The sequence below is a fragment of the Streptomyces sp. NRRL S-646 genome (genome assembly GCF_000720765.1).
Classification (GTDB): Bacteria; Actinomycetota; Actinomycetes; order Streptomycetales; family Streptomycetaceae; genus Streptomyces.
In genome coordinates this window covers 288,358-517,491 of sequence record NZ_JODC01000009.1, presented here as the reverse complement: position 1 = coordinate 517,491, position 229,134 = coordinate 288,358, and the positions used below count along the sequence as shown (strand labels likewise).

The window sequence follows — 229,134 nt, the reverse complement described above, 5'->3', positions numbered from 1 at the left end:
GTGGCGACGCCGATGTCGACGTTGTGGAAGGTGCCCTTCTTGGCCTGGAGGTCGGTCATGTCGATGTACAGGTTCTTGGCCTTGACCGGCGTACCCGATCCGCCGGCGTTGAGCGACATCGTGTAGGTCCCGAGCACGGGGATGTCCACCGGCACGGACTGGCACATGTCGACGATCGTCGCGTCCTTGATGGACGACACGGAGACGGGTACGTGCTTGCCGTTCTTGGCGACGTCCACCGTGGCGTAGTTGCCGAACCCGGAGCCGCTCAACTTCCCGGCCGAGACCTTGAAGGCGGAACCGGAGATGCTGAACGAAGCGGCCAGCGCGCCCTGGGCCATGGAGACGGCGACCGCCGCCGTGGCGACCACCGTCGGCACCGCACCGATGGCGAAGCGCTTCCAGTGGGTCCTGCCTATTCGCTGGGACATGGGTGGCCCTCCGTTGTCGAGGTGTACGAGGTGTACGAGTTGTACGAGGTGTACGAGGTGTACGAGATGGACGAGTTGCACGAGGTGGACGAGGTGAGTCGTGGCCGGGCGCGCAAAGAGGGCACACCGGAGAGGCACTCGGTAGCGCTGCTATCGAGTGCCTGATAGTGGCACTATCGAGCCCGAGGGGGCAACCCCCGGTAACGCGATACTGGAGGGACAGTTGAGCGTGAGGGAGCGCATGAGGATTTCAGAGCTCAGCCGACGGTCCGGGGTGCCGGTGGCGACCATCAAGTACTACCGACGGGAGGGACTGCTCCCCGAGGGGCGCGCGCTGAACCCGACCACGGTCGAGTACGACGAGGAGCACATCCAGCGGCTGCGTCTGATCCGTTCCCTCATCCAGCTCGGCGGGCTGTCCGTCGCCCGTACCCGGGAAGTGCTCGAAGCCGTCGAGCAGCCGCTGGACGCGTTCGAAACCCTGGCGGTCATCCACCACGCCCTGCCCGTCCCCTCCGCGGAGACGAGCGGGAAGAACGGCGAGGACCACGAGGGTGTCGCCGACGAGACGGCGTCCGGCGGAGCCGCCGCGCGGGTCGACGCTCTCATCGAGAACATGGGCTGGCGGATCTCCGACGCGTCACCGCACCGCCCGGCACTCGCCGAGAGCCTCGCGGCGCTCAGCCGCCTCGGCACCGACTACACGGCCGACGACCTCATCCCCTACGCACGGCTCGCCACCTCGACCGCGGACCTGGACTTCGCGCAGCTCGAAGGGATCGAGGACCAGATCACCCTCGCCGAGCGGGCGGTGGTCCTCAGCGTGCTGTTCGAGCCGGTGGTCAGACTGCTGCGCCGCCTGGCCCAGGAGGACGCGAACCATCGCCGCCATGATCGGCACACGTGTGGGCGGGGGGAGCAGCCGGCGGAGTGAGGCCGGGCGCGGTGCCGACGGGTCAGCGGCACCGCGCTCACAGGGTTCAGCTCACGGCGGCAGGCGCCGGCTCGTCCGCGGTGCCGTCGGCCGCCATGCCGGTCTCCTTGATGGCGAACCGGCCGTAGAAGCGGGCCGGCGGGTCCGGAGCTCACAAGGCCGCTGGTACCTGGAGTCCACGAATACCCATGCCGGCCCCGAAGAGCTTGATGGTCGGCATCGCTCATTCCGGTCGCCGCGAGCGGCACGCGCATCAATTACGCCGCGCTCACGACCGAGCGGCCGATGACCTGCAGCCCGGTCGCCACGGCCGCCGTGCTGTCGCCCTGCTTGGTTCATCGCGATGGCCCCCAACAGCAGCAGCACCGAGCCGAACGCGTCCAGGTGCCCGCCGTAGACCGCCGCCCCACCGGAACAGCCGTGCCGCGACGTCGGGCAACCAGTCGCGCGCCACCGGCCTGCGTGGGCTTCGACCTTGCCGGGGCGCTCCCGACCCACCCGGAAGCGACCCGCACTTGCACCACGGAAACCGATCTGTTTACCTAAGCGGAAACAGATCGGTTTCCGACCCGTGGTCGGCCGATGACCAGCAACCAAGGGGAACAGTGAGTACCACCTACGACCGCGGGGCACCCGCCTCCGGAAAAACAGACTCGGGCCGCCGCGGCTCACATGCCGTGCGCTGGTGGGTGCTTGTCGTGCTGGGCACGGCGCAACTCATGGTCACGCTCGATGCGACCGTCGTGAACATCGCGCTGCCCGCGGCGCAGCATGACCTCGGGTTCAGCGACGGCAGCCGGCAGTGGGTCATCACGGGGTACGCCCTGGCATTCGGCAGCCTGCTGCTGATCGGTGGCCGGCTCGGTGACCTGTTCGGTCGACGGACCACCTTCGTGACCGGACTGATCGGTTTCGCGGGCGCATCGGTCCTCGGCGGTGCGGCCAACAGCTTCGGCATCCTCGTCACGGCACGTGTGGCCCAAGGGCTCTTCGCCGCGCTGCTTGCGCCCGCGGCGCTCTCGCTGCTCAGCGTGACCTTCACCGACCCGACCGAGAGGCCGAAGGCCTTCGGCATCTTCAGTGCGTTGGCCGGTGCGGGCGGCGCGGTCGGGCTGCTGCTCGGCGGCATGCTCACCGAATGGGCGTCATGGCGCTGGGTGATGTACGTGAACGTCGTCTTCGCGGCCATCGCGCTGGTCGGTGCGGTGCTGCTGCTGGCCAAGCCCGCGGTCACCGAGCGACCCAAACTCGACATTCCCGGCACCGCCGTGGTGAGCGCGGCGCTGTTCGGCATCGTCTACGGGTTCGCGCACGTCGAATCGACCAGCTGGACCAACCCGGTCACCCTCGGCTCCATGATCGCCGGCGTGGTGCTGCTCGCGGTGTTCGTGTGGCTGGAGTCCAGGGTCGCGCATCCGCTGCTGCCGCTGCGACTCGTGCTGGACCGGACCCGCGGCGGTTCGTTCCTGGCGGTGTTCGTCATCGGCATGGGGATGTTCTCGATCTTCCTGTTCCTGACCTATTACCTGGAGGCCAGCATCGGTTACTCGCCGATCAAGACGGGCCTGGCGTTCCTGCCGATGGTCGGGGGAATCGTTGCCGCGTCGACCACGGCACCTTCGCTGCTGCTGCCCAGGGTCGGTCCGAAGATCGTGATCAGCTCCGGCTTCCTGGTCGCCGCATCCGGTATGGCCCTGCTGACCCGGCTCGAGCTCGACAGCACCTACGTCGCCCACATCATGCCCGGCATGATCCTGCTGGGTCTCGGCCTCGGCGGGGTGATGACCACCGCGTTCCAGGGTGCGACCGCAGGTGTGCACCACGAGGACACCGGCGTCGCCTCGGCACTGATCAACACCGGCCAGCAGGTGGGTGGTTCGATCAGCACGGCGCTGCTGACCACCGTTGCCTCATCGGCCGCGACCGACTACCTGTCCTCGCACAAGCCGGGCGCACTGACCGTGGCCCAGGCCGGGGTCGAGGGCTACACGGCCACCCTGGCGTGGGGCGCCGGGTTCTTCGTGGTCGGTGCGGTGCTCGCAGCGATCCTGGTACCCAATGCGCCTCTGGCGCCGTCGGAGGGCGAACCCGTGATCGCCCACTGAACCTGAGTCCACCGAGCCCGATCGCCTGCCGCCGCTGTGACAGCACTCGGTGTGCGCCACCGCGGTCTCCAGGCTCGGTACGCTCACCCTCCTTGTCGCGTACGGCACGCCCGGCACACTGGCGGCAACCATGCCCCCTGTCGCAATGGGGGTGCCGACGGACGACCGCAACCCCCATCAAGGCGCTCGATCCTCCACTACGGAGCCCAGGGCGACGCGGGCCTGACCCGGGGCCGGGAGATCATGGCTGTCGGCCCCGTCGCGGTCGCACTCTTCGGCCTCGGAATGACGGGCCGGTACGACCGCCAGAGGCTGCACCGCGTGCGCGGAGACGAAGCCCGAGGAGACCGCCACCCCGGCGCAGCGGGATCCGCACTCATATACCGGCTCGGCCGTGGGCGGCGTCGGAGAGCACCCCGGCACGCGCCGTAAACCGATCGGTTTTCAATTGGCCGGAATCGAGTTAACCTCGCAATATGACGACCGAGGCGAAGTCAAGTCCCCGAGAGCGGCTACTGGAGGCAGCGGCCACGCTCACCTACCGAGACGGTGTCAGCATCGGCGTCGACGCGCTGTGCAAGGCGGCGGGGGTTTCGAAGCGTTCCATGTACCAGCTGTTCGAGAGCAAAGGCGAACTGCTGGCGGCGAGCCTGGAAGAACGCGCCTCCGCCTACGTGGCGACACTCCTGCCCGCGGCGGACGACAACCGCTCACCCCGCGAGCGGATCCTGCACGTCTTCGACCAGCTGGCGTCGCAGGCGGGTGCGCCCGACTTCCAGGGCTGTCGATACCTGGCCGTGCAGATCGAGCTCAAGGATCAGAGCCACCCTGCAAGCCGGGTGGCCCACCGGGTCAAGGCGGACCTGGCAGCCTTCTTCCGCACCGAGGCCGAACAGGGCGGGGCGAGCGACCCGGACCTGCTGGCCCGGCAGCTGATCCTGGTCTTCGACGGCGCCAGTGCCCGCGCGGGAATCAAAGCCGACACACCGACGGGACTCATCGCCCCCACGGTGACCGTCCTGCTCGATGCGGCGGGCATGCGCTGAAGCACCGCGCCCACGAGCAGTCTCGGCGACGGATGCGCTCGGCAACTCGCTGCCGACCTCCGCTGACCGGCGCAACTCCCAAGGTCCGCGGCCTCGTTGACGTCAGCACCCAGCGGCAGGTGCACGGCCTCCCAGACATCCAGGCGACCGGACGGACTTGGTCGACATCCCGAAGGAGAGTCTCGCCACTCGGACTTGCACGCGAAAACCGATCGGTTTACGGTGATGAAACTGATCGGTTTCTCGCCGTGGAGGCGAGTCTCAAGAACGAGACCTACGAGGAGTGCCGGATGACGACCAGCGCGCGCGGCGTCGAGGGGCAGTCGGCGGAACCCAGGCTTCCGGCGAAGCTGGCCGCGCACCCGTCGGTGGAGGCCGTCCTCGCCCGCCGCCGAGCCGGCGAGTTCGCGAGCCCGGCGCCGGTGATCGACGCGGCCTGGCTGCGCGAGCTGTGCCTGGCGGCCGGCGCGGACGACGCGGCCGCGGTGAGCCTGGACCACCCCGACCTGGCCGGCGAGCGCGCGCATGCGCAGTCCGCGCTGCCGGGCACCCGCACCCTGATCGCCATGGCGGTCCGGATGAACCGCGACAACTGCCGCTCCCCCGCCCGCAGCGTGGCCAACCAGGAGTTCCACCAGACGGACGAGCAGGCCAACCACGCCGCCCGCACCGTCACCCGGGCACTGCAGGACGCCGGCTACCGCGCGCTCAATCCGTCGGTCGGCTTTCCCCAGGAGATGGACCGCTTCCCCAGGGAACGCATCTGGGTGGTGGCACACAAGACGGTCGCAGTGGCCGCCGGGCTCGGCGTGATGGGCCTGCACCGCAACGTCATCCACCCGAAGTTCGGCAGCTTCATCCTGCTGGCCACCGTCCTCGTGGACGCCGAGGTGAGCGAGTACGGACAGGCTCTGGACTACAACCCCTGCATCGACTGCAAGTTGTGCGTCGCCGCCTGCCCGGTCGGCGCCATCGCCAAGGACGGCGAGTTCGACGGGCTGGCCTGCACCACGCACAACTACCGTGAGTTCATGAGCGGGTTCACCGACTGGGCCCAGACCGTGGCCGACAGCCAGGACGCCGCCGACTACCGCTCCCGGGTCACCGATTCCGAGAGCGCCTCCATGTGGCAGAGCCTGAGCTCACCCCCCGGCTACAAGTCCGGCTACTGCGTGGCCGTCTGCCCCGCCGGCGAGGACGTCCTGGGACCGTACCTGGACGACCGAAAGACCTTCATGGACACCGTGCTGCGACCGCTCCAGGACAAGAAGGAAACCCTGTACGTCCTCCCTGGCTCCCCTGCGCAGGAATACGCCCGGCGCCGCTTCCCGCACAAACCGGTGAAGGAAGTCACCGGCGGCTGGCAGCCCCCGGCGAAGCGCGCCGCATCCTCCTGACCGGGCGCACTCCACCCGATCGCCCTGCGGAAGAGGCTGTCGCTCATGCCTGCCGTCGATCGCACACGCCCGTACCCCTTGGCGAACGCCCTCGCCGTCGTCGGCGACTACTGGAGCCTGCTCGTACTGCAGGAGGTGTCCTTCGGCGTACGACGCTTCAACCGGATCACGGCGAACACCGGCATCCGCCCCAACGTGCTGGCCGTCCGACTGAGGAAACTCGTCGAACACGGCGTCCTGTCGAAGGAGTTGTACGAGGCCCACCCGCCCCGCTACGAGTACACGCTGACGGAAGCCGGACGTGAACTGCAGCCGGTGCTGCTCGCCCTGACGGAATGGGGAGAGCGCCATGCACCCCGGTCGGAACTGCCGACCGAGCGCCACCACGACTGCAGCGCGACGCTTCGCCCACGGGCGACCCGCGACACCTGAAGCGGGCCGCCCGCACCCTGTCGGGCGTTTTGCGACTTGAAATCTTGAAACCGATCGGTTTACGGTGGCAGAAACCGATCGGTTTCCCGCGGGGAGACCGTCTGAGTGCGATCTGGGTGCCGTCACCTCGGCAGCCGGGGCCTCGATGGAGCCGTGAGCGCTCGCCAGACAGCGCCCGCCGAGTCAGGAGGCCCGCCGTTCTGTGTTGTCGAGACCGGAGTGAGTCATGAGCGGGCTTCATCCCTTCCGCATATTGCGCACCAAACCCCTGTGGATCGCCAACGGCATCATCACGGGCGTACTCGCGCTGCTGTTCACCGTGTTCTACGTCGGCGCCAACATCGACCCGGTCGGCCACATGAAGCACCTGCCCGTCGGTCTGGTCAACGCCGACAAGGGGGCCACCGTCGCCGGCAAGCAGATCAACCTGGGGGCGCAGATCACCGGGTCGATCAAGAAGTCCACCGCGGGCGGGGACAGGATCGACTGGAAGGTGATGGAGGCGGCGAAGGCGAAGGAGGAGCTCGGCAAGGGCGAGCTGTTCGGCGCGCTCGTGGTACCCGCCGGCTTCACCTCCTCCGTCACGGCACTGAGCGGCACCACGACCACCGGAACTCCGTCCCGCCCGACGCTGACGGTGCTGACCAACCAGTCCGCCGGCAGCATCGGCTCCAGCCTGGCCCGGACGGCGACGACGACAGCGGCCGAGAGCGCCTCGCTCCAGGTGGGCAAGGAGCTGACCGCACAGAGCAGTGCAGGGCAGGCGCAGCTGCCCGTCGCGGCGCGCGTCCTGCTGGCCGACCCGGCCGCCGTCACCGTCGAGGACGGCCACCCCCTCGACTCGCACAGCGGCCTGGGCCTGACAGCGTTCTACTACGCGCTCACCCTCGTGGTCGTCGGCATGCTCTCCGCCAACGTCCTCAGCGGCCAGGTCGACCACGCCCTCGGCTACACCCACAACGACATGGGCCCGCTGCGTCTGCACCGCCCGCTGATCCGGGCGACCCGGGTCCAGACCCTCGCCATCAGCACCACCCTCATGGCCGGACTGTCCCTGCTGTTGGGCACCCTGGTCATGGCCGGCGCGGTCGGCATCATGGGCATGGACGCCGCCCACCTGCCCCTGCTGTGGCTGTACTCGGTGTGCGCCATCGCGGTCTCCGGGATCGGCGCGCTCACCCTCCTCGCCGTGTTCGGCACACCCGGCATGCTGGTGGTCACGCTGGTCTTCATCGGGATGGCGGTGCCGACGGCCGGCGCCACCACCCCCATCGCGGCACTGCCCGCCTTCTACCGCTTCCTCGCCGAGTTCGAGCCGCTGCGGCAGATCACCGGCGGCATCCGCTCGATCGTCTACTACGACGCCCAGGGCGACGCGGGTCTGACGCGGGGCTGGGTCATGATGGCGGCCGGACTCGCGGCAGCCGCACTGTTCGGCTTCGGCGTACTGGGGTGGTACGACCGCAAGGGACTGCACCGCATCCCGGCGGAGACGACGCCCGACAAGACCGCCGTCCCGGCGTAGCGGAGGTCACCCAGGACGGGGCCATTACTCGGAGTGGCCCCCGGTGTGCGCCGCCGTGCCGGGGACGACAGGCGCGCACACCATCACGGCTCGGCGACGGTCCTTCCCCCAGGCCGTCGCCGAGCCTGTGCCCGGACCCACCTGAAAACCGATCGGTTTTCATTTCGTCCGCTTCGGGTTAACCTCGCGGTATGACCACCGAAGTGAAGCTGAGCCCCAGGCAACGGTTGCTGGAGGCGGCGGCCACCCTCACCTACCGGGACGGCGTCAACATCGGGGTCGAGGCCCTGTGCAGGGCGGCGGGGGTGTCGAAGCGCTCCATGTACCAGCTGTTCGAGAGCAAGGACGAACTCCTGGCAGCGAGCCTGAAGGAGCGCGCCTCCGCCTATGTGGCGACCCTCCTGCCCGCGGCGGACGACGGCCGGTCACCCCGTGAGCGGATCCTGCACGTCTTCGAGCAGGTGGAATCCCAGGCCGGCGCCCCCGAGTTCCGCGGCTGCCGGTACCTGGCCGTGCAGGTCGAACTCAAGGATCAGAGTCACCCCGCGAGCCGGGTCGCCCATCAGGTCAAGGCGAACCTGACCGCCTTCTTCCGCACCGAGGCCGAGCAGGGCGGGGCGGGCGATCCCGATCTGCTGGCCCGGCAGCTCAGCCTGGTCTTCGACGGCGCAAGCGCCCGCGCCGGAATTCAGGCCGACAACCTGACCGGGCTCATCGCGCCCACGGTGACCACCCTGCTCGACGCGGCAGGCGTGCGCTGACGCACCACCCGCCCAGAACACTCCCTCACCTCTCGGCACCCTGGGGAAGCCCGATGGCCGCAAGCGTGTTGCCGAGCATGCCGCACGCGAAGAAGCTCGCGGTCTCGTCGGCGTCGGCGCCCAGCGACAGGTGCACGGTCTCCCAGATCCTCATCCAGCCGGCCCGGACGACCTCGCCGATCAGGTCGTCACCCTGCGCCTCTGCGGCCGCCACCGCGACATATCCCTGCATCTGCATCAGGAGCGTTTCGGGGCGCGTCGAGATCAGCTGCACGTAAGCGTCCGTCATGGCCTGATGAGCCCGCTCGTCGCCCTCCATTCCGTCGGCCGCCCTCTCGAAAGCCAGCCGGGTGTCGTCCATGCTCCGCACCAGCGCCGCGACGAAGATCGCCCTCTTGTCCGGGAAGAGCCTGAAGAGATACGGCTGCGTGACTCCGACCCGCTGGGCGATCGCCGCCGTGGACGTGCCGTGGTAGCCCGTGCGCGCGAACTCGGCGACCGCCGCGCGGATGACACTCTCGCGCCTCTCCTGCGCGCCGATCCTGCCCATGTCGCCACTCCCCTGCTTGAACTTGCACCCGGAAACCGATCGGTTTACTGTAGCGGAAACCGATCGGTTTCGAGTGAGTGCGGGAGTCCATGATGACGACAGATCGGCCAGTGGCACTCGTGACGGGTGCGTCGTCCGGCATCGGCAAGGAAACCGCGCTCGCGCTGGTGGCGGCGGGTTTCGAGGTCGTCGGAACGGGCCGCGACACCTCGCACGTCGCCCCGCTCGGCGGTGTGGCGTTCCTCGACCTCGACGTGGTCAGCGACACCTCGGTCACCGCCGCGGTCCAGGAGGTGACCGAGCGGTTCGGGCGGATCGACGTCCTGGTCAACAACGCCGGCGTGGGCTCGATGGGTGCGGCGGAGGAGACCTCCGTCGAGCAGGCCCGGTCCGTCTTCGACATCAACGTCTTCGGGGTCATGCGCATGGTGAACGAGGTCCTGCCGCACATGCGCGCTCGGCGACGCGGGCGCATCATCAACATCTCGTCCGTGCTCGGGTTCCTGCCCCAGCCCTACATGGCCGCCTACGCCGCCTCCAAGCACGCGATCGAGGGGTACACCGAGTCCCTGGACCACGAGATCCGTGACCACGGCGTCCGGGCGCTCATCGTCGAACCCGCCTACACCAGGACCGGATTCGAGGCCAACAGCGCGAAGCCCGAAACGCCCCTGCACGTGTACGCGAAGCAGCGGCAGACCGTCGACCGCGTCATGGCGGAGGCCGTCCGGGGCGGCGACGCCCCCGCCGTCGTCGCCCGGGCGATCGTCACGGCGGCAACCGCCCCGAAGCCGAAGCCTCGCTACACCGCCGGCCCGCTGGCCGGACGCGCACGCATACTGCGCCGCCTCGCTCCCGCCGGGGTCTTCGACCAACAGATCCGCAAGATGAACCAGCTGACCGACTGACGCGCGGGCGCCGCCCGGGCTTTCCGAACAGCCGTCGACACGCTGCTTGAACAAAAGGGCCCACCGACTCCGTCGGCGGACCCTCACGAAAGGTCGAGGCTAAGGCTTGAGCACCGCCAGTACCTCGTCGAGCGAAACGTCTGCAGGGTCACTCATATCGGACCCGTCGAACGTCTGCCAGATATAGGACGCCGTCCCGCTCTCCCGCAGCGGATGCAAGTCGGCCAGGTCCGGATCGTCGCGGAAGCTGTTGAACGCCTCTTCGGACTCCCATTCAACGAGAAACAGAACCTGCCGTGGCGCGAGGTCACCGGCCACGTTGTCTCGGAAACGGCCAAACGCCACCATTCGACCACCATATTGCGGAGCCGCTTCGGGCAGACGGCTGAAATACGCGAGGTATTTCTCCAAGTCGACCACGTCAAACATATTCAGGGCGTAAAACTTCTTCTTCTGCGAATTCCCACTCATTGCCAATACCCTCTCCGGTGGCCGGCGGTTGCGTGCGCCCCCCAAGGCAGTCATGACTGCCCCCAGAATCGGAAACCGATCAGTTTCAAGAATAGTAAACCGATCAGTTTCCCAATGCAAGCTCAAACGTCAAGCCAATCCCCGCCGCTTCGGCAGGTGAGCTCGGGCCCGGGGGTGGCCACGGACAGGCTCTTCGCAGCCGTCCTGGCTGACACCGACGCGGAGACGTCAAAGCCTTCACCGTTCGATTCTCGTCGCCCGCTCCACGATCTCCGTGCTGCGCCTGCGAAGTCGCTTACACAAAGCAGCAGTTCACGATGGGCTGACGTACACGTAGCGACTGTCATGCACGGGGCTGCACGGCGAGGTCGGTGAGCAGGCCCCGTACTCGGCCCTCGATCTCGTCGCGGATGGGGCGTACGGCGTCGACGCCCTGCCCTGCCGGGTCGTCCAACTTCCAGTCCAGGTACGTCTTTCCGGGGAAGACGGGGCACGTGTCGCCGCACCCCATGGTGATCACGACGTCCGACGCCTGGACGGCCTCGACGGTCAGGATCTTCGGGGTCTCGGCCGAGATGTCGATGCCGGCCTCGTTCATCGCCTCGACGACAGCGGGGTTGACCGTGTCGGCAGGGGCCGAGCCGGCCGAGCGGACCTCCACCGCGTCGTCGGCGAGGTGGGTGAGGAAAGCGGCGGCCATCTGGGAGCGGCCGGCGTTGTGGACGCAGACGAAGAGGACGGAGGGCCGGTCGGCGGCGGGAGTGCTGCTCATGCTGGGGACTTCCTGGGCGGTTGGTCAGGGAAGGAGGGGGGCGGCGAGTCCGGGCTCGCTGTGGAGGGCGGAGGTATCGGCCCGTGCGGGAGCCGGACGCCCGAAGACCGCTGCCACGAGCGCCAGTCCGAGTACGGCACCGGCCACCTGGGCCGCTATGAACGGGGCGACCGAGCCGGGCGCGATGCCGGCGAACGTGTCCGTGAAGGCCCGGCCGATCGTCACGGCCGGGTTCGCGAACGACGTGGAGGACGTGAACCAGTACGCCGCCCCGATGTACGACGCAACCGCGACCGGAGCGAAGTGGGCACGGCCCACTCGGGCAAGGCCGAAGATCAGGAGTATCAGGCCGGCGGTGGCCACGATCTCGCCCAGCAGGAGGTGGCCGGCCGAGCGGTCGTGCGTCGACCACCTCACCAGCGGCTTGCCGAACATGGCGTCGGCCAGGACGGCACCCGCTGCCGCACCAGCGATCTGGGCGGGGACATACGCGGCCACGTCCCGCGCCGTGAGCCCGTCGTCTGCACGACGATCGGTCAGCCAGGCGGCGAGCGTGACGACGGGGTTGAAGTGGGCCCCGGAGACAGGCCCGAGCAGCACGATGAGCACGCCCAGGCCGAACACGGTGGCCAGCGAGTTGGCGAGCAACTGGACGCCGACGTCCCGGGACAGCCCGGTGGCCTGGATGCCGGATCCGACCACGACCGCCACCAGCGCCGCCGAACCGACGGCCTCGGCCAGGGCACGGCGTCCCAGCGAGGCGCTCACGCGAGCGCCTCGGCGGCGGTCGGGGCCTTCAGGAACACGGCGAGCCGGTCCAGGGTGCCGGGCAGCAACCAGTAGTACACCCATGTGCCGCGCCGCTCGCAGTCGATGAGACCGGCCTGGCGCAGAAGCTTGAGGTGGTGGGAGATCGTCGGCTGGGAGAGATCGAAGGCCGGGGTCAGCTCGCAGACGCAGGTCTCGCCGCCCTCCCCACGCGAGGCGATCATCGACAGCAGGCGCAGCCGGACCGGATCACCCAGGGCCTTGAACACCTTGGCCAGTTCGGCCGCCCGCTCGTCGTCGAGCGGTGCCGTGGACGCTCCGGTGCAGCAGTCGGCGTCCTGGCCGATCACCTCGAGCTCTTGTTTCGACATACCTCTATGTTGACGTTTTTCGATCCAAGGCGCAAGGTTGAATCAACGAACTTCAATACAGGCCGTTCCGGGCACCGCCGTGCCCGGTCACCCAGGAGTGAAGTGATGAACGAGCAGTCCACCGACCTGCGCGAAACCGTCCGCCGGCGCTACGCCGCCGCAGCCGTGAAGGTCGCCGAGGGCGGCACCGCCTGTTGCGGACCGCAGCCGGTCGAGGTCGACGAGAACTTCGGCTCCACGCTGTACGCCGCCGACGAGCGCAGCGTCCTGCCTGCCGAAGCGGTCGCCGCCTCCCTCGGCTGCGGCAACCCGACCGCCGTGGCGGAACTGCGCGAGGGCGAGTACGTCCTCGACCTCGGCTCCGGCGGCGGCATCGACGTCCTGCTCTCCGCCCGCCGCGTCGGTCCGACCGGCAAGGCGTACGGGCTCGACATGACCGACGAGATGCTCGCCCTGGCCCTGGCCAACGCCGAGAAGGCGGGTGCGACCAACGTGCAGTTCCTCAAGGGCAGCATCGAGGCGATCCCGCTCCCCGCGCACAGCATCGACGTCGTCATCTCCAACTGCGTGATCAACCTGTCCGTCGACAAGCCCGCCGTCTTCGCCGAGACCTACCGCGTCCTCAGGCCCGGCGGCCGTATCGGCGTCTCGGACGTCGTCGCCGATGACGAACTCACACCAGAAGCGCGTGCCGAGCGCGGCGACTACGTCGGCTGCATCGCCGGCGCGCTCTCCTTCACCGAATACAGGCAGGGACTGGAGGCCGCCGGCTTCATTGAGGTCGAGATCACCCCGACCCACCCAGTCGCCGACGGCATGCACTCCGCCATCGTGCGCGCGGTCAAGCCCGCCGACGCCGGCGAACCGGCCGACTCCTCCGCCGGAGCAGACGCATCGAATTGATCTGGGAGATCCTTGACGAGTGCCGCCCTCACCCGTCTTGCCGAGCAGCGCCGAGAGCAGGAACACGAAGATGCAGAATCCGTTCAGGGACGGCGGTCCGCTCGACATCGCCATGGGACTGCTCGGTCTACTCGTCTCGCTCGCTCTGTTGTGGATGGGCATACAGATGGCCCAGAACGGGCGCGCGTGGTGGTGGCCCCTGACGGCCGGCGTGTTGGTCGTCCTCAACCTGCATGGCCTGTACCGGCGCCGCCCGTCGAAACGCCAGAGCCGTCCGTAGACACGGCCCGCCGACCTGATGGGCACGGGTGACGGCCGGGCGGTCATCAAGAACACGGTCGGGGAGGTCTCCGTACTGGACCGGGGCCAGTCCCTTCCCGCCACCGTGCTGGCCTCCGGCCTCCAGGACTACAACGGGCTCGTGGGCGTCTCGGGCCGGTATGCGGCCTGGGGTGGGCCCACGCCCGCGGGTGAGGGCCTGTCGGTGGCGGACCTGGACACCCGGAAGGTCGTGCTCACCCGTACGGGCGCGGCCGGTGCGGTCCCCTCCGCCCTGTGGGGGGACACGCTGTGGGCGGCGGCGAGGGACGGCAGTGTCACGGCCACGGAGGTGAGTTCGGGCACCACGATCACGTCGTTCCGGGCGGTCTGCAGCGGCTGCGGGGTGGGCGGCTTCCAGGCGGTGGGACGCTGGGTGTACTGGTCCGAGTCCTGCAATTCCCCGCAGGGCAGCGTGGAGAAGGCCTTTGTGTACGACACGCGCAGGAAGACGCTCATCGCCGTGCCCACCGGCGGAGTGACACGCCTGGGCGACGGCTTCCTGGTCACGCGTGACTCCACGTCCGGAGCGCTGACCCTCACGGACGTCACGAGCGGCTCCGCGGTGAGCCGGACCGTGGCGGCCAAGGCCGGAAAGTGGGACGTCGATCCGTACACCGGCCTGGTCGGCTATGTGGACCCGACCTCACAGGACATCCACGTCCTGCGGAGTGGGGTCCACGCCACGGACATCGCGGTCCTGGGAGCGAGGACGGCACCTTCGGTCGGCCTGGTGGACCCGTTGTCCTCGTGGGAGGGCACGTGGTGGCTGTCGAAGCCGGCCGCGTCGTGGACGCTGGTGCTCAGGAACAAGGCGACCGGGGCCACCGTGCGCACACTGTCCGGTGGCGCCGCGCAGGACGCGGTCCGTACGTCGTGGAACGGCAGGACGTCGACGGGTGCGTATGTGCCGAACGGCACGTACAGCTGGACGCTGACCGTGGCCCCGGCCGACCGGCAGGGTGCGTCGGCGACGGTGTCCGGCTCGCTGAAGCTGACCGGTGGGGCCGCGGTGAGACGCGACCATGTCGGCTCCGACGGCATCGGTGACCTGCTCACGCTCACCTCCCAGGGTGCGCTCTCCTTCCAACGGGGCGACGGGGCCGGGAAGTTCTCGACGAAGACCTCGGCTTCGGGATGGCCGGCCTCGATCACGGCGGTGCCCTTCGGAGACCTGAACGGTGACCGGTGCAATGACGTGCTCGTGCGGTTCAGCAGCGGTGCGCTGCGCGCCTACCGCCCGGGCTGCGGCAAAGCACTGACGACCTCCACGCCGTACACCACGCTGTCAACCTCGGGCTGGAACCAGTACAACGTGCTGACCTCACCGGGCGACATCACCGGTGACGGCCGGGCGGACCTGATCGCCCGGCAGGCGTCCACCGGTGACATCTACCTGTACAAGGCCACGAGCAGTGGAAAGCTCTCTCCGCGAGTGAAGATCTTCTCCAAGTGGTCCGGTCACAAGAAGATCATCGGCGTCGGCGACCTCAACGGTGACGGGCACGGGGACCTGCTGGCGCAGGACACGTCGAACAGGCTGTGGCGGTACCCGGGCACGGCGGCCGGCGGCTTCGGGGCGCGGGTCGAGGTGGCCGAAAACTGGGGTGCCTCCTACAACGTCGTGGTGGGCGTCGGCGACATCACCGGCGACGGGAGGGCCGACATCGTCTCCCGCGACACCTCCGGCAAGTTGTGGCGCAACAACGGCGACGGCAGGGGCTCCTTCGGTCCTCGCACCGCAATCGCCGCTGGATGGCAGGCCTACAAGGCCCTGTACTGACCCACCCGTCACACCACCCCTTGGTAAGAGTCGGTTAAGATCCGGCCACTTGTGCGAGGGCGGGGGCCCTCGTAGGGGAGGGAACTCAACGTGGGCAGACACGCCCTGAGACGGGGCGGGCCTGCCGCCGTCGTCTCCTCGCTCGTGGTGGCCGTCGTGGCCGCGTCCGTCGTCGTCCTGCCGGAGGGGGGCGGCTCCGCGCAAGCGGCCGAGGCCGACACCACCGCGATCACGCTGGTCGGCCCCGGCTCCATCACGCCACGCACGGACCGCCCGTACGTCGCGGGCTCCACCGGCTTCCTGCACCGGCAGACCGGCAGGACCGGACTCCTGTGGACCGACTACACGACCGGCCGGACCGTCACCGTCAGGAACGCCGACGGCGTGTACACCCCTGGCACCGGCTGCACCTACCTCGGCTCCCAGTGTCGTGACGCCTGGTACGGCTCGGACAGCGACCTGGTCGCTCTGCCGACCACGGCCAACGACGCGTACGCCACCCTGTGGGATCCGGCGACGGCCACCTCCAGGAAGGTGAGCTGGAACGGGTCCGTCCAGTACGGCCAGGGGTACTACCGGGCCCTCGCGGGCGACACGATCGTCACCACCAACTCCCTGATCGACAAGGTCGACGGCGCGTGGCGCACCCGCAAGGTCACCGGTGACGCGACGAACGTGGGGAGCGAAGACGTCCTCGCTGCGGACTCCTCAGGCGTGCTCGTGGCGAACGGCACCTATGGCTCGCTCCACTACATCGACATCGAGTCGGCCGTGAGCACCAAGGCCTTCGCGGGCGCCACCACCAACTCGACATTCCTGATGAGCGCGGACCGCGTGGGCTGGTACTACAACGGCACCGCCGAGCTGCACCTGAAGTCCCGCACCGACCTCACCGCGGCCGAGCAGGTCGTCACGCTGCCCGCCAACCCGGGCGCGCTCGACGGCGCCCCGGTCCTGGTCGGCGACTGGCTGCTGCTGCCGCTGTCCTCCAGAGACCTCGGCTCGAAGCTCCTCGCGGTCAACGTCACCGACCCCTCGGTCCAGCAGACCCTGCTGGCGAGCGCCGGCGAGTACACATTGGCGGCCGGTGACGGAAGCGCGCTGGTCACGGGTGGCACCGACGCCACCGACTGGTGGGTGCGGCGGGTGAGCCAGGCCGAGGACGGCACGCTGAAGCTGGAGAAGGTCCAGCAGGCCCCGGCGGTGGAGAACGCCAAGACGGGCATCGCGCTCAGCCGCGGCAGCCTGCGCGTCGTCGAGGACGACCCGAACGCCACGGCGGACACCACGTCCGTGCGCACCCTCACCACCGACGGCTCCGCCACGCTCACGGCGTCCGAGGCCACGGCGAGCGACTCGATCTACGACGCCCTCTGCCCGTACGAGGGCACCACGTGCAAGGCGCTGTGGGGGAACCTCGACGCCCGGGACGTCTACCTCGACGCGAACGGCGGCACAGACGAGGGCGAGAGCGGCGGCGACGACCGGCTGAAGGAGATCGGCGGCCACTACCTGGACTTCGGCGGCCAGGGCGGCCACATCGTCGACGTCTCCGACGACTACGCCGTCTTCGACTCCGGTGGCACCACGCCGACGCAGTACGTGGGCGAGTTCGGCCAGGGCGAGAAGCTGAAGCGGTCCGTGCGCGCCGCCGCCCTGAACGGCTCCACCCTGTGGAGCGCCACCACCACCGTCGGCAAGCTCACCTCGTACGGCATCCCGCAGGAGAAGACGCTCTCCACGGTGACCGTCCCGGGCCTGGCCTGCGTGCCGAGCGAACTCCAGGCGGCGGGACGCTGGGTGTACTGGGCCTGCGGGACGGACTCTGCGGGCGTGTACGACACCCAGGCCGGTACGTCGACGGCGGTCACCCCCGGCGACGTGCTGCTCGGCGACGGCTTCACCGTCCGCCACGACCATGGCGCGGGCACGCTGGTCCTCACCGAGGCTGCCACGGGTACCACGCGCACGATCGCCTCCGACCTGGCCGACAAGGGCCTTGCCGTGGACCGCCGTTACCGTTGGACGGTCGACGAGTACACCGGCCTGGTCGCCTGGTTCGACGACTACGAGCGCACCCACGTCACCACCACGGGCATCACCCCGTCCGCCGTGACGGCCTTCGACACCTCGGTCGGCGACTTCGTGTCCACGGGGGTGTCCTTCGACGGCACCTGGGTGCTGTCCCGCCCGGTCACCTCCTGGTCGCTCACCTTCACCTCGGTCCAGAGCGGCGCGAACGGCAAGGTCACCCGCACCATCACCGGCGGCGCGACCCCGGCGCGAGTGAGCACGAGCTGGAACGGCAGGACGGCGAGCGGCAGTTACTTCCCCAACGGCCACTACACCTGGACGCTGAAGGCGACCGGCCTCGGCACCGCCACGGCGAACACGGTGACCGGCGGCGAGGGCTACCTCCAGCGCGGAGCCGCGGTGCGCCGCGACTTCGTCAGCCCGGAGGGCCCGGACGGCCGTGGTGACCTGCTCACCCTGAACTCCTCGGGCGGCCTGACCTTCCACAGCGGCACAGGGACGGGCAGGTTCGGCGACAAGTACACGGGCACCGGCTGGCCCACGACCGTCACGGCGGTCCCCTTCGGCGACCTCAGCGGCGACCGCTGCAACGACGTCCTCGTCCGCTACAGCAGCGGCGCGCTGCGGCTGTACAAGCCGGGCTGCGGGGCAGCGGTCAAGCCGTCGACGTCGTACACGACCCTCGGTACCAGCGGCTGGACGCAGTACAACGCGCTCACCTCGCCCGGCGACGTGAGCGGCGACGGGCGGCCGGACCTGATCGCGAGGAACTCGTCCACCGGAGCGGTCTACCTCTACAAGGGGACCAGCGACGGCAAGCTCGCCTCCCGCGTCAAGCTCTACGACAACTGGAAGGGCTACAAGAAGATCGTCGGCACCGGTGACATCACCGGCGACGGCAAGGCCGACCTCCTGGCCCAGGACACGTCCGACAACCTCTACCGCTACGACGGCAAGGGCGACGGCACGTTCGCGGCCCGCGTCAAGGTGTTCTCGAACTGGGGCGGCTCGTACAACGCGGTCGTCGGGGTCGGCGACATCACGGACGACGGCAGGCCGGATCTGGTCTCCCGCGACACCAGGGGCAACGTGTGGCGCAACAGCGGGGACGGAAAGGGCTCGTTCGGTCCGCGGGCGCAGATCGCGAGCGGCTGGAGCGGCTACAAGGCCCTTTCGTAGGCGGCGAGTCCCGCCCCTCAGGCGGGCCGGGTGGGGGCCCGTAGTTCGGTCTTGTATCCGCCCTGGGGGGTGGGTTCGGCGGTGAGGGTGCCGTCGAGCAGTTCGGCGCGTTCTCTCAGGCCGATCAGGCCGTGCCGGGCGCTGGGCAGGGCGACGGAGGCGCGGGTGGGGGCGGTGTTGGTGACGGTGACGCCGAAGTGCTGCGTGTCGTGCCACAGGCGCACCTCGGCGCGGGCGCCGGGGGCGTGCTTGCGTACGTTCGTGAGGGCTTCCTGGACCGTGCGGTAGACGGTGCGCTGGGCGGTGGTGCTGATGCCGGCCGGAAGCCCGCCGGACAGGGTGGTCTCGATGCCGCTGTTGGCGATCAGCTGCTGGAGGTCGGCGAGGGTGGGCTGGGGGGTGAGTTCGGTTTCCCTGCCGCCGGAGGCGCGCAGCAGGGTGACCATGTGGCGGAGTTCGTCGAGGGTGTTCACGCTCAGGGTGCGGATGGTGCGGGCGGCATCCCGGGCGGCGGTGTCCTTGGCGGCGACCTGCAGGGCTCCGGCCTGAACGGCGATGAGGCTGACCTGGTGGGAGACGACGTCGTGCATCTCGCGGGCCAGTTGGGCGCGTTCGCGGGCGAGGACGGTCTGGGCGTACAGGGCGCGTTCGTGTTCGCGGGCCACTTCGACCTCGACGAGCTGGCGGGCCACGTCGTGTCTGGCCTGCACGAGCTGGCCGCACAGGATCGGGGCGAAGGCCGTGGCCAGCGTGTAGACGAACTGGATGAGCGTCCAGGTCTGGTCGCCGGAGAACGTGTCGGACAGGGGCCAGGCGAGGGTGCTCGCCGCCGCGTTCAGCAGGGCGCAGCCGGCCAGCAGCGGGCGGTTGCGGGTGCTCGTGGCCAGTGTGTACAGGGCGGCGATCGGCGCGACTGCCACGTCCATGAACAGGGTCATGGGCAGTGTCAGCAGGAAGACGGCCAGTGGAAAGCGCCTGCGCAGGAACAGTCCCGCGCAGCCGAGGGCGGCGCAGGCCCACATGAACGGTGTCGCCTCGTCGTCGAGGTTGATCCAGGCGTCGAGCACGGCGAGCACGACGAGGCCCGCGTCGACGGCCCAGGGCGGCACCCGCCGCCACAGTGCCTGACCCGTGCTCATCGTCCGTTGCTCCGTGCCGGGTCGGCGCCGTCGTCGCTGAGCAGTCCGGCCCGCTCCGCGAGGAGCGCCGCCTGGACGCGGCTGGAGACCCGGAGCTTGGTCAGGATCGAGCTGACATGGTCCTTGACGGTGCCCGCGCTCAGATGGATGCGGGTGCCGATGTCGGCGTTGGACAGTCCTTCCGCGATCAGGACGAGGACGTCACGTTCGCGGTCGCTGAGCAGATTCACGCGCGCCACATCCGCGTCCTGGGGCGCGCCCGCCCCCGGATGGCTGCGCAGCAGAGCCCGCGAGGCTTTCGGGGAGAGCACCACCCCGCCCGCGGCCAGGGTGCGTACGAGGTGGGCGAGTTGTTCGGGCTCGGTGTCCTTGAGCAGGAAGCCCGCGGCTCCCGAGCGCAGCGCGGTCACGATGTACTCGTCGGTGTCGAAGGTGGTCAGCATGGCCACCGGCGGCGGCTCGGGCAGCGTCTGGATCTCCCTCAGGACGGTCAGGCCGTCCACGTCCGGCATGCGGATGTCGAGGAGCACGACGTCCGGCTGCTCACGCCGGATCACGTGGGCGGCCTGCGCTCCTTCCGCGGTCGCCACGACCTGGATGCCGTCGGAGGCGTTCAGGATCAGCTCGAACCCGGACCGCACCAGCGCCTCGTCGTCCACCACCACTACCCGGATCACCGGCGTTCCGCCTCACACTTGTCTGCTCTGTCCAGCTTCTCGGCGACCCGTGCACCCCGCCTCGGGGCGTCCACGTTCTCTTCGGTGATCGCCTGCTGACGACAGTACGTCCGGCAGGGCACGCGACGGTCGGGCCGCTGCGGACACCCGCCACCCGGCAGGCCGGTTCCAGCCGGTCGGGGGGAGCGCTCCGGCCCGTCGGCGGGCGGGTGGGCGAGGCTCGGCGGACGGTGGGGCTCCGCCTTGGAGATCGGAACGCCGGCTCGACGGCGAGGTTGTCCGCCGACCCCAGCACGGCTTCCCACTTGGCGCTGCGCACACCATGGCGATACGCCCTGCGCGCCGCCGCCTCGACGCGAGCGGTCTCCCGCTCCTCGGCGCCGGACGCCTTCACCGTACGGAACGCGCCGAAGACCCGCTCCAGGCAGGTGGACATCTCCCAGACAGCCGCCTGGGAACGCTCGGTGGCCTGCCCGATCTTCGGAATCACCAGCGCGGCACCCACACCGACGACCGCGACCACGCCAAGCGTGACGCCCAGCAGGACGGCATCGAGGAACGCCATCACCACGACCGCCGCGACCAGGGTCACCGCCCCCGTCGCCGCGGAGACCACCGCCTGGGTGCTGACCGCCCGCAGCAGCGTGGTGTCGGAGGTCACCCGGGACATCAGATCGCCCGGCTGCATCCGGTCCACCTCCGCAAGGCGCAGCCGCAGCAACCGTCCGATGAGGCTGCGGCGGGCGGCGAGCACCACCAACTCAGCCGTCCGTTCCAGCACATGGGCACCGAACGCCTCGGCCGCCGTGCTCAGCAGCACCAGCACGGTCGGTGCCGGCAGGACGTTTCCGATGGTGCCACCGGACGAGAGCCGGTCGACCAGTGCCTTCGTGGCCAGCGGCTGCAGCAGCCCGGTGATCACAGAATTCCTTTCCTACGGGGCCGGCCGCGCACCGCGTCGGCGGCTGCGACGGCCCTTCGTCGGGCGCCGGCTCAGTGGACCAGTGAGGCCGCTCGCGTGGCGAGGATGTGCACCCCGGCTTCGTAGAACTCAGGACGGACCACGAACAGGACACCGGCGCCCGCCACCAGCGTCAGGCCGAGAAGTTCCGACAACCCGCCTCTGCCACGTGTGATCTCACGGCCCGGCACGTCGATGCCGGCCGATGCCTCGAGCACGGTCTCGGGCTCCTTGGTGTGAACACGCTGTGTCATGCCTCCAGCCTGGGCGCCCGGCCGCTCTCCGCACATCCGACGACTGTCGGGTCCACCCCCGCCGAGTGGCTGGGGAAGAACATCAACTCCACCCGGCGACGACCTGTGAGTCCGGCTCGTCGGTCCCCGCGGAGCCAGGGCCGTCGGCAGCCGACGGGGGCGGGCCGGTCAGGGACCGGGCGATGGCCATCGAGCCGCCGCCGTGGAGCAGAACGCTGCCGAGCACCGTCAGGGTCATGGCGTACAGGGCGGTGTCGGCGTACCGCCCGTCCGGCAGGGCGTTGAACGCGAGCAGGCCGAACACGATGGAGGTGGTGCCGCGTGGTCCGAGCGCGCCGACCATGAGCCGTTCCCGCCAGGTGAACTTCGAGCCGAGGAAGGCAAGCATGATCGGAAGGATGCGCACGACGGTGAGCGCGGCGGCGCAGAGCACGACGGTGGGCCACTGGACGCCGTCACCCACGGCGAGCACCACGGCGTTGCCGAAGAAGAACCACATGCACATCGTCATCATCGAGTTGGTGTCCTCGATGAGCTGGAAGTCCGAGGCGTGGGGAGCCGAAGCGCCCCGTCGGCGGACCGGTGCCTGCCTGACGTAGCGGAAGGCGATCCCGCACACGAACGAGGCCACGAAGCCATTGCCGTCCATCGCCACGGTCACGGTGTAGGCGAGCAGTGGTGTGACCAGCACGACGACCCGTCGGGACTGCTCCGTCATCCACTCCGCACGGTCGGCCAGATTGATCAGCCACGCCACCAGCGCCCCCACCACGAAGCCGGCCACGAGTGCCTTCAGCGCGAACGGCACGGCCGTGCCGAGGGCCTGCACGGGTGTGCGGGTGACGGAGTTGGTGCCGACGAGGATCAGTGCGAACAGGAAGAGGGGCGACACGATGCCGTCGTTGTAGCCGCTCTCCACGTTGAGCACGCTGCGCACCCTCGCCGGGATACGCCGGTCGCGGACCAGCGTCTCGGCCGGGGCGAAGTCGGTCGGGACGACGATGCACGCGATGAGCAGCAGCAGCGCGACCGGCAGTCCGGGCAGCAGCAACGTCCCCAGCAGCACCATCGTGATCAGGCTCATCGGCAGGGCCACCAGCAGGGCCCGCGCCGCGGAGCCGGGGTCGTTGCCGAACAGTCGCCCGCCCGGCAGCTCGGTGGCGTCGACGAACAGCAGGACGGCCAGGATGACCTCGGCCACATGCTGAGCGACCTCGGAGTTCAACGTGGCGGCGATATGGCTGTGCGTGAACACCCCCGTGACGACGCCCGCGAGCACCAGCACCAGAGGAGCCCGCACATGCCGTTGTTCCAGCCGGCCGGCGACCAGCGACCAACCGGCCACCACCGTGGTGATCACAATCAGGACAGAGATCATTTGAATCCGCTTCAGAACTCGGAACAGACCAGCGGCCGCCCCCGGCCCCTGCTCCGACAGCTCAGCAGCTCCTCGCCATGCCCGCCCGGCGCCGAACCGGGCGCTGAGTGAATATCGGGGATCGAGTGGTGGTCAGGAAGCATCGTTGCGGGGCTCGGCCGATGTCGCGTGGAGCAACGAACAGGATCATTTTGCGTTTCCTCTGCCTTGCCCATCCCGCAGTCGGCTGCTCCACCCCCGCCGATCGGCGGGGCCGGACGGCCCGGCAACGGAGTCAGAGGCGGCGGGCCCCGCGCAGCCCTTGGGCGTAGTAGCCGTCACCGTCGAGCCGTGAGGTGCCGCCCTTGTCGCCCATGGTGGGGCCGCCCGCGTTCTTCCGGCTGGAGATGAAGCGCGGGTGGTCGTCGGTGTCCAGGCCGAGGTAGATGCCGACGTGGCCGATCCGTCCGCCGGGCAGCTCCCGTGTTCGGAAGAAGACCAGATCGCCCGGCTGGAGCTGCTGGATGACAGCGGGGCGGCGGCCCGCGAGGGGGATCACGGGTACGCCGAGCCGCGCGTGGGCGATCGCGTCGGCGGTCCGCTGCAGTCCGCTGCCCGCCGCGCTGTCCCGGCTGTTCAGCGGAAACCCCGAGCGGTATCCGTACACCAGCCGGACATAGCCGGAGCTGTCGACGGAGCGCGAGCGGTCCTTCTCGGGGCGGCGGGTGACCGCGTCCGGGAAGGTCCAGGGGATGCCCAGGTAGTCGTAGAAGTCCGAGCCCGTGCGCCGCTTGTCGCCGACGGCGCCCGGTGTGTAGCGGGCGGCACCGCGGTAGGGGACTCCCGCCGCCGTCTTCCGGGCCGGGGCGCCGGCGATGTAGTCGAAGGCCGTGGCGAGGAGGTCGGGATCGCGGCTGCCGAGCCGGGACCTGAGCCAGGTCCTGAACCAGTCGCTCTGCTCCGCGCCACGGGCCCATGCCTTGGGCAGCAGCCGCACCCAGCTCCTGGTGACGACCCGGGCAGCCGTCGTCCGCGGCTCCGCGAACGACCTGCTGGGCCCTGTCAGTACGGCCGTACGGGCGCCGTCGGTGAGCGTGGCGACGATGCTGCCGTGCCGGTCGCGGGCGACCGTGCGGGCGGGGTTGCCGATCCGCTCGAAGTGCAGCGGGCCGCTACCGGCCCGGATCACGGCACCCGGTGATGCCTGTGATGCCGGTACTGCCGGTGTTGCCGTCGGCTGATCGGTGCGGTGCCTGAGCTGCAGGGTCAGTAGGCAGCTCGCGGCGAGCAGGACGGCTGTCACCAGGGACAGGACCGCGTTCCTGGGCAGGGAGAGCTTCCGGATTCCGGGCAGGGGGCGTTTCACTGGGCAACTCCGATGGGCGGGAAGGAGAGAGGGCGCCGCATGTCGGGAAGGGGGCGGCTCATGTCGTGGGCAGGGCGCCCAGCAGCAGCCCGGACACCAGAATCACGTACGCGGCGAAAGTGACCGCGCAGGTGGAGAGCACCGTCGCTGCCTTGGGCTGCCTCTGCAGCTGGTAGGCGATGAGACCGGGCACGATGAACCCGAGGGCCTGATGGGCGAACAGCAGGGGGAACTGCTGCTGGAGCACCAGGGAGAGCCCGGCCTGGAGCAGGACACCGGTGAGCACGACGGCGGCGAAGAGCCGCTTGCCGTAGAGGATGACGAAGCGCTGCAGCAGCTTGGTCAGCAGGTAGGTCAGGGCTGCCACGGCCGCGACCATGGCGGCGCGCCGCAGATCGCCGACGAGGGTGAGGGCGAGCCAGCCGGGGGTGATCATGCCGCCCGGTGAGAGGTTCGTGGTCAGGTAGCACAGGAGGGAGAAGACCAGACCGAGTGCGATGCCGATGGCGGCGATCTGGGGTGTGACTACTGCGGGGATCAACGGGAAGCTCCCTGGGAGGAGTTGTGGTGGGCGCCGGGTGATGTGGTGGCGTCGGCGGGGTCGGCGTCGGGGTGTTCGGGCGCGAGTGCCGTGAGCCGCTCCAGGAAGAGTTCGCCCTGGCCGTGGATGTTGCCGATGGCGACGAGCGAGGAGTCCGGCCCCAGGTGAGCCAGCAGATCCGTGATGAGCCGGTCGGGGTCGCGGCGGTCGCCGCCGAGATCGACGACGTTCCCGGTCCAGTGGGCGGGTATGGCGTCGGCGGCCGACTTGGTGGGGTGGCCGATGAGGAAGACCGTCTCCGGGTCGAGCTGGGGGATGAGCGCGCCCATCTGCCCGTTGCGCTCCACACGGTCGGGACGGCAGTTGATGACGACGTGCAACGGACGGTGGATCGCGCCCAGTTCGAGCAGCTGCGTGATGTTCATCAGCGTCGACTCGGGATCGTTGGCGGCGAAGACGTTCGCGAAGCGCAGCCCCTTTCCGTCGGGGGTGCGGTACCGCTCGACGGACAGCACTCCCGGGTCCGGTGGCGCCTCGTACATGCCCTTCAGCGCGGTCGCGCGGTCGACGCCGAGCAGTTCGGCGACCGCGAGTGCGATGGCGACGTTCTCCTTGAAGGTGAACCAGCTGAAGCCGCGCAGTTCCTCGTCGGTGACGGTTTCCGGGTCGGCGTGGACCAGCTCGCAGTTCCGGGCGTCGGCCTCCTCCTGGAGGATGTGGAAGCGCTCCTTCTCCGCGGTGACGCAGACGCCGCCCTGAGGCATGGACCGGCACAGCGAGCGGGCCACGTCGTCCAAGGTCGGCCCCATCTCTTCGAGATGGTCCTCGCGGACGTTGCAGAGCACGCCGATGGTGGAGCGGATCAGCTTGGTCTGGTTGATCTCCTGGAGTGCGGGCATGACGGCCATGCACTCCATGACCAGGACATCGGGCCGGTAGCCGGCGGCCCGCCGGACGATGCCGATCTGCTCGACGACGTTGGCGATGCCGAACTTGCGGTAGACCGGCTCCTCGGTGGCGTCGGGGTGGATGAACCGGGCCGCGGTTCCCGTGGTCTTGGCGACGGTCACCAGGCCGCTGCCGCGCAGCGCGCCCGCGCACAGCCGGGTGATGGAGGACTTGCCGCGAATGCCGTTGACCAGCACGCGGGTGGGTATGGCGGCGAGTTTCGCGTCATGGCGGCGCTGTTCGACGACGCCTGCGACGAGCAGGCCGGCGCAGCACACCGCAAGGACGCAGTACAGGAAGAGCACGGCGGGTCAGCTCCTGGGACCGGGGCCGGACAGGGAAGGGGAGGCGGTGGGCGCCCCGTCCGGGGAACCGGACGCGGGCTGTGTGTTGGTGCGCGGGAGTCGCTGTCTGATCAGTTCGAGGCTGCGGGCGAGGGATCCCACCTCGTCGTGGTGGCGCGGGTAGAGCACCGTTCGGCGGTCCCCCGCCGCCAACGCCTCGGCGCCCCGGGCGACTTCACGCAGCGGACGTACGACGACGAGGTGCAGCCAGCCGAGGCAGAGGGCGCCCGTGGTCACCCCCAGCAGACCGACGAGCATGATCCGCCGCTGGGCCTCGTACTCGGGCAGGCCGATCCAGAACACCGGCCTGATGGAGGCGACGCTCCAGCGAAGTGCGCTCGCGACGCCCCGCTTGTCGTTGAACGGCGCCACAGCGGCGACCGCGGGATCCCTCCAGCCGAGCAGCAGCTCGGCGGAGCCCTTGGTGTTGCGGACGGCCTTCAGCTGGGCCCGCAGCCGGCCGTCGGAGACTCGCCCGAAGGCCACGAACCCCTTGTTGGAGGCGATGACCCGATGCGCGGAGTCCACCAGCCACACCGAGCCGAGACCGGGCCGGCTGAGGATGCCGGCCAGGTACTGGACCTTGAACTCGCCTACGACATAGCGGTGTTGGGACTTCGCCGACGCACCCTTGACCTGCTGGGCGGCCACGGCGGCGAGCACCGGTTCCGTGCCTGAGGTGTTCGTCTGCATGACCCCGGGCCTGATGCGGGCCTTCTTCGGGGTACGGGGTTCGTCGCCGGCGCGGGCGAGGATCCTGCCGGCGCCGTCGACGACGTACAGGGACCGGTATCGGCCGTGCTGCTCCAGGGATCTTTCGAGGGCCTTGCCCGCCTCCTCCGACCGGGAAGCGCCGACCACGGTGGCGAGATGGGCGAGATCCGCGTATCCGTCGTTGATCCCCCTGCGCACGCGATCGGCCGTCGTCTGGGTGCGTTGCCGCTGGTCGTCGGAGATGAGCCGCGGTACGACCGCGGCCGGGCGCGGCAGGGTACCTGCGAGCGTCAGCAGCATCGACGCGGGCCAGGCCAGCAGAGCGAACGCACACACCACCAGGACGGTGCGCAGTCCGAGCCGACGTCGGCCCTTGCCCGTCCCGAGCAGAACACGCCCCTTGGCCGGTGGCTGCGCGACCGTCTCCTGCGACGGCCCGCCCCTGCCGCGGAGTTGGAGGCGCAGTGCCTCCAGCGCGGTGCCGACCCGGGCGGGTTCCCCGAAGCGGGGCACGCGCACGGGAGTCGTGAGGTCGCCCGAACCGATCCTCTGCGCGTCGCGTCGCAACCGCAACACAGGCCGCTGCACCATCATGTGGAGGGCGACGGTGACCCCGGCCGCGAGGGTCAGCAGCACGGCCGCGGCAAGGAGGGCGAGACGAAGATCGCCGGTCCCGGCCCCATGACGCTCGGTCCGCACCGTCGTGACGACCGTCAGCCCGAGCGAGCTGCTCGGACTCTCCTTCGTGGCCGGCCCCCGGGCCACCGAGGCGTACCCGACGGCGGTACGGGCGTTGCCGTCCGCCGCCCCGACGAGACTGCCGCTCGGACCGTCGAAGCCGCCGGCGGCGGCGGTGTCCGACGGTGCCTTGCCCTGCGCCTCGCGGGCGGCGGTGCCGGCCAGTGCCTTGGCCCGGTCGGTGCCGGATCCCGGCCCGGCCGAGGCGAGAGTGGACCCGTCACGGTCCACGACATCCAGCGTGTGATTCCTGCCGACGGAGATTCCCGGCGGCTTCAGGCTCTGGGAGGCGACGAGCAACTCCTGCCTGCCGCCCTGCGACAGCGTCGCGAAGGCCAGCAGCCGGGTGACGCCCGAGTCGTCCCGCACCAGTCTCGGAGGCGGGTTCGCCGGCAGTCCACGAAGGTTCACCTTCCCGAGCGGCACGGCCTCGCCCTGCGAGGCGAGCAGCCGACCGGTGGCCAGGTCGACGACGGCGGTACCGCGCCATTTGCGGTAGGTGCGGTCGAGGCGGGTCAGCATTCCGTCCGCCGGTACGGACTTGGAGCCCGCGAAGTCCGCGGCCGCCGCCCGCAGATCGGTGACGCTCTGGTCGACGGAGCCCTGCAGCGCGACCGCCCCGTCCTCGGCGATGTGCTGCTGGGAGCTGAGGACGGCCTCGGGAACGCCCCGTTCGGCATCGCTCCCGACGGCGAACACCGTCAGACCCGCGACGAGCGCCAGCAGAACCGGCAGGGCCGCCAGTGGCGGCCGCACACCTCCCAACACAGCCATGTCCGCCCGACGCCGAGCCGGGCCCTGCGTGGATATCGGGGATCGAGTGGTGGTCAAGAAGCATCCTTTCCGAGCTCTGGCGATGTCGCGTGAAGCAACGAACAGAAGTTCTTGACCTGCCTGACGACGGGAATGCGTCGCCGGTTTATCGGGGAGGTGTGACGGTACTCACCCACTGGCGACAAAGCGCCGTTGCGCGCATTGCATAAAGAGCATCACCACTCCTCTGACCTGCTGGTTTGCAGGATTTTGGGAGTGGATTCGATGGCCGAAAAGTTCGGTTCGGGACACCCATGGGAATGGTGAATTTAGGCTTCACGGAATGCGAACGCATCGTGATGAGCCGCTTTCGAGCGAGATGACAATTGCCCGCAAGGATCATTTTGCATTTCTTCCGCCTTGCCCATCCCGCAGTCGGCTGCTCCCCCCCCGCCGATCGGCGGGGGTCTCGCCCGAAGGGCTGCGATGCATGACGGGGCGTCAGTCGGGGCTGCGGCAGGGAACGCCCACCGCACCACGAGGTGACCTGAAAAAAGTTTCCGGCTCAGGGCAACCCATTGCGGCGCCTGTGACCACAAGGAGTCGGATCCGGTCATCGCGGTGCCTGGATTCGCTCTTCCTCCGGTGAACGGTACGCAAGGAGAACACCACCCCCATGAACAACCCCACGAACGGCGGGCGCCGCGGGCGTCACCGCCGTCGCTGGACCGCCACTGGTCTGCTGCTCGGCGTGCCCGCCGTCGTCCTGCCGTATCTCGCGTTCGTGCAGGAGGACTCGCAGGCCGCGACGGTCGACGGCAACGCCTACTACCGGCTGGTCTCCGTGCGCAGCGGCAAGGTGATGGATGTCAACGGGTACTCCACCGCCGACGGCACCCGTATCCAGCAGTGGACCGACCAGAACACCGCCAACCAGCAGTGGAAGCTGAAGTCCACCGGGGACGGCTACTACGAGCTGGTGAACCGCAACAGCGGCAAGGTGCTGGGCATAGCAGGAAATTCCACCGCTCAGACGGCTGTTGCGGAACAGCAGACCGACACGTCCTCCACCTCACAGGAGTGGAAGATCAATGACGTGAGCGGTTCCGACGCCGTCACCTTCGTCTCCCGCAGGAGCGGCCAGGTCCTGGACGTCTCCGGAGGTTCCACGGCCCAGGGCGCGACCGTCATCCAGTATCCGGACCGGGGCAGCACCAACCAGCAGTGGAAGCTGGTGAAGGTGGCCGAGACCCAGGCGTCGGGGTCCGGCGCGGAGCAGACGACGGCCGCGACCGGGCCGTATGTGTGGAAGAACGCCCCGGTGGCGGGCGGCGGTTACGTCACGGGTCTGGTGTTCAACCAGAAGGAGAAGGGCCTGCTGTACGCGCGCACCGACATGGGCGGCGCCTACCGCTGGGACACCGGGGCCGAGCAGTGGATCCCGCTGACCGACTGGGTCGGCGAGAAGGACTGGAACCTGCTGGGCATCGAGTCGCTGGCCACCGACCCGGTCGACCCGAACCGGCTCTACCTCGCCGCCGGCACCTACACCAACGACTGGGCCGGCAACGGCGCGCTCCTGCGCTCCACCGACCGCGGCCGCACCTTCCAGCGCACCGAACTGCCGTTCAAGCTGGGCGGCAACGAGGACGCCCGCGGGGCGGGCGAGCGCCTGGTGATCGACCCCGCGAACCACGACAACCTGCTGCTGGGCACCCGCAAGAACGGCCTGTGGCGCAGCACCGACGCCGGTAAGACCTGGAACCAGGTCTCCTCGTTCCCGGTCAAGGACGGCGCGAGTTTCGGCACCGGCATCTCCTTCGTGACGTACGGCCCGGCCGGCAGCAACACGGTCTACGTCGGCGTCGCCGACAGGTCCACCAACCTGTACCGGTCCACCGACGGCGGCAACTCCTGGCAGGCGGTCTCCGGGCAGCCCACCGGCCAGGTGCCGCAGCACGGCGTGCTCTCCGGTGACGGCTCGCTGTACGTGTCGTACTCCAACAACACCGGCCCGAACAACGTGTCGGGCGGTTCGGTGTGGAAGTACGCCGGCGGGGCGTGGAAGAACATCTCGCCGTCGCAGGGCAACTACGGGTTCGCCGGTCTGGCCGTCGACCCGCAGAAGCCGTCCACGGTGATGGTCACCACGCTGGACCGCTGGTGGCCGCAGGACGAGGTCTACCGCAGCACCGACGGCGGTGCGACCTGGAAGACCCAGTCCGACAGGTCCGTGCGGAACGCCTCCCTCGCCCCGTACCTCGGCACCGGCATCGGGCACTGGATGACCGCGCTGAGCATCGACCCGTTCGACTCCGGGCACGTGATGTACGGCACCGGCAACGGCATCTGGGCCAGCAACGACGCCAACGCGACCGACAACGGCGGCACCAGCCACTGGTTCATCGGAGCCCGCGGGCTGGAGGAGACGGCGTACTACGACGCGGTCTCCCCGCCCGGCGCCGCCGCCCTCATCACCTCGCTGGGCGACCAGGGCGGCTTCGTGTACGACGACCTGACGAAGGAGCCCACCGGGCGGCTGACCAACCCGGAGATCTACAACAGCACCTCCGTCGACTTCGCCCAGTCCAACCCCTCGCTGGTGGTCCGGGTCGGCCGGGGCGGTGCGCAGGACGGCGCCCTCTCCACCGACGGCGGCCACACCTGGAACGGCTTCAAGGGCGAGCCGGTGCCCAGCGCGGACAGCGGCCACATCGCGATCGCGGCGGACGGCTCCAGCTTCGTCTGGGCCGAGGCCGGCCAGGCCCCGTACCGCTCCACCGACCGGGGCGCGAGCTGGTCGAGGGTCAACGGCCTCGGCAACGACGCCATGGTCGTCGCCGACCGGTCCTCGGCCAACACCTTCTACTCGCTGAGCAACGGCACGCTCTACGCCAGCACCGACGGCGGTGCGACCTTCGGTGCCCGCGCCTCCAACCTGCCGAGCGGGAAGCTCAGCGCCGTCCCCGGCGTCGCGGGTGACCTGTGGCTCTCCGGCAGCGGCAAGGGGCTGCTGCACTCCACCGACGGCGGCCGCACCTTCACCACCCTCAGCACGGTGAAGTCCGCCTCCGCCCTCGGCTTCGGCAAGGCCAAGCCGGGCACCAACTACCAGGCCCTCTACCTGCTCGGCACCGTCGACAACGTCACCGGCGTCTTCCGCTCCACCGACAAGGGCGCAAGCTGGCTTCGCATCAACGACGACGCCCACCAGTGGGGCGCCATCGGCAGCATCGGCATCATCACCGGCGACCCCGACACCTTCGGCCGTGTCTACATCGGCACCAACGGACGCGGCCTCCAGTACGGCGACCCGTCCTGACCCAATGCCGAAGCGGGGCCGCAGGCACGAGGCCTGCGGCCCCGCCACGGAGAAGGAGCCGCTCGGACGGGAGTGCTGCCGGCGTTGGAGTGCGGGTCCTTCTTCGTGCACGCCCAGGTCAGCGGACAGATCTTCGCCCCCGCACACGCGGCCGACAGCGGCGCGAGCGGCGCCGAGGGCGCATGTGACATCCATCGCCGTCGCGGGGTCTCGGGCGCGCTCCTCTTGTCTCATCCGCTGACGACGACGGCGGCGGGGACATGCCCATCGCAGGAGGTCATGGCGCTGTGGCTGGAGGCGGCCGGTCGGAACACCCCGTCCACGGGCAGCAATATCTGTTTCCGCGACATGAGAATTAGGTGCGGCGCACGGCGAGTATTCCTCAAAACGCAACCGGATTGAATTTACCAACCGCGCAGAGCCGATCGCACCGTGCTACTGTCGATACCAGTTGCAGGTGTGGTTGCCAGAAGGTTCATTTCCGACGGGTTAATCATCACGGCGACACGGAATCCGCACAGGGCGGATTCCCTGACTCCGCCTCCGAAGGAGAAATAAAATGGCTACTGGCACCGTGAAGTGGTTCAACGCGGAAAAGGGCTTCGGCTTCATCGAGCAGGACGGCGGCGGCCCCGACGTCTTCGCCCACTACTCGAACATCGCCGCACAGGGCTTCCGCGAGCTGCAGGAAGGCCAGAAGGTGTCGTTCGACATCGCGCAGGGCCAGAAGGGCCCGACGGCCGAGAACATCGTTCCCGCCTGACACCGGCACCAACGCGCATACTTCGCAGCTGGGGCCCGCACCTTGGGGTGCGGGCCCCAGCTCGCTGCATTTCGGGGCGCGGCTCACATCACTCTTGGCTCGTTCTCGAGATTCTCTGCGCCGCTCCTTTGCTGCGGGAATTCCTTGGCACGTGCCACATCAAGGAAGGTTCCCGCATGAATCGCACACACAAGACCCGCACATATGACCGATCCGGAGGGGGCGCCGTCCACCGCTCCGGTGCCCAGCACCGTTCCAAAGGTTACGGAAATCGACGGACCGTACCGAGCGATTTCGCGCCGCCGAAGACCATCACGCCCGCGCTGCCTGCCGTCGAGTCGTTCGCCGATCTCGCCATGCCGGCGCGGTTGCTCACCGCTCTCGGCCACGAAGGCGTGACCGTGCCGTTCCCGATCCAGGCGGCAACCCTGCCGAACTCCCTGGCCGGTCGTGACGTACTCGGCCGTGGCCGCACCGGTTCGGGCAAGACCCTCGCCTTCGGACTCGCCGTGCTCGCCCGTACCGCGGGGCGGCGCGCCGAGCCGCGGCAGCCGCTCGCCCTCGTGCTCGTCCCCACCCGGGAGCTGGCCCAGCAGGTCACCGACGCACTCACTCCGTACGCCCGCGCGGTGAGTCTGCGGCTGGCCACCGTGGTCGGCGGGATGTCCATCGGCAGGCAGGCGGGTGCGCTGCGCGCCGGGGCCGAGGTGGTCGTCGCGACGCCCGGACGGCTCAAGGACCTCATCGACCGGGGCGACTGCCGTCTCGGCGACGTCGCCGTCACGGTCCTCGACGAGGCCGACCAGATGACCGACATGGGCTTCATGCCCCAGGTCACCGCCCTGCTCGACCAGGTACGTCCCGGCGGGCAGCGGATGCTCTTCTCGGCCACCCTGGACCGCAACGTCGACCTGCTGGTCCGCCGCTACCTGACCGACCCGGTGGTCCACTCCGTCGACCCCTCGGCGGGCGCGGTCAGCACGATGGAGCACCACGTACTCCATGTCCACGACGCCGACAAGCACCGGACGATCACCGAGATCGCGGCGCGCGACGGCCGAGTGATCATGTTCCTGGACACCAAGCACGCGGTGGACCGGCTGACCAGCCACCTGCTGAGCAGCGGTGTCCGCGCCGCGGCCCTGCACGGGGGCAAGTCCCAGCCGCAGCGCACACGGACGCTCACCCAGTTCAAGAGCGGCCACGTGACGGTACTCGTGGCGACCAACGTCGCGGCGCGCGGGATCCACGTCGACAACCTCGACCTGGTCGTCAACGTGGATCCGCCCAGTGACCACAAGGACTATCTGCACCGCGGCGGTCGTACCGCCCGCGCCGGCGAGTCCGGCAGCGTCGTCACCCTCGTGACTCCCGATCAGCGTCGCGGTATGAACCGGCTGATGGCTTCCGCAGGCATCACTCCCCGGATCGCCCAGGTGCGTTCGGGCGAGGCGGAGCTCAGCCGCATCACGGGTGCCCAGGCTCCTTCCGGTGTCCCGGTCGTGGTCACAGCGCCGAGCGTGGAAGGCCCCCGCGGCGCCTCTTCTTCCTCCCGGGGACGTCGGGGTCGCCGGGGCCAGGCCGGCCAGGGCCGGCCCGTCGGTGAAGCGGCCCGCCGCAGCGCGAAGCGTCGCACCCGGTTCGCCCCGGCTGCCTAGAGCCGCTGTGATCACCAGCCCACCCCCTTACGGTAGGAGGCACCTATGACGCCTGCTCAGACCCAGCACCGTGCAGCGGATCGCTCCCCCAAGGCCCTGGTCGACGACAGGGACGCGTCCGGACCTCGGGTCCGTGACGACATGACGGTCGAGGTGGCTCTGTCGCTCATGGCAGGCGCCCGTGTCGATCACCTCGTGCTGTGCGACGGGGACGACCAGAGCACCGGCCTGATCACCCTGGCCGTGCTCGCCGTTCTCCGCGACAGCCCCACCTACACGGACCGGATCCGTCTGCGGGACGTGCTCGTCGGCCCGTTCACCTCGGCCGGCGCTCGGCCCAAGGCCGTCGGTGGGCGCGACCGGACCCCGGGTGCCCTCGCCCTGGCCCACTGACCTGCCCCGCCCGCCCGGCCCCTCCTACTTGTCTGCGAGCCGTCATGCGCTGTGTCATCGCCCGGTACCCGTTCGAGCTGACCAAGAGCGGGGTGCTGGCCTCGATGAAGGGCGTCACGCCCGAGCTCGTCACAGGTGAGTCCGTGACCATCGGCCGCCGCCGCTACCCGGTCGGACAGGTAGGCCAGGTCGTCACCCGGCAGGACGGCCGGGACTTCACCAGCGGCGAAGTCGTCCGGGCCATGACCCGCCTCGGCTTCACCTGCCACGACCGACCCGAGACCGCTCCGGTGAGTGTCCCCACTCCGCTCCGGACCGCGTCGGCGCTGCTCGGGGGTGCCGCCTCCCCGGAGGCGTGAGGACAGGCGGGCAACCGCCACCAGAGACCCGGTGAGGGCCCTGCCGACGCGCGTCGGCAGGGCCCTCACCGTCATGTCCGGGTCCACCGTTGTCGCGGCCAGCAGGATGCCTGTGGCCTGCGACTGCCAAAATCTACTCTTGCCAGAGTAGACATTGGATCCTGCCACGGTTACTCTTTTTCTCGTTGAGACGGTCAACGGAGACCTGGCAGACACGAACTGCCGGGTAGCAGTACCTGAAGTCCGCAGTACCGCGGTACCCGTTCACGCTCTCGGTCCGGGTACCGCAAGAACCCGGAAATGGAAGGTGGTCCCCGGTCACGCAGCTGCGATACCCGCACCCCTCCCCTTGCCGGGCCGGGTAGCGGAAACAGACGGTCGGCACAGCATGAGGGCCGACAGATGGTGTTCAATTCCCTTCGGGGCCCTGGTGCCGTACGGCACCAGGGCCCCTCGATGCGTTGCACAACGAGGTGACATGGCAGCAGATACCCCACTCAGCGATCGTCTTGATGACGACGACTACCCCGCGTACACCATGGGCCGGGCCGCCGAAATGCTCGGCACCACCCCTGGCTTCCTCCGAGCCATCGGTGAGGCCCGTCTGATCACTCCGCTGCGCTCGGAGGGCGGACATCGCCGGTACTCCCGCTACCAGCTGCGGATCGCCGCGCGCGCCCGCGAACTCGTGGACAGGGGCACCCCGATCGAGGCGGCTTGCCGCATCGTCATCCTCGAGGACCAGCTCGAGGAAGCTCAGCGCATCAATGCCGAGTACCGCCGTGCCGCAGCCAAGGCGTCCGACAGTTCCGGTGCCGGTTCGAGCTGATCACGCGGACGCGGGCGGTCGACGTACATCTTCCTGCGCCGTGCAGTCGGCGTGCCCGTAGAGGCGGAGAACCACGGTCCACGGCGGTGCGATCCGGCCGCCCCGCCCGTCGTGGTGTACGGCGCGAACTCCCTTCTCCGATGGACGTGTTGGACCCGGCCGCCGCCTGACGGCCGCGGCACAGCCCACCCATGGCCGGCACCACCGGGTTGCCGATCAGCCACCGCGGGCATCACCCCAATACGGGGCCGGGGGGCATCGGAAGTCCCAGGAGGGGAGTTGAGCACTCATGCGTGCCCAGAAGGGTGCCGCAGAACAAACCGCACGCGCCGAATACCTGCTGCCGTGCACCCTCGTCTCGGCCGCTCGGGCTCGCAGACTGACGTCCGCCTTTCTCACCCGTCCGCATTCCCGCATCGCCGCGGTCGGGGCCGAGCAGGTGGCCGACGCCACGCTCATAGCGTCCGAGCTGGTCGCCAACGCGGTGCGGCACGGGCACACCGGCTGCCGTCTGCGGCTGCAGGTGGGCGCGGGTCACGTGACCGTGGAGGTGCACGACGACGCGCCGGGACGACCCCGCACGCGTCCCGGGCATGCCGAGGACGAGAGCGGACGGGGGCTGGCCATCGTGCGGGCACTCACCGAGCGTTTCGACGTCGCGGTGCCAATGACCGGCGGAAAGACCGTCCGAGCGGTGCTGGCCATCTGAACCGGCACGCGGAGTACGGCTGAAGGGCGAGTCCTCGGATCCCGCCGACAGAGGCGGTGATCCGGAACCCTCTGTGGCGGCCCAGCGGGCGTAGGGCCCGCAAGTGTCGTCGGTCGAGGGGAAGCTTCTCATTCGACCCGTTATTGCACAGTTGTGACGGCGAACGCACAGCTCCGTCATGCGCCGTGGGAAGACTCCTTCTGATCGCGAAGGGCGGCAAGCCGAGCGGACCGGTTCGGGTCCCGGGGACGGCGGGCGGTTCCCGCGAGACTCTCGTCGCAGCGTCATTCACATCCCTGGGGGAACCTCGATGTCCGCTCGTAACCGTCGGAGCACCGCAGCCGTCATCACGGCAGGTGTCGCCGCACTGCTCGCCCTGAGCGGCGCTGCCGCCACCGCGATGGCCGCTCCGTCCTCCGGCCGCGACGCCAAGGGCAGCGCCGCGATGGTGGCCGCAGCCGCGTCCACCCACACGCTCACCGTGCCCAGGGGCCTCACCATCAGCGACGGCACCCGCCATGTCTGGGTCAACGGCAGGTCGATCGACTTCGGCACCGTCGTCCGTGACCTCGCCTGGAACCCCGGCGGCACCAAGGCCGCCTTCATCGACGGCCACGGGAACCTGGACGTCTCCGACCCCGACGGCAGCCACCGTGTGACCGTCGCCGCCAACCCGGGCAACCAGACCTGGTCCCACCCCACCTGGCAGGTCACCGCGGCCGACAGGACGAACGGCATCCCCGCGAAGAACGACATCATCTTCTCCGCCAAGATCCACGGCAGCACCGTCCTGGAGCGCGTCAAGGCCACCGGCAACCACGTCAAGCCCGCCAGGATCAGCCTGAACAGCGACGACCCGGAGGCAGGCGCGCTGCCGCAGAAGAACAACACCTGGCCGAACGTCGGCGGCCCCTACGGCACCTCCGTCTACGAGAACACCCACACCGGCGAGGTCTACATCCGGGACGACTACCTGCGTCAGCAGGGCGGTGCACTGGCCAAGGGTTCCGAGCCCGCGCTCTCCCCCGACGTGGAGGAGGTCGTCTTCGTGCGCTCCGTCGGCGGGCACGACCACCTCTTCGTCGACGACCTGAGCGCCGGCACCAACGCCGTCAAGGACATCACCCCGCACGCCACCACCGACTACACCGAGCCCACCTGGTCGCCGAACGGCAGGACCATCGCCTTCCGGAGCCCGAACGGCACGTACACCATCACCAGGACGGCCCACGGCTTCGGCAACCCCGTCAAGGTCACCCGGCACACCGGCCTGCCGGCCTACCGCGGCTGACCCCCGCCCAACCGGCCGCCGGAGCGGGCGAGTTCGGCCCGCAGCTCCTCCAGGTGCTGGTCGGCCGTGTCATGCGGCAGGTACTCGACCACATCGAGAAAGCGGAACAGGACCTGGGCCGAGGTGACGGCGAACTCGTAGTCGGCGAACCCCACCACGGCACCCAGCTCACCACGAACGGCACCCCGGACGACATGCGCGGTCATGTCGTCCGGGTTTTCCGCTGTCAGCCCCCGCCGCGCGTTCGGGCGCGCCAGGTACGGGCAGACCATCGAGGCGTAGAGCATGCACGCACGGTGCCCCGGAGCTTCCAGGGTCGCCGCCATGTTGCGGTACGGCCGCCCGGCAGCGAGCGCCTCGCGGATCGCCGAGCTCTCCGCGGCGCCGACCACCCGCCACACCGGCCCCTTGGGGATCAGGGTGTTGCACACGGAGCACAGACGCCGTCGCGCGCACTCGGCGCTGCGGCCGTAGTCGGTGAGCGCGAACTGGGGCTCGTCGCCCTCCCACGGGGTGATGGCGGGTACCGGATAGCCACGGCTGTCACGAGGTCTGGCCTCGACGCTCGCCGGCATGGGAACGGAATCGAATCGCACACCTCATGTTCAACCACATGACCGTCCCGGCGCGACGGTTGTCAGGCATGCCCCGGCCCGGTGTCCGCCGCGCCCGTTCGATTCTCGCCACCCGCTCCACGGAGAAGGGTCCGTCAGCGCAGAGCCGCCGCAACCCTGCCCAGCACCTGGGAAGTCTCGGGACCGCGTTGCCCAGGAGGGCTTCTCGGCGTTGCTGTGTCGTAGCGACCTCTATCCAAGGAAGTCCTGACATGCCCCGTTCTGCTCATATCGCCATGGTCGGCACGCCTCTGGCCGGGCATGTGCTGCCCAGCCTGGAGATCATCCGTGAGCTCGTGGCGCGCGGTCATCGCGTGACGTATGCCAACGCCGGCCCCCTCGCCGAACTGGTCGCCTCCACCGGCGCCGAGCTGATCAGCGTCACCTCCACTCTTCCGGTCGCCGGCCACGACTGGCCGCGGACTCCCATCGCATCCGCCTCCCGCTTCCTCGACGAGGCGATGGCCGTGCTGCCGCAGCTGCACGCCGTGTACGACGACGATCCCGCCGATCTCTACCTCTACGACGTCGGCGCGTACGCGGGCCGCGCGCTGGCCGAGGCGCAGGGCCGCGGCCTCGTCCAGCTGGCGGCGGCACATGTGGCCTGGGAGGGCGCCCAGGAGGAGATCAGCGCGGCATACGACCGGCTGCCCGGAGGCCCCGAATACCGGGCGCGGTTCGCTGCCTGGCTGACCCGGTGCGGTGCGGTGACCACGAACGTGGAGGAGTTCGCCGGCCACCCGAAGCGGGTGCTGGCCATGATCCCGCGCACGATGCAGCCGTATGCGGAACGGGTCGACTCCGAGGCGGCGACGTTCGTCGGCCCGTGCTTCGGCGCGGGCCGGGAGCAGGACGGCTGGACGCGGCCGGCCGGTGCGAAGAAGGTGCTGCTGGTGTCGCTGGCCGGGTCGGCGCACCACGGACCACAGGAGATCTACCACCAGTGTGTGGCCGCGTTCACGGATCTCCCGGGATGGCATGTGGTGCTGCAGACGGGCAGTGCCGGCGATCTGACCGAGCGGATTCCCCGTAACTTCGAAGTACGGCCGTGGGCTTCGCCGTTGGCCATTCTCGAGCAGGCCGACGTGTGGGTGACGCACACCGGGATGGACAGCAGCAGCCTGGGCCTGTACACCGGCGTGCCGATGATCGCGGTACCGAACGGCCCCGAGCAGTGCTTCCACGCCGACCGGCTCGTCGAACTGGGCGTCGCCCGCCGGATCGACACCGCGGACGTCACGGCGGCGACGCTGCGTACTGCCCTGATGGAACTCATCGGCGATCCACAGGTCGCCGCGCGCTCGGCATGGCTGTGGTCCGAGGTCCGCGCCGAGGGCGGCACCCGCCGGGCCGCAGATCTGATCGAGGAGCAGTTGGTCGGGGAGCAGTTGGCCGGGGACAGGGTGGGCTGTTGACGCGGAGCATGTGCATCAAGGGGGCAACTCCCCGCCCAGGCACACGAGTTCAAGCCCCACGAAGGCTCCACTCGGTCGCAGTCTCCACCGGCGTTGCCCGTTCGCGTTCCTGATGAGGGTGTGCGCGGTGTCACGCACATCCAGAACCATCCGAGTTGTTCAGATCACAGCGCAAATGCCCATTTGGCGTCCATCCTCGAAACGGCCACGGAAGCCCGAAGTAGAACGCACCGCCATTGACTTGGACAGACCGTGCCGAAGTGTCCTACGACACAGCGGTCGTGGCGTTCCGCCTCGTTCCACCCCCCGTCGAAAGGTGCCCATCATGGCCGCTTATCTCTGCCCGCCTGCCGTGATACACGGCGAGCACACCGTGCAGACCAGCCAGATCGTGGCGGAGGTGCGCGATCGCCACCCGGACGCGGCGTGGGCGCCGAGGATCGACGGCATCGCGGCCAGTACGGGCATCGAAAGCCGCGGCTGGATGCTGCCGTTGGAGGCCGCCGTCGCGCCCGGCAACGGGAGCGGCCTGCCTGCTGCCGGCGTCGGGCCGGCCCGAGAGGCGCTGGCCGGCGACGGGTTCACCGAACAGGACGTGGACCGCGTGATCGCCGCCCTCGAGTCGATACCCGCGCCGCAGACCGTCCAGGAGCGCACCGCGCCCGCCTGGGCGGCCGTGCAGTCCTGCGGGGAGCGTGCGGCGCGGGGGGCGCTGCAGATCGCCGGGCTGGACACCACGGACGTCGACTGCCTGATCACCAGTCACTCCACCACCCCTGCGCTGCCGGGCCTGGACGTCGCCCTGGCCAACAAGCTCCCGCTCCGGGACGACGTGCTGCTGCTGCCTGCCACGCAGTGGGCCTGCATAGCCGGAACCCGCTCCCTGGCACTGGCGGCGGATCTCGTGGCCGCGGACCCGGACCGGGTGGTCCTGGTCGTGATCGCGGAGGCACTGAGCACGACGTACCAGCCCGCGGACGACACCCTGGAGTCCCTGATCGTCCGGTTGCTGTTCGCCGACACCGCGGTCGCCGCGGTGGTCACGGGCCGCCCCAGGCCCGAGTCGGCGCTGCGGCTGGACGCCGCCTGGAACCACACCCTGCCCGGCACCCAGGACCTGCACCGCCTGGAGACACGGGAGGACGGCACCCACTTCGTGATGGACCGGCGCGGCCCGCGCGCCGTGCAGGAGACGGTCACCGCGATGTGGGAGTGGCTGCGCCTGCGCTACCAGGACGACCCCGACTCCTGGCACCCCGACGTGCTGCTCGCGCACCCCGGCGGGACGCGAGTGCTGGAGTACATGGAGCAGACGATGCCCGACGGGTGGCCGTCGGGGCTGCTCGACTACAGCCGGGACAGCTACACCAGCGGCAACCGCGGAGGCGCCGCCGTGTTCGACATCATGCGGAGGGCGTACGACGCCGGGCAGGAACCGGGCAGTCGTGCCGTCCTGTACGCGGCGGCCCCCGGCCTCACGGCCACCGCCCTGGAAGGCGAGTGGCTGTAACCCGCACCAGCGGCCGCCGGGCCCGCCCCCCAGGGCCTGCCGGGCGGCTCGGCGTCACAGGGTCCGGCACGCACTCCTCCACTCTCGGATTCGCTCCCCAGGCGGCCTGATCCGCCGGACAGGCCCTGGCCGCGTCACCTCGCGACCGACGCCCAGACCACCTTTCCGGTGTCCGTCCAGCGCACCCCCCACCGGGTGGTGAGTCCATGCACGACGTGCAGGCCACGGCCACCGTCGTCGAGGGGCCCGCCCCGGCCCAGCCGCGGCCTGCCGTTGCCGGTGTCGCCCACCTCGCACAGCAGCCCGTGACCGGTCCTGATCAGCCGTACGGTGAGGGGTCCTTCGGCGAAGCGGACCGCGTTGGCGACCAGTTCGTCGACCACCAGCAGCACGCTGTCCCGGGTGTCGTCCCTGATGCGCCACTGCTCCAGCAGCGCGGAGACCAGCGTGCGGGCCCGGGCTGCCGCGTCGCCGCGGGCGGGCAGCCGCCAGGTCGCGGTGTCCCCCTTGCGGTAGCCGATCATGCGCGCGAGCAGCAGGGTCACGTCGTCGCGCCGGTGCGCGGGCGCCAGCGCCGAGACCAGACGCCGCGCGGCCTGCTGCAGGGAATCCCACGGGTGCACCGTGGACACGGCGTCCGCCAGCCGGCCGATGCCCTCGTCGATCGACAGGGCGGGATCCTCCACCAGACCGTCGGTGTAGAGAGCGAGCAGCGAACCCGGAGGTGCGGCGAACGCGTACACGCCGTACGGCTCCCGCAGGGCGAACTCGGCGCCCAGCCCGGGGTGGGGGCGAACGGCGACCGGGCCGGCGGGCCCGCCCGGGGGCATCAGGACCGGGGGGAGGTGACCGGCGCTGGCCAGCGCCACACGGTGGCTGACCGGGTCGTAGACGGCGATGCAGCACGTCGACCCGAGGGCGCTGTAGCCGGCCGCCAGCCCGGACTCCGCGTCGTCCAGCAGCGACACGGTCTCGTCCAGGTGCTCCAGCACCTCGTCGGGTGCCAGCCCCGCGGACAGCAGGGCGCGGGCCTCCATGCTCAGCTGCCCCATGGTCGCCGCGGCTCCCAGGCCGTGCCCGACGACGTCACCCACCACCAGCGCGGTACGGCCGTCCGGCAGCGGAAAGCTGTTCACCCAGTCTCCGCCGACGCCCGCACTGTCGGGGGTGGCGGGCTGGTAGACGCTGGCCGTCTCGATGGTGTCGCCGCCGGACCTGGGCAGCAGTCGGCGCTGCAACGCCAGCACCTGCGTGTGCTCGCGCTGGTGCTGACGGGCCAGGTCGACGTGGTGAGAGGTCCTGGCCACCAGCTCCTGCAGGTCGAACAGCTCGCTGTCCTCGAAGGGGCGGTCCGCCCGCCTCCAGACCTCCGCCACCCCCAGAACGACGGGCGGTGCGCCGTCCAGGACGAGCGGTACGCACGCCACAGCCACCGCCTGGTCGCCGGGCACCAGGGCACGTACCAGCCGCGGACTGCCGAGTACCCGCTCGATCGCCTCACGGTCGGGTATGACGAGGGCCTGCGCGGCGTCGTCACGCCGTATCGCCTGGGACAGCAGGCGACTCGCATCGCCGGGAAGATCGTCGCCCGGAGTCACATAGCCGTCGGGCCACGCCCGGTCCGGCACCAGGGCCGCCCTCCGCAGCCGGATGCGCTCCTGCGGCTGCCCCGTGACCACCTCGCCCGTCCACACGGCGAAGTCGAGGTCGATGGCGGTCACGTCTCCCCAGGCCAGCAGGGACTCCGCCAGCGACTGCGCGGTCTCGCCGATGTCCAGCGAGGTGCCGATCGCGGTCTCCGCGGCGTACAGATGCAGCCTCCTGGCCATGGCGATCAGGGAGACGGTCAGGCCCTCCTGAGGCGCCGCGGCGGCCAGGATGCTCATCGAGACCACCAGCTCCGACCCGTCGCCGCGGCGCAGGCGCTGGACCCGGGCGACATGCGGCTCACCGGTCTCGAGGACCTGCCGCAACCGCCGGGTGACCGTCGGTACGTCCCAGGGAGGCAGAAGGTCGACGAAAGGTTTCCCGGTCACGGCCTCCACCCCCGCGAAGACGGGAGCGTCCAGATTGCAGCGGGTGATTCTCAGGTCCCGGTCCAGGCTGACCGCGCCGAGGATCTGCTCCGGACGGCCGAGGGCCGTATCGGCGTCCACGCGTTGCCGGGCGGCACTGTCGTCCTGCTGATCGGCGGAACCGGCGGCTGCCGCTCCCTCGCCCGGCATGTACCGCCCCAAAGCGCCGCTGACCATGTCGTACGGCGACGCAGACGAAGGGGAGGTGGAGTCCATGCGGCTCTCTCAGCTCGCTCGCCGGCCCCGGCACAGCGCCGGGGTCGTACCAGAACCCGGGCGACAGGGCCCCGAGATTCCTGACCGCACAGCTCATTCAATAACACCCGGGGCCGCTTCGCCCCCCATCGCTTCACGCGTTCCGGCGTCGCAGCCGGTCGCCGCAAGGCGGGGCGAGCGATCCCGGCCTGCTGGCCCGGCAGCTCAGCCTGGTCGTCGACGGCGCGAGCGCCCGCGCGGGAATCGGAGCGGACAGGCTGACGGGCCTCGTCGCGCCCACGGTGACCACCCTGCTCGACGCAGCAGGCATGCGCTGACGCACCACCTGTCCCAGAGCGAGGAAGCCTGAAGCAGGTCATGCACGGTGAACGGCGACCTCCGCGCCTGCCCGGAAAAAATCTCCCCGAATTGACGTAATCGCCCCCGCCCCGCCGGACTCTCCATGGACGAACCCCTGACCGGGCTCCGCACCCACAGAAGGCACACGTCCATGCACGTCACACACAGCACCGCCATCACCGAGCACACGGGCATCCAGGCAGGGAGGCGCACCGCGTGAGCACCCACCGCCTGGATGTCCCCGAGCTTCACCGCCGTCTCGACGCCCGGCGTCGGGAACTCGGTCTCACCTGGCGCGAAGTCGCCCGGCAGACGGGGCTCGCTCCGGCCACGTTCAGCCGGATCACCAACGGCCGTTCACTCGAGGCCGACGCGCTCCTCACCCTCCTCGTCTGGCTCGACCTCGGTACCGGCATCGCGGCCCTGATCGAACCCGGCGACAAACCGCTCCCCTGCCCGGACTGCGGGCGGGCCTTCCAGCCGAAGCGCGACGGCGGCATGCGCGCCCACCCCTGCCAGAAGGCCGCCGGGTGATCACTGCCCGGCGGCGGCGTCCTTCCACACGGTGTGGAAGGCCAGCCGCAGACAGGCCGCGAGGGCCGGGTGCTCGATGAAGAGGGTGGTGGTGGAGCCGGCGCCGGCCACCGGGTCGGGCATGTCGCACAGCACGAGGGAGGCGTCGGCCACGACGAGTTTCAGCGGCAGTTCCGGGGCGAACCGGGCCTGCTCCCCCGCGGCCGCGAAACGCCGTACGTGCTCCATCGTCTCGGGGTCGTCCAGGGCGTCGTCGAGGTAGATCGCCCGGACCGTGCCGCCGGAGCCGTGCAGTCGGCGGACCACCGCGATGCCCTCGGTGTTGTCCGCGGGGGCGACGAACGGCGGTTTGCAGAAGGTGAGAAGTTCGTGCTGTGCCTGCCGCTGGATGTCGGCGAAGCGCTCGGCGATCGCCTTCGGGTCGCGCAGGATCTCGATGTAGTCCAGCGGATCGGTGTGCTCCCGCCCCTGGGACCAGAGCGGGAGCAGTATCCCGGCCAGCCCCTGCGAGACCCGCTCCAGGCGGTCCACGGACTCGCGCTGCAGTGCCATCAGCCGGGCGAGGGCCAGCTCGGGTGTGACGGCGGAGTACGTGGCCACACGGCCGGGGTGAGAGGTGGCCAACTGCCGCCGTACCAGGGCGTCCAGCACGTCGTAGACGCGTTGGCGCGGCACGTCGGCCTCCCGGGCGACCTCGGCGGCCGTGTAGGAACCACGCCTGACGAGCGCCAGGTAGACCCGTGCCTCGTACCGGGCCAGGCCCAGTGACATCAGGTCGTTGATGGTTCCGTCTTCAAGCTCCATGGCTGCACAAGGTACCTGTCGAAGCGGGGGAGTTGGGGGCCAAGGTTTTACCAACTCGCGCTGTTCTCTTCGGCAAACTGTCAATAACCTCTTCAGCAGCCACCACTGACCGGGGTGGCAACCAACAGAATGCCCGGAACACGGCTCCACTCGGCCACCCCCAACGGAAACCGCTTGTCATGCACGTGACATCAGCCCTGACATCAGCGCTTCCGGCCGCCGACACGGAGCCACCCATCCCCCCACGGAGGGCAGTTCATTGAGTTCTCACCGCAGAAGGAACCTGATACGCCGCGGCGCGCCCGCACTGCTGTCGGCAGCGGCTCTGATCACCGGCGGCCTGGCCGTCGCCTCGCAGTCGTCGGCCTTCGCGAACACGACCACCGCGGAGCCCGCGGCCACCACGGTGCACACGCACCGGCTCTGTTCGCAGCCGAGCAAGCCCGGCTACATGGCGTGCCAGGCGGAGGTCCGCACCGACCTCAAGTCGCAGAAGTCCCTCGGCCGCCAGGACACCCCCAAGGGCTTCGGACCGGCCGACCTGCAGGCCGCCTACAACCTGCCCAAGGACGGCGGCAAGGACGCCACGGTCGCGATCGTCGACGCGAACGACGACCCGAACGCCGAGAAGGACCTGGCGGCCTACCGCTCCCAGTACGGCCTGCCGGAGTGCAGCACCGGCAACGGCTGCTTCAAGAAGATCGACCAGGACGGCGGCACGAACTACCCTGCTCCGGACGCCGGTTGGGCGGGTGAGATCTCTCTCGACGTCGACATGGTCAGCGCGGCCTGCCCGCAGTGCAAGATCCTGCTCGTCGAGGCCAAGTCCGCCAACATGGACGACCTCGGCGCGGCCGTGAACCAGGCCGTCAAGCAGGGCGCCAAGTACGTCTCCAACAGCTACGGCGGCAGCGAGGAGGCCGCGGACACCACCTCGGACGACCAGTACTTCAAGCACCCCGGCGTCGCCATCACCGTCAGCTCCGGTGACAGCGGCTACGGCACCGAGTACCCGGCCGCCTCGCAGTACGTCACCGCCGTCGGCGGCACCTCGCTCAAGAAGGACAGCAGCACCCGCGGCTGGTCCGAGTCCGTCTGGGGCAAGTCCGCCGGAGGCGACGGAGCGGGCTCGGGCTGCTCGCAGTTCGACGCCAAGCCGTCCTGGCAGAAGGACAGCGGCTGCGCCAAGCGCGCCGTCGCCGACGTCGCAGCCGTCGCCGACCCGGCCACCGGACTCGCCGTCTACGACACCTACCAGGCCAGCGGCTGGAACGTGTACGGCGGCACCAGCGCCTCCGCGCCGTTCATCGCAGGCGTGTACGCCCTCGCGGGCACTCCCGGCAACGACGTTCCGGCGGCGTACCCCTACGCCCACCCGGACAAGCTGAACGACGTCACCGACGGCGCCAACGGGTCCTGCAGCGACTACCTGTGCAAGGCGGGCAAGGGATACGACGGCCCGACGGGCCTCGGTACCCCGAACGGTGTGGCGGCCTTCACGCAGTAGGCCCCCGCACACACTGCTTCGCCCCGTCGGTGATCCGGCGGGGCGAAGTGTTGCCGGCGCGCTCGGGTGTCACCAGTTGACGGCGTCGTCCATCGACTGCTGCCAGTACGTGACCTTGAGCGAGTCGTCGATGTAGGCGCCCTTGGCGGGCAGGGACGGGTGAGCCGCCTTGCCGACGTTCCCCTTGAGGGAGCGGCCGTAGAAGTAGACCGTCAGATCCTTCGCGGTGTAGCCGTTGTGGCCGCTGCCGTCGGTGGCGGACAGGCTGATGGCCGCGTACCCGGACTGGCCCGGCTCCAGTGTGACGACCGCCTGCGGCTGCGACTCCTCGATGACCGGGGGCACGGACTGGGCGTCGGTGAACCGGACGGCCGGGTAGCCGTAGAGGAAGCAGGTCCTGCTGCCCGTGTTGGTCACGGTGAGCAGCATGTGGTTCACGGGGCGGTTCAGTGGCGCCGCGACCGTCCTGGTGTTGGAACCCTCACAGGTGACCGGCTTGTTGGAGGAGACGGGCGCCTTCGACGCGGCGGCCCCGGCGGTGGGCCTCTTGGAGCCCGCGGTGGGCGTGGCCTTGGTGGCCGAGGAGCCGACGGCGGAGGGCGAAGTGGTGGAGGAAGGCGCGGTGGAAGAAGAGGAGTGCGCGGTCGGCGTGGCGGCCGCGGAGGCGCCCTCGTCACGGGTGCCGGTTCCGTTGTTGCACGCGGTCAGGGAGAGCGCGCCGAGAACCACGGTCGCTGCGGCGCCGACGAAACGGGTGCGGGAGGTGCGGAAGTTGAACATGTGATTGTGCCCCTTCGGTGTTCGGTGGCGGTGGTGATTGGATGACCGAAGCTTGTGAGGCGATCCGTCCCAACCGCCACGCATGGCGGGCAGTTGGGGACGCCGGAACGCCGAAACGCGCTCTGACCAGGGAGAATGCAGGGCTCCTGGAACGCGTGACTGGAACACGGGGGAATACGGAGGGGTGGGGAAACGGGTGTCGGAGGCGAGCGAGGCCGCGGAGACCGAGGCGTTCGCGCGGCAGTTGCGCGAGCTCAAGGACCGCTCCGGGCTCAGCTACGGGGCGCTGGCCAAGCGGCTGCACATGAGTACGTCGACCCTGCACCGCTACTGCAACGGCACCGCGGTGCCCATCGATTACGCGCCGGTGGAGCGCCTCGCCAGGGTCTGCCGGGCGACGCCGCAGGAGCTGGTGGAGCTGCACCGGCGCTGGATCCTCGCGGACGCGACGCGAGGACGCAGGGCGGAGCAGACAGAAGCCGTCGAGACGGTGGATCCCGGCCCGGCGGCATCGCAGGGGCGCGAGGGGAACGAGAGCGAGCGCGGGGGCGAGCACGGGAGCGAGCGCGAGGGCAGGATCGACGACGGTGAGCCGGTGGTCGTCGACGCACCGCGCGAGCTCGCACCGCCCGGCCGTCCACGTCGTCGCCGTACCGTCCTGATCGCCTCCGTCGCCGTGGCCGCCGTACTGGGAGCCGTGGCGCTCACCGTCCATCCGGGCTTCGGCGGTGGGAACGACACAGCGGACCGGCAGGAGGTCGGTGCCGGTGCCGGCGTCACGACCAGCGGCGCTGCGGACACCGGGAAGCCTTCGGCCACCCCGTCCCCGAGCGCGAAGGAACACAAGCCGTCCGCGTCGGCCACCGAGTCCGGGGCGGCCGGGTCTGGCAAGGGCCCGGCCAGGTCCACCGGCAGCGGCGCCACCGGCGCCGTCCCGCTCACCGTCGGCACCCGTCCCTACGTCTACGACTCCCCGTGCAGCCAGCACTTCCTCGTCGACAGCGAACCCGCTCAGGTCGGCCCGCCGGCGAGCGAGGACACCGCCACCCGCTGGGCCGCCGCGTACGGGGCGGTCTCCTCGGACGAACAGGAGGTCGCCCTCACCGTGCAGGGCACCGGCGCGGAGACCGTCGTCCTGGAGGCGCTGCACGTACGCGTCCTCAGCAGGCACGAGCCGCTCGCCTGGAACGACTACTCGATGGGCGTCGGCTGCGGCGGTGGCGTCGAGACCAAGTCGTTCGACGTCGACCTCGACAACGGCAGCCCCACGGTCACCGTCAAGGGCGGTCAGCGCGACTTCCCGTACAAGGTCAGCGAGTCCGACCCGGAGGTCTTCTACGTCGTCGCCCACACCAAGGCCCATGACGTCCGCTGGGACCTCACCCTGGACTGGTCCAGCGGCAGCCGCCGCGGCACCGTCCACATCGACAACGCCGGCACCGCGTTCCGCACCAGCGCCGACGCGGGCCGCCCGGGTTACGACTACCCGCTGGGCGGCAGCGAGTGGATTAAACGGGACAACTGACCATCAAATCGAAGAAATAACCCGCAAACGGGAAAGCTGACGGTCAATCGGGAGAGTTGACGGTCAATCCGGAGGTAAAGGGTTCGGCATCGTCGATTCAACGGTCTTGAACAGTGCATGACTCGTTCGATGAGATGCGCGTAGACCACTTCGGGCTCACTCCGTGAGCCCGAGATCACCTCGCGAACCCATCGCGATCGCGAATCCACTTCGTGATACTCCGAATCCAGGGGGATTCATGCACATAGCCCGTATCGGGCTGGGCGTCGCGGCTGCCACGTCCGTCGCCGCCCTCGCGGTCACCGCTCTGGGGACCGCCGCACCCGCCGCCGTACCGCACACCCTGGCGGTACCGGCCGTCGCCGGGCACACCCTGGCTCACGACGTGAGCAGCCCGCTGACCAGCGAGCAGTGCCAGGCCAAGTGGCACATCAACTGCTACACCCCGCTCCAGTACCGCAAGGCGTACGACCTGAACGCCCTCTACCGCAAGGGCGTCACGGGCAAGGGCCGCACCATCGTCATCGTCGACTCGTACGGTTCCCCCACCGTCCAGCACGACCTCGACGTCTACAGCCACCAGTTCGGTCTGCCCAGCACCAAGGTGAAGGTGGTCAAGTGGGGTCACGTCCCCGCTTTCGACCCCAAGAACTCCGACATGACCGGCTGGGCCGGCGAGACCACCCTGGACGTCGAGCTGGCGCACGCGGTGGCACCCGCCGCCAAGATCGTCCTGGTGGAGACGGCGGTCTCCGAGACCGAGGGCACCACCGGTCTGCCGGAGATGATGGACGCCGAGAAGCACCTGATCGACCAGGGCGTCGGCGACGTCATCAGCCAGAGCTTCGGCGCCACGGAGAACACCTTCCCCGGCTTCGACCACGGCGACTTCTCCAGCATCAAGAAGCTGCGGTACGCCTTCCAGGACGCCAACCGCAAGCACGTCACCGTCCTCGCGGCCTCCGGTGACGGCGGCGCGACCGACCTCAAGCTGGACGGCAAGACGTACTACAAGAAGCGCGTCAACTCCTGGCCCTCCTCGGACCCGCTGGTCACCTCGATCGGCGGCACCGAGCTGCACCTGAACGACGCGGGCGACCGCGTCAAGCCGGACAGCGTCTACAACGCCTCCGAGCACGACTTCGGCGCCGGCGGTGGCGGCCAGTCCCACGTCTTCACCCGCCCGTCCTTCCAGGACGGCGTGAAGAGCAAGGTCGGCACCCGACGCGGCACCCCGGACATCTCGATGGCCGCCGCGGTCAACGGCGGCGCGTGGATCTACTCCAGCTACGACCCGACCGCCGTCGGCTGGGACGTCACCGGCGGCACCAGCGAGGCCACCCCGATCTTCTCGGGCATCGTCGCGCTCGCCGACCAGGCCGCCGGCCACCGGGTGGGCAACATCCAGAAGGCGCTGTACAGCCTCTACGCCCACAACGCCAAGGCCAACGGCATCGTCGACGTCAACGACGGCACGAACAACTCCTACCAGGGCGTGACCGGCTACAAGGCCGTCAACGGCTACGACATGGCCACCGGCGTCGGCACGGTGGACGCCCTCAAGTTCGTCCCGGCCCTCGCCAAGGCGAGCAGCCACAGCTGACACCTCCGCATCTCTGACACGCCACGGACGGCCCGGGTTCCGCACCCGGGCCGTTCGCGTTGCCGGTCTGCTCGGCGCTCACGCCACCCCGAGAAAGTGCAGCACCGCAAGGACCCGCCGGTGGTCCGCGTCCGCCTTCGGCAGGTCCAGCTTGGCGAAGATGCTGTTGATGTGCTTGGCCACCGCGCTCTCGCTGACGACGAGTTGTTCGGCGATCCCCGCGTTGGAGCGGCCGCCCGCCATCAGTTCCAGGACCTCGCGTTCTCGGGGGGTGAGCCGGTCCAGCGGGTCGCTGTGGCGACGTACCAGCAGCTGGGAGACCACCTGCGGGTCGAGCGCGGTGCCGCCCGCGGCCACCCGGCGCAGGGTGGCCGCGAACTCCTCGACATCCGCGACCCGTTGCTTGAGCAGGTAGCCGATGCCGGAGGTGTGGGCCGAGAGCAGATCGGTGGCGTACCGCTCCTCGACGTACTGGGAGAGGAGCAGTACGGCGGTCTTCGGCCACTGGCGTTTGACGACCAGCGCGGCCCGTACGCCTTCGTCCGTGAAGCCGGGGGGCATGCGGACGTCCACCACCACGATGTCCGGCCGGTGCTCCTCCACCGCCGCCAACAGCGCCTCCGCGTCGCCCACTTCGGCGGCCACCTCGAAGCCCGCCATCTCCAGGACCCTGACGACACCGATCCGGAGCAGTACGGAATCCTCGGCGATCACGGCACGCACGGCAGCTCCACGGTGATGACGGTCGGCCCCCCGGCGGGGCTGTCGACCGCCAGCGTCCCATCGACCGAGGCGACCCGCTTGGCCAGCCCCGACAGGCCGGTCCCGCCTCCGAGTCGGGCACCGCCCACACCGTCGTCACGGATGACGACCAGCAGGGTCGTCCCGGCCCGCTCCACCGTCACCTCGGCTTCGGACGCCTCGGCGTGCTTCACCACGTTCGTCAGCGCTTCGGAGACGACGAAGTAGGCGACGGACTCGATCGTCGGGGACAGTCGCGCCGTCAGGTCCACCGTCACTCGGACCGGGACGGGCACCCGGGCGGCGAGGCCGGAGAGCGCGGCGTCGAGGCCGCGGTCCTCCAGGACGGCGGGATGCAGCCCCCGTACCAGACTGCTCAGTTCCTCGATCGCCTCCTTCGCCTCGCGGTGCGCCTCGTCGATCACGCGGCGGGCGTCCTCGTGCAGGTCGCCCAGGGTGGCCTTGGCGATCCCCAGATTCACAGCCAGGGAGACCAGCCGCTGCTGGGCGCCGTCGTGCAGGTCCCGTTCGATGCGCCGCCGTTCGGCATCGACGACGTCCACGAGTCCGGCCCGGCTCTCGGTCAGCACCTCGACCCGGCGCTCCAGTTGCTCGGCGCGGCTGGGTCCGAGCAGGACGGTCGCGATGCGGGTGTCCAGCCGGGTGAGGGCAGCGGACAGCCAGGCCGCCAGGTAGAGCAGGGCGATTCCGGCAGCCGTGAGGTACGTCGCCCAGGTCGAGTACCCGGGGTGACCGACGCGCCAGTCCAGCGATACGAGCCAGATCCACACGTAGGTGGTTGCGGCGGCGGCCGCGGCGGCCCAGGTCAGCAGCACCAAGATCGCCGCAAGGGACACGAGCGGCCCGTCGAGCAGGTGGTACAGGAGCTGCCGCCTCCCGGCCGGGGACCGCAACCACGCGCGCAACCGGGGCGGCCGTCCCTCATGGGGCGACGGGATGTCCACGCCCAGCCGGGTGCGGAAGCGGGCGTGCTGCGCCCGGGTCAGCAGCGGCCCGGCGAGCACGACGGCGCCGAACCCCACGGCCACCTGGAGCAGGACCGCCCATGCCGACACCGGATTGAAGGCTGTCCACGGCAGGGCCATGACAGCCAGGGCGCCGAACTGGATGAGCAGGCCGGTGGCGAGGAAGGCGGTCTGGCGTCCGGTCCCTCGGAACGGTCGCAGGAGCAGCCTCTGCAGGAGGTTGACGGTGTGCATTGGGAAAACGCTACGTGCCAGGTCAGCGGCGGTCCATGGTGTGTGTGCCCGGCTGGGGGTGCAACTAGTGCCACCCCCGGAACGGACAGCTGGGTTACTGACTGTGATCGCCGTGTGGCGAAGGCTGGAGGCCGTGGAGGAGAGCCGGAAACGCGAGGAGTCGGATCCCATGAGCATGCTGATCGTCGGTCAGGAGCAGGTCGTCGCCGCCAGGCCGGTCGTCCCGAGGGGCCGCCGCCGGTACCTCCGGTACCGCCCGGAACACGTCCTCGTAGGCTGCGGCCTGGCCCTGCTGCCCTGGCTGGTCGTCCTGGCGAAGGGCCTGCCCGCTACGACCACCGCCGCGCACTGGAACACCGCCTGGGTGGGCCTGGACGCCCTGGAGGCGACGGGCCTGATCGCCACGGGACTGCTGACCGCCCGCGGCCACCATCTGCACCCGCTCACGGCCTCCGCCACCGCGGCCCTGCTGGTGGTCGACGCCTGGTTCGACACGATGACGGCGGCCCCGGGCGGGGACCAACTCTCGGCCCTGGCCATGGCGTTCGGCGCGGAACTGCCGCTGGCCGCGGTGTGCGCGGCACTGGCGGTGCGGGGGCTCCCCCGCCGCACCGCCTGACCGGTTCTACGGCCGTACCGACGCGCCGGCCGGACTCAGACCGTGGCCTCGCCGACGTCCGTACGCGAGACCGCGAGGTAGCCGACGAAGCCGAGGATGGCGACCGTCCAGGACAGGGTGACCGGGCCCAGCCCCAGGGCCAGCCCGCCCCGGTCGTGGCCCACGGCCATCCAGTCGGCGACGGAGGCCCCGAGCGGACGGGTGATGACGTACGCCGCCCAGAAGGCGGCCACCGCGTTCAGACCGCTCCAGCGGTGGGCGACGGCCGGTACGGCGATGGCGGCGGCGTAGACGACGGCCGAACCGAGGTAGCCGAGGCCGATCGTGGCGGTGAGGTCGCCCGCGGCCGTGCCGAGGGCGAAGGTGGCGAGGACCGCCGCCCAGTAGAAGGCCTCGCGGCGCCGGGTGTGGATGCTGTGGATGGAGAGGGTGCCCTCGCTGCGGTACCAGAGGGCGAAGACGGCGGCCAGCGCCACCATGAAGAACGGCGTCGAGACCAGGTACGGCACCCCGAGGCCGACGTGCAGCACATCGGCAGCCATCGTGCCGAACACGCTGACCACCACGATCGCCGTCCAGTAGATCCAGGCGACGTACCGGCGCACGGCGAACTGCACCACCAGGGCGGCCACGAACGCGAGGCCGCCGACGCCCACCGCGGGAATCGGGCCGAGCAGGTGCGCCAGCCAGTCGGAGGCCGTCTCGCCCATGCCGGTGGTCAGCACCTTGATGATCCAGAAGTAGACGGTCACCTCCGGCACCTTGCTCGCCGCGTGCCGTACGCGGCTCGCGTGCTGCGCGGGCGGCCGCGAGGGCTGCGCGGGCCGGTTGGGGGTGAGGTGATCTGTCGTCATGGCAGGCACGATGACATGGCGAACAGCCGTCGCCACAGGCCCCTTTGCCAGAGTTTTGGCGCTTGCAGTCCACGAGTTGCCCGAGGCTCGACCGAGCCTGAAAGCAACCTGAACGGGAGGACAGACATGCTGGTCAGAGGCGTACGGCGGGTGATAGAGGGACCGTGGGGCGGCCCGTCAGCCGTCAGCCGGTGTCTGCCCGCCCGGTGCGTCCTCCAGGCCCGTCGCCCGCCCCTCCTCGTTCCACCGGACCACCAGGACGCGCTCCACCGCCTCGCGGTCGAGGGGTCCGAACACGTGCGGGAACAGGGTGCCCTCGGCGACTCCCGGCGGCGGCGCGGGATCCGCCGCCTCCCATACGCACTTCGCGGTCAGCCGTGCCTCGTCGAGCAGCAGCACGAGCAGCGGGCGGGGAGCGCTGCCGTAGAACGCGTCGACGACTTTGAGCGTGCTCGCCTCGTCGGGGGAGCAGTGGACGAAACCGTCCTCGACCAGGGAGGACGGGGCGTAGGGCCGGTCGGGACTGGCGTTCCACTCGGCGCTCGACACGACGTGATAGATCATGGACCGGTTATACCCCAGCGTTGCGCCCCGACCTGTGCTACCGTGATAAAAGTGGCAGTTTTGGTTACCAGAGGCTTTTGAGTGCTCTTCGACCTTCCGTCGACGAGCGCTCTTTTTTGTTCCGAGGGTAAATCGTTGCTGCGACGCCGGGACCGCAAGGTGCGGACCCGGGCACTGCCCTCAAGGGAGATTCAATATGGCATCTGGCACCGTGAAGTGGTTCAACGCGGAAAAGGGCTTCGGCTTCATCGAGCAGGACGGTGGCGGCGCTGACGTGTTCGCCCACTACTCGAACATCGCCACCTCCGGCTTCCGCGAGCTTCAGGAGGGCCAGAAGGTGACCTTCGACGTGACGCAGGGCCAGAAGGGCCCGCAGGCCGAGAACATCGTTCCCGCCTGACGCTGACGCGTACGCACTACGTGGCTGGGGCCCGCACTCTTTGGGTGCGGGCCCCGGCTCGTTGCGTTTTTCCGCACGCCACCTGCTTCTCCGCCGCATCCTTCACTTCGAATTCTTCATCCGTTTCCTTCGGTTTCTTCGGCTCCTTCTTGCGAATCCTCATGCGGTCCGTCCGCCGGGAGGCATTCCTCGATACGTGCCGCATCGAGGAGGTTCCCGCATGAACCGCACAGCTCGCACGAACACCCGCACGAACACTCGCGCCAACACGAGACCCACCCGTTCCCGTACGGGTCGGGGTCGCCCCGCCGCGTCCGGCGGTGAGTTCGCACTGCCCGTCACCGTCACCCCGGCGCTGCCGCCCGTCGAGGACTTCTCCGAACTCGACATGCCGGAGCGTCTGTTGGCGACGCTTGGCGCCGAAGGCGTCACCGCACCGTTCCCGATCCAGGCCGCGACGCTGCCGAACTCCCTGGCCGGCCGCGACGTCCTGGGCCGCGGCCGCACCGGCTCCGGCAAGACGCTCGCCTTCGGCCTCGCCCTGCTGGCCCGTATGGAAGGGCAGCGGGCCGAGCCCCGTCAGCCGCTGGCCCTCGTCCTCGTACCCACCAGGGAACTGGCCCAGCAGGTCAACGACGCGCTCACGCCGTACGCCCGCGCGCTGCGGCTGCGGCTCGCCACCGTGGTCGGCGGGCTGTCGATCGGCCGCCAGGCGAGCGCGCTGCGCGCCGGGGCCGAGGTCGTCGTCGCGACGCCCGGCCGGCTCAAGGACCTCATAGACCGAGGCGACTGCCGTCTGGACCGCGTCACCATCACGGTGCTGGACGAGGCCGACCAGATGGCCGACATGGGCTTCATGCCGCAGGTGACCGCCCTGCTCGACCAGGTGCGCCCGGGCGGTCAGCGGCTGCTGTTCTCGGCGACGCTGGACCGCAACGTGGACCGTCTCGTCCGCACGTATCTCCACGACCCCGTCGTCCACTCCGTGGACCCGTCCGCGGGCGCCGTCACCACGATGGACCACCACGTGCTGCACGTGGAGGACGAGGACAAGCACGCCACCACGACCGAGATCGCCGCCCGCGACGGGCGGGTGATCATGTTCCTGGACACCAAGCACGCGGCGGACCGGCTCGCCAAGAAGCTGCTGGCCGTCGGCGTGCGCGCGGCGGCGCTGCACGGAGGCAAGTCGCAGAACCAGCGCACCCGGACCCTGGCCCAGTTCAAGGACGGCCAGGTCAGCGTGCTGGTGGCCACCAACGTGGCGGCGCGCGGCATCCACGTCGACAACCTCGACCTCGTCGTCAACGTCGACCCGCCCGGCGACCACAAGGACTATCTGCACCGTGGCGGCCGTACCGCACGCGCAGGCGAGTCCGGCACCGTCGTCACGCTGGTCCTGCCCCACCAGCGCCGCGAGGTCTCCCGTCTCATGGCCGACGCCGGGATCACCCCGCGGACCACCCGGGTCCGCTCGGGCGAGGCCGAACTGGGCCGTATCACCGGCGCCCAGGCCCCGTCGGGCGTGCCCGTCGTCCTCACCCCGCCGCCCGCGGAGAACCGCCCGGCGCGTACGGGGGGTCCCGCCCCGCGGGCACGGCGCGGCCGCCCCGCCCAGCAGGGCCGCCGCCGCTCCCCGGCCAAGGGCGCAGGCGGCGCCAAGGGGAACGCCCGCTGAGACCGGCGCCCGGGACGCTCCGGCGTCCCGGGCGGTGCGGAGGGCTGCTACTTCAGCCCGATGGCCGCACAGTCCGCCGCGTACTTCGCGGTGCAGATGTCCTTGACGGTGTAGACGCCGTCCTTGATCACCGTGGACTTGATGTTGTTCTTGGTGAGGGCGACCACGGGGACCAGCATCGCGGGTATCGCCTTCTGGGTCGGGCTGTCGACCGAGTCCTGGGTCAGCGCGTCGAACTCGAGGCTCTTGCCCTTCACCTTGTCCACCGCCATTTCCGCGGCGTTGGTCGCCTCCAGCAGGAACGACTTGTACACGGTCATCGTCTGCTCCCCCGCGACGATCCGCTGCACCGCGTCCAGGTTGGCGTCCTGCCCGGTGACCAGCGGCATCTTGGTGGCGCCCGCCGACTTCAGCGCGTCGATGACGGCGCCTGCCATGCCGTCGTTCGCCGAGTAGACCGCGGCTATGTTGCCGAGCCCGACGGACTGGATGGCCTTCGTCATGTTCGCCTTGGCGACCGAGGGCAGCCACTTGTCGGTGTCGTACGACTTGACGATGTTCACCCGGCCCTTCAGCTCGCTGAGCGCGCCCTCCTTGAAGCGGGCCGTGTTCGGGTCGCCGGGGTCGCCGTTCATCATGACGACCTTGCTGGAGGCGGCCTTCTCGCCGAGCGCGTCGGTGATGGCGCGGCCCTGCACCTCGCCGACGAGCTCGTTGTCGTGCGAGACATACGCGTCGATCGGCCCCTGGGCGAGCCGGTCGTACGCGATGACGGGTATCCCGGCGTCCTTGGCCTTCTGCACATCCGGCGCGATGGCCTTGGAGTCCACCGCATCCACCAGAATGACGTCGACCTTGGCGTCGATCATGTCCGCGAACTGCGAGCTCTGCTTGCCCACGCTCGCGCCGGCGTTGGCGTAACGGACCTTGCCCTTGCCGTGCGTAAGGGACGCGACGCGCTCCTTGATCAGGGGATAGTCGAACTTCTCGAACCGCGCAGTGTCCTTGTCGGGCAGCAACAGCCCCACCGTGATGTCGTCGCCCTTCTTCGGACTGGCGGAACTGCTGCTCCCGCTGACACTGTCGATGACACCGCACGAGGAGAGGAGGAGGGCCGAGGCGGAGGCGAGAACGGGGACGACGGCGAATCGACGCACGCCGGTTCTGCGGGGGGTGTGAAACATCACTTGCAGGGTGCCTTCCGGGCAGTGGAGGAGCGGACCACCGGGTGAAGCAGAAGCCAACGGGTCCGTGGAGACCACGTCAAGACATCCGGTTGTCATCCCTTCAACTTCATACGGAATCTCCTCATGAGGGTGAGGAATTCGGCCAGGCCTCGGACCTCGGCCCCACTGCCACGCGAGGCAAGTTGGTATCAACAGAGATACTATCTCTTTCGATACTATCCCTTCCGGGAGGGCTGTCCATGCGTCGTTTCATCGGGCGGGATCGCGAGCTGAAAGTGCTCGGCAACGCCTTGCAGGCTGTTCACGACGCCATCGGGTCGCCGAAACCGGGGCAGTGCATCCTCATGCGGGGAAGGCGGCGAGTCGGCAAGTCCAGCCTCGTAGAGGAGTTCCTCCGGCGCGCCGAGACGCCGTACGTCTTCTTCACCGCCGCGGGCGCCACGGCGGAGGACGAACTGTCGGAGCTGCTCGACGCCGTCGCCAGATCCACCCTGCCGGAGCGTGGACTGTTCTCGGAGGAGACGCCGGGGCAGTGGAACGCGGCCTTCAGGCTGCTCGCGGAGATCCTGCCCGACGACACCCCCAGCGTCGTCGTCATCGATGAGGTTCCGTATCTCATGGACCGTATCGACGCCTTCGAGGGCATGCTCCAGCGGGCATGGGACCGCCTGCTCAGCCGCAAGCCGGTACTCCTCCTCCTGGTCGGATCCGACCTGTCGATGATGGAAGCGCTGAACAGCTACGACCGCCCGTTCCATCAGCGGGGCCGGGAGATGGTCGTGGGACCGCTGAACCCGGCCGACATCGGCGAGATGCTCGACCTGTCGCCGGCGGCCGCCTTCGACGCCGCCCTGATCACGGGAGGTCTCCCGCTGATCTGCGCGGAATGGCGGGCCGGAGCGGACGTCTCGGAGTTCCTCCGCGACTCGCTGGACAACCCGATCTCGGCGCTCCTGGTGTCCGCCGAGCGCTCACTGGCCGCGGAGTTTCCACCGCAGGCGATGAGCAGGGAAGTACTGCGGGCCATCGGATCCGGGGAGCGCACCTTCACCAACATCGCGCGCGCCGCGGGCGGCATCGCCCACACCACGCTCACCCGGGCCACTGAAGTCCTGACCGAGAAACGAGTGGTGGCAGCCGAACTGCCCCTCTCTCCACGGCCGTCGAAGGAACGCCGCTACCGGGTGGCAGACCCCTACCTGCGATTCTGGCTCGCGTTTCTGGATCCGCACATGGCGGAGATCGAGCGTATGCGGGGAGATCTCACGCTGAGCCGGATCAAGGAGAGGTGGACGAGCTGGCGGGGCCGCGCGATCGAACCCCTGGTCCGGGAATCCCTCGCCCGCCTCCTCCCGGACGACTTCCTGCCCGCCACCCCTGCCATCGGCGGCTACTGGACCCGCAGCAACGACATCGAAATCGACCTGGTGGGCGCGGACCGGCAGCCCGTGGCCAAGCAGTTGCTCTTCCTCGGCTCGGTGAAGTGGCTGGAAAACCCGCCGTTCGACAGCCACGACCTGGCCGCACTGCAGAAGCACCGCGCCGCACTCACCGACGAGCCGGTACCGCTGGTGGCGGTGTCCCGGAACGGGGTCAACTGCTCCGGGCTTCATGCCGCGTACGGTCCTGAGGAGCTGCTCGGCGCCTGGCGCAGGGCCTGAAGTCGCGCGAAGTGCGACTGAGTACGTCAGCGGGTCGGAGCGGCGACTTCGAATGAAGTCAGGCCCGTGTCGATGAGCTTGGCTGCGCGGCGGACGTCGGCGGTCACTGCCTCGTGAATCTGTGTCGGCGATCATGGCGGCGGCCTGGTGGGGGTCGTCCTGCGCGGCGATCCAGGAGGTCATGGCTCGCAACTCGTCGGAGAGGATCCGCAGCGCCGCTTCGACCGCAGAGTGGTCCGTGTCGGCCAGGCCGGCGCGCAGGGCGGCCATCGTGGCCTCGCCCTGGTCCAGGATGAGCGATTCCTTGGTGGGGAAGTAGTTGAAGACCGTCTTCTCCGAGACTCCGCATGCCTGGGCGATCTCCGACACGCGGACGGCATCGAAGCCGCGCTCCAGGAACATCTCGGTCGCGGTATCGGACAGGCGTTGCCGCAACCGGCGCTTCTTCTGCTCCCGCAGCCCTTCGGCCTCGGGCTCCGCGGTCTGCGGGCGCCATGCCGTCCAGTCCACCGTGCTCATGACGACAGCGTAGTACAGCGGCAGAATATTTACTGCTACTATAAATTTTCAGTGACTGTAAGCTCTGTCCCTTGTTCGACCTCTCAGGGAGCCCCATGAGCGCCATCCACATCGTCCGCGATTACCCGCACTCCCCCACCAAGGTCTGGCACGCCGTCACCGACCCCCGGCTCATACCGTTGTGGACGGCCACCGGGGCTGGGGCACGCCCGGAAGGATTCACCACCACCGTCGACGCCCGGTTCCAGTTCATTGCCAAGCCGAAGCCCGGCTGGAGCGGCATCGTCGACTGCGTCGTACTGGAGGTGGACAAGCCCCGGCTGCTGCGCTACTCGTGGACCGACCACGGTGGCAGCGAGACCACCGAGGTCGCCTACCGCATCGAACCTCATGGCACAGGGACACGCTTCACCTACGACCACACGGGCTTCACGGGTGCGGGCGGGCTCCTGATGACCCAGCTACTGGGTCACGTCCGGCGGAAGATGCTGCGCGTCGGCCTGTCCGCCGTGCTGAACGATCTGGACGAGGACGGCAAACTCCGCCCCGGAAGCACCCTCAAGCCCAAGACATGACTCTCTCTCAGCAGTCGGCGGCCGTTCCCCTCGGACCCTCGCCCGGTGAGCCTGATCCTCAGGGCAGTTGGCCCGAGGTGTGAAGCACGTCGAACACCATCTGGTCCACTGCCGAGACCCGCTCACGATCGCCATAGCCGAACCAGGCCGACTCTGCGATCTCCCTTGAGGCAACCAGCGGACCGGTGTACTCGGCGGTGTAACAGATCATCCGGAACTCGGTGCATCCGTCGTGATCCCTCCACGTCTCGAAGGTGCCGACGTGCACCATCGTTGCCGTATCGACCCGGGACTGGAGTTCCTCGTCAATCTCGCGCGCCAAGGTCTCGGCATCGGACTCACCCGGCTCCCGCTTCCCGCCCGGGAAGTAGAAGACATCCACACCACGGTTGCGCGTCACCAACACCCGCCCGTCACGCACGAGAACCCAGGCCACCTTCTCCGGAACGACCTCGCTCTTCCCCATCCTCGGACCCTACCCACCCCCACCGACACAACATCAGGACCAAAGGTTCCAGCACCACCGCAACCACACGAACCGGTCACCACGCCAATGGATGGCCGGCCAGAAAGACCATGTAGGTGATCGAGCTGTTGCCGCCAGGAGGGACAACACGGCACCCACTACGGCTCGCGGCCTGCTCGCTCGCCCCGACTTCGATGCGCGGTACTCGACGCAGGCCCGCACGAGGCCCACGACGGCCAGGGGCGGCGCGAGGAAGCAGACCGGTATCCAGAGCGGGCCAAAGAACCAGAACGCCACGGACGCTCCGGTCGGGAGTCGGACGGGCTGCCGGGACAGAAGGTTCTAGGGCCCCAGAAGGGTCAGGTAACTGTAAAGAACCTTGACAGACAATTGGTCTAGTCCAACTATGGTCGTCTGTTCGCCCCCACCCCCCTTCCTCTCCGCCTCTCCGCCATCCCCCTGGGAGCGTCAATGAGACGACCGCGTCCTGCTCTTCGTGCGTTGCTGTCCTGCATCACCGTGACCGGCCTGTCGGCCGGTCTCGTCGCGCTCGGGGGAGGTGGGGCGTTCGGAGCGGATGCCGCGCCCTCGCGGCCCGCGGCGCCCATGCCCGCCCATGTCGCCGCGCCGTACTTCGAGACGTGGACCGGGGAGAGCCCGGCCACGCTCGCCGCCGAGTCGCGGAACAAGTACCTCACCATGGCCTTCCTGCAGACGGACGCGGCCGGTTCGTGCACCGCCTACTGGAACGGCGACACCGGCCGGCCCATCTCCAGGTCCGCCGCGTCTTCCTTCGGCGCCGACATCGCGGCCGTCCAGGCCCGCGGCGGCAACGTCATCCCGTCCTTCGGCGGCTACGGCGCCGACACCACCGGCACCGAACTCGCCGACAGCTGCACGAGCGTCGACGCCATCGCCAAGGTCTACGAGAGCCTGGTGACGACGTACGGGATCTCGCGGATCGATCTCGACGTCGAGGCCGACTCCATCAACAACACGGCGGGGATCGACCGCCGCAACAAGGCCATCGCCCAGGTGCAGCGGTGGGCCGAACGCACCGGGCGGCGCGTGCAGTTCTCGTACACCCTGCCCACGACCACCACCGGGCTCGCGCCGAACGGCGTGGCCCTCCTCAAGAACGCCGTCGACAACCACGCGCGCGTGGACGTCGTCAACATCATGACGTTCGACTACTGGGACGGCGCCACCCATGACATGGCCGCCGACACCGAGACCGCCGGCGACGGGCTCGTGGGTCAACTCGCCTCCCTGTATCCGAAGAAGAGCCGTGCGCAGCTCTGGCGCATGGTCGGTGTCACCGAGATGCCCGGCATCGACGACTTCGGTCCGCAGGAGACCTTCACCACCCAGGACGCGGTGAAGGTCGAGCAGTGGGCCGAGGCCAAGGGCATCAACACCCTTTCCTTCTGGGCTCTTCAGCGGGACAACGGCGGGTGTGTGGGCACCGCCGGCGCCAACTCCTGCTCCGGGATCGCCCAGGACACCTGGTACTTCAGCCACGCCTTCGAGCGGTTCACACGCTGGTAGGGCCTGTCGGCAGAGGGATCCGGCAGGAAAACCCGTCAGGGGAACTCAGCACGGGAAGCGTGCCCGTACCTCCCACCCGTGACCGGCTCCCGGCCCGGGCCCCGTGCGGAGTTCCCCACCCAATGCGGTGACGCGTTCGCGCAGGCCCACGAGGCCGAAGCCGCCGCCGTGGGCAGCGGCGGGGAGCCGGCTGCCGCCGCGGCCGTCGTCCGACACCGTCACCGAGAGCCCGGAGCCGTCGTGTTCCAGGACGACAGTGACTTCCGTGGCGTCGGCCGCGTGGCGCCGTACGTTCGTCAGGGCCTCCTGGACGACGCGGAAGGCCGCCGCCTGCACCTCGTGCGGGAGGTCGTCGGAGGCGGCGGGGTCGCGGTGCAGGGTGACCTTCTGGCCCGGGCTCGCGAAACCGGCCGTCAGTTCGGCGATGCGCCTCCGTGGCGGCACGCTCGATGCCGGCGAGGACGGGGTCCAGTTCCCGCGGCCGGGTGTCCGCCATCATGCGGGCCATCTGGGTCTGTACGAGGATGCCGGTGACGTGATGGGCGACGAAGTCGTGCAGGTCGGCGGCGATCGCCACCCGCTCCTCGCGGCGGGTGTCGGCGACGGCGACCGTACGGCGGTAGTCGAGCGCGCGCAGATACGCCGCGAGGCCGCCGACCAGGCCGATAAGGATCAGCCCGACCAGGACGTAGCCCTGTGCCTCGTCGGCCGACCACAGCGTCCGGAAGTACCTGAGCGGCGTCAGGAGCAGGGCGCCCGCGTCCAGCACCGCGCACGCGATGGCCCAGCGCGGCGGGCAGTGCCGTACGGCGACGAACAGCAGACACAGCAGTACGGCGACTTCGCCGGGGCCGAAGGGTGCGTCCCGGTGGCGTAGGAAAGAAGCCGCCGTATAGAGGAGGGAGACGAGCGCGGGTACTGCGGTGCGGAGCTGCGGGGTGAGGCGGGCGGGGCGGCGCGCGGCCGACCACAGTACGGCGGTCAGGCCGATCGCCAGGACGACGGCCGGACGCCACAAGGGGTAGCCCACGTCACCCGCGATCAGCAGATCGACGGCCGACAGCCGCGAGGCCAGGCCGCCCCGTCCGACAGCTGCACCATGCGGATCACGGTATGCGCCCGTGCGGCCGATTCGGGCTGTTGACGGCTGATACGTTCCGCTCATGCCGGACAGCAGGTTCCTCGTCGGCGTCGTGGGCGGCGCGGCCTTCGTGCTTCTCGTCGGCGGTCTCGGCACGCGGCTGATCGCCCGCACCGAGTCGACGACCGGGCTGGACCGGTACGACACGGTCGTGGTGGACGGCCACAAGGCGCTCGCGGCGAACATCGTCGCCGGGCGCACGCAGAGCCTGTACCACCCGCTCCCCTGGGTCGGCGTCAAGGTCGAGGTGTCCTGCCCGACCGGTCTGAAGGCGGTGGCCGACGCCACCATCACCTGCAGCGGCCGCAAGAACGACGGCAGCACCATCGACATCCCGGTGACTGTGATCAGCGCCACGGACTCGCACATCACCTGGAAGTTCCGGCGCTGACCTGCTCGTTCGACCGCCGAGTGCATGGTGTGCAGAGAATCCGCGCAGGAGAAGCACACAGACCTCACACAGTCTTTCGAAACCCTCGTTACCGTTGCAGCCCGTTCGAACTCCCATGCATCTCCGGTGCATCTCCCATGCGAAGGGTCAGGAAGACAGCGGATGGACTACTGCTCCTCATGCCGCCGGCACCTCAACGGCGCCCTGGTGTGCCCCGGTTGCGGTGCCTACGCCCCCGACATCGCACCGGTGACCTCCCACGGACGCACCACCCCGGCCCCCGCCGCGACGGCGATGTGGCCGGAGACGGAAGAGCCGCCCGGCTCCGAGGCATACGGTGAGGCCGAGGCCGCGATACCCCTGTCGGAGGGGCGGGCCGCCCGGCGCAGGCAGCGGGCCCGCTGGAAGAAGAACCAGCGCAAGGCCGTGGTCGCGACCGCTGTGGCACTCGTCGGCGGCGGCATGACCCTCGCCTCGATGGACCGCGGCTCCGGCCACCGCGCCGAGGCGTCGACGGCGACGGACCTGTCGAGCATGGGCGCCGAGGACGGGTCCGCGGACCAGAACGTCCAGCTCCCGCCGGCCGGCACGGGCAAGCACCGCAAGCCCGACGCCACGACCGACCGCTCCGCCGCGTCCGGCAAGGTTCAGCAGCGTTCCGGAGTCACCGCGTCCCACACCGATTCGGCGCGGACGCAGCCGTACACCCCCGCCGCGCACTCGACGCCGGCGACGAAGCCCGCACAGCAGGGTTCCGTGGCCACCGTGCACACCCCCTCCGTCGACACCACGCCCGTCACCGGCGGCACGACGACGACCCAGACGCCCTCCGCGACGCCCACGGGCAGCACGGGTTCGGGAACGTCGAACGCGTCCGGATCCTCCGGAACGTCGGGGTCCTCCAGCACCTCGGGAACGTCCCAGTCGGACAACACGTCGACGGCGACCTCCCCGTCGGGGATCTGCGTCCTCGGTCTGCTGTGCGTCAGCTGACCTGACCTTTACGCTCACCTTGACCCTGGCCGGCCTTGCCTGCCAGGGTCAACTGGGCTTGTTCCACGGTCAGTTCAGATGCCGCTCTTGTACGGCAGTGACGGCGCGGACGACGAAGACTCCGGCCACGGCCGCGCCGACGACCGCCGCGTCGCACGCCAGGAGCTGCCACACGTCCGTGTAGGCGCGGGCGATGATCTCGTCGGTGGAGTCGCTGGACATGAGGCCGACTCCGGTGAGCATGCCGATCAGCCACAGGCCCCACCACACGTTCAGGGAGCGGGGCAGCCGCTCTCCGGGGGCGCTGGCGCGGTAGGCGTCCGCGATGATGCCGCGCGGGAACCACAGGTTGACGACGGGCACCACCCAGCCGAAGAGCACCCACAGCCCGGAGTAGCGCGGCCTGGTCCCGGACAGATCGCGCGCGTTGTCCCGGACACGGCCCGTCCACACCACGAACGCGATCGCGCAGACCGCCGCCGCGGCGCCCGACACCGTGCTGACGAGGTGGTACGAGTCCTCCAGCGAGGTCAGCGGACGGTGCACCCCCTCGCCCTGGTCCGGCGGCCCGGAGGCCGGCTCCCCCGCCATCGCGAGCCGGATCTGCCACACGGCCCGCGCCGCCCATCCGAGACCGGCGAGGGCAAGGGCAGCCATGGTGACGAGAGCTGCCGCACGGACCGGTTGCAGGGCGGGGACGTCGGGGCCGGGAGCAGCAGTGGCGGGTGCTATGTGGTCGTTCACCGGGGCATCCTCGCCGACGACGACCGCCGACCGCCACACCGACATGCCTGGCGGCGGGCCTTCACTCGTCCTTCACTTGCCGCGCGGGCGCACGATGCGGCCCCAATTCCCGTAGCACGTCGGCGAGCTGCGAGGACGTGAGCGCGGCGTCCGGGAGGGACTTCGGCGCGGGGCGCAGGCTGTCGAGGAGCAGGGCGAGGGGGCGGCGCCAGGTGTCCGGTGCGGTCGCGGCGGTCAGGGCCGGGACGGCGCGGCCCAGCGCGGCCAGTGCGAACAGGATGTCCTCCGTGGTGACGTCCGAGCGGATCGCGCCCTCCTCGCGCCCGCGGGCCAGCAGCAGTTCCAGCGTCTCCCGGTTGTGTGCGTGCACGTCGTCCAGCGCCTCGATGCCCTGGACATGGGTGGTCATCAGGTCGTTGGTGCCGCGGTCGGCGGCCAGGGTGCGGAAGACGGCCTGGAGGTAGGTGTCGAGGCCGGTCCAGGCGTCGGGGGCCGTCCGGGCCAGCTCGCCCGCGGCGACCGTCCCGCCGAGCTGGTCGCGGAAGACGGCGTCGATGAGGGCGGCCCGGGTGGGGAAGTGCCGGTAGAGCGTCGCATTGCCGACCCCCGCCCTGCGGGCGATCACGTCCAGCGCCGCCTGCAGCCCCTGCTCGGTGAACACCTCGTGGGCCGCCTCCACCAGGAGTTCGCGGTTCCGCCGCGCGTCACGCCGCTGCGGTCCCGTTCCACGGCCTGCGCCGACGGTCATCGTCACCCTCCGGAGGAAGAAGTGGGGATCACTCCCCGGAACTGATGTTATCGTCGGGAAACGAAACGGGGAGTGCTCCCCATTTACGGTCCCGGGGGTGTGACGTGAGCGGAAGAGGAAGCGGTACGGCACTGGTACTGGGCGGCGGAGGCCCGGTCGGCGGCGCATGGATGACCGGCATACTCGCCGGCCTCACGGACGCGGGCCTCGACCTCGATCGGGCCGACGTGGTGATCGGCACCTCGGCCGGCGCGGTCTTCGGCTCACGGCTGGCTTGTGGTCAGCCCCCGCGTGAGCTTTACGAGCGCCAGCTCTCCGGCGCCGATCGCATCGACCTGGACGTCACCGCCGCCCAGACCCTCCGCTTCCTCTGGGCCGCCCTGGGCTCCCGGAACCCCGAGCGCTCGATACGACGCCTCGGTCGCGCCGCCCTCGCCGCCCGCACCCCACCGGCGGCCGAAATGCGCGAGGCGGTAAGGGAGTTGCTGCGCGGGGCGACGGACTGGCCCGCGCGGGCGTTGCGGATCGCCGCCGTCGACGCCGTGACCGGGGAGGTGGCGGACTTCGACGCGGACGCGAAGGTGGGGCTCGTCGACGCGGTGGCCGCCAGCTGTGCCGTGCCGCTGGTCTGGCCGCCGGTCGCGCTGGACGGCCACCACTGGATCGACGGTGGCAGCCGCTCCACGGCCAACCTCCAACTGGCCCGCGGATACGGTCGGGTGCTCGCCGTCGTGCCGATCCCGAACGCGGTCGGCCCCCACCCGAGCGCACAACAGCAGGCAGCCGCACTCACCGCCGACGGAGCCGCCGTATCGCTCCTGTGCCCGGACCGCGACGCACGCCGGGCCATGGGCCGGAACATGACGGCGAACGCGCGCGTCCCGGACGCGGCCCGCGCTGGACATGCCCAGGCGACGGCGCTGGCGGAGTCGGTGGCAGAGGTGTGGCAGGCGTGACGCGGAGTGGCACGCTGCTGCGAGGTCTGGCCGAACTGCCGGTTCGCTTCGGCCGATGAGAAGCCGCTGAACGTCCTGGCTCCATGCGACGTACGGGTCACTGTGCGGCGCCGTCCCGGGCCGCAGAAAAGATCACCGACATGGTGACCACGTGCTTCGACACGGCGCCGAGAGGAAGGGCCGAACAATTTTATTGGAATCGAGCCGTCCCGACAGCAGGAATCCTGATGTGGCCGTCCCGGTACGGCCGTTGGACGGTACGGGGGAAGTGAACGCAGGCAGTCATGTGCCGGGGCTTGACGGGCTCCGCGGTCTGGCTGCACTGTACGTGGTTCTGTTTCACTGCTGGCTGCTTGCCTTTCCAGGGTTTCCCAGGAATTCGGGTCCGTCCTGGCTGGGCTGGCTGATGTACGGACGTCTCGCCGTCGTCTTCTTTCTCGTCCTGTCCGGCTTCTCGCTGGCCCTCTCACCGGCGCGCAACGGCTGGCGTCAAGGCGGCGTGGCCCGGTTTCTGCGGCGCCGTGCCTGGCGCATCCTTCCGCCGTACTGGGCGGCGCTCGTACTGAGCGTGGCAGTTGCCTATTTCGTGGTGCGGGCCTCCCATCATGGGCCGCCGAATTACCGGACCGTCGTCGTGTACGGCCTGGTGCTCCAGGACATGTTCCCGGCCCGCACGCCGAACGGTGCGTTCTGGTCGATCGCCGTGGAGGCGGAGCTCTATCTCCTCTTCCCGCTGCTGCTTCTTGTCCGGCGGCGGCTGGGGGCGGCCGTCCTGGTCACCGGTGTGACACTGCTGGTGGTCGCACGTGGACTGCTGGCGGGAAACGCGTCTTTGGTGGAAGGTGACAACTGGCTGGCCCCGAATCTCGCGCCCGTGTTCGTCGCCGGTCTGACAGCCGCGGGTGTCATTGTTGCGCGGGAGAGGGTCCGGCGGATGCCCTGGCATTGGCTCGCCGCTCTGGCGATGGTTCCGGTCCTGTCACTCATCGCCGTCAAGGGATCGGCCTGGACGGTGCATCACTACTTCTGGGTGGATCTCGCCGTCGCCCCCGCCATGGCGATGTTCCTTGCGGCGATCGCCACCGGGCGCCCGGACTTTCTGCTGCGGCTCCTTGCCACCCGGCCCGTGCGCGGCCTCGGCAACTTCTCGTACAGCCTGTATCTCATCCATCTGCCTGTCGTCATGGTCGTGGTGCGGAAAATTGCCCCGGATTACGTATCGGCGGGGCTGCCCACGTTCTGTTTCACGGTGGTTGTGGGGCTGCCGGCTTCGGTTCTGTCGGCATGGGTGTTCGCGGAGATCTTCGAGATGCCCTTCAAGCGGAAACGGAACTGGCGGGCCGAGTGAATGCGCGGCTCACTCGTCCTCCGGCGGCTCCCCTTCCAGGAGCCGTTCCGCGATGTCGTCGGCCCATACCTGGGCCCACTGGCGGAGTTCCGCGATCGCGCCCGCGTCGAGTCCGTAGGCGGCGAACTCGCTGTCGTCCATCAGGTCGGCGCCGGACAGACGCGCCTGAAGGTCGGTGAGGTCGAAGGTGTCCCGGGCGTGGCGGCGGCCGAGTTCTTCGAGTTCGGGGTGGGTCCAGCGGTCCGCGGCGGCTCGGACGTCGACGAGGTCGCGGGGGAGGCCGCGGTCGGCCAGGGCCCAGACCCTGGTACCGACGACGTCCTCGAGAGAGAGGGCCGGGCCGTACTCGGTCTGCACCGGCGGCCGCCACATGACCTCCTTGAGGACGTCCACCTCGCACTCGTCGCCACTGTCCGGGTCGGTGACGATCAGCTGTGCGGAGAGAGGATCCGTCTCCACCACCCTTACCTGCCAGCCTCGATCCTCCAGCCCTGTCCGCACGGTGGCACCGATCTGCTCCATGCCTTCGGGGTTCTCGGTGGCGACGTCGAGGTCCTGGCTGAGGTGCTCGACCAGGCCGTGCGCCTGCGCGGCGCAGTCGCCCGTGAGGACGAGCGGGTAGGCACTGCCCACGGCAAGCACGTCGGTCAGGATGCGACGCTGCAGGTCGGTCAGTGCGGCCATGTCCGGATTATTGCTCGTCGGAGGGGGGCTCAGGCGCGATCAACAGTGGGACCGGGCTGCGTGTTGTCGTCAGGGTGATCACCATGCGATGGGTCCAGCCCGAGTGGGGCAGTACCTTCCGCTGCGCCGAGAGCTGGCGAACGCCAGAAGCGCCGGGTGATGGCTGTCGCCACCGGCCCGGCGCTTCTCACGCGTCCATCGGCTAGTTGGAGAAGTACAGGTACTTCCAGTCGCTGTACGTGTTCGAGTTGACGTTGTCGCCCGACGAGTTGTTGATGTACGCCGCGCGGACGCGGGCCTTGATGCCGGACTCGCCCGGGGCGCCCAGGCTCACCGCGGACTTGCCGTTCGAGCCGAGGGCGAAGTACTGGGGGCTGCCGTCGGTCGCGTACCACTTGCCGTTGTAGTAGACCTCGAGCTCGAGGCGCTGCTTGCGGCCCGGGTAGTACGTCATGGTCGTCGTGACGACCGGCGAGGTGTTCTTGTGGAACCAGTAGTACGTGTGCGAGCCGATCGCGGCCTTCTTGTAGTTCTTGGTGACGGCCGTGGAGACCTTCACCCTGGCGTAGCCGGTGGACTTGACCGTCCTGGGTGCGTAACGGGCGTCGCCCTTGAAGACCGCCGTGACGTCGGTGTCGCGGGTCATGTCGACGGTCGCGGAGATGTTGCCGCTGGAGTCGACCGTGCCGGTCTTCAGCAGCTTGTTGGGCTTGTCGCCGCCGTAGGGGTTGGCCCAGATCTCCACCGTGCGGTTCTTGTACGTCGTACCGAGGTGGGCGGTGAACTTCACGTCGGCGCCGTACGAGTACACCTTGCCGTTGTTGTTCAGGCTCAGCGTGGTCGCGGTGCGGGAGACCGCGACCTTGTCGCTCGCGCTGACCGCGGAGTGGTCGGTGTCGCCGGCGTAGGTCGCCTTGTAGGTGACGGTGCCGCCGGCCGGCGGGGTGTCGTTGAAGGAGTACGTGCCGTCCGCCTTGACCGTGACGGCGGGCAGCGCCTTGCCGTTCGGGGAGTCCAGGTCGGTCCGGGTGACCTGCAGCTGCACACCGGCCGGCAACGCGAACGACGCCGAGATCTTCCCGGTGACGGTGAGCTGCCTGGCGCGGGTCGCCGTCGAGGGGGCGTTGAGCGTGAGGGTCGGGTTGTTCAGCGTCGGGTCGCTGAGCACCTTGAGGTTGTAGCCGCCGCTCTCGACGTCCGTGCCCACCAGTGCGAAGACCTTGGTGAGGTCCGGGGCCCAGGTGAGGGCGGCCGTGCGGGAGGTGCCGAGGTCGTACGTGTGCAGCGGCAGCGTGGCGCCCGGCTTGTACGTGAGGACCTTGCCGCCGTTGACCTGGGCGAGCACGCCGTTCGGGGCGATGTCGGCGAACTGGCCGTCCGGGTAGGAGCCGGCCGCCTTGAACTTGCCGTCCGCGTAGGCGTCCCGGTCCTTGCCGTTGACCAGCACCTGCGTGCCGCCCGGGACCAGGTCGATGTCCCCGATGCCGTTGTTCAGCGTGTAGTCGCCGTTGTGGTAGGCGACCAGTGCGGGCTTGCCGCTCGACACGTCGAGCACGGCCATCGAGTCCGTGGACAGGCCGGTCTCGCCGACGGCGAGGATGCCCGGCTGGCTCGGGTCGGTGTCCAGCAGGCCCTGGCCCCAGATACCGGAGCCGGTGCCCTCGGTCGGGAACTGCGTCAGCGCCACCGGGTCGGTGCCGCTCGCCGGGTCCACCGCCGGGTCGACCGAGCCGAGGTCGCCGTCCCACTGGTCGCCGTACGTGAACCACACCTTGCCGCCGCTGAAGGCGACATGGCGCGGGCCGTAGTTGGTGGACACCGTGTAGCGGGCCCTGACGTCGAGGGTGGCCGCGTCGATGGCCCAGATCTCGTGGATCTGCGGAGCGGCCGCGTAGACCGTGGCCCCGTCGTCCGAGACGGCGAGGTCGCTGACCCCGGTCACGCCGCTCACCGAACCGAGGACGGCACCGGAGTAGTCGGTGACCGCGACGGTCCCGGCGGAGCTGTCGCCGAGGAACACCCGCTTCAGGGGGCCGTCCGCGACGATGCCACCGGGCGAGGTGACATGGGCGGTGGCCGCCGAGGCGGTGCCCGCAGCGACGACGCTCAGCGCCGCCGAGCTGAAGAGGACCGCAAGCGCTGTCGCGGTCGAGATGCTGCGCGTACGCACAGTGTTGTAACCCCCACAGGAAAACCCGGTGTGTGACCGGGGAGATGAGTGCGCCGCGCAGCACCCGGACATGACCGCTCTACTGCGGTGACGCGCGGGGCGCGGCTGCTGGGAGCAGCGTATGGCATGCCTGTGACAGTTGTGGAGGGGGTTTCCGGTGTGCGGACTTCCCGTGCAGGGCCCCTGCTCTCAGCTTTCTCCGGCCTCGTCGGCGTCGTCGCGCGCCAGCACCGTCACACGGTGGAAGTTGCACACGGCAGGAGCCGGGTGCCCCGGGTGGGCGGAGTGGGCCTTCAGGGCGACGCTCACCAGGCCGAGCAGCAGGTCGACATCGGCGTCGCAGTCGAGATGGACGGTGACCCAGCGGGAGCCCGGCACCAGACGGATGGCGGTCGACTCCGCGAAGTCGTAGTGGAGCCGCTGGATCGCGCGGGTGGTGAGGTGCAGGTCCACGTCCCGGTCGGAGTGGAAGTGCACGATCTCGTCGCGTACGGAGCGCAGTGCCCGGCCCGTGCCACAGCCGGCCTCGCACGGGCTGAGGTCGGGCCACGCGGCCAGTTGGTCCATGGCTCTCTGGGCCGGTGTCATGCGCCCATGGTGCGGCGCTCACCACGCGTCCACCAGACCTTGTGGGATTCGTAACCCGTAGGTGACGTATGTCCGGTTGAACGAACAGGGGGCTCCACAACAGCCCCACCGGAACTACATGAACCGTTCATCGGTCCTCCATATTTCACGCCTCGCAGCGACAGGATCCGGCCATTGACTCTCCCCGCGCGGCACCCGCTCGGAGCCGTGTGGGGCCATTCGTTTCCCTGTGGAGGCGCACGTGCTGTCCGCTCAGGAGGACTCCGGCAGAACGGGGTCCGACGGATCGGAGTCCGACATGACGGACGCCGACAGACCCGACTCCGAGAGATCGGACTCCGAGGGATCGGACTCCGAGGGATCGGACTCCGACAGACCGGAGTCCGATAGACCGGAGTCCGGCTCATCCCGGTCCGACATCTCCGTGCCTCGTCGGCCGCGTGCGGCCCGCGGGTTCGGGGACCGGGTCTTCCGGTTCCAGTTGACGGCCACCGGGGTCGTCGTTCTCGGCATCATGGCGGCCGTCGGGCTGTTCCTGCTGCTGAGGGCCGCGCAGGCCCTGAGCGCCGTGGGCCCCGCCTTCCTCACCACCGCCCAGTGGCAGCCCGACGTCCACCACTTCGGCATCGCGGCCGTGCTCACCGGCACCCTGCTGGTCGCCGCCGTCGCGGTGGTGGTCTCGGTGCCCCTGGCCGTCGGAGCCGCGCTGTTCATCTCCGACGTGGCACCGCGCGGGCTGCGCCGCACGCTGGTCACGATGGTCGACCTGATGGCAGCCGTCCCGTCGGTGGTGTACGGACTGTGGGGACTGTTCTTCTTCCAGCAGCACGTCATCGGGCTGTCCCGGTGGCTGTCGGACTGGTTCGGCTGGATTCCACTGTTCAAGGTGGACGGCACCCAGCCCGGTGAACCGCTCGCCTCCGACAGCGTGTACACCGCGTCCACCTTCGTCGCCGGGCTGGTGGTCGCGCTGATGGTCGCGCCGATCCAGTGCTCGGTGATGCGCGAGGTGTTCGCGCAGGCACCCGCGGGCGAACGGGAGGGCGCCTACGCGCTCGGAGCCACCCGCTGGGGGATGATCCGCTCGGTCGTCCTGCCGTACGGCATGGGCGGGATCATCGGCGGCACGATGCTGGGGCTCGGCCGGGCGATGGGCGAGACGATCGCCGTCTACATGATCATCTCGCCGGTCTTCGTCATCCAGCCGCACATCCTGCAGACCGGCTCGAACTCGGTCTCCTCCCTCATCGCCCTGCACTACGGCGATGCCTCCACGTTCGGCATGTCGGCGCTGATGGCGGCGGGTCTGGCGCTCTTCCTGCTCACCCTGGCGGTCAACTTCACCGCCTCCTCCATCGTGGCCCGCTCCCGGTCCGGCGCGCAGAGCGAGGCATGAGATGACCGTCGTGGAAGAGATCGCGGCCGTCCCCGAGACGGCTGCCGTGCAGCCGCCCGACCGCCCCCGCCGCATCGGCGGCCCCACCCGCTCGGGCGTGCTGTCCCTGTGCGGTGCGGCGCTCTCCGGCCTGTGCGTGGCGGTGCTGCTGTTCGGCGAACTGGCCCCGTTCTCCGGCGCGTTGGGCTTCACCGTCACCGCGTACCTCGCCTTCCTCGCCGTGTACGCCGTGCTGACCGGCCTGGAGGAGAACGGGCAGGCGGTTCGGGACCGGGTGATGACGGTCGTGCTGTGGACGGCGGCCGGGCTGCTGTTCACCGCGCTCGCCCTGGTCGTCGGCTTCACGGCCTGGCGCGGGCGGGAAGCCCTGCCGCACGGCAACTTCTTCACCCAGGACATGCAGGCGGCCGGCCCGCTCGACCCGCTGACCAACGGCGGCATCGCGCACGCCATGCTCGGCACCCTCATCATGATCACGATCGCGCTGGCGATCACCGTGCCGCTGGGCCTGGCCTGCGCGGTCTACCTCAACCAGATCCCCGGGCGCTTCTCCCGCTTCGTACGGACGATCGTCGAGGCGATGACCGCGCTGCCGTCGATCGTCGCCGGCCTGATGGTGTACGCGGTCTGGATCCTCGGGCTCGGCATGCAGAAGTCGGGACTCGCGGCGGGCTTCGCGATCAGCGTGATGATGCTGCCGATCGTGATCCGGGCGGCGGACGTGGTGCTGCGGCTGGTGCCGGGCACCCTGACGGAGGCCGCGGAAGCGCTCGGTGCACCGCGCTGGCGGACCGTGTGGCACGTGGTTCTCCCCACCGCCCGCTCGGGCCTGGCCACCGCCGTCATCCTCGGCACCGCACGCGGCATCGGCGAGACCTCGCCCGTGCTGCTCACCGCGGGGTTCACGGCGGCGCTCAACGCCGATCCGACGAACGGCCCGATGGTCTCCCTCCCGCTCGCCGTCTTCAACTTCGTCAGGTCCCCCGAGCCCACGATGATCGCCCGCGGCTTCGGCGCGGCCGCGGTCCTGATGGCGCTGGTCCTGGTGCTGTTCGCAATCGCCCGGGTGATCGGCGGCCGGGGGCCGGGCCACCAGAGCAAGCGGCAGGCGCGCAGGGCGGCTCGCGCCTCCCGCCGGGATGCCGAACGTTTCGCCGACCTCCGTGCACCAGGCCTCCAGCTTTTCGAGGCCGGCGAGCCCAACTCCCCCAGGGGCGCGGGGCTGCATCCATCAGCGGCTCCGCCGCAGAGCGCGACCAGCCACATCGAACCCGCACCCGACAACGAACCCGAAGGCGACCATCACTGATGTCCAGCCTCGTCATCAACGCCCTGCGACGGCTGGGCATCCTGGCCGCACTACTGACCACCCTCACCGTCGTCGGCGTCCCGCAGAGCGCCTCCGCCGACAGCTACACCCCGATCGCCGGCGCCGGCTCCACCTGGGCCGAGAACGCCGTCGACGAGTGGCGCCGCGCCGTCAACCAGTACGGCATGCGGATCAGCTACGCCGGCACCGGTTCCTCGGACGGCCGCCGCCAGTTCCTCTCCGGCACCGTCGACTTCGCGGTCTCCGACATCCCCTTCCAGACCCACCCCACCGACGGCAGCGCGGCCGAGCGTCCCGCGCAGGGCTCGTACGCCTACATGCCGATCGTCGCGGGCGGCACCGTCTTCATGTACCACCTGACCGTCAACGGCAAGCGGGTCACCAACCTGCGCCTGTCCGGCGACGTCGTCACCAAGATCTTCACCGGGGCGGTCAAGACCTGGGACGACCCGGCCATCAAGGCCGACAACCCCGGGATGCAGCTCCCGCACCGCACGATCGTGCCCGTGGTCCGCTCGGACGGCTCCGGATCCACCGCGCAGTTCACGATGTGGATGGCCAATCAGCACAAGGCGCTGTGGAACGCGTACTGCGCCAGGGTCGGCCGCTCGGGGGCGTGCGGGCAGACCTCGTACTACCCGACCGTCTCCGGCATGATCGCCCAGTCCGGCGACCTGGGCGTGGCGGGCTATGTCGCCCAGAACTACGGCGAGGGCGCGATCGGCTACGTCAACTATTCCTACGCCCTCAACGCGCACTATCCGGTGGCCAAGATCCTCAACCACGCCGGCTACTACACCGAGCCGACCCCGAAGAACGTGGCGGTCTCGCTGCTCAAGGCGAGGATCAACACCGACAAGAGCTCGGCGGACTACCTCACCCAGCAGCTCGACGGCGTCTACAACGACAGCGACCGGCGCAACTACCCGCTGTCCAGCTACTCGTACATGATCCTGCCGCTGAAGGTGCAGGGCACCTTCACCAAGGCCAAGGGCAAGACGCTCGGCGCGTTCTCGTACTACTTCATGTGCCAGGGCCAGCAGCAGGCGCCGGACCTCGGCTACTCGCCGCTGCCGATCAACCTCGTACAGGCCGGGTTCGACCAGATCCGCCGGATTCCGGGCGTGCAGACGCAGAACATCAACATCAAGGGCTGCAACAACCCGACCTTCACCGCAAGCGGCCGCAACAAGCTGGCCGAGACGGCCCCCTACCCGGCGGCCTGCGACAAGAAGGGCGCCGCGCCCTGCACTACGGGCAGCGGGGGCGCCAAGTCGGGGAGCGGCAGCGGGGGTTCGGGGGGCTCTTCGGGCGGGTCGGGGTCGGCCTCGGGCGGCGCGTCCGGCGGTGCGGCGGGCGGCGGCGGTACGGCAGCGGGTGGCGGCGCGGGCGGCAGCGGGCAGCCCTCCGTCGACCCGGACACCGGCCAGGCCCTGTCCGCCGCCGGCGGGGGCAGCGGCTCCGCGGCCGCGGGCGGCACCGTCGCGCTGGCACAGCCGGTCGCGGTCGCCGCCGGGCACGGCTGGACGAGCACCCAGACGCTGATGGTGCTGGCCGCGTTCCTGGTCCTCGGGCTGATCCTGCTGCCCTCGCTGGTCTCGCGCCTCATCAGCCGTGCCTCGGACGGGAGTTCGCGATGAACCGGATACGACGTCTGCTGCTGCGGGGCGTCGCCGGCGCCACCGTCGGCGCGCTCGCCGGGTTCGCGGTCGCCCAGTCCGCGCCGCCCGCGACGGCCGCCACCACCTCCGCCGTCACGGTCCCCGGGCGCGGTGAGTTCAAGGACATGAAGTTCACGGTCGACCAGACCACGCATCTCACCAGCCAGGCGATCCGGGTCTCCTGGAGCGGCGGCACCGCGACCACCTTCGCGGGCACCCTGTTCGACACCGACTTCGTGCAGATCATGCAGTGCTGGGGCGACGACGACGGCACGGTCCCGTCCAACCCCGGGCCGCCGCGCACCCAGTGCCAGTACGGCGCCTCCCCGACCACCGACCGGGGCAGTTGGCCCGGCAACGACTACGACGACACCCGCAAGGTCTTCTACAGCGCCGACCCCACCAACTACGGGCAGGACAACCGGTACGGGGCGACCAACCCGAACGCGCCCGGCGAGGTCCCCTTCAAGCCGGTCAGCGGGGCCACCGTCACCTCCAACACCCAGAACAACCCGTACTTCAACCGCAACACCACCAACGAGATCGACTTCGCCCGCACCGGTGCCGACGGCAACGGCTGGGAGAACTTCGAGGTGCAGACCGCCAACGAGGCCCCGCACCTGGGCTGCGGCGTGCCCGTGACGACGAACGGCGTCACGCGGCCCCGCTCCTGCTGGCTGGTGATCGTCCCGCAGGGCCACCTCGACCTCGACGGCAAGCCGTACGCCGACCAGTCCCAGGTCAACGCGGGCTCCCCGGTCTCCTCCAGCAACTGGAAGAACCGCATCGCGATCCCGCTGCAGTTCAACTCGGTCGGCTCCAACTGCGCGCTCGGCTCCGACGAACGCCCCACCACCGGCAGCGAGTTGGCCGCCGACGCGATGACCAGCTGGCAGGCGGCCCTGTGCCCGAGCGGCAAGGTGTACGGCTACACCGAGCTCGGCGAGCCGGACACCCGGGCCCGGCTGATCAACGACGGTTCCTCCGGACTCGCCTTCACCACCCGGGCGCTCGGCGCCGACGCGGGCACGACCGCGCCGAGCGACACGACCGTCTACGCTCCGACCGCGCTGTCCGGCACGGTCATCGGCTTCAACATCGAACGCAGACCGAAGGCCGGGGCCTCGGAGGCCACGCGGAAGCTCGCCGGGAGCCGGGTGCGGTCCATCGACCTCAATCCCCGTCTGGTCGCCAAGCTGCTCACCGAGTCCTACCGCAGCTCCCCCTGGGGAGCGGTGGTCGGCTCCACGGCGGCCAAGGGCTACGGCTGGGCGAGGAACAACCCGGCGGGTCTGGCGAGCGACCCGGAATTCATCGCGCTCAACCCGGAGTTCGCCGAGCTGTCGGTCGCCGAGACACCGGCCACCGACACCGATCTGCTCACCTCGCTCGGTCACAGTGACTCGGCGCGCGCGGTGTGGCAGTGGATCGTCGCCGACAAGGACGCCCGCAACTTCCTCGCGGGGGTGTCCGACGACTGGGGGATGCGGGTCGACCCGTACTTCTCCACCAACGCGGACCTGAACCCGACCGGGTTCCCCTTCGACCCGGCGAACACCGACACGTACCCGAAGAGCGACCCCTGGTGCACGATCCCGCCGGGCACCGGGGCCACCGAGAAGCAGTGCATGATCGACTTCCACCCGTACGTACCGGACATGCACGCGGGCGCCCTGCACACGCTGCGCGCCGACAGCCTGTGGAAGGCGACCTGGGACCCGCTGGCCAGCCCGCCCGCGTACAAGGCACCCGGCCCGCAGACCGTCGGCTCCCGATTCATGATCACGGTCACCGACGCGGCCTCGGCCGCCCGGTACGGCCTCCAGACCGCCCGCCTGCTGAACTCGGCCGGCAGGTTCGTGGCCCCTACGGCCGCCGCCCTCACCACGGCCGCGAAGAGCGCCTCCGGCAAGGGCGTCGCCGAGATCACCCCGGCGAACGCCAAGGCGAAGGGCGCCTACCCGCTGGCCCAGCTGGTGTACGCGGCCGTCCGCCCCGCCGGGCTGGATGCCGCCGCACGGAAGGGCTACGCGGCCCTGCTGCGGTACGCGGCCGGCAGCGGCCAGGTCACGGGCGCCGACCCGGGCCGCCTGCCGACGGGGTACGCCCCGCTGTCGGCGGAGCTGCGCGCACGCACGGCGCACGCCGCCGACGCCCTGCTGCACTACAAGGGCGGCTCCACGGCGGGCGGTTCCGGATCCTCGGGGGGCTCGACCGGCGGCGACGGCGGCGGCGGCGCGGCCACGGCCGGCTCCGGCTCCTCCGGAGGCGGTACGACGACCGGCGGCCCCGGCGGCGCGGGCGCGAGTGCCACGCCGAGCGCGCAGGCGTCGTACGACGGCGGCAAGGCCGTCCAGACCACGGCGGCCGGCAACACCCCCGCCGACCCGGCGAACCCCCTGCGGTACGCGGTCCCCGTCGGCGCCGCCCTCGGCGCGGTGGCCGGCGCGGGCGCCCCCTTCGCGGGCGGCAGCCGCGCCCGGCTGCCGCTGCGGGTACCGCTGCCAGGCGGCCGCACGCTGACCCTCGTGCCGGAACTCACCCTCCCGGAACGGCTGCGGCTGCTACCGCCGGGCCGGGGGTGAGGGTCGTGCCAGGCCCCAGGCCCGCGCACCTCCCGGGAGCCGGGGCGCCAGGGCCACGCGCACCCGCCGTCGCCCGCCCGCTTCCCGCCCTCGGCGCCGAGCCCTGAGCGGTGCCGATGCCCCACAGGACCCGCGCCCCATCAGGCCGGATCCCGCAAGGCCCCACATCCCTCCCAGCCAAGCCCCCGCAGGACCCGCGCCCCACCGAGCCGGATCCCGCAGGGCCCACCCGACCCAACCGAGCCCCACAGGACCCGCGCCCCACCAAGCCGAGACCCGCGCAGGGCCCACCCGAGCCCCAAAGGTCGCGCGCTCCACCGAGCCGAGTCCCGCAAGGCCCACCCGATCGAGCCGAGCCCCCGCGGGCCCGTGCTCCCACAGACGGCCGTCCGCCCCGAAAGGCAGTCGGGGCGGACGGCCCGTACCACCCTGCCAGATCCACCCCTTCGCACAGTCACGGAGATTCTCGATGCGCAGAACGCGCTCTACGGCGGCGCTGGTCGCCGCCGCCGTGGTGGCCGGCGGCCTGGCTCTGTCGAGCCCGGCGTACGCCGACCCCACCCCCGCGGGGACCTTCCGCCAGCTGGTCGGCGTGGGCTCCGACACCACCCAGGACGTGCTGAACGCCCTGGCCGGGGACACCGTCAACGGCACCAGCTACGCCGCCACCGCCGTGAAGTCGGCGTCCGGCGCGGGCGTCGCCTCGTACGACGCGATCGGCTCGGCCACCATCCAGACCCGCTCGGGCGGCACGTCCTTCAACCGCCCCAACGGTTCCGGCGCGGGCCGGCAGGCGCTCAGCGCGTCGCTGGACGGCAACATGTACCCCAACGGCCAGGGTGTCGCCGTCAAGGGCCAGGTCGACTTCGCCCGCTCCTCCAGTGGCCCGACGGTCTCCGGCACCGCCCTGACCTACATCCCGTTCGCGCGGGACGCCGTCGGTGTCGCGGTCCGCGGCTCCGGTCTGGACAGCCTGACGGCCGACCAGCTGCACGACATCTACAAGGCCGGCGGCGTGCGCACGCTGAACGGCCAGACCCTGCACCCGGTCCTCCCGCAGGCCGAATCCGGCACCCGCAAGTTCTTCCTCAACGCGATCGGCCTGAACACGAACACGGTCGACACGACCCTGCCGACCGTCCAGGAGAACCAGGCGAACGCCGCGCTCACCGAGGACGGCAGCCTCGTACCGTTCTCCGTGGGCAGCTGGATCGCCCAGAACAACGGCGTCGCCCCCGACTACAGCTCCACCGCGATCGCCGCCGGCGCCCACCTGGCCGACGTCCAGCTGCCCAACCAGACCGGCGCCACCAGCCCGGTGACCAAGGTCAACGGCAAGCTCGCCCCGGCCTCCGCCTACTTCGAGAACTCCACCTTCGGCCGCGACGTCTACAACGTCGTCCCGACCCGGGCCATCGACCCGACCAGCATCTTCTTCGACAAGGACCTCTACGACGTCTTCGTCACCAGCGGCGACCACGCCGCGGCCCTGGCCTCCGACAGCTCCGAGCAGACCATCGGGGCGTTCGGCTTCCTGAACGAGTCGTACAACGGCTCCATCAACCTGGCCAAGCACGCCAAGCAGGGCGGCCTGGAGGACTCGGGCACCAACTCGGCCACCCCGGGCGCCCCCACCCTGAAGGCCACTCCTGGCGACGCGAGCCTCAAGCTCGGCTGGACCCCCGCGAGCCCGGCGCCCGCCAACCCGGTCACCGACTACCGCGTCACGCTGAAGGACGCGGACGGCGGTGTCGTCGCCACCAAGGACGTCCCGGCGACCACGACCTCGTACAGCTTCACCGGTCTGGCCCTCGGCACCTACACCGCCTCCGTGACCGCCGCGAACGTCAACGGCCTGGGTACGGACGCCACTTGGACCGGCGCGGTCAAGTACAACAGCACCACGGCCGCGGCCGTCGCCACGACCCCGTACGGCAAGGCCCCGAAGGTCGCCGTCAGCGTCGCCGGCAGCCACGGTGTCGTCCCGGCCGGCAAGGTCACCGTGAAGGAGGGCGCCACGGTCCTCGGCACCGGCACCCTGGACGCCTCCGGCAAGGTCACCGTCGCCCTGTCGAACCACCTCAAGGTCGCCACGCACACGCTGAGCGTCTCCTACGCGGGCGCCGCCAAGCTGTACGCGTCCTCGGCCACCGCCACTCTCAAGGTCACCAAGGCGACCGCGTCCGTCAGCACCACCGCGCCGACCACGGTCAGCCACACCGCGCACGCCAAGGTCATCGTGAAGGTCACCGCGACCGGCACCACCCCGACCGGCACGGTGAAGATCTACGACGGCACCAGGGTGATCGCCACCGGCACCCTGAGCGGCGGCAAGGTGACCATCACCCTCCCGAAGCTGAGCCGCGGCAGGCACACCCTGCACGCCACCTACACGGGCTCCTCGACGGTGAACGCCAAGACCGGCGCGAACTTCACCATCAGGTCCACCTGATCCATCTCCCACCGGGCTGCCGGGGAGGGCCCCTACTCCCCGGCAGCCCCCTACCGCAAGCAAAGGAGGCGGGCCGCCGTGACACTCGCCCCACCCCTCACGCTCACGCGCGTCCGGAGCGTCACCGTGGTCCGCCACCTCGCCCGGGGCGGCCTGCTGAGCCTGGCCGCGCTGCTGCTCGGCGTCACCGCACAGCTGCTGCTCATCAGCGGCGTCCAGGAACACTCCGCGCAGCACGCCGCGTTCGACGAACTGCGCAGCCAACTCGCCCTGGGCACCGCGCCGGTGGCGCAGGCCGACCAGCAGGGCCGGCTGCTCGCGCCGGGCACCCCGGTCGCCGTCGTGGACGTCCCCAGGCTGGGGATGACCCAGGTGGTCCTGGAGGGCACCGACTCCTCGGTGCTGACCGACGGTCCGGGCCACCGCCGGGACACCCCGATGCCCGGCCAGGCGGGCACCAGCGTGCTGATGGGCCGTGCCGCGGCCTACGGCGGCCCCTTCGGGAAGCTCGGCGCGCTCACCGAGGGCGACAGGTTCACCGTGATCACCGGGCAGGGCAGGTCGACGTACCAGGTCCTCGACATACGTCGGGCCGGTTCCCCCGCCCCCGCCCCCGTGGCCGCCGGCAAGGGCCGGCTGGTCCTGGTCACCGCCACCGGGCCCCGCTACATGCCGGCCGGCGTCCTGCGCGTCGACGCCGACCTGGTCTCCGCGCCGTTCCAGACCCCGGCGGCCGTCATCCGCTCCGGCACGCTGCCCGGCTCCGAGGAGCCGCTGGCCCGCCCCTCCGGGGTGCCGTGGCCGTTGGTGATGTGGCTGCAGGCGCTGCTGCTCGCCGCGGTCGCCGCCGTGTGGGCCTGGCACCGGTGGGGCCGCCACCAGACCTGGATCGTCTTCGCGCCGGTCGTCGCGGTCCTGGGCCTCCAGGTCGCCACCCGCACCACCGAACTCCTGCCCAACCTGCTGTGACCGCTCCCCTTGAGGTGACCGACGTGACCGACACCGTGACCGACACGATCGTCCTGCCGGCGGTGGAAACCGCCCGTCCCGCCACTCTGGAGGCCCGTGCGGTCTCCGCCTGGTTCGGCAGCCACCAGGTGCTCAGCCGGGTGTCGCTGACCATGCCCGCGGGCCGGGTGACCGCCCTGATCGGCCCGTCCGGCTGCGGCAAGTCGACGTTCCTGCGCACCCTCAACCGCATGCACGAGCTGATCCCGGCCGCGCAGTTCGGCGGCGAGGTGCTCTTCGAGGGCGAGGACATCTACGACCCGTCCTGGCGTCTGACGGACGCCCGCCGCCTCATCGGCATGGTCTTCCAGAAGCCGAACCCCTTCCCGGCGATGTCGATCTACGACAACGTGGTGGCGGGCCTGCGCCTGACGGGAACGCGCGTGAGCCGCCGCGAGAGGGACGAGGTCGTGGAGGAGTCCCTGACCCGCGCCGGCCTGTGGAAGGAGGTCCACGACCGCCTCCGCAAGCCCGGCGGCGCGCTCTCCGGCGGCCAGCAGCAGCGCCTGTGCATAGCAAGGGCGTTGGCGGTACGCCCCCAGGTCCTCCTCATGGACGAACCCTGCTCGGCCCTCGACCCCACCTCCACCCGCCGCGTCGAGGAGACGATCCACGAACTCGCCGGCGAGGTCACGGTCGTCATCGTCACCCACAACATGCAACAGGCCGCCCGCGTCTCCCAGCAGTGCGCCTTCTTCCTCGCCGAGCAGGGCACCCCCGGCGGCATAGTCGAGGCGGGCCCCACGGACGACATCTTCAACACCCCGCAAGACCAGCGCACGGCGGACTACGTGGCGGGCCGCTTCGGCTGACCGGGAGCGGGACCGGGACCAGCAGCGGGCCCCTTCTCCCACACAGACACGGAGGGCAGGCCGCGTTCCGCTCGGGCCCGGTCGGTCAGCTCCTGCACGAGCGCCGTTTTCGCACGCGAGTAGTCCCGGGCCGGGGTGCCGGCTGCGACGAGGGCCCGTTTGAGTGCGGCGTACCGGGCCGCCTCCTCGGGGTGGGCGCGCAGGTAGTCCCGAAGGATGCGCTGGTTGCGGGTGGGCCAGCTGTCCTCGGTCACCACGTGCAGGATGTGGCTGCGGACGCCTGCGTCGGCGCGGACGTACAGGAGCCGGTCGGTCATTCCGTTGTCGTGGGGGCGGAAGCCGAGGGCGGCGAGCGCCGGCTCGTGGGGGCCGACGTCGGCGAGGTCCGGTACGGCGGCCATGAGATCGATGACGGGCTTGGCTGCCAGCCCCCGGACGGCGGTGGAGCCGATGTGCTCCAGCTCGACGAACAGCCCGGGGGCCGCCGCACGGAGGGCGTCCGTCGCGGTGGCGGCCCGGCGGGGCCAGTCGGGGTCGTAGTCGACCACGCGTGTCATGCGCACCTGCGTGCCGTCTGAGGAGGGCCGTGACCTGCGGAAATACCGAACACTCCGCAATCGCCCCCTTTCGGCGATAATTGAGGCATGAGTACTGCGACGTTTGTTGTTGCGGCCACGTCGAGTGAGGTACTCAACGTGATCGCCGCCTTTGTCGGTGGCCTGATCATCGCTGGTGCACTGATCTGGGCCGTGCAGTTCGGCATGAGGGTCCGGGACCGCGAACTGCCGCGGCCCAACCCGGACGAACAGCCCCACATCCCCGACGGCGGACCCGTCTGGGAGATGCGCGAGATGCGGGAACCCGACGAGGTGCCGCACGCGGAGGGCAAGGAACGGCTCATGCCCTACGAGCTCCATCCATCCGGAACGAAGACAGGGAAGGACCAGCACCGCCGGCGCTGGCTGCCCGGCTCCAGCGGCTCCTTCGGAGGCGGCGGCCTGGGACGCCTCTGACGTCCCGGGGGCTCACGCCATCCAGAAGAACACCGCCGTCATGCGCTTCTCCTCCAGCGTCCTGCCGGAGTATCCCGTCGCGCTGTGCACCAGGTTGGCGTTGTAGAGGAGCAGGCGGTTGTACTTGTGCGGGACCCGCACGTCCTCCTCGAAGTGGTCCCCCGGGACGAACCGGGTCCCGAGGGCCTCGACGAGGTTGTTGTGCGGGGCCTGCACGACGTTGCCGCCGAGCCGGCCGCCGGGCAGGGACTGGCGGTAGAAGGCGGTTCCGCAGTCCTTGCCGACGCCGGGGTTGAGGTACAGCACCGCCGCATAGCGGCACAGGGCACGGGAGTCGGTGTGCGGGCGCGGCTCGCTCTCGCCCTCGCCGACGACCTGGATGCAGTTGTGGTTGAGGGTGCCGCCGCCCGGGGCCTCCTGCACCCACAGTTCCTTCGCGCCGGTCGCCTTCTTCACCAGGCGCTCGACGCGGGCGAGTTCGGCGGGCTCAAGGCCCGGCATGGTGCGCAGACCCGGCCAGGTCTCCGAGGTGTACGGGTATCCCTCGACCCAGTCGTCCTTGGCGAGACAGCGTTCCCGTACGGCGTCCACGTCGGGCAGGACATCGTCGATGACCCAGTAGTCGCGGCCCTTGGTGGGCTTGCGGTAGGGGAGGACGGGAAGGGCGGTCGGGGCTTTCCGGGGCTGTGGGGGCATGGGGCGAATTTAGGTCCGGTGTTTGCCTTGTCTCTCCCGTGGAATGGTCAACATTGCGTCAACCGCACGGGGTCCACCGGCCGTTACCTGCCTCACACCCGCCGGTTTTTACCAAACCAAAAGGTTCTGAGCCGGAACCTCATCCGTACTCCCCTCCGTCGACCCCCCGCCGTCCGCCGGCGGGACCCCCGACCGGGCAGGAGGCACGGTGCGCTTTTCGCGGAATGCGACGGGAACTCTCTTCGTGGGCGGGGCTCTCAGCCTGACCCTGGCCGCGCTCGCCTATCCCGCGATGCTCGGAGTCAACACCGTGTCGAGCGACGGATCGAGAGTCATCGCGCAGACCCAGTGGGGGCCGCTGACGGAGGCCGACCGCGACTTCGTCGTCAAGGTGCGCGCGGCCGGGCTGTGGGAGTACCCCGTGGGCCAGATGGGCCTGAAGAAGGGGCAGAGCAAGGCGGTGATCACCGCGAGCAAGCACCTCATCGACGGGCACGCCGCACTGGACGCCAGCTGCCGCAAGATCAGCACGATGCTGAACATCACGATCCCCAACGTGGCCAGCCCGCAGCAGGTCGGCTTCGTCAACACGCTCGCCGCGGACCAGGGCAAGCAGTTCGACACGGACTTCGCCAACATCCTGCGCGTGACGCACGGTTCGATCTTCAACACGATCGCGAAGATCCGCTCGACGACCAAGAACACCGTGGTGCGGGTCCTGGCCGACCAGGCCAACGCGACGGTCCTGGACCACATCACGGTCATGGAGCAGACCGGTCTGGTCAACTTCGACCAGGTCCTCTTCCAGGAGACGACCCCGCCGAAGCTGCCCTCCACGGACCTGACCCCGCCGCCCCCGGCCGCGGGCCAGCCGCAGATCGTCCTCACCCCGCCGGTGGACAGCACCACCCAGCCGCCGGTCCTGCCGGGCGAGTCCTCGACCGGCCAGAACGCCGCCCCGAGCCCGACCGTGAGGTGAGATCCGGGCGGTTCCGCGATGGTGGAGCCACCTGTTCCGTCTGTGGCGAAATTGTAATAGACAATTGAACTACCCGTCGGTTACCGCAGGTTGACAGCGTTCCGCCAGGAGATCCACGATGTGATCGCGCTGGGTCGCATGTGACCAATGGGCCCGGTGTTCCTCAGACCATTCACCCCGGTGCGGCCGGGCGCGGCGTGCTGCCCTGCGCCGCCGCGCCGGGAACTGCACACGCCAAGATGGGGATCTGCATGTCCATAGCCAGACGTGTCACCGCGCGCCGCCTCCTGGGAACGGGCGCTGTGTCGCTCGCCCTGTGCGCCGCCACCGTCGCCGCGGCCTCGGGCGCCTGGGCCACCGGTACGCCCGGCGGTGACGGCTGGAAGCACGCCGACGGCTACCGGCCGGGCACCGGTGCCGGCACCAAGACGGAGACGGACCGCTGCCAGTTCTCCCTGGACGGCACCAGCTTCTTCGACTCGGTCAAGGTCGACGACCAGACCCTGAGGCCCACCGACGACGGCAAGATCCACGTCAAGGTCCGTACCGCGGGCGACGCCACGACCTGCACGGCCTCCCTGGCCTCCTACCTCGCTCACGGCCCGTCCTTCGCCACCTCCGGCGAGCAGGTCTTCGTCGACTTCGACTCGGTGACGGTCAAGCAGGGCCAGACCGACTCCCTCGACATCGCCGTGCCGGACGCGGGCTGCTTCGCGCAGGTCGACCTCTACCGGGGCGCCGTGAAGTTCGACGGCAAACTGGACGCCAAGGACGGCTTCGAGCACGGCGATCTGCCCAAGGGCCCCGACCACCCGGTCATCAAGGACAAGCTGATCGCGTCCTGGAACGGCGGCACGAAGGACTGCACGAGCACCGAGTCGCAGCCGCCGTCCACCCCGCCGGCCTCGACCCCGGCGTCCGAGCAGCCCTCGACCCCGGCCGAGGAGAGCCCGACCCCGAGCGCCTCCGCGTCGACGCCGAGCGACACCGACACCCCCGTCGCCTCCGCGTCGACCACCGTCCCCGCGGTCAGCCAGAGCGGTGGCGGTGGCCTCGCGGAGACCGGCGGCGGCAGCAACTCCGGCCTCATCGCCGGCGGCGCCGCGGCCCTCCTGGCCGCCGGCGGGGCGATCGTCGTCGTGACCAGGCGCCGCCGCGGAGCCCACTCCTGAGCCACTCCCGAGATACGAACGCCCCGGAGACCCCCGCTCCGGGGCGTTCGTCATGCCGAGGGGATGCCTGGGCTCAACCTCCGTCCGCCACACAGTGCTTGAGCAGCAGCCGTACGTCCTCGTCGACCACCCGGTAACGCACGATCCGCCCCTCCTTCTCCCCGGCCACGACCCCGGCGGCCCGCAGCAGCCGCAACGCCTGTGAGACGGCAGGGTCGTTCATGCCGGTCGCGATCGCCAGGTCGGACACGGCCAGCGGGCCGGTGCGGTGCAGGGCGAGCAGCAGGGCGAGCCGCTTGGGGTCGGCGAGCAGGGAGAAGCGGTCGGCCCAGGTGCGGACGTGCTCGGCGTCGCCGATGGCCTCGATGGCCTCGCACACCCGGTGGCCGTCGATCGTGCGGCGGTCTGCGCGGTCGGCCGGGACGAGATGCATACGGCCATCCTCGCAGGCACCCCTATGTGATCTTCAATACCTGCGCAGGTATGCAGCTATGCAGGGAAGTGCCGACGGCCCTACGGTGGGCGGGCCGTGGTGTTCGGGAAGTCGGTGCCATGCCGACGCGGCCCTCGCCACTGTGATCGGGGAGTTCGTCGCCCACGTCCCGCTCGGGACAGCCACTGGCCGCAGCAACGCGGCTGGGAAGGCGGGCGGCGGACGTACGACCCGTAAGCCAGGAGACCGGCCACGGCATCTCACGAAGTGATCCACGAGGTGCTGGAGCGTGACCGCATGACCCTGCCCGGGACATCCCTGCCCGAGCCGAAGACCGCCTCCTTCCGCTGGCGGCGCGAGGACACCGTGAAGACGGTGGGGCTGATGGCGGTGATCGCCGCCCTGCACGTGGTCGCCTTCGGCATCCTCTTCCTGCTGGTCGTGCCCGGGCACTACGAGGTCGGCAACAAGGCCTTCGGGCTCGGCCTCGGCATCACCGCCTACACCCTGGGCATGCGGCACGCCTTCGACGCCGACCACATCGCCGCGATCGACAACACCACCCGCAAGCTGATGGCCGACGGCAAGCGGCCGGTGTCGGTGGGGTTCTGGTTCGCGCTCGGGCATTCCAGCGTGGTGGTCGTGCTGGCGGCGATGATCGCGGGCGGAACCCAGCTCGCCGACAAGGTCATGAACGAGCACTCCCGCACCCACCAGGTGCTCGGCCTCATGGGTACGACGATCTCGGCCACGTTCCTCTATCTCGTCGCCGCGCTCAATCTGGTCGCCCTCGTCGGCATCCTGCGCGTCTTCCGGGCGATGCGGGCGGGGACGTACAACGAGAAGGAGCTCGAACAGCATCTGAATGCGCGGGGGTTCATGAACCGGATCCTCGGCCGCCTGACCAGGTCCATCTCCCGCCCCGGCCAGATGTTCCCGCTCGGCTTCCTCTTCGGCCTGGGCTTCGACACGGCGACCGAGGTCACCCTGATGGTGATGGCGGGCTCCGGCGCGGCGGCCGGGCTGCCCTGGTACGCGATCCTCTGCCTTCCGCTGCTCTTCGCGGCCGGCATGAGCCTGTTCGACACGCTGGACGGCACCTTCATGAACTTCGCCTACCAGTGGGCTTTTTCGAACCCGGTGCGCAAGGTGTTCTACAACCTCACCATCACCGGACTGTCCATCGCCGTCGCCTTCTTCATCGCCACGATGGAACTCTTCGGCCTCGACCTGGCCAACGTCGGCTACATCATCGTCGGCCTGTTCGTGGTCGTGTGGGTGGCGGCGGTGTCGTACTGGAAGGCGGCGAGGGTGGAGCAGCGGTGGGGGGCGTCGGGCGCGGAGGACGACTGAGGCCCGTCTTCTGGATCAGGTCGGCCAGGCGTAGTGTCCTGTACAGGACAAACTCTCCTGGCCCTGGGCCTGGCCTGCATGTCTGCGGCCACGCCCTGAAGCCGAGCGGGTAGGACCGTGCCCTGCCGGTCCCGCAGCAAGGACAGGGCCACCGGCGATTTCAATCGCGCGTGGCGTCTGACGACAGGGCCCGGCGCTCCACCGTCTCCAGGTACAGCTTCACGAAACGGTTCACGTCCACGTCCAATGCCACGTCCACCAGCGGCTGTCGGCGGACGCCCTCGTGGATCTCGGACTCTCCGGGGCGGGGGCGGCGGTCGACGATCGTCTGGCCGCGGGTCGGGCCGGGGGCGAGGGAGACCTCGACGGGGAGCAGGCTGGTGGTGATGCCGGCCGGGTCGACGACCGTGCAGACCGCGCCCGCGTCGCCGAGGCCGCCGGCCTCCTCGGCCTCGGGGGCCTCGCCCTGGTGCGCCGGACGGTGGGCGAGGAGTTCGCCGGCCAGCCGGGTGCCGGGCTCGGTGCTGGTGCGCAGCCGGTGCACATCGGCGCCGGGGACGACGACCTGAGTGAAGACGTCCAGGCCGTACATCGTGATCGGCACTCCGGCGGTGAGCAGGACCGCGGCCGCCTCCGGATCGTGCCAGACGTTGAACTCGGCGACCGCCGTGGCGTTCCCGGTGGCCACCGCACCGCCCATGAACACGATCCGCTCGATGTTGCGGGTGACTTCGGGGTGGGTGCGCAGCAGCAGTGCGATGTTCGTCAGGGGTGCGGTGGGGACGAGGGTGACCGGCCGCGGCGAGGCGAGGATCTCGCGGCGCAGCAGAGTGACCGCGTCCACCTCGGCGGGGGTGCGGGTGGGCGCGGGCAGGCCGAGGTCGCCCATGCCGTCGGCACCGTGCACATGCCGCGCCGAGCGCGCCGGCTCGATCAGCGGGCGCTCGGCTCCCCGGCCGACCGGGATGTCGGGGGCGCCGGCCTGCTCCAGCACGGTCAGGGTGTTGCGGACGACGCCGTCCACGTCCGTGTTCCCGGCGACGCAGGTGACCGCGCGCAGGTCGATCGCCGGGTGGCGTACGGCGAACAGCAGGGCCAGGGCGTCGTCGACACCCGTGTCGCAGTCGATGATCACCGGGATGGGCTGACCGGTCACGGCCGGGCTCCTCTCACTACGACGACACAGGTCTTCACGACACGGGCTACGACAGCGACCTTACGCAGCCGCCCACAGTTCGGCGCCGCGGGTGTCGACGCACGCCCCGATCCGCTCCAGCAGCCGTTCCACCGGTACGGCCCCCGGACGCCGCCCGTCCCGCAGACGTAGGGCCGCCAGGTCGCCTTCGGCCTCCCGTTCGCCGATCACCGCCTGGTACGGCACCAGGCGCGCCGCACGGATGCGGGCACCGAGGCTGCCCTGCTCGGGCCCGGCGAACTCGGCGCGCAGCCCGCGTGCCACGGCCCGTCCTACGACGTCGTGCGCCTGCTGCTCCTGGGCCTGGGACACCGGCAGCACGACGAGCTGGACGGGTGCAACCCAGGCGGGGAAGGCCCCGCCGTGCTCCTCGATCATCTGCGCCACCGCGCGCTCCACGCTGCCGATGATGCTGCGGTGGACCATGACCGGCCGGTGTTTCGCGCCGTCGGCGCCGATGTAGTGCAGATCGAAGCGTTCGGGCTGGTGGAAGTCGATCTGGACGGTGGAGAGGGTGGCCTCGCGGCCGGCGGAGTCGACGACCTGGACGTCGATCTTGGGCCCGTAGAAGGCGGCCTCGCCCGCCACCGCCTCGTACTCGACACCGGCCCCCGCCAGCACCTCCTCCAGCAGCCCGGTGGCCCGTTTCCACAGCGCCGGGTCGGCGACGTACTTGCCGCCCTCCCCCGGCAGGGACAGCCGGTGGCGGGAGGCGCGGATGCCGAGGTCGGCGTAGGCACGGCCGATGAGTTCGAGGGCGCCTCGCGCCTCCTCCACCGCCTGCTCCAGGGTGCAGAAGATATGGGCGTCGTTGAGCTGGATGGACCGTACGCGGGTCAGCCCGCCGAGCACCCCGGACAGCTCGGACCGGTACATGCCGCCCAACTCGGCGATACGGAGCGGCAGTTCGCGGTAGCTGTGCGAGCGGGACCGGTAGATGAGGGCGTGATGGGGGCAGAGGCTGGGCCGCATGACGACCTGTTCGCCGCCCAGCTCCATCGGCGGGAACATGTCGTCGTTGTAGTGGGACCAGTGCCCCGAGATCTCGTACAGCTCGCGCTTGCCGAGGACGGGCGAGTACACGTGCCGGTAGCCGGCCGCGCGTTCCTGGCCGCGGATGTACTCCTCCAGGGCGTGCCGCACGATCGCGCCGTCGGGCAGCCAGTACGGCAGCCCCGCGCCCATCAGCGGATCGGTGTCGAACAGCTCCAGCTCACGGCCGAGCCGGCGGTGGTCGTACATGGTCTCTCTCCTCGCGACGGGGGAGGGCGAGCGACCCACGACGAAGCCCCGGGGCACTCGCCCCGGGGCTTCGGACATCCAGTCCATGGATCAGCGCGCCGGGACACTCTCCGGCGTCGTCGTGAGGAACGACTGGGCGCGCTGCATGGGAGGACGGTAACGCGGGGGCGGGGACGGGGCCACGGGTTTTCGCGGGGACCGTAACCCGGACGGCCCGGCGCGCTGGTGGGGTGTCGTGCGCGGTGGTCCCTTGGAGACGTAACCGATCTTGAGGTGGCCAGGAGGCGTCCGATGACCCGCACCCCGTCCCGTGTCCTCGTCGGCGCCGCGATGTCCGCGGGGGCCCTGGTGAGCGTGAGTGCGTGCGGCCTCATCGTGGGCGTGGGCCCGGAGCCGGACGCGGGGGCGAAGCAGCAGGCACCCGCGGCCTCGCACAGCGCCGCGCACAGTGCGAAGCCGTCCGCCACGGCCCCCGCCGCTCCCCCGCCCCTCACCGAGGCGCAGGCTCAGGCCGCGCTGCTGACCCAGGCGGACCTGGGCGCGCCGTGGGCGCCCACGCAGGGGGCCGCGACCTGGCGGGACGGGGTGCTCAAGGCCCACGCCGACGTGCCCGAGTGCCACAAGCTCCTCGACGCGCTGTACACGGACGACCTGTTCGGTGCGGACGCCACCGGGACCCGGGTCGTGACCGGGCTCGACGACGCCATGGACCAGGCGCAGCTGCGGTACCAGGTGCTGTCGTTGCGGCCCGCCGACGTGGACCGGACGCTGACCTGGATGAAGACCCTGCCGAAGATCTGCGCCAGGTTCACGGCGGTGACCGGGCGCGGCGCCCTCCAGAACGTCCGGGTCGACGAGACCGTACTGCCGGTGGTCGGAGACGACCGGCAGGGGCTGCGGGTCACGTTCACCGGCGCGACGGCGACCGGCGAACAGACCCTGCTCACCCTCGACGTCGCAGTGGTCCGCGTCGGCGAGGACGCCATCGCCCTCACCCACGGCGGCCCGGGGGACGTGTCCGCCGACGCCACGAAGGCCTTCGTGCAGGTGGGTGCGCAGCGGCTGGCCGACATCAGGAAGCAGCCGCGGCTCCGCGTCTGACCGAGGTCCGACCGATGACCGATGCCCGACCGACGAGCTAGGTCTAACCGAGCTTGTCCACGGCCTCCTTGGCCTCCTTCAGGCCCGCCCCGGTCGCCTCCCGGTACACCTTGATCGCCTGGATCTTCTTGCCGTCCCGGACCAGTGCGTTCACCTCGTCCGACCACGGTTCGGGCTCGGTGAGTCCCAGGTGGCCGAGGATCAGGTCGAGTTTGTGCTCCACCCGGGCAACCCGTCTGTCCGTGCGGGAGATCCGGTTCTCGATGCTGCCGATACCGAAGAGCACCAGCAGGACGAGCAGGGAGAAACCCAGTATGTCCATGCCGTGATCATAGGGATCCGGTCCACGGTCGCTCAGTCGCCGTCCAGTCTCTCCCGGTGCGAGACCACGTCGTGCGCCACCTCGAGGGCGGTGCGGCCCTGCGCGAAGGCGCGGGCGCGCAGCCGGGCCGACGCCTCGTCGGCGTCGACGCCGAGCTGCGCCATGAGCATGCCGATGGCCTGGTAGACCTCGTCGTGTTCGGTGGCCAGACCGCCCAGCCAGGCCTCCTCGCCACTGCCGCTCTCCTCCCGCGGCAGGGTCGTCAGGGCCAGCGTCATGACGGCGGCCAGCAGCTGTGCACGGCGCAGCTCGTCCTCGGTCAGTTCGCCCGGGGTGTCGCGGTAGAGGTCGAGGGTGCCCACCGTCAGGCCGTCGTCGCTGCCCAGCGGCATCGAGTACACGGCCTGGACGCCGACGGCCGTCGCCTGCCGGGCGAACAGCGGCCAGCGGTGCATGTTCCGGCCGGCGGTCAGGTCGCAGGCGAGCACGGGGGCGCCGCTCTCGTAGGCGCACAGCCACGGGCCGTCACCGAGGGTGGCCTGGAGCTCCGCGAGATACGAGGCCATGGAGTTGTTCGCGGCGAGCCGGAGGGACATTCCGCTGCTGCGCAGCGACACACTCGCGCCGACGACCGGCAGCAGCTTCACCGCCGCCGCACACAACCGGGCAGGTGTCTCCCCGGGCCGGGCATCGCGCACCACCTCGGCGATCACGTCGATGGCCCTTACTGCGTCCACGGCCATCGCCTCCTCCGATCGCAGCGTGGCCTGCATCCGGGGACGCTGCCCGACTACCCCTGCCCCGGGGGGCGAAACGCCGTCCGCCTGCCGACCCCGGGACCGGTCACAGAGGAGGCTGTGCGGGTGCGGGGCCGAGGGTCGTGGTGCCGGGGGCCGTACGGTGGCCGAGCCCCGTGCGGTACGCGTCCAGGGCCGCCTCCACCCGGCCGGTACGGCGCAGCAGATCGCCGAGCAGCCGGCACAGGTCGGCCAGGTCACCGGCCGCGCCCGCCCTCTCCAGCATGCTCAGGGCACGGACGTAGTGCTCCTCGGCGGCCTCCGTGTCGCCGGCGTCCTCGGCGATGATGCCGAGCAGCCGGTGGGCCGCGGCGGAGTGCAGGGCGCCGCGTTCGGGGCCGAGAGCGTCGCTGAGCACGTCGTGCAGGAGGGCCGCGGCCTCGTCGGACTTGCCGCGCCGGTGCAGTACGTCGGCGAGCTCGACGGCGACCTGGCTGCTGTAGAGGGCGGCGCGCCCCGCGGAGAGCATGTCGAGGGCCTGCCTCAACTCGCCCTCGGCATGGTCGAGTTGGCCGTTCTGGGCGTACACGTAGCCGCGCATCCAGTGGCAGTTGGCCAGTTCGGTGCGGAGCTGGAGGGTGCGGTACAGCTCGGCTGCCTTGGCGAGGGAGGCGTCGGCCTCGGCGATGCGGCCCTCGGCGAGCAGGGTGCGGGCCACCGAGCGGTGCATACGGGCGACGAGCGCGGGGTCCCCCGCCTGCGGGGCGAGGGCGAGCGCGAACTCGGCGGCCTGGGCGGCGCGGGCCTGGGCGCCCATGTCCATGTAGGGGCCGATGACGCTGGCGTAGAGGAGGAGCAGCGCATCCGGGTCGTGCAGTCCGCTGCGGTTCAGCTCGTCGAGGGCGGACTCCAGCAGGTAGACGGCGTAGCGGAGTTCACCGGCCAGGTAGTGGGAGACGGCCCGCCCGCGCAGGGCGGGTACGCGGGCCGGCAGCGGTACGTCGGCGAGTGCGCGCTCGGAGCCCTCGAAGTACTCCCTGGCGGCCGTCAGCTCTCCGGTGTCCAGGGCGCACTCGCCGAGCCCGAGCAGGGCGATCGCCTGGACGTCGACGAGTTCGTGGCTCTCGGCCTCGGCGAGCAGCGCGGCGTACTGCTCCGCCGCCTGCTCGGCCTCGCCGCCGGCGAGCGTGCGCTGCGCCTCGGTCAGTCTGAGGCGCAGATCGGTGGCGAGGCGGGCCGGACGTCCGGTGACCAGCTCCTCGTAGGCGATCCCGAGGCGTTCGGCGATGTGCCGCAGCGCCTCCTCGGAGGGGCGGACCCGGCCGGCCTCCAGGGTGGAGATGTAGGCGGGGGTGTAGGCGGGCTCAGCCAACTGGCGTTGGGTGAGCCCGCGCTCGGACCGCAACTGCTGGACTCTGCGACCGATGGTCACCGGATCGTCACGGTCCGACACGACAACTCCCCCTGAACCTCTTGCCGTTGGCCCCCGTCGACCCCTACGTTAAACGGCGTCTTAAGTGCGTTTAATACAAACCTGTTGAGACGCTGTTGAGAGGTTGCCGTGCTCCGACACATCTCCGAGCGTTACGCCCGAGGGTTCGGCGCAGCCCTCGTCGCAGTGGCCGCCCTGGTCCTGGCGGCCAACGCGGGCCCGGCCAAGGCGGCCGACACGGGGCCGGCCGCCCAGGTGCAGCAGGTACACCACGGGGGCTAGTGGTCAGCAGTTCCAGGTCGCCCAGTACCAGTTGCCCTTCAGCTCGCCGTTTGAGAGGAAGACCGGGGTCTGGACGTCGATGCCCGGGAGGCCGCCGTTGTTGCCGTAGTACCAGATGTAGTGGCCGTGGTTGCGACTGCCGTAGTGGACCTCCAGCCAGCCCTGGGAGTGGTGGACGTACGGCGCGAACCACCAGGCGCCCCGCTGGCCGGCCGGGATGGTCGAGGTGTGGGTCTCGGTCGCGGTGTGGGCACTGCCCACCTTCCAGGTCTCCGACTGCGAATCGCTGGCCTTCATCCCGGCCTCGAACGTGTCGCTGAAGCCGGTGGACACCTCCACGGACGTCGACTGCTCGAAGGCGTACTCGGTGCTCGTGGTGTTGGTGTCGGTACGGGTGAGGGTCACGGGCTGGTTGCTGGCGCAGTTGCTGATCACGTTGGAGGCCTGGCGCCGCTTGCCGAGTTCGGTGAAGGCGTCCTGCTCGTGGTACTGGCACGAATCGGCATTGTTGTTGTTGCAGTCCCAGATCACGTCCGGCGCGTCGTCACCCCAGCCGGGGGTGGTGTTGGCGCTGGCGGTCCCCGCGCAGAAGGGGATCACCAGGAGAGCGAGGGCGGGGGCGAGGGCGGCCAGCTTTCCGCGGCCGGGCTTCTGGAGCTTCATGTGGGGGTTCTCCCGTCGAGGCTGTGTGGGGTGCAGCGACGGGATGATGATCTGGGCTGCAGAATTGTTCCGGCACCCATTTCATCAGGGTAATCAATCCAATCAATCGCCGCTCGATCACCGGGTGTCACTCCCCGCACACCTTCCGGTACGCCACGCCCGGCAGATACGTCCGCCACTGCGCCCGGGTCAGGCCCTCACCCCCCGCTCGCGCGCACACCGTCGCCACCGCCCGCGCCGGATCGATGGAATACCGCTGCAGCGGTACGTGCGCACTGCCCGCGTACACCGTGCCGCCGTCGGCGCTGAAGGCGACGGTGTCGATCTGCTCGCCGGACGTCGTCAGGGGGGAGCCCAACGGCTGCTGGGTGGCGATGTCCCACAGCTGGAGGCTGCCCGCCTCGCCGCCGACCGCGAGCGTGGTGCCGTCGGGGCTGACCGCGAGGGCGGTGACCGCCTCCGAGGTGTCGCCGAAGACCGCGTCGCCGATGTTCTCGGGGAGGGCGGCGAAGACGCTGGGCAGGATCCCCGACCGCTGCCGCACCTTCCGGTCCCACAGCGCCACCCGGCCCGCCTCGTCGCCCGCGGCCAGCAGCGAGCCGTCCGCGGCGAAGGCGAGTGCGCCGATGTCCTCGCCCTGGACCAGGTTCCGGCCCGTGACGCGCCCCTCGGGCAGGGTGGCGACCCGGTTGTCACCCGCCAGGACGCTGCCGTCGCCGTTGACGGCGAGGTGAGGGCTGGACAGGGACTTCACCACAGCCGTCCGGTGGTGGTGCACCAGGTCCCAGATCTCGTCGGTGCAGGTGCCGATGGCGGGTGTGCGGGCGGCGTAGAGCGTGCGGGCGTCCCGGCCCAGGGCGATGGTCACCACCGCTCCGGCCGATGTCCCGGTCGCGAGGTCGAGCGTCGTACGGACCCGGCGCCCGGTGAGGTCCCAGACCGTGAGGCGCTGCGTGGAGACCTCGCTGCCCGGGGCCGCGACGCCGTACGCCAGCGTCCCGCTGTCGGAGGAGAAGGCCAGCAGAGAGAACGTGTACGCCGGGACCACCGGGGAGGAGGGGTCGCGGGAGACGGGGACGGGCGGGGCGGGCAGGGTGCGCAGCAGCCGGCCGTCGGCGGTGTCGCGGAGCCGGACGGTGTAGTGGTCGCCGGTGCGTTCGGCGGTGGCGAGGGTGCGGCCGTCGGGGCTGAGCAGCACGTCGTCCTGCGGGGTGTCCTGCCAGTCGGTGGTGACGGCGGCCGGGATCCACAGCGAGTGCACGGTGCCGCCCTCCAGATAGCGCAGCACGGACTGCTTGTCGTCCCAGGCCAGAGTGCCGTACAGGTGCTGGTTGTTCAGGAAGTGCCTGAAGAGCGGGGCGTCGTTCTCCGGCCGCCACACCCGGACCTCCCGGGTGTCCACGGTCGCCAGGAGCCTGCCGTCCTTGCTGAAGGAGAGGGCCTTCACGCCGGTGTCCGCGAGGTCGGCCAGCCGTTTCCCGGACTTCAGGTCCCACACGCGGACCCCCGTCGAGGTCACCGCGGCGAGCCGCTGCCCGCCGCCCCCGCCCAGGACCAGGTTCGACCGGTCCTCGCCGCAGGCTCCGCTCTCCTTCTCCCAGTGCCCGTGCACGATGCGCCCGCTGCTCAGATCCCGTACCTGCGGTGCCCTGCCGCCGACGGGGCAGACCGCGAGCAGCCGGCCGTCGGCGCTCACCGCGACGACGTTCGAGGTCGCCGCCTGCGTCCGGTACCGCAGGCTGCCGTCCGCGGCCGAGCGCACCTGGACCGCGGAGTCGTTCAGGTCGGTCACGACATAACTGCCGCCGCTGAAATCGACGAGCGCGTTGCCCGTCAGCCGGTCGGCGCGCCATCGCCCGGTGGTCGTGTCCCACAGCCGTACCCCGTGGTCCACGGCGACCGCCAGCAGCCGTCCGTCGGGGCTCGCCGCCTGCACCCTGCCGTCCACGGGCAGCCGGCCGGAGGCGATGCGCCGGTGGTGTGCCACGTCCCAGGTGCGCCAGGTGCGGCCGTCGACGCTGAGCAGCGTGCGACCGGAATCCGTCAGGTGGCGCACGGTTCCGTCGCCCGTCGCCGGGTCGCTGAAGGTGTCCGCCTCCGGCTGCCCGAGCGCGCCCAGCAGCGCCCCGCGGGTCTCCGGCAGGCGGGCCATGCGCCAGGCGGCGACACCGAGCAGCTGGGCGGTGTGCGGGTCGGTCGTCCGCAGACCGTCCGACACGGAGGCGATCCGGCGGGCCGCGTCCTCGGTGCGCCGGCGCTCGTTGTCCCGGCTCTGTGTCCACGCGGACAGGCCGGCAACCAGGGCGATCGCGAGGACGGCCGACAGCACGCCGACCGCGGCGCGGGCCTGGCGCGTCGAGCGGACGGCGGCCCGGCGTTCCGCGTCGCGGGCAGCGAACGCGGCGGTCAGGAACTCCCGTTCCGTCGCGGTCAGCGACGGCTCCTGCGCGGGATCCGGGAAGTGCTCCTCGGCGCGCTCGAGCCGGCTGCCCCGGTACAGGGCGCCGGGGTCGCGGTCGTGCTCCAGCCAGGTGCGGGCGTCCTCGGTCAGCGCCCGGTGCCTCAGCAGCCGCTCGCGGTCCTGCTCGATCCAGCCCTGCAGCCGCGGCCAGCAGGTGATCAGTGCCTCGTGGGCGAGGTGGACGCCCTCCTCGTCGGCGGTCAGCAGCCGCGCCCGGGCCAGCCGCTCCACCACCACCGGGACGTCGGGGTCGGCCCACTCGTCGAGTTCTGAACGGGTGAGGGGGCGGCGGGTGTCGACGGTGCCGCGGCCCGGCTCGATCATGCGCAGCAGCAGATGGCGGGCCGTGCCCCGCTGCGGTGCGGTGAGCTGCCCGTACACCTCCTCGGCGCTCGCCGCGATCGCGCCGCGCACGCCACCGGCCGCCTCGTACGCGGCCAGGGTCAGCATCCGGCCCTTGCGCCGGCGCCAGGTCTCCAGCAGGGCGTGCGAGAGCATCGGCAGGCCGCCGGGCTGGTCGAGGACCTCCTCGACGATCTTCGCGGTCAGTTCCCGCTCCACCAGGTGCCCGACCGCCTGCGCCGGTCCGACCACCGCCTCGCGCAGCTCGTCGGCGGTCATCGGGCCGACCAGGAGTCCGGCGCCGGACAGAGCGTCCGCCAGGCCGCGGTGCTCGGCGCAGCGGGCGTAGAAGTCGGCCCGTACGGCGATGAGGACCTTCAGCCGACGGTCCGGGTCGCGGGCGGCGAGCAGCAGGTCGAGGAAGCGGGCGCGCTCGGCGCGGTCCCTGCAGAGGGTGAAGACCTCCTCGAACTGGTCGACCACCACCCAGCTCTCGGGGTCGCCCTCGGCGGGCGTGAGCAGATGGCCGTAGGTCTGCGCGGGCCGGTCCCCGGGAGTGAGGACGCGCAGCACCGCCGGTCGGCCGCGGGTCCCGATCTCGTCCCTGAGCCGCGGGATGAGACCGGCCCTGAGCAGGGACGACTTTCCGCTGCCCGAAGCCCCGAACAGCACCGCGAACCGGTGGTCGCACACCAGCCGGTTCAGCTCGTCGACCAGCCGGTCCCGGCCGAAGAAGAGCTGCCGGTCGTCCGGCTCGAACCGGGTGAGGCCCCGGTACGGCGGCGGCACCTCCCGGTCCTCCTCGCGCGCCGTCCCTGCCTCCTCGGCCTCGGCCTCCTTCCAGCGGGCCTCCCACTCGGCGGGATCCGCCCCGCACGCGCAGGCGTACCCGCGGACGACGGCGAGCGAAGGCAAGCGCTCTCCGGCCGCGGCCTGCGAGAGCGTCGTCGCGGCGTACCCGGCGGTCCGGGCCATCGCCCGGTACGAGGGGCTGCCCGCGGCCCTGCGCAGCTCGCGCAGTTGATGCGCGAGGCGTTGCACGGGACCGTCATCGGGATCCACGGGTCTTTCGGGTCGGCCCACAGCGCCCTCCCCTCTGCACCACTGGCGGCTTTCGTACGGCTTTCGTACGCGCCCGGAGAAACGACAACCTAACGTCCGGACAAATAACTCGGAACCGGTTCACAGCAATTGATCGCTGTGACAAAAGCGACGTGCCAATCAACGTTCCGGTTGCGAGCCTCGGCGGTGACGTCACCAGCGAGGAGAACAGCACCCCGTGTACGGCAGCATCCTTCGCCATCTCGGCCTGTCTGCATTCGTCTCGTCCGCCCTGGTCGCAGCGATCGCGGCGCCCGCGCTGACCTCCTCGCCCGCCGCCGAGCCCGTTGTGCAGGTTCACCCTGCCGACCGCTGCCCGACGTTGATCAGTTCGGTGAAAATCCGTCTCGTGTTTGACGGAAAGCCCTTCCATTGAACTCTCAACTTGCCAGTCTTCTCCCAGCCTTCCGGATGTCATGTCCGGAACGAGTGGACCGTCGACTGGAGCCCCCCATGCCCAGAGCAGCCAGCAGCGCAAGGACCTTCCGCCTCGCCCGGGCCGCCGCCGTCGCGGGCAGCGCCGCCACCCTCGCCCTCGCGGGCAGCGCCTCCGCCGGTGTGCTGCAGAACCTGCCCGAGAACGCGACCTCGTTCGAGAAGAACTTCGAGCCGGTCTACGACTACGACACGGACAGCTGCTACCCGGCCGCCGCGATCGACCCGAGCGGCAACCTCAACGGCGGTCTGAAGCCGACCGGCCCGATCACCGGCGAGTGCCGCTCCGGCCACCTCGGCAACGCCAACACCTACTCGCGGTCCAAGTGCAACAACGGCTGGTGCGGGATCATCTACGCCAGCTACTTCGAGAAGGACGAGGCCTCCCCGGGCATAGGCCACCGCCACGACTGGGAGTGCATGGTCGTCTGGGTCCAGGACGGCGCATCCACCCCGGCGTATCTGTCCGCCTCCGCGCACGGCGGCTTCAGCACCCACCCGATCGCCGACGTCCCGATGAGCGGGCAGCGCGTCGAGGCCGTCTACCACAAGGACGGCGCGTCCACCCACGCCTTCCGCTTCGCCAAGTGGGGTGAGACGCCGGAGAACGACACCGGTGCCTGGCACCAGGAGAACCTGCTCAGCTGGGCCAACCTGGCCACCGGCCTGCGGGACAAGCTGAACGCCTCCGACTGGGGCAGCGCGAACTTCCCGCTCCAGGACTCCAAGTTCGCCGACCACCTGAACAAGGCCAAGCCGACGGGCATCGCCTTCGACCCGTACGCCTGACCGGCGGACGGCAGGCCCGCGGCACCGACCGCCGCGGAGTTGATTGCCCCCATGAACCGGGGTGCTGATCAACTCTCCGACTGCCAGGCTCTTCACCGGGGCCCCAACCGCGGCCGCCGACGTACACTCCCCCCTGCGCGTCGGCGGCCGCTCCCCTTCGCGGGGGCGGCGCGATGTGAGGCGCCCCGTCCCGTCGTGGCCCGGCGCCGCCTACGCTGCCTCCATGCCGTCTCCCGCCGCCCGCACCGCGCTGGACCTCACCGCCGGTCTCCCGGTCGCCGACCTGGAGGACTTCTACCGGGACCTGCACCGCCACCCCGAGCTGTCGCTCCAGGAGCACCGCACGGCCGCCAAGCTGGCCGAGCGGCTCACCAAGGCGGGTTACGAAACCGCCGAGGGCATCGGCGGCACCGGCGTCGCAGGCGTCCTCCGCAACGGCGAGGGCCCGACGGTCCTCCTGCGCGCCGACATGGACGCGCTGCCGGTGCACGAGGAGACGGGACTGCCGTACGCCTCCTCCACACCCGGCGTGATGCACGCCTGCGGGCACGACCTGCATGTGACCTGGCTGGCGGGCGCGGCCGCGGCGCTGGCCGCCGGACGCGACACCTGGTCCGGCACCCTGCTGGTGGTGGGCCAGCCCGCCGAGGAGACCGGCCAGGGCGCGCAGGGGATGATCACGGACGGCCTGTACGAGCGCTTCCCACGCCCGGACGTACTGCTCGGCCAGCACGCGGCGCCCGGACCCGTCGGCTTCTACGCCCACTCACCCGGCCTGATCATGTCGGCGTCGACGGACATCGACATCGTCATGCACGGCCGCGGCGGGCACGGCTCCCGTCCCGAGACGACCGTCGACCCAGTCGTCACGGCCGCCTACCTCGTCACCCGCCTCCAGACGGTCGTCTCCCGGGAGATCGCCGCCCGTGAGTCCGCCGTGCTGACCGTCGGCCGGATCGAGGCGGGCACCCGGCACAACATCATCCCGTCCGAGGCGCGCATCGCCCTCAACCTGCGCACCCAGTCCGACGAGGTGCGCGAGCGGATGATCGCCGCGATCCGGCGCATCGCGGCGGGGGAGGCCCTGGCCGCCGGCTGCCCGAGGGAACCGGAGGTCACGGTGGGCGCGACCTTCCCGGTGACCACGAACGACGCCGACACCGACCGCCGGATCGCCGCCGTGCACGAGGAGGTGCTCGGGGCCGGGACGGTACTGGACTTCGGTCCGGTGATGGGCAGCGAGGACTTCCCGCACCTGGCGCACGGCGGGATCCCGTACTCCTACTGGTTCGTCACGACCACCCCGGCCGACGTGTGGGACGCGGCGCCCGGCACCGACCTGATGGAGAAGTTCCTGGCCGTACCGAGCAACCACAGCCCGCACTTCGCGCCGGATCTGTCGACGGTCACGCCGGGCGTGCGGACGCTGGTGTCGGGCGCACTCGCGTATCTCACGTAGCTCGCGTATCTCACGTAGCTCGCGTATCTCACGTGTCTCACGCAGTGATCGCGCTCCTGCACTCACCGCGTGAACAACTACAAGTGCACCTACTGCGGCAGATCGAGGCGTACCGCTGCCCCCCCGTGCGGCCACCTGGAGCTGTTCGCCACCGCCGAGGTCCAGGGGCTGGTCAGCCCTGGGTCTGCAACTGCCGCAACTGCCGCTGCACATGGTCAAGCGCACCCTGCCTGCGCCCCGGCACCCGCGAGCGCAACTCGGCCAGCGACGTGCCGAGTTCCCGCGCAGCGGCCGCATCCCGCACCTGCCCCCACTGGTGATGCGCCCGGTCCACGGCCGCCTCCACGGCGGGCGCGTCCGGCGCCTGCCCCGCCGCAAGCCGCGCGGCGGCCACCCCCAGCCAGGTCCGGCAGCTGCGCGCCGGATCCCCGGCGAACATCGCCAGATCCGCCCGCACTTCGGCCCAGTGCAACGCCTCCTCGGACCCGGGCCCGTACGCGTGTACGGCGGCCTGCTCGTGGTGGGCGGCCAGGGTGTCGGCGTCGTGGTGGCGGCCCGACTGAACGGCGGCGGAGATGGCGGAGTGGGGATCGGTCACCTCACTGACCTGCTGCCCGTCGGTGCCACTCGGGCGCCGGTCGGCATCATTCAGCCCGTCATGGGGGTCCCCCCGCTCGAGCGAAGCCGAGAGTGGGGGAGTTTGAGGACGAGGCCGCTCAGGCCGATACGGGGGTCTGGGGGCGAAGCCCCCAGGGACACCAGCCACGACCCCACCCGCGGACAGCAACAGGTCCGCATACCCCTCCGCGCCCACCCGCGCCAACGCCTGCTGATGCAACTGCTCCACCGCCGGCCGCAGGCCACTGCGCAGAATCGTCGCCACGGCCTTCATATACGCGGGCACGGCCACCGCACGCCGCGACGAGGGCGGCGGCGCGACCCGGCCGTAGACGGCGTTGTTGCGCCCCGAGTCGAGCGGGTTCACCCGAAGCCACTCCCAGGCCTCGGCGTCCGCATGCAGGTCGAGGAAGAGGGTGGTGGAACCGACCGCCCGCAGCCGCAGTTCCTCCCGTATCCAGTGCCACGGCAGCCCGGTGTAGCGCACCGTCGCGGGCGTCGTACGGGCGAGCGCCAGATGCGGCAGCCGCTGGCGGCGGTCGAGCTGCAGCTGCCCGGTGACGAAGACGGTGAGCGGCCCCGGGACCCCCGCAGCGGCCCGCAACCGGGTGAGCACGGCCTGCGGCTCCAGCGGGTCGGCGAGCTCGACGACGTTCGCCGTGTCCGTGCCGGACAGGACGGCGGGCGGGACGGCCGCCAGGACGGGAAGCACGGACGCCGCGTCCACCAAGCGGCCCTTGCCCGCCGGGGATGCGGCGAGCAACAGCACGGTTCCGGGCATCGTTCCCTCCCCATCCCCCGTCGATCACTTACGGCAGCACCGTAACCGCTGCGGGTGCAAAGGGGGGCGTCAGGACGCCAGATACCGCCGTACGTCGGGCACTTCGTCCCGCCTGCCGATCGCGAGCGCGACCCAGGAACCGTCCGGGAAGGCGAGGTCCACGCGGTTGCGATGGCGGGCCGGGTGCGGCTCGCGGCGCAGGGAGAGCACTTGCCGGGGGTAGTCCGCGTAGAGCCTGGGGGTTTCGCGTTCCGGCGAGAGCGGCTTGCTGAGCAGCAGCACTCGGCTGTCGGTGAACGTCAGCAGGAAACTGTCGTTCCGGAAGGTCCCGCGCCCGTCACCCGCACGCACCGCGATCACGAAGCGGCCCGCGTCGCTCTCCCAGCCGCCCTGCCAGACCCGGCCGCGCACCAGCTTCCGGATGCCGAAGCCTCCCCAGAACCAGTCCTCCAGCTTTTCCAGCGGGTACGTCAGCACAGAACCCGCCACGGCCATCCAGTGGAAGGGAAGCAGCAGCACCCGCAGGCCGCGGAAGCTCCGGTCCTCCGTCCCGCTCCCCGGCGCACGCGGCGGACGATGCCGGCGCGGGATGCCCTCCGGCGCCAGCGGATCCAGCCCGGCCGAGAAGACGCGGTACAGCTGCTCACCGCTCAGGAGGCCCCGGGCGGCGTACTCCTGACGGCGTACGTCCAATTCCGTCATCCGAAGTCCTCCTCGATGCTGCGCTTGTTCACCCGGTAGGGCTGCTCGTGGGCGAGCTGCTGGTCCCGCGCCTCGGCCTCCTTCACGGTGTCGCTGTGGAGCGCCTCCTTGACGGGCTCGGCCGGGTCGCCGGTGAGCCCGGGGACCTCCCCGAAGAGGGGCTTGAAGACATGCTCCTTGAGCTGCTTCATCCCTTCATGGTGGGCGGCCCACACCAGGCCCTTGTGCGTCCCCTCACCGCCCATGCCGCGCCAGCCGGACATCTTGCGGACACCCTTGGCGGCCTTGAGCACGTCCTTGAACTTCGCCTCCCCCGCCCGCATGTCCTTCACGGCCTTCATCAGGTCGCGCAGTGCCGTCCCGAGCTTGGAGGAGACCTGTTCCACCCGCTCCACGTAGACGGCGACCTCGGCGTCCACCGCGAGTGCGTCCACCGCTGTGGCCAGGCCGGCCGTCAGCAGGTCGGTGATGAGTCCCGCGGCCACCGTCATGGCGATCATCTCGATCGCCTCGCGGATGATGGCGACGACGGTGTCCTCGGCGAGCTTGCACTCCTTCGCGGCGCTGTTGAGGATCTCCGCGGTCCGGCCCATGTCCTCGGCGGTCCGGTCGATGGCGTCGACGTACGCCCCCATGCCGTGACCGAAGGCCTCCGAAGCCTCTCCCTCCCAGTGCTCGGGGAGCTTCGCGGCGCCCATGCGCAGGGTGTCGGCCAGCGACTGGAGTGCCTTCGCCTGGCCGTGCCAGCTCTGCGCGGCGGCATGCAGCCGGCCCGGCATGCCGGTGACCTTCTCCAGCTGGTCGAGCATTCCGGTCGCCTCCAGGACGCCCCGGACGAGGTCGTCGATGCCGGCGTCCAGGCCGTGTTCCTGGCCGGGCTCCACGTCCTCCAGCGGCGGGAGCGGCGCGGGTTCCTTCTTCGTCCAGGCGTATGCGGCTGCCGTGTCGCTCATGCGCCGATGCCGTCCATCCCCTGGCCGAGGTCGTACTCGTTGCTCAGGTACTGGCCACCGACGTCCCGAAGCCCCTTGGCCACATCGGCAAGGACGGAGACGAGGTCGCGGACGTTGTGTTCGGCGGCAGCGGCGTGCTCCAGGTAGGCGGAATGCAGCTCGTCGGAGTCCGGCAGCTTGCCGAACGCACCGCCCGGCACGGTGATGTGGGCGAGCTCGGAGGCCACCCGTGGAAGGTCGTCGAGGTGTTGCTCGGCCTGTGCCGCGTACTTGAGCAGCACGTCCGGGTCGACGTGGAAGCCGTCCCCCATGAGTCCCCCATTGTTTGCAAGCGCGTGCGTTGCTTCCCGGAGTCTAGGAACGCCCGGTAGCGGCCCCGCCAAACCGTGGAAAAGGGAGATCCAATCCCGGTCAAGATCACGCAAAGATGTCCCTTGCTCGCCCCGGACGCGAACCGCACCCGGAACTGCCCCCGCCCACCGACTTGCCAGGCCCTGCCTCCAGGTGTGCTCTGGTAGGCAGGGGCGAGGAGAGAGAGGAGTGCTCTCATGGCTCAAGCGGCACCCACGTCCGGCGGAATGATGGGCAAGGTCAGGCTGAACCGCGCGGCCCGGCCCACTCGCACACCCGACCTGTTCGACGAGCGGGTCCACACCGTGGGCCGGTACGGGATCCCCGTGGCCCTCGGGCTCGTCTACGGCTTCTGGGCCGCGGCAAACCGGCGCGGCGGCGGCGACATCACCGGCTGGAACATCCTGTTCGGCTTCGTCACGGCGGCCGTGTTCATCGTGCTGTGCATCGCCGTCGCGACGTTCGCACCGCTGCTCAAGCGTGAACTGCACTCACTGGTGAAGTCCGGCTTCGCGGGCGCCGCGGTCGCCTTCCTCTACAGCCAGACCGGCGAGTCGGTCTACCGCTCGGTGGCCCTGGGCGTGGTCGTCACGGCGGGCATCTTCCTGGTGTTCTTCTACCGCTACTACACGCGGGAGGACGCCGTCGGCAACCGCATCCGCTGACCGGCCCCAGGGTGCGGCGCACCCGAACGGAACCCATATGGAGGCGCCCCGCTCGCGGACCCGGCCCCCGGGCCGTTGCCTGGAGAGGTGGCCCCCAAGCGATCCGAGCGCCTGCGGCACGCCCTGTCGGCGGCACTGATCGCCCTCGCGTGTCTGCTGGCGCCGTGCGGCACGCTCGCGGCCTGGGCGGCGTACGACCTGGCCGACACGAGCCGCTACGTCACGACGATGGCGCCGCTGGCCGGGGATCCCGCGGTGCGGGACGCGGTCGCGGACACCGTCGGCGCCGGGATCATGGAGCAGGTCGACGACCGGGGGGACGTACGGCCGCTGCGGGGCACCGTGCGCCCCTTCGTGCACGACGCGGTGCACTCCTTCACCGGTACCGAGGCCTTCCGTCTGGCCTGGGACTCCGGGAACCGGGCGGTCCACGACGCGGTGCTGCGCGCCCTGCACGACGAGAGCGACGGCGACGTCACCGTCGACCTCGCCCCCGTCACCGCCCAGGTCAAGCGTCAACTCGCCGTGGACCATGTCCCGTTCGCGAACCGCATCCCGGTCGAGCACACCGAGGTCTCGGTACTCCCGGCCCAGGAACTGGACCGTCTCCGGAAGGGATTCCACGTGCTGGAAGTCGCCGGTTTCTGGCTGCCCGTGGCGTCCGTCGTCTTCGCCGTGACCGGGATCGCCGTCGCCGCCTGCCGCCGCCGCGCGGTCACCGCGACCGCGCTCGGCACGGCGCTCGGCGGCGCGCTGCTCGCCCTGGCCGTCACGATCGGCCGCCGCCTCACCCTCGCCGACCTCCCCGACGAGACCCAGCAGCCGGCCGCGGGCGCCGTCTACGACGCCCTCACGGCAACCCTCCGCCAGGCGTGCTGGCTGCTGATCGCCCTGGGCCTGACGGTGGCCCTGGCCGCTTGGCTCACCGGACGCCGGGGCCGTCTCGTACGACGTCGGCAAGCACCCCCAGAGCCCGCTCCAGATCAGGCACGGCAGCCGACGCCAGACCAAGCCTGACCGACTCCGGGGTCCGCTTCGGGTCGACCACAAAGGCGGTCCCCGGCGTGACGGCGACCCCGTGCGCGGCCGCCGCCGCCGTAAACGTGTCCGCCCGCCACGGCGCAGGCAGCTCCCACCAGGCGAAATAGGCCCGCGGATCGCACCGCACCCGAAACCCCTCCAGGTGCTCGGCGACCAGCTGCTGCCTGCGCGCCGCATCCTCCCGCTTCGCCGCCACCAGCCGCTCCACCGTGCCGTCCCCGATCCACCGCACCCCCGCCTCCAGCGCGAACCGCCCGGCGCTCCACCCCCCGGACCGCACGGCCGTCGCCACCGCCTCCACGCGATGCGCCGGTACGACGAGAAAGCCGGCCGTGAGCCCGGGTGCGACCCGCTTGGAGAGGCCGTCGACGACATGCGTGAGGTGAGGGGCGTACGCGGCGAGGGGGTCGGCGGCCTCGGCCGGGTCCGTGAGGAAGGACCAGATGCGGTCCTCCACGACGGGGATGTCCAAGTCCGCAACAGTCTCGGCGAGTTGGCGCCGTCGTGCCTCGCCCGTCGTCACGGACGTGGGGTTGTGCAGGGTCGGCTGGACGTACAGCGCCGACAGGGGAGCGGCCCGGTGGGCTGCCGCCACCGACTCCGGACGCAGCCCGCCCTCGTCCGTGTCCAGCGGGACCAGCCGGACGCCCAGCCTGCCCGCGATCTCCTTGACCAGCGGATACGTCAGCTCCTCGACCCCCACACGGCCGCCCGGCCGGACGAGGGAGGCGAGGGCGGCGGCGATGGCCTGGCGGGCGTTGCCGGTGAAGAGCAGCCGGTCGGGGGCCGGGCGCCAGCCGGGGGTGGCGAGCAGGGCCGCCACCGCCTCGCGGGCCTGCACGGTCCCGGCGGCGGGTGCCGGGCGCAGGGCCTCGGTGAGGACGTCGGGGCGCAGCATCGGCGCGAGGGCGGGGGCGAGCAGCTCCGACTGGCCGGGCGCGGAAGGGTAGTTGAGCTCCATGTTCACCGGGGCAGCGGTCGCCGGTTCGGTGAGTGCACGCCCGGCAGGTCCGGTCCGGGCGGCCCGTACGAAGGTGCCCCGGCCGACCTCGCCGACGACCAGCCCCCGCCGCACCAGCTCGCCGTACGCCCGCTCCGCCGTGGAGGCCGCGATCCCGTGCCGCCTGGCGAACTTCCGCTGCGGAGGCAGCCGTTCGCCCGGCCGGAGCCGTCCGGCGGTGATGTCTTCGGCTATGCGGTCGGCTATCCGCCGGTACGCGTCCACGAGGCCCCCTGTTGTTGCTGCTGTCGGCATTGCACCGAGGGCAAAGATCTTATTGCACTGAGGAGTTGGGCCGCCCTAGGGTCGAGGTCATGCCATTTCCGCTGGTCCTCGTCCACGGCCACCCCTTCGACCACACGATGTGGAACCCGCAGCGGGAGGCGTTCTCCGGCTCCCGCCGGGTGATCTCCCCCGACCTGCGCGGCTACGGCGCCACCCCCTCGTCGCCCGAGGTCACGCACTTCGAGCAGTTCGCGCAGGACCTCGCGGCGCTGCTGGACGAGCTGAGGGTGGAGTCTTGCGTGCTCGTCGGTCTCTCCATGGGCGGCCAGATCGTCATGGACTTCTACCGGCAGTTCCCCGGCCGCGTCCGCGGTCTGGTCCTCGCCGACACCTTCCCGGCGGCGGAGACACCCGAGGGCGTCGAGGTCCGTCACGCCATGGCGGAGCGCCTGCTGCGGGAGGGCATGCGCGGCTACGCCGACGAGGTGCTGGAGAAGATGGTCGCGCCGTACGCCTCCGCCGAGGTCAAGGCGCATGTGCACCGCATGATGACGGCCACCCGCCCGGAGTCCGCCGCGGCGGCCCTGCGCGCCCGCGCCGCCCGCCCCGACTACCGCGAGCTGCTCACCACCGTCACGGTCCCGGCCCTGGTGGTCGTGGGCGCCGACGACACCTACACCCCGGTCGCCGACGCGGAGGCGATGCACACGGCGCTCCCCGACTCGACGCTCCACGTCATCGAGGGCACGGCCCACATGCCGAACCTGGAGCGGCCGAAGGAGTTCAACGAGGCACTGGAGAGTTTCCTGGTGCGCATCGACTCCGCCGGGGGATGATTCGGGCATCCCACTCGTGAGCGGAGGGCCCGGCCTTGGACACTGCGGCTGCCGAGTGGACCGCTGCGCGTGAGGACGAGCCGGTACGGCGGGGCGGGCGGCGCTTCGCGGCCTGGTGCGCGGGGCTGCTGCTGGCCGCAGTGAGCGTGGTCGTCGGCTGCCGGGCCGCCGACGGCGACGGCTTCACCCCGGTCCCCCAGGTCCTCGCCTTCCTGCCCTGGCTGCTCGCCCCCACCGGGCTGGCCCTTCTCCTCGCGCTGCTCGGCCGCCGGCGCCTCGTCATGGTCTGGGCGCTCGTCGTCCTCGGGCTGCTGGCGTGGTTCATCGAGCCGTACGGGAAGACGGACGAGCCCGGCGGCACCCCCGTCGCCGAGTTCAGGGTGCTGACCTCGAACGTCGAGTTCGGCCGCGGGACGGGCTCCCTCCTCCCCGAGATCCGGCGCCACAAGCCGGACATCGTGTTCGTGGAGGAGTGCGAGTACACCTGCCAGGCCCGGCTGAAGCAGGACTTCGGCGCCGACTACCCGTACCGGCAGGCCGTGGCGGCCGGCGGCAGCCGCGGCTCGATCATCCTCAGCCGCTTCCCGCTCAAGGTCACGGCGGGCGTGACCGGGACCATGGGCATGCCCGGTGCCGTCGCCGACGTGCGCGGGCATGCCGTACGGCTTCAGCTGGCGCACCCCATGCCGCCGCTGCCCGGCCAGGTCGGCCTCTGGCGCCGGGAGCTCGGGCGGCTGCGGGACGCTGCTGCCGCCGTCCGTACGCCCATGGTCCTGGCCGGCGACTTCAACGCCTCCCAGGACCACGCGGCCTTCCGCCGCATCCTCGACGCCGGTATGCGCGACGCCGCCCGGCTCGCGGGCCACGCCCGCACACCCAGCTGGCCCGCCCGCACGGCCCCGACGTTCGGCGCCCAGATCGACCATGTGCTCGTCTCCCGGGACTTCTCGGCGAGCAGCGCCCGCTTCCTGGACCTGGCCGACACCGACCACCGCGCGCTGCTGGTGGACGTCACGCTGCACCGGCGCGGATGATCCGACCGTGCCCGGAGCACAGGTGGGTGCGGCCGCCCTGTGCAGAAGGGCGGCCGCACCGTGTGGGGAGTGGCGGCTAACGCGTGCTCTTGTGCAGGGACTTGTCGCTCAGGGACTTGCCGCTCATGGCCTTGTCCAGCGCGGCCCGGAAGCCGTTGGCCCACAGCTGGTCGACCTTGGCGCGCTCATTGGCGTCCGGGTTGGTGTTCGTGCAGGACGGGCCCGGGCCGCCGCCCGACATCAGCTCGCTGCACGGCCCCTCGTAGTGGTCGGGCAGACCGAGGACATGGCCGGTCTCGTGGGCGGTGACGCGGGTGGAGTCGTACTCCTTGTTCTGCGCGTAGTCGAGGAAGACATAGCCGCCGCCGTGGCCGTCGGTGGAGGCGTACGAGCCGCGGGAGTCGTTGCCCTCGCGGTAGCTGAAGTCGGCGCCCGAGGAGCCCGCCTGGAGCTTCACGTTCGACACCGCGCCGTTCCAGATCTGGGCGCTGCGGGCTATCTCGGCGCTGAACGTGGGCGCCGCGGAGGCGTCGTAGGTGACCGTGACGGCGGCCGCGCTGTTCGGGTGGGCGGCCCGCTTCTCGGCGACCGACCTGAGGACGGCCTGGAAGAAGGCCTGGTTGGCCCAGGCCTCCGCGGACGAGCCGGTGTAGCCGGAGTAGGGGGCGGGAGCCGGGGCCGCGGCGGCCGGAACCGCCGTACCCAGGCCGACGACCGCGAGGCTGAGGCCGAGGGCGGCCACCGCCCGGGTGGATATGGGCATGACAGACACAGAGGTGCGCTTGCGCATCGATGACTCCTAGGTGGGGGGTGAGTCGTCGAAGCTGAGTTTCGGCCCCTGTGGAACGGCTGTGATGATGGCAACCGCCGATAGCACGCCCGTATCACCACGCACCGAAACACCCAATTCCCGTCCCGCGGGAGTGATTTATGAGGCTGGTGAAACCTTGGGTTCCGCTTTACGCTCCGAGGGCATGAACCTAGAGGTGAGGCACCTCCGCGCGCTGTGCGCCATAGCCGACACCGGCAGTCTGCACCGCGCCGCCCGCCAACTTGGCGTCGCCCAGCCGTCGTTGAGCACCCAGCTGCGCCGTATCGAGCAGGAGCTGGGCGGCACCCTGTTCGTCCGCGCCCGCACCGGCTGCCGGCCCACCCCTCTGGGCAGCCTGGTACTGAGCCGCGCCCGCCCGCTGGTGGCCGAAATGCGCTCCCTGGTCAGCGAGGCGCGAGCCGCGGCCGCCGGGGGCCCCGAACTGCGCGTCGGCTCCACCGCGAGCAAGGCCCTGGCGGGCTGGCTCCGCCGCCTGCGCACCCGCGGCCAGGACCCCACCCTCCACATGAACGTCTCCCCCAACGCTCTTCTCCGCATGGTCGCCGACGGCCAACTGGACGTCGCCTTCGTGCACGAGGTCGAGGGCAGCCCCTTGCGCATCCCCGAGGGCCTCCACCTGCGCACCCTGGTCGAACGCGAACCCCAGTTCGTCTACCTCGCGGCCGACCACCCCGCAACGGCGCACCCCGTGGTCCACCTCTCCGACCTGGCAACCGACCGCTGGATGATCGATCCGACAGTGGACGGCGAATGGGACGCGGTCCAGCGCATGTTCCGCACGGCGGGCATCAACCCGCACGTCCTGCACGGCGACTACCACACGGCCGCCGCCCTGGTGGCGACCGGCGAGGTGGTCACCGTCTGCCAGCCGACCGCCGTCTCGCATCCCGACATGGCGGTACGCCGCCTCCAGGGCGACCCGCTCGGTGTACGCCTCCTGCTGGCGGCCCGCACGGAGACCGACCTGGACGGCGCCCTGCCCGCACTGGAGGAGGCGTACTGGGAGTCGGCCCGACAGGCACCGGCGTACCGGGAGTGGCTGGAACACGAGGCGTCCCCGTTGACGCGTGGTTGACACGAGTGGCCGTACTGTCCCTTGGCCCTGCCCAAGATCACCATCTGGGGCCGCTAACCTTACGTGTCCGTCCTGGCCAGGGATTGACGGGATCAACTCACGCGAAGGGTTGCGAACATGGGCATTCTCACTCTCCTGCGGAACGCGTTCGGCAGGTCACGCAAGGGGCGTGCCGCCGAAGCAGAGGGTGCGGACCTCACCCCTTCGCACACTCCGGAACCGACGGTCCCGGCACCCTCCCCCGAGCCGCAGCCGACACCATCTGCGCAGGTCCCGGAACCGCGCTCGTCGTCCCGTGAGGACCAGGACGAACACGACCTGGTCTCGGCGGCCTTCGACAACGTGACGGTACCGAGGCCGTCGGAGCCTCTGGACACGGCACCTACGAAGCCCGAGGACAGCCCGGAACCGGCCACAACTGAAGCTCCCACCGAGCCGAAGCCAACGACAGAGACAGCCCAGGAGCCCGAGCCGATCGCGGAGACCGAGCCGGAGCCCGAGCCGGTCACCGAGCCCGAGCCGGTCACCGAGACCGAACCGGTCGCCGAGACCGAACCGGAGCCCGAGCCGGTCACCGAGCCCGAACCGGTCACCGAGCCCGAACCGGAGCCCGAGCCGGTCGCCGAGACTGAGCCGGAGCCCGAGCAGACCCCGGAGCCGGTGGCCGCCGCGGCCGAGGCGGACGAGCCCGCGGCCGCCGACGGCGAGGAAGCCCCGCAGGGGCCACCCGCAGTCGACATCGAAAGCAGCACGGGTGGTGCGGGTGGGAACGACTCCGCCGAAGGCGAAGCCGAGGCGGACCCCGCACCGACGGCGGAAGCCGAGGTCCCCGAGCCCGCGCCGGTCGCTGAGGCCGAAGAGCCCGTGACCGCCGCGGCCGAGGCGGACGAGCCCACGGCCGCCGACGGCGAGGAAGCCCCACAGGGGCCACCCGCAGTCGACAACGAAAGCGGCACGGGCGGTGCGGGTGGGAACACCGATGCCGAAGGCGAAGCCGAGGCGCAAGCCGAACCCGCGGCCGAGGCGCAGCCAGAGGCCAAGGCGCAGCCAGAGGCCGAGTCGCAGCCCGAACCGACGGCGCAAGCCGAGGAGCCGCAGCACACCCCCGAGCCCGTAGCCCCCGCGGCCGCGCCGGAGGCCGACGCCCCGGCCACCGCCCTGGCGAAGGCCGGCCTCACCACCGCCCGCGCCAAGGTCTACCTCGTACTCGACCGCTCCGCGAGCATGCGCCCGTACTACAAGGACGGCTCCGCCCAGGCCCTCGCCGACCAGACCCTCGCCCTCGCCGAGCACCTGGACCCCGCGGGCAGCGAGAACGCCTCCGTCCACGTCGTCTTCTTCTCCACGGAGGTCGACGGCACCACCGACCTCACCCCGGCCTCCCCCGAGACCGCCATCGACGACGCCCACGCCGGCCTCGGCCGCATGGGCCGTACCAGCTACCACGCCGCCGTGGAAGCCGTACTGGCCCACTACGACGCGAACACCCCCGACGCGAAGACCCCCGCCCTGGTGGTCTTCCAGACGGACGGCGCCCCGGACGCGAAGACCCCCGCCACCCAGGCCCTCACCGACGCCGCGAAGACCCACCCCTCGGTGTTCTTCTCCTTCGTCGCGTTCGGCGACCACGACAACAAGGCCTTCGACTACCTCCGCAAACTGAAGACCGACAACACGGCCTTCTTCCACGCGGGCCCCACCCCCCTGGAGCTCACGGACGCGGAGCTCTACGACGGCGTGCTGATCGACTGGCGCCCGTGATCCCGTAGATCGCCGCCGAATGGATCCCCACCAATAGATCACCACCGAGAGATCACCCGGGCCGCCCCTTCCCACCCCGTAAAACGGGAAGCGGGCGGCCCACCCATGTCGGCTACGATTTCAAGGTTCGCAAAGAACCGAGAACCCGAAATCCGACCTGGGAGCAGCCCCCGATGGCTCGACACCTCATCACCAGCGCCCTTCCGTACATCAACGGAATCAAGCACCTGGGCAACATGGTGGGGTCCATGCTCCCGGCGGACGTGTACTCCCGGTACCTCCGCCAGCGCGGCCACGACGTCCTGTACATCTGCGCGACCGACGAACACGGCACCCCGGCCGAGCTCGCGGCGAAGGAGCAGGGCATCCCGGTAGCGGACTTCTGCGCCCAGGCACACGACGCCCAGAAGGCGGTCTACGACGGCTTCGCCCTCGACTTCGACTACTTCGGCCGCAGCTCCTCCCCGCAGAACGTCGAGATCACCCAGCACTTCGCCCGCCGCCTCAACGAGAACGGCTTCATCGAGGAGCGGGCGATCCGCCAGGTCTACAGCCCCGCCGACGGCCGCTTCCTGCCGGACCGCTATGTCGAGGGCACCTGCCCCCACTGCGGCTACGACAAGGCCCGCGGCGACCAGTGCGAGAACTGCACGCGCGTACTGGACCCGACCGACCTGATCAACCCGCGCTCGGCGATCTCCGGCTCCACGGACCTGGAGGTCCGTGAGACGAAGCACCTCTTCCTCCTCCAGTCCAAGCTGGAGAACGAGGTGCGCGAGTGGGTGGCCCGCCACGACAAGGACTGGCCGCAGCTGGCCTCCTCCATCGCCCACAAGTGGCTGACCGAGGGCCTGCACGACCGCGCGATCACTCGCGACCTGGACTGGGGCGTCCCGGTCCCGGCCGACACCTGGCCGGAGCTGGCCGCGGAGGGCAAGGTCTTCTACGTCTGGTTCGACGCCCCGATCGAGTACATCGGCGCGACGAAGGAGTGGTCGGACCTCGACCCGGAGAACCGCGACTGGAAGTCGTGGTGGTACGACGTCGACACCGACGTCCGCTACACGGAGTTCATGGCGAAGGACAACGTCCCCTTCCACACCGTCATGTTCCCGGCCACCGAGCTCGGCGTCCGCGAGCCGTGGAAGAAGGTCGACTACGTCAAGGCCTTCAACTGGCTGACGTACTACGGCGGGAAGTTCTCCACCTCCCAGAAGCGGGGCGTCTTCACCGACCAGGCCCTGGACATCCTCCCGGCGGACTACTGGCGCTACTTCCTGATCGCCAACGCCCCCGAGTCGGACGACTCGTCCTTCACCTGGGAGCACTTCACGGCCACGGTGAACAAGGACCTGGCGGACACCCTCGGCAACTTCGTCAACCGCGTCCTGTCGTTCTCCAAGAAGCGCTTCGGCGAGGAGGTCCCGGCGGGCGGCGAGCCGGGGGAGGCGGAGCGGAAGCTGGGCGAGCAGATCGCGGAACTCCTCGCCGAGTACGAGTCGCAGCTCGAGTCCCTCCAGTTCCGCAAGGCGGCCGCGGCCCTGCGCGCCCTGTGGTCCGCGGGCAACTCCTACCTGGAGGAGAAGGCCCCCTGGCTGGAGATCAAGACCAACAAGGACGGCGCGGCCCTGACCCTGCGCACGGCGATGAACCTGATCCACCTCTACGCGGTGGTCTCGCAGCCGTTCATCCCGACGACGTCGGCCGCCATGCGCGAGGCCTTCGACCTCTCCGGTGACACCGCGACCTGGGTCTCCCCGACCGAGGCGAAGTCCCTGACCGCCGTCCCCGCGGGCACGCCCTTCACCGTCCCGCCGGTCCTGTTCGCCAAGCTGACGGACGAGGACCTGGAGACGTACAAGGAGCGCTTCGGCGGCGAGCCCGCGTAACCACACAAGATCAGAAGGGCCCGGGACCGAACGGTTCCGGGCCCTCTTCGTGGCGCCACCGAGCAGCCGGGATGTAAGGTAGACCAGATCTACATAGAAGAAATCTACATAAACTCGGAGACCCCGGCGATGCCCTCTCCCTTCGTAGGCCGCGAGAGCGAGCTGGCCCTCCTCCGTAAACGCCTCGATCGCGTCACTGCCGACGGCACCGGTGCCTCGGTCGCCATAAGAGGGCGGCGACAGGTGGGGAAGTCTCGGCTCGTGCAAGAGTTCTGCGACCGCTCGGGCCGACCATACGTCTTCTACACCGCGATCAAGGGGGCATCGCCCTTGGAAGGCATCGCGGACTTCATGGTGGAGCTGCGTGAGTCCTCGCTCCCCGCCGACCCGGAACTCGTGCCCGGAACGGCCCCCGCCAACTGGCCCGACGCCTTCCGTACCCTCGCCGCACTGCTACCCGACGCTCCCAGCATCGTCGTACTCGACGAACTCCCCTGGCTCGCCGAACAGGACCCCGTGTTCGACGGCGCGCTGCAGACCGCCTGGGACCGGTTGCTGTCCAGCCGTCCGGTATTGCTGCTCCTGCTCGGCAGCGATCTGCACATGATGGAAAGGTTCACGGCGTACGACCGCCCCTTCTACGGACGCGCCGACAACTTCGTCCTCGGGCCGCTGAATCCAGCGGAGACAGGCAACGCTCTGGGGCTGGATGCGGCCGACGCCATCGACGCACACCTCGTCTCCGGTGGCCTGCCGGGGATTCTGCGTACCTGGCCGCGCGGCACCCCGGCGCTGGACTTCATCAGATCCGAGTGCGCCGACCCGGCCTCGCCTCTGTTCGGCGTGCCGGAGGCGACCCTGCTCGCCGAGTTCCCGGCACCGGACCAGGCTCGCCGAGTCCTTGAGGCGGTCGGCAGCGGCGATCGTACGCACGCCAACATCGCGGCGACGGCGGGGAGTCAGAGCGGGGCGCTGCCCTCCGGGATACTCTCCCCCCTGCTGCGCCGCCTCACCGACGAGAAGCACGTCCTCGCCTCGGAGGCCCCCCTCTCGACCAAGCCCGGCAAACCCGCCCTCTACCGCGTCGCCGACAGCAACCTGCGCCTCTACCTCGCTGCCCTGCGCTCCGCGCACGAGTTGTCCCGACGTGGCCGCCCCGAGGCCGCATACCGGGTTGTCGAGCGTCGCTGGGCCGCCTGGCGGGGCCGGGCGGTCGAACCTCTGATCCGCCAGGCCCTGGAACTGGCCGCCGCCTCCGGCGACTTCCCCTGGCCCGAGACGGACGTGGTCGGCGGCTGGTGGAACCGCCGGTTCACACCCGAGATCGACCTCGTCGGCGCCGACCGCGTCCCGGTGGCCGGGACCGTCTTCTTCGCGGGCTCCGTGAAGTGGCTCGCCTCCCCCTTCGACCAGCACGACCTGGCCGCCCTGGTGGAGGGCGCCGCCGAGATCCCCGGCTTCTCCTCGAACGTGGCAAACCTGGCCGTCGTGTCCCTGTCCGGCACGACGGCCGCGGTGGCGTCCGGCGGAGTCGGACTGGTGTGGGGGCCACAGGATGTGGTCTCCGCATGGCAGCCGTGACACCTGCCGGCCGACGGGGGTTGGTCAAAACCGCAGCGGGGCAAAGGTGAGTTACCTATGCTGCTGAGTCGGACGGGTGGGGGGCGATGGCGGCACCGGGAGAGACCAGGCCGGAAACGGCTTCGGTTCGCAATGAGTTCGCGCTGGAGCGGTACCGGTACATCCTGCAGCAGATCCACGCGGTGAACGAGAACGCGCACCGCTTCCTCACCCTCTACCAGACCCTCGCCACCGCACTGGTCAGCGCGGCCCTGCTCCTCTTCGTCGGCTACCAGAAGTGGGACCTGACACCGGACACCGCGCGCGGTGGAGTGATCGGGCTACTCGTCCTGGTGACGGTCGTCGCCGCCTTCACCAGCACCCTGATCGTGGTCGGGGCGATGAACTGGCTCGACTATCGCAACGAAGAGTGCGACATCACCGACGAGTTCGTCGGCCCGGCATTTCGGAAGCGTCCACGGCCGGGCAACTTCCTTCGCTGGTACGAGACTTACGTGCTGCTGTTCGTTCTCGTCTCGGTGATCACCATGTGGTTGATCGCCGCCTTGTTCCTCCTGCCGGCTATGAGGTGATCGTCCCCAGTGCCCGAGCACGACTACACCAGCACGTCTCTGCGGCAGAAAACCCTCGCCACGCGGTCGGGTGACGACCCGCAGGCCGAACAGCGGGAGCGACTGCGTTCGTCGTACGTGGAGCTGCGGAAGAAGGCGGCCGTGCTCCTTCAGGAGAACGCGCGCAGCATGCCCGACTTCACCGTCCACGACATCACTCACGTGGACGCCCTGTGGGAGACCGCCGATCTCGTCTGTGGCAACGCGGTGAAACTGAATCCCGCGGAGGCCTATGTGCTGGGCTGCGCCTTCGTGTTCCACGACGCCGCGATGGGCGAGGCCGCGTACGGCAGGAGCGTTCCCGACTCTCTCGGAGAGGAGCGGTGGCGTGACCTTCTGTCGGTGGCCTACTACCACCAGAAGGGATGCTGGCAGGACCAGGAGCAACTCGACGATCCTCCCGCCGAGATCGCCGCCGCGTGTCGGGCCGCCGCCATCCGCGAATCACACGCGGAGCAGGCCCGTCGGCTGGTGGACCAGTCGTGGCGGTCGAGCACGGGCCATGAGATCCGCCTCATGGAGGACGTCCTGTTGCGGGAGGCGTACGGTCCGCTGATCGGCAATCTGGCGGCGAGCCACTGGTGGCCGGTGGACCGGCTCGCCGGTGAGTTCCGCCGTGAGTCGGGCTCATGGCCGTGGCAGCCACGCGACTGGACCATCGACCAGCTCAAACTGGCCTGCATCCTGCGGCTGGCCGACGTGACCCAGATCGACGGCAGGCGTGCCCCGACCCTGTTGTTCGCGCTGCGCAACCCCCAGGGTCTCTCCCGCGAGCACTGGCGCTTCCAGACCCACGTCAGTCGGCCGGACCTGAACGGCGACCGAGTCACCTACAGCTCGGCACGGCCCTTTCTCCCGGAGGACGCGCCTTCCTGGTGGCTGGCCCTCGATTATCTGCGTGGCATCGACCAGGAGTTGAAAGCCGTCGATGCCCTCCTGCACGACCTCGGACTGAAGCGGCTCGCGGCCCGCGCCGTCGCCGGGGTCGACTCTCCGGAGCGCTTCGCCGATCACTTCCCCGCTCAGGGCTGGCGCCCCATCGACGCGACGGTCAAGGTGTCCGACATACCCGCCCTGGTCAGGAGCCTGGGCGGCGAGCAGCTGTACGGGGACGACCCCGAGGCCGCGGTACGCGAACTAATCCAGAACGCCCAGGACGCCGTACGCGCCCGCCAGGCACTACAGCCCGGCTTCCCCGACGGACGTATCGAGATCCGGCTGAGCCAGATCGATGGCTCCTGGTACCTGGAGGTACGTGACAACGGAGTCGGCATGGACGAGGAGACCCTCATCCATGGCCTGCTCGACTTCGGCAACAGCAGCTGGAGCTCCCCCGACATCCGCAACCGCCTTCCCGGGCTGGCCGGCGGCGGCTTCACCCCCAGCGGTCGGTTCGGCATCGGCTTCTTCTCGGTCACTCTGTGCCCATCCACACCTGGGATCCGGCTTCCCCCGAAGGCGATGTTCTGGCCCCGTTCTCGCTGGCCACCGGAGAGCCGGACGAGGTCTTCGACCGTCTCTACCCTGTCGTGACCGACGACTGGCGCGTCGGCGAGGAGAAGCGACGTCTGCAGATGCGGGACGACTTCGTCGCGCGGGCCACCGAACTGCGCGACGAGAAGGGGGCTCGCATCGGGCTGGCCACGCTCTGGAACGACCTGTACTACGAGGACGGTCACCGCAACTGGGGAATCGTGACACTTGGCGGCTTTCTGGCCGACCGGTCGCGCTCATTCGCCGGATACCTCACCGGACAGCCCAGTCGCGCGTCACGAGACCGGGCCACCCTGGCCGTAGATCAGGACCAGGTACGGGAATGGGTACGGACTCAGGAACAACAGCTGCGCAGCACAGGGCAGTTCGACGACCACCTGCAACTGGAACTGGCCAGCACCCTGTACCACGCCTTCAACTCGCTCCCCGAGGACGTGGCCTTCGCCATCACGTCACAGGGCGTGCTCCGCCCCTCCGGCATCACCGATTGGGCCGTGCAGCACGACAAGGTCTTCATGGTCGGCGGATCCCCTCTGGCCATGAACACCAGGCCCCCGGAGGTTTACCATTCCCGCTCCGGAAAGCGGGTGCAGATCCCCGTCGACTGGGCCTTCATGTACGACAACTATCCGGGCTCGCCGGTGTCGGATGTCTTTCCTTACGGTTCGCACCGTGACATGGCTTACGAGCACGCTCGCGACCACACCACATTGACTTGGCAGAAGATGTGGTGGCGCGTGTCGGGAACCATCCCCGGATACTTCATGCGCGCGTTGTGCCAGGCCTGGGAGTGCAGCATTCAGTCTCTGCTGGAACCGGTCGCACAACGCATGTGGTCGGACTCGCTCCACCTGGACGACGAGCGCGTCGGTCCCGTGTCCGGCTACCTGCTGAACCGCCCCTGAAAGACCGCCACCCCACCGACGCCGAACACCCCGCTGAAGGAGGGAACCGTAGATCGCCGGTTCGTGGCGTTCTGTGGAGATCGGCCGCCGTATCGTGAATCTTCGGCGAGGCCAATGGTGTCCTCATCGGCGACTGGGGGATATTGCCACGCCACATACGTAGGGTGTGCGCCATGGCAGTCCCCGAGGTCATACCGATCTCCTACGAACCGCACGGCCGGGCCGAGGCCATCGGCCGCTACGCGGACGGCCAGTTCCTGGGCACGGTCACGTACGCCTTTCCGCGCGGGTACCGTCCGGACGACGGCTGGGAAAACGAAAAACGCCTCTACGCGGTGCTCCACACCTTCGATGCCGAGGGCGAGTATCTCGACTCGGAGATCTGGTGTGCCGGCACCTGGGCCGAGCAGCAGCGCAACCCGCACGGAGGCGACTCGGTCCTCACCCGCGCCCGGGTGCACCTGGCGAAGCTGCTGCGCAGCCTGCCCCGGCGCTCCTACACGGACATCGCGATACGTCCGTTCCAACTCACCGTGGACGGCGTGCTGTTCGGCCTGGTGACCGGCCAGGACGAGGAGGGCAGCTGGGCCGAGCTCTACCCGGACCGTCTGTTCTTCGCCTCGCCCTGGGACGGCTCGTACGACACCTAGGCGCTGGGAGAGCACTCCGGCGCCCGTGGTCGTCGCCAGCTCCGTCAGCAGGTTCTTCGCCGACGGCTCCAGGCCCGCGGTCAGCGTCGGCTTCCAGTTCACCGTCGTCCTGATCTTCTTCGACGAGGCGGCGTTGTACGCGGCGACGAGGTCGGTCGTGGTGCCGTTGACGAGGTTGCCGCTGCCCGCGATGGAGCCGGTGCCGTTACGGCAGGCCGGAGCGGGAGCGGCCGCAGGTGGCGGGGTCGTACGCCAGAGGGGTCTGCGCGGAGTCGGCCTTCGCGCCGCCTGTCGTGCCCGAACCGGCGGCCGCCCAGCCGTCCTCGGCGGCGAGCGTGTGAACGAGCTTCCGTACCTAAGTGGCCTCCGGAATCAAGGGAGTTGCCGCGTCCGGCGAAAGATGTTCCGAGGGTCTTCCCGTCGCCTTCACGCAAGGAAGGCCTGGTAAGGTCCGCACGCTTGTGCGGTAACAGCAAGCTGGGCATTCACAGGGGGAAACTCATGCGCAGATGGGGTGTGGCCGCGTTCGTGGCCGCCTCTCTGGTCGGCGGCGTGCTGCTGCCGGCCGTACCGGCGGCCGCGGTGCACGGCGCCGTACCGGGCGACTTCAACGGCGACGGCTACCGCGATGCCGTCCTGCCCGCACCGGGCGCGAACGTGTCCGGCAAAACGGCGGCCGGTGCGGTCGTCATCCTCTACGGGTCGGCCTCCGGCCTGTCGGCCACCCATCGGAAGACGATCACCCAGAACACCGCCGGGGTGCCGGGCACCAGCGAGGCCTACGACCGCTTCGGCGCCGCCACAGCCACGGCCGACCTGAACCGGGACGGCTATGCCGACCTGGTGGTCACCGCGCCCAACGAGGACACCTCCAAGGGCACCGACGCGGGTGCGGTGACAGTGCTGTGGGGCAGCAGGAACGGGCTGACGAGCGGCACCGACCTGCCGACCCCGGCGACCGCAGCCCAGGAGCCGAAGTACTACGGTCTCGACGTCGCCGCGCTCAGTACCGGCGGCGGCACGAAGACCCGGGTCTCGGTCGCCGGATACGACGCGACCGTCCACTTCGAGGGCCCGTTCAGCCGCAACGGCTCCTTCGGCGCCGTCACCCTCAACACGGACACGCCCTCCGCCGAGTCCGTGGCCCTCGGCGACTTCGACGGCAACCGGATCCCCGACCCGGTCGTCGTCACCACCCGGCTGAGCGGCCTGAGCGGCGGCCAGGTCTCGGTGAACCCGTCCTACGGCGGCAACGAACTGCAGCAGGGCAACGGTCTGATCGCGGCCTCCGGCGACGTCAATGGCGACGGCTACGGCGACCTGGTGGTCGGCGACCCGGACGAGCCCGAAAGAGCAGGCGTCGACGGGGCGTTGGGCGGGCGCATCCTGGTCTGGTACGGCTCGAGGCAGGGCATCGCGAGTGACGCGAAGCCCGTCCAGATCACGCAGAACACCGCCGGTGTCCCCGATACGAGCGAGAAGGGCGACGCCTTCGGCGGCGCCCTCGCCGTGGCCGACCTCAACCGGGACGGGCTCGCCGACATCGTGGTCGGCTCCCCGTACGAGGACCTCGCCCGGCGCGACTCCGGCCAGGTGACGATCATCCCGGGCCGCGCCTCGGGCTCCCTCGGCACCGGCGCGTACTCCTTCTCCCAGGACACGGCGGGCGTCCCGGACACCTCCGAGACCGACGGCTTCTTCGGGACGACGGTCTCGGTGGGCGACATCAACAAGGACGGCAGGCCGGAGCTGTTCGTCGGCGCGGCCGGCGAGAACAACTACACCGGCGCCGTCTGGGTCTTCCCCGGCGGCTCCTCCCGTCCGACGGCCACCGGCAGCCGAGTGATCACGGCGAACGCGGTCGGCCTCACCCAGCGGGACAGCACCCTGCTGGGCGGCAACGGACTGCTCTGGGTTATCTGAACACACGCGGTACTACGACGCATTGCTCAAGCGAAAGGGCTCGAAACCGACGCCGGTTTCGAGCCCTTCGTATGCGCCTGTGGCTTACTTCGGCTGCGGCTTGCGCACCGACAGGTGCAGCTCCTTCAGCCGTGCCTCCTCCAGCTCCGTCGGCGCGCCCATCATCAGGTCCTGGGCGTTGCCGTTGAGCGGGAAGGCGATGGTCTCGCGGATGTTCGGCTCGTCCGCGAGGAGCATGACGATGCGGTCGACGCCGGGGGCGATGCCGCCGTGCGGCGGGGCGCCGAAGCGGAAGGCGCGCAGCATGCCGGCGAACTTCTCCTCGACGGTGTCACGGTCGTAGCCCGCGATCTCGAAGGCCTTCAGCATGATCTCGGGCTCGTGGTTCCGGATCGCTCCGGAGGACAGCTCGACGCCGTTGCAGACGATGTCGTACTGCCAGCCGAGGATGTCCAGCGGGTCCTGGGTCTCCAGGGCCTCCAGGCCCCCCTGTGGCATCGAGAAGGGGTTGTGCGAGAAGTCGATCGTGCCGGTCTCCTCGTCCTTCTCGTACATCGGGAAGTCGACGATCCAGCAGAACCGGAAGACGCCCTCCTCGAAGTGCCCGGCACGCTTGGCGGCCTCGACGCGGACCGCGCCCATGATCTTCGATACCTCGTCGAACTCGCCCGCGCCGAAGAACACGGCGTGACCGGCGGCCAGCGACAGCCGCTTGGTCAGCTCGGCGACGTTCTCCTCGGTGAGGAACTTCGCGATCGGGCCGGACAGCGAACCGTCCTCGGCCACCCGCACCCAGGCCAGGCCCTTCGCGCCCTGCGAGACCGCGAAGTCACCGAGCTGGTCGAAGAACTTCCGCGGCTGCGCGGAGACGTCCGGCACCGGCAGCGCACGCACGTGCTTGCCGGCGAAGGCCTTGAACTCCGAGCCCTCGAAGACATCGGTGATGTCGACGAGCTCCAGCTGGGCGCGCAGGTCCGGCTTGTCGGAGCCGTACTTCAGCATCGCCTCGCGGAACGGGATCCGCGGGAAGGGGGAGGTGACGTGGCGGCCGCCGCCGAACTCCTCGAACAGCTCGGTCATGAGCTGCTCGATCGGCCGGAAGACGTCCTCCTGCTCGACGAAGCTCATCTCGACGTCGAGCTGGTAGAACTCGCCCGGCGAGCGGTCCGCGCGCGCGTCCTCGTCGCGGAAGCAGGGCGCGATCTGGAAGTAGCGGTCGAAGCCGGAGATCATCAGCAGCTGCTTGAACTGCTGCGGGGCCTGCGGCAGGGCGTAGAACTTGCCCGGGTTGAGGCGGGAGGGGACCACGAAGTCGCGGGCGCCCTCGGGGGAGGTCGCCGACAGAATCGGGGTCGCCATCTCGTTGAAGCCGAGGGCGACCATCTTGGAGCGGATCGAGGCGATCACCGACGACCGCAGCATGATGTTCTTGTGCATGCGCTCGCGGCGCAGGTCGAGGAAGCGGTACTCCAGGCGCCGCTCCTCGTTGACCCCGTCCTCGGTGTTGATCGTGAACGGGAGCGGGGCGGCGGCGCCGAGCAGCTCGACCTCGCCGACCTCGACCTCGATCTCACCGGTCGGCAGGTCCGGGTTGACGTTCTCGGTGCCCCGGGAGACGACCTTGCCGTCGACGCGGACCGTGGACTCCTTGGTCAGCTTGTCGAGGGCCTCGTAGGCCGGGGTGCCCGGACGGGCGACGAGCTGCGTGATGCCGTAGTGATCGCGCAGATCGATGAAGAGGATGCCGCCCAGGTCGCGCCGATTGTGCAGCCAGCCACTCAGCCGGACGTCGGTGCCGACGTCAGAGGAGCGGAGCTCGCCGCAGGTGTGGGACCTGTACCGATGCATCGTCGTTCATCCAGTCTTCGCGGATCGGGGTCTGTGTCACTCAGGGTGTTTCACGTGAAACACCCCCAGCGTACCGGGCACCCCAAGATCGGCTCCCCACCATTAAGAGTGGGCAATCGGTGGCACTCCTCGATCACCTCTCCATAAAGTGGGGCAATGCGCACTGGTGAGCCTCTGCCCGCCGTGGGGGAGGTTCTCGCCGCCCTCGCGACCGGCCTGTGGCACTGGGACACCGCCACCGAACTCGTCACGGTCGACCCCGAGGCGGCTCGGCTGCTGGGGCTGCCCGCCGAGCAGACCACCCTCACGGAGGCCAAGGCCCGGGCCCGGCTCCATCCGGTCGACTGGAACGAGATCATCGCCGTCGTCGGGCTCGCCGTCACCGAGGGCACACTGGCCGAGGTGCGGATCCGGGTCATGGACGAGCACGGGCGGGTGATCCGTGTCGTCCGTTCCCGCTCCAAGCCGTCCTTCAACCCCGAGAAGAAGTCCTTCCAGCTGATCGGCACCCTTCAGGAGGTCACCGAGCCGACCCCGGGCACGCCGGCCGGACGCAGCGCCGTCACCGGCGACTGGCGGCGCTCCAGGGAGGCGTTCCTGCTGGACGCGGGCCGGGCGCTGGCCGAGGCGCGGTCCACGGAGGAGGTGCTGCGGGTCGCGGCGGGCCTGTCGATGCCGGGGTTCACCCCGGACGGGCTCGCGGTGTTCGGCGTGGAGGGCGACCGGCTGACGATCATCGGCCATCACGGGCACCAGCCCGGCGACGACGGCCCCTTCTCGCACATGGCCCTGGACACGGACTACCCCGCCGCCGAGGTGGTCCGCACCGGCCGCGCCGTCTATATCTCCACCCCCGAGCAGTACAAGTCGCGCTACCCGGCTGCCTGGCCGCTCGCCGCGTCCTTCAACCGCCATTCCTGGGCGTTTCTGCCGCTGACCGTGGCGGGCCGCACGATGGGCGCCTGGATGGCGGCCTTCGCGTACCCGGTCACGTTCAACCCCGACGAGCGGTCGGTGCTGACGACGGTGGCCCGCATGCTCGCCCAGGCCCTGTCCCGGGCCGGGACCGCCGAGACCGAGCGGGCGCTGACCGACGGCCTGCAGCGCTCGATGCTGCCGACCCTCGGCCCGCAGATACCGGGCATGAACGTCGCCGCCCGCTACGTGCCCACCGGCGGCGGCCTCCAGGTCGGTGGCGACTGGTACGACATGATCCCGCTGCCCGGGGGTCCCCCCTCTGGGGGCGGCCGGATCGCCCTGGTCATCGGCGACGTCCAGGGCCATGACGTGCGGGCGGCCGGCCTGATGGGCCAGCTCCGCATCGCCCTGCGCGCGTACGCCTCCGAGGGACACCGCCCCGACGCGGTGCTCTCCCGTGCCTCCCGCTTCCTGCACGGCCTGTCGGACGGCGCCATTCGGCCCGGCACCCCCGAGGAGGACGCCCTCGCGGACCTGCGCTTCGCGACCTGTCTGTACGTCGAGGCCGACCCGGCGACCGGCACCCTCGACATCGCGCGCGCCGGGCACCCGGACCCGGCGATCCGGATGGCCGACGGCACGGTGCTGGCCCGTCCGACGGCGGGCGGTCTGCCGCTCGGCATCGACCCGGACGCCGACTACCCGACCACCCGGATCATCCTCGAACCCGGCGAGACCATGCTGATCTGCACCGACGGTCTGATCGAGACCGGCGGGCACGACCTGGAGAGCGGCTGGCAGCGGATCCGCGCGATCCTCGAGGACCACAAGGGCGACCTGGAGGAACTGGCCGACGCCCTGGTCCAGGGGGTCCACGGCCCCTCCTCCCACCACACCACCGGGCCCTTTGCAGACCGGCGCGAGGACGACATAGCCGTACTGCTGCTGTCCCGGCCGGAGGAGGGCTGCGGAGAGACGGTGGTGGTGCGGCCGACGGTGCGCCGCACCATGCTGTCCGTCGCGCAGGCGGAACCGGAGCGGGTGGCGGTGGCCCGTCAGCACCTGCGCGAGCTGCTGCACGACTGGCCCTCGCCGGACCAGGTCGACTCGGCGGTGCTGCTGGTCTCCGAGATGCTCACCAACGTCCTGGTGCACACCGACGCCGACGCGCTGCTGCTGGCGGAGGTGCGGGGCGAGTCCGGCAGCCGTCGGATGCGCATCGGGGTCACGGACACCAGCGACGCCCTGCCGCACAAGCGCCGCCCCGGCGAACTGGCTTCCTCCGGGCGCGGGTTGATGCTCATCGAGCTGCTCGCGGACGCGTGGGGGGTGGACCCGCAGGGCGAGGGCAAGAGCATCTGGTTCGAGCTCTACGAGTCCGACGGCTCGGGTACCTGATACCGCGCCTGCAGTTCGTGTATGACGCCGAAGGCGGCGGCGGTGAGCGGCACGGCGAGCAGCATGCCGAGAACGCCGGCGACGGAGGCCCCCGCCGTGATGGCCACCATCACCACCGCGGGGTGCATCTGCACGGTCCGGCTCTGGATCATCGGCGTGAGCACATGCCCCTCCAGCACCTGGACCGCCAGCACCACCCCGAGCACCCACAGCGCGATCACGAACCCACGGTCGGCGAGCGCGACCAGCACGGCGACGGCGCCTGAGATGAAGGCGCCCAGGTAGGGGATGAAGGCCCCGACGAAGACGAGCGCGCCGAGCCCGATGGCACCGGGTACGTCCAGCACCAGCAGCCCCAGGGTGATGCAGACGGCGTCGATGAGCGCGATGACGCTGGTGCCGCGCATGAAGCCCTCGACGGCCTCGTAGGCCCGGCGGGCCATGGCCTCGAGCGTGTCGCCGCTCTCCCCCGGAGCGATGCCCCTGATCAGGTCGGCGGCCTTGTGCGAGTCCCGCAGGAAGAAGAAGACGAGGAACAGCGCCAGGACGGCCATGGCGATGGTCTCGCCGACGACGCTGACCCCGCTGATGACGTTGGAGGCGGCGGTCCCCCCGAACTTGGTGAGCAGGTCCTTGGCGTTCGTGGCGAGGTCGTCGAGCGAGGTCCCCGCGGCCCCGAAATGATCGGCGACCCCCTGAGCCGCGTCCTTCAGCGAGGCGACGATCTGGTCACCGGTGTCGATGAGCGCGGCGACGACGATGTACACGGCCCCGCCGACCACGGCCACGACCGCGACACAGGTGAGTCCGGCGGCGACGGACCGGTTGACCCTGGCCTTGACGAGCCGCCGGTGCAGCGGCCCCAGCAGGGCGGTCCCGAGCAGGGCGAGCAGCACGGGGACCACGGCGGTCCGCAAGGCCGAGCACAGCAGGATCCCGACATAGACCACCCCGGCCACCAACAGGATGATGGCGCACCAGGCAGCGAGCCGCCGGACGGGATCGGGAAGAAGCTGCACCCGTCCAGCGCATCACGCCCGCCCGCGCGGTGTCCTGCGCGGACGGACCAGCCGGGTGAGAACCCGGCAGTCCGCCCGCGCACGGTCCTACAGGCCGCCCTCGGTCATCCCGTGCACGGCCGGGACGGTCCCCAGCCGGCCCTTCTGGAAGTCCTCGAAGGCCTGCTGGAGTTCCTCACGGGTGTTCATGACGAAGGGGCCGTAGTGGGCCATGGGCTCACGTATCGGCTGCCCGCCCAGCAGCACGACCTCCAGGTCGGGGGTGTGCGAGTCCTGCTTCTCGTCCGCGCGGACCGTCAGCGCGGAGCCCGCACCGAACACGGCGGTCTGGCCCATCTCGACCGGCCGGCGCTCGGCTCCGACCGCGCCGCGGCCGGCGAGGACGTACGCGAGGCCGTTGAAGTCCTCGCGCCACGGCAGGGTGAGCTCCGCACCCGGCGCCAGCGTCGCGTGGATCATCGTGATCGGTGTGTGCGTGATGCCGGGGCCCTGGTGGCCGTCGAGCTCACCGGCGATGACCCGCAGCAGCGCGCCGCCGTCCGGGGTCGTCAGCAGCTGAACGTTTCCGCCGCGGATGTCCTGGTAGCGCGGGGCCATCATCTTGTCCCTGGCCGGGAGGTTCACCCACAGCTGCAGACCGTGGAAGAGGCCGCCGGACATGACGAGGGACTCCGGCGGGGCCTCGATGTGCAGCAGGCCCGAGCCCGCGGTCATCCACTGGGTGTCACCGTTGGTGATGGTGCCGCCACCGCCGTTGGAGTCCTGGTGGTCGAAGATCCCGTCGATGATGTACGTGACGGTCTCGAAGCCGCGGTGCGGGTGCCAGGGGGTGCCCTTGGGCTCGCCCGGCGCGTACTCCACCTCGCCCATCTGGTCCATCATGATGAACGGGTCGAGGTACTTGTAGTTGATCCCGGCGAACGCCCGGCGCACCGGGAAGCCCTCGCCCTCGAAACCGCTCGGCGCGGTCGTGACAGCGAGCACGGGACGTGCCACGGCGTCGGCCGGAGCGGCCACACGGGGCAGGCTCAGCGGGTTCTCGACGGTCACTGCAGGCATGTCGGTACCTCCTTGTGCGGCCAGTTTAGTTGAGCATTGAACTTTCTGCCACCCGTAACAGAGAAAGCCCGGAGGGCATTCCCTCCGGGCTCCGGCAGGCGGGTGTCAGCCGTACATTCTGCGCATCGCGAACTCGACCATCTGCTCCACGGCCTTCGCGTCGAAGACCATTCGGTGCTCGCCCTCCATGTCGAGGACGAAGCCGTAGCCGGTGGGGAGCAGATCGATGACCTCGGCCCCCGTGATCACGAAGTACTTGGACTCCTTGCCCGCGTACCGGCGCAGCTCCTTGAGCGAGGTGAACATCGGGATCACCGGCTGCTGCGTGTTGTGCAGGGCGAGGAAACCGGGGTTGTCGCCGCGCGGGCAGTAGACCTTCGAGGTCGCGAAGACCTGCTGGAAGTCCTCCGCGGACAGCTGGCCGGTGGTGAAGGCCCGTACCGCGTCCGCGAGGGACGGCGGGGACGGCTCGGGATACAGCGGCTGCTGCTGCCCGTAACCGCCGGGGCCCTGCTGCGGCTGGGCGTACTGCTGCTGAGCACCCGCACCCACGTTCTGGTCGTAGCCGTACATGAGCGCAAGAGTACTGAGTCACAGATGACCCATTCGGGGTTGCTTCTTATTACCGACGGGTAGCATCATCGTAGCTACTTGTTGGTACGTGAACTAGCGCGAGGAGCTACACCCGGTGCCTCGCCGATTTCTCTAACGGAGCCGTCGCCATGGGGCACTACAAGTCGAATCTGCGCGACATCGAGTTCAACCTCTTCGAAGTCCTCGGTCGGGACAAGCTGTACGGCACCGGCCCGTTCGAGGAGATGGACGTCGACACCGCCAAGAGCATCCTCGAGGAGCTGACCCGCCTCGCGGAGAACGAGCTGGCGGAGTCCTTCGCGGACGCAGACCGCAACCCGCCGGTCTTCGACCCGGAGACGAACACCGCCCCGGTCCCGGCGTCCTTCAAGAAGAGCTACAAGGCCTTCATGGACTCGGAGTACTGGCGCCTGGGCCTGCCCGAGGAGATCGGCGGCACCACCTCCCCGCGCTCCCTGATCTGGGCGTACGCGGAGCTCCTGCTCGGCTCGAACCCGGCCGTGTGGATGTACGCCTCCGGCCCGGCGTTCGCCGGCATCCTCTTCGACGAGGGCAACGAGGTCCAGAAGCACATAGCCAAGATCGCCGTGGAGAAGACCTGGGGCTCCACCATGGTGCTCACCGAGCCCGACGCCGGTTCGGACGTCGGCGCCGGCCGCACCAAGGCGATCCAGCAGGAGGACGGCTCCTGGCACATCGAGGGCGTGAAGCGCTTCATCACCTCCGGTGAGCACGACATGGAGGAGAACATCCTCCACTACGTCCTCGCCCGCCCCGAGGGCGCCGGCCCCGGCACCAAGGGCCTGTCCCTCTTCCTCGTCCCGAAGTACCTCTTCGACTTCGAGACCGGCGAGCTGGGCGAGCGCAACGGCGTGTACGCGACGAACGTCGAGCACAAGATGGGCCTGAAGGCCTCCAACACCTGCGAGATGACCTTCGGCGACCAGCACCCCGCCAAGGGCTGGCTGATCGGCGACAAGCACGACGGCATCCGCCAGATGTTCCGCATCATCGAGTTCGCCCGCATGATGGTCGGCACGAAGGCGATCTCCACGCTGTCCACCGGCTACCTCAACGCTCTCGAGTACGCCAAGGAGCGCGTCCAGGGTCCGGACCTCGCGAACTTCATGGACAAGACCGCGCCCAAGGTCACCATCACGCACCACCCGGACGTCCGCCGCTCGCTGATGACGCAGAAGGCGTACGCGGAGGGCATGCGCGCGCTGGTGCTCTACACCGCCTCCATCCAGGACGAGATCCAGGTCAAGGAGGCCGCGGGCGAGGACTTCAAGGCGCTGGAGGCCCTGAACGACCTGCTCCTGCCGATCGTCAAGGGCTACGGCTCCGAGAAGGGCTACGAGCAGCTCGCCCAGTCGCTGCAGACCTTCGGCGGCTCCGGCTTCCTGCAGGAGTACCCGATCGAGCAGTACATCCGCGACGCCAAGATCGACACCCTGTACGAGGGCACCACCGCGATCCAGGGCCAGGACTACTTCTTCCGGAAGATCGTCCGCAACCAGGGCGCGGCGCTGAACTCGCTCGCCGAGGACATCAAGAAGTTCCTGGCGCTCGGCGAGGGCGGCGAGGACCTGGCCGGCGCCCGCGAGCACCTCGCGAAGGCCGCCGTCGAGCTGGAGGCCATCGTCGGCCTGATGCTGACCGACCTCGCGGCGACCGAGCAGGACGTCAAGAACATCTACAAGGTGGGTCTGAACACCACCCGCCTGCTGATGGCCTCAGGTGACGTGGTCGTCGGATACCTGCTGCTCAAGGGTGCCGCGATCGCCGCCGAGAAGCTTCCGACGGCCTCCGCCAAGGACAAGGCGTTCTACACGGGCAAGATCGCGGCGGCGAAGTTCTTCGCTGCCAACGTCCTGCCGGGGGTCACCGGCGCCCGCAAGCTCGCCGAGAACGTCGAGCTGGACCTGATGGAGCTGGACGAGGCGGCGTTCTAACCTTTCCGGTTCTGGGTAGCCAGAATTCCACATCGCCCTCACGAGGGCCCGCTCCCCATCACGAGGAGCGGGCCCTCGTACGTCGTTAAGGTGAACCCCATGAGCGAACCCCCCCGCTTCGACCGCGGCCACACCGACGACCTCATGTCCTTCCTGACGGCCAGCCCGTCGCCGTACCACGCGGTGGCGAGCGCCGCCGAGCGGCTGGAGAAGGCAGGGTTCAGGCAGGTCGCGGAGACGGACGCCTGGGACGGGACAACCGGCGGCAGGTATGTGCTGCGCGGCGGCGCGATCGTGGCCTGGTACGTCCCCGAGGGCGCGGCGCCCCACACGCCGTTCCGCATCGTCGGCGCACACACCGACTCCCCGAACCTGCGGGTCAAGCCGCTGCCCGACACCGGAGCGCACGGCTGGCGCCAGGTGGCGGTGGAGATCTACGGCGGGCCGCTGCTCAACTCCTGGCTCGACCGCGACCTGGGCCTGGCCGGCCGGCTGACCCTGCGGGACGGCTCGACGCGGCTGGTGAACGTCGACCGGCCGCTCCTCAGGGTTCCCCAGCTCGCCATCCACCTGGACCGTTCGGTGTCCGCGGAGGGCCTCAAGCTCGACAAGCAGCGCCATCTGACGCCCATCTGGGGTCTGGGCAGCGATGTGCGCGACGGGGACCTGATCGCCTTCCTGGAGGAGAGTGCGGGGCTGCCGGCGGGCGAGGTCACCGGCTGGGACCTGATGACGCACTCCGTGGAGCCGTCGGCCTACCTGGGCCGCGACAAGGAGCTGCTCGCGGGACCGCGCATGGACAACCTGCTGTCCGTGCACGCGGCGGTGGCCGCGCTGACGGCGGTTTCTTCCGGGGACCTTCCCTACATCCCCGTGCTGGCCGCCTTCGACCACGAGGAGAACGGCTCGCAGTCGGACACGGGCGCGGACGGGCCGCTGCTCGGCAGCGTGCTGGAGCGGTCGGTGTTCGCGCGCGGGGGCTCGTTCGAGGACCGGGCGAGAGCCTTCGCGGGCACGGTGTGCCTGTCGTCGGACACCGGTCACGCGGTCCACCCCAACTACGCGGAGCGGCACGACCCGACGCACCACCCCCGGGTCAACGGCGGTCCGATCCTCAAGGTCAACGTCAACAACCGCTACGCCACGGACGGTTCGGGCCGCGCGGTCTTCGCCGCCGCCTGCGAGAAGGCGAACGTCCCCTTCCAGTCCTTCGTCTCCAACAACTCCATGCCCTGCGGCACGACGATCGGCCCGATCACCGCGGCCCGGCACGGCATCAAGACCGTCGACATCGGCGTCGCGATCCTGTCGATGCACAGCGCCCGCGAGCTGTGCGGCGCGGACGACCCGTATCTGCTGGCCAACGCCCTGGTGGCGTTCCTGGAGGGGTAGCTTCCCGGGCGCCGGTCCCCCTGCGCAGGTGCTACGTCGACGTGATGTGACGCGAGTCGCTGCGACGTGAGCGGCGGCCTCCGCATGGGCAACGGGCCTGCGGGTACCCGGAGTCGGCCGGAACACCGGCAGCTCCGGACCGCACAGGGAGGCGACAGCTCATGGGCCTCGGCGGATGCATCATCCTCATCGCCGTGGGAGCCATCCTCACGTTCGCGACCGACTGGCACATGCAGGGGGTCAACCTCGACCTGGTCGGCATCATCCTCATGATCGTCGGACTGATCGGCGTCAGCACCTTCAGCAGCATCGCCCGCCGCCGCCGTGTGATGGTGCCACCCAGCACGCCCGTCATCGACGAGGAGGGGACCCACCACCACCGGCGCGACGGCTACAGCGACGGTTACGGCGTCTGACCGTCCATGCCCGCAAGGACCGACGGAAGGCGGTCCGTCCCCTCCACCGCGAGGCGGACGGACACGTCCCCGTCGGCCGTCAGCCCTGGCGGATCACATCCGTGCCCGGGCCGCCGGAGAGCGTGTCGCTGCCCGGGCCGCCGTACAGCCTGTCGTTCCCGCTGTTGCCGTACAGCTTGTCGTTGCCGCCGTTGCCGTACAGGACGTCGTTGCCCCTGCCGCCGTTCAGGGTGTCGGCGCCGGCTCCGCCGGTGATCGTGTCGTTGCCGTCGTCGCCGGACAGGTACTGGGCCCCGTTGCCGCCGTGCAGCGTGTCGTCGCCCTTGCCGCCCTGCACGATGTTGTCGCCGCCGCTCGCGGTGATCGTGTCGTTGCCGTCGCCGCCCCAGGCCAGGCCCTCCGCGCCCACGGTGATGGTGTCGCTGCCCGCGTCGCCCGAGACATAAGCGCCGTCGAGGCGGCCGGAGTCGGTCGCCCTGTCGTTGCCGGCGCCCAGCGATATCTCGGCGTACGTGTAGATCTGGTCGGTGGCGTTGTCGTACGCGAGCGTGTCGCCCCGGTCGCCGAGATCGACGACCAGCCCCGGGTACGGGTCCTGGCTGTCCACGAACGTGACCGTGCAGGAGACCTTCGTGTGGTCGGACGCGGAAGGGTACGTGCAGTCGTGGCCCGCGCTGATCGGGACCACGTCGTCGATGACGTAGGTGATGCCCGTGCGGGCCGCGGTGAGCGAGGCGGTGACGGTGGCCTTGTTGGTCTGGCCGGGGGCGGCCTTGTAGGTGAGCTGCCAGTCGGACTGGTTGACCGCGGCGGTGGCCGGCGTCGTCGCGGCGTCGGCGGTGCCGGCCAGCGTGAGCGGTACGGCCAGGGCCGCGCCGAGGGCCAGCGTCACCGCTGGGACGGCGCGTGTCAGGCGGCGGCGGACGGTACGAGCGTGCATGGGAAACCTCCGGGAGGAACGTGCGCAGCGTGCGACTTACGCAACGTCCGACTCGGGGCCCGTCACATTGGTTGGTCAACTTCCGTACGGCAACGCGAAGTTCAACTCCGGGACACCCGTTGGCCCCGTCGATTCCGGGCTCCGGTCAGCTCAGGGCGTGGCCGGTCGTCGCGTCCACATGCGCGGGGACCTCGTCGTGCCGGTCGCCCACCGAGAGGGTGCCGGTGGGTTCGAGGACCAGGATCTCGGCGGGCACGCGCGCGTGCGGCTTGTGTTCGGTGCCGCGCGGGACGGTGAAGACCGAGCCCTTGGGGAGCGTCACCGTGCGCTCGCCTGCCGGCTCGCGCAGGGAGATGTGGAGTTCGCCCTCCAGGACCAGGAAGAACTCGTCGGTGTGGTCGTGGACGTGCCACACGTGTTCGCCCTCGACCTTCGCAACACGTACGTCGTAGTCGTTGACGGTCGTGACGATGCGCGGGCTCCACTGCTCGGTGAAGGTAGCGAGGGCCTGGTCCAGGGAGATGGGTTCGCTGCTCATGCATGTCATCGTCGGCGGTGGCCAGGCGGTCGCACGAGTGCTAGAAATCGCATGTGCCGCAAGGATCCTCGCACCGCCGCCCGCACCAGGTCGCCGTGATCGTCGACGCGGGCACCAACCCCTTCGAAGTCGGCGTCGTCACCGAGCTGTTCGGGCTGCCGCGGCCCGAACTCGGGCTCCCCGGCCCGCTCTACGAGGTGACGCTGTGCACGCCCACCCCCGAGGTGCGCATGAACCACGGCTTCTTCACGCTGACCGGGGTGCCCGGCCTGGACGCCGTGGACGACGCGGACACCCTCGTCGTGCCCGGCCGCCCCGACAACGTCGTACCGCGCGGTGCCGCCGTACTGGACGCGATCCGCCGCACGCACGCGCGTGGCGCCCGCGTCCTGAGCCTGTGCACCGGCAGCTTCGCGCTCGCCGAGGCCGGGCTCCTGGACGGCCGCCGGGCCACCACGCACTGGATGTGGGCCGATGTCTTCCGCGAGCTGCACCCGCAGGTCCGTCTGGAGCCGGATGTCCTCTTCGTCGACGAGGGCGACATCCTGACCGCGGCCGGCAGCGCGGCCGCGCTCGACCTCGGCCTGTACGTGGTCCGCAGGGACCACGGCGCCGAGATCGCCAACGCCGTGTCGCGGCGGCTGGTGTTCGCCGCCCACCGCGACGGCGGGCAGCGGCAGTTCGTGGAGCGGCCGGTACCCCAGGTGCCGGACGAGTCGCTCGGCCCGCTGCTGGCGTGGGCGCAGGAGCGGCTGGGGGAGCCCCTGACGGTGGCGGACCTGGCGGCCCGCGCGGCCGTCTCCCCCGCCACGCTCCACCGCCGCTTCCGGGCCGAACTCGGTACGACTCCGCTGGCCTGGCTGACGGGGGAGAGGGTGGCGCTCGCCTGCCGGCTGATCGAGCGGGGGGAGGAGCGGCTCGACGTGGTGGCCGCCAGGAGCGGCCTCGGGACCGCGGCCAACCTGCGCGCTCTCGTGCGGCGCGAGACGGGACTCAGCCCGTCGGCCTACCGGCGGCGTTTCGGACCTGCCGCCGGGGAAGCGGTGACGGTATGAGATTCCTCGTACGCGACCGGCTCCTCGGCATCGGTGACGACTACTGGATCGAGGACGAGCACGGCAACAAGGTGTTCCTCGTCGACGGCAAGGCCATGCGCCTTCGGGACACCTTCGAGCTGAAGGACACCCACGGGCGCGTCCTGATCGACATCCACCAGAAGATGTTCGCCCTGCGCGACACCATGGTGATCGAACGGGACGGCGAAGCCCTGGCCCGCATCAAACGCAAACGCCTGTCCCTGCTGCGCCACCACTACCGCGTCTCCATGGTCGACGGCACGGAACTGGACGTCAGCGGCAAGATCCTCGACCGCGAGTTCGCCGTCGAGTACGACGGTGAGCTCCTCGCCGTGATCTCCCGCCGCTGGCTGCACATCCGGGAGACCTACGGCGTCGACGTCGTACGGGAGGACGCGGACCCGGCGCTGCTGATCGCGGTGACGGTGTGCGTGATCCACCTGGCGGAGAAGGAACGGGAGGACGACTGAACCCCCGCAGCCGCCTGGGCTAGAGGACCCGGTCCTTCAGGGCCGGGAACTGCTCACGGGTCGTCGCGACCTTCGCCGGATCGAACTCCACGGTGAGGATCTCCTCGTCCGCCCCGGCCTCCGCGAGGACCTCGCCCCACGGATCCACCACGATCGAGTGACCCGCCTGCGGAACTCCCGCATGTGTCCCGGCCGTTCCACAGGCAAGCACGAACGCCTGGTTCTCGACCGCCCGCGCCTGGGCCAGCAGCGTCCAGTGCGCCCGGCGGCGCTCCGGCCAGCCCGCCGGGACGACCAAAGTCTCGGCGCCGGCGTCGACGAGACCGCGGAAGAGTTCGGGGAAACGGAGGTCGTAGCAGGTGGCGAGGCCCACGGTCGTCCCGGGCAGCCGGACCGTCACCAGCTCCCGGCCCGCGCCCATCAGCACGGCCTCGCCCTTGTCGAAGCCGAAGCGGTGGATCTTGCGGTAGGCGGCGGCCAGATCACCGGAGGGGGAGAAGACGAGAGAGGTGTTGTAGAGCGGTCCCTCAGGATCTCGCTCCGGAATGGAGCCCGCGTGCAGCCACACGCCCGCGTCGCTCGCGGCCTTCGCCATCGCCTCGTACGTCGGCCCCTCGAGCGGCTCGGCCTCGGTGCCGAACTCCTCGTAGGCGAAGGCGCCGGTCGTCCACAGCTCGGGCAGCACGACCAGATCGGCCCCGGCCTGCTCCTGTACCAGCGCGGTCACCCGCCGCCGACGTGATTCGACCGATTCGCCCTCGTCTACGGCGATCTGGATGAGAGAAGCGCGCACACTACCACCGTCCTGGCATTCGAGCCGTCCACTCGGGCCTACGATCGTCACACGAAAGCACTGCCGGGGTGCCTCACAGCAGCGTAACTTAGCGTTCCAAGACACCCGCCGAGTGCAGCCACCTCCCGCTGGCAACGCTGCCACCAACCGCCCGTGTACCGACCGCCGAGGGGTCCCGTTCCGTGAGTCTGCATCCCACCCTCCAGCCCTACGCCGACGCCTGGACCCATTCGATCGAAGCGATATCCGAGCTGGTGGGGCCGCTTGTGGAGGGAGAGTGGAACCGGCGGACGCCGTGCCCCGGGTGGTCGGTCCGTGACGTCGTCTCCCATGTCATCGGCCTGGACTGCGAGATGCTCGGCGACCCGCGCCCCATCCACACGCTGCCGCGCGACCTCTTCCACGTCACCAACGACCACCAGCGCTACATGGAGATGCAGGTCGACGTCCGCCGTCACCACACGGCGCCGGAGATGACGTCCGAGCTGGAGTACGTGATCATCCGCCGCAACCGCCAGCTGCGGAACGAGTCGCGCGACCCGGGCACCAAGGTGCGCGGCCCCCTCAGCACCGAGATCACCCTCGAAGAGTCCATGCGGGCCCACGCGTTCAACGTGTGGGTGCACGAGCAGGACCTGCGCGCCGCTCTCGGGCGCCCCGGCAATCTCGACTCCCCCGGCGCGCACATCGCCCGTGACGTGCTTCTCGACGAGCTGCCCGCCGTCGTGGCCGAGAAGTCGGACGCACCGCGCAGTTCGGCGATCGTCTTCGACGTGCACGGGCCGGTCGAGTTCCTGCGCACCATCCGCGTCGACATCCAGGGCCGCGGCACCCTCGAAACGGCCCCCGCCCTCGGCCCCGCCGCCACCCTCACCCTCGACTGGGAGACATACGTACGCCTGGCCTGCGGCCGGGTGACGCCGGAGGGGGTCGCGGACCGGGTGAAGGCGGAGGGGGACCCGGCGCTGACGGGTGCGATCCTGCGGAACTTCACGGTGACGCAGTAGGACTCGGGTTCAACCGTGCTCAGTGGTCCTCGATAACCGAGGTCGCGATGCCGTTCGCGATGACGACCTTGGCGTCCAGACCCTTCTTCGCGGCGGCCTCGAGCTGGTCGAGCGTGCAGGCGGACGGGGACGCGGAGCTGCCGCAGATCGTGCCGTAACCCTTCACTACGGTGTCGTCGGCGACGAAGAAGGCCTGCTCGGTGCCCTTCGGGCCGGAGACCGTGAACTTGCCCGGCGCGAGGTAGGAGACCTGGCCGAGCCAGGTGCCGTTGACGCCCTTCGTGCCGGTGCCGGAGCCGGTGTCGGCGGCGCCACGCTCGCGTACGACGGTGGCGACACCCTTCCTGATCGTCACGTCGGCGGGGACGGCTGCCTTCCTGGTGGCCGTCTCCAGCTGGTCCAGGGTGCAGCGCGAGCCGCCGCAGATCGTGCCGGCGCCGTGGACCTGGGTGTCGTCGGCGACGAAGAAGGCCTGGTCGGTCTTTCCGGGCGCGGACACGAGGTACTTGCCCGGGGCGAGGTAGCTGACCGTGCCCCCGGTGATCGTCGCGTTCACGCCCTGCTGGGACTTCGACGCGTTCCGGGCGGAGGTGCCCGAGGAGCCGGAGTGCTGGGACGTACCGGAGGTCTTCGACGTCCCCTGCGACTTGGCCGTCGTGGACGCGGAGGTGTGCGGGGAGCTGCCGTTGCTCGTGGAACCGTTCTGACAAGCCGTCATCAGCAGGCCGGCCGTGATCGCGGCGGTGACGAGGGCGGTCTTGCGCAGGTGGCGGTTCATCAGGAGGTTCCCTTCGGGAGCGAGGACTGCGTTCGAGGCGTTCGATGCACTCGACGACTATGAGGGGCCGCCGGTCCCTCGGGTCACGTCCGTCCTCGCTTCACGACACCGCTGTCACACGCCCATGACAGAGCAACACCCCGGCTGTGAACGTCCGTTGCGGTGAACCGCCCGTTTCACGCGGGTACGTGCACCGTCTCCACCCGGCTCGCCACCAGCCGCTCCCGCTCCCGCCGGGCGACCCGCCCCCGCAGCCGCAGGATCTGGCCGACCCCGAGGGCCTGGAGCACGAACACCGCGGAGAACGCGACGGTGTAGTTGTCGCCGGTGGCGTCCAGCAGCACCCCGATCGCGAACAGCGTCGTCATCGAGGCGACGAAGCCGCCCATGTTGGTGATCCCGGAAGCCGTCCCCTGCCGCTCCGCCGGGTTGGCCGGCCGCGCGAAGTCGAAGCCGATCATCGACGCCGGACCGCACGAGCCGAGCACCGTGCACAGCACGATCAGCAGCCACATCGGCGCCCGGTCGGCCGGGTAGGCCAGCGTCGCCGCCCACACCACCGCCGTCGCCGCCACGGTGCCGAGCGCCAGCGGCAGCCGCGCCGCGTGGTGCCGGGCGATGATCTGGCCGTAGACGAGCCCCACGACCATGTTCGACAGGACGACCAGGGTGAGGAGTTCACCGGCCGTGGCCCGGGACAGGCCCTGCGCCTGCACCAGGAACGGCAGCCCCCACAGCAGCAGGAACACCATCGCCGGGAACTGGGTCGTGAAGTGCACCCACAGCCCTAGCCGCGTCCCCGGCTCCCGCCAGGAGGCCGCGATCTGCCGCCGCACGTACGCGGCGCCCTGGTGCGGGAACGGCTCCGGCTCGTGCCCCTCGGGGTGGTCCTTCAGGAACAGCAAAAGCAGCACGAGGACTACGACTCCGGCCAGCGCGCTGCCAGCGAAGGCGGCCGTCCAGCCGACGCCGTGCAGCAGCCGGGCCAGCACCAGCGTGGAGACCAGGTTGCCCGCCATGCCGGCCAGCCCCGCGAACTGCGCGACGAGCGGCCCGCGCCGCGCCGGGAACCAGCGGGTGCCCAGCCGCAGCACGCTGATGAACGTCATCGCGTCACCGCAGCCGAGCAGTGCACGGGAGGCGAGGGCCATGCCGTACGAGGGCGAGAACGCGAACCCGAGCTGGCCGGCCGTGAAGAGCACGACCCCGATGGTCAGCACCTTCTTGGTGCCGAGCCGGTCCACCAGCAGGCCGACGGGTATCTGCATGCCGGCGTAGACGAGCAGCTGCAGGATCGAGAAGGTCGACAGCGCCGAGGCGTTCACATGGAAGCGGTCGGCGGCGTCGAGGCCGGCCACCCCGAGGGACGTACGGAAGATGACGGCGACGAAGTAGACGGAGACGCCGATGCCCCAGACGGCCATCGCGCGCCGGCCGCCCGGAGGGTCACCCGGCAGGGTGGTCATGGCGGACGACGACCTCATCGGACCTCACCCCGCGCCAGGTGAGAGAACCAGCTGACGTGCCGGTGCACGACCCCGACCGCCTCCTCCGCGTCCCCGGAGCGCAGCGCCTGAAGGATCTCCTCGTGCTCGGCGAGGCTCTTGGCGATCCGGTCGGGGTGGGAGTGCAGTACGGCGATGCCCATCCGCAGCTGGCGGTCGCGGAGTTGGTCGTAGAGCCGGGAGAGGATCTCGTTGCCCCCGCTGCGGACGATCTCGGCGTGGAAGCAGCGGTCGGTGACGGCGGCTCCGGCGAGGTCACCCGCGGCGGCCTGCGCCTTCTGCTTCGCCAGCAGTTCCTCCAGCCGCTCCACGAGCCCGGCGGGCGCGGGCACGGCCTTGCGCGCCGCATGCTCCTCGACCAGCAGCCGGGTCTCCACCACGTCCGCGATCTCCTGCGCGGACACGGGCAGGACCAGGGCTCCCTTCTTCGGGTAGAGCTTGATCAGCCCTTCCACCTCCAGCCGCAGCAGCGCCTCGCGCACCGGCGTGCGGGACACCCCCACGGCCTCGGCGAGTTCGCCCTCGGTGAGGAGGCTCCCACCCTCGTAGCGGCGCTCCAGGACGCCCTGCTTGACGTGGGTGTAGACGCGGTCGGCGGCGGGCGGTTGCTTGGCGGTCAGGGTCCCCGGGCTGCTCATGCGAACAGCATAGATACAACACGTACCCATGACGGCGTTCGTCCAGCATCCGGACGCGCAGCGCCCAAGGGACACCCCGCCTCATCAAGCACACAACCTTCTGTGCTACTTACGTGTCACACACGTGCGGCCCTACTTTCTCTCCCCTTCCAACTCGGCCGCATCTCAGGGGCATTCGACGCAATCGGGGTATTTGAGTTGAAAACCGCCATCAAGGGCTTCCGTGTCCGCAGAGCCGCAGCCGTCGCCGTCACGGCCGGCGCAGTGCTCGCCACCGGAGCTCTCACCGCGGCACCGGCGCAGGCTGTCACGACGCCCACCATCACCGCCAAGAGCGGGTACGTGATGAACAACGCCACCGGCACGACCCTCTTCGCCAAGGCCGCCGACACGAAGCGGCTCACGGCCTCCACGACGAAGGTCATGACCGCGAAGGTCGTGCTCTCGCAGCCGAACCTGAACCTGGACACCAAGGTCACGATCAAGAAGGCCGTCAGCGACTACATGGTCGCCAAGGGCTACCCCTCGTCGGCGCACCTGATCGTCGGCGACAAGGTCACCGTCCGTCAGCTGCTGTACGGGATGCTGCTGCCGTCCGGCTGCGACGCCGCGTTCGCACTGGCCGACAAGTTCGGTTCCGGCACGACGCCCGCCGCCCGCACCAAGAACTTCATCGGCAAGATGAACACGATGGCCGGCAGCCTCGGCATGACGAACACGCACTTCGACTCGTTCGACGGCCTCAGCAACGGCAACAACTACTCGACGGTGCGCGACCTGACGAAGGTCGCCCGCAGCGTGATGAAGAGCACCGCGTTCAAGACCGTCGTGAAGACCAAGGCGTACACGGCGAAGACGATCACGAGCTCCGGGTCCACGCGCACGATGAGCACGTGGACGAACACCAACACGCTGCTCGGCTGGAACGGCACGCTCGGCATCAAGACCGGCTCGGGCCCCGATGCCCACTACTGCCTCGTCTTCGCCGCCACGCTGAACGGCAAGTCGGTCGTGGGCGCCGTCATGACCGCCCCCTCCGAGGCCAACCGCACGTCGGACGTGAAGAAGCTCATCACCTACGGATACGCGAAGATCGGCTGACGCCGGCTCGGTCGCGCAGCAGGCTGCTTGCAGTGAAGGGTCCTTCGCCGACGGCGAGGGGCCCTTCTCCTCGTCTAGGGTCACCGAGGTGACCGAGCCCTCCTACCTCACCGCGGTCCGGGAGTCGTACGACACCGTCGCCGCCGACTACCTGAAGCAGGTCAAGCGACCCGCCGAACTGGATCCGCTGTCACGCGCGTTGCTGACCGCGTTCGCGGAATCCGTGCGGGAGAGCGGGGGCGGCCCCGTCGCGGACCTGGGCTGCGGCCCGGGTCTCGTGACGGCGCACCTCGCAGGACTGGGGCTGTCCGCCTTCGGCGTCGACCTGTCCCCGCGGATGATCGAACTCGCCCGCCGGACCCATCCCGGCCTGGCCTTCACGGTGGGCTCGATGACGGCACTGGACATCGAGGACGCCTCTCTCGCCGGCATCCTCGCCTACTACTCCACCCACCACACCCCGCCGGAACTGCTCCCGCTCGTCTACGGCGAGTTCCACCGGACCCTCAGGCCCGGCGGCCTGCTCATGCTGGCCGGTTATGTGGGAGCCGGCGAGCGTGTCCGGCCGGCGCCGGCCTACGGCGGCCATCCTGTCTCGTACGAGTCCCATCGGCTCCCGCCGGAACTGCTCGTGGAACTTCTGGAGCGGGCCGGGCTGGTCGTCACCGCGCGGGCGGTGCAGGAGCCCGAGGAGGGCAGGAAAGCAAGGATCGTCACGCTGTTGTGCCGTCGACCGCTGTGACCGAAGGAGCCGCGCACCCGGGGCGGGTGCGCGGCTCCTGACGGCTGTGCCTGCCGAGCAGGGCAGGCGAAGTCCGTCGCGGTCCGGCAGCGCCCCGAAGGGGCACGGCGCCGTGCCGATGTGCGGCTCCGACGTGTGGGCGCGAGCAGCCACGACGATGACGCGCGAGGGACGGCACATCGCCGCCCCTCGGCGCAGATCGGCACAGCCGGCAGGGCGCTCAGGCCCAGGTGATCAGCTTCTTCGGCTGCTCCAGAATCGCCGCCACGTCCGCCAGCACCTTCGAGCCCAACTCCCCGTCCACCAGGCGGTGATCGAAGCTCAGTGCCAGCGTCGTGACCTGGCGCGGCTTCACCTTGCCCTTGTGGACCCATGGCTGGAGCTTGATCGCGCCGATCGCGAGGATCGCGGATTCGCCGGGGTTGAGGATGGGCGTTCCCGTGTCGACGCCGAAGACGCCGACGTTGGTGATGGTCACCGTGCCGCCCTGCATGGCCGCCGGGGAGGTCTTGCCCTCCCTCGCCGTCGACACCAGCTCGCCGAGGGCCTCGGCCAGCTGCGGGAGCGTCTTGTCGTGGGCGTCCTTGATGTTCGGGACGATCAGGCCGCGCGGGGTGGCCGCGGCGATGCCCAGGTTGACGTAGTGCTTGAGCACGATCTCCTGGTTCGCCTCGTCCCAGGACGCGTTGATCTCCGGGTTGCGCTTGATGGCGACCAGGAGGGCCTTGGCGATCAGGAGCAGCGGGTTGACGCGCAGCCCCTGCAGGTCATTGTCCTGCTTGAGCTCCTCGACCAGCTTCATCGTGCGGGTCACGTCGATCGTCACGAACTCCGTGACGTGCGGCGCCGTGAACGCCGAGCCCACCATCGCCGCCGCCGTCGCCTTGCGCACGCCCTTGACCGGGACACGGGTCTCACGGGCCGTTTCGTACGCCGGAACCGGCGCCGCGGGCGCGGAGACGGCCGGGGCGGCCGCGGCCGCGGGGGCTGCCGCCGGGGGTGCCACCGCCGCGTGGACGTCCTCGCGGGTGATGATGCCGTCCGGTCCGGAGGGGACCACGGTCGCGAGATCGACACCCAGGTCCTTGGCCAGCTTGCGCACCGGCGGCTTGGCGAGGGGACGCGGCTTCTCGGCCGTGGCCGCCGCACCGGCCGCGGCTACCGGCCCGTGCCCGTTGAGCTCCTTCTGGACCGCCGTCGAGGCCTCGGAGATCACGACCTCGGGGCCCTTGCGCGGGCGGCGCTTGGTGGAGGACGCGGCGACGCCGTAGCCCACCAGCACCGGCTGGCGGCCGGACCCCTCCGGCTTCTTCTCCTCGACGGGTGCAGCAGGAGCAGCGGTCTGGGCCGGGGCGGGAGCCGCGGCCCCGCCCGACACGTCCACCGCGATGATCGGCGTGCCCACGTCCACTGTGGTGCCCTCGGGGAAGTGCAGGTCGCGGACCACCCCGTCGTACGGGATGGGCAGCTCCACCGCCGCCTTCGCGGTCTCGACCTCGCACACCACCTGGCCGTCGGTGACCTGGTCGCCGGGCTGGACGTACCACTTGAGGATCTCGGCCTCGGTCAGGCCCTCGCCGACGTCCGGCATCTTGAACTCGCGTACGGACGCTTCCGTCATCGTCGTCACGACCCTCTCCTCAGTACGCCAGGGCGCGGTCGACGGCGTCGAGCACCCGGTCCAGGCCCGGCAGGTACTCCTCCTCCAGGCGGGCCGGCGGGTACGGGGCGTGGTAGCCGCCGACCCTGAGGACCGGTGCCTCCAGGTGGTAGAAGCAGCGCTCCGTGATGCGGGCGGCGATCTCCGCGCCCGAGCCGAGGAACACCGGCGCCTCGTGGACGACGACCAGGCGGCGCGTCTTCTCCACGGACGCCTGGATCGAGTCGAAGTCCATCGGGGACATCGAGCGCAGGTCCAGGACCTCCAGGGACTTGCCCTCCTCGGCGGCCGCGGCGGCGGCCTCCTGGCAGAGCTTCACCATCGGGCCGTAGGCGACGAGGGTCAGGTCGGTGCCCTCGCGGACGACCTGGGCCTTGTGCAGCGGGCCCGGGATGGCCTCCGTGTTGACCTCGGCCTTGTCCCAGTAGCGCCGCTTGGGCTCGAAGAAGATCACCGGGTCGTCGCTCTGGATGGCCTGCTGCATCATCCAGTAGGCGTCCGACGCGTTGGCGGGGCTGACCACCTTCAGGCCCGCCACATGCGCGAAGAGCGCCTCGGGGGACTCGGAGTGGTGCTCCACCGCGCCGATGCCGCCGCCGTAGGGGATGCGGACGACGACCGGGAGCTTGACCTTGCCCAGTGAGCGCGCGTGCATCTTCGCGAGCTGCGTGACGATCTGGTCGTACGCGGGGAAGACGAAGCCGTCGAACTGGATCTCCACGACCGGGCGGTAGCCGCGGAGCGCGAGCCCGATGGCGGTGCCCACGATGCCGGACTCGGCGAGCGGGGTGTCGATGACCCGGCTCTCGCCGAAGTCCTTCTGCAGGCCGTCCGTCACACGGAAGACACCGCCGAGCTTGCCGACGTCCTCGCCCATGATCAGGACCTTGGGGTCGGATTCCAGGGCGCGGCGCAGCGACTCGTTGATCGCCTTGGCGAGAGCCATGTTTTTGGATGTCACAGCCTGGGATGTCACAGCCTCAGCCATGTCAGTTGCCCCCCTCATCCGCGAACGACGCCTGGTAGGCGGCGAACTGGGCTCGCTCCTCGTCGACGAGCGCATGCCCGTCCGCGTACACGTTCTCGAAGATGGCGAAGTGGTCCGGGTCCGGCATGGCGCGGACCGCCTCACGCACTCGTTTGCCCAACGCTTCGCTCTCGGCCTCGAGTTCCGCGAAGAATCCGTCGTCCGTGTGGTTTGAAGCCTCCAGGTACCGGCGAAGGCGCAGAATCGGGTCCTTCGCCTCCCAGGCCTCGCGCTCCTCGTCGGCCCGGTACTTCGTCGGGTCGTCGGAGGTGGTGTGGGCGCCCATGCGGTACGTGTACGCCTCGACGAGGGTGGGGCCCTCACCGCGGCGGGCGCGCTCCAGGGCCCACTTCGTGACCGCGAGGCAGGCCAGTACGTCGTTGCCGTCGACCCGGACGCCGGGGAAGCCGTAGCCCTGCGCACGCTGGTAGAGCGGGACGCGGGTCTGCTTCTCGGTCGGCTCGGAGATCGCCCACTGGTTGTTCTGGCAGAAGAACACGACCGGGGCGTTGTAGACCGCGGAGAAGGTGAAGGACTCGGCCACGTCGCCCTGGCTGGAGGCGCCGTCACCGAAGTAGGCGATGACCGCGCTGTCCGCGCCGTCCTTGGCGATACCCATCGCATAGCCCGTGGCGTGCAGCGTCTGGGAGCCGATGACGATCGTGTACAGGTGGAAGTTGTTGCCGTTGGGGTCCCAGCCGCCGTTGTTCACGCCGCGGAACATGCCCAGCAGGTTGGTCGGGTCGACCCCGCGGCACCAGGCGACGCCGTGCTCGCGGTAGGTCGGGAAGACGTAGTCGTCCTCGCGGGTGGCCCGGCCCGAGCCGATCTGGGCGGCCTCCTGGCCGAGCAGCGAGGCCCACAGGCCCAGCTCGCCCTGGCGCTGCAGGGAGGTGGCCTCGGCGTCGAAGCGGCGGGTGAGCACCATGTCGCGGTACAGACCGCGGAGCTCATCGGGGGTGATGCCGGCGACGTACTCGTCGTACTCGGCGTTCTTGACGCGCTCGCCCTCGGGCGTCAGCAGCTGTACGAGCTCGGGGTCCGTGCTCGGCGATTTCCTTGCGGTGGTCGTCTTGCCGGCCGTGCTCTTGGTACCGGCGCTGCGTCGCGGCTTGCGCGGGGCAGTGCTCTCCACGGTCACGTGTGCTCCTCCGTCGGTCCGGCATCCCGGGTTCGCCGGGATGCCAGTGCGGCTCGCCCGAAGCCCTACGGACGCACAGGGTGGGTGCGGCCCGGTCGGGGACAGGCGTGACAGGTGCCCCGGCGAGCGCCCTGCAAAAAGCACGTTACCCAGTGCTCCACATTTCTGTGAAACCCCTCCTGACCTGCGATTTTGCTTGGATTTCCAAGTAAATCGCGAAAGTCGGGAACATCTCCTGGTCACAGCCTTGCAGGGGGCCGGAACAACGGCACGTTATCCCGGTGACCCACGTCACGGGAAGAGTTCACCTCGGGCGAGGCCCGGCGACGGATCAGCCGCCGACGCCCGACGTGTCCCCTGCCGTGCCGCCGTTGTCACCGCCGGCAACCGTCCCCGGGTCCGACGTGTCGCCCGTCGGCGGGGTCGACGGGGTCGGGTCGTCCGTCGGGTCCTCGGTCGTCGCCGGGTCCGACGGCTCGCTGGTCGGCTGGCTGCTGGGGGTCTTGGACGGGGTGTACGACGGGGTGTACGACGGCGTGTAGCTCCCGGCCCCTGAGCTCGTGCCGGAGCCGTCGTCCGTGGACGTGTCCGTCGGCTGGTCGGTCGGCTCGTCGGTCGGCTCGTCGGAGGTGGTGTCCTTGCTCGTCTGCGAGGTGGTCGGCGAGTGCGTGGGGTCGCTGCCGCCGTTGCCGTTGCCGGTGTTGTGCAGCGCCAGCGCGACACCCGCCGCGATGGCGATCACGGCGAGGACGGCGAGGATCCACAGCTTGCCGCGGCCGCTGCCCTTGTTGCCGTGCCCCTCGAAGCCGCCGTCGTCCCCGCCGCCGTAGCCGGCGGGCAGGATCGGCTGCGGGATCTGCGTCGTACCGGAGGAGTCGCCGGGGTGCGGCAGCACCGTCGTGCTCGCGAAGCCCGCGGCCGGGGTGTTCCGGCCCTCGTGCATGGCGACCGGGCCGGTGTTCCAGGTGCCGGTGTGGCCGCCCTGGTCGTACAGCATCTGCAGCCCGTACTGGACCAGGCCGCGCATCTCCTCGGCGGTCTGGAAGCGGTCGTCCGGCTCCTTGGCGAGCGAGCGCATGACGAGGCCGTCGAGCTCCGGCGGCACGGACTGCGAGACCTCGGACGGCGGCGTCGGGATGTCCTGGACGTGCTGGTAGACCACCGACAGCGGGGTCTCGCCCGTGAAGGGGGGACGCAGCGCGAGGAGTTCGTAGAGGAGGCAGCCCGTCGCGTACAGGTCGGAGCGGTGGTCGACGGCCTTGCCGAGCGCCTGCTCCGGGGAGAGGTACTGCGGCGTGCCCATGACCATGCCGGTCTGCGTCATCGTCGACTGCGCGCCATGCAGAGCGCGGGCGATGCCGAAGTCCATCACCTTCACCGCGCCGGTGTGCGTGATGATCACGTTCGCCGGCTTGATGTCGCGGTGCACGATGCCGTGCTGGTGCGAGTAGGCGAGCGCCTCCAGCACACCGGACACGATGATCAGGGCCTGCTCCGGGCCGGGCGCCTCGGCGTTGATCAGCAGGTCGCGGATGGTGCGGCCCTCGACGATCTCCATCACGATGTACGGGACGCTCTGGGCACCCCCCGTGCCGTAGCCGCCCGGCAGCGTGTCCTCGCCGGAGTCGTACACGGCGACGATCGCATGGTGGTTGAGGCCGGCCACCGACTGGGCCTCGCGCGTGAAGCGGGCCTTGGAGACCGGGTCCTCGGCGAGGTCGGCTCGGAGCAGCTTGACCGCGACGGTGCGCCCGAGGCGCACGTCCTCCGCGGCGAAAACCTCCGCCATGCCGCCCCGGCCGAGTCTGCGGGTCAGCCGGTACCGGCCGTCCCCGACCAATCCGCCGTTCCCCCACATTTCCGGCGCATCTGACATACCGCCGCCAGTCGCCTCGGGGTCGGACGGGCCCTGGGCGCGCTGCTGCTGTGCCATCAGTCCTCGCCGTCGTTTCTGCCCGCGGTGCGCGCGGTGTTGTTACGGTCTCCGTCGGCCACGCTACAGCCTCAACGCAAGCCGCCGGTCCGAGAAGGGGGCCGGAACCGGCACAGGACGGACCGGCCATCAAACCGTCACTCCGTCAGTGCGTGCAAGTTCTGTGTACCGCCCGTACAGCCTCTGTAACGCTCCCGCGACGCTTCTATCGCGTACGGTCACGGATCGGGCACCGAGCTTGACGTGTCAGTGCCCTGGGGCAGACTTGGCCGGGAATAGCACTTTGGATCATCGGCAGTCAACGGCGCCTCAAGGCCCACGGGGGAAGCGGAACATGAGCCAGGACGGCGCACAGGGCCGGTATGCGGGGCGGGCGCTCGCCGGCGGCCGCTATCAACTGCGCGACCTGCTCGGCGAGGGCGGCATGGCCTCCGTGCACCTGGCCTACGACTCCGTGCTCGACCGCCAGGTCGCGATCAAGACGCTGCACACCGAACTCGGCCGCGAGCAGGCCTTCCGCGAGCGCTTCCGCCGCGAGGCCCAGGCCGTGGCGAAGCTCACGCACACCAATATCGTCTCGGTCTTCGACACCGGCGAGGACAGCCTTGACGGAATGACCACGCCGTACATCGTCATGGAGTACGTCGAGGGCCGCCCGCTGGGCTCGGTGCTCGACGAAGATGTGCGGCAGCTCGGCGCGATGCCCGCCGACAAGGCGCTGAAGATCACCGCGGACGTTCTCGCGGCGCTGGAGATCAGCCACGAGATGGGCCTGGTCCACCGGGACATCAAGCCGGGCAACGTGATGGTCACCAAGCGCGGCGTCGTCAAGGTGATGGACTTCGGCATCGCGCGCGCCATGCAGTCCGGTGTGACGTCGATGACACAGACCGGCATGGTCGTCGGCACCCCGCAGTACCTGTCGCCGGAGCAGGCGCTGGGGCGGGGCGTGGACGCCCGGTCCGATCTGTACTCGGTCGGCATCATGCTGTTCCAACTGGTCACCGGGCGGCTGCCGTTCGAGGCGGACTCGCCGCTGGCGATCGCGTACGCGCATGTGCAGGAGGAGCCGGTGGCTCCTTCGTCGATCAACCGGGCACTGCCTCCCGCGGTGGACGCGCTGGTTGCCCGCGCGCTGAAGAAGAACCCGAACGAGCGTTTCCCGAGCTCTGAGGCAATGCGTGCCGAGTGCCTGCGCGTGTCCGCGTCCTTCCAGGCCGCCCCGCCGAGCATCGTGCCGGGCACCCGCCCCCAGAGCGGCTCCGGCGTCGGCTCCGCGGTGTTCCCGCCGGTCAGCCAGGCGCCCCAGGCACCCCCGGGCCCCGTACAGACGCCGTACCAGCCGTCCCAGCCGCCGACCCCGAACCCGTACAGCGCGCCGACGCCGCCTCCTTCTCCTGCGTACGGCTACCCGCAGCAGGGCGGCTACCGGACGCCCTCGCCGTATGCGCAGCCGCAGACCCCGCCGCCGTACAACCTCACGCCCCAGCAGCGGCCCTCCGCGCCTCCGGGCGGCGGCAAGAACAACAAGTCGGTGGTCATCGGCACGATCGTCGTCTCGATCATCGCCGTCGGCGGCCTGATCGCGGCCCTGGCGCTCAACGGGAGCGGCGGTGGCGGAGGAGGCGGAGGCGACGAGGGAAGCGGCGGCAGCAGTCCGACCGCGACGACGACCCACGCGGCGGACTGGCGCGGGCCGGACACCACCAAGGTGATCGACTCGACGGAGTGCACGGAACCGCAGGAGTCGTACACCGACGAGAACAAGATCCGGGTGCCCGACTTCCGGTTCAAGTACATCGAGTCGGTCAAGGAGTGCGCGAAGGCCGCGGGCTGGTCGCTGGTGGTCAACGACTACAACGAGAACACGTACGGCGAGGGCGCGGTGATCGACCAGACCCCCGAGGCCGGCTCGGACGTCGACCCGGGCAAGGTCGAGATCACGCTCGACGTCTCGACGGGCAACCCGTCCTGACCCCGGGCACCCGGACGCAGACATGACGAAGGGCCCGGCGGCCGAAGCCGCCGGGCCCTTTCGCACACGTCGCCACAGGTCGTTCAGGTGGCTACAGGTACGGCCCGCCCGAGCGGCCGGCCGGGTGGCCTTCCTCGCCCATCTCGTGACCCACGCCCGGCGGCAGCGCGCGCCGCATCTGCTCCAACTGGGCCCGCGCGGCCATCTGCTGGGCGAACAGCGTGGTCTGGATGCCGTGGAAGAGGCCCTCCAGCCAGCCCACCAACTGGGCCTGCGCGATGCGCAGTTCGGCGTCGCTGGGCGTGCCGTCGTCCGTGAAGGGCAGCGAGAGCCGCTCCAGTTCCTCGACCAGCTCCGGCGCCAGCCCGTCCTCCAGCTCCTTCACCGAGCTGCGGTGGATCTCCTTGAGCCGGGCCCGGCTCGCCTCGTCCAGGGGAGCGGCGCGCACCTCCTCCAGGAGCTGCTTGATCATGCTGCCGATCCGCATCACCTTGGCCGGCTGCTCGACCTGCTCCGTCACCGGAATCTCGCGGGAGTCCTCGTCCCCACCGCCAATCGCCATGCCGTCCTGGCCCACGACCAGGATCTGGGGGTTCTCCGGCGACCTGTCGTTCCTCGGCATCTCCATGCCGCCATTCTCTCGCACGTGTGCATCTCATCACCGTGGTGCCCCCTGTGGAGGGTGATCCACCGTTTACGGTGCGGGAGTTTCCGTCACGGCGCGTGAATTTCCGTCACGGCGCGTGGGTTTCCGTCCTGAGCCGGAGCAGCCGGGCCTCGGTGGGGTCCCCCCCCCCGTTCGAGCGAAGTCGAGAAGTGGGGGAGGTCCAGCCAGCGGATCTCGGCCTCCGTGTGGCAGATGAGCTGCTCCAGCACGAGCAGCCGCGCCGGCTCGTCCGGGTGCCCGGGTGTCCGGCCCAGCGCATGCGCCCGCTGCCGTACGTACTCGTGGAGCGCACCGCGACATGCCGGCGCTGCGCCTCGACGACCTTCCGCACGTCGACGCCGGGTGCCCCGACCGCCAGGACCAGCTTGATCGCCAGCTCGTCGCGCGGTGGAGCGGCCCGCTGTACGGGACGCGCGAACCAGGCCCGCAGCTCGGCCCGGCCCGCCTCGGTCAGCGCGTACAGCACCCGCCCGGCCTCGTCCTCGCCGTCCTGGACGACCATCCCGTCCCGTTCCAGCCGGCCGAGGGTCGTGTGGACCTGCCCGATGTTCAGCGGCCAGGTGCCGGCCGTGCGTGCCTCGAACTCGGTGCGCAGCCGGGAGCCGTAGCGGGGGCCGTCTTCGAGGAGCGCCAGCAGCCCGTGACGAATCGACATACCCGGATTGTGCAGCGGGTTCGGATTTTTGGCGGAACCCGGAATGCCGGAAGTACGGGCCAATGTGACGCTTGGGGCGTGAATCCATGGCTGCGTGCTTTGAAGGGGGCCGGACTGGTCGTGGGGGTGGGGGCCGGCGTACTGGTGTTCCCGTACGGGAGTGGTTCGTCGTACGGGGCGATTGCCTCGTACGGAGGTGTGTCGACGCACGGGAGCGTTTCGACGCACGAGGCCGTACCGGGGCGCGGGAGCGTTTCGACGCACGACACTGGTCGTACGGCTGCTGAGGGAGCCCCTGCGGCTGCCTCCCGGGAAGCCTCCCCGTCTGCCTCTGTCTCCTCCACCGCCTCCCCCGGGCCGTCCCGCGCCGGGAGCCGGGCGGGTGAGGGCCGGGAGCGGCCGGGACGACGGGAGACGGCGGACGCGTCCGCCCCCTCGGACGAGGGGGACGAGGAATCGTCTTCCCGGGAGGGGGAGTCGGACGCGGGTCAGGCCGCCTCGGCGTCGCCGCCCGCGGAGGCAGGCCTGGTGCCCTCCAAACCCGCGCAGCGCACTGCGCAGCGGGCCGCCGAGCAGCCCGCCGAGCCCGTCCTGCGGATCCTGCCGCTGGGCAGCGGGCTGGTCCTGATCGGGCTCGGCCTGGGACTCGCCTTCATCGGCCTGCGGATGCGGCGGGCATAGCGCACTCGGGGAATCTAGGGCACGACCAGCAGCACCTTGCCCACATGTCCGCTCTCCTCGACCACCCGGTGGGCTGCCGCCGCGTCGTCCATCGGGAGTTCGCGGTCGACAACGGGGCGGACGTGGCCGGCATCGAGCAGGGGCCACACATGCTCGCGTACGGCCGCGACGATCGCCGCCTTCTCGGGGAGCGGGCGGGCCCGCAGCGAGGTCGCGCTGATCGCGGCCCGCTTGCTCAGGAGCGCGGCGATGTTCAGCTCCCCCTTGATGCCGCCCTGCATACCGATGATCGCGAGCCGGCCGTTGACGGCGAGGGCCTGGACGTTGCGGTCCAGGTACTTGGCGCCCATGTTGTCGAGGATGACGTCGGCGCCCGCGCCGTCCGTGGCCTTCTTGACCTCGGCGACGAAGTCCTGCTCCCGGTAGTTGATCAGGATGTCGGCGCCCAGATCGGCGCACTGCTGCAGCTTCTCCTCGGTGCCCGCCGTGACGGCGACCTTGGCGCCGACGGCCTTGGCGAGCTGGATGGCCATGGTGCCGATGCCGCTGGAGCCGCCGTGCACGAGCAGCGTCTCGCCCGGGCGCAGGTGGGCGATCATGAAGACGTTGGACCAGACCGTGCAGACCACCTCGGGCAGCGCGGCCGCCTGCCTGAGGTCGATGCCCTTGGGGACGGGCAGCAGTTGGCCGGCCGGGATCGCCACCTTCTCGGCGTAGCCGCCGCCCGCGAGCAGCGCGCACACCTCGTCGCCGACCGCCCAGCCGGAGACTCCGGGACCGAGCGCGGCGACCCGGCCGGAGCACTCCAGACCGGGATGGCGGGACGCGCCCGGCGGCGGGTCGTAGAAGCCCTGCCGCTGCAGGATGTCGGCGCGGTTGACGGCGCTGGCCACCACCTCGACCAGGACCTCGCCCTCACCGGCCACCGGATCCGGGACCTCGTCCCACACCAGCGCCTCGGGCCCACCAGGTTCGGGAATCGTGATCGCATGCATGAAGGGGACGCTACTCCCTGGCGTCGGCGGTGCGCGGGCCTGCCGGTCCTCGGGCCGGTCACGGTGCGGCGCTGCAACCGCAGGTGATCACACCTGGCGCAGGGGCCGGACGTCGGGTGCGACCTGTGCGCCCGGCGACGCCCGGACGATGGTGATCAGCCGGTCCGTCAACTGCAGTGTCCCGACGGCCGGATCGTCGTATCCGAGCACCCGGTGCCCGCGTACGACGCTCACGACCAGGTCCTCGGTCTCCCGCGGTGTCTTGCCCGCCTCGGCCTTCACGACCGGCCGCTCGACCATGTCGAGGCCGCTGCCCTGCTGGATGAGGTCCTCCATGACCATGGCGGCGGCCGGGCTGAGCACGGACAGGCCGAGCAGGCGGCCGGCGGCGCTGGCGCTGGTGATGACCGCGTCGGCGCCGGACTGCTGGAGCAACGGCGCGTTCTCCTCCTCGCGCACCGCGGCCACGATCTTCGCCCCGCGGTTGAGCTGCCGTGCCGTCAGCGTGACGAGTACGGCCGTGTCGTCGCGCTGGGTGGCGATGATGATCTGCCGCGCCCGGTGCACCTCGGCCCGCTTCAGCACGTCGCTGCGCGTCGCGTCCCCGACCACACCGGCGTAGCCCTCGGCCGTCGCCGCCTCGATCACCTTGGAGCTGGGGTCGACCACGACGACCTGCTCCTTCTTCAGTCCCGTCGCGCACACGGTCAGGATCGCCGAGCGCCCCTTCGTGCCGAAGCCGACGACGACGGTGTGGTCGCGCAAGGTGGACCTCCAGCGGTTCAGTCGCCATTCCTCCCGGGTGCGCTCGGTGAGGACCTCGAGCGTGGTGCCGACCAGGATGATCAGAAAGAGCACGCGCAGCGGCGTGACGACGAAGATGTTGGTGAACCGGGCAGTGTCGCTGACCGGGGTGATGTCGCCGTATCCGGTGGTGGAGAGGGTGACGGTCGCGTAGTAGAAGGCGTCCAGCAGGTCGACCGACCGGTCGGAGTTGTCGTTGTAGCCGTCGTGGTCGGCGTAGACGATCAGAGCGGTCGCGACCAGGACCGCGAGGGCCAGTAACAGCCGTTTGGCGACCTGGCGTATCGGCCGCTCGACCACCTTCCTCGGCAGTCTCACGCGATGGGTCACGAGATGTTCGTCCGCCTGGCGGGCGATCGCGTCATGGCCCGGAAGTTTCACGTGAAACACACCCCGATTCCGGCGGACGCCCAGGGCAGGTCGAGGAGCTCCAGTTCCTGACCCGGGCGGGCGCCGCCCGGTGGTACGACCGCGAGGGCGTCGGCCGCCGCGATGCCGCGCAGCATGGCCGGACCGTTGTAGTGCAGCGGCACGGCGCTGTCGCCGCGCAGCACGACGGGGATGAGCCGGGTGTCGTACGGATGCCCGTGCACCCCGTCCTGGAGCGGCAGGGCGTACGGCTCCGGGGCGGGACGTGCGGCGAGCGTGCGCAGCAGGGGTTCGGCGAGGGTGAGCAGGCCGGAGACGGCTGCGAGGGGGTTGCCGGGCAGTCCGACGAGGTGCTGGTTCTCCTTGGTGCGGGCCAGCAGCATGGGGTGGCCGGGGCGCACCTTCACGCCGTCCACGAGGAGTTCGGCGCCGATGCGCTGGAGGGTCGGGTGCACGTGGTCGACCGGTCCGGAGGCGGTGCCGCCGGTGGTGACGATCAGGTCGGCCTCGGAGCCCGTGATGGCCTTGCGCAGGGCCTTGGCGTCGTCCCCGAGCCTGCGTACGGAGGTCACCTCGGCACCCATTGCCCGCAGCCAGGGCGGCAGCATCGGGCCGAGGGCGTCCCTGATCAGGCCGTCGTGCGGCCGTCCCTCGGTGAGCAGTTCGTCGCCCAGGACGAGGACTTCGACGCGTGGGCGGGGGACGGCGTTGACGGTGTCGTAGCCGGCGGCCGCGGCGAGGCCGAGCACGGCCGGGGTCACGAGGGCGCCGACGGGCAGGAGCTGGTCGCCGGTGCGGCACTCCTGGCCGCGGGGGCGGATGTCCTGGCCGTGCTGCACCTCGCGAGTGGCGTGCAGGCGGCCCTTGTCGTCGGTGCGGCCGTGTTCGCTGCGGATCACGGCGGTGGTGTCCGGGGGGATGCGGGCGCCGGTGGCGATACGGACGGCCTCGCCGTCGGTGAGTGCTCCGGGCTCGGCGTGTCCGGCCAGGACGCCCTCGTCCCGTACGTCCCAGGGGCCGGGTCCCGCGACCGCCCAGCCGTCCATCGCCGAGGTGTCGAAGGAGGGCAGGTCGGTGAGGGCGGTGAGGGGGGCGGCCAGCGTGAGGCCGAGGGAGGTTTCGAGGGGGACCGAGACGAGGGGGCGGCGGGCGGCGGAACGGGCGGCGCGGGCGGCGATCGCCCGGGCCTCGGGCCAGGGGGTGGCCCGGTGGTGGGCGTCGGGCTTGTGCGGCGCGGCGAGGTGGGCAGCCTGCGGGGCGGGCACCTGCGCGGAGTCGCCGGGGGTGCGGTTGCCGGGGGCGCGGTGGTCGGGTTCCTTCACCAGGGCGAGTACCTCCTCGACGTCGAGGTCCTCGACGTCCTCGCCGGGCGGGGTGGAGCGCGCGGTCATCCGGCGTCCGGGCGGGTGTCGGAGCCGGCGTCCGACTTGGCACCGGCGGCCTTGTCCGTCTCGTCGGCCTCGTCGGCCCAGCGCAGGGCGAGGGCCACGGCCTTGCGGGCGGCTTCGGCGACGGCTTCGGGGCCGCCGCCGGCCTGGGCGGCCGCGTAACCGACGAGGAAGGTGGTCAGCGGTGCCGCGGGCCTGGCCACCCCGTGTGCGGCGTCGCGGGCGAGGTCGAGCAGGACACCGGTGTCGACGTCCAGGTCGATGCCCAGCTCGTCCTTGGCTGCGGAAATCCATTCATCCAACACGTGCCCATGCTCCCTGATGCGTGCCCTGGCGGTGGCGATGTCGTCCCAGGTGTCGCAGTCGAAGGAGGCGACGGGGTCCGGGACGCGGGTGAGGTGGAGCGCTGCGGTCAGCCGGCGCAGCGGCAGCCCGGTGAGGCTGCCGTGCTCGGTGGCGAGCGCGGCCAGTTCGCGGCGCAGCGCGTGCGTGCGGTAGGCGGCCACGAGGGGCTGGTCGCGGCCGTCGGCGTCGGTGAGCAGGACGCCGTCGGCGTCGCTCGTCTGCAGTGCGCTCAGCAGCCGCGGCACGGTCGCCGTGCCGAGGAACGGCAGGTCGGCGGAGAGAACCACGGTCTGCGCGGCCGTGGTGTGGTGCAGTCCGGCGCCGAGCGCGGCGAGGGGGCCCCCGCCCGGCGGGTCCTCGCGGGCCCACCGCACGGGCCGGGCGGTGGGCCTGGAGCCCGCGACGACGACGGTCGTGCGGGCGCCGGCGCAGGCGGTCAGCACCCGGTCGAGCAGCGCCCGGCCGCCGACGCGCAGGCCGGGCTTGTCGGCGCCGCCGAGCCGCCGGGCGGCGCCCCCGGCGAGCACGACGGCGTCGTACGCGTCGTGCGCCGGGGCGGCGTCGCGGTCGCCGGAGGGCTCGTGCGAGGTCATCCCCCGAGTATGCGTGCCGTCACGATCACAGGGAACGCATGGGCGTCACCCGGAACGTGCGGGCGTCCTCGCCGTCACAGCGTGCGCAGCAGGACCGCCGGCTGTTCCACGCAGTCCGCCACGTACCGCAGGAAGCCGCCTGCCGTGCCGCCGTCGCACACCCGGTGGTCGAAGGTGAGCGAGAGCTGGACGACCTGCCGCACGGCGAGCTCGCCCTCGTGCACCCACGGCTTGGGGACGATGCGGCCGACGCCGAGCATGGCGGCCTCGGGGTGGTTGATGATCGGCGTGGACCCGTCGACACCGAACACGCCGTAGTTGTTCAACGTGAAGGTGCCACCGGTGAGTTCCCCGGGTGTGAGGCTGCCGGTGCGGGCCGCCTCGGTCAGCCGGGCGAACTCCGCGGTGAGCGCTTCGGCGTCGCGCGCGTGGGCGTCCCGTACGACCGGCACGACGAGGCCCCGCTCGGTCTGCGCGGCGAAGCCGAGGTGCACCTGGTCGAGCTGGACGACCTCCCTGGCCTCCGTGTCGACCGTGGAGTTGAGCTCGGGGAACCGGGCGAGGGCGGCCGTGCAGATGCGGGCCAGCAGGGCGAGGATGGAGATCTTCGGCCCGCCCGAGGCGTTCATCGCGGCACGCGCGCGCATGAGCTCGGTCGCGTCGGCGTCCACCCAGCAGGTCGCGTCCGGTATCTCGCGGCGGCTGCGGGAGAGCTTGTCGGCGACGGCACCCCGGATGCCCTTGAGGGGGATGCGGAGGCCGGTGCCGGGTGCTGCGGTGGGCGCCTGGGGCGCGGCAGCGGTCTCCGCCGCCCGTCCCTGTGCCTCGGCGGCACGCAGCGCGTACTCGACGTCCGCGCGGAGGATCAGCCCGTCGGGGCCGGAGCCCGTCATCTCCTTCAGGTCCAGGCCGTTCTGCCGGGCGAGCCGGCGCACCAGCGGCGAGATCACGGGGACGGGTCCGTCCGCCGCCTCGCGTGCGCCGGAGCTTCCGTTCGCCTCCCGGGGCGCGGCGGGCGCCGTCTGTCCCGGCCGTACCCTCCTGCGTCGCGCGGGCGCCTCCGAAGTGCCGTATCCCACCAGCACGTTGCCCGAGCCCTCGGTCTCACTCCCTGAAGCCGCCGGTCCGACCGCGACCGTCAGCAGGGGTGCGCCGACGGGCAGTTCGGTGCCCTCCTCACCGAAGCGGGCGGTGACCACGCCGCCGTAGGGGCAGGGCACGTCGACCAGCGCCTTGGCCGTCTCGACCTCGACGACCGGCTGGTCGACCGCGACGACGTCGCCGACCTCCACCAGCCAGCGGACGATCTCCGCCTCGGTGAGCCCCTCCCCGAGGTCGGGGAGCCTGAACTCCAACACCTGTGCCATCAGCTCTCGGCCTCCCACTGCAGACGCCCCACGGCATCCAGGATGCGGTCCACGCCGGGCAGATGGTGGCGCTCCAGCATCGGCGGCGGGTACGGGATGTCGAACCCGGCCACGCGCAGCACCGGCGCCTCCAGGTGGTGGAAGCAGCGCTCCGTGACACGGGCCGCTATCTCCCCGCCCGGCCCGCCGAACCCGCCCGACTCGTGCACGACGACCGCGCGCCCGGTGCGCCGTACCGAGGCGCAGACCGTCTCGTCGTCGAACGGCACCAGGGAGCGCAGGTCGACGACTTCGAGGTCCCAGCCCTCGGCCCGCGCGGCCTCGGCGGCTTCGAGGCAGACGGGCACGGACGGGCCGTAGGTGACGAGTGTGGCGCTGCGGCCCGGGCGCCGCACCACCGCGCGGCCTATCGGTTCAACGTCCGTCGGGTGCTCGGGGTTCCAGGAGTCCTTGGACCAGTACAGGCGCTTGGGTTCGAGGAAGACGACCGGGTCGTCGGAGGCGATGGCGGCGCGCAGCAGTCCGTAGGCGTCGGCGACGGTGGCGGGTGTGACGACATGGAGCCCCGGAGTCGCCATGTAGTACGCCTCGGAGGAGTCGCTGTGGTGCTCGACACCGCCGATGCCGCCGCCGTAGGGGACGCGAATGGTGAGCGGGAGGGGCATCGCGCCGCGGGTGCGGTTGCGCATCCGGGACACGTGCGAGATCAGCTGCTCGAACGCCGGGTAGGCGAACGCGTCGAACTGCATCTCCACGACCGGGCGCAGGCCGTACATCGCCATGCCGACCGCGGTGCCGAGGATGCCCGCCTCGGCCAGCGGGGTGTCCGTGCAGCGGTCCTCGCCGAACTCCTTGGCGAGGCCGTCGGTGACGCGGAAGACACCGCCGAGGGTGCCGACGTCCTCGCCCATGACGTGCACGGTGGGGTCGGCGGCCATGGCGTCGCGCAGCGCGCGCGTGAGCGCCTGCGCCATGGTGGCCGGCTTGAGGGCGACGGTGGTCATCAGCGGCCGCCTTCCTGTTCCGCGTGCAGCTCGGCCCGCAACTGGGCCTGCTGTTCGCGCAGTTGCCCGGTGGGCTCGGCGTACACATGGGCGAACAGGTCCATGGGGTCGAGGACCGGATCCTGGTTCATGCGTTCGCGCAGGTCGGCGGCCATGATCTCGGCAGTGTCGCGGGCGGCCCGGACGGCGTCGTCGTCGAGCAGGCCGCGCTCGGTCAGTTCGTGCTCCAGGAGCGCGATGGGGTCGTGGGCGCGCCAGGCCTCGACCTCGGTGTCGCCGCGGTAGCGGGTCGCGTCGTCGGCGTTGGTGTGGGCGTCGATGCGGTAGGTGATCGCCTCGATCAGGGTGGGGCCGCCGCCCTCGCGCGCGCGGCGCACGGCATCGGTGACGACCTCGTGCACGGCGGCCGCGTCGTTGCCGTCGACCAGGCGGCCGGGCATGCCGTAGCCGACGGCCTTGTGGGCCAGCGACGGGGCCGCGGTCTGCTTGGCCAGCGGGACGGAGATCGCGAAGCCGTTGTTCTGGACCAGGAAGACCACCGGGGCCTGCCAGACGGCGGCGAAGTTCAGCGCCTCGTGGAAGTCGCCCTCGCTGGAGCCGCCGTCGCCGACCATGGCGAGCGCGACCACGTCGTCGCCCTTGAGGCGGGCGGCGTGTGCGAGGCCGACGGCGTGCGGGAGCTGGGTGGCGAGGGGGGTGCACAGGGGGGCCACACGATGCTCGTGCGGGTCGTAGCCGGTGTGCCAGTCGCCGCGCAGCAAAGTGAGCGCCTGGACGGGATCCAGGCCGCGGGCGACCGCGGCGAGCGTGTCGCGGTAGCTGGGGAAGAGCCAGTCGCGGTCCTCAAGGGCGAGCGCGGCGGCGACCTGGCAGGCCTCCTGGCCGGTGCTGGACGGGTAGACGGCGAGGCGGCCCTGCTTGGTGAGGGCGGTCGCCTGCACGTTGTACCTGCGGCCGCGCACCAGCTCGGCGTACAGGCGGCGCAGCAGGGCCGGGTCGGCCTTCGCTGCCGCCTCGGTGCCGAGGACGCGGTAGGGCTCCGCGTCGGGCAGCAGCGGCGCGGGGTCCGTGCGGGGCTGCCAGGCGGGGGGCGGCGACGGCCGATACCCGCCGCGCTGCTCCATGACCGTCATGACGGCACCTCCTCGTGGGAGCGGCTTCAGGCGCGCCACGGGTGTGATGCGCCTCACCTACCGATTGTTCGGTCGTCGGCACATTTTGGCTACAGGCACCTTCAGGCTGTGGACAAACGGTTCTCCACAACCTGAAATGAACGCAGTACGTCCATGGTAGGGAGGCGGGGGGACATGGCACCTGAACAAATGGCCGAAGGAGCGGAAGGCGGAAGTCCCCTGCCGTCGCCGCGGCCCCTCGACGCCATCGATCTGGACATCCTGCAGATGCTGCAGGCGGACGGCCGTGCGTCGATACGGTCGGTCGCGGAACGGGTGCACGTCTCACGCGCCAACGCCTACGCGCGTATCAACCGCCTCATCGAGGACGGTGTCATCCGCGGCTTCGGCGCCCGCGTCAACCACGAGCGCGCAGGTCAGGGCACCTCGGCGTACATCACCCTGAAGATCGTCCAGAACTCCTGGCGCACGGTGCGCGAGCAGCTCAGACAGCTGCCCGGGGCGTCCCACATCGCCCTGGTGGGCGGCGACTTCGACGTACTGCTGCTGGTGCACACCTCGGACAACAGGGCGCTGCGCGAGCTGGTGCTGACCCGGCTGCAGGCGATGCCCGAAGTGCTCAGCACGCGCACGCTGCTGGTGTTCGAGGAGGAGGACCTGGAGCCCCAGGGCTGAGCCCTGCGAGGCCGCTCACGCCTCCTTGCGCAGCCCTCCGAAGACCAACTGCACGACCGCGTCGGCCACTTCGCGCTCGCTCATGCCCCGCCCGTCGGGCCGGTACCACTCGACGATCGAGTTGATCATCCCGAAGACGAGCCTGGTCGCGAGCCGCACCTCCACGTCACCGCGTACGTCCCCGTCGGCGGCCGCCGCCTTCAGCAGCTCGGCCACCTCGTGGTCGAAGTCGCGGCGCCGGTCCAGGGCCCACCGCTCGGTGGCCGTGTTGCCGCGCACACGCAGCAGCAGCGTCACATACGGCAGTTCACCGATCAGCACCTCCACCATGCGCCGGACGACGTACTCGAGGCGCTTGGCGGCGTGCCCCACGCGCGCGTGCTCCTCGTCGAGGATCCCGAAGAGCCCGTCGAGCGCCCGGCTGACGGCCCGGCGCAGCAGTTCCTCCTTGCCGGCCACATGGTGGTAGATCGACGACTTGGAGATGCCGGCCGCCTTGGAGAGGTGCTCCATGGAGGTGCCGTCGTAGCCGCGTTCGTTGAAGACCTGGACGGCGACGGACAGCAGTGTCTCCGGGGTGTACGTGTCGCGCTTGGCGGTGGTCATGACTGGCTGCCCTCCCGCTTGTCGGAGGCGTACGCATGGCGGTACAGCGCCAGCGACGGCGCATAGCGCCCGGAGGGGTCGCGCAGGTGCAGGTCGTCGAGGAGGGCGTACGCCCAGTTCCGGCCCAGCCTGCGGCTCCACTCGAAGGGCCCGAGCGGGTAGTTGACGCCCAGGCGCATCGCGGTGTCGATGTCCTCCTCGGTGGCCACGCCCTTGGCGACGGCGTCGTGCGCGAGGTCGATGATCCGGGCGACCGTGCGGGCGACGATCATGCCGGGGACGTCGCCGATCACGCTGACGTCCTTGCCGAGCGCCTGGAAGAGGCCGGTGGCCTCGGCGAGAGTCTGCGGCGAGGTGTCCTGGGACGCGGACAGGGCGATACGGGTGGCCCGGCGGTAGTCGAGGGCGAGGTCGAAGTAGACGACGTCGCGGAACTCGACGGAGGTCTGGCCGTCGGCGAGCGCCAGCTGGCCGCCGCTCGGCAGCACCAGGCGGGTGCCGTGGTCCTCTTCCTCCTCGCGCACGGCGATGCCCGCCTCGCGGATCAGCGTGAGCAGCTCGGAGGCGGGGCCCAGGTCGCCCTCGACGACGACGTACGCGGGCTGCTGCGCGGGTTCCGCGGTGTGCGGCTCGGAGCGGTCGGCGTCGTCCCCGTACTCGTACCAGCCGTGCCCGCTCTTGCGGCCGAGCCGGCCCGACTCGACGAGGCGCCGCTGGGCGAGCGAGGGCGTGAAGCGCACGTCCTGGAAGAAGGACCGCCACACGGAGTGGGTGACGGACTCGTTGACGTCCTGCCCGATGAGGTCGGTCAGTTCGAAGGCGCCCATCCTGAAGCCGCCGGACTCGCGCAGGATCGCGTCGATGGTGGCGGGGTCGGCGCCCTGGGCCTCGTACACGGCGAAGGCCTCGGCGTAGAAGGGCCGGGCGATGCGGTTGACGATGAAGCCGGGGGTGTCGGCGCAGGCGACCGGTGTCTTGCCCCAGGCGCGCGCCATCTCGTACGCGCGCGTGGCCGACGAGACGTCGGTGGCGAACCCGGAGACGACCTCGACGAGGGGGAGCAGCGGCGCGGGGTTGAAGAAGTGCAGGCCGACGAAGCGCCCGGGGTGGCGCAGGGCGCCGCCGATGGCGGTGACGGAGAGGGAGGAGGTGTTGGTCGCCAGCAGACAGTCCTCGCCGACGATGTCCTCCAGCTCACGGAAGAGCGACTGTTTGGCGTCCAGCTGTTCCAGGACGGCTTCGACGACCAGGGAGCAGTCCGCGAGGTCGGTCAGGCTCTCGGCAGGCAGCAGACGCTCCCGCGCCGCGTCCCGGTCGGCGGCCGTGAGCCGGTCCTTCTCGACGAGCCGGTCGAGGCGGGCGCCGATCGCCGCCGCCGCTTCCGAGGCGCGCCCGGCAGCGGCGTCGTACAGCCGTACGCGATGGCCTGCGACCAGCGCGACCTGGGCGATGCCCTGGCCCATGGTGCCGGTGCCGACGACGGCCACGGGGCTGCTGAGGTCGAGTGCTGTCATGTGCGCGATCCTCCCGCACGGGGTTTTCCACAGATGCGGCAGGCCCCCTTGTCCCGACCGATCGTTCGGTTACTCTAACTCTGACCGGCTGTTCCTGCCCATGTTTCTGCCAGGTCATGAGCTCGACGAAGAGTTCTCAAGACGAGGAGTTGGTCCCGCATGGCCGCCGAACTGACCACCCGCGAGCTGATCGCCACGCACCGGCCCACCCTCGACCAGGCGCTGGAAGCGATCCGCACGCGCGCGTACTGGTCCCCGCACCCCGAACACCCCAAGGCGTACGGCGAGAACGGCAGCCTGGACGCGGCCGCGGGCAAGGCCGCCTTCGACGCTCTTCTCGGCACCCGCCTCGACCTCGGCCAGCCCGGCACGGACGACTGGGTGGGCGCCGAGGTCTCGCCGTACGGCATCGAACTGGGCGTGACCTACCCGCACGCGGACGTCGACGAGCTGCTGCCCGCCATGAAGGCCGGACAGCGCGCGTGGCGCGACGCCGGCGCGGAGGCGCGCGCGGTGGTGTGTGTGGAAATCCTCAAGCGGATCAGCGACCGGACGCACGAGTTCGCGCACGCGGTCATGCACACCTCCGGCCAGGCCTTCATGATGGCGTTCCAGGCGGGCGGCCCGCACGCCCAGGACCGCGGCCTGGAGGCGGTGGCGTACGCGTACGTGGAGCAGGTCCGCACCCCCGACACCGCGGAGTGGACCAAGCCCCAGGGCAAGCGCGACCCGCTGGCGCTCAACAAGCAGTTCACGGCGGTCCCGCGCGGGATCGCGCTGGTGATCGGCTGCAACACCTTCCCGACGTGGAACGGCTATCCGGGCCTGTTCGCGTCCCTCGCCACCGGCAACGCGGTCCTGGTGAAGCCCCACCCGCGCGCGGTGCTGCCGCTCGCGCTCACCGTGCAGGTCGCGCGCCAGGTGCTCGCCGAGGCGGGCTTCGACCCGAACCTGGTGGCGCTGGCCGCCGAGCGCCCCGGCGAGGGCATCGCGAAGACGCTGGCCACGCGCCCGGAGATCCGGATCATCGACTACACGGGTTCGACGGCGTTCGGCGACTGGCTGGAGGCCAACGCCCGCCAGGCGCAGGTCTACACGGAGAAGGCCGGTGTCAACACGGTCCTCGTGGACTCGACCGCGAACTACAAGGGCATGCTCTCCAACCTGGCCTTCTCGCTGTCCCTGTACAGCGGCCAGATGTGCACGACCCCGCAGAACCTGCTGATCCCCCACGACGGCATCCGCACCGACGAGGGCCCCCGGACCTTCGACGAGGTGGTCGCCGACCTCGCCCGCTCCGTCGACGGCCTCCTCGGCGACGACGCGCGCGCCAACGCCCTGCTCGGCGCGATCGTCAACCCGGACGTGAAGGCCCGCCTGGAGGCGGCTGCCGGTCTCGGCGAAGTCGCCCTGGCTTCCAGGGAGATCAGCAACCCCGAGTTCCCTGGCGCGGTGGTGCGCACGCCCGTGATCGTGAAGCTGGACGGCGCCAAGCCGGACGACGAGGCGGCCTACATGAGCGAGTGCTTCGGCCCGGTCTCCTTCGCCGTCGCGGTCGACTCCGCGGCGGACGCGGCGGAGCTGTTGCGCCGCACCATCCGCGAGAAGGGCGCGATGACGGTCGGCGCGTACACGACCGACGAGGAGGTCGAGCAGACGGTCCAGGAGGTCTGCCTGGAGGAGGCCGCCCAGTTGTCGCTGAACCTCACGGGCGGGGTGTACGTCAACCAGACGGCCGCGTTCTCGGACTTCCACGGCTCGGGCGGCAATCCGGCGGCCAACGCCGCGCTCACCGACGGCGCGTTCGTCGCCAACCGCTTCCGTGTGGTCGAGGTGCGCCGCGAGGCCTAGGAACTGATCGCGCCCCCGGTGGCACTCCAGTGGTACAGCGTCATGGCCACACTGGTCGCGAGGTTGTAGCTGGAGACCTGGGGGCGCATCGGCAGCGACAGCAAGTGGTCGGTACGCGCGCGTAGTTCGGCCGACAGGCCGCTGCGCTCGGAGCCGAACGCGAGGACGGCTTCGTCCGGGAGCTTGACGCCCCGGATGTCGTCGCCCTCCGGGTCGAGAGCGAACAGCGGTCCCGCCGGCAGCTCATCGACGGCCAGCCGTTCCACGGCGGTCGCGAAGTGCAGTCCCGCGCCGCCGCGCACCACCGTGGGGTGCCACGGGTCGAGCGTGCCGGTGGTGACCACGCCGGTCGCGCCGAACCCGGCGGCCAGCCGGATCACGGCGCCCGCGTTGCCGAGGTTGCGCGGGTTGTCGAGGACCACCACGGGGGCGGTGCGCGGAGTGTGCGCGAGCTTCTCGAGATTGACCGCGCGGGACGGTCGTACGGCCAGGGCGGCGACGGCGGTGGGATGCGGACGCGGCACCAGGCTCCGGTACACCGGCTCCGGCACCTCGGTGAGCAGGCCGCCCAGCGCTGCCCGCACATCGGGGGCGAGCTCGTCGGCGAGGGCGAGCGCCGCCCTCCGGTCGGCGGTGACCGCCACCGGGACCTCGGCTCCGAAACGCACGGCGTGCTTGAGGGCGTGGAAACCGTCGAGCAGCACGCAGGTGCCGGCGATCCGGCGCCAGGCAGTCACGGGGTCGAGGGTGGGATCGGTCATGGCGTGCAGCCTACGTGCGCGTCGGACCCCGGCTCACGCCGTGGAGCACGGGTGCATGGGCGCAGGGCTCACGCCGTCGAGCTCACCTGCGTGGGCTCGGGGCTCTCCGGGGCTCGCGGTTCGGACGGCGTCGTACGGCCGCCGCGGGCGAGGAAGCGGCCACGCGCGCGTGCCGCCCGGTCGCCGAGGCGGTGCAGCAGCGACGTCGGCAGGAAGACCGCGTCCGTCGCGATCATCGCCAGCGAGAAGAACGGCAGGCCGAGGAGGACGGCGATCACGGCGTGCTCGGTCATCATGGCCGCCAGCAGGACGTTCTTGACCCGCCGGTTGAACAGCGTGAACGGGAAGGCGACCTGCACGATGACCGTCCCGTACGTCACGAGCATCACCATGGTGCCGCTGGACGACAGCAGGTCGGCGAGGCCGGGCCAGGGCGAGAAGTAGTCGAGGTGGAGGGGGTAGTAGACCGCGGTGCCGTCCTGCCAGCGCGTGCCCTGGATCTTGTACCAGCCGGCCGTCGCGTAGATCAGACAGGCCTCGGCCATGATCACGAGGAGGGCGCCGTTGTGCACGATGTTGGCGACGACGTCCAGCAGAATCCTGGGCTCCCCGCTCTTCGCCCGGCGCCCGACCAGCCACCACACGGCCTGCGCGAGCCAGACGCCCCACAGGATCACAGGCACGGTCGGATCGGCGCCGTCGAACCGTCCGCCGACGGTCACCGCGACCAGCGCGACCCCGAGCACAGCCCACAGCACCAGGCCGACCCGGTCGGAAACATGCTCTCCACGCGCGCGTGCCACACGAGCCCGCTCCGCCCGCCGTGCGTCCAGCGACCAGACCCGGCCGCAGCGCGTGAACACCAAGTACACGGACATCAGGTGCAGGACGTTGTCGCCGCCGTCCCCCATGAAGACACTGCGGTTCTGCAGCGAAAGCACACCGATCATGAACAGCACGGACATGGTGCGGGTGCGCCAGCCGAGCAGCAGCAGGACGCTCGACAGGGCGGCGAGCGCGTAGACGAACTCGAACCAGCCCCGGCCGTCCGACCACATCAGGGCCGTGAAGGCACTGTTGGACGCGATCAGCTGCTGGGCGAGGTCCCAGCTCCACGGGCTGCCGGGACCGTACAGCTCCTCGCGATGGGGAAACTCGCGGAGCAGGAACAGCAGCCAGGTCGCGCTGAAGCCGATGCGGATCACGGCGGACTGGTAGGGGCCGAGCGCCGATTCCGTGATGCGGGCGATGGCGGAGGAGACCGACAGGGCGAAGCGGTTCACCGGGCGCCTCCGTCGGTGTCTGCGGCAGCGACCGGCCACCACGGCAGCACACGGTCCATGGGTTTGTCGGAGATCTTCTCGGTGCTCCACTTCGGCGGGGGCACATTGGTGGTACGGGAACGGACCTGGACCTGCTCGATGACTCCGCCCTTCCCGGCCGCGTCGTCGCGGCCCAGGCGGAGCACCACTATGCGCCGCAGATACGTCTCGGACAGGCCGCCGCGCAGCCCCGCCGGACGGTTGTTGCTGTCGTGCGTGGCGACGAAGAAGTCCCAGGCCCGGCGCAGCTCGTTCTGCTCGGTGTGGCTGGGCACCAGATTGCCGTCGATGGCCTGCCCGTCCTGGGCGGACAGGTCGTACCAGCCGGTGGTCCGCACCTCGCCGTTCTTCTCCTGCACCTCGGCGCGGACCTGGACGGCGATGTTCTGCTGCAGCGGGTTCGGCGCGAAGAGCTTCCAGTTCTGCTCGAACTCCGGGTAGATCCAGTCGTCGATCGCCTTGCCGTGCGCCTTCGTCAGGGTGTTCGACGGCGCGACGTACAGAAAGACCATGCCGACGTGCACACACACGACGACCGCGACGACGGCGAGCGCCAGCGCGGCGCCGATCTGGTAGCGCAGGGAGAGAGCGGCCACCCCGGTGCGGGGTTCGGCGTCCGGCCGGCCGGGAGCGGGAGCGACCGAGAAGGCCAAGGCGCCGGAATCGAGTACGGCGGCGTCCGTCGAGACGTCCTGCGGATCGTCCGCCGGACCCGGTCCGGCCGGCTCGGGCGCACCGTCTGGCCTGCCCGGTCCGTCCGGCCCGTGCCGGGCGTCCGTGTCTGTGCCGTACGCGTCCATTCCGCCCCGTCTCCCGATCCGGTCCATCTTCCGGCCGCCCGGCCGCGGGGCGCCGTACCGCATGTGCGCACCACGCCACCGCACTCGCACGGGCACGGTACTCAGGCCCGCCCGCGCGGCACAGCCCCTGTCGGGCCGGCCTCGCCGCGGCATACGCGAGGTCGCCCAATTTGTCCACAGGACACGCCCGCAAGTTACCCACAGCGGTTGACAGCTTACGGCGCCCGTCCCACCATGGAATCGCACGAACCGAACGATCGGTCGGGAGCCGGCTCCGGACCGAGCCCAGGTCGAGGGGGACCGCATGGCGACAGCAGCCGCGCACCAGGCGTACGGCACCGCGGAAGACACCGCCGACACCGGGGCCTACGAGCGCGCCTTCGACGCCGCCGTGGCCGCCGACGAACGCATCGAGCCGCGCGACTGGATGCCCGACGCCTACCGCGCGACACTGGTCCGGCAGATGGCGCAGCACGCCCACTCCGAGATCATCGGCATGCAGCCGGAGGCCAACTGGATCACCCGCGCGCCTTCCCTGCGCCGCAAGGCGATCCTGATGGCCAAGGTCCAGGACGAGGCCGGACACGGGCTCTACCTGTACAGCGCCGCAGAGACCCTCGGCACCAGCCGCGACGAGCTGCTCGACAAGCTCCACTCCGGCCGCCAGAAGTACTCCTCGATCTTCAACTACCCGACGCTGACCTGGGCGGACGTCGGCGCGATCGGCTGGCTGGTGGACGGCGCCGCGATCACCAACCAGGTCCCGCTGTGCCGCTGCTCCTACGGCCCGTACGCGCGCGCGATGGTCCGCATCTGCAAGGAGGAGTCCTTCCACCAGCGCCAGGGGTACGAGCTGCTGCTGGCCCTCGGCCGCGGCACTCCGGAGCAGCGGGCGATGGCTCAGGACGCGGTGAACCGCTGGTGGTGGCCGTCCCTGATGATGTTCGGTCCGCCCGACGACGAGTCGGCGCACTCCGCCCAGTCGATGACGTGGAAGATCAAGCGGCATTCGAACGACGAGCTGCGCCAGCGTTTCGTCGACATCTGCGTCCCCCAGGCCGAGTCGCTGGGCCTCACCCTCCCCGACCCGGACCTGAGGTGGAACGAGGAGCGGGGGCACTACGACTTCGGCCCGATCGACTGGACGGAGTTCAAAGAAGTCCTCAAGGGCAACGGCCCGTGCAACGAGCAGCGGCTCACCCAGCGCAGGCGCGCGCACGAGGAAGGCGCGTGGGTACGGGAGTCGGCCGCGGCCTACGCGGCCAAGCACACGAGCAAGACCGGCGAGGCGAGCAGGTCCGGCGAGACAGGAGCGACGCGAGCATGACGAACACCGACTGGCCCCTGTGGGAGGTCTTCGTGCGCTCACGCCGCGGCCTCTCCCACACCCACGCCGGCAGCCTGCACGCGCCGGACGCGGAGTTCGCCCTGCGCAACGCCCGCGACCTCTACACCCGCCGCGGCGAGGGCGTCTCGATCTGGGTCGTCCCGTCGTCCGCGATCACCGCGTCCTCCCCGGACGAGAAGGACCCGTTCTTCGAGCCGGCCGCCGACAAGCCGTACCGGCACCCGACGTTCTACGAGATCCCGGACGGGGTGAAGCACCTGTGACGGCTCCCGAAACGGCCGCGGTTGCCACGACCGCCGCCCTGGCTCTCGGCGACGACGCCCTGGTGCTCTCGCACCGCCTCGGCGAGTGGGCGGGCCATGCCCCCGTCCTGGAGGAGGAGGTCGCCCTCGCCAACATCGCGCTGGACCTGCTGGGTCAGGCCCGCGTGCTGCTGTCGACGGTGGGCGACGAGGACGAGCTGGCGTATCTGCGCGAGGAGCGCGCCTTCCGCAACCTCCAGCTGGTGGAACAGCCGAACGGCGACTTCGCCCACACCATCGCCCGGCAGCTCTACTTCTCCACCTACCAGCACCTGCTGTACGCCGAACTGGCCGCCGCGGACGGCCCCTTCACAGGCCTCGCCGCAAAGGCCGTCAAGGAGGTCGCCTACCACCGCGACCACGCCGAACAGTGGACGCTTCGGCTCGGCGACGGCACGGAGGCCGGCCACGAGCGCATGCAGCGCGCGTGCACGGCTCTGTGGCGCTTCACCGGCGAGATGTTCCAGCGGGTGGACGGCCTGGACGTCGACCTGGCCGGGATGGAGACGGCCTGGCTGGAGTCCGTCCGGGCCGTGCTGCACCGCGCGACCCTGACGGTCCCCGAGGGACCTCGCGCCGGGGCGTGGACGGCCGGCGCGGGCCGTCAGGGCGTGCACACCGAGTCCTTCGGCCGGATGCTCGCCGAGATGCAGCACCTGCACCGCAGCCACCCGGGGGCGTCATGGTGACGACGACCACGGCCCTGGAGTCCGAACTCCTGGAGATCGCCGGTTCGGTGCCCGACCCCGAACTGCCGGTGCTCACCCTCCGGGAGCTCGGCGTCCTGCGCGCGGTGCATGTGCGCGGCGCGGACGCGGTCGAGGTCGAACTGACCCCGACCTACACCGGCTGCCCCGCCATCGAGGCGATGTCCCTGGACATAGAGCGAATGCTGCACGCGCACGGCATACGGGACGTCACCGTCCGCACGGTGCTGCTCCCCGCCTGGTCGACGGACGACATCACGGCCGAAGGGCGGCGCAAGCTGCGGGAGTTCGGGATAGCGCCCCCGCGCGTGCGAGAGGCGTCCGGACCGGTCTCCGTGTCGCTGGGCCCGACCCGCACCCTGGAGCCGGTGCACTGCCCGCACTGCGGCAGCACCGACACCGAGCTGCTCAGCCGCTTCTCCTCCACCGCCTGCAAGGCACTGCGGCGCTGCCTGTCCTGCCGTGAACCCTTCGACCACTTCAAGGAGCTGTGATGGCCCGCTTCCACACGCTCCGGGTGGCAGCGGTCGACCGGCTCACCGACGACTCCGTGGCCCTCACCCTCACCGTGCCCCAGGAGCTGCGCGAGGAGTACCGGCACGCCGCCGGCCAGCATCTGGCCCTTCGGCGCCTGGTGGACGGGGAGGAGATACGGCGCACGTACTCGATCTGCTCCCCGGCACCGGCCCCCGGCAGCGCGGGCCCCACCACCCTGCGGGTCGGCGTGCGACTGGTCGAGGGCGGGGCCTTCTCGACGTACGCACTCAAGGAGATCGACGTCGGCGACGAGCTGGAGGTGATGACCCCGGCCGGCCGCTTCACCCTCGACCCGGCGCCCGGCCTGTACGCGGCGATCGTCGGCGGCAGCGGCATCACCCCGGTGCTGTCGATCGTCTCGACGCTGCTGGCGCGCGAGCCGGAGGCCCGGTTCTGTCTCCTACGCAGCGACCGTACGGCCGCCTCGACGATGTTCCTGGACGAGGTCGCCGATCTGAAGGACCGGTATCCGGGGCGGCTGCAGCTGGTGACGGTGCTGTCCCGGGAGGAACAGCAGGCGGGGCTGCCGTCCGGGCGGCTCGACCAGGAGCGGCTGACCGGGCTGCTGCCGGCGCTGCTGCCGGTGGGGCAGGTTGCGGGATGGTTCCTGTGCGGGCCGTTCGGGCTGGTCCAAGGGGCCGAGCGGGCCCTGCGCGGGCTCGGTGTGACGCGCACGCGCATCCACGAGGAGATCTTCCACGTCGACGCCGCCGCCCCCGCCTCGACCGCGACGGCCCCCGCGCACAGCACGGTCACCGCCCGGCTCGACGGCCGCGGCGGGACCTGGCCCGTGCAGGACGGCGAGTCCCTGCTGGAGACGGTCCTGCGCAACCGCCCCGACGCGCCCTACGCCTGCAAGGGCGGGGTGTGCGGCACATGCCGGGCCTTCCTGGTCACCGGCGAGGTGCGCATGGACCGCAACTTCGCGCTGGAACCGGAGGAGACGGAGGCGGGATACGTGCTGGCATGCCAGTCGCATCCGGTGACGGAGAAAGTGGAGCTGGACTTCGACCGCTGAACCCACGACCAGGCGTCCGGAGTCGGCGCACCGTTCCCTTCTTCTAGAACCTGTTCTATCTTGACGGTCCGTCAGAGCAGCGGACCCTCCGGAGGGACAGGACCGTGGACTTCACCTTCACCGAGGAGCAGCAGGCGGCGGCCGAGGCGGCGCGGGGGGTGTTCGCCGGGGTCCAGCCGGACGCGGTGCCCAGCCCCTCACTCGTCCCCGGCGCCGTCGCCGAGGACTTCGACCGCGCACTGTGGACCCGGCTCGCCGAGGCGGACCTGCTGAGCCTGCTGCTCGGCGCGGAGTACGGCGGGGCAGGCCTGGACGCCATCGCGCTCTGCCTGGTGCTGCGGGAGTCGGCCAGGGTACTGGCGCGTGTACCCGTGCTGGAGACCAGCGCGGCCGCGGCGGCCGTACAGGCATACGGCGGCGAGGAGTTGAAGTCGGCGCTGCTCCCCCGTGCGGGGCGGGGCGAGGCGGTGCTGACCGTCGCCGCGAACGGCCGCACCGGCCACGACCCGGCCGAACTCGCCGTGACCGCACAGCAGGAGGGCGACCAGTGGCTCCTGGACGGGGTGCAGACCAGCGTGCCCTGGGCGCACACCGCCGACTTCGTCGTCGTACCGGCCCATACGACCGCCGACCGCACCCTCCTCGCCGTGGTCCCCCGCAGCCACCAAGGCGTCGGGCTCGGCGAGCAGGTCTCCACCACCGGCGAGCGGCTCGGCGAACTGCGTCTGGAGTCCGCACGCATCCCGTCCCGTGACGTCATCGACGCCGACGGCGCATGGGAGTGGCTGCGCGAACTGCTGACCACCGGGACGTGCGCGCTGGCCCTCGGGCTCGGCGAACGGGTCCTCGCGATGACCAGTGAATACACTGGCAAACGGGAGCAGTTCGGACACCCCGTCGCCACGTTCCAGGCGGTCGCCGTGCAGGCCGCCGACCGGTACATCGACCTGCGCGCGATGGAGGCCACGCTGTGGCAGGCCGCGTGGCGGATCGCCTCGGGAGCGCCCGGCGTACTGCCCGCCTCCGGTGACGTCGCCGTCGCCAAGATCTGGGCGTCGGAGGGCGTGCGGCGGGTCGTGCAGACGGCACAGCATCTGCACGGCGGGTTCGGGGCGGACGTCGAATACCCCCTGCACCGGTACCACGCCTGGGCCAAGCACCTGGAGCTGCAGCTCGGCCCGCCGGCAGCGCACGAGGAGGCTCTCGGCGACCTGCTGGCGGCGCACCCGCTGGGCTGACCGCAGCGGCCGCCGCGAGCTACAGGACGAACCCGGGCTGCCCCTCGTCGGTCACGACCGGGCGGCCCGCAGCCGCCCACACCTGCATGCCGCCGTCGACGTTCACCGCGTCGATGCCCTGCTGCACGAGGTACATCGCGACCTGCGCCGAGCGGCCGCCGGAGCGGCAGATCACGTTGACGCGGCCGTCCTGCGGCGCGGCCTCGGTCAGCTCGCCGTAGCGGGCGACGAAATCACTGATGGGGATGTGCAGTGCCCCTTCGGCGTGACCCGCCTGCCACTCGTCGTCCTCGCGGACGTCCAGCAGGAAGTCGCCGTCCTTGAGGTCTCCGACCTCGACCGTGGGCACACCAGCTCCGAAATGCATGCCCAAGACGCTACCCGACGCTGCCGGACACGGCACCGGCCGCCCGAGCGGCGGGCTACCCAAGGAGCTCGGCCAGCTCCGCCTCGCGCTGGGAGACATCGGCCAGGAGCTTCTCGGCGATCTCCTCCAGGAGCCGGTCCGGATCGTCCGGCGCCAGCCGGAGCATCGCGCCGATCGCGCTCTCCTCCAGTTCCTTGGCGACCAGCGAGAGCAGTTCCTTGCGCTGGGCGAGCCATTCGAGGCGGGCGTAGAGCTCCTCGCTGCGGCTCGGACCGCGCTCCTGAGGAGCCGGGCCCCTGGCCCACTCCTCTGCCAGCTCCCGCAGCAGCGGCTCGTCGCCGCGGGCGTAGGCGGCGTTGACGCGGGTGATGAACTCCTCGCGCCGCGCCCGCTCGGTGTCGTCCTGGGCCAGGTCGGGGTGGGCCTTGCGGGCCAGCTCACGGTAGAGCTTGCGGGCCTCGTCGCTGGGGCGCACCCGCTGCGGGGGCCGCACGGGCTGGTCCGTGAGCATCGCCACGGCCTCCGGGAAGAGCCCCTCCCCGTCCATCCAGCCGTGGAACAGCTCCTCGACACCTGGCATCGGCATGACCCGGGCGCGCGCCTCGTCCGCCTTGCGCCGGTCCTCGGGGTCGCCGGTGCGGGCGGCCCGGGCCTCGGCGATCTGCGCGTCCAGCTCGTCGAGACGGGCGTACATCGGGCCGAGCTTCTGGTGGTGCAGCCGGGAGAAGTTCTCGACCTCCACGCGGAAGGTCTCGACAGCGATCTCGTACTCGATCAGCGCCTGCTCGGCGGCCCGCACGGCCCGCTCCAGCCGCTCCTCGGGACGCGGCGCACCGTCCTGGGGCGTCGCCTGCGCCTCGCCGGCGACACCACCCTGCTCAGCTTCCGGGCTCGTCACCCGCCCAGCGTAGGCCACGGCGGAGGCGGCCAGTGCGGCGCAAGGTCATCGCATCGCGCCCCTGCAAGCACGGCCCGCACCGGCCGCCTCCCGCAGACACCCAGCTCACACGCCCATCTCCGCCGCGATCCGCCCCGCCCGCACCGCTGCCACCAGATCGGCGTGGTCGGCCTCCGTGCGGTCGGCATAGGCGACGCCGAAGTCGGCGATCGCCGCGTCCAGTTCCTCGCTCTTGCCGCAGTACCCTGCGACCAGCCGCGGGTCGGCGCTGTGGGAGTGCGCGCGGGCCAGGAGCGCGCCGGTCATACGGCCGTAGTCGTCTATCTGGTCGGCGGCCAGCGCCGCCGGGTCGACACTGCCCTTGCGGTTGCGGAACTGCCGTACCTGGAAGGGCCGTCCCTCCACCGACGTCCAGCCCAGCAGGATGTCGCTGACGACCTGCATGCGCTTCTGCCCGAGCACCACCCGGCGGCCCTCGTGCTCCACCTCCGGCACCTCGAAGCCCGCGGTCACCAGGTGCGGCACCAGCGTCGACGGGCGGGCCTCCTTCACCTGGAGGACGAGCGGCTGCCCCCGGTGGTCCAGGAGCAGCACGACGTACGACCGTGTGCCGACGCTGCCCGTGCCGACGACCCGGAAGGCGACGTCGTGCACCGCATGGCGGGCCAGCAGCGGCAGCCGGTCCTCGGAGAGCGTCGTCACGTACTGCTCGAGGGCCGCCGCCACCGCCGCGGCCTCCGCGTCCGGCACCCGCCGCAGCACCGGCAGCGCCTCCACGAAGCGGCGCCCGCCGTCCTCGGCCTGCTCCGTCGACTTCGCCGCGAAGCGCCCGCTCGTATTGGCCCGCGCCTTCTCGGAGACCCGCTCCAGCGTGCCGAGCAGGTCGTGCGCGTCGGTGTGGGAGACGAGTTCCTCGTCCGCGATGGCGTTCCACGCGTCCAGCACCGGCAGCTTGGCGAGCAGCCGCATGGTGCGGCGATAGGCGCCGGTCGCGTCGTAGGCCGCCTTGCGGCACTGGTCCTCGTCGGCGCCTGCCTCCCGGCCCGCGAGCACGAGAGAGGCGGCGAGCCGCTTGAGGTCCCACTCCCAGGGGCCGTGGACGGTCTCGTCGAAGTCGTTGAGGTCGATGACCAGGTCACCGCGCGCATCGCCGTACAGGCCGAAGTTGGCGGCATGCGCGTCGCCGCAGATCTGCGCGCGGATCCGGGTCATGGGTGTGCGCGCGAGGTCGTACGCCATGAGGCCGGCGGAACCACGCAGGAAGGCGAACGGCGTGGCCGCCATCCGGCCCGCGCGTATCGGAGTGAGCTCGGCGATCCGGCCGCGGTGGGACTCCTCGACCGCGTCCGCCGCGTGCGGGCGGGAGCCGTCGAGGTCGAGCGCGGAGTGCGCACTGCGCGGCACCCGCTTGCGCAGCGCCTTGCCCTCGTCCTTGGGCGACCCCTCGGCGGGCCACTCGGCGAAGCCCCGCACCCGCGGAAGCCGCCGCACGCCCGACCCCGCCGCTGCCTCTCCGATTCCGGTCACTCCGGTCACACCAACCGCCTCCCCCGCACGCCCACGAACATCAACTCGTGCCGACCGTACAGCCGGTGACCGAAACGCGTCAGACCCTGTGGACAACTCCGCACCTGTGGAAAACGCCGCCCGGAACCCGGACCGGCCGGCCATGTGATTGTCCTCACCGGGTAACGCGCCTCACACGCCCCGGAGAACGCGAAAGCCCCCAGGTCAAAGACCTGGGGGCTTTCGGCTGGTGCGCGAGGGGGGAGTTGAACCCCCACGCCCTTGCGGGCACTGGAACCTGAATCCAGCGCGTCTGCCTATTCCGCCACCCGCGCATTGGGTGTGTCCTCCGGCTCCGGCCCTTTGGGCTGGCGCCTTCCGACACCCAGAACATTAGCACGCTGGCAGAGGTGGGTTCACATCCCTTATGCCTGCGCAGCCGCCCACCAGCACGGATGTGCCGTCCGGCCGTCGACCCGCCGCCCCGCGCCCCGGCCCGCCCCCGCGACCCGCGAATCACCGCCACGCGGACGGCCGTCCCGCGAAGCGACCCGCTCCGTATCAACACGTATCGGTTCACGTATCAACCTCGTACCGGTCCTGCCCGTCTCCCCTGGAGCCGGACAGGGTCCACAGCCAGGTGCGGGACACTTGTCTGCGGCCACCTCTACGATCCTGGGCAGAAGGAGTGCGTGGGAGGAGTTCGAAGGGCAGCTTCGGAGGGAACCTCCGGAGGGAACTTCGTCCAGCGTCGACACCCGTCGACCGGGCCGACAGGGGGAACCAGCTGATTCACCCGCGCGTGGATACGATCAGTAAGCAGTACCAGGCAAGGCAGCGCCCGCCAACCGGGACACTGGACGGAAGCGACATCGGAGGAGGTGCCTCATGGGAGTCCTGAAGAAGTTCGAGCAGCGTCTCGAAGGTCTGGTCAACGGCACCTTTGCCAAGGTGTTCAAGTCCGAGGTCCAGCCCGTGGAGATCGCCGGAGCGCTCCAGCGTGAGTGCGACAACAACGCGACCATCTGGAACCGCGACCGGACGGTCGTGCCCAACGACTTCATCGTGGAGCTGAGCACACCGGACTTCGAGCGGCTCAGCCCCTACTCCGGCCAGCTCGGCGACGAGCTCGCCGGCATGGTGCGCGACTACGCCAAGCAGCAGCGCTACACGTTCATGGGCCCCATCAAGGTCCACCTGGAGAAGGCGGACGACCTCGACACCGGCCTGTACCGGGTGCGCAGCCGTACGCTCGCCTCCTCCAGCAGCCAGCAGGCTCCCGGACCCGCCGCTCCGCCGGCGCCGGCCGCGGGCCGCCCCGGCGGAGGGTACGGCTACCCGCCGGCCGCCGCACCCGCGGGCGCCCCGCCGATGCCTGCCGCGCCGCCGCCCGGCGCGCGCCCCGGCGCCGCGCCCTACGGCCAGCGTCCCGGCGCGGGTGGCCCGGTCGGCGCACCGCAGCCCGGCTCACGCACCCGCCACTGGATCGAGATCAACGGCACCCGCCATCAGATCTCCCGCTCGACGCTGGTGCTGGGCCGCAGCACCGAAGCCGACGTGCGGATCGACGACCCCGGCGTCTCCCGCCGGCACTGCGAGATCCGGACCGGAACGCCCTCGACGATCCAGGATCTCGGGTCCACCAACGGCATCGTGGTGGACGGGCAGCACACCACCCGCGCTACGCTCCGCGACGGCTCGCGGATCGTCGTGGGCAGCACCACCATCATTTACCGGCAAGCCGAAGGGTGAAGCGGGGGCAATGTCAGAGCTGACCCTCACGGTCATGCGGCTGGGTTTCCTGGCCGTACTGTGGCTGTTCGTGATCGTGGCCGTGCAGGTCATCCGCAGCGACCTGTTCGGTACGCGTGTCACCCAGCGCGGGTCCAGGCGCGAGGCCGCACGGCCTCAGCAGGCCGCCCGCCAGCAGGCCGCGCCCCCGCAACAGCGCCAGCAGGCCGCCGGCGGCCGCCAGCGCCGCAACGCCCCCAGCAAACTCGTCGTGTCCGAGGGCACCCTCACCGGCACGACCGTCGCGCTCCAGGGCCAGACCATCACCCTGGGCCGGGCGCACGACAGCACGATCGTGCTGGACGACGACTACGCCTCCAGCCGCCATGCCAGGATCTACCCGGACCGCGACGGCCAGTGGATCGTCGAGGACCTGGGTTCCACCAACGGCACATACCTCGACCGGAGCCGGCTGACGACCCCCACGCCGATTCCGCTGGGCGCGCCGATCCGCATCGGCAAGACAGTCATCGAGCTGCGGAAGTAGTACGACAATGAGCGAGCGGAGCGAGCACGCAGCGGCGGCCCCCACGACGGGCACCGGCGCGCTCCCGACCGGAGGGTGGGCACCGTGCGGATGTACCCGGAGCCGACGGGCGAGGTGCGCATGAGTCTGTCACTGCGCTTTGCCGCCGGATCGCACAAAGGCATGATCCGCGAGGGCAACGAGGACTCCGGATACGCCGGTCCGCGCCTGCTCGCGATCGCCGACGGCATGGGCGGCGCCGCCGCAGGCGAGGTCGCCTCCTCCGAGGCCATCTCCACCATCGTCGCCCTCGACGACGACGTGCCGGGCTCCGACATCCTCACCTCCCTCGGCACCGCCGTACAGCGCGCCAACGACCAGCTGCGCTCCATGGTGGAAGAGGACCCGCAGCTGGAGGGCATGGGTACAACGCTCACGGCCCTCCTCTGGACCGGCCAGCGCCTCGGTCTCGTCCATGTCGGCGACTCCCGCGCGTACCTGCTCCGCGACGGCGTCCTCACCCAGATCACCCAGGACCACACCTGGGTGCAGCGCCTCGTCGACGAGGGCCGCATCACCGAGGAAGAGGCCACCACCCACCCCCAACGCTCCCTGCTGATGCGGGCGTTGGGCAGCGGCGAACACGTCGAGCCGGACCTCTCCATCCGTGAGGTCCGCGCCGGCGACCGCTACCTGATCTGCTCCGACGGCCTGTCCGGCGTCGTCTCCCACCAGACGCTCGAGGACACCCTCGCCAGCTACCAGGGCCCCCAGGAGACCGTGCAGGAGCTGATCCAGCTCGCGCTGCGCGGCGGCGGCCCCGACAACATCACCGTCATCGTCGCCGACGTACTGGACCTGGACACCGGGGACACCCTCGCCGGGCAGCTCTCCGACACCCCGGTCGTGGTCGGAGCGGTCGCCGAGAACCAGAACCACCTGCACGACCCCGGCTTCATGGAGACCCCCGCGGGCCGCGCCTCCGGCCTCGGCCGCCAGGGCCACGGACAGGGTGGCGGCGAGTTCGGCCCGCCCGGCTCCGGCGACACCACCGGCTACATCCCCGCGGGCAGCTTCGGCGACTACACCGACGACGACTTCGTCAAACCCCGCAGGGGCCGCAAGTGGGCGAAGAGATCCTTCTACCTCGTGCTTGCCCTCGCCGTCGTCGGCGGCGGCCTCTACGGCGGCTGGCGCTGGACCCAGACCCAGTACTACGTCGGCACCAAGGCCGAGCACGTCGCGCTTTACCGGGGCATCAGCCAGGACCTGGCCTGGGTCTCCCTCTCCAAGGTCGAGAAGGACCACCCCGAGATCGAACTCAAGTACCTGCCTCCGTACCAGCAGAAGCAGGTCAAGGCCACGATCGCCGAAGGCAGCCTGACCGGCGCCCAGTCGAAGATCAACGATCTTTCCGTGCAGGCCTCCGCATGCAAGAAGGAGTCCGAGCGTCAGGCGGCCGAGAGCAAGAACAACTCGAAGACCGGCACGGGCCAGGCGGGCGGCACCACGGGAACCACCAAGACCTCCCTCACGTCCAAGGCATCACCGAGCCCCTCGACCTCACCGACCCCGTCCACATCAGCGACCGCACCCACCCCCAGCCCCGGCCCCACCCTCTCGGAGGATGAGCAGAAGGTCGTCTCGCTGTGCGGTAAGCAGTAGGCAAGCCGTGAGAGGCCCTGTCACACGATGAGCAGTACTACCAACACACCGACGCACCATACGTCCACGATCGGCGCGATCGGCGCACCGAGCCGGCGCAACACCGAGCTCGCGCTCCTCCTGTTCGCCGTCGTCATCCCGGTCTTCGCGTACGCCAACGTGGGCCTGGCCATCGACGACAAGGTGCCGACCGGGCTACTCGGCTACGGTCTGGGCCTCGGTCTGCTGGCCGGCGTCGGCCATCTCGCCGTACGGAAGTTCGCCCCGTACGCGGACCCGCTGCTGCTGCCTCTGGCCACGCTCCTGAACGGACTCGGCCTCGTCGCCATCTGGCGCCTCGACCAGTCCAAGCTGCTGCAGTCCATCGGAGTCGCCGGCGGCAAGGCGACCAACCAGCTGATCTACACCGCGCTGGGCATCGCCCTGTTCGTCATCGCGCTGATCTTCCTCAAGGACCACCGCGTCCTGCAGCGGTACACGTACATCTCCATGGCGGGCGCGCTGGTCCTGCTGCTGCTCCCGCTGGTCCCGGGCCTCGGCGCCGATCTCACCTACGGCGCCAAGATCTGGATCAAGATCGGTAGCTTCACCATCCAGCCCGGTGAGTTCGCCAAGATCGTGCTGGCCATCTTCTTCGCCGGCTACCTGATGGTGAAGCGCGACGCCCTCGCCCTCGCCAGCCGCCGCTTCATGGGCCTGTACCTGCCGCGCGGCCGCGACCTCGGCCCGATCATCGTCGTCTGGATGATCTCGATCCTCATCCTGGTGTTCGAAACCGACCTCGGTACGTCGCTGCTGTTCTTCGGAATGTTCGTCATCATGCTGTACGTCGCCACCGAGCGGACCAGCTGGATCGTCTTCGGTCTGCTGATGTCCGCGGCCGGCGCCGTCGGCGTGGCGAGTTTCGAGCCGCACGTCCAGACCCGTGTCCAGGCCTGGCTCAACCCGATGCACGAGTACGTGCTCAGCCGCACCCCGGGCGTCAGCGGAGTCCACTCCGACCAGCTGCAGCAGGCCCTGTGGGCCTTCGGCTCCGGCGGCACCCTCGGCACCGGCTGGGGCCAGGGACACTCCGAACTCATCCGCTTCGCCGCCAACTCCGACTTCATCCTCGCCACCTTCGGCGAGGAGCTGGGCCTCGCCGGCCTAATGGCGATCCTGCTGATCTACGGCCTGATCGTGGAACGCGGTGTCCGCACCGCCCTCGCCGCCCGGGACCCCTTCGGCAAGCTGCTCGCCATCGGTCTCTCCGGCGCCTTCGCCCTCCAGGTCTTCGTCGTCGCAGGCGGCGTCATGGGGCTCATCCCGCTGACCGGTATGACGATGCCGTTCCTGGCGTACGGCGGTTCCTCCGTCATCGCCAACTGGGCCCTGATCGGCATCCTGATCAGAATCAGCGACACTGCCCGCCGCCCGGCGCCCGCGCCCGCCGGCAACCCCGACGCCGAGATGACCCAGGTGGTCCGCCCGTCATGAACAAGCCCCTGCGCCGGATCGCGATCTTCTGCGGCCTGCTGGTCCTCGCACTGCTCCTCCGCGACAACTGGCTCCAGTACGTCAAGTCCGACAGCCTCAAGGACGACCCGAAGAACCGCCGCGTCACCATCGCCCGCTACTCCACCCCACGCGGCGACATCATCGTCGACGGCGACCCCATCACCGGGTCCACCACGACCAGCACCAGCGGCCTGAACGACCTCAAGTACAAGCGCACCTACAAGAACGGCCCCATGTGGGCGCCGGTCACCGGATACGCCTCGCAGGCCTTCGGCGCCAACCAGCTGGAGTCCATCGAGGACGGCATCCTCACCGGCACCGACGACCGGCTCTTCTTCCGCAACACCCTCGACATGATCACGGGCAAGGAGAAGGCGGGCGGTAACGTCGTCACCACCCTCAACTCCGCAGCGCAGAAGGCCGCTTACAACGGACTGAAGTCCCAGGGCGGCAAGGGCGCCGTAGCCGCGCTCGACCCGTCCACCGGCAAGATCCTGGCGCTGGCCTCGTACCCGTCGTACGACCCCTCGTCGTTCGCCGGGAACTCCACGTCGACGGACTCCAAGAACTGGACCGCGCTCCAGAAGAAGAACAACAAGTCCGACCCGATGCTCAACCGCGCACTGCGCGAGACCTACCCGCCGGGCTCCACCTTCAAGGTGGTCACGGCCGCGGCCGCGCTGGAGAACGGGCTGTACAACTCCGCCGACGAGAACACGAACTCGCCGCTGCCGTACATCATGAAGGGCACGACGACCGAGCTGAAGAACGAGGGCAACATCCCCTGCAAGAACGCGCCGATGCGGGTCGCCCTGAAGGTGTCCTGCAACACCGTGTTCGGCAAGATCGGCTCTGACCTCGGCAACGACAAGATGCTCGCCGAGGCGAAGAAGTTCGGCTTCGACTCCGAGCAGTTCACCCCGGTCCGCTCCAGCGCCTCGGTGTTCTCCGACAACATGAACTCCTCGCAGACCGCGCTGTCCTCGATCGGCCAGTACAACACCGCCGCGACCCCCCTGCAGATGGCCATGGTCGCCTCCGCCGTCGCCAACAACGGCAAGCTGATGAAGCCGTACATGGTCGACAAGCTCCAGTCGTCCAACGTCGACACCATCTCGCAGACCGACCCGCAGGAGCTCAGCCAGCCCCTGTCGCCCAAGAACGCGCAGATCCTGCAGTCGATGATGGAGACCGTCGTCAAGGACGGCACCGGCCAGAAGGCCCAGATCGGCGGCGGCGTCACCGTCGGCGGCAAGACCGGTACCGCCCAGCACGGCGTGGAGAACAGCGAGAACCCGTACGCCTGGTTCATCTCCTACGCCAGGCTCAGCGACGGCAGCTCACCGGTCGCCGTGGCCGTGGTCATCGAGGACGACAACGCCAACCGTGACGACATCTCCGGCGGCGGCCTCGCGGCCCCGATCGCGAAGAGCGTGATGGAGGCGGTCATCAACTCCAAGAAGTGACCCCGCTCACGTCCCCTTCACAACGGTGCACGTTGCGATACCGGTCCTGTATCGGGTGACGCACTTAGCCAGGTCACACAAAGCTAGCCGGGTACGGTAGGCCCGGACGGCAGCCTCCGGCCGCACACACGTGTGAGTCGGGACCGACGGAGAGGGCTGGTAGGAGCTATGGAAGAGCCGCGTCGCCTCGGCGGCCGGTACGAACTGGGCCAGGTGCTCGGTCGTGGTGGCATGGCGGAGGTCTACCTCGCGCATGACACCCGCCTCGGGCGCCAGGTGGCGGTGAAGACACTGCGCGCGGACCTCGCACGCGACCCTTCCTTCCAGGCCCGGTTCCGCCGGGAGGCCCAGTCGGCCGCCTCGCTCAACCATCCCGCGATCGTCGCGGTCTACGACACGGGCGAGGACTACATCGACGGGGTCTCGATCCCGTACATCGTGATGGAGTACGTCGACGGCTCCACCCTGCGTGAGCTTCTTCATAGTGGCCGCAAGCTGCTGCCGGAGCGCGCGATGGAGATGACCATCGGCATCCTCCAGGGCCTGGAGTACGCCCACCGCAGCGGCATCGTCCACCGCGACATCAAGCCGGCCAACGTCATGCTGACGCGCAACGGCCAGGTCAAGGTCATGGACTTCGGCATCGCCCGCGCCATGGGCGACTCCGGCATGACCATGACGCAGACGGCCGCCGTCATCGGCACCGCGCAGTACCTGTCACCGGAGCAGGCGAAGGGCGAGCAGGTCGACGCCCGCTCCGACCTGTACTCGACCGGCTGCCTGCTCTACGAACTCCTGACCGTACGCCCCCCTTTCGTCGGCGACTCCCCGGTCGCCGTCGCGTACCAGCACGTACGTGAGGAAGCCCAGCCGCCCTCCGTCTTCGACCCCGAGATCACACCCGAAATGGACGCCATCGTCCTGAGGGCCCTGGTCAAGGACCCGAACTACCGCTACCAGTCCGCCGACGAGATGCGCGCCGACATCGAGGCCTGCCTCGACGGCCAGCCGGTCGCGGCCACAGCGGCCATGGGATCCGTCGGCTACGGCGGCTACCCCGACGACCAGCCGACCACGGCCCTGCGCGCCACGGACGCCGGCGCCACGTCGATGCTGCCCCCGATGAACCCGGACGACGGCGGCTACGGCTACGACGACCGCTCCCGCCGCCGACAGAAGAAGTCCAACACGTCTACGATCCTGCTGGTCGTGGCGGGCATCCTGGTGCTGGTGGGCGCGATCCTGATCGGGAAGTATGCGTTCAGCGGGAACGGGGGCGTCGGGAACGACAAGGTGGATGTACCCAACCTCGTCAGCCTGAGCGAGAGCGACGCCCGGAGTCAGCTGGACAACATCGGCCTCAAGGTCGGGACGGTCAAGAAGCAGCCCTGCGAGGACCAGAGCAAGGGCAATGTCTGCTCGCAGGACCCGGGCAAGGGCACCAGTCTCAAGAAGGGGGAGCCGGTCAACCTCGTGGTGTCGACAGGCGCTCCGAAGGTGGCCGTACCGGACGTCACGCGCCTGCAGTTCGACCAGGCGAAGTCCAAGCTCGAGGACAAGGGCTTCCAAGTCGAGCAGAAGACCCAGGAGTCCGACCAGCCCGAGGGCCTCGTCCTCCAGCAGAACCCGAAGGGCGGCTCGGAGAAGGAGAAGGGCACCACGATCACCCTCACCGTGGCCAAGGCCCCGGAGACGGTCCCGGTGCCCGAGGTCACTGGCAAGTCCTGCGACGACGCCAAGGCCGCACTGCAGGCCGTCGGCCTGACCGGCAACTGCGTCAACGCACCCACCACCGACGACAACCAGGTCAACAAGGTCATCTCGACCAACCCGGCGATCGGCACCCCGGTCAAGAAGAACACCGCGGTGCAGATCAACATCGGCCAGAAGCAGAACAACCAGGTCCAGGTGCCGAACAACATCCAGGGCCAGAAGCTGAAGGACGTCAAGAATGCCCTACAGCAGGCGGGTCTCCAGGTAGGCAACATCAACGGCTCCCAGGACGACAACGCCATCGTCGTCGGCTCGGACCCGACCCCAGGCAGCACGGTCGACCAGGGCACGCCGGTCAACCTGACGACCCTCGGCGGGAACGGCAACGGCGGGAACGACGGAGGTACCAACATCTTCGGCGGTACGAGCGGCTGACGCACCCCACCTGCATCGATGGGCCCCTGCCGGACTTCCCGGCAGGGGCCCATCTGTCTGCCACCGACCAGGGATGGAAGACCTCGCGGACAGACGTTTGTTCTTGCGTCGATCGTGTCTTCATATGTGCCGACTCGTTGATCGGATGGGGTGGGGTGTCGGAGCTCTGCCCTGGCCGTATGGCCACACCGCGAATGGAAGGGCAGAACGTGATCAACGAATCGGCGCTACTGGAGTCCAAGTCCCTGCGCGACAGCGTGCTGGCGCGCACGGACGTACTCGACAGAGTCAAGGCGCTGTCACTGCTGCCGGACGGGATGCACGTGACCACGGCGATGGTAGCGACGTACTTCGGCGTGACCGTCGAAGTCATCCGACAGCTCGCCAAGCGCCACCGCGAGGAGCTGGAAGCCAACGGGATGACGGTCCTACGAGGAGCTGATCTCAGGAAATTCGAGAGTGACAACATGTCACTCTCGCTGGGCAGTTATCCACAGGCCCGCCGGAGCCTCACCATCTACTCCCGGCGCGCTGTACTCAACATCGCCATGCTCCTCCGCGACAGCGTTGTCGCCCGCCAGGTGCGCACCTACCTCCTCGACATGGAGTTCCTGGCACGCACACAGCCTGTGGACAACCCCGTTCAAACAGAGGCCGTCTCCCTCGACGACCGCATCGACCAACGCATCACCCACATCCTCGGCAAGACGGTCGTGCCAATGTTCAACGCCCTGATCGAAACCTCGGGCGAGCACCGCAAGGAATTGATCGCCCTCCGCGCAGGAGTCCAGCGCATCGAACGACGGCTCCACCAGCACCACGCCCGGCTGCAGCGACTCGAAGGCGTACGAGACGACCGTCCCGCCGTCGGAGTCATGGCCGCCATGGACGCCATGAACGCCCGCACCTTCGAGCACCACATTGCCAAACTGCTGAGCCGCGACGGATGCACGGACGTCTTCGTCGTCGGCGGCCATGGAGACCGAGGCGTCGACGTCGTCGGGCGCACCCCGGATGGACGTCGCCTCGTCGCCCAATGCAAGAGGTACGCGCCATACCTCACGATCACCAGCCCCGACATCCAGAAGTTCATCGGCTCGGCGAAGGTTCTCTACAACGCGCAGGTGGCACTCTTCGTGGCAACGTGCCCCTTCACCCCCGACGCCCTGCAACTCGCGGTCGAGACCAACATCACGGCCGTACACCGCGGGATGCTGGAGGAGTGGAGCGCTGGGGAACCGCTGAAGATTCTCGAGTAAGCACGGCCTGAAGCAGAGAGGCCCGAAGCCGCAAAGGATGGTTGCGGCTTCGGGCCTTCGTCATGCTACGTGACTGAGCGCCTTCGAGGCGCTCAGTCACCTCACCGCAATTCCTTTGGCGGCGTCCTCTTACTGTCCACCTTGTCCACCCGCACCAACTCCCCCCACACCACATACCGATACCGGCTCGTATACACCGGCGTACACGTGGTCAGCGTGATGTAGTGGCCCGCCTTCTTCTTCCCCGACTCCTTCGGGATCTGCGAGATGACCTTCACGTTGAACTTCGAGGTCTCGTCGAGGACGTCGTACACCTTGTAGATGTACCACTTGTCCTTCGTCTCGAAGACGATCGCGTCGCCGACCTTCAGCTTGTCGATGTTGTGGAACTTCGCGCCGTGGCCGTCCCGGTGGGCGGCCAGCGTGAAGTTGCCCTTCTTGCCCGTGGTCGGCAGCGTCGCCTTGACCGGGTCCGTGTAGTAGCCGGCCACGCCGTCGTTGAGGACCTTCGTCGACGTGCCCTTCTCCACCAGGACCTCGCCGTTCTTCATGGCAGGGACGTGCAGGAAGCCGATGCCGTTCTTGGTGTCCAGCGCGCCGGGGCCCGTGGCCCCGCCCTCGTGGGCCCAGGTGTCGCGGACCTTGTCGCCCTGCTTGGCCGCCGCCCGGTCGGCTATGACGTTCGTCCACCAGAGCGAGTACACGACGAACAGGCCCAGCACCAGGCCCGCCGTGATGAGGAGTTCACCGAAGACGCTCACCGCCGCCGCGATACGGCCCATGCCGCGGCGGCGGGCCGGTGGCGCCGCGGGCGCGTCCGTGTCCTCTTGAGTGTCGTCGGTGGTCGCTGCCACGTTCATCTGCCCCTACTCGACGAGCGCATCCGGCTTGCCCTTGCTGCGCGGCCGTTCCTCGACCATCTTGCCCCAGACGATCAACCGGTACTTGCTGGTGAACTCCGGAGTACAGGTCGTCAGCGTGATGTACCGGCCCGGCTTGGTGAAACCCGACTGGGGCGGCACGGGACCGATCACGCTCGTATTGCTCGGCGACGTCACCGGCAGCATCGACGTCACCTTGTAGACGAAGTACTTGTCCTGCGTCTCGACGACGACCTCGTCGCCCTGCTTCAGCTTGTTGATGTACCGGAAAGGCTCGCCATGCGTGTTGCGGTGGCCCGCCAGCGCGAAGTTGCCGGTCTTCGCGTCGGGCATCGCCGTCTTCAGCTTGCCCTCGCTGTAGTGACCGACCATGCCCTTGTCGAGCACCTGCTTGTTGCTCACGCCCTGGGCGATCGGCACGACCACGTCCAGCTCCGGGATGTGGAGGATCGCGAAGCCCTGGCCCGGCTCGAACTCGCCCGGCGCGCGCTTCCCGCTCGCCCAGTCGTTCTGCAGGGTGCTGGTCTCCTTGTCCGCCGTCGCATGCGCCCGGACGTTCGTCCACCACAGCTGGTAGGTGACGAACAGCAGCATCAGTACGCCGGTGGTGATGAACACCTCACCGATCGCCCGGCTCGCGACGACGCCCGGACTGGGCTTGCGTGCACGCGCCTGCCGACGTGCCTCCACGCGCGAAAGCGGAGCCTTGGAACCGTCGGCGGACGTCTCCTCGACGCCTTCCGCGGCCTCCGAAGTCGTACGAGCGCCCCCATGGCGCCCATGACGGCGCTTGGCGGCCTTCCTGCGGGCCGCTCGGCCGCCCGGAGTGGTTCCTGTGGCAGACGTGGCTGTTGAGGCGTCAGAGGGCGACATGGAACCGCCCGCCGGCGGCTCCGGTATCCGCAGAGCCACCGTCTCCTCGTCGACGGGCGGGAGATACGGCTCGGGCTCCTCCACCAGCGGCGGTACGTACGGCTCCTCCACCGGCGCTGCGTACGGCTCCGCGGCCGCCGCATACCCGCCGGGCTGCCCCTGCTGCCCCGCCGCCCCGCCGTTCCACTCATCGAACGCACCGGAGGTCTCGAATGCACCGGACGCCTCAAACCCACCAGGCGCCTCATACCCCTCGTACGACTCGTACCCCTCGTACGGCTCCTGCCCGTACGAGGCGGCGGACTCGCGCTCGGGGCGCAGCGCGGTCACGCCGTGGCCCTGCCCACCACCGGGGCGAGCCCCGCCGACCTCGCCACGGCACCCTGGTCGCCGCACTCCACCAGCCAGTTGGCCAGCATCCGGTGACCGTGCTCGGTCAGCACCGACTCCGGGTGGAACTGCACACCCTCGACCGGGAGTTCACGGTGCCTGAGGCCCATGATGATCCCGTCGTGCGTACGCGCCGTCACCTCCAACTCGGCCGGCACCGTCTCCGGCTCCGCAGCCAGCGAGTGGTAGCGCGTCGCCGTGAACGGCGAGGGCAGCCCGGCGAAGACGCCCCTGCCCTCGTGCTCGACCAGCGAGGTCTTGCCGTGCAGCAGCTCGGGCGCACGGTCCACCACACCGCCGTACGCCACCTGCATCGACTGCATGCCCAGGCAGACACCGAACACCGGGACACCGGTCGCCGCGCAGTGCCGCACCATCTCGATGCAGACGCCCGCCTCCTCCGGCGTACCCGGACCCGGCGACAACAGCACACCGTCGAAACCGTCCTGTGCATGCGCCGTCGACACCTCGTCGTTGCGCAGCACCTCGCACTCGGCGCCCAGCTGGTACAGGTACTGCACCAGGTTGAAGACGAAGCTGTCGTAGTTGTCGACGACGAGAATCCGCGCACTCACTGGTTGTCCACCGTCACATCGTTGAAGGGCAGCAGCGGTTCGGCCCACGGGAAGACGTACTGGAACAGGACATAAACCACGGCCAGGACCAGCAGGAGTGAGATCAGCGCCCTCACCCACGCGTTGCCCGGCAGATGCCGCCAGATCCAGCCGTACATGCCGTCCCTTCCGTTCCACCACGGCACCAGACTCACGCCGTACCCGCACCAGACTAACGGCGCAGCGCCTCTGGTTTCCCGGCCTCCACAGGCTGTGTGGAATCCAGATGCGCCCAGACAATCAGCCGATGGCTGTGCCCCCACTCCGGATCGCACGTGGTGAGGGTCAGATAACGGCCCTCACGCGTGTACCCCGACTTACGTGGCACAGGATCGATCACCTCAACGTCCGTCGGCACAGTTTTGTAGGGCCCTTTGTCGATCCGATACGTGAACCAGGTGGTCCCGTCGGTCAGCACCACCGCGTCACCGGGCCTCAGCCTGGGGAAGTCCACGAACGGATCTCCGTACGTCCGCCGGTGCCCCGCCACCGCGAAGTTCCCCTCCTGCCCCAGCTGCGCCGTGTTCGCGTAGTGACCGAGCCCCTTCTTCAGCGTGCTCACGGCGGTGTCCTCGAGCACGGGCTTGTTCCACGTGAAACCAAGCCGCGGGATGTACATGATCGCGAAGGGCTTGCCCCTGACATACGGCGCCGGCCTCCTGGGACCGGCCGAAGCACCCGGCGCGGCAGTGGCCGCCGGATGCGCCGTCTGCTTCGCCCACTGCTCCTGCAGGACATCGATCTGGTGGTTCATCGCGCCGTCCGCCCGCACGCCGGTCCAGAACAACACATAGACGACGAAGAGGACGATCAGGCTACCCACGGTGATACAGAGCTCACTGACGGTCCTGACGACGACGCGCACCGGCAGCTCCCGAAACGGCTCAGTTCACTCCACGGGCTGGGCGTAGTGCAGATCCACTGTGCCCGAGTAACCGGGCAGAGTCACCGTCCCGTCGTGGGTCACTTTCCAGCCCAGGCCGTACACATTCACGTAGACCATGTAGTTCTGGATCGCCGAGGAATCCGACAGCGCCTTGTTCAGCTTGTCGGGATCCCCGATCGCCGTGATCTTGTACGGCGGTGAGTAGACGCGCCCCTGAAGGATCAGGGTGTTGCCCACACAGCGCACGGCACTGGTGGAGATCAGCCGCTGGTCCATCACCTTGATGCCCTTGGCGCCGCCCTGCCAGAGCGCGTTCACCACGGCCTGCAGATCCTGCTGGTGGATGACCAGGTAGTCGGGCTGCGGCTCGGGATAGCCGGGGAGCTTGGCGGTGGCGTCCGGCGGAGCGTCGTTGAGCGTGACGGTGATCGCCTCACCCTTCAGCTTCTGCGTGCCCGCACCCTTCTCCAGGCCCGCGAGCTTCTCGTCCTGTGCCTTGGTGCTGCCGTCGTCACGCTCGGCGAAGGACTCGACCTCCCGACGCAGGGAGCCGTTGGACTCGTCCAGTTCGCCGTTCTTGCGGCTGCGCTCCTGGATGAGGTCGGAAAGCTTCAGCAAGGACGTGTCCGTACGGATATTGGTGCCCTTGGCCGTATTGAAACTGGTGAAGAAAATGAGCCCCGCGAGGGCGAAGACGGCCACGGTGAGCACCCGCACCGGCCGGAAACGGCGTCCGCGGGCAGGACTGGATCCGTCCTGGGGGGAGTCGGCAGAATTGCTCAACGTACCCTTATCTCCTTCGGCGCCGCGGAAGCACTACGCTAACGGACGCCCGGGGGAGCCCTAAGAGTCCCCTTGTACGCTGCTCCGGAGCCAGCCACAGTTCCCTGCGCGGCCACGCAGCGCATCGACAGGAGAGACCCTCGTGCCGAAGTCACGTATCCGCAAGAAGGCCGACTACACGCCGCCGCCGGCGAAGCAGGCGACCAGCATCAAGCTGAACAGCCGCGCCTGGGTCGCGCCCGTCATGCTGGCCATGTTCCTCATCGGCCTCGCCTGGATCGTCGTCTTCTACGTGACCGACGGTTCGCTGCCCATCGATGCCCTGGACAACTGGAACATCGTGGTGGGCTTCGGCTTCATCGCAGCCGGATTCGGCGTCTCCACGCAGTGGAAGTAACGGCCACACCTCGGTGAACATAGCCCTGCCCAGGGCTATCCGCTGAGTTATCCACAGCCTGCAGAAAAATCCACAGAACCCCTGGGGAAAAGAACGACCATCTGTGGATAACCAGTCGCCGGTTGACGCCGATACGACCATCCCACCCGGCTTCGCAAACCTGTTCGCCCCCTGCCTGACCTGCTGAAACACTGGTCGGTGACAGGGGGCACAGCTGTTCCCGCACGCTATGCACAAGACTCGCAACCCGCTGTGGACAAGTGGGCACGTCAGGTGAGCTGAGCCGTCCTGAGCAGGGTCAGGACCACTACGACGACCAGGACCAGGGCGCAGGTGCCGTACTGGACGAGGGCGCGGCGCTCGCGTGGGGCGTGGACCATGGCGTAGCCGGTGATGACGCCGGCGACGAGGCCGCCGATGTGGGCCTGCCAGGCGATGTTGCTCCAGCCGAAGGTGAAGATCAGGTTGATCACCAGCAGGGCGATGATCGGCCGCATGTCGTAGTTGAGGCGGCGCATGAGGACGGCGGTGGCGCCGAAGAGGCCGAAGATGGCGCCGGAGGCGCCGAGGGAGGCTTCGGTCGGTGAGGCCAGGAGATAGGTGAGGGCGCTGCCCGCGAGGCCCGAGACGAAGTAGAGGGAGAGGTAGCGGGCGCGTCCGAGGGCGGCTTCGAGGGGGCCGCCGAGCCACCAGAGGCTGAGCATGTTGAAGCCGATGTGCCAGGGCTCCTGGTGGGTGAACATCGCGGTCACCAGGCGGTACCACTCGCCGTCGGCGACGCCCTGGGTGGCTTTGAAGGGTGCCGGGGGCCATTCGCCGATGAGGACGAGGTGGTCCAGGAGCGAGGTCTGTACGTGGACGGCGATGAACACTGCCACGTTGATCCCGATGAGGATCTTGGTCAGCAGGCGAGGGTCGGCCGTGACGGTGCCGCCGGCGATGGTGCGGGGTCGGGTCGCGGCCGGGGTGTGGCCGGTGCCGGAGTCGCCGCGGGCGCATTCGGGGCATTGGAAGCCGACGGAGGCGTTGACCATGCATTCGGGGCAGATGGGGCGTTCGCAGCGGGTGCAGCGGATGCCGGTTTCGCGGTCGGGGTGGCGGTAGCAGCCGGGCAGGCTCTGGGCGTGCTGGGGTCCCTGGTCGTCCGGGCCTTGTGGGCTGCCTGGCGCCTGGTCCATGAGATCCCCTAGGTCGTCGTTCGGGTGCTGTGCACAAATGCACCGCCCCGCCCATCTTTACGGATGGGCGGGGCGTTTGGTTCCTGCTGTGCGGGGACTCGACCTTGCGGGTGGGGTCCTCGTGGGTCTCAGCCCTCGCGGGTCTCGACGACGACGGACTCGATGACGACGTCGTTGACCGGGCGGTCGGTGCGGGGGTTGGTCTGGGTGGTGGCGATGGCGTCGATCACCTTCTGGCTGGCGGCGTCGGTGACCTCGCCGAAGATGGTGTGCTTGCGGTTCAGCCACGTCGTGGGAGAGACGGTGATGAAGAACTGCGAGCCGTTGGTGCCCGGACCGGCGTTGGCCATGGCCAGCAGGTAGGGCTTGTTGAAGGAGAGGTCGGGGTGGAATTCGTCCTCGAACTGGTAGCCGGGACCACCGGTGCCGTTGCCCAGGGGGTCTCCGCCCTGGATCATGAATCCGCTGATCACCCGGTGGAAGACCGTGCCGTCGTAGAGCTTGTCCGTGGTCTTCTGGCCCGTTTCGGGGTTGACCCACTCACGCTCGCCCGTGGCGAGCTCGACAAAGTTCCGGACCGTCTTGGGCGCGTGGTTCGGCAGAAGCCGGACTTCGATGTCGCCGTTGTTGGTCTTCAGGGTGGCGTAAAGCTGCTCAGCCACGATCTGCCTTCCGTTGTCTTCCTGTGACCCCCTGATCCTCGCACGGTCTGCGTCGTGCGTCGCCCGGCGCCCGTCTGTGAGCTCTTGACGGGGGGTGTTGCTTGCAGAAAACCGGTCGAGTGTGTCCGGGCCGGGGGCGCTCGGCGGCGATCCGTGGCATTGTCGACGACAAGCGCCTGTTGCCCCGTATTCATCCTCTATTGGACTTGATCGGCTCTTGATCGGCTCTTGATCGAGGTGGTCCTGAGTCGGTGTGCATGACCCGGATGCCCGCCCTCACATGCCCCGGTGTCTGTTGACAGGCATGATCCGTAAAAGGGTGGAAAGTCGAAATACCGTACGCCACCGAGGAGGAGGATCCCGTGACCCGCATCGACAGCGTGCGCGCCGCGACCGGTTCGGCGAAGGACAGCGTGCTGCACGCCGCGGAAGTGGTGGCGCCCTACGCCGATACGGCCAAGGACAGGGCCGCGCACTACGCACACGAGGCACGCGTACGGCTCGCGCCGAAGGTGTCCCAAGCCGCGGATCAGGCTCGCGTCCAGTACGACGCTCTTGTCGTGCCGCGTCTGGAGCAGGCCCGTACGCATGTGCCGCCGAAGGTCGACCAGGCCGCCCATGAGGCTGCCGTCCGTACCCGGCAGGCGGCCCGGCAGGCCGCCGACTATTCCCGGCCGAGGCTGGAGCAGGCGGTGGCCGTGGCCGGGCCCGTCAGGGACGAGGCCGCCGCGCGCGGTGCTGCCGCTTTGGCTGCGCTGCGGGGTCAGGTCTCGCCGAAGGAGATTCAGAAACTGGTTCGTCGGCATGAGCGTCGGGCGAGGGCCGGCCGCGCCGCGAAGGTGTTGCTGGTGCTCGGTGCTCTCGCGGGCGGTGCTTTTGCTGCCTGGAAGTGGTGGGACAAGCAGGCCAATCCTGACTGGCTGGTCGAGCCGCCTGCTGCGACGGAGGTTCCGGAGTCGGGCCGGCTGTCGTCGGTGGACGGCAGCGGTCAGTCGGTGCTCGACCCTGAGGTGCAGGCCAAGGAGGCCGAGGAGGAGGCCGCGCAGCGCGACGACGGCCGGTGACGTGATGTGGGCCGAACTACGGCGTGGGGCGGGAGACTTGAGGGTCTTCCGCCCCATTGCTGTGTTTCACGTGAAACACGTCTGGCGGCGCTGTCACTCGCGGACGGCGTCCGCGGTGTCAGTGTCTTCCGGTACCACGGGGCTGCCTCGCTCAGGCTGGTCCGGTGTCCGGGTCCGGGTGTGCAGTCGGTGCGGGACCGGAGCGGGGAGCGGTACCGGCGGTTCTCTGCGAGCAGCCCGGCCTGGTGTGCGCTGACTCGTCCGAATGTCGTGTGCAGGCGGGTCAGGTAGTCGTGGAGGGAGAGGCTGTCCTGGGGACCGGGAGGCCGAGCGTTTCGCCGAGCAGGGTGACGAACTCGCGCAGGGTCGGTGCGTGCGGATGGGCGGCGTGGTGCACGGTGCCGGGTGGGACGTGCTCGGGTGTCCGGGCGAGGGTGGCGGGCAGTGGGCCAGGTCGTCGACCGCGACCAGCGACAGGCGGGTCCGGCCGTTTTCCGGCAACGCCGTTACGCGCTGCAGGAGTTCGGCGACGGCAGGGACGAACCACCTGTCCCGCCGGCGCTGTACACGAGCGGTGGTCTGAGTACTGTGCCGCCGGCGGCGAGTACGGCCTGCTCGGTCTGTAGCCGGGTGCGGCTGGTGGCGGAGGCGGGGCCGGGAGGGGGTTCGTTCTCGGTGAGGTCGCGGTGCGGTCCGGTGCCGTAGACGGCCGTGAGGCTCCAGGAGGGTGCGGTGGACGTCGACGCTTTCCGCCTCGGCGACCAGGGCGCGGGTGCCGTCGACGTTGAGGGCACGTGTCTTCGTCGGCGCTGATGCGGGAGGCACGGCGCCAGGCGGCAGAGAGCCGGCCAGGTGGTGTCGGTCGCGGTAGCGAAAAATCCCCTCCGATCTGCGTTTCCGCAGGTCGGAGGGGATTCGGTGTGGAGCCTAGGGGAGTCGAACCCCTGACATCTGCCATGCAAAGACAGCGCTCTACCAACTGAGCTAAGGCCCCGGAAAGGGAGCATCCCCCGGAAGAACCGCGTACCGGTGGGTGCCGCAGACCAGAGTACCGGGTCACCCCCGGGATCTCGCAAAAAGATTGGGGGTCCCCGTGGACGACCACTCTCCGTAAGATGCTCGGCGTGGTTCGCTACAGCGAACCACAGTACTTGGGGAAGCGATGGGGAGACGCAATGGACGCCGCACAGCAGGAAGCGACCGCAAGAGCGCGGGAACTGCAGCGGAACTGGTACGGGGAGCCGTTGGGGGCGCTCTTCCGTAAGCTCATAGAAGACCTCGGACTCAACCAGGCCCGTCTCGCGGGGGTGCTGGGGCTGTCCGCTCCGATGTTGTCGCAGTTGATGAGCGGCCAGAGGGCGAAGATCGGCAACCCGGCCGTCGTGCAGCGGGTGCAGCTGCTGCAGGACCTGGCGGGGCAGGTCGCGGACGGCAGCGTGAGCGCGGCCGAGGCCACGGAGCGCATGGAAGAGATCAAGAAGTCGCAGGGGGGCTCGGTGCTGAGCAACACCACGACCACGACGAGCAGTTCGGGGGCGCCCACGGTCAAGCGGGTGGTCCGCGAGATCCAGTCGCTGCTGCGCTCGGTGGCCGCCGCGGGGGACATCATCGACGCCGCGGACACTCTCGCTCCCAGTCATCCGGAACTGGCAGAGTTCCTCCGGGTGTACGGCGCCGGCCGCACCTCCGACGCGGTCACGCACTACCAGTCGCACCAGAGCTGAGCCCGTGGCCCGGTCGCCGAAGGGGGTTCGGCAGCCGGGCCGACGGCCGAGGGGAGGCGCGGGGGCTCGTATCTCTCATCACACTCGTCGAGGAACGGCGCTGGGGGGAGTCGTATCACCCGTCGAGGGGCAAGCAAGGGGGGTAGCCGAAGGGGGAGGAGCGACGCACAGCCATGGGTGAGGTCTTCGCCGGCCGGTACGAACTGGTCGACCCGATCGGGCGCGGAGGAGTCGGCGCTGTCTGGCGCGCCTGGGACCACCGCCGCCGCCGCTATGTGGCCGCCAAGGTGCTGCAGCAGCGCGACGCGCACTCTCTGCTGCGCTTCGTCCGCGAGCAGGCTCTGCGTATCGATCATCCTCATGTGCTGGCGCCGGCCAGCTGGGCCGCCGACGACGACAAGGTTCTGTTCACGATGGACCTCGTCGGCGGCGGCTCGCTGGTTCATCTGATCGGGGATTACGGCCCCCTGCCCCCGGCCTTCGTGTGCACCTTGCTGGACCAGCTTCTGTCGGGGCTGGCCGCGGTGCATGCGGAGGGTGTGGTGCACCGCGACATCAAGCCTGCCAATGTCCTGCTGGAAGCGACGGGCACGGGCCGGCCGCGGCTGCGGTTGTCCGACTTCGGCATCGCCATGCGGCTGGGTGAACCGCGTCTGACGGAGACCAATCTCGTGGTGGGGACGCCGGGTTATCTCGCGCCCGAGCAGATGATGGGCGCGGAGCCGGACTTCCCCGCCGACCTGTTCGCGGTGGGCCTGGTTGCGTTGTATCTGCTGGAGGGTGCCAAGCCTGACGCCAAGGCGCTCATCCAGTACTTCGCGGCGCATGGGACGCCGAGCGCGCCGAAGGGCATTCCCGAGCCGCTGTGGCAGGTTGTGGCGACGCTGCTGCAGCCCGACCCGCAGGCCCGGTTCCGCACGGCCACAGGGGCACGCAAGGCGCTGGCCTCCGCCAGGGAGCTGCTGCCGGAACCCGGTCTCGACGACGAGTTGATCGAGATCTTCGACCAACTCGGCCCGCTTCCGCCGGGGTTCGTGCCCTCGGGACCTCTCAAAGCTGCACCGGGGGTGGAGGCGAAGAGGGAGGCCGACACTCACGGGACCGCTGCAAGTGAGGCCCCGTCGCGGTCCGTTGAGCGGTCTGTTGAGGCAGAGGGGCCCTCTCTGCCGTCCGTCTCGGACGCAGACGCCGTGGTGTCCACGGATGTCACGCCGCTGCCCGATCCGCGTCAGGGTCCCCGGCATCGGCCGGAGCCGTCTGTCCCCACGCAGCCGCCCAGCATGTCGGACACCGGCAGCTTCCATCTGCCGCCCCCGCAGGCCACCACCTCCTCCGCCCGAACTCCCGCTCCACAGCCGCCAATGCCCCACGCACAGGCGCACCCCCACCAGGGCGGCCAGCACCAGTCCGGCTACGTCTCCCCGCACGACCCCACGCATGTACTGCCCTCCCCCCAGTCGCACACGCCGCTGCACCCGGCCCAGGCCATGACGCCGGCGTCGGCGCCGTACCAGCGCGCTGATGTCTCTACTGTTTCGTACACCGCCCAGGCCCCTCAGGTTCCGCTTCCCGCGCAGGCAATCTCGCCGGAGCCGACGCGGCGCAGCCATCGCGCCCGCCCCGCACGCCGTCCCGGCCCGCCCGCCAAGGTGGCGATCCCGCTCCTGCTTCTCGCGCTGACCTGCTACGCCGTGGGGTTCTGGGCCCTGACCCGCATCTGAACGACCGTCCGCGGCCCTCGATCCGAGGTCCGCAGGACCTCGCCGGGGCTCGGCGGCATCGCGGCCGGCACCTCTGCCCCGCGCCGGGCCGCGGGCCTCACGAGGCCCGTGCTCTCCACCGGGCCGCAGGCCTCACCAGGCCCGTGCTCTCCGCCGGGCCGCGACCGTCCACACTCCGAGCACGGCGAGCACGACCGTGCCCGTTCCGATCCCTGCCGCGGCGACCGCCTTCATCGTGGCGTGGGCGTCTGCGGTCCCGCCCTCCGCGGCTGCCTGCCGGTCCTGGGCGGTGATCTCGAAGACGTTCCCCGGCACGGACTGCCCTTCGTACCCGGGGCCGTCCTGCGGCGTGCCCTCGACCCCGACGCGCAGCCTCAGCCTGAACGGTCCGTCGCCGAACTTGTCGGCCACTCCCGCGGCGAGGTGCACCACCAGGTAGTACGAGCCTGCGAACCGCATTCCGTTCACGTGGTCGGGGATGGCGTAGCGGTTGGTGTAGTCGACGGCAGGCACCGTGGCGAGGGAGGCCGACTTCTGCTTGCCGTCGTAGCCGACGTTCGCGTCCTCCACGTCGGCGCGGACGGGGTTGTAGAGCGTGAGGGCCAGGGCGTCGATGGCGTAGCCGTGGCCGTCGCCGTTCGCGCTGCCCAGTTCGGCCGTGGCGGACGGCTGTTGGCCCCAGCCGACCGGGACCTTGTAGAAGAGGGTCTGCCCGGGTGTGATGTCGGCGCTCCAGACGCCCTGTCCCACGGTGGCCGCCCGGGAGAACCCCGCGCCGCCCTGGCTGTGCTTGGCCGCACCCGAGACGGGCGTGGGTGAGGCGGAGTTCCACGCCTTGGGCGGGCTCGTCGAACCGGCCTGCTTCAGGCGCGGTTCGGTTGTGGCGGTGATCTCCAGGTCCCAGGCGGCGGGCGAGGAGTCCGCCGTACCGGTGCGTTCGACGACGACGTAGTAGGTGCCGGTGCCCTGGCACACGGGGTCGGCCGGGGAGGTTGTTCGTGCGCCCCACGCCGTGATGGGGTGCGGGCTCTTGGCGGCGCCGAAGCGGGCGCGCTCGTTGGAGCAGGAGTGGTTGTCGACGTCCTGCACCGACACTCTGATGCCGTCGGTGATGGAGAGGGTGGCGTCTGCGCGGGGGATGGCGGTGACGGAGACGTAGGCGTTGGACGCGGCGTCGAGATGAAGGCTGTAGTAGAGCTTCGCGTCCTTGGGGAGGGAGCTGCGGTAGGTCTTGCCGGCTTCGAGGAGCGAGGCGTCCGTGGCTCCTTTCGCTCCGTCCACAGGCTGTGCGTTCTCCGCAAAGGCGTAGGAGGAGGCAGCGGAGGAGACGCCGGTGCTCGGGGTTCCGGCTGCCGCCGCGGTGGCGGTCGGCCAGGACGCCGCAGCTGCCGTGCACAGCACTGCTCCCACGGCCGCCACGCGCGCGCGTGCCGACGGACGCCCGCGCCATGCCCTCGCGCGCCACCACGCCGTACGCCGCCCCATCACGCGCCACCCCTAGTCGTCGTCCGGACCGCTGGACCGTGGCCCATCCTGCCCCGCGAGGCCGCGTCTCATCCGGGCAACACAAAACCCCGACCGCAAGGACGGCCGGGGTCTGTTCAGATTCCGTTGTCGATACTCACGAACCCGTGGGCACGGAGTCAGTCGCCTCCGTCCACAGATCCTGCTCGGCGCGATCCGCCTGGATCTGGCGGTACACGAGGAGCCCGCCGATGGCGGCCAGTGCGACCAGGAGAAGCTTCTTCACCGCGCGACCTCGTCTTTCCTTGACGTAGGGGACTTCTGGCGCCCGACTATACACACCGACCGATACCGATCGGTGACCTACGTGGGCCCCCAACTCCCCTCAGGCAAACCGCAGTAGAACCGGAGTCCACCGCTCCGATCTGAGGGTGATCACATCCCCACGGACGGTTACTTTGCTGTTCATTCTCCTATTTTCAAGCCGTTTGCGCCCATCCGGGTGTTGTTCATCTGAACATCGCCGCGCCACGGGCGTCGGTCCAACACTTCGCGGCCCCGATACACATCATGAGGAAAGTACGCAAATCGCCCGACCCGAAAGTGAGGGGCCATGGCCCAGAACCAGGTCATGAAGCTGTGGAACGTCATCGTCACCGCCTTCCTTGCGCTGTGCACGACGCTCGGACTGATCACGACGACCGCCGCCGCGGTGGTACCGCAGACCGAGGCGCCCGGCAACTGCAGCGCGCCGGTGACGACGCCGACGGCATCCCACTGGTCCTGGTCGTACGCCAGGGCCCTGCCCCCCACGATGAAGCAGCGCATCCGCGCCGAGGCCCACGGAAAGTCCCCCAGCTGCCGCCACAGCCCGCTCACGGAGACGGAGGCGGGCGGGGACATCTCCGAGCCGGCCACTCCCCTCCAGCTGTGAGGCACCGCCCCTGCATTCTCGGCGTAACGGCGAACTTGCGTACCCGAACCGCCCACGAAGAAGACCCCCAACCGGAACCGGTTGGGGGTCTTCTTCGTGCCGCTGCTCCTCATGGGCACCGCGCGGCATCAGGCGGAGTGCTGGTCCGTGGCGAGAAGTCGGCTGGTGAAACCCTCGTTGCACAGCCGCTCGTACGCCTCAAGCACGTCATCCGGAACGGGCTGGCTGATCATGTATCCCTGCTCCGGGTAGATCAGGAGTCGCTGAAGTGCCCCCACCAGCATGTCAATGACCAACCGGGCGTCCTGGACGGAGTCCGCATACTCCTCAAGCGTCATCGGAGTGGACGCGCTGACGATCTCGACTTCGGGCCACAGCTTGCGGGCCGTGGCGTATGCGCGCCTCTCCTCGTACGGCTTGCTGATGAGGAGCACCGAGGAGACATCCACGTCGGCCTCCTCGAGCACGGCCCTGGAGAAGCAGATGTTCTCGCCGGTGTTGCGGGCGTGGGGCTCTACGAGCACCGCTGAGCTGGGCACACCGAGTTCGAGGGCTCGTTCGCGGTAGTGGACGGCTTCCCCACGGGGCATGCGCTCCCGCGTCGTCGGGCTGGTGGCCCCCGTGAACACAAGCAGGGGAGCCATGCCGCGCTTGTACAGGTCCACTGCCGTATCGGCCACACCGAGGTCGTGACTGCCCAGTCCGATCGCAACCGAGCACGGCCGCAGGGTGTGGCCCGTCCGGTGGTAGTCCCACAGGCGTCGGGCGTCGGTCCATGCCTGCGTCGAGATCATTACTGTCCCTTCTCGCCCTTCGCGGAGTCCGGGACCTTGGAGTCGCATTCCCTGGCGAAGCGCGAAGCCGCGTGCACAGCTCTTTTATGTGGTCGATCTCGTATGCCGCGTCGCACAGCACCCGGAATCCGCGGCCGCGACCTGGCTGGTACCGCCGTTGGGTCCACCAGCCGGCTCCCCGTGGACGGCGACAGCGTGCGGGAAGCCGTCGGGATGCTCGCCGAGCTTCTGGAAAATCCGCTCATCGGCTGTTGTCAACCGGTGATGTCAAAGACCCCCGATCCGAGTGGACCGGGGGTCTTTTGGCTGGTGGGGCTAACAGGATTTGAACCTGTGGCCTCATCCTTATCAGGGATGCGCTCTAACCAACTGAGCTATAGCCCCGCCGCGCTCTGCGGTGTGTGTCCCGCGCGCTGACCCCTGAAGATTAGCGCACGACGTGGGCAGTCCCAAAATCGGTTGTCTCAGGACCGGCGGCAGGACCGGCGGCAGAGGTTTGCAACGGGCGTCACGGCCGATGTCACTCGTCCTCGGCGAGGGTCAGCTCGATGCCGCCGACGAAGCCCGCGGAGAGGTTGTAGATGAACGCGCCGAGGGTCGCGAGAGCCGTCGCGAGGACGACGTCGATGACCGCGATGATCGACGTGAACATCAGGACGTGCGGGAGCGACAGGAACGACTGCAGGTCGAAGCCGTTCGACTCGTTGGATCCGGTGGCCTCGGAGATCGTGCCGCCGACCGTCGAAAAGACGCCCATCGCGTCCATGACCATCCACAGCACCGCGGACGCGACGATCGTGCAGATGCCCAGCGCGATGGAGAGCAGGAAGCTCACCTTCATGACCGACCACGGGTCGGCCTTCGCCACGCGCAGCCGTGCCTTGCGGATACGGGGCGTGGTGCGCGCGCCGGTGCGCGGCCGCCGTACGGCACCGGTCGGTGACTGGGCGGGCGCCTGGGCCTGGTTCTGGTAGGCCTGCGGCGGGTGGTAGGGCCCAGCGGCCTGCTGCGGCTGCCGCTCACCGGGGAGCGGAGAGGCCGCCTGGGGCGGTGCGGGCTGGGCCGGAGGCTGCTGAGGCTGCGGCTGGGCGGCCGGAGCCGCTCCGGCCTTCTGCTGCTGCGTCTGCGGGCCTCGGGCTTCCGTCACAGTTCCCCCCTGGGATCCATGCGTCTCGGACGAGGGCGAGTCGGTCTCAGCTGCGTCGATCTTGCGCAGTTGGGTCGTGTGCGAATCCGTCGCACGCGCGGCGGAGCCACGGCCGCCTCCGTCCGATTCCGTACCCGTGGGGGTAGCGGCCGATCCGGCGCCCGTGGCTCCGCTCACGATGACTCTCTCCTCGTGCTACTCGGCCGAGGGCGCCTCACCCTCGTCCGTGCCGGTGGTCGCGGCACCTTCGGCGGTCTCGTCGACGGCCACATCGCCGTCGACCTCCTCCGCCTCGCGTCCCGCCTCGGCGTTACGAGCGATACCGACGACGGCATCGCGCTTGCCCAGGTTGATCAGTTGGACGCCCATGGTGTCACGGCCCGTCTCCCTGACCTCGTTGACTCGCGTACGAATCACACCGCCCGACAGCGTGATGGCGAGGATTTCGTCGGTCTCCTCGACCACCAGCGCGCCGACCAGCGAACCGCGGTCCTCCACGATCTTGGCAGCCTTGATACCGAGGCCGCCGCGACCCTGGACGCGGTAGTCGTCGACGGCAGTCCGCTTCGCGTACCCACCGTCCGTAGCAGTGAACACGAACGTACCGGGTCGAACAACATTCATCGACAGAAGTTCATCGCCCTCACGGAAACTCATGCCCTTGACACCGGAGGTGGCACGGCCCATGGGCCGCAGGCTCTCGTCCGTGGCAGTGAACCTGATCGACTGTGCCTTCTTGCTGATCAGAAGCAGATCGTCATCGGCTGAAACGAGTTCGGCTCCGATCAGTTCGTCGTCCGAACCGTCCTCCGTCTCCCGGAGGTTGATCGCGATCACACCGCCGGAGCGGGGTGAATCGTAATCCTTCAGCGGCGTCTTCTTGACCAGGCCGCCCTTGGTGGCGAGGACGAGGTACGGCGCCGCCTCGTAGTCGCGGATCGCGAGGATCTCGGCGATCGCCTCGTCCGGCTGGAAGGCGAGCAGGTTCGCGACGTGCTGGCCGCGCGCCTCCCGGCCGGCGTCCGGAAGCTCGTAGGCCTTCGCACGGTAGACGCGGCCCTTGTTGGTGAAGAACAGCAGCCAGTGATGCGTGGTCGACACGAAGAAGTGGTCGACGATGTCGTCCTGCTTCAGCTTCGTGCCGCGTACGCCCTTGCCGCCCCGCTTCTGCGAGCGGTAGTCCTCCGTCTTGGTGCGCTTGATGTAGCCGCCGCGCGTGATGGTGACGACGATGTCCTCTTCGGCGATCAGGTCCTCCATGGACATGTCGCCGTCGAAGGGCACCAGCATCGTCTTGCGGTCGTCGCCGTACTTCTCGACGATCGCGGCGAGTTCCTCGCTGACGATGCCGCGCTGGCGGACCGGGGAGGCGAGGATCTCGTTGTACTCGGTGATCTTCGCCTGGAGCTCGTCGTGCTCCTGGATGATCTTCCGGCGCTCCAGGGCGGCCAGTCGGCGCAGCTGCATCTCGAGGATGGCGTTCGCCTGGAGCTCGTCGATCTCCAGGAGGTCCATCAGGCCCCCGCGCGCGATGTCGACGGTGTCGCTGCGCCGGATCAGCGCGATGACCTCGTCGATCGCGTCCAGGGCCTTCAGCAGACCGCGCAGGATGTGCGCCCGCTCCTCGGCCTTGCGCAGGCGGAAGCGCGTACGGCGGACGATGACCTCGATCTGGTGCGTCACCCAGTGACGGATGAACGCGTCCAGGGACAGCGTGCGCGGGACACCGTCGACCAGCGCCAGCATGTTGGCGCCGAAGTTCGACTGCAGGTCCGTGTGCTTGTAGAGGTTGTTCAGGACGACCTTGGCGACCGCGTCCCGCTTCAGCACGATGACCAGGCGCTGACCGGTGCGCGAGGACGTCTCGTCGCGGACGTCCGCGATGCCGCCGATCTTGCCGTCCTTCACCAGGTCGGCGATCTTCTGCGCGAGGTTGTCGGGGTTGGTCTGGTACGGCAGCTCCGTGACCACCAGGCACTGGCGGTTCTGGATCTCCTCGACCTCGACGACCGCGCGCATGGTGATGGAGCCACGGCCGGTGCGGTAGGCCTCCTCGATGCCCTTGCGGCCGACGACGAGCGCGCCGGTCGGGAAGTCGGGGCCCTTGATGCGCTCCATGAGCGCGTCCAGCAGCTCCTCGTGGGAGACGTCGGGGTTCTCCAGGTACCACTGGGCGCCGGCCGCTACCTCGCGCAGGTTGTGCGGCGGGATGTTGGTCGCCATGCCGACCGCGATACCGGCCGAGCCATTGATCAGCAGGTTCGGGAAGCGGGCCGGCAGGACGGTCGGCTCCTGGGAGCGGCCGTCGTAGTTGTCCGTGAAGTCGACGGTCTCCTCGTCGATGTCACGGACCATCTCCATCGACAGCGGCGCCATCTTGCACTCGGTGTAGCGCATGGCCGCCGCCGGGTCGTTGCCCGGAGAGCCGAAGTTGCCGTTGGAGTCCACCAGCGGCATCCGCATCGACCACGGCTGCGCGAGGCGGACCAGCGCGTCGTAGATCGAGGAGTCGCCGTGCGGGTGGTAGTTGCCCATGACGTCGCCGACGACGCGGGCGCACTTGTAGAAGCCGCGCTCGGGGCGGTAGCCGCCGTCGTACATGGCGTACAGGACGCGGCGGTGGACGGGCTTGAGGCCGTCCCGGACGTCCGGCAGCGCTCGCGAGACGATGACGGACATCGCGTAGTCGAGGTACGAGCGCTGCATCTCCGTCTCGAGCCCCACGGGCTCGACACGCATCGCGAGTTCGCCGCCCTCTTCAGGGGTGACGGGAGTGTTCTCGTCGGCCATTGCTGGTGAAGATCCTTCCTGGTGCGGTCAGCTGAGACCGACTCAGATGTCGAGGAAGCGGACGTCCTTGGCGTTGCGCTGGATGAACTGGCGGCGCGCCTCCACGTCCTCGCCCATCAGGACCGAGAACAGGTCGTCGGCCTGCGCCGCGTCGTCCAGGGTGACCTGGCCGAGGACCCGGTGCTCCTGGTCCATCGTGGTCACGCGCAGTTCCTCGGCGTTCATCTCGCCGAGACCCTTGAAGCGCTGGATCGAGTCCTCGCGGACGCGCTTGCCGCGCTGGCGGCCCATCTCGATCAGCGCGTCGCGCTCGCGGTCCGAGTAGGCGTACTCCACGTCGTCCCGGCCCCACTTGATCTTGTACAGCGGGGGACGGGACAGGTACACGTGCCCGGCCTCGACCAGCGGCCGCATGAAGCGGAACAGGAAGGTCAGCAGCAGGGTGCTGATGTGCTGGCCGTCGACGTCGGCGTCCGCCATCAGGATGATCTTGTGATAGCGGAGCTTCTCGATGTCGAAGTCCTCGTGCACACCCGTGCCGAAGGCCGAGATCAGCGCCTGGATCTCCTGGTTCTGCAGGATCTTGTCGATCCGCGCCTTCTCGACGTTGAGGATCTTTCCCCGGATCGGGAGGATCGCCTGGTACTGCGGGTTCCGGCCGGACTTGGCCGAGCCGCCGGCGGAGTCACCCTCGACGATGAAGATCTCGCACTTGGTCGGGTCGTTCGACTGGCAGTCGGAGAGCTTGCCCGGCAGGGACGCCGACTCCAGCAGGCCCTTGCGGCGGGTGAGGTCACGGGCCTTGCGGGCCGCCACGCGCGCGGTGGCCGCCTGGATGCCCTTGCGGATGATGTCCGCCGCCTCGTTCGGATTGCGGTCCAGCCAGTCGTTGAGGTGCTCGTAGACCGCCTTCTGGACGAAGGTCTTCGCCTCCGTGTTGCCCAGCTTGGTCTTGGTCTGGCCCTCGAACTGCGGCTCGCTCAGCTTCACCGAGATGATCGCCGTCAGACCCTCGCGGATGTCGTCACCCGTGAGGTTGTCGTCCTTCTCGCGCAGCAGCTTCTTGTCGCGCGCGTACTTGTTGATCAGGTTGGTGAGCGCCGCGCGGAAGCCCTCTTCGTGCGTGCCGCCCTCGTGCGTGTGGATGATGTTGGCGAAGGAGTACACGCCCTCGCTGTAACCGCTGTTCCACTGCATGGCGACTTCGAGGGAGAGGCTCTTCTCCTTGTCCTCCGCCTCGAGGTCGATCACCGTCGGGTGCACCACGTCTCCCTTGCGGGAGTTGAGGTACTTCACGAAGTCGACGATGCCGCCCTCGTAGTGGTACGTGACGTGCTTGACCTCGGCGGTCTCGTCGGCACCCGCCTCGTCCGCCCCGGAGGTGGCCTTCGCCGACTCGCGCTCATCAGTGAGTTTGATCGTCAAACCCTTGTTGAGGAACGCCATCTCCTGGAAGCGCCGCGAGAGCGTCTCGAAGGAGTAGTCGGTGGTTTCGAAGATGTCGGCGTCGGCCCAGAAGGTGACCGACGTGCCGGTCTCCTCGATGGCCTCGTGCTTGGCGAGCGGCGCCGTGGGGACGCCCATCTTGTAGTCCTGCGTCCAGCGATGGCCGTCGGTCCTGACCTCGACTGCGACCTTCGCGGACAGCGCGTTCACGACCGAGACGCCCACGCCGTGCAGACCACCGGAGACCGCGTAGCCGCCACCGCCGAACTTGCCGCCCGCGTGCAGCACGGTCAGCACGACCTCGAGCGCCGGCTTGCCCTCGGAGGGGACGATGCCCACCGGGATGCCACGGCCGTTGTCGACGACGCGGACGCCGCCGTCGGCGAGGATCGTCACGTCGATGGTGTCCGCGTGGCCGGCCAGTGCCTCGTCGACGGAGTTGTCGACGACCTCGTACACGAGGTGGTGCAGCCCTCGCTCACCGGTCGAGCCGATGTACATACCAGGGCGCTTGCGGACCGCGTCCAGGCCCTCGAGGACGGTGATGGCGCTGGCGTCGTACGAGGCGGTGACCTCGCCGTTCGACGAGGTCACCGCGCCGTTCTCGCCGGCGTCGGTGGACGGGATGTTCTCGTTGGGGTTGCCGGAATCGGCCACGAAGCGCCCTTTCTGGCACAGCACGAGCCAGGCTCTGGGGGGACCCCTCCGGGGGAGGGTTGCCGGAGCGGCTGCGGCATGTTGCGTTGGTAAGCCTTGTTCAGCGTTGCTCAGCTTTTCCCGGACGTCCCCACGACTGGGGCGGGATTGGCTTCCAGTCTACCGGTAGCGCCGACAGTGATGGGGGTTTGCCGGTACCTGAGTCCTCATGTGGCGCCCTGAACCGGCGTCTTCCGGGTCCCCATATACGGAGCAGGGCTCCAAGAGGCTCACAGCGGCACTCAGCGCTTCCGGCTGTCAACCCTTGGCTACTTGGGAGTCAGGTAGTGATTCGCAACCGTGTGCGGTGGCACGACACTGAGGCCGCCGGGGCCACGACCGGACCCCCGACGGCCTGCAGATGTGAGGTGTGTCACCCATACGTGTCGCCGGGCCCCGTGCTGCCAGGGGCACGCAGGGGACCGTAGCGACGGGCGGGGCCACCGGGACCGTTCACCTTGATCATCTTCACCGCGCCGTGCCCGAGGTCCTCATTGAGACGGGCCACGAGCGTCGGGGCGAGCAGGCGCAGATTCGTCGCCCAGGCCGTCGAGTCGCAGCGCACCACCAGGACGCGCTCGTCCTCGTCATACTTCTCCGGCACACAGTGCTTGGCCACGTCCTCGCCCACGATCTGCGGCCAGCGGCCCATCACCCCGCCCACCGCCGCCGGGGTCTCCCAACCGCGCTCGGTGATGAGCCGGTTGATCGCAGCACCGAGCGCCATGGGGTCGCGCCCGTCAGCGCGCGCGCCGGAGCGCAGACCACCGCGCCGCGCCTGCTTCTTCTGCTGCGCCGCGTCCCCACGCGCGCGTGCCTGTTCCTTCGCCGCCCTCAGCGCCACACGCGCGAGGTCGACGCCGGACGGCTCGGGGGCCTTCTTGGGCGCGGGCTCTTCGTCCGTCATGCGCGCTCCACCGTCCCGTCCGACACGGAGTACCGCGTCCCCGCCAGTACGTGCGGTACGTCGTCGTCGACCGCGGCCGTCACCAGCACCTGCTCACCGGGCGCGACCAGCTCCGCCAGGCGCTCCCGGCGCCGGGTGTCCAGCTCCGCGAAGACATCGTCGAGGACGAGCACCGGCTCGTTGCCCTCGGCCCGCAGCAGGTCGTACGAGGCGAGGCGCAGCGCCAGCGCGTACGACCACGACTCCCCGTGGGAGGCGTACCCCTTGGCAGGCAGCTGACCGAGTTTGAGCAGCAGATCGTCCCGATGGGGTCCTACGAGGGTGACGCCCCGCTCGATCTCCTGCTTGCGCGCCTCGGCGAGCGCCCCCATCAGCTGCTCGTAGAGATCCTCGCGGGTATGAGCCTCACCGGGGGCGGACGGCTTGTACTCCAGACCGACCGGGCCGCCCCCCGGGGCCAACTGCTCGTACGCCTTGTCGGCCAGCGGCTGGATCGCGGCGACCAGGTCCAGGCGCTGGGCGAGCAACTCGGCACCCGCGCGCGCGAGATGCTGGTCCCAGACATCGAGCGTGGACAGGTCCATGGAGCGGCCGCCGTGCCGACGCGCCAGCGCGGCCGACTTCAGGAGCGTGTTGCGCTGCTTCAGGACCCGCTCGTAGTCGGAGCGCACGCCGGCCATGCGCGGCGAACGGGCGGTGATCAGCTCGTCGAGGAAACGACGCCGCTCACCTGGATCGCCCTTGACCAGGGAAAGATCCTCGGGAGCGAACAGGACGGTCCGTACGATGCCCAACACGTCACGCGGCCTGACCTGCGAGGACCTGTTGATGCGGGCCCGGTTGGCCCTGCCCGGGTTCAGCTCCAGCTCGATCAGCTGCTGCCGCTCGCCCTGTTTGACCTGCGCCCGGATGACCGCACGATCCGCGCCCATGCGCACCAGAGGGGCGTCGGAGGCCACCCGATGGCTACCGAGGGTGGCCAGATAGCCGACGGCCTCCACCAGGTTCGTCTTGCCCTGCCCGTTCGGGCCGACGAAAGCGGTGACGCCCGGGTCCAGCGGAACCTCGACCCGGGCGTACGAGCGGAAGTCGGCCAGCGACAGGTGCGTGACGTGCATGGTCGGTCGCCGACCTCCCCCAGTTGTGGGCCCTCAACAGCCCTGTGGACTACTTCTTCTCGACCGCGTGGCCGCCGAACTGGTTCCGCAGCGCCGCGATCATCTTCATCTGCGGAGAGTCCTCCTGACGCGACGCGAACCGCGCGAAGAGGGAGGCCGTGATCGCGGGCAGCGGCACGGCGTTGTCGATGGCGGCTTCCACAGTCCAGCGTCCCTCGCCGGAGTCCTGTGCAAAACCTTTCAGCCTGTCCAGGTGCTCGTCCTGGTCGAGGGCGTTCACCGCAAGGTCCAACAGCCAGGAACGGATGACGGTGCCCTCCTGCCAGGACCGGAAGACCTCGCGCACATCCGTGACCGAGTCGACCTTCTCCAGCAGCTCCCAGCCCTCGGCGTAGGCCTGCATCATCGCGTACTCGATGCCGTTGTGGACCATCTTCGCGAAGTGACCCGCACCTACCTTGCCGGCGTGCACCGAGCCGAACTTCCCCTCGGGCTTGAGGGCGTCGAAGACCGGCTGCACCTTGGCGACGTTCTCCGCGTCACCGCCGTACATCAGCGCATAGCCGTTCTCCAGGCCCCAGACACCGCCGGAGACACCGCAGTCGACGAAGCCGATGCCCTTGGCCGCCAGCTCCTCGGCGTGCTTCTCGTCGTCCGTCCAGCGGGAGTTGCCGCCGTCCACGACGACGTCTCCCGGCTCCAGGAGCTCGGCCAGCTCGTCGATCGTCGACTGGGTGGGTGCACCGGCCGGGACCATCACCCAGACCACGCGGGGCCCGCTGAGCTTGCCCACAAGCTCTTCCAGGCTGTGGACATCGGCGAGGTCCGGGTTGCGGTCGAATCCGATGACCGTGTGGCCTGCGCGGCGTATCCGCTCGCGCATGTTGCCGCCCATCTTGCCGAGGCCGACGAGACCGAGCTCCATCAGTTGTTCCTTAGGTTGCTGTGTGGCGTCTGGGGCACGTTCGTACCTGCGTCCGAGCCTAAACCCGGACGCTCGCGCACACCTGTGGGCATACCCGCTCAAACGTATGCCCCGACCTGCGGATTCCCTGAGGAGAGCGATCAGCCGCTGAGCCGCACAGGCATGATCAGGTACTTGTAGGCCTCGTCCGCCTCCGCATCCAGCGCCGGCTTGCCGCTGAGCAGTGCGGGCTTGGTGGACGTCGTGAACGACAGCTGCGCCACCGGGGAGTCGATGGCGCTCAGGCCGTCCAGCAGGAAGGTCGGGTTGAAGGCGATCGAGATGTCGTCGCCTTCCAACTGCGCATCCACGCGTTCCACAGCCTGTGCATCGTCGCTGGAGCCGGCCTCCAGGATCAGCACGCCCTGCTCGAAGCTCAGCCGCACCGGGGTGTTGCGCTCGGCGACCAGGGCCACACGCTTGACGGCCTCCACGAAGGGGGCGGTCTCGATGACGGCTACGGTGTTGAACTCCGTCGGGAACAGCGTGCGGTACTTCGGGAGGTCGCCCTCGAGCAGACGCGTCGTCGTACGGCGGCCCGCACCCTCGAAACCGATCAGGCCCTCGCCCGCGCCCGAGCCGGACAGCGCCAGGATCACGCTGTCGCCGCTCGTGAGGGCCTTGGCGGTGTCCAGGAGCGTCTTGGCGGGCACCAGGGCGACCGCGGAGGCCTCAGGGTTCTCCGGCTTCCACAGGAACTCACGGACCGCGAAGCGGTAGCGGTCGGTGGAGGCCAGGGTGACGGTGTCGCCCTCGATCTCGATGCGCACACCGGTGAGGACGGGCAGCGTGTCGTCACGGCCGGCCGCAATGGCCACCTGGGCGGCCGCGGAGGCGAAGACCTCACCGGGGACCGTGCCCGTGGCGTTCGGCATCTGCGGCAGCGCCGGGTACTCCTCCACAGGCAGGGTGTGGAGTGTGAATCGGGAGGAGCCACAGACCACCGTCGCCCGTACACCGTCTGTGGAAATCTCTACGGGCCGGTTGGGGAGGGCGCGGGAGATGTCGGCGAGGAGCCGGCCGGAGACGAGGACGGTGCCCTCCTCCTCGACCTCCGCCTCCACGGACACGCGCGCCGAGACCTCGTAGTCGAAGCTGGAGAGGCTGAGAGCGCCGTCCTCGGCCTTCAGCAGGAGGCCGGCGAGGACAGGCGCCGGCGGACGGGCCGGGAGGCTGCGCGCCGCCCAGGCAACTGCCTCCGCGAGTACGTCGCGTTCCACCCGGATCTTCACTGTTGCCGCCTCCTGCTGTTGCCGGCGCTTCTCGCCCTGCCTGGCTTCGTCGTCTGTCTCGGTGTCGTCGGTCCCTGTGGTGGGAAGGACACCGGGGAACAGTCTGACGCACGGCACTGACAGTAGGTGCCTCTCGGGGTCAAGTCGTGACGAGGGCCAGCCGGGAGCCGGACAGCAAGTTGTGCACAGGACCCCCTTCGAAACGAACTTCTCGCTCTCTCTAGTCGGGAGTAGTAGTAGGGGCTGTGGAAACCGTGGATAACCCTGTTTTCCCAGCTCAGAGGCAAGATTTTGTCCACGGGCCCTGTGGGCGGAGCCGGTGGACAACTCAAGAGGTCTGTGGAGAACGGAAAGTTCTGCACACCCCGTGCACAGCCTGCGGTGAGTTCTCCCCAGCGCCGTCCCCAGCTTTTCCCCCGTTGCCCACAGCCCAACCCGGCACCTTTGTGTGACGCCTTTCACTCGACGCGGTGATCAGGCGCGTCACGTTGCCGAACAGTGGACAGCGATGTGGAGAACTCGGGATTCGCTGGGGACAATCAGGCTCAGCCTGTGGGTTGTCGGTGGACAACTTCGTGCACAGCTTGTGGATCAGTTGTCCGTCCACAGTCTGTGGAGATCCTTCATCCACCAATCCACAGCCCCTTGAGCTGCTGGAATGGTTGTTCAACAGGGCGCCTGTGGATCGAGCTCTGGACAACTTCGCAGTCCCCAGGATGTGGACGGCAGAAAGTCTTCGAATCTGTGGAGAGCGGCCGTAACCCGGCAGGTAATCGAACAGCGGGTATCCCCGGCATGAAGAAGGGCGCCCCGGGAGCTTGTCCCGGGGCGCCCTCGACGGCGTGCGTCTGTGGCTGTCAGCCGTTCTTGATGCGGTTCGTCAGCTCGGTCACCTGGTTGTAGATGGAGCGGCGCTCGGCCATCAGATTGCGGATCTTGCGGTCGGCGTGCATGACCGTGGTGTGGTCGCGGCCGCCGAACAGTGCGCCGATCTTCGGCAGGGAGAGATCCGTCAGCTCCCGGCACAGGTACATGGCGATCTGGCGGGCCGTCACCAGCGCGCGGCCGCGGGAGGTGCCGCACAGGTCCTCGACGGTGAGACCGAAGTAGTCGGCGGTCGCGCTCATGATGGCTGTGGAGGTGATCTCGGGGGCCGAGTCCTCGCCGCCGGGGATGAGGTCCTTGAGGACGATCTCCGTGAGGCCCAGGTCCACCGGCTGCCGGTTGAGCGAGGCGAACGCCGTCACGCGGATCAGCGCGCCCTCCAGCTCGCGGATGTTGCGCGAGATGCGGGAGGCGATGAACTCCAGTACCTCCGGCGGGGCGTTGAGCTGCTCCTGCACCGCCTTCTTCCGGAGGATCGCGATACGGGTCTCCAGCTCGGGCGGCTGGACGTCGGTGATCAGACCCCACTCGAAACGGTTCCGCAACCGGTCCTCCAGCGTGACCAGCTGCTTGGGCGGCCGGTCGCTGGAGAGCACGATCTGCTTGTTGGCGTTGTGGAGCGTGTTGAAGGTGTGGAAGAACTCCTCCTGCGTCGACTCCTTGTCCGCGAGGAACTGGATGTCGTCGACGAGCAGGATGTCCATCTCGCGGTACCGCTTGCGGAAGCTGTCGCCCTTGCCGTCGCGGATGGAGTTGATGAACTCGTTGGTGAACTCCTCCGAGCTCACATATCGCACGCGTGTGCCCGGGTAGAGGCTGCGCGCGTAGTGCCCGATGGCGTGCAGCAGGTGAGTCTTGCCGAGGCCGGACTCCCCATAGATGAACAGGGGGTTGTACGCCTTCGCCGGTGCCTCGGCGACGGCGACCGCGGCGGCGTGCGCGAAGCGGTTGGAGGCGCCGATGACGAACGTGTCGAAGAGGTACTTCGGGTTCAGGCGCGCGGTGGGCTCACCGGGGCCGGTGGCCGGCGCGGGCTTCGCGGCCAGCGGGCCGGGGGCGCCGCTGGAGGCGGGCAGCGAGGAGCCGACCGGGCCGCCGCGGTGGACGTGCCCGGAGCCGGACGGCTGCTCGGGCAGCTCCCGGCGGGCGTCGCGCTGGTCGTAATCGGGGCGGGGCTTGTCGTAGTCCGGTCGCGGCTTGTCGTAGTCGGAGCGCGGCTGGTCGTAGTCGGATCGCTGCGCTTCGTACGGCGGGCGCTCCATCGACTGCGGACGGTAGTCCTGGGAGGGCGGGGCGTACGCGTCCTGTGCCGGGGGGCCGTACGAGTCCTGCGGCGGCGAGGCGTACGGGTCCCGCTCGGGGAAGCCGAGGCGCTGCTGCTGCCAGCCGTAGTCGTCCTGCGACGGGCGCGGCCAGGCGCCGGGCTCGGGGCGCTGGTACTCCGAGGGGTAGGCCGGTCGGGCGGTGGGCAGCTGGTCGCCCGGATCGCCGGGTCGCTCGTCGGGGCGGTTCATCCGTCGGTCGTCGGCGCGGTGGCGGCCGTAGCCGTCGTACTGCCCGGAGGGAAGCTCGGGCTCCTCGTAGCGCGGCTGGGGGCGAGCCGGTGGCGTCGGCGGGGCGGGAGGTTCGCCCGCGGAGTCGTCGACGGTGATCGCGATGCGGATCGGGCGGCCGCACTCGCGGCTCAGGCTTTCGCTGACGATCGGGGCGAGGCGCCCTTCGAGCACGCCCTTCGCGAACTCGTTCGGTACGGCGAGCAGGGCGGTGTCGGCGACCAGCGCGAGTGGCTGGCAGCGCCGGATCCAGTGCTCGTCCTTTGTCTCTACGCCCTGCCCACGGCCCTCGCCGAGAAGTTGCTCCAATACTCGTGGCCACACTGCGGCAAGATCGGCAGGTACGTCAGCCACAGGGCACGCTCTCTCACGGGGTCCCACGAACGTGTGATTGTGGGACGGGTCGGGATTCAAATGGGGTGGGGCAGGTACAAGGGAACGAATCGGAGTTCAGCCACGGTAGTCAGGGCGACGGGTGCGGTTCAAGTTGTTGTCCCCAGGCTGTGGATAGTGTCTCCCAGTGACCGCTGGTTTGACCGGATGGCGTAGCCCCGCGTACCGTAACCAGGTCGAGTTGTCGATGGCTGCTGCCGCCTGCCTCCGATGGGCACAGATCGCGTCAGGTGATCGGGAAGCGGTGCACTCGGGCGTAACTGCGAGCTACTCGTGGGCGCACGGTGACAGCCAGGACGGCACCCGCCACCACCGATTGATTTCTGGAGCCCCCGAGTGAGCAAGCGCACTTTCCAGCCGAACAACCGTCGTCGCGCCAAGACCCACGGCTTCCGCCTGCGGATGCGGACCCGTGCCGGCCGCGCGATTCTCGCGAACCGTCGTGCCAAGGGTCGCGCCAGCCTGTCCGCCTGATCCCGGTCAGGTCATGCCGTCGTGCTGCCCACCGAGAACCGGCTGAGGCGGCGCGAGGACTTCGCGACCGCGGTACGACGAGGGCGCCGGGCCGGACGCCCGTCCCTCGTCGTCCATCTTCGTAGCGGTGCCACGGACCCGCACGCGCCTGGGGAGAGCGCTCCCCCGACGCGTGCGGGTTTCGTCGTGAGCAAAGCCGTGGGCGGTGCGGTGGTACGCAACAAGGTCAAGCGCAGACTGCGCCACCTGATGCGCGACCGAGTCGCCCTGTTGCCCCCCGGTAGCCTGGTAGTCGTACGAGCGCTGCCCGGTGCGGGCGACGCCGACCATGCACAACTGGCCCGAGACCTGGATGCCGCCATCGAGCGGCTGCTGGGAGGGGGCGCGCGATGAAGTACCCGCTGCTGGCTCTGATCAAGCTGTACCAGTGGACGATCAGTCCGCTGCTCGGGCCGGTGTGCAAGTACTACCCGTCGTGTTCCCACTACGGCTACACGGCCATCGACCGGCATGGTGCGATCAAGGGCACCGCGCTCACCGCGTGGCGCATCCTGCGGTGCAATCCGTGGTCGCTGGGCGGTGTGGACCATGTCCCCCCGCGCAAGCGTCCGCGGTGGCACGAAATGCTGCGTGGCGCCTGGCGTGCACGCAGTGGCGGGTCCTCCGCCGCCGAACCGGCCACCGAAGAGAATCCTGTTTCGAGCACCGAAGAGAATCCTCCTTCGAGCCCGGCCGCAGAGACCTCGTCCCATGCCCAAGGAGCATGATTAGTGGACACGATTGCCAGCCTGTTCAGCTTCATCACGACACCCGTGTCATGGGTCATCGTCCAGTTCCACTCGATGTACGGGAAGATCTTCGGTCCCGACACGGGCTGGGCCTGGGGCCTGTCCATCGTGTCTCTGGTGATTCTCATCCGTATCTGCCTGATCCCGCTCTTTGTGAAGCAGATCAAGTCGACCCGGGCGATGCAGACGCTGCAGCCCGAGATGAAGAAGATCCAGGAGCGCTACAAGAGCGACAAGCAGCGCCAGTCCGAAGAGATGATGAAGCTGTACAAGGAGACGGGCACCAACCCGCTCTCCTCGTGCCTTCCCATCCTGGCGCAGTCCCCGTTCTTCTTCGCCCTGTACCACGTGCTCAACGGCATCGCGACCGGCTCGACGATCGGCGTAATCAACGATTCGCTGCTCGCCAGCGCCCGTAAGGCGCACATCTTCGGTGCCCCGCTCGCTGCGAAGTTCACCGACAGCTCGGCGAAGGTGGAGTCGCTCGGCGCCTCCCTCACCGACGTTCGTGTCGTCACCGCGATCATGATCGTTCTGATGTCGGCGTCGCAGTTCTACACGCAGCGTCAGCTGATGACGAAGAACGTCGACACCACGGTGAAGACGCCGTTCATGCAGCAGCAGAAGATGCTGATGTACGTCTTCCCGGTCATGTTCGCCGTCTTCGGCATCAACTTCCCGGTCGGTGTCCTCGTCTACTGGCTGACCACCAACGTGTGGACCATGGGCCAGCAGATGTACGTCATCCACAACAACCCGACCCCGGGTTCCAAGGCCCAGGCCGCCTACCTGGAGCGCCTGACCAAGCACGTCACGAGCCACGGCAAGACCCGCAAGCGGAGCGAGAAGACCATCGTCAAGGCGATCGTCGCCAAGGGCCGTGACCGCAACGAGTTCGAGCGCAAGTTCATCAACGCCCTGAACAAGGCGGGTCTCGCTGCCCAGACCGACGGCACCGTGATGAAGAGCGAGAGCGCTGCCGCCGTCCAGTCCGAGGACGGTACGGCGACGACCGACACCGCCGCCGCTCCCAAGCGCCAGCAGCCCAAGCGGCAGAGCAAGGCCCAGCGTCAGTCCGGCGGTGCGAAGGCGGCCGGCGACTCCGAGCCGAAGACGTCGCTGAGCAAGTCCGACGAGCCGGAGGACGCCAAGCCCTCCGCCGCTGCCGGGAAGGCCGAGCCGAAGCCCGGCGGCGGCACCCGCAGCAAGGCCCAGTCCGGGCAGCGCAAGGGCCCGCAGCGCCCCAAGTCCCCGTCCAAGAAGTAAGAAGGAGCCCATCCCGTGACGGAAGGCACCACCTCCGCCGCTGCCGAAGGTGCAGACACCCTTACCCGCCTGGAGCAGGAGGGCGAGATCGCGGCGGACTACCTCGAGGGTCTGCTGGACATCGCCGATCTCGACGGCGACATCGACATGGACGTCGAGGCCGACCGCGCCGCTGTCTCGATCATCAGTGACGCGGGCAGCCGCGACCTGCAGAAGCTGGTCGGCCGTGACGGTGAGGTGCTTGAGGCGCTGCAGGAGCTCACGCGCCTGGCCGTGCACCGGGAGACCGGTGACCGCAGCCGGCTGATGCTGGACATCAGCGGCTACCGCGCAAAGAAGCGCGCCGAGCTTTCCGAGCTGGGTGCGAAGGCGGCCGCCGAGGTCAGGAGCAGCGGCGAGCCCGTGAAGATGAAGCCGATGACGCCGTTCGAGCGCAAGGTCGTGCACGACGCCGTCAAGGCTGCGGGCCTGCGCAGCGAGTCCGAGGGCGAGGAGCCGCAGCGCTTCGTCGTTGTGCTCCCGGCCTGATCGGTCCGTACGTTCCTCCGGCCCCGTCTGTAGCGCAGGCGGGGCCGAGCTTTGTCAGCCTGATAGTTCTGGTGGTCTCGGCGCTCGGTGCGCTGATGCGGTACGGAAGGACGGTCCCCCGTGACGGAGGCAGCGGAGCTTCCCCCTGCGCCCGAGCAGGCGCGCGCGGTGTTCGGCGATCGCTTCGCGGACGCGGTCCGCTATGCGGAGCTGCTCGCTGAGGCGGGTGTTCAGCGCGGTCTGATCGGCCCACGCGAAGTGCCGCGTCTGTGGGAGCGGCACATTCTGAACTGCGCCGTGCTCTCGGAGGTCGTGCCCGAGGGCGTGACGGTGTGCGATGTCGGCTCGGGTGCCGGCCTGCCGGGCATTCCTCTGGCGCTCGTTCGCGAGGACCTGAAGATCACGCTGCTGGAACCTCTGCTGCGGCGTACGAACTTCCTCACCGAGGTCGTGGAGCTGCTCGGCCTGGACCATGTGACGGTCGTCCGCGGCCGTGCCGAGGAGGTCATGGGCAAGGTGCCGTCGGTGCATGTGGTGACGGCACGGGCCGTGGCTCCGCTGGACCGGCTGGCCACGTGGGGCATTCCGCTGCTGCGGCCGTACGGGGAGATGCTTGCGCTCAAGGGCGATACCGCTGAGGAGGAACTCAAGAGCGCGGCCACGGCGCTCAGCAAGCTCGGTGCCGTGGAGACGTCCATCCTGCATGTGGGTGAAGGGGTGGTGGACCCTCTGTCCACGGTCGTGCGGGTCGAGGTCGGGGAGAGCCCCGGCGGTGTGCGCTTCGCGGCGAAGAAGGCCAAGGCTGCACGAGCGGGGCGGGCACGTCGGCGCCGCTGATCCGGCCTGACGACGAGACGTACTCCACACAAGCTGCCAAACCTACGCACGCCGGAGTGTCGCGACAGTTCGGCCACCGCTGCTGTGCATCGTGTTTCACGTGAAACGTCGCTCACTGCTGCACGGCATCATCAGCCGCGGCCGCGCCGCTGCCGAACCCCGCGACCGTAAGCCTCTCGGTTCACTCGGAGAGGCATCCGTATCCGACGAGAATCGGTCCCCCGTGAGGGGGGCCACGTTGTCCACAGAGGTGGATTTCTCCACAGAACAACAGGCCTCACTGGTTCGCGACCCCGAAGACATGGGAGGCTCTGTTCATTGCGAGCCTGAAGTCGAGGAGAGTGAATCCTTGCGGTCCGACGCCAACATCGCGGGACCGATGACCGATCCGGTCCCCGGTCCCCGTACCGAGTCGATGGGGGACGATGTTTCACGTGAAACACCGCCCCCGATGGACGACACTCCGATCGGTCGTGCTGCCCAACTGGCGGTTGAGGCTCTGGGCCGCGCAGGCGAGGGCCTGCCACGGCCCGAGCAGACACGCGTCATGGTGGTCGCCAACCAGAAGGGCGGTGTCGGCAAGACGACGACCACGGTCAATCTTGCTGCCTCCCTGGCCCTGCACGGCGGCCGCGTCCTGGTGATCGACCTCGACCCTCAGGGCAACGCATCGACTGCGCTGGGGATCGACCATCACGCCGAAGTCCCGTCCATCTACGACGTCCTGGTCGAGAGCAAGCCTCTGGCGGAGGTCGTCCAGCCGGTCCCCGATGTCGAGGGTCTCTTCTGCGCCCCCGCCACGATCGATCTCGCCGGTGCGGAGATCGAGCTGGTGTCCCTGGTGGCACGGGAGAGCCGGCTGCAGCGAGCCATCCAGGCCTATGAGCAGCCGCTGGACTACATCCTGATTGACTGTCCTCCTTCGCTCGGCCTGTTGACGGTCAACGCGCTGGTGGCCGGCGCGGAGGTCCTCATCCCCATCCAGTGCGAGTACTACGCGCTGGAGGGCCTGGGGCAGCTGCTGCGCAACGTCGACCTGGTGCGGGGGCACCTCAACCCCACACTGCATGTATCGACGATCCTGCTCACCATGTACGACGGTCGGACGCGCCTCGCGTCCCAGGTCGCGGACGAGGTACGCAGCCACTTCGGCGACGAGGTGCTGCGGACGAGCATTCCCCGCTCTGTCCGCATCTCCGAGGCGCCGAGCTATGGACAGACAGTGCTGACGTACGATCCGGGATCGAGTGGTGCGCTGTCCTATCTTGAGGCGGCGCGAGAAATCGCGCTGAAGGGTGTGGGCGTGTCATACGACGCCCCGCATGCTCATATCGGCGCCCAGAGTGATCCAAGCATGGTGGAGGGGATTCAGTGAGCGAGCGACGGAGGGGTTTGGGCCGTGGTCTCGGCGCGTTGATCCCTGCTGCCCCGACGGAGAAGACGCCGGCGCCGGCCGCGATGGGGGGCGCTGGTTCTGCGTCGCCGTCGGCGGTCCCGGTGCTGACCACCGACCGGGGAGTGGCCGCGGCGAAGGTGACCACGCTGCCGCCTGTTTCACATGAAACCGAGGAGCCGTCGTTGAACGGCGTCGCGGAGGCGCCTGCGTCTCCTGTGGGCGCCCACTTCGCGGAGCTCCCTCTCGACTCCATCACGCCGAACCCGCGCCAGCCGCGTGAGGTCTTCGACGAGGACGCGCTGCAGGAACTCGTCACCTCCATCAAGGAGGTGGGCCTCCTCCAGCCGGTTGTCGTACGGCAGTTGGGCCCCGCCCGCTACGAGCTCATCATGGGTGAGCGGCGCTGGCGGGCCTGCCGTGAGGCCGGCCTGGAGGCGATCCCGGCGATCGTGCGGGCCACGGAGGACGAGAAGCTTCTCCTGGATGCCCTTCTGGAGAACCTGCATCGGGCGCAGCTGAATCCGCTGGAAGAGGCCGCTGCCTACGACCAGCTTCTGAAGGACTTCAACTGCACGCACGACCAGCTGGCCGACCGGATCGGGCGTTCCCGTCCCCAGGTCTCCAACACGCTGCGTCTGCTGAAGCTCTCGCCGGCGGTCCAGCGCCGGGTGGCTGCAGGGGTTCTGTCCGCGGGTCATGCCAGGGCGCTGCTGTCCGTCGAGGACTCGGAGGAGCAGGACCGGCTGGCCCACCGGATCGTGGCCGAGGGACTGTCCGTGCGAGCCGTCGAGGAGATCGTGACCCTGATGGGGTCGCGGCCGCAGACGGCCCAGCGGTCGAAGGGCCCTCGGGCCGGTGCCCGGGTATCTCCGGCGCTGACCGACCTCGCGACCCGTCTCTCGGACCGTTTCGAGACACGGGTGAAGGTCGACCTGGGGCAGAAGAAGGGCAAGATCACGGTCGAGTTCGCCTCCATGGAGGACCTCGAGCGGATCCTCAGCAGCCTCGCTCCGGGCGAGGGACCGGTCCTGCAGAAGAGTCTCCTGGAGGACGATTCCGAGGACCTCGAGGCTTAGACAGCCTGTGGTCGACAGGGCGGTTTCGCTCGGTAGGCCGACAGAGTGGGCCGTGTCCGGTGTGTACCGGAACACGGCCCGCTCTTTTGCTTTCAGGCGGTATCGATGGAATCGCTTCGTGGATACGATGCGTTCGGGTATGGCGCATCCACCTGGCAGTACCTCTGAGAGGGAGGCAGGGGCCATGCGAACGATGAGCCGCACCGGACTGGTGAGCGCAGGTCTCGGAGTGGGCGCGGTCGGCGGCTTCGTCGGCAGCCTGCTGAGGGAACGGAGCGCTCTGACAGCCGCTCGCGACGCTGCGGACGAAGGAAGCGAGGAACAGGCTTCATGGGGCGTCGGCTCGTACCGCTCACGCTGGACAACCTTCAGGACCTTCCCAAGCGCTGTCGCGCGTGTGTCTTCTGGGAGTTGGACCCAGTCAGCGGTGAGGCCGCGGTAAAAGCGGGCACGTCCGCCCTGGAGAAGGAAGCATGGATTTCTGCGGTCCTGCTGGACTGGGGGTCCTGCGGCCGGGTCGTCTACGTCGACGATGTACCGGTGGGCTTCGTCCTGTATGCACCTCCGGCCTACGTTCCGCGCTCCACGGCCTTCCCCACGAGTCCCGTCTCGCCTGACGCGGTACAGCTGATGACCTCGTTCATCATGCCGGGCTATCAGGGGCAGGGGCTCGGGAGGGTCATGGTCCAGACGGTCGCCAAGGATCTGCTGCGACGGGGCTTCAAAGCAATCGAGGCTTTCGGGGACGCACGGTGGAAGGAACCCGCATGCGTCCTGCCGGCTGACCATCTTCTGGCCGTGGGCTTCAAGACGGTCCGGCCCCACCCGACTTACCCCCGTCTGAGGCTGGAGCTGCGGACGACGCTCTCCTGGAAGGAAGACGTGGAGATGGCGCTCGACCGGCTGCTGGGGGCTGTGCAGAAGGAGCCGGTGCTGAGGCCGCTGTGAGAAGCGTCCGGACAAGCGAATGGGCCGACCCCTTCGGGGTTGGCCCATTCGTGTTTCACGTGAAACATCCACCGTCGACTCGACGGCTTTGCCGACTACTCGGCGATGAAGTCCTCGAGGTCGCGGACGATCGCGGCCTTCGGCTTCGCACCGACGATGGTCTTGGCGACCTCGCCACCCTGGTAGACGTTCAGCGTCGGGATGGACATGACGCCGTACTTGGCGGCCGTACCCGGGTTCTCATCGATGTTGAGCTTGACGACCTCGATCTTGTCGCCGTACTCGGCGGCAATCGCCTCGAGAGACGGCGCGATCTGGCGGCACGGGCCGCACCAGGCGGCCCAGAAGTCCACCAGTACGGGCTTGTCGCTCTTGAGGACGTCCTGCTCGAAGGAGTCGTCGGTCACATTCTTCAGGGTGCCGGCCACGGCGGGCTCCTTAACTGGTTGGTGCGCGGGGCGGATGGAGGTCAGACAGAGGTCTTCTCGGGCTCGGCCTGCTCCTCGTCCGCAAGCGCGGCGAGGAAGCGCTCGGCGTCGAGCGCGGCGGAGCAGCCGGTACCGGCGGCGGTGATCGCCTGGCGGTAGGTGTGGTCGACCACGTCACCGGCGGCGAAGACACCGGTCAGGTTGGTGCGGGTCGAAGGAGCGGCGACCTTGAGGTAGCCCTCCTCGTCGAGGTCGAGCTGGCCCTTGAAGAGTTCGGTGCGCGGGTCGTGGCCGATCGCGATGAACAGGCCGGTGACCGCCAAGTCCGAGATCTCGCCGGTCTTGAGGTTGCGCAGCTTCAGACCCAAGAGCTTGGGGTCGCCCTCGATCTCGGCGACCTCGCTGTCCCACACGAACTTGATCTTCGGGTCGGCGAAGGCACGCTCCTGCATCGCCTTGGAGGCGCGCAGGGTGTCCCGGCGGTGGACGATCGTCACGGACTTGGCGAAGCGGGAGAGGAAGGTTGCCTCCTCCATCGCGGTGTCGCCGCCGCCGATCACGGCGATGTCCTGGTCCTTGAAGAAGAAGCCGTCACAGGTGGCACACCAGGAGACACCGCGTCCGGAGAGGGCGTCCTCGTTCGGCAGGCCGAGCTTGCGGTGCTGGGAGCCGGTGGTGACGATGACGGCCTTTGCCTTGTGCACGGTGCCTGCGGTGTCGGTGACCGTCTTGACCTCACCTGACAGATCGACGGAGACGACGTCGTCCGGTACGAGCTCGGCACCGAAGCGCTCGGCCTGGGCGCGCATGTTGTCCATGAGCTCGGGGCCCATGATGCCGTCCCGGAAGCCGGGGAAGTTCTCCACGTCGGTGGTGTTCATCAGCGCGCCACCGGCGGTGACGGCGCCCTCGAACACGAGCGGCTTCAGCGACGCGCGCGCGGTGTAGAGCGCCGCCGTGTAGCCGGCGGGCCCGGAGCCGATGATGATCACGTTACGGACGTCGCTCACGGCTTGTTTCCTCGTCTCTGGACTGCGTCGTCGGACCGGGGGAGCCTCTCTCAGCGCTCTCACCCCACCCAACGGATCCTAAGGGGCGCGCATTCCCACTGTGTCCGGGCACACGGAGACGCGACACGGTACGGGATACCACGCACGACGGTGACGAAGCGTGTGCGTTCAGGGACGGGTGTAGGAGTGCGTCAGGAGAACCTTCGCCTTGACGGTGGAAGCATGACTCACGCAGCTCGCATCCACGATGTATGCGGTCACCTTGGTGCTGGCCGAGGCGTCCGACATGACCACGAGCAAGACGTCCGTCCTCTTGTAGGTCCCCGGCTTCGCCGCGAGCGCCGGGTCGGTGCGACCGATGCCATTGCGGACGCAGTCCGGGACCGTGGGCGCCTTGAAGACCTTGGGCTGGTTGGTGCCGCCCTCCACACCGAGACTGTGCGGAGCATGGGAGCCGCTGTCCGGACTCTGGCTCTTGAGGAGACCGGTGACCTGGTCCTCCAGCTTGGCCTCCGAGAAGGTGTCCTCGGTGGCGGACTTCCGGCCCTGAGCCTCGGAAGCGGGCGGTTTCCCGTCGTTCAGCGATGTCAGCAGGACCGAACCGAAGCCCAGTGCGGCGACTGTGAAGACGGTGCCCAGGATGGCGACCCTGCGGCGGCCGCCCTTCTTCCGCTGTTTGCGGCCCGGTCCGGTGGTGGCGGCACGGGAATGTCCCGCAGGACGGTCTGCCGTTGCCGATGTTTCACGTGAAACACGCGCGCTGTCACCGGCGTCGTCCGTGGAACGGGAAGCGCCGACGAGCTCCGGGGCGTCCATGACCTCGGGTGCCGTCGCGTTCAGCAGTGCCTCGGCCGCGAGAGCGGCATCGATCCGGCCTGCGACAGCGGCGGGCATGCGTGTCGGGCCCGGCACTGAACCGAGCAGCCCTCGGATCTCCTCCAGCGATGTGTAGACGTCCGCGCAGAGCTCACACTCGTCCAGGTGCCGTCGTACGTCGGCAGTCCGGGACGGCGGAAGCAGGCCCTCGGTGAGGTCGGAGATTTCGGCGACGTCCGGGTGTCCGGCCATGTCCGTCGTGGAAGTCACGCTCGCCCACCTCCGCCCTTCACAGCAGCTGAATCGCTTGGCCCGGTATCCGGCCCTGTATCGCGTGGACCGGCAGTCGGTGGTCCCGCTGCCGGTGGGACGGATGTCCCCTGGGTCCGGTTCCGCCCCTCGCCCGTTTCCTTGCGGCCACCGGTGTTTTCCGGCCGTAGATGGGTGAGGAGCGGCAGGAGTCTGGCTCTGCCGCGGGCGCAGCGGCTCTTCACCGTGCCGGTCGGGACGTCGAGCACGCGGGCGGCTTCGGCGACCGGGTACCCCTGCATGTCCACAAGGACGAGGGCGGCGCGTTGGTCGGGCGGCAAGGTGCCGAGTGCCTCCAACAGCTGCCGGTGCAGATCATTGCGTTCCGCGGGAGCGGATGCCTCCTCGTGCGGCTCCAGCAGTTGCTCCAGCCGCTCGGTGTCGTCGACCGGGGAGGTCTTGCGCGAGGCAGCCTTACGGGCGCGGTCGAGGCAGGCGTTCACCGTGATCCTGTGCAGCCACGTCGTGACGGCCGACTGCCCCCGGAAGGTGTGGGCGGCCCGGTAGGCGGACACAAGGGCGTCCTGAACGGCGTCAGCGGCCTCCTCGCGGTCCCCCAGCGTCCGCAGGGCCACCGCCCACAGACGGTCGCGGTGACGCCGCACAAGCTCGCCGAAGGCCTCCGGGTCGCCCTCTACATGGCGGGCCAGGAGGTCCTGATCGCTTGCGTCGCCGTATGCGGTGTCATCTGCCATCGGACCCCCTCCCCGGGATGCGGTCTCAGCCGGTGAACTTCAGGTCCGTCACAGCCTGCTTGTAGCCCGGATCGCTGTACGAGTCCCCCGGCGCGTACGGCAGCGCCGTGAACCACACCAGTACGTACCGGCTCTTGACCGGCTTGGCGACTGTCACCTTTGCAGACGTGCCGGACGTCGTCGTGGATCCCAATTTCGTCATCGAAGTCAGCGGAACCGACGAGCTCATGGAGTCCGTCGCGTAGAGCGTGACCGTCGTGTGGTTGCCGCCGAAGAGGAGCCCTATCGAAGCGGCGGAGACCTCCTGCTCCGAGCCGAAGTCGTAGACGATGCCGACGCCGGGCTTGAAGGCCGGGTTCATGTCCGGGCCGTCCTTGTAGCTGGCGGTACGCCAGTACGTGGAACTCTTGTTGTCGTACGTCTTGTCGACGTCGTTGGGGTGCTGGGCGTCACCCTTGGCGACGTACTCCTGGGCGCTCTGGATCTGGAGGGTCTTGACCGGTTTGGTCTTGTCGCCGCCCTTGTCGCCCCCGTCCGTCGTCTGCGTGTTGTTGGTGTCGTCGGACTTGCCGCCGTTGTCCATGAGCGCGTCCGCGAGCTGCCAGCTGCCCAGGCCCAGGGCGGCGATGAGGAGCGCCGAGACGGCCCACTTCAGCGCCTTGCCCGTGCGGCTCTGCAGCGGGGCCGGAGGCGCCGGCACCGGCTGGGTGGCGCCGGGGTGCGGTGCCGGGCGGCCGTACGTGCCCTGCTGGTACGTCGTGCGCTGGTACTCCGGCGGCGCGGTGAACGCGGGCTCCGGCGGGCGGATGCGGGGCATCTCGCCGATCGCCTTCACCAACTCCTCCGGCGTGGTGCACGGGGATTCGTGACGCGAGGCGGTCGCCCCGTCGTTGACGAGTGCGCGCATGGACAGCTCGGACAGGCCGCGGTGGACACCGGCCCGCACCTGGTCGGGTGCGATCAGACCGACGTCCTTGGGCAGCCCCGACAGACCGTACGCGTCGTTCTCGTACGGCCAGCGCTGGGTGAGCCCCGCGTACAGGAGCGCGCCGACGGACTCCGTGTCGGTGCGCTGCGGGGTCTCGGAACTGATGCCGCGCAGCGCGGCGTTCACGGCAAGGCCGCGGATGCGCCACTGGCCGCTGGAGGTACGCAGCACGGCGTTGGGGTTCAGCCGCAGATGGGCCAGACCCTCGCGGTGCGCTGCGGCCATTGCTGAGGCGATCTGACTGGCCATCTGGTAGGCGTCGTGCGGCTCCAGCGGCCCGGAGGCGAGCAGCGTGGTCAGCTCCACGGCGTCGGGCAGCCACTCGTGGACGACGTAGACGAGGTCGTTCTCCTCGACGGCGTCCAGCACCTGCACGAAGCGGGGATCACCGAGCAGCGCCGAGGAACGGGCCGCGGCCAGCACCGAACGCGCCCGTGAATGATCCGCGGGCAGGATGTGGACGCCGACGGCGCGGCGTAGTTTCTCGTCCACGGCACGCCAACTGCTGAATCCGTCCAGACGGGTGACGCACTCCTCAAGCCGGTACCGTCTGGCGAGTTTGTGGCCGCTGTGCAGCTCCGGCGGTGAGGCCTTTCCGGGACCCTCGGTCCCGCCACTCCCCTGTGCCTCGTCGATCTCCGTGTCCCGCTCCCGGTTCTGGGCCACCCCGTCGGCCGTGGACTGGTCCGCCTCTGCGGTCAGCGGTTCGTCGCCGCTGTCTGCCACGTCGACGGCAGCCGTGCTCCGCTCCGCCACCGTCGTTCCTGCCTCCCCATTCAATGCGCGCCGACCAACATCCGTGCGCGCTGTCCGACGCCGAAACCAATTGTGCCCACAGTCCGCCGCTATGCACGACACACGGTGGCGGACGATGGTTGTGCGCGTACCCCCGCGTCAGCGCCCCAGACGCCCGCGGACCATGCCGACCAGTGAGTTCAGCTCCTCGATGCGCATCTTGCGGGCAGCGAGGAAGAAGATCCCGAGCAGGACCGCACCGCCGGCCAGCAGGGCCGCGAGAGATCCGACGACGCCCTGTCCGAGCGTATGGCCGATCTCGTAGCAGGCCGCGCCGCTGAGGGCCGCTGCGGGCACCGAGGCGATGCAGAGCCTGGCGTACGTCCGCAGGACGCGGGCGCCGTCCAGGTCGCCGCCAAGCCGCTTGCGCAGCCGGTTCCAGGCGACGCCGACGCCGATCGCGTAGGCGAGGCCGTAGGAGGCGGCCATGCCGGCCACGGCCCAGCGGGGTGGCAGGACGACGTAACACAGCGCCGAGGCGCCCGCGTTGACCGCGGCCACGATGACCGTGTTGTAGAAGGGCGTCCGGGTGTCCTCGTAGGCGTAGAACGCGCGCAGCACGACGTACTGCACGGAGTACGGGATCAGGCCGAGGGCGAACGCCATCAGCATGAAGCCCATGTTGGTGGCCTCGCTGATGCCGGAGGAGCCGAAGATCAGCGTGCACATCGGGATGCCGAGGGCGAGGAAACCGAAGGCGATCGGCACGATGGCGACGGCCGTGGTGCGCAGGCCCTGGGAGATGTCGTCGCGGACGGCGCCGCCGTCGTCCTCCGCCGCCGAGCGCGAGATGCGCGGCAGCAGGGCGGCCATCAGGGAGACGGTGATGATGGCTTGCGGCAGTCCCCAGATCAGCTGGGCGTTGGCGTAGGCGGCGAAGCCGGTGCCGTCGACGGGTGAGGCCTTGCCGGCCGAGGTGGACAGCTGCGAGACGACGATCGCGCCGGCCTGGTTGGCGAGGACGAACAGGACGGTCCACTTGGCGAGCGTCACGGCCTTGCCGAGGCCGTGGCCCCTCCAGTCGAACCGCAGCCGCAGCCGGAACCCGGTCTCGCGCAGATACGGGATCATCGCCAGCGCCTGGACGACGAGGCCGAGCAGAACACCGATGCCGAGGAGCCGCTGGCCCTCCGGGGGGATGGTCGTGACCTTCATGCCGGAGTCGGCCGCGGTGCCGTACACCCACATGAACATGCCGAGCGTCACGATGATGACGATGTTGTTCAGGACCGGCGTCCACATCATGGCGCCGAACTTTCCGCGGGCGTTGAGGATCTGCCCCATCACCACGTGGACGCCCATGAAGAAGATCGAGGGCAGGAAGTAGCGGACGAAGGTGATGCCGACCTCGTTGGCCGCCGGATCGCTGGCCACCGAGTCCGACAGCAGGCGGATCAGGAGCGGCGCGCCGAGGACCGCGAGGACCGTGAGGGCGCCCAGCGCCACCATGACGAGGGTCAGCAGGCGGTTGGCGTAGGCCTCGCCGCCGTCCTCGTCCTCCTTCATGGCGCGCACGAGCTGCGGCACGAACACCGAGTTGAGGCCGCCGCCGACGGTCAGGATGTAGATCATCGTGGGCAGCTGGTAGGCGACCTGGAAGGTGTCACCGAGCAGCCCGACGCCGAGCGCCGAGACGATCAGTGCGGAGCGGATGAAGCCGGTGAGGCGGGAGACCATCGTGCCCGCCGCCATCACGGCGCTCGACTTGAGCAGGCCTCC

The 229,134-nt window shown here is 69.9% G+C and carries 207 protein-coding genes, 3 tRNA genes, 6 pseudogenes and 1 riboswitch (2 of these 217 cut by a window edge); of the genes and pseudogenes, 107 read left to right on the top strand and 109 right to left on the bottom strand.

All coding sequences use genetic code 11. From position 1 onward, the window contains the following. On the bottom strand, positions 1–431 hold the 5' portion of the coding sequence (locus IH68_RS0125755) for a DUF6230 family protein (protein ID WP_030939414.1). 184 nt of this gene lie to the left of the window's left edge; 431 of the gene's 615 nt are visible here — the first part of the coding sequence; its start codon is at positions 429–431; its stop codon lies off the left edge, out of view. 30 nt (positions 432–461) lie between these two features. Here IH68_RS0125755 and IH68_RS59180 point away from each other — a divergent pair, with 30 nt between their 5' ends. The 8 genes from IH68_RS59180 to IH68_RS0125715 all read left to right on the top strand — a co-directional run bounded on the left by IH68_RS59180 (position 462) and on the right by IH68_RS0125715 (position 8,631). Further along, positions 462–596: a hypothetical protein gene (locus IH68_RS59180; RefSeq protein ID WP_267883740.1), complete on the top strand. Its 135-nt coding sequence runs from the start codon at positions 462–464 to the stop codon at positions 594–596. A gap of 76 nt (positions 597–672) precedes the next feature. Then, on the top strand, positions 673–1,365 hold the full coding sequence (locus IH68_RS0125745; protein WP_051833727.1) for a MerR family transcriptional regulator: 693 nt from the start codon (positions 673–675) through the stop codon (positions 1,363–1,365). Between the two features lie 605 nt (positions 1,366–1,970). Then, the gene (locus tag IH68_RS0125740) at positions 1,971–3,470 is read left to right on the top strand and encodes an MFS transporter (RefSeq protein WP_030939410.1); all 1,500 of its coding nucleotides are present in this window, start codon (positions 1,971–1,973) and stop codon (positions 3,468–3,470) included. 476 nt (positions 3,471–3,946) lie between these two features. Further along, positions 3,947–4,516: a TetR/AcrR family transcriptional regulator gene (locus IH68_RS0125735; RefSeq protein ID WP_030939408.1), complete on the top strand. Its 570-nt coding sequence runs from the start codon at positions 3,947–3,949 to the stop codon at positions 4,514–4,516. A gap of 290 nt (positions 4,517–4,806) precedes the next feature. Then, on the top strand, positions 4,807–5,913 hold the full coding sequence (locus IH68_RS0125730) for a 4Fe-4S binding protein (protein WP_051833735.1): 1,107 nt from the start codon (positions 4,807–4,809) through the stop codon (positions 5,911–5,913). A gap of 45 nt (positions 5,914–5,958) precedes the next feature. After that, positions 5,959–6,345: a winged helix-turn-helix transcriptional regulator gene (locus tag IH68_RS50135; RefSeq protein ID WP_051833726.1), complete on the top strand. Its 387-nt coding sequence runs from the start codon at positions 5,959–5,961 to the stop codon at positions 6,343–6,345. A 226-nt stretch (positions 6,346–6,571) separates the two neighbouring features. After that, a complete protein-coding gene (locus IH68_RS0125720) occupies positions 6,572–7,870 on the top strand; it encodes a DUF3533 domain-containing protein (RefSeq protein ID WP_030939402.1) in 1,299 nt (432 codons plus the stop codon). A gap of 191 nt (positions 7,871–8,061) precedes the next feature. Next, positions 8,062–8,631, top strand: a complete 570-nt coding sequence (locus IH68_RS0125715; RefSeq protein ID WP_030939401.1) for a TetR/AcrR family transcriptional regulator — start codon at positions 8,062–8,064, stop codon at positions 8,629–8,631. Positions 8,632–8,656: 25 nt separating this feature from the next. On the opposite strand, the gene IH68_RS0125710 is transcribed toward IH68_RS0125715, so the two are convergent. Further along, the gene (locus IH68_RS0125710) at positions 8,657–9,181 is read right to left on the bottom strand and encodes a TetR/AcrR family transcriptional regulator (protein WP_030939399.1); all 525 of its coding nucleotides are present in this window, start codon (positions 9,179–9,181) and stop codon (positions 8,657–8,659) included. 92 nt (positions 9,182–9,273) lie between these two features. Here IH68_RS0125710 and IH68_RS0125705 point away from each other — a divergent pair, with 92 nt between their 5' ends. Beyond that, positions 9,274–10,089 carry an oxidoreductase gene (locus tag IH68_RS0125705; RefSeq protein ID WP_037885200.1) on the top strand — a complete coding sequence of 272 codons (816 nt, stop codon included), beginning with the start codon at positions 9,274–9,276 and terminating at the stop codon, positions 10,087–10,089. A 99-nt stretch (positions 10,090–10,188) separates the two neighbouring features. On the opposite strand, the gene IH68_RS0125700 is transcribed toward IH68_RS0125705, so the two are convergent. The 4 genes from IH68_RS0125700 to IH68_RS0125685 all read right to left on the bottom strand — a co-directional run bounded on the left by IH68_RS0125700 (position 10,189) and on the right by IH68_RS0125685 (position 12,471). Further along, complete coding sequence (locus tag IH68_RS0125700) at positions 10,189–10,560, bottom strand: DUF1330 domain-containing protein (RefSeq protein WP_030939395.1); 372 nt, start codon at positions 10,558–10,560, stop codon at positions 10,189–10,191. Between the two features lie 343 nt (positions 10,561–10,903). Continuing rightward, on the bottom strand, positions 10,904–11,332 hold the full coding sequence (locus IH68_RS0125695; protein WP_030939392.1) for an arsenate reductase ArsC: 429 nt from the start codon (positions 11,330–11,332) through the stop codon (positions 10,904–10,906). Positions 11,333–11,356: 24 nt separating this feature from the next. Further along, the gene (locus IH68_RS0125690) at positions 11,357–12,184 is read right to left on the bottom strand and encodes an aquaporin (protein WP_078912599.1); all 828 of its coding nucleotides are present in this window, start codon (positions 12,182–12,184) and stop codon (positions 11,357–11,359) included. After that, a complete protein-coding gene (locus IH68_RS0125685) occupies positions 12,097–12,471 on the bottom strand; it encodes an ArsR/SmtB family transcription factor (RefSeq protein ID WP_030939388.1) in 375 nt (124 codons plus the stop codon). The genes IH68_RS0125690 and IH68_RS0125685 overlap by 88 nt, the downstream gene beginning before the upstream one ends. Positions 12,472–12,576: 105 nt before the next feature. On the opposite strand from IH68_RS0125685, the gene arsM reads away from it, so the two are divergent. From arsM to IH68_RS51840, 4 genes are all read left to right on the top strand, one after another. Next, positions 12,577–13,374: an arsenite methyltransferase gene (arsM, locus tag IH68_RS0125680; RefSeq protein ID WP_051833725.1), complete on the top strand. Its 798-nt coding sequence runs from the start codon at positions 12,577–12,579 to the stop codon at positions 13,372–13,374. A 70-nt stretch (positions 13,375–13,444) separates the two neighbouring features. Further along, the gene (locus tag IH68_RS0125675) at positions 13,445–13,654 is read left to right on the top strand and encodes a hypothetical protein (protein WP_030939385.1); all 210 of its coding nucleotides are present in this window, start codon (positions 13,445–13,447) and stop codon (positions 13,652–13,654) included. Positions 13,655–13,672: 18 nt separating this feature from the next. After that, positions 13,673–15,475, top strand: coding sequence for an FG-GAP-like repeat-containing protein (locus IH68_RS0125670; protein WP_051833724.1), 1,803 nt, complete (start codon positions 13,673–13,675; stop codon positions 15,473–15,475). Between the two features lie 90 nt (positions 15,476–15,565). Further along, positions 15,566–18,688, top strand: a complete 3,123-nt coding sequence (locus tag IH68_RS51840) for an FG-GAP-like repeat-containing protein (protein ID WP_051833723.1) — start codon at positions 15,566–15,568, stop codon at positions 18,686–18,688. Between the two features lie 17 nt (positions 18,689–18,705). Here the strand turns inward: IH68_RS51840 and IH68_RS0125660 are convergent, their stop codons facing one another. The 9 genes and pseudogenes from IH68_RS0125660 to IH68_RS0125620 all read right to left on the bottom strand — a co-directional run bounded on the left by IH68_RS0125660 (position 18,706) and on the right by IH68_RS0125620 (position 28,558). Then, entirely contained in the window at positions 18,706–19,827 is a 1,122-nt protein-coding gene (locus tag IH68_RS0125660; protein ID WP_030939379.1) for a sensor histidine kinase, read from the bottom strand. Beyond that, entirely contained in the window at positions 19,824–20,492 is a 669-nt protein-coding gene (locus tag IH68_RS0125655) for a response regulator (RefSeq protein WP_078912598.1), read from the bottom strand. The genes IH68_RS0125660 and IH68_RS0125655 overlap by 4 nt, the downstream gene beginning before the upstream one ends. A gap of 265 nt (positions 20,493–20,757) precedes the next feature. Continuing rightward, positions 20,758–21,417, bottom strand: a pseudogene (locus IH68_RS0125650) (ABC transporter transmembrane domain-containing protein); the annotation flags it as partial. Between the two features lie 80 nt (positions 21,418–21,497). Further along, the gene (locus IH68_RS0125645; RefSeq protein WP_030939373.1) at positions 21,498–21,719 is read right to left on the bottom strand and encodes a hypothetical protein; all 222 of its coding nucleotides are present in this window, start codon (positions 21,717–21,719) and stop codon (positions 21,498–21,500) included. Between the two features lie 82 nt (positions 21,720–21,801). Then, positions 21,802–23,097: a cation:proton antiporter gene (locus IH68_RS0125640; RefSeq protein ID WP_051833722.1), complete on the bottom strand. Its 1,296-nt coding sequence runs from the start codon at positions 23,095–23,097 to the stop codon at positions 21,802–21,804. Positions 23,098–23,371: 274 nt separating this feature from the next. Beyond that, positions 23,372–24,442, bottom strand: a complete 1,071-nt coding sequence (locus IH68_RS0125635) for an NlpC/P60 family protein (RefSeq protein ID WP_234341569.1) — start codon at positions 24,440–24,442, stop codon at positions 23,372–23,374. A gap of 58 nt (positions 24,443–24,500) precedes the next feature. Beyond that, positions 24,501–24,983 (bottom strand): poly-gamma-glutamate biosynthesis protein PgsC/CapC, encoded by a 483-nt coding sequence (locus IH68_RS0125630; protein ID WP_030939367.1) that lies wholly within the window; start codon positions 24,981–24,983, stop codon positions 24,501–24,503. Next, positions 24,980–26,236 (bottom strand): poly-gamma-glutamate synthase PgsB, encoded by a 1,257-nt coding sequence (pgsB, locus tag IH68_RS0125625; RefSeq protein WP_030939365.1) that lies wholly within the window; start codon positions 26,234–26,236, stop codon positions 24,980–24,982. The genes IH68_RS0125630 and pgsB overlap by 4 nt, the downstream gene beginning before the upstream one ends. Positions 26,237–26,242: 6 nt before the next feature. Continuing rightward, positions 26,243–28,558: a HAMP domain-containing protein gene (locus tag IH68_RS0125620; protein WP_234341567.1), complete on the bottom strand. Its 2,316-nt coding sequence runs from the start codon at positions 28,556–28,558 to the stop codon at positions 26,243–26,245. Between the two features lie 598 nt (positions 28,559–29,156). On the opposite strand from IH68_RS0125620, the gene IH68_RS0125615 reads away from it, so the two are divergent. From IH68_RS0125615 to IH68_RS0125575, 8 genes are all read left to right on the top strand, one after another. Beyond that, a complete protein-coding gene (locus tag IH68_RS0125615) occupies positions 29,157–31,802 on the top strand; it encodes an RICIN domain-containing protein (protein ID WP_030939361.1) in 2,646 nt (881 codons plus the stop codon). A gap of 559 nt (positions 31,803–32,361) precedes the next feature. Next, positions 32,362–32,565, top strand: a complete 204-nt coding sequence (locus tag IH68_RS0125605; protein ID WP_030939356.1) for a cold-shock protein — start codon at positions 32,362–32,364, stop codon at positions 32,563–32,565. A 176-nt stretch (positions 32,566–32,741) separates the two neighbouring features. Further along, positions 32,742–34,223, top strand: coding sequence for a DEAD/DEAH box helicase (locus IH68_RS0125600; protein WP_030939354.1), 1,482 nt, complete (start codon positions 32,742–32,744; stop codon positions 34,221–34,223). A 45-nt stretch (positions 34,224–34,268) separates the two neighbouring features. Next, entirely contained in the window at positions 34,269–34,616 is a 348-nt protein-coding gene (locus IH68_RS0125595) for a hypothetical protein (RefSeq protein WP_030939352.1), read from the top strand. Between the two features lie 44 nt (positions 34,617–34,660). Continuing rightward, positions 34,661–34,975 carry an SCO5918 family protein gene (locus tag IH68_RS0125590; RefSeq protein ID WP_030939350.1) on the top strand — a complete coding sequence of 105 codons (315 nt, stop codon included), beginning with the start codon at positions 34,661–34,663 and terminating at the stop codon, positions 34,973–34,975. 478 nt (positions 34,976–35,453) lie between these two features. Next, positions 35,454–35,804, top strand: coding sequence for a MerR family transcriptional regulator (locus IH68_RS0125585; protein WP_030939349.1), 351 nt, complete (start codon positions 35,454–35,456; stop codon positions 35,802–35,804). Between the two features lie 289 nt (positions 35,805–36,093). Continuing rightward, entirely contained in the window at positions 36,094–36,513 is a 420-nt protein-coding gene (locus IH68_RS0125580) for an ATP-binding protein (protein WP_051833721.1), read from the top strand. A 310-nt stretch (positions 36,514–36,823) separates the two neighbouring features. Beyond that, on the top strand, positions 36,824–37,804 hold the full coding sequence (locus tag IH68_RS0125575) for a TolB family protein (RefSeq protein WP_030939344.1): 981 nt from the start codon (positions 36,824–36,826) through the stop codon (positions 37,802–37,804). Here the strand turns inward: IH68_RS0125575 and IH68_RS0125570 are convergent. After that, positions 37,792–38,379 carry a hypothetical protein gene (locus tag IH68_RS0125570; RefSeq protein ID WP_030939342.1) on the bottom strand — a complete coding sequence of 196 codons (588 nt, stop codon included), beginning with the start codon at positions 38,377–38,379 and terminating at the stop codon, positions 37,792–37,794. The genes IH68_RS0125575 and IH68_RS0125570 overlap by 13 nt on opposite strands. Positions 38,380–38,630: 251 nt before the next feature. On the opposite strand from IH68_RS0125570, the gene IH68_RS0125565 reads away from it, so the two are divergent. Together IH68_RS0125565 and IH68_RS0125560 are read left to right on the top strand one after the other, a co-directional pair. After that, positions 38,631–39,833 (top strand): macrolide family glycosyltransferase, encoded by a 1,203-nt coding sequence (locus IH68_RS0125565; RefSeq protein ID WP_234341558.1) that lies wholly within the window; start codon positions 38,631–38,633, stop codon positions 39,831–39,833. 325 nt (positions 39,834–40,158) lie between these two features. After that, positions 40,159–41,343: a polyketide synthase gene (locus IH68_RS0125560; RefSeq protein ID WP_030939338.1), complete on the top strand. Its 1,185-nt coding sequence runs from the start codon at positions 40,159–40,161 to the stop codon at positions 41,341–41,343. A 134-nt stretch (positions 41,344–41,477) separates the two neighbouring features. Here IH68_RS0125560 and IH68_RS0125555 read toward each other — a convergent pair whose 3' ends face one another. Then, positions 41,478–43,634 carry a SpoIIE family protein phosphatase gene (locus IH68_RS0125555; RefSeq protein ID WP_030939335.1) on the bottom strand — a complete coding sequence of 719 codons (2,157 nt, stop codon included), beginning with the start codon at positions 43,632–43,634 and terminating at the stop codon, positions 41,478–41,480. 164 nt (positions 43,635–43,798) lie between these two features. On the opposite strand from IH68_RS0125555, the pseudogene IH68_RS58265 reads away from it, so the two are divergent. Beyond that, positions 43,799–43,951, top strand: a pseudogene (locus tag IH68_RS58265) (TetR/AcrR family transcriptional regulator); the annotation flags it as partial. A 238-nt stretch (positions 43,952–44,189) separates the two neighbouring features. After that, positions 44,190–44,507: a helix-turn-helix domain-containing protein gene (locus IH68_RS51835; protein WP_051833719.1), complete on the top strand. Its 318-nt coding sequence runs from the start codon at positions 44,190–44,192 to the stop codon at positions 44,505–44,507. Here IH68_RS51835 and IH68_RS0125540 read toward each other — a convergent pair whose 3' ends face one another. Continuing rightward, positions 44,508–45,311: a TrmB family transcriptional regulator gene (locus IH68_RS0125540; RefSeq protein WP_030939330.1), complete on the bottom strand. Its 804-nt coding sequence runs from the start codon at positions 45,309–45,311 to the stop codon at positions 44,508–44,510. It abuts the gene before it with no gap. A gap of 259 nt (positions 45,312–45,570) precedes the next feature. Here IH68_RS0125540 and IH68_RS0125535 point away from each other — a divergent pair, with 259 nt between their 5' ends. After that, positions 45,571–46,818: a S53 family peptidase gene (locus IH68_RS0125535; protein ID WP_030939328.1), complete on the top strand. Its 1,248-nt coding sequence runs from the start codon at positions 45,571–45,573 to the stop codon at positions 46,816–46,818. 69 nt (positions 46,819–46,887) lie between these two features. Here IH68_RS0125535 and IH68_RS0125530 read toward each other — a convergent pair whose 3' ends face one another. Next, a complete protein-coding gene (locus IH68_RS0125530) occupies positions 46,888–47,598 on the bottom strand; it encodes a DUF4232 domain-containing protein (RefSeq protein WP_030939326.1) in 711 nt (236 codons plus the stop codon). Between the two features lie 196 nt (positions 47,599–47,794). On the opposite strand from IH68_RS0125530, the gene IH68_RS0125525 reads away from it, so the two are divergent. After that, the gene (locus IH68_RS0125525) at positions 47,795–49,123 is read left to right on the top strand and encodes a helix-turn-helix domain-containing protein (protein WP_030939324.1); all 1,329 of its coding nucleotides are present in this window, start codon (positions 47,795–47,797) and stop codon (positions 49,121–49,123) included. Between the two features lie 238 nt (positions 49,124–49,361). Then, positions 49,362–50,726: a S53 family peptidase gene (locus IH68_RS0125520; RefSeq protein ID WP_030939322.1), complete on the top strand. Its 1,365-nt coding sequence runs from the start codon at positions 49,362–49,364 to the stop codon at positions 50,724–50,726. 78 nt (positions 50,727–50,804) lie between these two features. On the opposite strand, the gene IH68_RS0125515 is transcribed toward IH68_RS0125520, so the two are convergent. Then, on the bottom strand, positions 50,805–51,449 hold the full coding sequence (locus IH68_RS0125515) for a response regulator (RefSeq protein ID WP_030939319.1): 645 nt from the start codon (positions 51,447–51,449) through the stop codon (positions 50,805–50,807). Next, complete coding sequence (locus IH68_RS0125510) at positions 51,437–52,687, bottom strand: sensor histidine kinase (protein WP_030939317.1); 1,251 nt, start codon at positions 52,685–52,687, stop codon at positions 51,437–51,439. Before IH68_RS0125510 ends, IH68_RS0125515 begins: the two co-directional genes overlap by 13 nt. Positions 52,688–52,856: 169 nt before the next feature. On the opposite strand from IH68_RS0125510, the gene IH68_RS0125505 reads away from it, so the two are divergent. After that, a complete protein-coding gene (locus IH68_RS0125505; protein WP_324607684.1) occupies positions 52,857–53,306 on the top strand; it encodes a hypothetical protein in 450 nt (149 codons plus the stop codon). A 35-nt stretch (positions 53,307–53,341) separates the two neighbouring features. Here IH68_RS0125505 and IH68_RS50125 read toward each other — a convergent pair whose 3' ends face one another. Both IH68_RS50125 and IH68_RS0125495 read right to left on the bottom strand, forming a co-directional pair. After that, positions 53,342–54,160 (bottom strand): hypothetical protein, encoded by an 819-nt coding sequence (locus tag IH68_RS50125; protein ID WP_078912595.1) that lies wholly within the window; start codon positions 54,158–54,160, stop codon positions 53,342–53,344. Positions 54,161–54,337: 177 nt separating this feature from the next. Beyond that, positions 54,338–54,724, bottom strand: coding sequence for a DUF952 domain-containing protein (locus tag IH68_RS0125495; RefSeq protein ID WP_037885132.1), 387 nt, complete (start codon positions 54,722–54,724; stop codon positions 54,338–54,340). 196 nt (positions 54,725–54,920) lie between these two features. Here IH68_RS0125495 and IH68_RS0125490 point away from each other — a divergent pair, with 196 nt between their 5' ends. Both IH68_RS0125490 and IH68_RS0125485 read left to right on the top strand, forming a co-directional pair. Further along, positions 54,921–55,124, top strand: coding sequence for a cold-shock protein (locus IH68_RS0125490; protein WP_007383480.1), 204 nt, complete (start codon positions 54,921–54,923; stop codon positions 55,122–55,124). A 220-nt stretch (positions 55,125–55,344) separates the two neighbouring features. Then, positions 55,345–56,802, top strand: a complete 1,458-nt coding sequence (locus tag IH68_RS0125485; protein ID WP_030939309.1) for a DEAD/DEAH box helicase — start codon at positions 55,345–55,347, stop codon at positions 56,800–56,802. A 47-nt stretch (positions 56,803–56,849) separates the two neighbouring features. On the opposite strand, the gene IH68_RS0125480 is transcribed toward IH68_RS0125485, so the two are convergent. Further along, positions 56,850–57,986, bottom strand: coding sequence for a sugar ABC transporter substrate-binding protein (locus IH68_RS0125480; protein ID WP_030939306.1), 1,137 nt, complete (start codon positions 57,984–57,986; stop codon positions 56,850–56,852). 242 nt (positions 57,987–58,228) lie between these two features. Here IH68_RS0125480 and IH68_RS0125475 point away from each other — a divergent pair, with 242 nt between their 5' ends. Then, entirely contained in the window at positions 58,229–59,650 is a 1,422-nt protein-coding gene (locus IH68_RS0125475) for an ATP-binding protein (protein WP_030939304.1), read from the top strand. A 348-nt stretch (positions 59,651–59,998) separates the two neighbouring features. Here IH68_RS0125475 and IH68_RS58260 read toward each other — a convergent pair. Beyond that, a pseudogene (locus IH68_RS58260) lies at positions 59,999–60,052 on the bottom strand (hypothetical protein); the annotation flags it as partial. A 212-nt stretch (positions 60,053–60,264) separates the two neighbouring features. Here IH68_RS58260 and IH68_RS0125455 point away from each other — a divergent pair. Further along, entirely contained in the window at positions 60,265–60,744 is a 480-nt protein-coding gene (locus IH68_RS0125455; RefSeq protein WP_030939297.1) for an SRPBCC family protein, read from the top strand. 58 nt (positions 60,745–60,802) lie between these two features. Here IH68_RS0125455 and IH68_RS0125450 read toward each other — a convergent pair whose 3' ends face one another. Beyond that, entirely contained in the window at positions 60,803–61,210 is a 408-nt protein-coding gene (locus IH68_RS0125450; protein WP_030939295.1) for an NUDIX hydrolase, read from the bottom strand. 471 nt (positions 61,211–61,681) lie between these two features. On the opposite strand from IH68_RS0125450, the gene IH68_RS0125445 reads away from it, so the two are divergent. After that, positions 61,682–62,758: a chitinase gene (locus IH68_RS0125445; protein ID WP_030939293.1), complete on the top strand. Its 1,077-nt coding sequence runs from the start codon at positions 61,682–61,684 to the stop codon at positions 62,756–62,758. A gap of 45 nt (positions 62,759–62,803) precedes the next feature. Here the strand turns inward: IH68_RS0125445 and IH68_RS59460 are convergent, their stop codons facing one another. Both IH68_RS59460 and IH68_RS59455 read right to left on the bottom strand, forming a co-directional pair. Further along, positions 62,804–63,202: a sensor histidine kinase gene (locus tag IH68_RS59460; protein ID WP_051833718.1), complete on the bottom strand. Its 399-nt coding sequence runs from the start codon at positions 63,200–63,202 to the stop codon at positions 62,804–62,806. Positions 63,203–63,242: 40 nt separating this feature from the next. Then, a pseudogene (locus tag IH68_RS59455) lies at positions 63,243–63,923 on the bottom strand (histidine kinase); the annotation flags it as partial. Between IH68_RS59455 and IH68_RS0125435 the strand changes: the two are divergent. Both IH68_RS0125435 and IH68_RS0125430 read left to right on the top strand, forming a co-directional pair. Continuing rightward, positions 63,922–64,290 (top strand): DUF4333 domain-containing protein, encoded by a 369-nt coding sequence (locus IH68_RS0125435; RefSeq protein WP_030939292.1) that lies wholly within the window; start codon positions 63,922–63,924, stop codon positions 64,288–64,290. The pseudogene IH68_RS59455 and the gene IH68_RS0125435 overlap by 2 nt on opposite strands. 162 nt (positions 64,291–64,452) lie before the next feature. After that, the gene (locus IH68_RS0125430) at positions 64,453–65,283 is read left to right on the top strand and encodes an SCO2400 family protein (RefSeq protein ID WP_030939291.1); all 831 of its coding nucleotides are present in this window, start codon (positions 64,453–64,455) and stop codon (positions 65,281–65,283) included. Positions 65,284–65,352: 69 nt separating this feature from the next. Here IH68_RS0125430 and IH68_RS0125425 read toward each other — a convergent pair whose 3' ends face one another. Next, positions 65,353–66,027 (bottom strand): DUF4328 domain-containing protein, encoded by a 675-nt coding sequence (locus tag IH68_RS0125425; RefSeq protein WP_030939290.1) that lies wholly within the window; start codon positions 66,025–66,027, stop codon positions 65,353–65,355. Between the two features lie 61 nt (positions 66,028–66,088). After that, positions 66,089–66,775, bottom strand: a complete 687-nt coding sequence (locus IH68_RS0125420) for a TetR/AcrR family transcriptional regulator (RefSeq protein WP_030939289.1) — start codon at positions 66,773–66,775, stop codon at positions 66,089–66,091. 104 nt (positions 66,776–66,879) lie between these two features. Between IH68_RS0125420 and IH68_RS0125415 the strand changes: the two genes are divergently transcribed. Then, the gene (locus IH68_RS0125415) at positions 66,880–67,731 is read left to right on the top strand and encodes a patatin-like phospholipase family protein (protein ID WP_030939288.1); all 852 of its coding nucleotides are present in this window, start codon (positions 66,880–66,882) and stop codon (positions 67,729–67,731) included. A 268-nt stretch (positions 67,732–67,999) separates the two neighbouring features. Next, positions 68,000–69,079 carry an acyltransferase family protein gene (locus tag IH68_RS0125410; protein ID WP_234341557.1) on the top strand — a complete coding sequence of 360 codons (1,080 nt, stop codon included), beginning with the start codon at positions 68,000–68,002 and terminating at the stop codon, positions 69,077–69,079. Positions 69,080–69,088: 9 nt separating this feature from the next. On the opposite strand, the gene IH68_RS0125405 is transcribed toward IH68_RS0125410, so the two are convergent. The 3 genes from IH68_RS0125405 to IH68_RS0125395 all read right to left on the bottom strand — a co-directional run bounded on the left by IH68_RS0125405 (position 69,089) and on the right by IH68_RS0125395 (position 72,521). Then, positions 69,089–69,763, bottom strand: coding sequence for a nucleotidyl transferase AbiEii/AbiGii toxin family protein (locus IH68_RS0125405; RefSeq protein WP_030939286.1), 675 nt, complete (start codon positions 69,761–69,763; stop codon positions 69,089–69,091). Positions 69,764–69,965: 202 nt separating this feature from the next. Then, positions 69,966–71,933 (bottom strand): YncE family protein, encoded by a 1,968-nt coding sequence (locus IH68_RS0125400; protein WP_030939284.1) that lies wholly within the window; start codon positions 71,931–71,933, stop codon positions 69,966–69,968. A gap of 189 nt (positions 71,934–72,122) precedes the next feature. Further along, positions 72,123–72,521: a luciferase family protein gene (locus IH68_RS0125395; protein ID WP_030939282.1), complete on the bottom strand. Its 399-nt coding sequence runs from the start codon at positions 72,519–72,521 to the stop codon at positions 72,123–72,125. Positions 72,522–72,945: 424 nt separating this feature from the next. On the opposite strand from IH68_RS0125395, the gene pstC reads away from it, so the two are divergent. The 7 genes from pstC (at position 72,946) to pstB (ending at position 83,765) form a co-directional block, all read left to right on the top strand. Continuing rightward, the gene (pstC, locus tag IH68_RS0125390; protein WP_234341556.1) at positions 72,946–73,917 is read left to right on the top strand and encodes a phosphate ABC transporter permease subunit PstC; all 972 of its coding nucleotides are present in this window, start codon (positions 72,946–72,948) and stop codon (positions 73,915–73,917) included. Between the two features lies 1 nt (position 73,918). Beyond that, positions 73,919–75,226 (top strand): phosphate ABC transporter permease PstA, encoded by a 1,308-nt coding sequence (gene pstA / locus IH68_RS0125385; RefSeq protein ID WP_063763546.1) that lies wholly within the window; start codon positions 73,919–73,921, stop codon positions 75,224–75,226. Beyond that, a complete protein-coding gene (locus tag IH68_RS0125380; RefSeq protein WP_030939273.1) occupies positions 75,226–76,887 on the top strand; it encodes a phosphate ABC transporter substrate-binding protein PstS in 1,662 nt (553 codons plus the stop codon). Before pstA ends, IH68_RS0125380 begins: the two co-directional genes overlap by 1 nt. Beyond that, entirely contained in the window at positions 76,884–79,493 is a 2,610-nt protein-coding gene (locus IH68_RS56470; protein ID WP_030939270.1) for a hypothetical protein, read from the top strand. Before IH68_RS0125380 ends, IH68_RS56470 begins: the two co-directional genes overlap by 4 nt. Positions 79,494–79,962: 469 nt before the next feature. Then, complete coding sequence (locus IH68_RS51820) at positions 79,963–81,945, top strand: Ig-like domain repeat protein (RefSeq protein WP_051833715.1); 1,983 nt, start codon at positions 79,963–79,965, stop codon at positions 81,943–81,945. A gap of 78 nt (positions 81,946–82,023) precedes the next feature. Further along, positions 82,024–82,914: a sortase gene (locus IH68_RS0125365; protein WP_051833714.1), complete on the top strand. Its 891-nt coding sequence runs from the start codon at positions 82,024–82,026 to the stop codon at positions 82,912–82,914. Positions 82,915–83,000: 86 nt separating this feature from the next. Continuing rightward, a complete protein-coding gene (pstB, locus tag IH68_RS0125360) occupies positions 83,001–83,765 on the top strand; it encodes a phosphate ABC transporter ATP-binding protein PstB (RefSeq protein WP_234341579.1) in 765 nt (254 codons plus the stop codon). Here the strand turns inward: pstB and IH68_RS0125355 are convergent. Further along, positions 83,741–84,322 carry a GrpB family protein gene (locus IH68_RS0125355; protein WP_051833713.1) on the bottom strand — a complete coding sequence of 194 codons (582 nt, stop codon included), beginning with the start codon at positions 84,320–84,322 and terminating at the stop codon, positions 83,741–83,743. The genes pstB and IH68_RS0125355 overlap by 25 nt on opposite strands. 87 nt (positions 84,323–84,409) lie before the next feature. On the opposite strand from IH68_RS0125355, the gene IH68_RS0125350 reads away from it, so the two are divergent. Next, the gene (locus tag IH68_RS0125350) at positions 84,410–84,778 is read left to right on the top strand and encodes a DUF6479 family protein (protein WP_030939257.1); all 369 of its coding nucleotides are present in this window, start codon (positions 84,410–84,412) and stop codon (positions 84,776–84,778) included. Between the two features lie 12 nt (positions 84,779–84,790). Here IH68_RS0125350 and IH68_RS0125345 read toward each other — a convergent pair whose 3' ends face one another. Next, positions 84,791–85,474: a DUF6445 family protein gene (locus tag IH68_RS0125345; RefSeq protein ID WP_030939254.1), complete on the bottom strand. Its 684-nt coding sequence runs from the start codon at positions 85,472–85,474 to the stop codon at positions 84,791–84,793. A 244-nt stretch (positions 85,475–85,718) separates the two neighbouring features. Here IH68_RS0125345 and IH68_RS0125340 point away from each other — a divergent pair, with 244 nt between their 5' ends. Continuing rightward, complete coding sequence (locus tag IH68_RS0125340; RefSeq protein WP_030939252.1) at positions 85,719–86,453, top strand: DUF4142 domain-containing protein; 735 nt, start codon at positions 85,719–85,721, stop codon at positions 86,451–86,453. Positions 86,454–86,704: 251 nt separating this feature from the next. Beyond that, positions 86,705–87,625 carry an LAETG motif-containing sortase-dependent surface protein gene (locus tag IH68_RS0125335; RefSeq protein ID WP_030939249.1) on the top strand — a complete coding sequence of 307 codons (921 nt, stop codon included), beginning with the start codon at positions 86,705–86,707 and terminating at the stop codon, positions 87,623–87,625. 73 nt (positions 87,626–87,698) lie between these two features. On the opposite strand, the gene IH68_RS0125330 is transcribed toward IH68_RS0125335, so the two are convergent. Further along, on the bottom strand, positions 87,699–88,058 hold the full coding sequence (locus tag IH68_RS0125330) for an ArsR/SmtB family transcription factor (protein WP_030939247.1): 360 nt from the start codon (positions 88,056–88,058) through the stop codon (positions 87,699–87,701). An 80-nt stretch (positions 88,059–88,138) separates the two neighbouring features. Beyond that, a riboswitch (cobalamin riboswitch) is annotated at positions 88,139–88,328 on the top strand. Positions 88,329–88,355: 27 nt separating this feature from the next. Here IH68_RS0125330 and IH68_RS0125325 point away from each other — a divergent pair. Beyond that, a complete protein-coding gene (locus tag IH68_RS0125325) occupies positions 88,356–89,411 on the top strand; it encodes a HoxN/HupN/NixA family nickel/cobalt transporter (RefSeq protein ID WP_030939245.1) in 1,056 nt (351 codons plus the stop codon). Between the two features lie 160 nt (positions 89,412–89,571). Here IH68_RS0125325 and IH68_RS0125320 read toward each other — a convergent pair whose 3' ends face one another. Both IH68_RS0125320 and thrS read right to left on the bottom strand, forming a co-directional pair. Further along, on the bottom strand, positions 89,572–90,567 hold the full coding sequence (locus IH68_RS0125320; protein WP_030939242.1) for a nucleoside hydrolase: 996 nt from the start codon (positions 90,565–90,567) through the stop codon (positions 89,572–89,574). Positions 90,568–90,627: 60 nt separating this feature from the next. Beyond that, a complete protein-coding gene (thrS, locus tag IH68_RS0125315; RefSeq protein WP_030939240.1) occupies positions 90,628–91,848 on the bottom strand; it encodes a threonine--tRNA ligase in 1,221 nt (406 codons plus the stop codon). A 291-nt stretch (positions 91,849–92,139) separates the two neighbouring features. On the opposite strand from thrS, the gene IH68_RS0125310 reads away from it, so the two are divergent. Next, on the top strand, positions 92,140–92,949 hold the full coding sequence (locus tag IH68_RS0125310; RefSeq protein ID WP_030939238.1) for a hypothetical protein: 810 nt from the start codon (positions 92,140–92,142) through the stop codon (positions 92,947–92,949). A 43-nt stretch (positions 92,950–92,992) separates the two neighbouring features. Here IH68_RS0125310 and IH68_RS0125305 read toward each other — a convergent pair whose 3' ends face one another. The 3 genes from IH68_RS0125305 to IH68_RS0125295 form a co-directional block, all read right to left on the bottom strand. After that, on the bottom strand, positions 92,993–93,271 hold the full coding sequence (locus tag IH68_RS0125305; RefSeq protein WP_030939236.1) for a ribosomal protein L7/L12: 279 nt from the start codon (positions 93,269–93,271) through the stop codon (positions 92,993–92,995). A 32-nt stretch (positions 93,272–93,303) separates the two neighbouring features. Next, positions 93,304–94,044 (bottom strand): GAF and ANTAR domain-containing protein, encoded by a 741-nt coding sequence (locus tag IH68_RS0125300; protein WP_030939234.1) that lies wholly within the window; start codon positions 94,042–94,044, stop codon positions 93,304–93,306. Positions 94,045–94,114: 70 nt separating this feature from the next. Then, positions 94,115–95,461, bottom strand: coding sequence for a helix-turn-helix domain-containing protein (locus IH68_RS0125295; protein ID WP_030939232.1), 1,347 nt, complete (start codon positions 95,459–95,461; stop codon positions 94,115–94,117). Positions 95,462–95,569: 108 nt separating this feature from the next. Between IH68_RS0125295 and IH68_RS57270 the strand changes: the two genes are divergently transcribed. Continuing rightward, positions 95,570–95,722, top strand: a complete 153-nt coding sequence (locus tag IH68_RS57270) for a hypothetical protein (RefSeq protein ID WP_199931927.1) — start codon at positions 95,570–95,572, stop codon at positions 95,720–95,722. A 3-nt stretch (positions 95,723–95,725) separates the two neighbouring features. Here the strand turns inward: IH68_RS57270 and IH68_RS51815 are convergent, their stop codons facing one another. Both IH68_RS51815 and IH68_RS0125280 read right to left on the bottom strand, forming a co-directional pair. Continuing rightward, positions 95,726–96,385 carry a hypothetical protein gene (locus IH68_RS51815; RefSeq protein ID WP_051833712.1) on the bottom strand — a complete coding sequence of 220 codons (660 nt, stop codon included), beginning with the start codon at positions 96,383–96,385 and terminating at the stop codon, positions 95,726–95,728. 127 nt (positions 96,386–96,512) lie between these two features. Further along, positions 96,513–100,271 carry a hypothetical protein gene (locus IH68_RS0125280; RefSeq protein ID WP_030939227.1) on the bottom strand — a complete coding sequence of 1,253 codons (3,759 nt, stop codon included), beginning with the start codon at positions 100,269–100,271 and terminating at the stop codon, positions 96,513–96,515. 196 nt (positions 100,272–100,467) lie between these two features. Between IH68_RS0125280 and IH68_RS0125275 the strand changes: the two genes are divergently transcribed. The 3 genes from IH68_RS0125275 to IH68_RS0125265 all read left to right on the top strand — a co-directional run bounded on the left by IH68_RS0125275 (position 100,468) and on the right by IH68_RS0125265 (position 102,972). After that, on the top strand, positions 100,468–100,665 hold the full coding sequence (locus IH68_RS0125275; RefSeq protein WP_030939224.1) for a hypothetical protein: 198 nt from the start codon (positions 100,468–100,470) through the stop codon (positions 100,663–100,665). Between the two features lie 77 nt (positions 100,666–100,742). Continuing rightward, positions 100,743–101,513, top strand: a complete 771-nt coding sequence (locus IH68_RS0125270) for an NPP1 family protein (protein WP_030939222.1) — start codon at positions 100,743–100,745, stop codon at positions 101,511–101,513. Between the two features lie 223 nt (positions 101,514–101,736). Continuing rightward, positions 101,737–102,972 carry an amidohydrolase gene (locus IH68_RS0125265; RefSeq protein ID WP_030939219.1) on the top strand — a complete coding sequence of 412 codons (1,236 nt, stop codon included), beginning with the start codon at positions 101,737–101,739 and terminating at the stop codon, positions 102,970–102,972. A 172-nt stretch (positions 102,973–103,144) separates the two neighbouring features. On the opposite strand, the gene IH68_RS0125260 is transcribed toward IH68_RS0125265, so the two are convergent. From IH68_RS0125260 to IH68_RS0125245, 4 genes are all read right to left on the bottom strand, one after another. Further along, entirely contained in the window at positions 103,145–104,371 is a 1,227-nt protein-coding gene (locus tag IH68_RS0125260; RefSeq protein WP_030939217.1) for a hypothetical protein, read from the bottom strand. Between the two features lie 69 nt (positions 104,372–104,440). Then, positions 104,441–105,073 carry a hypothetical protein gene (locus tag IH68_RS0125255; protein ID WP_030939215.1) on the bottom strand — a complete coding sequence of 211 codons (633 nt, stop codon included), beginning with the start codon at positions 105,071–105,073 and terminating at the stop codon, positions 104,441–104,443. Continuing rightward, positions 105,070–106,026 carry a WXG100 family type VII secretion target gene (locus tag IH68_RS0125250; RefSeq protein WP_030939213.1) on the bottom strand — a complete coding sequence of 319 codons (957 nt, stop codon included), beginning with the start codon at positions 106,024–106,026 and terminating at the stop codon, positions 105,070–105,072. The genes IH68_RS0125255 and IH68_RS0125250 overlap by 4 nt, the downstream gene beginning before the upstream one ends. Then, positions 106,023–106,337 (bottom strand): hypothetical protein, encoded by a 315-nt coding sequence (locus IH68_RS0125245; RefSeq protein ID WP_030939211.1) that lies wholly within the window; start codon positions 106,335–106,337, stop codon positions 106,023–106,025. The genes IH68_RS0125250 and IH68_RS0125245 overlap by 4 nt, the downstream gene beginning before the upstream one ends. Positions 106,338–106,574: 237 nt before the next feature. Between IH68_RS0125245 and IH68_RS0125240 the strand changes: the two genes are divergently transcribed. Together IH68_RS0125240 and IH68_RS0125235 are read left to right on the top strand one after the other, a co-directional pair. After that, positions 106,575–107,042, top strand: coding sequence for a hypothetical protein (locus IH68_RS0125240; protein WP_030939209.1), 468 nt, complete (start codon positions 106,575–106,577; stop codon positions 107,040–107,042). An 87-nt stretch (positions 107,043–107,129) separates the two neighbouring features. Then, positions 107,130–108,059: a hypothetical protein gene (locus IH68_RS0125235; protein ID WP_030939207.1), complete on the top strand. Its 930-nt coding sequence runs from the start codon at positions 107,130–107,132 to the stop codon at positions 108,057–108,059. Here IH68_RS0125235 and IH68_RS0125230 read toward each other — a convergent pair. Further along, entirely contained in the window at positions 107,965–109,308 is a 1,344-nt protein-coding gene (locus IH68_RS0125230; RefSeq protein WP_030939205.1) for a PLP-dependent aminotransferase family protein, read from the bottom strand. The genes IH68_RS0125235 and IH68_RS0125230 overlap by 95 nt on opposite strands. A gap of 89 nt (positions 109,309–109,397) precedes the next feature. Here IH68_RS0125230 and IH68_RS0125225 point away from each other — a divergent pair, with 89 nt between their 5' ends. Both IH68_RS0125225 and IH68_RS0125220 read left to right on the top strand, forming a co-directional pair. Next, the gene (locus IH68_RS0125225; protein ID WP_051833710.1) at positions 109,398–110,144 is read left to right on the top strand and encodes an alpha/beta fold hydrolase; all 747 of its coding nucleotides are present in this window, start codon (positions 109,398–109,400) and stop codon (positions 110,142–110,144) included. Between the two features lie 35 nt (positions 110,145–110,179). After that, positions 110,180–111,178, top strand: coding sequence for an endonuclease/exonuclease/phosphatase family protein (locus tag IH68_RS0125220; protein WP_030939201.1), 999 nt, complete (start codon positions 110,180–110,182; stop codon positions 111,176–111,178). 76 nt (positions 111,179–111,254) lie between these two features. Here IH68_RS0125220 and snpA read toward each other — a convergent pair whose 3' ends face one another. Then, a complete protein-coding gene (snpA, locus tag IH68_RS0125215) occupies positions 111,255–111,941 on the bottom strand; it encodes a snapalysin (RefSeq protein WP_107057528.1) in 687 nt (228 codons plus the stop codon). 211 nt (positions 111,942–112,152) lie between these two features. On the opposite strand from snpA, the gene IH68_RS0125210 reads away from it, so the two are divergent. From IH68_RS0125210 to IH68_RS0125175, 8 genes are all read left to right on the top strand, one after another. Continuing rightward, positions 112,153–113,085, top strand: a complete 933-nt coding sequence (locus tag IH68_RS0125210; RefSeq protein ID WP_030939197.1) for a LysR family transcriptional regulator — start codon at positions 112,153–112,155, stop codon at positions 113,083–113,085. A gap of 117 nt (positions 113,086–113,202) precedes the next feature. Then, the gene (locus IH68_RS0125205) at positions 113,203–114,846 is read left to right on the top strand and encodes a VWA domain-containing protein (RefSeq protein WP_030939195.1); all 1,644 of its coding nucleotides are present in this window, start codon (positions 113,203–113,205) and stop codon (positions 114,844–114,846) included. 173 nt (positions 114,847–115,019) lie between these two features. Continuing rightward, on the top strand, positions 115,020–116,735 hold the full coding sequence (metG, locus tag IH68_RS0125200) for a methionine--tRNA ligase (protein WP_030939193.1): 1,716 nt from the start codon (positions 115,020–115,022) through the stop codon (positions 116,733–116,735). Between the two features lie 129 nt (positions 116,736–116,864). Next, positions 116,865–118,316 carry an AAA family ATPase gene (locus IH68_RS0125195; RefSeq protein WP_030939190.1) on the top strand — a complete coding sequence of 484 codons (1,452 nt, stop codon included), beginning with the start codon at positions 116,865–116,867 and terminating at the stop codon, positions 118,314–118,316. Between the two features lie 86 nt (positions 118,317–118,402). Next, entirely contained in the window at positions 118,403–118,888 is a 486-nt protein-coding gene (locus tag IH68_RS0125190; RefSeq protein WP_030939188.1) for a hypothetical protein, read from the top strand. 9 nt (positions 118,889–118,897) lie between these two features. Further along, entirely contained in the window at positions 118,898–120,460 is a 1,563-nt protein-coding gene (locus tag IH68_RS0125185) for an ATP-binding protein (protein ID WP_051833709.1), read from the top strand. Next, entirely contained in the window at positions 120,457–121,326 is an 870-nt protein-coding gene (locus IH68_RS0125180; RefSeq protein WP_030939184.1) for a hypothetical protein, read from the top strand. Before IH68_RS0125185 ends, IH68_RS0125180 begins: the two co-directional genes overlap by 4 nt. Positions 121,327–121,499: 173 nt before the next feature. Then, complete coding sequence (locus IH68_RS0125175) at positions 121,500–121,976, top strand: hypothetical protein (protein WP_030939183.1); 477 nt, start codon at positions 121,500–121,502, stop codon at positions 121,974–121,976. Between the two features lie 6 nt (positions 121,977–121,982). On the opposite strand, the pseudogene IH68_RS58255 reads toward IH68_RS0125175, so the two are convergent. Continuing rightward, positions 121,983–122,183, bottom strand: a pseudogene (locus IH68_RS58255) (pectate lyase); the annotation flags it as partial. Positions 122,184–122,477: 294 nt separating this feature from the next. Between IH68_RS58255 and IH68_RS0125165 the strand changes: the two are divergent. Continuing rightward, the gene (locus tag IH68_RS0125165; RefSeq protein WP_030939179.1) at positions 122,478–123,899 is read left to right on the top strand and encodes an FG-GAP-like repeat-containing protein; all 1,422 of its coding nucleotides are present in this window, start codon (positions 122,478–122,480) and stop codon (positions 123,897–123,899) included. Between the two features lie 84 nt (positions 123,900–123,983). On the opposite strand, the gene aspS is transcribed toward IH68_RS0125165, so the two are convergent. Beyond that, positions 123,984–125,747 (bottom strand): aspartate--tRNA ligase, encoded by a 1,764-nt coding sequence (gene aspS, locus IH68_RS0125160; RefSeq protein WP_030939177.1) that lies wholly within the window; start codon positions 125,745–125,747, stop codon positions 123,984–123,986. 156 nt (positions 125,748–125,903) lie between these two features. Here aspS and IH68_RS0125155 point away from each other — a divergent pair, with 156 nt between their 5' ends. Next, on the top strand, positions 125,904–128,063 hold the full coding sequence (locus tag IH68_RS0125155) for a SpoIIE family protein phosphatase (protein ID WP_030939175.1): 2,160 nt from the start codon (positions 125,904–125,906) through the stop codon (positions 128,061–128,063). On the opposite strand, the gene IH68_RS0125150 is transcribed toward IH68_RS0125155, so the two are convergent. From IH68_RS0125150 to IH68_RS0125140, 3 genes are all read right to left on the bottom strand, one after another. Beyond that, on the bottom strand, positions 128,036–129,082 hold the full coding sequence (locus IH68_RS0125150; protein WP_030939173.1) for an AI-2E family transporter: 1,047 nt from the start codon (positions 129,080–129,082) through the stop codon (positions 128,036–128,038). The genes IH68_RS0125155 and IH68_RS0125150 overlap by 28 nt on opposite strands. A gap of 87 nt (positions 129,083–129,169) precedes the next feature. Further along, the gene (locus IH68_RS0125145) at positions 129,170–130,141 is read right to left on the bottom strand and encodes a pirin family protein (RefSeq protein ID WP_030939171.1); all 972 of its coding nucleotides are present in this window, start codon (positions 130,139–130,141) and stop codon (positions 129,170–129,172) included. Between the two features lie 105 nt (positions 130,142–130,246). Next, positions 130,247–130,714, bottom strand: coding sequence for an SseB family protein (locus tag IH68_RS0125140; protein ID WP_030939169.1), 468 nt, complete (start codon positions 130,712–130,714; stop codon positions 130,247–130,249). 149 nt (positions 130,715–130,863) lie between these two features. Between IH68_RS0125140 and IH68_RS0125135 the strand changes: the two genes are divergently transcribed. From IH68_RS0125135 to IH68_RS0125125, 3 genes are all read left to right on the top strand, one after another. Then, a complete protein-coding gene (locus IH68_RS0125135) occupies positions 130,864–132,690 on the top strand; it encodes an acyl-CoA dehydrogenase (RefSeq protein WP_030939167.1) in 1,827 nt (608 codons plus the stop codon). 99 nt (positions 132,691–132,789) lie between these two features. After that, positions 132,790–134,082 (top strand): M18 family aminopeptidase, encoded by a 1,293-nt coding sequence (locus IH68_RS0125130; RefSeq protein WP_030939165.1) that lies wholly within the window; start codon positions 132,790–132,792, stop codon positions 134,080–134,082. A gap of 161 nt (positions 134,083–134,243) precedes the next feature. Then, positions 134,244–134,498 carry a DUF6458 family protein gene (locus tag IH68_RS0125125; protein ID WP_030939164.1) on the top strand — a complete coding sequence of 85 codons (255 nt, stop codon included), beginning with the start codon at positions 134,244–134,246 and terminating at the stop codon, positions 134,496–134,498. Between the two features lie 79 nt (positions 134,499–134,577). Here the strand turns inward: IH68_RS0125125 and IH68_RS0125120 are convergent, their stop codons facing one another. Together IH68_RS0125120 and IH68_RS0125115 are read right to left on the bottom strand one after the other, a co-directional pair. Next, a complete protein-coding gene (locus IH68_RS0125120) occupies positions 134,578–135,438 on the bottom strand; it encodes a calcium-binding protein (RefSeq protein WP_030939163.1) in 861 nt (286 codons plus the stop codon). A gap of 145 nt (positions 135,439–135,583) precedes the next feature. Continuing rightward, positions 135,584–135,976 carry a cupin domain-containing protein gene (locus tag IH68_RS0125115; protein ID WP_030939162.1) on the bottom strand — a complete coding sequence of 131 codons (393 nt, stop codon included), beginning with the start codon at positions 135,974–135,976 and terminating at the stop codon, positions 135,584–135,586. Between the two features lie 53 nt (positions 135,977–136,029). Here IH68_RS0125115 and IH68_RS0125110 point away from each other — a divergent pair, with 53 nt between their 5' ends. Together IH68_RS0125110 and IH68_RS0125105 are read left to right on the top strand one after the other, a co-directional pair. Further along, positions 136,030–137,031, top strand: coding sequence for a GlxA family transcriptional regulator (locus tag IH68_RS0125110; protein ID WP_030939160.1), 1,002 nt, complete (start codon positions 136,030–136,032; stop codon positions 137,029–137,031). Continuing rightward, entirely contained in the window at positions 137,028–137,522 is a 495-nt protein-coding gene (locus tag IH68_RS0125105) for an LURP-one-related/scramblase family protein (protein ID WP_030939158.1), read from the top strand. Before IH68_RS0125110 ends, IH68_RS0125105 begins: the two co-directional genes overlap by 4 nt. A 19-nt stretch (positions 137,523–137,541) precedes the next feature. Here the strand turns inward: IH68_RS0125105 and IH68_RS0125100 are convergent, their stop codons facing one another. Next, on the bottom strand, positions 137,542–138,315 hold the full coding sequence (locus IH68_RS0125100) for a carbon-nitrogen family hydrolase (RefSeq protein ID WP_030939157.1): 774 nt from the start codon (positions 138,313–138,315) through the stop codon (positions 137,542–137,544). A gap of 182 nt (positions 138,316–138,497) precedes the next feature. Between IH68_RS0125100 and IH68_RS0125095 the strand changes: the two genes are divergently transcribed. Continuing rightward, complete coding sequence (locus IH68_RS0125095; protein WP_030939155.1) at positions 138,498–139,322, top strand: maleylpyruvate isomerase family mycothiol-dependent enzyme; 825 nt, start codon at positions 138,498–138,500, stop codon at positions 139,320–139,322. Between the two features lie 19 nt (positions 139,323–139,341). Here the strand turns inward: IH68_RS0125095 and IH68_RS0125090 are convergent, their stop codons facing one another. The 3 genes from IH68_RS0125090 to IH68_RS0125080 all read right to left on the bottom strand — a co-directional run bounded on the left by IH68_RS0125090 (position 139,342) and on the right by IH68_RS0125080 (position 142,243). Further along, complete coding sequence (locus tag IH68_RS0125090; protein WP_030939153.1) at positions 139,342–140,100, bottom strand: hypothetical protein; 759 nt, start codon at positions 140,098–140,100, stop codon at positions 139,342–139,344. Between the two features lie 176 nt (positions 140,101–140,276). Beyond that, positions 140,277–141,566, bottom strand: a complete 1,290-nt coding sequence (locus IH68_RS0125085; RefSeq protein ID WP_030939151.1) for an MFS transporter — start codon at positions 141,564–141,566, stop codon at positions 140,277–140,279. A 14-nt stretch (positions 141,567–141,580) separates the two neighbouring features. Then, positions 141,581–142,243, bottom strand: a complete 663-nt coding sequence (locus IH68_RS0125080) for a GntR family transcriptional regulator (RefSeq protein ID WP_030939149.1) — start codon at positions 142,241–142,243, stop codon at positions 141,581–141,583. Positions 142,244–142,441: 198 nt separating this feature from the next. Here IH68_RS0125080 and IH68_RS0125075 point away from each other — a divergent pair, with 198 nt between their 5' ends. Both IH68_RS0125075 and IH68_RS0125070 read left to right on the top strand, forming a co-directional pair. After that, complete coding sequence (locus IH68_RS0125075; RefSeq protein WP_030939147.1) at positions 142,442–143,344, top strand: D-alanyl-D-alanine carboxypeptidase family protein; 903 nt, start codon at positions 142,442–142,444, stop codon at positions 143,342–143,344. 88 nt (positions 143,345–143,432) lie between these two features. After that, the gene (locus IH68_RS0125070; protein ID WP_030939145.1) at positions 143,433–144,086 is read left to right on the top strand and encodes a class I SAM-dependent methyltransferase; all 654 of its coding nucleotides are present in this window, start codon (positions 143,433–143,435) and stop codon (positions 144,084–144,086) included. A 220-nt stretch (positions 144,087–144,306) separates the two neighbouring features. On the opposite strand, the gene IH68_RS0125065 is transcribed toward IH68_RS0125070, so the two are convergent. From IH68_RS0125065 to IH68_RS0125050, 4 genes are all read right to left on the bottom strand, one after another. After that, positions 144,307–145,716: a dihydrolipoamide acetyltransferase family protein gene (locus tag IH68_RS0125065; RefSeq protein WP_030939142.1), complete on the bottom strand. Its 1,410-nt coding sequence runs from the start codon at positions 145,714–145,716 to the stop codon at positions 144,307–144,309. 10 nt (positions 145,717–145,726) lie between these two features. Beyond that, positions 145,727–146,692 (bottom strand): alpha-ketoacid dehydrogenase subunit beta, encoded by a 966-nt coding sequence (locus tag IH68_RS0125060; protein WP_030939140.1) that lies wholly within the window; start codon positions 146,690–146,692, stop codon positions 145,727–145,729. Between the two features lie 43 nt (positions 146,693–146,735). Next, positions 146,736–147,914, bottom strand: coding sequence for a pyruvate dehydrogenase (acetyl-transferring) E1 component subunit alpha (gene pdhA / locus IH68_RS0125055; RefSeq protein ID WP_030939138.1), 1,179 nt, complete (start codon positions 147,912–147,914; stop codon positions 146,736–146,738). A gap of 331 nt (positions 147,915–148,245) precedes the next feature. Further along, positions 148,246–149,847, bottom strand: coding sequence for a protein kinase domain-containing protein (locus IH68_RS0125050; RefSeq protein WP_030939136.1), 1,602 nt, complete (start codon positions 149,845–149,847; stop codon positions 148,246–148,248). A gap of 334 nt (positions 149,848–150,181) precedes the next feature. On the opposite strand from IH68_RS0125050, the gene IH68_RS0125045 reads away from it, so the two are divergent. After that, positions 150,182–151,822 (top strand): protein kinase domain-containing protein, encoded by a 1,641-nt coding sequence (locus IH68_RS0125045; RefSeq protein WP_030939134.1) that lies wholly within the window; start codon positions 150,182–150,184, stop codon positions 151,820–151,822. Positions 151,823–151,913: 91 nt separating this feature from the next. Here IH68_RS0125045 and IH68_RS0125040 read toward each other — a convergent pair whose 3' ends face one another. Together IH68_RS0125040 and IH68_RS50115 are read right to left on the bottom strand one after the other, a co-directional pair. Continuing rightward, entirely contained in the window at positions 151,914–152,450 is a 537-nt protein-coding gene (locus tag IH68_RS0125040) for a bacterial proteasome activator family protein (RefSeq protein WP_030939131.1), read from the bottom strand. An 86-nt stretch (positions 152,451–152,536) separates the two neighbouring features. Next, positions 152,537–153,144, bottom strand: a pseudogene (locus tag IH68_RS50115) (PadR family transcriptional regulator). A gap of 528 nt (positions 153,145–153,672) precedes the next feature. Here IH68_RS50115 and IH68_RS57265 point away from each other — a divergent pair. Beyond that, positions 153,673–153,825: a hypothetical protein gene (locus IH68_RS57265; RefSeq protein WP_199931926.1), complete on the top strand. Its 153-nt coding sequence runs from the start codon at positions 153,673–153,675 to the stop codon at positions 153,823–153,825. 14 nt (positions 153,826–153,839) lie between these two features. Here IH68_RS57265 and IH68_RS0125025 read toward each other — a convergent pair whose 3' ends face one another. The 7 genes from IH68_RS0125025 to pdhA (IH68_RS0124995) form a co-directional block, all read right to left on the bottom strand. Continuing rightward, a complete protein-coding gene (locus IH68_RS0125025; protein ID WP_030939128.1) occupies positions 153,840–154,820 on the bottom strand; it encodes an NAD(P)H-quinone oxidoreductase in 981 nt (326 codons plus the stop codon). Positions 154,821–154,907: 87 nt separating this feature from the next. Continuing rightward, positions 154,908–156,005, bottom strand: coding sequence for a potassium channel family protein (locus IH68_RS0125020; RefSeq protein WP_030939126.1), 1,098 nt, complete (start codon positions 156,003–156,005; stop codon positions 154,908–154,910). Next, positions 156,002–157,384 (bottom strand): molybdopterin molybdotransferase MoeA, encoded by a 1,383-nt coding sequence (locus IH68_RS0125015; RefSeq protein WP_030939124.1) that lies wholly within the window; start codon positions 157,382–157,384, stop codon positions 156,002–156,004. The genes IH68_RS0125020 and IH68_RS0125015 overlap by 4 nt, the downstream gene beginning before the upstream one ends. Further along, a complete protein-coding gene (locus IH68_RS0125010) occupies positions 157,381–158,319 on the bottom strand; it encodes an NTP transferase domain-containing protein (RefSeq protein WP_030939122.1) in 939 nt (312 codons plus the stop codon). Before IH68_RS0125010 ends, IH68_RS0125015 begins: the two co-directional genes overlap by 4 nt. 74 nt (positions 158,320–158,393) lie before the next feature. Next, positions 158,394–159,686: a dihydrolipoamide acetyltransferase family protein gene (locus tag IH68_RS0125005; RefSeq protein ID WP_030939121.1), complete on the bottom strand. Its 1,293-nt coding sequence runs from the start codon at positions 159,684–159,686 to the stop codon at positions 158,394–158,396. Continuing rightward, entirely contained in the window at positions 159,686–160,690 is a 1,005-nt protein-coding gene (locus IH68_RS0125000) for an alpha-ketoacid dehydrogenase subunit beta (RefSeq protein ID WP_030939119.1), read from the bottom strand. The genes IH68_RS0125005 and IH68_RS0125000 overlap by 1 nt, the downstream gene beginning before the upstream one ends. Continuing rightward, complete coding sequence (gene pdhA, locus IH68_RS0124995) at positions 160,690–161,823, bottom strand: pyruvate dehydrogenase (acetyl-transferring) E1 component subunit alpha (RefSeq protein ID WP_030939116.1); 1,134 nt, start codon at positions 161,821–161,823, stop codon at positions 160,690–160,692. Before pdhA (IH68_RS0124995) ends, IH68_RS0125000 begins: the two co-directional genes overlap by 1 nt. A gap of 174 nt (positions 161,824–161,997) precedes the next feature. Between pdhA (IH68_RS0124995) and IH68_RS0124990 the strand changes: the two genes are divergently transcribed. Further along, the gene (locus IH68_RS0124990) at positions 161,998–162,498 is read left to right on the top strand and encodes an Lrp/AsnC family transcriptional regulator (RefSeq protein ID WP_399183887.1); all 501 of its coding nucleotides are present in this window, start codon (positions 161,998–162,000) and stop codon (positions 162,496–162,498) included. 15 nt (positions 162,499–162,513) lie between these two features. Here the strand turns inward: IH68_RS0124990 and IH68_RS0124985 are convergent, their stop codons facing one another. Together IH68_RS0124985 and IH68_RS0124980 are read right to left on the bottom strand one after the other, a co-directional pair. Further along, on the bottom strand, positions 162,514–163,104 hold the full coding sequence (locus IH68_RS0124985; protein ID WP_030939110.1) for a TetR/AcrR family transcriptional regulator: 591 nt from the start codon (positions 163,102–163,104) through the stop codon (positions 162,514–162,516). Beyond that, complete coding sequence (locus IH68_RS0124980; protein ID WP_030939107.1) at positions 163,101–164,618, bottom strand: 3-hydroxyacyl-CoA dehydrogenase; 1,518 nt, start codon at positions 164,616–164,618, stop codon at positions 163,101–163,103. The genes IH68_RS0124985 and IH68_RS0124980 overlap by 4 nt, the downstream gene beginning before the upstream one ends. Positions 164,619–164,777: 159 nt before the next feature. On the opposite strand from IH68_RS0124980, the gene paaN reads away from it, so the two are divergent. Further along, positions 164,778–166,469 (top strand): phenylacetic acid degradation protein PaaN, encoded by a 1,692-nt coding sequence (gene paaN / locus IH68_RS0124975; protein ID WP_030939104.1) that lies wholly within the window; start codon positions 164,778–164,780, stop codon positions 166,467–166,469. On the opposite strand, the gene IH68_RS0124970 is transcribed toward paaN, so the two are convergent. The 3 genes from IH68_RS0124970 to IH68_RS0124960 all read right to left on the bottom strand — a co-directional run bounded on the left by IH68_RS0124970 (position 166,466) and on the right by IH68_RS0124960 (position 169,352). Beyond that, a complete protein-coding gene (locus tag IH68_RS0124970; protein ID WP_030939101.1) occupies positions 166,466–167,230 on the bottom strand; it encodes a TrmH family RNA methyltransferase in 765 nt (254 codons plus the stop codon). The two genes, paaN and IH68_RS0124970, sit on opposite strands and share 4 nt — an antisense overlap. A gap of 68 nt (positions 167,231–167,298) precedes the next feature. Next, entirely contained in the window at positions 167,299–168,513 is a 1,215-nt protein-coding gene (locus IH68_RS0124965) for an HTTM domain-containing protein (protein ID WP_030939098.1), read from the bottom strand. Beyond that, on the bottom strand, positions 168,510–169,352 hold the full coding sequence (locus IH68_RS0124960) for a DUF5819 family protein (protein WP_037885117.1): 843 nt from the start codon (positions 169,350–169,352) through the stop codon (positions 168,510–168,512). The genes IH68_RS0124965 and IH68_RS0124960 overlap by 4 nt, the downstream gene beginning before the upstream one ends. Before the next feature lie 304 nt (positions 169,353–169,656). On the opposite strand from IH68_RS0124960, the gene paaA reads away from it, so the two are divergent. The 6 genes from paaA to IH68_RS0124930 all read left to right on the top strand — a co-directional run bounded on the left by paaA (position 169,657) and on the right by IH68_RS0124930 (position 174,502). Further along, positions 169,657–170,679, top strand: coding sequence for a 1,2-phenylacetyl-CoA epoxidase subunit PaaA (gene paaA, locus IH68_RS0124955; protein ID WP_030939091.1), 1,023 nt, complete (start codon positions 169,657–169,659; stop codon positions 170,677–170,679). Next, positions 170,676–170,963, top strand: a complete 288-nt coding sequence (gene paaB, locus IH68_RS0124950; RefSeq protein ID WP_030939087.1) for a 1,2-phenylacetyl-CoA epoxidase subunit PaaB — start codon at positions 170,676–170,678, stop codon at positions 170,961–170,963. Before paaA ends, paaB begins: the two co-directional genes overlap by 4 nt. Then, positions 170,960–171,691 carry a 1,2-phenylacetyl-CoA epoxidase subunit PaaC gene (gene paaC / locus IH68_RS0124945; RefSeq protein WP_030939085.1) on the top strand — a complete coding sequence of 244 codons (732 nt, stop codon included), beginning with the start codon at positions 170,960–170,962 and terminating at the stop codon, positions 171,689–171,691. Before paaB ends, paaC begins: the two co-directional genes overlap by 4 nt. Then, entirely contained in the window at positions 171,688–172,203 is a 516-nt protein-coding gene (gene paaD, locus IH68_RS0124940; protein WP_030939082.1) for a 1,2-phenylacetyl-CoA epoxidase subunit PaaD, read from the top strand. The genes paaC and paaD overlap by 4 nt, the downstream gene beginning before the upstream one ends. After that, the gene (locus IH68_RS0124935; RefSeq protein WP_030939079.1) at positions 172,203–173,264 is read left to right on the top strand and encodes a 2Fe-2S iron-sulfur cluster-binding protein; all 1,062 of its coding nucleotides are present in this window, start codon (positions 172,203–172,205) and stop codon (positions 173,262–173,264) included. Before paaD ends, IH68_RS0124935 begins: the two co-directional genes overlap by 1 nt. 104 nt (positions 173,265–173,368) lie before the next feature. Further along, complete coding sequence (locus tag IH68_RS0124930) at positions 173,369–174,502, top strand: acyl-CoA dehydrogenase family protein (RefSeq protein ID WP_030939076.1); 1,134 nt, start codon at positions 173,369–173,371, stop codon at positions 174,500–174,502. A gap of 19 nt (positions 174,503–174,521) precedes the next feature. On the opposite strand, the gene IH68_RS0124925 is transcribed toward IH68_RS0124930, so the two are convergent. The 4 genes from IH68_RS0124925 to IH68_RS0124910 form a co-directional block, all read right to left on the bottom strand. Next, positions 174,522–174,851, bottom strand: coding sequence for a rhodanese-like domain-containing protein (locus IH68_RS0124925; RefSeq protein WP_030939073.1), 330 nt, complete (start codon positions 174,849–174,851; stop codon positions 174,522–174,524). Between the two features lie 73 nt (positions 174,852–174,924). Then, positions 174,925–175,767, bottom strand: coding sequence for a J domain-containing protein (locus IH68_RS0124920; protein WP_030939070.1), 843 nt, complete (start codon positions 175,765–175,767; stop codon positions 174,925–174,927). Positions 175,768–175,872: 105 nt separating this feature from the next. Next, positions 175,873–177,438, bottom strand: a complete 1,566-nt coding sequence (locus IH68_RS0124915) for a DUF2252 domain-containing protein (RefSeq protein ID WP_420719008.1) — start codon at positions 177,436–177,438, stop codon at positions 175,873–175,875. A gap of 83 nt (positions 177,439–177,521) precedes the next feature. Then, positions 177,522–177,608: transfer RNA gene (locus IH68_RS0124910), tRNA-Leu, on the bottom strand. A 553-nt stretch (positions 177,609–178,161) separates the two neighbouring features. Between IH68_RS0124910 and IH68_RS0124905 the strand changes: the two genes are divergently transcribed. The 7 genes from IH68_RS0124905 (at position 178,162) to IH68_RS0124875 (ending at position 187,565) form a co-directional block, all read left to right on the top strand. Then, positions 178,162–179,025: an FhaA domain-containing protein gene (locus IH68_RS0124905; RefSeq protein ID WP_030939064.1), complete on the top strand. Its 864-nt coding sequence runs from the start codon at positions 178,162–178,164 to the stop codon at positions 179,023–179,025. Positions 179,026–179,035: 10 nt separating this feature from the next. Continuing rightward, positions 179,036–179,551, top strand: a complete 516-nt coding sequence (locus IH68_RS0124900) for an FHA domain-containing protein FhaB/FipA (protein ID WP_030939061.1) — start codon at positions 179,036–179,038, stop codon at positions 179,549–179,551. Between the two features lie 90 nt (positions 179,552–179,641). Beyond that, on the top strand, positions 179,642–181,195 hold the full coding sequence (locus tag IH68_RS0124895) for a Stp1/IreP family PP2C-type Ser/Thr phosphatase (protein WP_030939043.1): 1,554 nt from the start codon (positions 179,642–179,644) through the stop codon (positions 181,193–181,195). A 27-nt stretch (positions 181,196–181,222) separates the two neighbouring features. Then, positions 181,223–182,671, top strand: coding sequence for an FtsW/RodA/SpoVE family cell cycle protein (locus IH68_RS0124890; RefSeq protein WP_030939040.1), 1,449 nt, complete (start codon positions 181,223–181,225; stop codon positions 182,669–182,671). After that, the gene (locus tag IH68_RS0124885) at positions 182,668–184,158 is read left to right on the top strand and encodes a penicillin-binding transpeptidase domain-containing protein (RefSeq protein ID WP_030939037.1); all 1,491 of its coding nucleotides are present in this window, start codon (positions 182,668–182,670) and stop codon (positions 184,156–184,158) included. The genes IH68_RS0124890 and IH68_RS0124885 overlap by 4 nt, the downstream gene beginning before the upstream one ends. Positions 184,159–184,326: 168 nt before the next feature. Next, positions 184,327–186,306, top strand: coding sequence for a Stk1 family PASTA domain-containing Ser/Thr kinase (pknB, locus tag IH68_RS0124880; protein WP_030939034.1), 1,980 nt, complete (start codon positions 184,327–184,329; stop codon positions 186,304–186,306). 179 nt (positions 186,307–186,485) lie between these two features. After that, positions 186,486–187,565, top strand: a complete 1,080-nt coding sequence (locus IH68_RS0124875; RefSeq protein WP_234341552.1) for a restriction endonuclease — start codon at positions 186,486–186,488, stop codon at positions 187,563–187,565. Positions 187,566–187,666: 101 nt separating this feature from the next. Here IH68_RS0124875 and IH68_RS0124870 read toward each other — a convergent pair whose 3' ends face one another. Genes IH68_RS0124870 through IH68_RS0124845 form a run of 6 tightly spaced genes read right to left on the bottom strand, consistent with a single transcriptional unit; the run spans position 187,667 to position 191,992 of the window. After that, positions 187,667–188,419, bottom strand: coding sequence for a class E sortase (locus IH68_RS0124870; RefSeq protein WP_037885161.1), 753 nt, complete (start codon positions 188,417–188,419; stop codon positions 187,667–187,669). Positions 188,420–188,431: 12 nt separating this feature from the next. Beyond that, complete coding sequence (locus IH68_RS0124865; RefSeq protein WP_030939025.1) at positions 188,432–189,649, bottom strand: class E sortase; 1,218 nt, start codon at positions 189,647–189,649, stop codon at positions 188,432–188,434. Beyond that, positions 189,646–190,284 carry an aminodeoxychorismate/anthranilate synthase component II gene (locus IH68_RS0124860; protein WP_030939022.1) on the bottom strand — a complete coding sequence of 213 codons (639 nt, stop codon included), beginning with the start codon at positions 190,282–190,284 and terminating at the stop codon, positions 189,646–189,648. Before IH68_RS0124860 ends, IH68_RS0124865 begins: the two co-directional genes overlap by 4 nt. Continuing rightward, positions 190,281–190,478, bottom strand: a complete 198-nt coding sequence (locus tag IH68_RS55475) for a hypothetical protein (protein WP_199931925.1) — start codon at positions 190,476–190,478, stop codon at positions 190,281–190,283. Before IH68_RS55475 ends, IH68_RS0124860 begins: the two co-directional genes overlap by 4 nt. Positions 190,479–190,495: 17 nt before the next feature. Beyond that, positions 190,496–191,188 carry a class E sortase gene (locus IH68_RS0124850; protein ID WP_030939014.1) on the bottom strand — a complete coding sequence of 231 codons (693 nt, stop codon included), beginning with the start codon at positions 191,186–191,188 and terminating at the stop codon, positions 190,496–190,498. A gap of 24 nt (positions 191,189–191,212) precedes the next feature. Then, positions 191,213–191,992, bottom strand: a complete 780-nt coding sequence (locus IH68_RS0124845) for a DUF881 domain-containing protein (protein ID WP_030939011.1) — start codon at positions 191,990–191,992, stop codon at positions 191,213–191,215. A 142-nt stretch (positions 191,993–192,134) separates the two neighbouring features. Between IH68_RS0124845 and crgA the strand changes: the two genes are divergently transcribed. Continuing rightward, positions 192,135–192,389 (top strand): cell division protein CrgA, encoded by a 255-nt coding sequence (gene crgA / locus IH68_RS0124840; protein WP_030939008.1) that lies wholly within the window; start codon positions 192,135–192,137, stop codon positions 192,387–192,389. A gap of 269 nt (positions 192,390–192,658) precedes the next feature. Here crgA and IH68_RS0124835 read toward each other — a convergent pair whose 3' ends face one another. Both IH68_RS0124835 and IH68_RS0124830 read right to left on the bottom strand, forming a co-directional pair. Further along, entirely contained in the window at positions 192,659–193,567 is a 909-nt protein-coding gene (locus IH68_RS0124835) for a rhomboid family intramembrane serine protease (RefSeq protein ID WP_030939005.1), read from the bottom strand. A 128-nt stretch (positions 193,568–193,695) separates the two neighbouring features. Next, on the bottom strand, positions 193,696–194,229 hold the full coding sequence (locus IH68_RS0124830) for a peptidylprolyl isomerase (RefSeq protein WP_030939002.1): 534 nt from the start codon (positions 194,227–194,229) through the stop codon (positions 193,696–193,698). 362 nt (positions 194,230–194,591) lie between these two features. Between IH68_RS0124830 and IH68_RS0124825 the strand changes: the two genes are divergently transcribed. After that, a complete protein-coding gene (locus tag IH68_RS0124825) occupies positions 194,592–195,293 on the top strand; it encodes a DUF5324 family protein (protein WP_030938999.1) in 702 nt (233 codons plus the stop codon). A 921-nt stretch (positions 195,294–196,214) separates the two neighbouring features. Here the strand turns inward: IH68_RS0124825 and IH68_RS0124820 are convergent. After that, positions 196,215–196,287: transfer RNA gene (locus IH68_RS0124820), tRNA-Ala, on the bottom strand. A 181-nt stretch (positions 196,288–196,468) separates the two neighbouring features. On the opposite strand from IH68_RS0124820, the gene IH68_RS0124815 reads away from it, so the two are divergent. Both IH68_RS0124815 and IH68_RS0124810 read left to right on the top strand, forming a co-directional pair. After that, entirely contained in the window at positions 196,469–197,017 is a 549-nt protein-coding gene (locus tag IH68_RS0124815; protein WP_030938997.1) for a helix-turn-helix domain-containing protein, read from the top strand. Positions 197,018–197,190: 173 nt separating this feature from the next. Then, positions 197,191–198,738 (top strand): serine/threonine-protein kinase, encoded by a 1,548-nt coding sequence (locus tag IH68_RS0124810; protein WP_030938994.1) that lies wholly within the window; start codon positions 197,191–197,193, stop codon positions 198,736–198,738. Positions 198,739–198,870: 132 nt separating this feature from the next. Here IH68_RS0124810 and IH68_RS0124805 read toward each other — a convergent pair whose 3' ends face one another. After that, the gene (locus IH68_RS0124805) at positions 198,871–200,148 is read right to left on the bottom strand and encodes a hypothetical protein (protein WP_234341551.1); all 1,278 of its coding nucleotides are present in this window, start codon (positions 200,146–200,148) and stop codon (positions 198,871–198,873) included. A gap of 211 nt (positions 200,149–200,359) precedes the next feature. After that, positions 200,360–200,488: a DLW-39 family protein gene (locus IH68_RS58250; protein ID WP_003999697.1), complete on the bottom strand. Its 129-nt coding sequence runs from the start codon at positions 200,486–200,488 to the stop codon at positions 200,360–200,362. A 327-nt stretch (positions 200,489–200,815) separates the two neighbouring features. Here IH68_RS58250 and IH68_RS0124795 point away from each other — a divergent pair, with 327 nt between their 5' ends. Continuing rightward, complete coding sequence (locus tag IH68_RS0124795; RefSeq protein ID WP_030938988.1) at positions 200,816–201,136, top strand: DUF6344 domain-containing protein; 321 nt, start codon at positions 200,816–200,818, stop codon at positions 201,134–201,136. 128 nt (positions 201,137–201,264) lie between these two features. Here IH68_RS0124795 and IH68_RS0124790 read toward each other — a convergent pair whose 3' ends face one another. From IH68_RS0124790 to dnaA, 10 genes are all read right to left on the bottom strand, one after another. Then, entirely contained in the window at positions 201,265–201,930 is a 666-nt protein-coding gene (locus IH68_RS0124790) for a YdcF family protein (protein ID WP_030938985.1), read from the bottom strand. Positions 201,931–202,237: 307 nt separating this feature from the next. Continuing rightward, positions 202,238–202,314 (bottom strand) — tRNA-Ile (locus tag IH68_RS0124785). A gap of 136 nt (positions 202,315–202,450) precedes the next feature. Continuing rightward, positions 202,451–203,254: a DUF3566 domain-containing protein gene (locus IH68_RS0124780; RefSeq protein ID WP_030938982.1), complete on the bottom strand. Its 804-nt coding sequence runs from the start codon at positions 203,252–203,254 to the stop codon at positions 202,451–202,453. 18 nt (positions 203,255–203,272) lie between these two features. Then, complete coding sequence (gene gyrA, locus IH68_RS0124775; RefSeq protein WP_030938979.1) at positions 203,273–205,867, bottom strand: DNA gyrase subunit A; 2,595 nt, start codon at positions 205,865–205,867, stop codon at positions 203,273–203,275. Between the two features lie 42 nt (positions 205,868–205,909). Beyond that, entirely contained in the window at positions 205,910–207,970 is a 2,061-nt protein-coding gene (gyrB, locus tag IH68_RS0124770; protein ID WP_185124112.1) for a DNA topoisomerase (ATP-hydrolyzing) subunit B, read from the bottom strand. Between the two features lie 412 nt (positions 207,971–208,382). After that, complete coding sequence (locus tag IH68_RS0124765; protein ID WP_030938973.1) at positions 208,383–208,916, bottom strand: DUF721 domain-containing protein; 534 nt, start codon at positions 208,914–208,916, stop codon at positions 208,383–208,385. Continuing rightward, positions 208,913–210,034 carry a DNA replication/repair protein RecF gene (gene recF, locus IH68_RS0124760; protein WP_030938970.1) on the bottom strand — a complete coding sequence of 374 codons (1,122 nt, stop codon included), beginning with the start codon at positions 210,032–210,034 and terminating at the stop codon, positions 208,913–208,915. The genes IH68_RS0124765 and recF overlap by 4 nt, the downstream gene beginning before the upstream one ends. A gap of 49 nt (positions 210,035–210,083) precedes the next feature. After that, positions 210,084–210,959 (bottom strand): phosphogluconate dehydrogenase (NAD(+)-dependent, decarboxylating), encoded by an 876-nt coding sequence (gene gnd, locus IH68_RS0124755; RefSeq protein WP_030938967.1) that lies wholly within the window; start codon positions 210,957–210,959, stop codon positions 210,084–210,086. A 140-nt stretch (positions 210,960–211,099) separates the two neighbouring features. After that, entirely contained in the window at positions 211,100–212,230 is a 1,131-nt protein-coding gene (gene dnaN / locus IH68_RS0124750; protein WP_030938963.1) for a DNA polymerase III subunit beta, read from the bottom strand. A gap of 857 nt (positions 212,231–213,087) precedes the next feature. After that, a complete protein-coding gene (gene dnaA / locus IH68_RS0124745) occupies positions 213,088–215,022 on the bottom strand; it encodes a chromosomal replication initiator protein DnaA (RefSeq protein WP_078912590.1) in 1,935 nt (644 codons plus the stop codon). Positions 215,023–215,397: 375 nt separating this feature from the next. Here dnaA and rpmH point away from each other — a divergent pair, with 375 nt between their 5' ends. From rpmH to IH68_RS0124700, 9 genes are all read left to right on the top strand, one after another. Then, the gene (gene rpmH, locus IH68_RS0124740) at positions 215,398–215,535 is read left to right on the top strand and encodes a 50S ribosomal protein L34 (protein ID WP_015659252.1); all 138 of its coding nucleotides are present in this window, start codon (positions 215,398–215,400) and stop codon (positions 215,533–215,535) included. A gap of 21 nt (positions 215,536–215,556) precedes the next feature. Beyond that, complete coding sequence (gene rnpA, locus IH68_RS53465) at positions 215,557–215,928, top strand: ribonuclease P protein component (RefSeq protein WP_078912589.1); 372 nt, start codon at positions 215,557–215,559, stop codon at positions 215,926–215,928. Then, entirely contained in the window at positions 215,925–216,302 is a 378-nt protein-coding gene (gene yidD, locus IH68_RS0124730; protein ID WP_030938953.1) for a membrane protein insertion efficiency factor YidD, read from the top strand. Before rnpA ends, yidD begins: the two co-directional genes overlap by 4 nt. A gap of 3 nt (positions 216,303–216,305) precedes the next feature. Next, positions 216,306–217,589, top strand: coding sequence for a membrane protein insertase YidC (gene yidC, locus IH68_RS0124725; RefSeq protein WP_030938950.1), 1,284 nt, complete (start codon positions 216,306–216,308; stop codon positions 217,587–217,589). Positions 217,590–217,604: 15 nt separating this feature from the next. Further along, entirely contained in the window at positions 217,605–218,117 is a 513-nt protein-coding gene (locus tag IH68_RS0124720; RefSeq protein WP_030938947.1) for a protein jag, read from the top strand. A 120-nt stretch (positions 218,118–218,237) separates the two neighbouring features. After that, a complete protein-coding gene (rsmG, locus tag IH68_RS0124715; RefSeq protein WP_030938944.1) occupies positions 218,238–218,954 on the top strand; it encodes a 16S rRNA (guanine(527)-N(7))-methyltransferase RsmG in 717 nt (238 codons plus the stop codon). Between the two features lie 301 nt (positions 218,955–219,255). Beyond that, entirely contained in the window at positions 219,256–220,329 is a 1,074-nt protein-coding gene (locus IH68_RS0124710; protein ID WP_078912588.1) for a ParA family protein, read from the top strand. Beyond that, on the top strand, positions 220,326–221,426 hold the full coding sequence (locus IH68_RS0124705; RefSeq protein WP_030938937.1) for a ParB/RepB/Spo0J family partition protein: 1,101 nt from the start codon (positions 220,326–220,328) through the stop codon (positions 221,424–221,426). Before IH68_RS0124710 ends, IH68_RS0124705 begins: the two co-directional genes overlap by 4 nt. Before the next feature lie 330 nt (positions 221,427–221,756). Further along, entirely contained in the window at positions 221,757–222,374 is a 618-nt protein-coding gene (locus tag IH68_RS0124700) for a GNAT family N-acetyltransferase (protein WP_030938934.1), read from the top strand. 95 nt (positions 222,375–222,469) lie between these two features. Here the strand turns inward: IH68_RS0124700 and trxA are convergent, their stop codons facing one another. The 6 genes from trxA to murJ form a co-directional block, all read right to left on the bottom strand. Further along, the gene (gene trxA, locus IH68_RS0124695; protein WP_003991504.1) at positions 222,470–222,802 is read right to left on the bottom strand and encodes a thioredoxin; all 333 of its coding nucleotides are present in this window, start codon (positions 222,800–222,802) and stop codon (positions 222,470–222,472) included. Positions 222,803–222,843: 41 nt separating this feature from the next. Next, positions 222,844–223,812, bottom strand: coding sequence for a thioredoxin-disulfide reductase (gene trxB, locus IH68_RS0124690; RefSeq protein WP_030938930.1), 969 nt, complete (start codon positions 223,810–223,812; stop codon positions 222,844–222,846). Positions 223,813–223,980: 168 nt separating this feature from the next. Then, a complete protein-coding gene (locus IH68_RS0124685; protein WP_030938927.1) occupies positions 223,981–224,898 on the bottom strand; it encodes an anti-sigma factor family protein in 918 nt (305 codons plus the stop codon). Then, positions 224,895–225,632 (bottom strand): RNA polymerase sigma factor SigM, encoded by a 738-nt coding sequence (gene sigM / locus IH68_RS0124680; RefSeq protein ID WP_030938924.1) that lies wholly within the window; start codon positions 225,630–225,632, stop codon positions 224,895–224,897. Before sigM ends, IH68_RS0124685 begins: the two co-directional genes overlap by 4 nt. Positions 225,633–225,657: 25 nt before the next feature. After that, positions 225,658–227,376: a protein kinase family protein gene (locus IH68_RS0124675; protein ID WP_030938921.1), complete on the bottom strand. Its 1,719-nt coding sequence runs from the start codon at positions 227,374–227,376 to the stop codon at positions 225,658–225,660. A gap of 138 nt (positions 227,377–227,514) precedes the next feature. Continuing rightward, positions 227,515–229,134: the 3' portion of a murein biosynthesis integral membrane protein MurJ gene (gene murJ / locus IH68_RS0124670; RefSeq protein ID WP_030938918.1), read on the bottom strand. The gene runs 666 nt beyond the window's last position; only the last 1,620 of its 2,286 coding nucleotides appear in the window; the start codon falls outside the window, past its right edge — the gene reads right to left on this strand; its stop codon occupies positions 227,515–227,517.

What these genes read in the sequence shown, in the direction of transcription:
- IH68_RS0125745 (WP_051833727.1), top strand. Translation starts at nt 673, where the DNA reads ATGAGGATTTCAGAGCTCAGCCGACGGTCCGGGGTGCCGGTGGCGACC.
- IH68_RS0125735 (WP_030939408.1), top strand. Translation starts at nt 3,947, where the DNA reads ATGACGACCGAGGCGAAGTCAAGTCCCCGAGAGCGGCTACTGGAGGCA.
- IH68_RS0125730 (WP_051833735.1), top strand. Translation starts at nt 4,807, where the DNA reads ATGACGACCAGCGCGCGCGGCGTCGAGGGGCAGTCGGCGGAACCCAGG.
- IH68_RS50135 (WP_051833726.1), top strand. Translation starts at nt 5,959, where the DNA reads ATGCCTGCCGTCGATCGCACACGCCCGTACCCCTTGGCGAACGCCCTC.
- IH68_RS0125720 (WP_030939402.1), top strand. Translation starts at nt 6,572, where the DNA reads ATGAGCGGGCTTCATCCCTTCCGCATATTGCGCACCAAACCCCTGTGG.
- IH68_RS0125715 (WP_030939401.1), top strand. Translation starts at nt 8,062, where the DNA reads ATGACCACCGAAGTGAAGCTGAGCCCCAGGCAACGGTTGCTGGAGGCG.
- IH68_RS0125710 (WP_030939399.1), bottom strand. Translation starts at nt 9,181, where the DNA reads ATGGGCAGGATCGGCGCGCAGGAGAGGCGCGAGAGTGTCATCCGCGCG.
- IH68_RS0125705 (WP_037885200.1), top strand. Translation starts at nt 9,274, where the DNA reads ATGACGACAGATCGGCCAGTGGCACTCGTGACGGGTGCGTCGTCCGGC.
- IH68_RS0125700 (WP_030939395.1), bottom strand. Translation starts at nt 10,560, where the DNA reads ATGAGTGGGAATTCGCAGAAGAAGAAGTTTTACGCCCTGAATATGTTT.
- IH68_RS0125695 (WP_030939392.1), bottom strand. Translation starts at nt 11,332, where the DNA reads ATGAGCAGCACTCCCGCCGCCGACCGGCCCTCCGTCCTCTTCGTCTGC.
- IH68_RS0125690 (WP_078912599.1), bottom strand. Translation starts at nt 12,184, where the DNA reads ATGGGTGTACTACTGGTTGCTGCCCGGCACCCTGGACCGGCTCGCCGT.
- IH68_RS0125685 (WP_030939388.1), bottom strand. Translation starts at nt 12,471, where the DNA reads ATGTCGAAACAAGAGCTCGAGGTGATCGGCCAGGACGCCGACTGCTGC.
- arsM (WP_051833725.1), top strand. Translation starts at nt 12,577, where the DNA reads ATGAACGAGCAGTCCACCGACCTGCGCGAAACCGTCCGCCGGCGCTAC.
- IH68_RS0125675 (WP_030939385.1), top strand. Translation starts at nt 13,445, where the DNA reads ATGCAGAATCCGTTCAGGGACGGCGGTCCGCTCGACATCGCCATGGGA.
- IH68_RS0125670 (WP_051833724.1), top strand. Translation starts at nt 13,673, where the DNA reads ATGGGCACGGGTGACGGCCGGGCGGTCATCAAGAACACGGTCGGGGAG.
- IH68_RS0125660 (WP_030939379.1), bottom strand. Translation starts at nt 19,827, where the DNA reads ATGAGCACGGGTCAGGCACTGTGGCGGCGGGTGCCGCCCTGGGCCGTC.
- IH68_RS0125645 (WP_030939373.1), bottom strand. Translation starts at nt 21,719, where the DNA reads ATGACACAGCGTGTTCACACCAAGGAGCCCGAGACCGTGCTCGAGGCA.
- IH68_RS0125640 (WP_051833722.1), bottom strand. Translation starts at nt 23,097, where the DNA reads ATGATCTCTGTCCTGATTGTGATCACCACGGTGGTGGCCGGTTGGTCG.
- IH68_RS0125615 (WP_030939361.1), top strand. Translation starts at nt 29,157, where the DNA reads ATGAACAACCCCACGAACGGCGGGCGCCGCGGGCGTCACCGCCGTCGC.
- IH68_RS0125605 (WP_030939356.1), top strand. Translation starts at nt 32,362, where the DNA reads ATGGCTACTGGCACCGTGAAGTGGTTCAACGCGGAAAAGGGCTTCGGC.
- IH68_RS0125600 (WP_030939354.1), top strand. Translation starts at nt 32,742, where the DNA reads ATGAATCGCACACACAAGACCCGCACATATGACCGATCCGGAGGGGGC.
- IH68_RS0125595 (WP_030939352.1), top strand. Translation starts at nt 34,269, where the DNA reads ATGACGCCTGCTCAGACCCAGCACCGTGCAGCGGATCGCTCCCCCAAG.
- IH68_RS0125590 (WP_030939350.1), top strand. Translation starts at nt 34,661, where the DNA reads ATGCGCTGTGTCATCGCCCGGTACCCGTTCGAGCTGACCAAGAGCGGG.
- IH68_RS0125585 (WP_030939349.1), top strand. Translation starts at nt 35,454, where the DNA reads ATGGCAGCAGATACCCCACTCAGCGATCGTCTTGATGACGACGACTAC.
- IH68_RS0125580 (WP_051833721.1), top strand. Translation starts at nt 36,094, where the DNA reads ATGCGTGCCCAGAAGGGTGCCGCAGAACAAACCGCACGCGCCGAATAC.
- IH68_RS0125575 (WP_030939344.1), top strand. Translation starts at nt 36,824, where the DNA reads ATGTCCGCTCGTAACCGTCGGAGCACCGCAGCCGTCATCACGGCAGGT.
- IH68_RS0125570 (WP_030939342.1), bottom strand. Translation starts at nt 38,379, where the DNA reads ATGCCGGCGAGCGTCGAGGCCAGACCTCGTGACAGCCGTGGCTATCCG.
- IH68_RS0125565 (WP_234341558.1), top strand. Translation starts at nt 38,631, where the DNA reads ATGCCCCGTTCTGCTCATATCGCCATGGTCGGCACGCCTCTGGCCGGG.
- IH68_RS0125560 (WP_030939338.1), top strand. Translation starts at nt 40,159, where the DNA reads ATGGCCGCTTATCTCTGCCCGCCTGCCGTGATACACGGCGAGCACACC.
- IH68_RS0125555 (WP_030939335.1), bottom strand. Translation starts at nt 43,634, where the DNA reads ATGGACTCCACCTCCCCTTCGTCTGCGTCGCCGTACGACATGGTCAGC.
- IH68_RS0125540 (WP_030939330.1), bottom strand. Translation starts at nt 45,311, where the DNA reads ATGGAGCTTGAAGACGGAACCATCAACGACCTGATGTCACTGGGCCTG.
- IH68_RS0125530 (WP_030939326.1), bottom strand. Translation starts at nt 47,598, where the DNA reads ATGTTCAACTTCCGCACCTCCCGCACCCGTTTCGTCGGCGCCGCAGCG.
- IH68_RS0125520 (WP_030939322.1), top strand. Translation starts at nt 49,362, where the DNA reads ATGCACATAGCCCGTATCGGGCTGGGCGTCGCGGCTGCCACGTCCGTC.
- IH68_RS0125510 (WP_030939317.1), bottom strand. Translation starts at nt 52,687, where the DNA reads ATGCACACCGTCAACCTCCTGCAGAGGCTGCTCCTGCGACCGTTCCGA.
- IH68_RS0125505 (WP_324607684.1), top strand. Translation starts at nt 52,857, where the DNA reads ATGAGCATGCTGATCGTCGGTCAGGAGCAGGTCGTCGCCGCCAGGCCG.
- IH68_RS50125 (WP_078912595.1), bottom strand. Translation starts at nt 54,160, where the DNA reads ATGACGACAGATCACCTCACCCCCAACCGGCCCGCGCAGCCCTCGCGG.
- IH68_RS0125495 (WP_037885132.1), bottom strand. Translation starts at nt 54,724, where the DNA reads ATGATCTATCACGTCGTGTCGAGCGCCGAGTGGAACGCCAGTCCCGAC.
- IH68_RS0125490 (WP_007383480.1), top strand. Translation starts at nt 54,921, where the DNA reads ATGGCATCTGGCACCGTGAAGTGGTTCAACGCGGAAAAGGGCTTCGGC.
- IH68_RS0125485 (WP_030939309.1), top strand. Translation starts at nt 55,345, where the DNA reads ATGAACCGCACAGCTCGCACGAACACCCGCACGAACACTCGCGCCAAC.
- IH68_RS0125480 (WP_030939306.1), bottom strand. Translation starts at nt 57,986, where the DNA reads ATGTTTCACACCCCCCGCAGAACCGGCGTGCGTCGATTCGCCGTCGTC.
- IH68_RS0125475 (WP_030939304.1), top strand. Translation starts at nt 58,229, where the DNA reads ATGCGTCGTTTCATCGGGCGGGATCGCGAGCTGAAAGTGCTCGGCAAC.
- IH68_RS0125455 (WP_030939297.1), top strand. Translation starts at nt 60,265, where the DNA reads ATGAGCGCCATCCACATCGTCCGCGATTACCCGCACTCCCCCACCAAG.
- IH68_RS0125450 (WP_030939295.1), bottom strand. Translation starts at nt 61,210, where the DNA reads ATGGGGAAGAGCGAGGTCGTTCCGGAGAAGGTGGCCTGGGTTCTCGTG.
- IH68_RS0125445 (WP_030939293.1), top strand. Translation starts at nt 61,682, where the DNA reads ATGAGACGACCGCGTCCTGCTCTTCGTGCGTTGCTGTCCTGCATCACC.
- IH68_RS0125435 (WP_030939292.1), top strand. Translation starts at nt 63,922, where the DNA reads ATGCCGGACAGCAGGTTCCTCGTCGGCGTCGTGGGCGGCGCGGCCTTC.
- IH68_RS0125430 (WP_030939291.1), top strand. Translation starts at nt 64,453, where the DNA reads ATGGACTACTGCTCCTCATGCCGCCGGCACCTCAACGGCGCCCTGGTG.
- IH68_RS0125420 (WP_030939289.1), bottom strand. Translation starts at nt 66,775, where the DNA reads ATGACCGTCGGCGCAGGCCGTGGAACGGGACCGCAGCGGCGTGACGCG.
- IH68_RS0125405 (WP_030939286.1), bottom strand. Translation starts at nt 69,763, where the DNA reads ATGGCCGCACTGACCGACCTGCAGCGTCGCATCCTGACCGACGTGCTT.
- IH68_RS0125395 (WP_030939282.1), bottom strand. Translation starts at nt 72,521, where the DNA reads ATGACACCGGCCCAGAGAGCCATGGACCAACTGGCCGCGTGGCCCGAC.
- pstA (WP_063763546.1), top strand. Translation starts at nt 73,919, where the DNA reads ATGACCGTCGTGGAAGAGATCGCGGCCGTCCCCGAGACGGCTGCCGTG.
- IH68_RS0125380 (WP_030939273.1), top strand. Translation starts at nt 75,226, where the DNA reads ATGTCCAGCCTCGTCATCAACGCCCTGCGACGGCTGGGCATCCTGGCC.
- IH68_RS56470 (WP_030939270.1), top strand. Translation starts at nt 76,884, where the DNA reads ATGAACCGGATACGACGTCTGCTGCTGCGGGGCGTCGCCGGCGCCACC.
- IH68_RS51820 (WP_051833715.1), top strand. Translation starts at nt 79,963, where the DNA reads ATGCGCAGAACGCGCTCTACGGCGGCGCTGGTCGCCGCCGCCGTGGTG.
- IH68_RS0125355 (WP_051833713.1), bottom strand. Translation starts at nt 84,322, where the DNA reads ATGACACGCGTGGTCGACTACGACCCCGACTGGCCCCGCCGGGCCGCC.
- IH68_RS0125350 (WP_030939257.1), top strand. Translation starts at nt 84,410, where the DNA reads ATGAGTACTGCGACGTTTGTTGTTGCGGCCACGTCGAGTGAGGTACTC.
- IH68_RS0125345 (WP_030939254.1), bottom strand. Translation starts at nt 85,474, where the DNA reads ATGCCCCCACAGCCCCGGAAAGCCCCGACCGCCCTTCCCGTCCTCCCC.
- IH68_RS0125335 (WP_030939249.1), top strand. Translation starts at nt 86,705, where the DNA reads ATGTCCATAGCCAGACGTGTCACCGCGCGCCGCCTCCTGGGAACGGGC.
- IH68_RS0125330 (WP_030939247.1), bottom strand. Translation starts at nt 88,058, where the DNA reads ATGCATCTCGTCCCGGCCGACCGCGCAGACCGCCGCACGATCGACGGC.
- IH68_RS0125325 (WP_030939245.1), top strand. Translation starts at nt 88,356, where the DNA reads ATGACCCTGCCCGGGACATCCCTGCCCGAGCCGAAGACCGCCTCCTTC.
- thrS (WP_030939240.1), bottom strand. Translation starts at nt 91,848, where the DNA reads ATGTACGACCACCGCCGGCTCGGCCGTGAGCTGGAGCTGTTCGACACC.
- IH68_RS0125310 (WP_030939238.1), top strand. Translation starts at nt 92,140, where the DNA reads ATGACCCGCACCCCGTCCCGTGTCCTCGTCGGCGCCGCGATGTCCGCG.
- IH68_RS0125305 (WP_030939236.1), bottom strand. Translation starts at nt 93,271, where the DNA reads ATGGACATACTGGGTTTCTCCCTGCTCGTCCTGCTGGTGCTCTTCGGT.
- IH68_RS0125300 (WP_030939234.1), bottom strand. Translation starts at nt 94,044, where the DNA reads ATGCAGGCCACGCTGCGATCGGAGGAGGCGATGGCCGTGGACGCAGTA.
- IH68_RS51815 (WP_051833712.1), bottom strand. Translation starts at nt 96,385, where the DNA reads ATGAAGCTCCAGAAGCCCGGCCGCGGAAAGCTGGCCGCCCTCGCCCCC.
- IH68_RS0125270 (WP_030939222.1), top strand. Translation starts at nt 100,743, where the DNA reads ATGCCCAGAGCAGCCAGCAGCGCAAGGACCTTCCGCCTCGCCCGGGCC.
- IH68_RS0125265 (WP_030939219.1), top strand. Translation starts at nt 101,737, where the DNA reads ATGCCGTCTCCCGCCGCCCGCACCGCGCTGGACCTCACCGCCGGTCTC.
- IH68_RS0125260 (WP_030939217.1), bottom strand. Translation starts at nt 104,371, where the DNA reads ATGCCCGGAACCGTGCTGTTGCTCGCCGCATCCCCGGCGGGCAAGGGC.
- IH68_RS0125255 (WP_030939215.1), bottom strand. Translation starts at nt 105,073, where the DNA reads ATGACGGAATTGGACGTACGCCGTCAGGAGTACGCCGCCCGGGGCCTC.
- IH68_RS0125250 (WP_030939213.1), bottom strand. Translation starts at nt 106,026, where the DNA reads ATGAGCGACACGGCAGCCGCATACGCCTGGACGAAGAAGGAACCCGCG.
- IH68_RS0125245 (WP_030939211.1), bottom strand. Translation starts at nt 106,337, where the DNA reads ATGGGGGACGGCTTCCACGTCGACCCGGACGTGCTGCTCAAGTACGCG.
- IH68_RS0125240 (WP_030939209.1), top strand. Translation starts at nt 106,575, where the DNA reads ATGGCTCAAGCGGCACCCACGTCCGGCGGAATGATGGGCAAGGTCAGG.
- IH68_RS0125225 (WP_051833710.1), top strand. Translation starts at nt 109,398, where the DNA reads ATGCCATTTCCGCTGGTCCTCGTCCACGGCCACCCCTTCGACCACACG.
- snpA (WP_107057528.1), bottom strand. Translation starts at nt 111,941, where the DNA reads ATGCCCATATCCACCCGGGCGGTGGCCGCCCTCGGCCTCAGCCTCGCG.
- IH68_RS0125210 (WP_030939197.1), top strand. Translation starts at nt 112,153, where the DNA reads ATGAACCTAGAGGTGAGGCACCTCCGCGCGCTGTGCGCCATAGCCGAC.
- IH68_RS0125205 (WP_030939195.1), top strand. Translation starts at nt 113,203, where the DNA reads ATGGGCATTCTCACTCTCCTGCGGAACGCGTTCGGCAGGTCACGCAAG.
- metG (WP_030939193.1), top strand. Translation starts at nt 115,020, where the DNA reads ATGGCTCGACACCTCATCACCAGCGCCCTTCCGTACATCAACGGAATC.
- IH68_RS0125195 (WP_030939190.1), top strand. Translation starts at nt 116,865, where the DNA reads ATGCCCTCTCCCTTCGTAGGCCGCGAGAGCGAGCTGGCCCTCCTCCGT.
- IH68_RS0125190 (WP_030939188.1), top strand. Translation starts at nt 118,403, where the DNA reads ATGGCGGCACCGGGAGAGACCAGGCCGGAAACGGCTTCGGTTCGCAAT.
- IH68_RS0125175 (WP_030939183.1), top strand. Translation starts at nt 121,500, where the DNA reads ATGGCAGTCCCCGAGGTCATACCGATCTCCTACGAACCGCACGGCCGG.
- IH68_RS0125165 (WP_030939179.1), top strand. Translation starts at nt 122,478, where the DNA reads ATGCGCAGATGGGGTGTGGCCGCGTTCGTGGCCGCCTCTCTGGTCGGC.
- aspS (WP_030939177.1), bottom strand. Translation starts at nt 125,747, where the DNA reads ATGCATCGGTACAGGTCCCACACCTGCGGCGAGCTCCGCTCCTCTGAC.
- IH68_RS0125155 (WP_030939175.1), top strand. Translation starts at nt 125,904, where the DNA reads ATGCGCACTGGTGAGCCTCTGCCCGCCGTGGGGGAGGTTCTCGCCGCC.
- IH68_RS0125145 (WP_030939171.1), bottom strand. Translation starts at nt 130,141, where the DNA reads ATGCCTGCAGTGACCGTCGAGAACCCGCTGAGCCTGCCCCGTGTGGCC.
- IH68_RS0125140 (WP_030939169.1), bottom strand. Translation starts at nt 130,714, where the DNA reads ATGTACGGCTACGACCAGAACGTGGGTGCGGGTGCTCAGCAGCAGTAC.
- IH68_RS0125135 (WP_030939167.1), top strand. Translation starts at nt 130,864, where the DNA reads ATGGGGCACTACAAGTCGAATCTGCGCGACATCGAGTTCAACCTCTTC.
- IH68_RS0125130 (WP_030939165.1), top strand. Translation starts at nt 132,790, where the DNA reads ATGAGCGAACCCCCCCGCTTCGACCGCGGCCACACCGACGACCTCATG.
- IH68_RS0125125 (WP_030939164.1), top strand. Translation starts at nt 134,244, where the DNA reads ATGGGCCTCGGCGGATGCATCATCCTCATCGCCGTGGGAGCCATCCTC.
- IH68_RS0125120 (WP_030939163.1), bottom strand. Translation starts at nt 135,438, where the DNA reads ATGCACGCTCGTACCGTCCGCCGCCGCCTGACACGCGCCGTCCCAGCG.
- IH68_RS0125115 (WP_030939162.1), bottom strand. Translation starts at nt 135,976, where the DNA reads ATGAGCAGCGAACCCATCTCCCTGGACCAGGCCCTCGCTACCTTCACC.
- IH68_RS0125105 (WP_030939158.1), top strand. Translation starts at nt 137,028, where the DNA reads ATGAGATTCCTCGTACGCGACCGGCTCCTCGGCATCGGTGACGACTAC.
- IH68_RS0125090 (WP_030939153.1), bottom strand. Translation starts at nt 140,100, where the DNA reads ATGAACCGCCACCTGCGCAAGACCGCCCTCGTCACCGCCGCGATCACG.
- IH68_RS0125085 (WP_030939151.1), bottom strand. Translation starts at nt 141,566, where the DNA reads ATGACCACCCTGCCGGGTGACCCTCCGGGCGGCCGGCGCGCGATGGCC.
- IH68_RS0125080 (WP_030939149.1), bottom strand. Translation starts at nt 142,243, where the DNA reads ATGAGCAGCCCGGGGACCCTGACCGCCAAGCAACCGCCCGCCGCCGAC.
- IH68_RS0125060 (WP_030939140.1), bottom strand. Translation starts at nt 146,692, where the DNA reads ATGGCTCTCGCCAAGGCGATCAACGAGTCGCTGCGCCGCGCCCTGGAA.
- IH68_RS0125050 (WP_030939136.1), bottom strand. Translation starts at nt 149,847, where the DNA reads ATGGCACAGCAGCAGCGCGCCCAGGGCCCGTCCGACCCCGAGGCGACT.
- IH68_RS0125045 (WP_030939134.1), top strand. Translation starts at nt 150,182, where the DNA reads ATGAGCCAGGACGGCGCACAGGGCCGGTATGCGGGGCGGGCGCTCGCC.
- IH68_RS0125040 (WP_030939131.1), bottom strand. Translation starts at nt 152,450, where the DNA reads ATGGAGATGCCGAGGAACGACAGGTCGCCGGAGAACCCCCAGATCCTG.
- IH68_RS0125025 (WP_030939128.1), bottom strand. Translation starts at nt 154,820, where the DNA reads ATGCATGCGATCACGATTCCCGAACCTGGTGGGCCCGAGGCGCTGGTG.
- IH68_RS0125015 (WP_030939124.1), bottom strand. Translation starts at nt 157,384, where the DNA reads ATGACCGCGCGCTCCACCCCGCCCGGCGAGGACGTCGAGGACCTCGAC.
- IH68_RS0125010 (WP_030939122.1), bottom strand. Translation starts at nt 158,319, where the DNA reads ATGACCTCGCACGAGCCCTCCGGCGACCGCGACGCCGCCCCGGCGCAC.
- IH68_RS0125005 (WP_030939121.1), bottom strand. Translation starts at nt 159,686, where the DNA reads ATGGCACAGGTGTTGGAGTTCAGGCTCCCCGACCTCGGGGAGGGGCTC.
- IH68_RS0125000 (WP_030939119.1), bottom strand. Translation starts at nt 160,690, where the DNA reads ATGACCACCGTCGCCCTCAAGCCGGCCACCATGGCGCAGGCGCTCACG.
- pdhA (WP_030939116.1), bottom strand. Translation starts at nt 161,823, where the DNA reads ATGACGGTCATGGAGCAGCGCGGCGGGTATCGGCCGTCGCCGCCCCCC.
- IH68_RS0124990 (WP_399183887.1), top strand. Translation starts at nt 161,998, where the DNA reads ATGGCACCTGAACAAATGGCCGAAGGAGCGGAAGGCGGAAGTCCCCTG.
- IH68_RS0124985 (WP_030939110.1), bottom strand. Translation starts at nt 163,104, where the DNA reads ATGACCACCGCCAAGCGCGACACGTACACCCCGGAGACACTGCTGTCC.
- IH68_RS0124980 (WP_030939107.1), bottom strand. Translation starts at nt 164,618, where the DNA reads ATGACAGCACTCGACCTCAGCAGCCCCGTGGCCGTCGTCGGCACCGGC.
- paaN (WP_030939104.1), top strand. Translation starts at nt 164,778, where the DNA reads ATGGCCGCCGAACTGACCACCCGCGAGCTGATCGCCACGCACCGGCCC.
- IH68_RS0124970 (WP_030939101.1), bottom strand. Translation starts at nt 167,230, where the DNA reads ATGACCGATCCCACCCTCGACCCCGTGACTGCCTGGCGCCGGATCGCC.
- IH68_RS0124960 (WP_037885117.1), bottom strand. Translation starts at nt 169,352, where the DNA reads ATGGACGCGTACGGCACAGACACGGACGCCCGGCACGGGCCGGACGGA.
- paaA (WP_030939091.1), top strand. Translation starts at nt 169,657, where the DNA reads ATGGCGACAGCAGCCGCGCACCAGGCGTACGGCACCGCGGAAGACACC.
- paaB (WP_030939087.1), top strand. Translation starts at nt 170,676, where the DNA reads ATGACGAACACCGACTGGCCCCTGTGGGAGGTCTTCGTGCGCTCACGC.
- IH68_RS0124935 (WP_030939079.1), top strand. Translation starts at nt 172,203, where the DNA reads ATGGCCCGCTTCCACACGCTCCGGGTGGCAGCGGTCGACCGGCTCACC.
- IH68_RS0124915 (WP_420719008.1), bottom strand. Translation starts at nt 177,438, where the DNA reads ATGGCCGGCCGGTCCGGGTTCCGGGCGGCGTTTTCCACAGGTGCGGAG.
- IH68_RS0124905 (WP_030939064.1), top strand. Translation starts at nt 178,162, where the DNA reads ATGGGAGTCCTGAAGAAGTTCGAGCAGCGTCTCGAAGGTCTGGTCAAC.
- IH68_RS0124900 (WP_030939061.1), top strand. Translation starts at nt 179,036, where the DNA reads ATGTCAGAGCTGACCCTCACGGTCATGCGGCTGGGTTTCCTGGCCGTA.
- IH68_RS0124895 (WP_030939043.1), top strand. Translation starts at nt 179,642, where the DNA reads ATGTACCCGGAGCCGACGGGCGAGGTGCGCATGAGTCTGTCACTGCGC.
- IH68_RS0124890 (WP_030939040.1), top strand. Translation starts at nt 181,223, where the DNA reads ATGAGCAGTACTACCAACACACCGACGCACCATACGTCCACGATCGGC.
- IH68_RS0124885 (WP_030939037.1), top strand. Translation starts at nt 182,668, where the DNA reads ATGAACAAGCCCCTGCGCCGGATCGCGATCTTCTGCGGCCTGCTGGTC.
- pknB (WP_030939034.1), top strand. Translation starts at nt 184,327, where the DNA reads ATGGAAGAGCCGCGTCGCCTCGGCGGCCGGTACGAACTGGGCCAGGTG.
- IH68_RS0124875 (WP_234341552.1), top strand. Translation starts at nt 186,486, where the DNA reads ATGGCCACACCGCGAATGGAAGGGCAGAACGTGATCAACGAATCGGCG.
- IH68_RS0124835 (WP_030939005.1), bottom strand. Translation starts at nt 193,567, where the DNA reads ATGGACCAGGCGCCAGGCAGCCCACAAGGCCCGGACGACCAGGGACCC.
- IH68_RS0124815 (WP_030938997.1), top strand. Translation starts at nt 196,469, where the DNA reads ATGGACGCCGCACAGCAGGAAGCGACCGCAAGAGCGCGGGAACTGCAG.
- IH68_RS0124810 (WP_030938994.1), top strand. Translation starts at nt 197,191, where the DNA reads ATGGGTGAGGTCTTCGCCGGCCGGTACGAACTGGTCGACCCGATCGGG.
- IH68_RS0124795 (WP_030938988.1), top strand. Translation starts at nt 200,816, where the DNA reads ATGGCCCAGAACCAGGTCATGAAGCTGTGGAACGTCATCGTCACCGCC.
- IH68_RS0124790 (WP_030938985.1), bottom strand. Translation starts at nt 201,930, where the DNA reads ATGATCTCGACGCAGGCATGGACCGACGCCCGACGCCTGTGGGACTAC.
- gyrA (WP_030938979.1), bottom strand. Translation starts at nt 205,867, where the DNA reads ATGGCCGACGAGAACACTCCCGTCACCCCTGAAGAGGGCGGCGAACTC.
- IH68_RS0124765 (WP_030938973.1), bottom strand. Translation starts at nt 208,916, where the DNA reads ATGACGGACGAAGAGCCCGCGCCCAAGAAGGCCCCCGAGCCGTCCGGC.
- recF (WP_030938970.1), bottom strand. Translation starts at nt 210,034, where the DNA reads ATGCACGTCACGCACCTGTCGCTGGCCGACTTCCGCTCGTACGCCCGG.
- gnd (WP_030938967.1), bottom strand. Translation starts at nt 210,959, where the DNA reads ATGGAGCTCGGTCTCGTCGGCCTCGGCAAGATGGGCGGCAACATGCGC.
- yidD (WP_030938953.1), top strand. Translation starts at nt 215,925, where the DNA reads ATGAAGTACCCGCTGCTGGCTCTGATCAAGCTGTACCAGTGGACGATC.
- IH68_RS0124710 (WP_078912588.1), top strand. Translation starts at nt 219,256, where the DNA reads ATGGGAGGCTCTGTTCATTGCGAGCCTGAAGTCGAGGAGAGTGAATCC.
- IH68_RS0124700 (WP_030938934.1), top strand. Translation starts at nt 221,757, where the DNA reads ATGGGGCGTCGGCTCGTACCGCTCACGCTGGACAACCTTCAGGACCTT.
- sigM (WP_030938924.1), bottom strand. Translation starts at nt 225,632, where the DNA reads ATGGCAGATGACACCGCATACGGCGACGCAAGCGATCAGGACCTCCTG.